Source organism: Frankia sp. R43 (genome assembly GCF_001306465.1).
GTDB lineage: Bacteria > Actinomycetota > Actinomycetes > Frankiales > Frankiaceae > Parafrankia > Parafrankia irregularis.
Genome location: NZ_LFCW01000010.1, coordinates 228,203 through 436,095 on the forward strand (window position 1 = coordinate 228,203; position 207,893 = coordinate 436,095).

General features: G+C 71.7%; 165 protein-coding genes, 1 other RNA gene and 3 pseudogenes (1 of these 169 cut by a window edge). 93 read left to right on the forward strand and 76 right to left on the reverse strand.

Going from position 1 to position 207,893, the window contains the following annotated elements; genetic code table 11:
* Window positions 1–627: the 5' portion of a methionyl-tRNA formyltransferase gene (locus ACG83_RS34975; RefSeq protein ID WP_054570520.1), read on the reverse strand. 330 nt of this gene lie to the left of the window's left edge; the window shows 627 of its 957 coding nt (coding positions 1–627); it begins with the start codon at window positions 625–627; the stop codon falls past the left edge of the window.
* Window positions 628–1,244: 617 nt separating this feature from the next.
* Here ACG83_RS34975 and ACG83_RS34980 point away from each other — a divergent pair.
* A complete protein-coding gene (locus tag ACG83_RS34980) occupies window positions 1,245–1,607 on the forward strand; it encodes a hypothetical protein (protein WP_054570521.1) in 363 nt (120 codons plus the stop codon).
* Window positions 1,608–1,737: 130 nt separating this feature from the next.
* On the opposite strand, the gene ACG83_RS34985 is transcribed toward ACG83_RS34980, so the two are convergent.
* Together ACG83_RS34985 and ACG83_RS34990 are read right to left on the reverse strand one after the other, a co-directional pair.
* Window positions 1,738–3,558 (reverse strand): serine/threonine-protein kinase, encoded by a 1,821-nt coding sequence (locus tag ACG83_RS34985; protein ID WP_054570522.1) that lies wholly within the window; start codon window positions 3,556–3,558, stop codon window positions 1,738–1,740.
* An 81-nt stretch (window positions 3,559–3,639) separates the two neighbouring features.
* Complete coding sequence (locus ACG83_RS34990) at window positions 3,640–6,039, reverse strand: serine/threonine-protein kinase (protein WP_054570523.1); 2,400 nt, start codon at window positions 6,037–6,039, stop codon at window positions 3,640–3,642.
* Between the two features lie 217 nt (window positions 6,040–6,256).
* On the opposite strand from ACG83_RS34990, the gene ACG83_RS34995 reads away from it, so the two are divergent.
* The 4 genes from ACG83_RS34995 to ACG83_RS35010 all read left to right on the forward strand — a co-directional run bounded on the left by ACG83_RS34995 (window position 6,257) and on the right by ACG83_RS35010 (window position 10,037).
* On the forward strand, window positions 6,257–6,709 hold the full coding sequence (locus ACG83_RS34995) for a cytidine deaminase (protein WP_054570524.1): 453 nt from the start codon (window positions 6,257–6,259) through the stop codon (window positions 6,707–6,709).
* Entirely contained in the window at window positions 6,706–8,016 is a 1,311-nt protein-coding gene (locus tag ACG83_RS35000) for a thymidine phosphorylase (RefSeq protein WP_054570525.1), read from the forward strand. Before ACG83_RS34995 ends, ACG83_RS35000 begins: the two co-directional genes overlap by 4 nt.
* A gap of 222 nt (window positions 8,017–8,238) precedes the next feature.
* The gene (locus ACG83_RS35005; protein ID WP_054570526.1) at window positions 8,239–9,354 is read left to right on the forward strand and encodes an adenosine deaminase; all 1,116 of its coding nucleotides are present in this window, start codon (window positions 8,239–8,241) and stop codon (window positions 9,352–9,354) included.
* Window positions 9,355–9,443: 89 nt separating this feature from the next.
* Entirely contained in the window at window positions 9,444–10,037 is a 594-nt protein-coding gene (locus ACG83_RS35010; RefSeq protein ID WP_116437416.1) for a DNA-3-methyladenine glycosylase I, read from the forward strand.
* Between the two features lie 106 nt (window positions 10,038–10,143).
* Here ACG83_RS35010 and ACG83_RS35015 read toward each other — a convergent pair whose 3' ends face one another.
* Both ACG83_RS35015 and ACG83_RS35020 read right to left on the reverse strand, forming a co-directional pair.
* Window positions 10,144–11,322 carry a PfkB family carbohydrate kinase gene (locus ACG83_RS35015; RefSeq protein WP_054570528.1) on the reverse strand — a complete coding sequence of 393 codons (1,179 nt, stop codon included), beginning with the start codon at window positions 11,320–11,322 and terminating at the stop codon, window positions 10,144–10,146.
* A 39-nt stretch (window positions 11,323–11,361) separates the two neighbouring features.
* Window positions 11,362–12,813, reverse strand: a complete 1,452-nt coding sequence (locus tag ACG83_RS35020; protein WP_054570529.1) for an NAD(P)H-quinone dehydrogenase — start codon at window positions 12,811–12,813, stop codon at window positions 11,362–11,364.
* Between the two features lie 221 nt (window positions 12,814–13,034).
* On the opposite strand from ACG83_RS35020, the gene ACG83_RS35025 reads away from it, so the two are divergent.
* The gene (locus tag ACG83_RS35025) at window positions 13,035–13,475 is read left to right on the forward strand and encodes a gamma-glutamylcyclotransferase (RefSeq protein WP_054570530.1); all 441 of its coding nucleotides are present in this window, start codon (window positions 13,035–13,037) and stop codon (window positions 13,473–13,475) included.
* A gap of 119 nt (window positions 13,476–13,594) precedes the next feature.
* Here ACG83_RS35025 and ACG83_RS35030 read toward each other — a convergent pair whose 3' ends face one another.
* The 4 genes from ACG83_RS35030 to ACG83_RS35045 form a co-directional block, all read right to left on the reverse strand.
* Window positions 13,595–14,815 carry an amidohydrolase gene (locus ACG83_RS35030; RefSeq protein WP_054570531.1) on the reverse strand — a complete coding sequence of 407 codons (1,221 nt, stop codon included), beginning with the start codon at window positions 14,813–14,815 and terminating at the stop codon, window positions 13,595–13,597.
* Window positions 14,816–14,889: 74 nt separating this feature from the next.
* On the reverse strand, window positions 14,890–16,038 hold the full coding sequence (locus tag ACG83_RS35035; protein WP_054570532.1) for a glutamate--cysteine ligase: 1,149 nt from the start codon (window positions 16,036–16,038) through the stop codon (window positions 14,890–14,892).
* 402 nt (window positions 16,039–16,440) lie between these two features.
* Complete coding sequence (gene aspS, locus ACG83_RS35040) at window positions 16,441–18,252, reverse strand: aspartate--tRNA ligase (RefSeq protein WP_054570533.1); 1,812 nt, start codon at window positions 18,250–18,252, stop codon at window positions 16,441–16,443.
* Between the two features lie 148 nt (window positions 18,253–18,400).
* Window positions 18,401–18,781 carry a hypothetical protein gene (locus ACG83_RS35045; RefSeq protein ID WP_006543018.1) on the reverse strand — a complete coding sequence of 127 codons (381 nt, stop codon included), beginning with the start codon at window positions 18,779–18,781 and terminating at the stop codon, window positions 18,401–18,403.
* Window positions 18,782–18,875: 94 nt separating this feature from the next.
* Between ACG83_RS35045 and ACG83_RS35050 the strand changes: the two genes are divergently transcribed.
* Window positions 18,876–19,700, forward strand: coding sequence for a purine-nucleoside phosphorylase (locus tag ACG83_RS35050; protein ID WP_050796020.1), 825 nt, complete (start codon window positions 18,876–18,878; stop codon window positions 19,698–19,700).
* 46 nt (window positions 19,701–19,746) lie between these two features.
* Window positions 19,747–21,744, forward strand: a complete 1,998-nt coding sequence (locus ACG83_RS35055) for a phospho-sugar mutase (RefSeq protein WP_235498374.1) — start codon at window positions 19,747–19,749, stop codon at window positions 21,742–21,744.
* A 454-nt stretch (window positions 21,745–22,198) separates the two neighbouring features.
* On the opposite strand, the gene ACG83_RS35060 is transcribed toward ACG83_RS35055, so the two are convergent.
* Together ACG83_RS35060 and deoC are read right to left on the reverse strand one after the other, a co-directional pair.
* Entirely contained in the window at window positions 22,199–22,753 is a 555-nt protein-coding gene (locus ACG83_RS35060) for a Uma2 family endonuclease (protein ID WP_054570535.1), read from the reverse strand.
* A 180-nt stretch (window positions 22,754–22,933) separates the two neighbouring features.
* A complete protein-coding gene (gene deoC / locus ACG83_RS35065; RefSeq protein ID WP_116437424.1) occupies window positions 22,934–23,695 on the reverse strand; it encodes a deoxyribose-phosphate aldolase in 762 nt (253 codons plus the stop codon).
* A gap of 50 nt (window positions 23,696–23,745) precedes the next feature.
* Here deoC and upp point away from each other — a divergent pair, with 50 nt between their 5' ends.
* The gene (upp, locus tag ACG83_RS35070; RefSeq protein ID WP_054570537.1) at window positions 23,746–24,369 is read left to right on the forward strand and encodes a uracil phosphoribosyltransferase; all 624 of its coding nucleotides are present in this window, start codon (window positions 23,746–23,748) and stop codon (window positions 24,367–24,369) included.
* Between the two features lie 34 nt (window positions 24,370–24,403).
* On the opposite strand, the gene ACG83_RS35075 is transcribed toward upp, so the two are convergent.
* Window positions 24,404–25,438 (reverse strand): hypothetical protein, encoded by a 1,035-nt coding sequence (locus ACG83_RS35075; RefSeq protein ID WP_054570538.1) that lies wholly within the window; start codon window positions 25,436–25,438, stop codon window positions 24,404–24,406.
* A gap of 393 nt (window positions 25,439–25,831) precedes the next feature.
* Here ACG83_RS35075 and ACG83_RS35080 point away from each other — a divergent pair, with 393 nt between their 5' ends.
* The 3 genes from ACG83_RS35080 to ACG83_RS35090 all read left to right on the forward strand — a co-directional run bounded on the left by ACG83_RS35080 (window position 25,832) and on the right by ACG83_RS35090 (window position 30,704).
* Entirely contained in the window at window positions 25,832–27,037 is a 1,206-nt protein-coding gene (locus ACG83_RS35080) for an LLM class flavin-dependent oxidoreductase (RefSeq protein WP_054570539.1), read from the forward strand.
* A 71-nt stretch (window positions 27,038–27,108) separates the two neighbouring features.
* Window positions 27,109–28,995: an ABC transporter ATP-binding protein gene (locus tag ACG83_RS35085; RefSeq protein ID WP_235498375.1), complete on the forward strand. Its 1,887-nt coding sequence runs from the start codon at window positions 27,109–27,111 to the stop codon at window positions 28,993–28,995.
* The gene (locus tag ACG83_RS35090) at window positions 28,992–30,704 is read left to right on the forward strand and encodes an ABC transporter ATP-binding protein (protein ID WP_054570540.1); all 1,713 of its coding nucleotides are present in this window, start codon (window positions 28,992–28,994) and stop codon (window positions 30,702–30,704) included. Before ACG83_RS35085 ends, ACG83_RS35090 begins: the two co-directional genes overlap by 4 nt.
* A 53-nt stretch (window positions 30,705–30,757) precedes the next feature.
* On the opposite strand, the gene ACG83_RS35095 is transcribed toward ACG83_RS35090, so the two are convergent.
* The 4 genes from ACG83_RS35095 to ACG83_RS35110 all read right to left on the reverse strand — a co-directional run bounded on the left by ACG83_RS35095 (window position 30,758) and on the right by ACG83_RS35110 (window position 35,379).
* Window positions 30,758–31,315, reverse strand: coding sequence for a DUF5313 family protein (locus ACG83_RS35095; RefSeq protein ID WP_054570541.1), 558 nt, complete (start codon window positions 31,313–31,315; stop codon window positions 30,758–30,760).
* A 222-nt stretch (window positions 31,316–31,537) separates the two neighbouring features.
* Entirely contained in the window at window positions 31,538–33,301 is a 1,764-nt protein-coding gene (locus tag ACG83_RS35100; RefSeq protein WP_054570542.1) for a biotin carboxylase N-terminal domain-containing protein, read from the reverse strand.
* 130 nt (window positions 33,302–33,431) lie between these two features.
* On the reverse strand, window positions 33,432–33,683 hold the full coding sequence (locus tag ACG83_RS35105; RefSeq protein ID WP_054570543.1) for an acyl-CoA carboxylase epsilon subunit: 252 nt from the start codon (window positions 33,681–33,683) through the stop codon (window positions 33,432–33,434).
* 100 nt (window positions 33,684–33,783) lie between these two features.
* Window positions 33,784–35,379 (reverse strand): acyl-CoA carboxylase subunit beta, encoded by a 1,596-nt coding sequence (locus ACG83_RS35110; RefSeq protein WP_054570544.1) that lies wholly within the window; start codon window positions 35,377–35,379, stop codon window positions 33,784–33,786.
* A gap of 182 nt (window positions 35,380–35,561) precedes the next feature.
* Here ACG83_RS35110 and ACG83_RS35115 point away from each other — a divergent pair, with 182 nt between their 5' ends.
* Together ACG83_RS35115 and ACG83_RS35120 are read left to right on the forward strand one after the other, a co-directional pair.
* Complete coding sequence (locus tag ACG83_RS35115; RefSeq protein WP_235498377.1) at window positions 35,562–36,488, forward strand: biotin--[acetyl-CoA-carboxylase] ligase; 927 nt, start codon at window positions 35,562–35,564, stop codon at window positions 36,486–36,488.
* 135 nt (window positions 36,489–36,623) lie between these two features.
* Window positions 36,624–37,133, forward strand: coding sequence for a PH domain-containing protein (locus ACG83_RS35120; protein WP_054570545.1), 510 nt, complete (start codon window positions 36,624–36,626; stop codon window positions 37,131–37,133).
* A 37-nt stretch (window positions 37,134–37,170) separates the two neighbouring features.
* On the opposite strand, the gene ACG83_RS35125 is transcribed toward ACG83_RS35120, so the two are convergent.
* The 5 genes from ACG83_RS35125 to ACG83_RS35145 all read right to left on the reverse strand — a co-directional run bounded on the left by ACG83_RS35125 (window position 37,171) and on the right by ACG83_RS35145 (window position 42,925).
* The gene (locus ACG83_RS35125; RefSeq protein WP_083473840.1) at window positions 37,171–37,845 is read right to left on the reverse strand and encodes a hypothetical protein; all 675 of its coding nucleotides are present in this window, start codon (window positions 37,843–37,845) and stop codon (window positions 37,171–37,173) included.
* Window positions 37,846–37,857: 12 nt separating this feature from the next.
* The gene (locus ACG83_RS35130; protein ID WP_054570546.1) at window positions 37,858–39,561 is read right to left on the reverse strand and encodes a hypothetical protein; all 1,704 of its coding nucleotides are present in this window, start codon (window positions 39,559–39,561) and stop codon (window positions 37,858–37,860) included.
* Between the two features lie 349 nt (window positions 39,562–39,910).
* A complete protein-coding gene (locus ACG83_RS35135; RefSeq protein ID WP_054570547.1) occupies window positions 39,911–41,176 on the reverse strand; it encodes a hypothetical protein in 1,266 nt (421 codons plus the stop codon).
* Window positions 41,177–41,591: 415 nt separating this feature from the next.
* Window positions 41,592–42,281, reverse strand: a complete 690-nt coding sequence (locus ACG83_RS35140; protein ID WP_255354808.1) for a TetR/AcrR family transcriptional regulator — start codon at window positions 42,279–42,281, stop codon at window positions 41,592–41,594.
* A gap of 158 nt (window positions 42,282–42,439) precedes the next feature.
* Window positions 42,440–42,925 carry a GtrA family protein gene (locus tag ACG83_RS35145; protein WP_054570549.1) on the reverse strand — a complete coding sequence of 162 codons (486 nt, stop codon included), beginning with the start codon at window positions 42,923–42,925 and terminating at the stop codon, window positions 42,440–42,442.
* Window positions 42,926–43,555: 630 nt separating this feature from the next.
* Here ACG83_RS35145 and ACG83_RS35150 point away from each other — a divergent pair.
* Window positions 43,556–44,128 (forward strand): carbonic anhydrase, encoded by a 573-nt coding sequence (locus ACG83_RS35150; RefSeq protein ID WP_054570550.1) that lies wholly within the window; start codon window positions 43,556–43,558, stop codon window positions 44,126–44,128.
* Between the two features lie 55 nt (window positions 44,129–44,183).
* On the opposite strand, the gene ACG83_RS35155 is transcribed toward ACG83_RS35150, so the two are convergent.
* The 3 genes from ACG83_RS35155 to ACG83_RS35165 form a co-directional block, all read right to left on the reverse strand.
* The gene (locus ACG83_RS35155; protein WP_054570551.1) at window positions 44,184–45,164 is read right to left on the reverse strand and encodes a TIGR03089 family protein; all 981 of its coding nucleotides are present in this window, start codon (window positions 45,162–45,164) and stop codon (window positions 44,184–44,186) included.
* Between the two features lie 265 nt (window positions 45,165–45,429).
* Window positions 45,430–47,010, reverse strand: coding sequence for an LCP family protein (locus ACG83_RS35160; RefSeq protein ID WP_054570552.1), 1,581 nt, complete (start codon window positions 47,008–47,010; stop codon window positions 45,430–45,432).
* A 136-nt stretch (window positions 47,011–47,146) separates the two neighbouring features.
* Window positions 47,147–49,114, reverse strand: coding sequence for a heavy metal translocating P-type ATPase (locus tag ACG83_RS35165; protein ID WP_063793303.1), 1,968 nt, complete (start codon window positions 49,112–49,114; stop codon window positions 47,147–47,149).
* A gap of 155 nt (window positions 49,115–49,269) precedes the next feature.
* Between ACG83_RS35165 and ACG83_RS35170 the strand changes: the two genes are divergently transcribed.
* Entirely contained in the window at window positions 49,270–49,623 is a 354-nt protein-coding gene (locus tag ACG83_RS35170; RefSeq protein WP_054570553.1) for a metalloregulator ArsR/SmtB family transcription factor, read from the forward strand.
* A gap of 62 nt (window positions 49,624–49,685) precedes the next feature.
* Here ACG83_RS35170 and ACG83_RS35175 read toward each other — a convergent pair whose 3' ends face one another.
* Window positions 49,686–51,641 (reverse strand): glycosyltransferase family 39 protein, encoded by a 1,956-nt coding sequence (locus tag ACG83_RS35175; protein WP_054570554.1) that lies wholly within the window; start codon window positions 51,639–51,641, stop codon window positions 49,686–49,688.
* A 123-nt stretch (window positions 51,642–51,764) separates the two neighbouring features.
* Between ACG83_RS35175 and rfbD the strand changes: the two genes are divergently transcribed.
* From rfbD to ACG83_RS35200, 5 genes are all read left to right on the forward strand, one after another.
* Complete coding sequence (rfbD, locus tag ACG83_RS35180) at window positions 51,765–52,664, forward strand: dTDP-4-dehydrorhamnose reductase (protein WP_076827439.1); 900 nt, start codon at window positions 51,765–51,767, stop codon at window positions 52,662–52,664.
* Between the two features lie 50 nt (window positions 52,665–52,714).
* Window positions 52,715–54,403: a methionine--tRNA ligase gene (metG, locus tag ACG83_RS35185; RefSeq protein WP_054570555.1), complete on the forward strand. Its 1,689-nt coding sequence runs from the start codon at window positions 52,715–52,717 to the stop codon at window positions 54,401–54,403.
* 85 nt (window positions 54,404–54,488) lie between these two features.
* Complete coding sequence (locus ACG83_RS35190; protein WP_054570556.1) at window positions 54,489–56,261, forward strand: hypothetical protein; 1,773 nt, start codon at window positions 54,489–54,491, stop codon at window positions 56,259–56,261.
* Window positions 56,258–57,130: an NAD(P)-dependent oxidoreductase gene (locus ACG83_RS35195; RefSeq protein ID WP_054570557.1), complete on the forward strand. Its 873-nt coding sequence runs from the start codon at window positions 56,258–56,260 to the stop codon at window positions 57,128–57,130. Before ACG83_RS35190 ends, ACG83_RS35195 begins: the two co-directional genes overlap by 4 nt.
* Window positions 57,131–57,152: 22 nt before the next feature.
* Window positions 57,153–59,138 (forward strand): hypothetical protein, encoded by a 1,986-nt coding sequence (locus tag ACG83_RS35200; RefSeq protein WP_083473841.1) that lies wholly within the window; start codon window positions 57,153–57,155, stop codon window positions 59,136–59,138.
* A gap of 258 nt (window positions 59,139–59,396) precedes the next feature.
* On the opposite strand, the gene ACG83_RS35205 is transcribed toward ACG83_RS35200, so the two are convergent.
* Genes ACG83_RS35205 through ACG83_RS35225 form a run of 5 tightly spaced genes read right to left on the reverse strand, consistent with a single transcriptional unit; the run spans window position 59,397 to window position 65,896 of the window.
* On the reverse strand, window positions 59,397–60,533 hold the full coding sequence (locus ACG83_RS35205) for a glycosyltransferase family 1 protein (protein WP_054570558.1): 1,137 nt from the start codon (window positions 60,531–60,533) through the stop codon (window positions 59,397–59,399).
* 47 nt (window positions 60,534–60,580) lie between these two features.
* Entirely contained in the window at window positions 60,581–62,185 is a 1,605-nt protein-coding gene (locus ACG83_RS35210) for a glycosyltransferase (RefSeq protein WP_054570559.1), read from the reverse strand.
* Entirely contained in the window at window positions 62,182–63,612 is a 1,431-nt protein-coding gene (locus ACG83_RS35215; protein ID WP_054570560.1) for a glycosyltransferase family 2 protein, read from the reverse strand. The genes ACG83_RS35210 and ACG83_RS35215 overlap by 4 nt, the downstream gene beginning before the upstream one ends.
* A 38-nt stretch (window positions 63,613–63,650) precedes the next feature.
* Window positions 63,651–64,904 carry an ABC transporter ATP-binding protein gene (locus ACG83_RS35220; protein WP_054570561.1) on the reverse strand — a complete coding sequence of 418 codons (1,254 nt, stop codon included), beginning with the start codon at window positions 64,902–64,904 and terminating at the stop codon, window positions 63,651–63,653.
* Window positions 64,904–65,896: an ABC transporter permease gene (locus ACG83_RS35225; RefSeq protein WP_235498379.1), complete on the reverse strand. Its 993-nt coding sequence runs from the start codon at window positions 65,894–65,896 to the stop codon at window positions 64,904–64,906. Before ACG83_RS35225 ends, ACG83_RS35220 begins: the two co-directional genes overlap by 1 nt.
* Before the next feature lie 392 nt (window positions 65,897–66,288).
* Between ACG83_RS35225 and ACG83_RS35230 the strand changes: the two genes are divergently transcribed.
* The 3 genes from ACG83_RS35230 (at window position 66,289) to ACG83_RS35240 (ending at window position 71,590) form a co-directional block, all read left to right on the forward strand.
* Window positions 66,289–68,880, forward strand: a complete 2,592-nt coding sequence (locus ACG83_RS35230; protein WP_054570562.1) for a haloacid dehalogenase — start codon at window positions 66,289–66,291, stop codon at window positions 68,878–68,880.
* Entirely contained in the window at window positions 68,877–71,054 is a 2,178-nt protein-coding gene (locus tag ACG83_RS35235; protein WP_255354809.1) for a class I SAM-dependent methyltransferase, read from the forward strand. The genes ACG83_RS35230 and ACG83_RS35235 overlap by 4 nt, the downstream gene beginning before the upstream one ends.
* A 170-nt stretch (window positions 71,055–71,224) precedes the next feature.
* Complete coding sequence (locus ACG83_RS35240) at window positions 71,225–71,590, forward strand: Mth938-like domain-containing protein (protein WP_054570564.1); 366 nt, start codon at window positions 71,225–71,227, stop codon at window positions 71,588–71,590.
* Window positions 71,591–71,606: 16 nt separating this feature from the next.
* Here the strand turns inward: ACG83_RS35240 and ACG83_RS35245 are convergent, their stop codons facing one another.
* Both ACG83_RS35245 and ACG83_RS35250 read right to left on the reverse strand, forming a co-directional pair.
* Window positions 71,607–71,981: a type II toxin-antitoxin system VapC family toxin gene (locus tag ACG83_RS35245; protein ID WP_054570565.1), complete on the reverse strand. Its 375-nt coding sequence runs from the start codon at window positions 71,979–71,981 to the stop codon at window positions 71,607–71,609.
* On the reverse strand, window positions 71,978–72,232 hold the full coding sequence (locus ACG83_RS35250; protein ID WP_054570566.1) for a type II toxin-antitoxin system Phd/YefM family antitoxin: 255 nt from the start codon (window positions 72,230–72,232) through the stop codon (window positions 71,978–71,980). Before ACG83_RS35250 ends, ACG83_RS35245 begins: the two co-directional genes overlap by 4 nt.
* A 283-nt stretch (window positions 72,233–72,515) precedes the next feature.
* On the opposite strand from ACG83_RS35250, the gene ACG83_RS35255 reads away from it, so the two are divergent.
* Window positions 72,516–72,725 carry a hypothetical protein gene (locus tag ACG83_RS35255; protein ID WP_054570567.1) on the forward strand — a complete coding sequence of 70 codons (210 nt, stop codon included), beginning with the start codon at window positions 72,516–72,518 and terminating at the stop codon, window positions 72,723–72,725.
* A gap of 201 nt (window positions 72,726–72,926) precedes the next feature.
* Here the strand turns inward: ACG83_RS35255 and ACG83_RS35260 are convergent, their stop codons facing one another.
* The 3 genes from ACG83_RS35260 to ACG83_RS35270 all read right to left on the reverse strand — a co-directional run bounded on the left by ACG83_RS35260 (window position 72,927) and on the right by ACG83_RS35270 (window position 78,451).
* On the reverse strand, window positions 72,927–75,590 hold the full coding sequence (locus tag ACG83_RS35260; RefSeq protein WP_054570568.1) for a WD40 repeat domain-containing serine/threonine protein kinase: 2,664 nt from the start codon (window positions 75,588–75,590) through the stop codon (window positions 72,927–72,929).
* A gap of 62 nt (window positions 75,591–75,652) precedes the next feature.
* The gene (locus tag ACG83_RS35265) at window positions 75,653–77,773 is read right to left on the reverse strand and encodes a DUF2142 domain-containing protein (RefSeq protein WP_054570569.1); all 2,121 of its coding nucleotides are present in this window, start codon (window positions 77,771–77,773) and stop codon (window positions 75,653–75,655) included.
* A gap of 3 nt (window positions 77,774–77,776) precedes the next feature.
* Entirely contained in the window at window positions 77,777–78,451 is a 675-nt protein-coding gene (locus ACG83_RS35270; RefSeq protein WP_235498380.1) for a DapH/DapD/GlmU-related protein, read from the reverse strand.
* Between the two features lie 141 nt (window positions 78,452–78,592).
* Here ACG83_RS35270 and ACG83_RS35275 point away from each other — a divergent pair, with 141 nt between their 5' ends.
* From ACG83_RS35275 to ACG83_RS35310, 8 genes are all read left to right on the forward strand, one after another.
* Window positions 78,593–79,537, forward strand: a complete 945-nt coding sequence (locus ACG83_RS35275) for a glycosyltransferase family 2 protein (RefSeq protein WP_054570571.1) — start codon at window positions 78,593–78,595, stop codon at window positions 79,535–79,537.
* Complete coding sequence (locus ACG83_RS35280) at window positions 79,527–80,855, forward strand: glycosyltransferase family 4 protein (protein ID WP_054570572.1); 1,329 nt, start codon at window positions 79,527–79,529, stop codon at window positions 80,853–80,855. Before ACG83_RS35275 ends, ACG83_RS35280 begins: the two co-directional genes overlap by 11 nt.
* Window positions 80,852–81,565 (forward strand): class I SAM-dependent methyltransferase, encoded by a 714-nt coding sequence (locus ACG83_RS35285; RefSeq protein ID WP_054570573.1) that lies wholly within the window; start codon window positions 80,852–80,854, stop codon window positions 81,563–81,565. Before ACG83_RS35280 ends, ACG83_RS35285 begins: the two co-directional genes overlap by 4 nt.
* Window positions 81,566–81,659: 94 nt before the next feature.
* Window positions 81,660–81,848: a hypothetical protein gene (locus ACG83_RS35290; protein WP_054570574.1), complete on the forward strand. Its 189-nt coding sequence runs from the start codon at window positions 81,660–81,662 to the stop codon at window positions 81,846–81,848.
* Window positions 81,849–82,262: 414 nt separating this feature from the next.
* Window positions 82,263–83,591 (forward strand): glycosyltransferase family 1 protein, encoded by a 1,329-nt coding sequence (locus tag ACG83_RS35295; protein ID WP_054570681.1) that lies wholly within the window; start codon window positions 82,263–82,265, stop codon window positions 83,589–83,591.
* A gap of 64 nt (window positions 83,592–83,655) precedes the next feature.
* The gene (locus ACG83_RS35300; protein WP_006538404.1) at window positions 83,656–84,786 is read left to right on the forward strand and encodes a glycosyltransferase family 1 protein; all 1,131 of its coding nucleotides are present in this window, start codon (window positions 83,656–83,658) and stop codon (window positions 84,784–84,786) included.
* A gap of 17 nt (window positions 84,787–84,803) precedes the next feature.
* Entirely contained in the window at window positions 84,804–85,715 is a 912-nt protein-coding gene (locus ACG83_RS35305) for a glycosyltransferase family 2 protein (protein WP_054570575.1), read from the forward strand.
* A gap of 149 nt (window positions 85,716–85,864) precedes the next feature.
* Window positions 85,865–86,938, forward strand: coding sequence for a sugar phosphate nucleotidyltransferase (locus ACG83_RS35310; protein ID WP_035949000.1), 1,074 nt, complete (start codon window positions 85,865–85,867; stop codon window positions 86,936–86,938).
* Between the two features lie 126 nt (window positions 86,939–87,064).
* Here ACG83_RS35310 and ACG83_RS35315 read toward each other — a convergent pair whose 3' ends face one another.
* The 3 genes from ACG83_RS35315 to ACG83_RS35325 form a co-directional block, all read right to left on the reverse strand.
* The gene (locus tag ACG83_RS35315; RefSeq protein WP_235498381.1) at window positions 87,065–89,611 is read right to left on the reverse strand and encodes a sensor histidine kinase; all 2,547 of its coding nucleotides are present in this window, start codon (window positions 89,609–89,611) and stop codon (window positions 87,065–87,067) included.
* Window positions 89,612–89,745: 134 nt separating this feature from the next.
* Entirely contained in the window at window positions 89,746–91,806 is a 2,061-nt protein-coding gene (locus ACG83_RS45605) for a lytic transglycosylase domain-containing protein (RefSeq protein WP_054570577.1), read from the reverse strand.
* Window positions 91,807–92,234: 428 nt separating this feature from the next.
* Entirely contained in the window at window positions 92,235–93,551 is a 1,317-nt protein-coding gene (locus ACG83_RS35325) for an acyltransferase (RefSeq protein WP_054570578.1), read from the reverse strand.
* 441 nt (window positions 93,552–93,992) lie between these two features.
* Here ACG83_RS35325 and dnaN point away from each other — a divergent pair, with 441 nt between their 5' ends.
* Window positions 93,993–95,198: a DNA polymerase III subunit beta gene (gene dnaN / locus ACG83_RS35330; RefSeq protein WP_054570579.1), complete on the forward strand. Its 1,206-nt coding sequence runs from the start codon at window positions 93,993–93,995 to the stop codon at window positions 95,196–95,198.
* A 69-nt stretch (window positions 95,199–95,267) separates the two neighbouring features.
* Here dnaN and ACG83_RS35335 read toward each other — a convergent pair whose 3' ends face one another.
* From ACG83_RS35335 to ACG83_RS35350, 4 genes are all read right to left on the reverse strand, one after another.
* Window positions 95,268–96,059, reverse strand: coding sequence for a DUF3105 domain-containing protein (locus ACG83_RS35335; protein WP_054570580.1), 792 nt, complete (start codon window positions 96,057–96,059; stop codon window positions 95,268–95,270).
* Window positions 96,060–96,256: 197 nt separating this feature from the next.
* On the reverse strand, window positions 96,257–97,786 hold the full coding sequence (locus tag ACG83_RS35340; RefSeq protein WP_369812942.1) for a coenzyme F420-0:L-glutamate ligase: 1,530 nt from the start codon (window positions 97,784–97,786) through the stop codon (window positions 96,257–96,259).
* A gap of 10 nt (window positions 97,787–97,796) precedes the next feature.
* Complete coding sequence (cofD, locus tag ACG83_RS35345; RefSeq protein ID WP_054570581.1) at window positions 97,797–98,825, reverse strand: 2-phospho-L-lactate transferase; 1,029 nt, start codon at window positions 98,823–98,825, stop codon at window positions 97,797–97,799.
* A gap of 60 nt (window positions 98,826–98,885) precedes the next feature.
* Complete coding sequence (locus tag ACG83_RS35350) at window positions 98,886–99,470, reverse strand: TetR/AcrR family transcriptional regulator (protein WP_054570582.1); 585 nt, start codon at window positions 99,468–99,470, stop codon at window positions 98,886–98,888.
* A gap of 298 nt (window positions 99,471–99,768) precedes the next feature.
* Here ACG83_RS35350 and ACG83_RS35355 point away from each other — a divergent pair, with 298 nt between their 5' ends.
* The 5 genes from ACG83_RS35355 (at window position 99,769) to ACG83_RS35375 (ending at window position 109,376) form a co-directional block, all read left to right on the forward strand.
* Window positions 99,769–100,050, forward strand: a complete 282-nt coding sequence (locus ACG83_RS35355; protein WP_006538416.1) for a hypothetical protein — start codon at window positions 99,769–99,771, stop codon at window positions 100,048–100,050.
* 110 nt (window positions 100,051–100,160) lie between these two features.
* Window positions 100,161–102,914, forward strand: a complete 2,754-nt coding sequence (locus ACG83_RS35360) for a bifunctional FO biosynthesis protein CofGH (protein WP_054570583.1) — start codon at window positions 100,161–100,163, stop codon at window positions 102,912–102,914.
* A gap of 446 nt (window positions 102,915–103,360) precedes the next feature.
* Complete coding sequence (locus ACG83_RS48175) at window positions 103,361–104,029, forward strand: WhiB family transcriptional regulator (protein ID WP_054570584.1); 669 nt, start codon at window positions 103,361–103,363, stop codon at window positions 104,027–104,029.
* 189 nt (window positions 104,030–104,218) lie between these two features.
* On the forward strand, window positions 104,219–107,671 hold the full coding sequence (locus ACG83_RS35370) for a glycosyltransferase family 2 protein (protein WP_161934828.1): 3,453 nt from the start codon (window positions 104,219–104,221) through the stop codon (window positions 107,669–107,671).
* 22 nt (window positions 107,672–107,693) lie between these two features.
* Window positions 107,694–109,376, forward strand: coding sequence for a DUF5719 family protein (locus tag ACG83_RS35375; RefSeq protein WP_235498382.1), 1,683 nt, complete (start codon window positions 107,694–107,696; stop codon window positions 109,374–109,376).
* 211 nt (window positions 109,377–109,587) lie between these two features.
* Here the strand turns inward: ACG83_RS35375 and manA are convergent, their stop codons facing one another.
* A complete protein-coding gene (gene manA / locus ACG83_RS35380) occupies window positions 109,588–110,958 on the reverse strand; it encodes a mannose-6-phosphate isomerase, class I (protein WP_054570587.1) in 1,371 nt (456 codons plus the stop codon).
* Between the two features lie 72 nt (window positions 110,959–111,030).
* On the reverse strand, window positions 111,031–111,426 hold the full coding sequence (locus ACG83_RS35385; protein ID WP_035949045.1) for a metallopeptidase family protein: 396 nt from the start codon (window positions 111,424–111,426) through the stop codon (window positions 111,031–111,033).
* A 363-nt stretch (window positions 111,427–111,789) separates the two neighbouring features.
* Between ACG83_RS35385 and ACG83_RS35390 the strand changes: the two genes are divergently transcribed.
* The 4 genes from ACG83_RS35390 to ACG83_RS35405 all read left to right on the forward strand — a co-directional run bounded on the left by ACG83_RS35390 (window position 111,790) and on the right by ACG83_RS35405 (window position 115,156).
* A complete protein-coding gene (locus tag ACG83_RS35390) occupies window positions 111,790–112,185 on the forward strand; it encodes a DUF3499 domain-containing protein (RefSeq protein ID WP_054570588.1) in 396 nt (131 codons plus the stop codon).
* A 241-nt stretch (window positions 112,186–112,426) separates the two neighbouring features.
* Window positions 112,427–113,791: a phosphomannomutase/phosphoglucomutase gene (locus ACG83_RS35395; RefSeq protein ID WP_054570589.1), complete on the forward strand. Its 1,365-nt coding sequence runs from the start codon at window positions 112,427–112,429 to the stop codon at window positions 113,789–113,791.
* Window positions 113,788–113,988, forward strand: a complete 201-nt coding sequence (locus ACG83_RS35400) for a Trm112 family protein (RefSeq protein ID WP_006538424.1) — start codon at window positions 113,788–113,790, stop codon at window positions 113,986–113,988. The genes ACG83_RS35395 and ACG83_RS35400 overlap by 4 nt, the downstream gene beginning before the upstream one ends.
* Before the next feature lie 19 nt (window positions 113,989–114,007).
* On the forward strand, window positions 114,008–115,156 hold the full coding sequence (locus ACG83_RS35405) for an SIS domain-containing protein (protein ID WP_054570590.1): 1,149 nt from the start codon (window positions 114,008–114,010) through the stop codon (window positions 115,154–115,156).
* Between the two features lie 245 nt (window positions 115,157–115,401).
* Here the strand turns inward: ACG83_RS35405 and ACG83_RS35410 are convergent, their stop codons facing one another.
* Window positions 115,402–117,888 carry a transglycosylase domain-containing protein gene (locus ACG83_RS35410; RefSeq protein WP_054570591.1) on the reverse strand — a complete coding sequence of 829 codons (2,487 nt, stop codon included), beginning with the start codon at window positions 117,886–117,888 and terminating at the stop codon, window positions 115,402–115,404.
* A gap of 371 nt (window positions 117,889–118,259) precedes the next feature.
* Window positions 118,260–119,063, reverse strand: coding sequence for an RDD family protein (locus tag ACG83_RS35415; RefSeq protein ID WP_054570592.1), 804 nt, complete (start codon window positions 119,061–119,063; stop codon window positions 118,260–118,262).
* Window positions 119,064–119,170: 107 nt separating this feature from the next.
* Here ACG83_RS35415 and ACG83_RS35420 point away from each other — a divergent pair, with 107 nt between their 5' ends.
* Complete coding sequence (locus tag ACG83_RS35420) at window positions 119,171–120,181, forward strand: stage II sporulation protein M (protein ID WP_054570593.1); 1,011 nt, start codon at window positions 119,171–119,173, stop codon at window positions 120,179–120,181.
* 180 nt (window positions 120,182–120,361) lie between these two features.
* Here ACG83_RS35420 and ACG83_RS35425 read toward each other — a convergent pair whose 3' ends face one another.
* From ACG83_RS35425 to ACG83_RS35445, 5 genes are read right to left on the reverse strand one after another with little or no spacing between them, the layout of a single operon-like run.
* Entirely contained in the window at window positions 120,362–121,660 is a 1,299-nt protein-coding gene (locus ACG83_RS35425; RefSeq protein ID WP_054570594.1) for a DUF58 domain-containing protein, read from the reverse strand.
* Between the two features lie 9 nt (window positions 121,661–121,669).
* Window positions 121,670–122,761 (reverse strand): AAA family ATPase, encoded by a 1,092-nt coding sequence (locus ACG83_RS35430; protein ID WP_369812941.1) that lies wholly within the window; start codon window positions 122,759–122,761, stop codon window positions 121,670–121,672.
* Window positions 122,758–124,299, reverse strand: a complete 1,542-nt coding sequence (locus tag ACG83_RS35435) for a DUF4350 domain-containing protein (protein ID WP_054570595.1) — start codon at window positions 124,297–124,299, stop codon at window positions 122,758–122,760. The genes ACG83_RS35430 and ACG83_RS35435 overlap by 4 nt, the downstream gene beginning before the upstream one ends.
* On the reverse strand, window positions 124,296–125,072 hold the full coding sequence (locus ACG83_RS35440) for a DUF4129 domain-containing protein (RefSeq protein WP_054570596.1): 777 nt from the start codon (window positions 125,070–125,072) through the stop codon (window positions 124,296–124,298). The genes ACG83_RS35435 and ACG83_RS35440 overlap by 4 nt, the downstream gene beginning before the upstream one ends.
* Complete coding sequence (locus ACG83_RS35445) at window positions 125,069–126,163, reverse strand: hypothetical protein (RefSeq protein WP_054570597.1); 1,095 nt, start codon at window positions 126,161–126,163, stop codon at window positions 125,069–125,071. Before ACG83_RS35445 ends, ACG83_RS35440 begins: the two co-directional genes overlap by 4 nt.
* Window positions 126,164–126,501: 338 nt before the next feature.
* Here ACG83_RS35445 and ACG83_RS35450 point away from each other — a divergent pair, with 338 nt between their 5' ends.
* The 3 genes from ACG83_RS35450 to ACG83_RS35460 all read left to right on the forward strand — a co-directional run bounded on the left by ACG83_RS35450 (window position 126,502) and on the right by ACG83_RS35460 (window position 129,593).
* Window positions 126,502–127,284 carry a ComF family protein gene (locus ACG83_RS35450; protein WP_235498383.1) on the forward strand — a complete coding sequence of 261 codons (783 nt, stop codon included), beginning with the start codon at window positions 126,502–126,504 and terminating at the stop codon, window positions 127,282–127,284.
* Window positions 127,285–127,942: 658 nt separating this feature from the next.
* A complete protein-coding gene (gene hpf, locus ACG83_RS35455; protein WP_054570599.1) occupies window positions 127,943–128,731 on the forward strand; it encodes a ribosome hibernation-promoting factor, HPF/YfiA family in 789 nt (262 codons plus the stop codon).
* A gap of 148 nt (window positions 128,732–128,879) precedes the next feature.
* Window positions 128,880–129,593, forward strand: a complete 714-nt coding sequence (locus ACG83_RS35460; protein ID WP_054570600.1) for a response regulator transcription factor — start codon at window positions 128,880–128,882, stop codon at window positions 129,591–129,593.
* A gap of 121 nt (window positions 129,594–129,714) precedes the next feature.
* Here the strand turns inward: ACG83_RS35460 and ACG83_RS35465 are convergent, their stop codons facing one another.
* Complete coding sequence (locus tag ACG83_RS35465; protein WP_054570601.1) at window positions 129,715–130,320, reverse strand: GNAT family N-acetyltransferase; 606 nt, start codon at window positions 130,318–130,320, stop codon at window positions 129,715–129,717.
* A gap of 343 nt (window positions 130,321–130,663) precedes the next feature.
* Between ACG83_RS35465 and secA the strand changes: the two genes are divergently transcribed.
* Complete coding sequence (secA, locus tag ACG83_RS35470; RefSeq protein WP_054570602.1) at window positions 130,664–133,603, forward strand: preprotein translocase subunit SecA; 2,940 nt, start codon at window positions 130,664–130,666, stop codon at window positions 133,601–133,603.
* A 151-nt stretch (window positions 133,604–133,754) separates the two neighbouring features.
* Here secA and ACG83_RS35475 read toward each other — a convergent pair whose 3' ends face one another.
* The gene (locus tag ACG83_RS35475) at window positions 133,755–134,432 is read right to left on the reverse strand and encodes an Rv3235 family protein (protein ID WP_054570603.1); all 678 of its coding nucleotides are present in this window, start codon (window positions 134,430–134,432) and stop codon (window positions 133,755–133,757) included.
* 78 nt (window positions 134,433–134,510) lie between these two features.
* A complete protein-coding gene (locus tag ACG83_RS45610; protein WP_161934829.1) occupies window positions 134,511–135,842 on the reverse strand; it encodes a hypothetical protein in 1,332 nt (443 codons plus the stop codon).
* 217 nt (window positions 135,843–136,059) lie between these two features.
* Here ACG83_RS45610 and ACG83_RS35485 point away from each other — a divergent pair, with 217 nt between their 5' ends.
* Window positions 136,060–136,629 carry a hypothetical protein gene (locus ACG83_RS35485; protein ID WP_054570605.1) on the forward strand — a complete coding sequence of 190 codons (570 nt, stop codon included), beginning with the start codon at window positions 136,060–136,062 and terminating at the stop codon, window positions 136,627–136,629.
* A gap of 71 nt (window positions 136,630–136,700) precedes the next feature.
* Here the strand turns inward: ACG83_RS35485 and ACG83_RS35490 are convergent, their stop codons facing one another.
* Window positions 136,701–136,937, reverse strand: a complete 237-nt coding sequence (locus ACG83_RS35490; RefSeq protein ID WP_006541514.1) for a helix-turn-helix domain-containing protein — start codon at window positions 136,935–136,937, stop codon at window positions 136,701–136,703.
* 541 nt (window positions 136,938–137,478) lie between these two features.
* Here ACG83_RS35490 and ACG83_RS35495 point away from each other — a divergent pair.
* The 6 genes from ACG83_RS35495 to ACG83_RS35520 all read left to right on the forward strand — a co-directional run bounded on the left by ACG83_RS35495 (window position 137,479) and on the right by ACG83_RS35520 (window position 144,978).
* Window positions 137,479–138,309, forward strand: coding sequence for an SAF domain-containing protein (locus tag ACG83_RS35495; RefSeq protein ID WP_054570606.1), 831 nt, complete (start codon window positions 137,479–137,481; stop codon window positions 138,307–138,309).
* Window positions 138,306–139,664 (forward strand): chromosome partitioning protein, encoded by a 1,359-nt coding sequence (locus ACG83_RS35500; RefSeq protein WP_054570607.1) that lies wholly within the window; start codon window positions 138,306–138,308, stop codon window positions 139,662–139,664. The genes ACG83_RS35495 and ACG83_RS35500 overlap by 4 nt, the downstream gene beginning before the upstream one ends.
* A gap of 585 nt (window positions 139,665–140,249) precedes the next feature.
* Entirely contained in the window at window positions 140,250–140,756 is a 507-nt protein-coding gene (locus ACG83_RS35505) for a transcriptional regulator (protein WP_054570608.1), read from the forward strand.
* 141 nt (window positions 140,757–140,897) lie between these two features.
* Window positions 140,898–142,277 (forward strand): patatin-like phospholipase family protein, encoded by a 1,380-nt coding sequence (locus ACG83_RS35510; RefSeq protein WP_054570609.1) that lies wholly within the window; start codon window positions 140,898–140,900, stop codon window positions 142,275–142,277.
* 23 nt (window positions 142,278–142,300) lie between these two features.
* Window positions 142,301–142,792: a hypothetical protein gene (locus ACG83_RS35515; protein ID WP_054570610.1), complete on the forward strand. Its 492-nt coding sequence runs from the start codon at window positions 142,301–142,303 to the stop codon at window positions 142,790–142,792.
* 521 nt (window positions 142,793–143,313) lie between these two features.
* Window positions 143,314–144,978, forward strand: coding sequence for a hypothetical protein (locus tag ACG83_RS35520; protein ID WP_054570611.1), 1,665 nt, complete (start codon window positions 143,314–143,316; stop codon window positions 144,976–144,978).
* Window positions 144,979–145,023: 45 nt separating this feature from the next.
* Here the strand turns inward: ACG83_RS35520 and ACG83_RS35525 are convergent, their stop codons facing one another.
* A complete protein-coding gene (locus tag ACG83_RS35525) occupies window positions 145,024–146,940 on the reverse strand; it encodes a PAS domain-containing protein (RefSeq protein WP_054570612.1) in 1,917 nt (638 codons plus the stop codon).
* A 726-nt stretch (window positions 146,941–147,666) separates the two neighbouring features.
* Between ACG83_RS35525 and ACG83_RS35530 the strand changes: the two genes are divergently transcribed.
* The 12 genes and pseudogenes from ACG83_RS35530 to ACG83_RS35585 all read left to right on the forward strand — a co-directional run bounded on the left by ACG83_RS35530 (window position 147,667) and on the right by ACG83_RS35585 (window position 157,558).
* Entirely contained in the window at window positions 147,667–148,992 is a 1,326-nt protein-coding gene (locus tag ACG83_RS35530) for a CpaF family protein (RefSeq protein WP_235498384.1), read from the forward strand.
* A complete protein-coding gene (locus ACG83_RS35535; RefSeq protein ID WP_054570614.1) occupies window positions 148,992–149,852 on the forward strand; it encodes a type II secretion system F family protein in 861 nt (286 codons plus the stop codon). The genes ACG83_RS35530 and ACG83_RS35535 overlap by 1 nt, the downstream gene beginning before the upstream one ends.
* Window positions 149,849–150,970, forward strand: a complete 1,122-nt coding sequence (locus tag ACG83_RS35540; RefSeq protein WP_054570615.1) for a type II secretion system F family protein — start codon at window positions 149,849–149,851, stop codon at window positions 150,968–150,970. Before ACG83_RS35535 ends, ACG83_RS35540 begins: the two co-directional genes overlap by 4 nt.
* A gap of 189 nt (window positions 150,971–151,159) precedes the next feature.
* Entirely contained in the window at window positions 151,160–151,363 is a 204-nt protein-coding gene (locus tag ACG83_RS35545; RefSeq protein ID WP_054570684.1) for a hypothetical protein, read from the forward strand.
* A gap of 77 nt (window positions 151,364–151,440) precedes the next feature.
* Window positions 151,441–151,869 carry a TadE/TadG family type IV pilus assembly protein gene (locus ACG83_RS35550; protein WP_054570685.1) on the forward strand — a complete coding sequence of 143 codons (429 nt, stop codon included), beginning with the start codon at window positions 151,441–151,443 and terminating at the stop codon, window positions 151,867–151,869.
* A 122-nt stretch (window positions 151,870–151,991) separates the two neighbouring features.
* On the forward strand, window positions 151,992–152,429 hold the full coding sequence (locus tag ACG83_RS35555) for a hypothetical protein (protein ID WP_054570616.1): 438 nt from the start codon (window positions 151,992–151,994) through the stop codon (window positions 152,427–152,429).
* Window positions 152,430–152,685: 256 nt separating this feature from the next.
* A complete protein-coding gene (locus ACG83_RS35560) occupies window positions 152,686–153,144 on the forward strand; it encodes a helix-turn-helix domain-containing protein (RefSeq protein WP_054570617.1) in 459 nt (152 codons plus the stop codon).
* A gap of 3 nt (window positions 153,145–153,147) precedes the next feature.
* Entirely contained in the window at window positions 153,148–153,702 is a 555-nt protein-coding gene (locus ACG83_RS35565; RefSeq protein WP_054570618.1) for a putative toxin-antitoxin system toxin component, PIN family, read from the forward strand.
* Window positions 153,703–154,295: 593 nt separating this feature from the next.
* A pseudogene (locus ACG83_RS48180) lies at window positions 154,296–155,182 on the forward strand (virginiamycin B lyase).
* Window positions 155,183–155,336: 154 nt separating this feature from the next.
* Window positions 155,337–155,879, forward strand: coding sequence for a hypothetical protein (locus ACG83_RS35575; RefSeq protein ID WP_054570619.1), 543 nt, complete (start codon window positions 155,337–155,339; stop codon window positions 155,877–155,879).
* Between the two features lie 711 nt (window positions 155,880–156,590).
* Window positions 156,591–156,998: a hypothetical protein gene (locus ACG83_RS35580; protein ID WP_152991609.1), complete on the forward strand. Its 408-nt coding sequence runs from the start codon at window positions 156,591–156,593 to the stop codon at window positions 156,996–156,998.
* A 65-nt stretch (window positions 156,999–157,063) separates the two neighbouring features.
* Entirely contained in the window at window positions 157,064–157,558 is a 495-nt protein-coding gene (locus ACG83_RS35585) for an SRPBCC domain-containing protein (RefSeq protein WP_200931433.1), read from the forward strand.
* Between the two features lie 23 nt (window positions 157,559–157,581).
* On the opposite strand, the gene ACG83_RS35590 is transcribed toward ACG83_RS35585, so the two are convergent.
* Window positions 157,582–157,986, reverse strand: coding sequence for a YchJ family protein (locus ACG83_RS35590; RefSeq protein WP_054570621.1), 405 nt, complete (start codon window positions 157,984–157,986; stop codon window positions 157,582–157,584).
* Window positions 157,987–158,218: 232 nt separating this feature from the next.
* Between ACG83_RS35590 and ACG83_RS35595 the strand changes: the two genes are divergently transcribed.
* A complete protein-coding gene (locus ACG83_RS35595; RefSeq protein ID WP_054570687.1) occupies window positions 158,219–158,887 on the forward strand; it encodes a hypothetical protein in 669 nt (222 codons plus the stop codon).
* A 107-nt stretch (window positions 158,888–158,994) separates the two neighbouring features.
* Here the strand turns inward: ACG83_RS35595 and ACG83_RS35600 are convergent, their stop codons facing one another.
* Genes ACG83_RS35600 through ACG83_RS35610 form a run of 3 tightly spaced genes read right to left on the reverse strand, consistent with a single transcriptional unit; the run spans window position 158,995 to window position 162,394 of the window.
* The gene (locus ACG83_RS35600; protein ID WP_054570688.1) at window positions 158,995–159,480 is read right to left on the reverse strand and encodes a polyketide cyclase; all 486 of its coding nucleotides are present in this window, start codon (window positions 159,478–159,480) and stop codon (window positions 158,995–158,997) included.
* 50 nt (window positions 159,481–159,530) lie between these two features.
* Window positions 159,531–161,492: an NAD(P)/FAD-dependent oxidoreductase gene (locus ACG83_RS35605; protein ID WP_054570622.1), complete on the reverse strand. Its 1,962-nt coding sequence runs from the start codon at window positions 161,490–161,492 to the stop codon at window positions 159,531–159,533.
* Window positions 161,493–161,551: 59 nt separating this feature from the next.
* Entirely contained in the window at window positions 161,552–162,394 is an 843-nt protein-coding gene (locus ACG83_RS35610; RefSeq protein ID WP_054570623.1) for an SDR family NAD(P)-dependent oxidoreductase, read from the reverse strand.
* Between the two features lie 636 nt (window positions 162,395–163,030).
* Between ACG83_RS35610 and ACG83_RS35615 the strand changes: the two genes are divergently transcribed.
* The gene (locus tag ACG83_RS35615; RefSeq protein ID WP_158230852.1) at window positions 163,031–164,170 is read left to right on the forward strand and encodes an endonuclease/exonuclease/phosphatase family protein; all 1,140 of its coding nucleotides are present in this window, start codon (window positions 163,031–163,033) and stop codon (window positions 164,168–164,170) included.
* 166 nt (window positions 164,171–164,336) lie between these two features.
* On the opposite strand, the gene ACG83_RS35620 is transcribed toward ACG83_RS35615, so the two are convergent.
* Window positions 164,337–165,626 carry a cytochrome P450 gene (locus ACG83_RS35620; RefSeq protein WP_083473845.1) on the reverse strand — a complete coding sequence of 430 codons (1,290 nt, stop codon included), beginning with the start codon at window positions 165,624–165,626 and terminating at the stop codon, window positions 164,337–164,339.
* Window positions 165,627–165,841: 215 nt separating this feature from the next.
* Window positions 165,842–166,441 (reverse strand): TetR/AcrR family transcriptional regulator, encoded by a 600-nt coding sequence (locus ACG83_RS35625; protein ID WP_054570625.1) that lies wholly within the window; start codon window positions 166,439–166,441, stop codon window positions 165,842–165,844.
* Between the two features lie 68 nt (window positions 166,442–166,509).
* On the opposite strand from ACG83_RS35625, the gene ACG83_RS35630 reads away from it, so the two are divergent.
* Window positions 166,510–167,400 carry a bifunctional 2-polyprenyl-6-hydroxyphenol methylase/3-demethylubiquinol 3-O-methyltransferase UbiG gene (locus tag ACG83_RS35630; protein ID WP_083473846.1) on the forward strand — a complete coding sequence of 297 codons (891 nt, stop codon included), beginning with the start codon at window positions 166,510–166,512 and terminating at the stop codon, window positions 167,398–167,400.
* On the opposite strand, the gene ACG83_RS35635 is transcribed toward ACG83_RS35630, so the two are convergent.
* Entirely contained in the window at window positions 167,374–168,339 is a 966-nt protein-coding gene (locus ACG83_RS35635; RefSeq protein ID WP_054570690.1) for an LLM class flavin-dependent oxidoreductase, read from the reverse strand. The two genes, ACG83_RS35630 and ACG83_RS35635, sit on opposite strands and share 27 nt — an antisense overlap.
* A 123-nt stretch (window positions 168,340–168,462) precedes the next feature.
* Here ACG83_RS35635 and ACG83_RS35640 point away from each other — a divergent pair, with 123 nt between their 5' ends.
* The 4 genes from ACG83_RS35640 to ACG83_RS35655 all read left to right on the forward strand — a co-directional run bounded on the left by ACG83_RS35640 (window position 168,463) and on the right by ACG83_RS35655 (window position 172,068).
* Window positions 168,463–169,206 carry a helix-turn-helix domain-containing protein gene (locus ACG83_RS35640; protein ID WP_054570626.1) on the forward strand — a complete coding sequence of 248 codons (744 nt, stop codon included), beginning with the start codon at window positions 168,463–168,465 and terminating at the stop codon, window positions 169,204–169,206.
* A 242-nt stretch (window positions 169,207–169,448) separates the two neighbouring features.
* Window positions 169,449–170,453, forward strand: coding sequence for a hypothetical protein (locus ACG83_RS35645; RefSeq protein ID WP_235498388.1), 1,005 nt, complete (start codon window positions 169,449–169,451; stop codon window positions 170,451–170,453).
* Window positions 170,454–170,683: 230 nt separating this feature from the next.
* Window positions 170,684–171,202, forward strand: coding sequence for a SigE family RNA polymerase sigma factor (locus ACG83_RS35650; RefSeq protein WP_054570692.1), 519 nt, complete (start codon window positions 170,684–170,686; stop codon window positions 171,200–171,202).
* On the forward strand, window positions 171,202–172,068 hold the full coding sequence (locus tag ACG83_RS35655) for a hypothetical protein (RefSeq protein WP_054570627.1): 867 nt from the start codon (window positions 171,202–171,204) through the stop codon (window positions 172,066–172,068). Before ACG83_RS35650 ends, ACG83_RS35655 begins: the two co-directional genes overlap by 1 nt.
* A 22-nt stretch (window positions 172,069–172,090) precedes the next feature.
* Here ACG83_RS35655 and ACG83_RS35660 read toward each other — a convergent pair whose 3' ends face one another.
* Together ACG83_RS35660 and ACG83_RS35665 are read right to left on the reverse strand one after the other, a co-directional pair.
* On the reverse strand, window positions 172,091–172,555 hold the full coding sequence (locus tag ACG83_RS35660) for a DinB family protein (protein ID WP_158230851.1): 465 nt from the start codon (window positions 172,553–172,555) through the stop codon (window positions 172,091–172,093).
* 94 nt (window positions 172,556–172,649) lie between these two features.
* Window positions 172,650–173,516: a helix-turn-helix transcriptional regulator gene (locus tag ACG83_RS35665; protein ID WP_083473847.1), complete on the reverse strand. Its 867-nt coding sequence runs from the start codon at window positions 173,514–173,516 to the stop codon at window positions 172,650–172,652.
* A 204-nt stretch (window positions 173,517–173,720) separates the two neighbouring features.
* Here ACG83_RS35665 and ACG83_RS35670 point away from each other — a divergent pair, with 204 nt between their 5' ends.
* The 3 genes from ACG83_RS35670 to ACG83_RS35680 all read left to right on the forward strand — a co-directional run bounded on the left by ACG83_RS35670 (window position 173,721) and on the right by ACG83_RS35680 (window position 177,472).
* On the forward strand, window positions 173,721–174,197 hold the full coding sequence (locus tag ACG83_RS35670; protein ID WP_054570629.1) for a ferritin family protein: 477 nt from the start codon (window positions 173,721–173,723) through the stop codon (window positions 174,195–174,197).
* A gap of 89 nt (window positions 174,198–174,286) precedes the next feature.
* Window positions 174,287–174,673 (forward strand): VOC family protein, encoded by a 387-nt coding sequence (locus ACG83_RS35675; RefSeq protein WP_054570630.1) that lies wholly within the window; start codon window positions 174,287–174,289, stop codon window positions 174,671–174,673.
* A 468-nt stretch (window positions 174,674–175,141) separates the two neighbouring features.
* Complete coding sequence (locus ACG83_RS35680; protein ID WP_054570631.1) at window positions 175,142–177,472, forward strand: WD40 repeat domain-containing serine/threonine protein kinase; 2,331 nt, start codon at window positions 175,142–175,144, stop codon at window positions 177,470–177,472.
* A gap of 3 nt (window positions 177,473–177,475) precedes the next feature.
* On the opposite strand, the gene ACG83_RS35685 is transcribed toward ACG83_RS35680, so the two are convergent.
* Entirely contained in the window at window positions 177,476–178,012 is a 537-nt protein-coding gene (locus ACG83_RS35685) for a 2,4'-dihydroxyacetophenone dioxygenase family protein (protein WP_054570632.1), read from the reverse strand.
* A gap of 625 nt (window positions 178,013–178,637) precedes the next feature.
* Here ACG83_RS35685 and ACG83_RS35690 point away from each other — a divergent pair.
* Together ACG83_RS35690 and ACG83_RS35695 are read left to right on the forward strand one after the other, a co-directional pair.
* The gene (locus ACG83_RS35690; RefSeq protein WP_054570694.1) at window positions 178,638–181,130 is read left to right on the forward strand and encodes a molybdopterin-dependent oxidoreductase; all 2,493 of its coding nucleotides are present in this window, start codon (window positions 178,638–178,640) and stop codon (window positions 181,128–181,130) included.
* A 10-nt stretch (window positions 181,131–181,140) separates the two neighbouring features.
* Entirely contained in the window at window positions 181,141–181,632 is a 492-nt protein-coding gene (locus tag ACG83_RS35695) for a pilus assembly protein TadG-related protein (RefSeq protein WP_116437567.1), read from the forward strand.
* 84 nt (window positions 181,633–181,716) lie between these two features.
* On the opposite strand, the gene ACG83_RS35700 is transcribed toward ACG83_RS35695, so the two are convergent.
* The gene (locus tag ACG83_RS35700) at window positions 181,717–182,793 is read right to left on the reverse strand and encodes a hypothetical protein (RefSeq protein WP_054570633.1); all 1,077 of its coding nucleotides are present in this window, start codon (window positions 182,791–182,793) and stop codon (window positions 181,717–181,719) included.
* A 1,148-nt stretch (window positions 182,794–183,941) separates the two neighbouring features.
* Here ACG83_RS35700 and prfB point away from each other — a divergent pair.
* From prfB to cobA, 3 genes are all read left to right on the forward strand, one after another.
* A complete protein-coding gene (gene prfB, locus ACG83_RS35705) occupies window positions 183,942–185,042 on the forward strand; it encodes a peptide chain release factor 2 (protein ID WP_054570696.1) in 1,101 nt (366 codons plus the stop codon).
* 582 nt (window positions 185,043–185,624) lie between these two features.
* Window positions 185,625–186,500, forward strand: coding sequence for a polysaccharide deacetylase family protein (locus ACG83_RS35710; protein WP_054570634.1), 876 nt, complete (start codon window positions 185,625–185,627; stop codon window positions 186,498–186,500).
* A 425-nt stretch (window positions 186,501–186,925) separates the two neighbouring features.
* The gene (gene cobA / locus ACG83_RS35715) at window positions 186,926–187,705 is read left to right on the forward strand and encodes a uroporphyrinogen-III C-methyltransferase (RefSeq protein ID WP_054570635.1); all 780 of its coding nucleotides are present in this window, start codon (window positions 186,926–186,928) and stop codon (window positions 187,703–187,705) included.
* Here cobA and ACG83_RS35720 read toward each other — a convergent pair.
* On the reverse strand, window positions 187,693–187,833 hold the full coding sequence (locus ACG83_RS35720) for a hypothetical protein (protein ID WP_232295544.1): 141 nt from the start codon (window positions 187,831–187,833) through the stop codon (window positions 187,693–187,695). The two genes, cobA and ACG83_RS35720, sit on opposite strands and share 13 nt — an antisense overlap.
* A 272-nt stretch (window positions 187,834–188,105) precedes the next feature.
* On the opposite strand from ACG83_RS35720, the gene ftsE reads away from it, so the two are divergent.
* The 4 genes from ftsE to ACG83_RS35740 all read left to right on the forward strand — a co-directional run bounded on the left by ftsE (window position 188,106) and on the right by ACG83_RS35740 (window position 191,989).
* Entirely contained in the window at window positions 188,106–189,011 is a 906-nt protein-coding gene (gene ftsE / locus ACG83_RS35725; RefSeq protein WP_054570636.1) for a cell division ATP-binding protein FtsE, read from the forward strand.
* Entirely contained in the window at window positions 189,011–189,883 is an 873-nt protein-coding gene (gene ftsX, locus ACG83_RS35730; RefSeq protein ID WP_054570637.1) for a permease-like cell division protein FtsX, read from the forward strand. The genes ftsE and ftsX overlap by 1 nt, the downstream gene beginning before the upstream one ends.
* A 79-nt stretch (window positions 189,884–189,962) precedes the next feature.
* Window positions 189,963–190,439: an SsrA-binding protein SmpB gene (smpB, locus tag ACG83_RS35735; RefSeq protein WP_054570638.1), complete on the forward strand. Its 477-nt coding sequence runs from the start codon at window positions 189,963–189,965 to the stop codon at window positions 190,437–190,439.
* Window positions 190,440–190,444: 5 nt separating this feature from the next.
* Window positions 190,445–191,989 carry a hypothetical protein gene (locus tag ACG83_RS35740; protein WP_054570639.1) on the forward strand — a complete coding sequence of 515 codons (1,545 nt, stop codon included), beginning with the start codon at window positions 190,445–190,447 and terminating at the stop codon, window positions 191,987–191,989.
* 221 nt (window positions 191,990–192,210) lie between these two features.
* On the opposite strand, the gene ACG83_RS35745 is transcribed toward ACG83_RS35740, so the two are convergent.
* Entirely contained in the window at window positions 192,211–193,182 is a 972-nt protein-coding gene (locus ACG83_RS35745) for a YoaK family protein (protein WP_235498390.1), read from the reverse strand.
* Window positions 193,183–193,295: 113 nt separating this feature from the next.
* Window positions 193,296–193,763: a VOC family protein gene (locus ACG83_RS35750; protein ID WP_006544945.1), complete on the reverse strand. Its 468-nt coding sequence runs from the start codon at window positions 193,761–193,763 to the stop codon at window positions 193,296–193,298.
* Between the two features lie 309 nt (window positions 193,764–194,072).
* Here ACG83_RS35750 and ssrA point away from each other — a divergent pair.
* Window positions 194,073–194,449: a transfer-messenger RNA gene (gene ssrA / locus ACG83_RS41745) on the forward strand.
* A 658-nt stretch (window positions 194,450–195,107) separates the two neighbouring features.
* Here ssrA and ACG83_RS47230 read toward each other — a convergent pair.
* The 5 genes and pseudogenes from ACG83_RS47230 to ACG83_RS35775 form a co-directional block, all read right to left on the reverse strand.
* Window positions 195,108–196,124, reverse strand: a pseudogene (locus tag ACG83_RS47230) (recombinase family protein); the annotation flags it as partial.
* Window positions 196,125–196,506: 382 nt separating this feature from the next.
* Window positions 196,507–196,653: a hypothetical protein gene (locus tag ACG83_RS45615; protein WP_161934830.1), complete on the reverse strand. Its 147-nt coding sequence runs from the start codon at window positions 196,651–196,653 to the stop codon at window positions 196,507–196,509.
* Between the two features lie 172 nt (window positions 196,654–196,825).
* Window positions 196,826–197,545, reverse strand: coding sequence for a recombinase family protein (locus tag ACG83_RS35765; protein WP_054570641.1), 720 nt, complete (start codon window positions 197,543–197,545; stop codon window positions 196,826–196,828).
* A gap of 74 nt (window positions 197,546–197,619) precedes the next feature.
* Window positions 197,620–198,423: an SAM-dependent methyltransferase gene (locus ACG83_RS35770; RefSeq protein WP_054570698.1), complete on the reverse strand. Its 804-nt coding sequence runs from the start codon at window positions 198,421–198,423 to the stop codon at window positions 197,620–197,622.
* Window positions 198,420–199,151, reverse strand: a complete 732-nt coding sequence (locus tag ACG83_RS35775; RefSeq protein WP_054570642.1) for a hypothetical protein — start codon at window positions 199,149–199,151, stop codon at window positions 198,420–198,422. The genes ACG83_RS35770 and ACG83_RS35775 overlap by 4 nt, the downstream gene beginning before the upstream one ends.
* Before the next feature lie 559 nt (window positions 199,152–199,710).
* Between ACG83_RS35775 and ACG83_RS35780 the strand changes: the two genes are divergently transcribed.
* Entirely contained in the window at window positions 199,711–200,523 is an 813-nt protein-coding gene (locus ACG83_RS35780; protein WP_235498391.1) for a hypothetical protein, read from the forward strand.
* On the forward strand, window positions 200,520–200,909 hold the full coding sequence (locus ACG83_RS35785; protein WP_054570644.1) for a pilin: 390 nt from the start codon (window positions 200,520–200,522) through the stop codon (window positions 200,907–200,909). Before ACG83_RS35780 ends, ACG83_RS35785 begins: the two co-directional genes overlap by 4 nt.
* Here ACG83_RS35785 and ACG83_RS47235 read toward each other — a convergent pair.
* Window positions 200,906–201,145, reverse strand: a complete 240-nt coding sequence (locus ACG83_RS47235) for a hypothetical protein (RefSeq protein ID WP_235498392.1) — start codon at window positions 201,143–201,145, stop codon at window positions 200,906–200,908. The genes ACG83_RS35785 and ACG83_RS47235 overlap by 4 nt on opposite strands.
* Window positions 201,146–201,206: 61 nt before the next feature.
* On the opposite strand from ACG83_RS47235, the gene ACG83_RS35790 reads away from it, so the two are divergent.
* The 4 genes and pseudogenes from ACG83_RS35790 to ACG83_RS35805 form a co-directional block, all read left to right on the forward strand.
* Window positions 201,207–203,060 carry a hypothetical protein gene (locus tag ACG83_RS35790; RefSeq protein WP_235498393.1) on the forward strand — a complete coding sequence of 618 codons (1,854 nt, stop codon included), beginning with the start codon at window positions 201,207–201,209 and terminating at the stop codon, window positions 203,058–203,060.
* The gene (locus ACG83_RS35795; RefSeq protein WP_054570646.1) at window positions 203,057–204,355 is read left to right on the forward strand and encodes a PrgI family protein; all 1,299 of its coding nucleotides are present in this window, start codon (window positions 203,057–203,059) and stop codon (window positions 204,353–204,355) included. The genes ACG83_RS35790 and ACG83_RS35795 overlap by 4 nt, the downstream gene beginning before the upstream one ends.
* Window positions 204,352–206,241, forward strand: coding sequence for a VirB4 family type IV secretion system protein (locus ACG83_RS35800; protein WP_054570647.1), 1,890 nt, complete (start codon window positions 204,352–204,354; stop codon window positions 206,239–206,241). The genes ACG83_RS35795 and ACG83_RS35800 overlap by 4 nt, the downstream gene beginning before the upstream one ends.
* Before the next feature lie 28 nt (window positions 206,242–206,269).
* Window positions 206,270–207,893, forward strand: a pseudogene (locus ACG83_RS35805) (type VI secretion protein); the annotation flags it as partial.

Below are 207,893 nucleotides of genomic sequence, written 5' to 3' on the forward strand. Positions count from 1 at the left end.
GAGGCTGTCCCGCTCTGAGCGCTTGTGGAAGAAGCTGGCCTTCGAACGGTCCTGGGGAGCCCAGTCGGTGCGGCCACTGGCCATCAGGTCCAGGCCCTCCACCGCCATCGGCCCGAACAGCGCGAGGGTGCGGTGGAACAGGTCGGTGGTGGTGTCACGCGGGCCGACCGGCACCCGGTGCTGCAGGACGACGTCACCGGCGTCGAGCTCGTCGCTCATGATGTGCGCCGTCACGCCCACCTCGGGCTCGCCGTTGATCAGCGCCCAGATCAACGGCGCGAACCCGGCGTAGGAGGGCAGCAGCGAGTCGTGGATGTTCAGCGTTCCCAGCCGCGGCAGGTTGAAGACCTGCGGCGGAATCCAGGTCCGCCAGTTGGTGGCGACGATGGCGTCGGGGTCGGTCTCCTTGAGCAGCGACAGCAGGTCCTCGTCGTCAGGCCGGTTGCGAATCGCCACGGGAACGCCGTGCTCGGTGGCGAGGTCGGCCACCGAGTCATCCCAGATCTTCTCGTACGCGTGGTCGCTCTTCTCATGCGTCACGACCAGGGCGACGTCGTGATGGGAGTCGAGAAGAGCCTGCAGCGTGCGATGCCCCCAGGTCTGGTATCCGAACATTACGACCCGCATGTCTTGTTTTTCTCCTCTGGTCTGCGAACAGGGATCTTGCTGATACATCAGGGGCATCAGGGCATGCCGGTAGCCGGACTGGGCCCTGGCGTCCGGTATGGGGCTGGAAGAGCTGGTGCGGCGGGGCTGAAGACGGCGGAACGGCCATACGGCAGGGCGCGCCACAACGCCACAACGCCACAACGCCACAACGTCGACACGGCCCTGGAGCGGTCAACGCGGCCCTGGAGACGGCCTGGCCGATCCGGTGGTTCCTGGTGCGCGAGGGAAGCGGCAGAAGGGAGGAAATCCCCGCTTAAGTGAGGCTTACCTATGTTGATGGCTGTTGCCACGGTATGTCAAGTGATCGTGGTGTCCGGCGCCGGTCGCGGCGGTCCGCCGGTTCGGCGGGGCCGGTCACGTTGAGAAGAGCCCGCGGTGGTCGTCCGGGACGGATTCGGTCGTCTCCGTGCTGGTCTGTGACGGTGCGGTGAATTCAGCGCCTGACCTGCGGAAATACCCCGAATGGCCTCATAGCCTGACGTGCGGGACCGGCGGGCGGCGGCAAGGCCGCCAGGTGCCTGGCCGCCAGGCCGCCAGGCCGCCGGGCTGTCGGGGGAGACAGGAGCTCGATCGACATGCGGGACCGTGACCGTTGCACCGCGACAGTCATGGGCGGAGGCCGTGGCTACGCCGTCCACCGGTGTGGCAAGCGGGCACTCGCCAGCGACCCGGACGGTCTGTGCCGCAGCCACCGCCTCCAGCAGGAGGGGGTTCCGGACACACCCCACGACGAGGACCGCTGGCGGACGAGTCGGGAGCTCGAAGGACGCCTGCTCGAGCTGTCCCGGCACCTGGCGACCTTCTACCGCCTGCCCGTCGAGCTCGAGTACGACGAGGCGGGGGCACCACGGGCCTGCACCGGCCGCATCGTCGTGAACCCGGAGGACCTGCTGAGAACGCTGCAGGCACAGGACCTCATGCCGCGCCGCCAGCTCTGAGCGGCGCTGCTGGCGCCAACCGCCGCTGCCGGTGCCGGCTGCCGTGCTGGCTGTCGCCGGGGTGGCCAGCCGGCCGCCGCGAGGGCCGGGCCGGCGGGCCACGCTGATCCCGGCTCTCGCGGACCGATTCTCAGAAGCCAGGCGGGGGGCTGCCCGACGGCGAGCCCGTCGGGCCCCCGGTCTGCGTGGACGGCGCATCCGGGCTGCGGGTCACCGGCGGCGTGCTCGCGGGCGTGGTGGCCGGCGTCGACGGCGGCGACACCTTGACCGGCGGGGTCGTCTCCGGCGGGGGCTCGTTGATCGGCGGCTGGGTCGCCTCCGGGGTGGGAGTCGTCGTCCGCCGCGGGCGATAGGTCGACCGCGTCTGTGTCGGCGTCGGCTCGACGGTCGCCTCGTCGGTGGCCGGAGCGAGGATTCCCTGCGCGGGTGTGGCCGACGGCGATGGCGTGACGTTGTCGACGTCGGTTCCCTGCGCCGGGTCCTTGCCGCCGGTGAGCAGCACGGTCAGCAGGATCGCGAGACCCGCCAGGGCGGCCGCCGCTCCGCCGGCGATGATCACGACGAGTGGGGGCCGGCGTCCCGAGCCGGCGCCGCGGCCCGTCTCGCCGCGATGATCGCCGCGACCGGTGGACGACGCGCGGTGGGAGACCGGCGCGCGACCGGTGCGATCGCCGCGCTCACGGTCGCGTGCGGCATCCCGATCCAGGCTCAGCAGCCCGGCGGCCAGGTTCGCGTCATCCTGGTCGAACAGGTCCGGCGCCGGAGCCAGCGGCCCGATCTGGGTGAGATCGTCATGCGGGCCGGTGGACGCGGTCGGGTTCGGGCCGCTGACCGGGGAGAGACCGACCGCCGTCAGCTCGTCGTCGCCTCCGGGCAGGCCTGGAACCGACGGCACGGGGGTGATCTCGTGGCCGGCCGGCAGCCGGTCGGTCACGCCGATGTCTGCCGCCGGAGCCGCCTGCTGCTCCCCCTGGGGCGGGAAGGACGGAGCGGACGGAGCGGACAGGTTCTCCAGGCCGTCATCGGAGGCGACGAGGTCGTCGGACGGCTCGGCCGGGCGGCTGCGCGGATTCGTCACGACCGCCGGGACGGGCGTGGCGTTACGCGCGATCGGCGTCAGCCGGCGGCGGATCTCCTCGACGTCCGGGCGGAGCTCCGCGGGGCGGTCGAGCAGATCGGTGAGCAGCCCGCGCAGCGGTCCGGCCAGACGGAACGGCCGGCGGCGGCCCTCGACCACCGCACTCAGCACGGCGTAGGTCTCCGGACCCTCGAAGGGCGGGCAGCCCTCGACCGCGGAGTAAAGGGTCGCGCCCAGGCCCCACAGGTCGCTCGCCGGCGTACCGGACGAACCGCGGACCCGCTCGGGGGCGATGTAGGCCGGGGAACCGACGAGCGCGCCGGTGCCGGTCAGTGTGACGTCGCCCTCGGTCGCCGCGATGCCGAAGTCGGTGAGCCGGACCCGGTTGTCCCGCCCGAGCAGCACGTTGCCCGGCTTCACGTCACGGTGCAGCACACCGGCCGAATGCGCCGCCGCCAGCGCGTCGGCCAGCGCGAGACCGATCGCCGCGACCTGGTCGAAGGGCAGCGGACCGTGGTTCTTGATGGTGTCACCGAGGCTGTCCGCGTCGATGAGCTCCATGATGATCCAGTGCCGCTCATGCTCCTCGACGACGTCGAAGACGGAGACGATCGCCGGGCTGTGCAACCTGGCCAGCGCCCGTGCCTCGCGTAGCACGCGGGCTCGGATCGCATCCCGCTCCGCCTGCGCGCCAGCCATCGGCACGAGAATTTCCTTGATGGCGACAGGACGCTGCAGCAGCTCATCTTCGCCGCGCCACACGACGCCGGCACCGCCGCGCCCGATGGGGGCGTCAAGGCGGTAGCGCTGCGCTACGTAGCGCGGTGTGCCGTGCCGAGAGGTATCCGGGGGCACGCTCGCCGATCTGGCCATCGATTCAAGTCTGACAGACGAATTGATCGGAGCACACGCTACCCCGCTCGTCAGGCGGACGGAATCCGGACACCGGGCAACTCACGACGCCGGCCTGAACGTCGAGAAGAGCTGCTGCATGAGCGGCTGGTTCGTCGCCCACAGCTCCTCGGGCGTGTGCCAGTACAGAGCGTAGCCATGCCCGTTTCGCACTGCGCCACGGTTGAGCACATGCACCGTCCCCCCACCACTGGAGGTGTAGGTGAACTCCCAGTCGGCCTGCCGTGCGCCGTCAGCCCCGTCGCCCGGTTCGATCCGTACCCGCTGGTAGTCCCTCACCTGGTCTCGAAAGCTTGTCTCGTTCCGGCGCCAGTCCTCGATGGCCGAGGTGTTCGCCGTCGCGATACTTCCGATGCGCATGAAAGTACCAGTCTCAGTATCCACGAAGTCCATGTTCCCCGTGCCTCCGCGGCCCGGCCGGCTTTCCCACGTCGCCGGGTAGGCGATCGACCACCCGCTCGGGTCGGTGTAGCCGACCCAGCCGGCGGCCGGAACGACCGGGGTGGAATCGGTCGCGACGGCGCCTCCCGCCGCGACGGCTGCGGCCCGCGGATCGACCGTCGAGGTCGGAGCGGGTGCGGACCCGGAATCCTCGTCCGTGCCGCCGCCGCGGGCGACGAGGATGGCGATCACCGCGCAGACAACGACCAGCGTGGTCGCGACCAGCATCACAGTGCGCCGCCGGGGGCCCGTCCGTGTCGCCGTGCCCGTTTCCGCGGGAGAGCTCGCGGCCGTCTCCCTGGCCGCGGCTCCAGGCCCGGACCCGGCCGAAGCCGCGGCTGTGTCGGCGGCCGTGCTCGTGTCCGGGGGTGCTGCCGTGGCCCTGGGTTCGAGGGCCCTCGGCTTCACGGCGACTGTCGCGTCCACGCTCGCGGCCGGAACCGCACCGGAGGCCGGAACCGCACCGGAGGCTGGGGCCGTCGTGGCCGGCGTCCCGCGGGGGCCCTCGGGCGCCGAGGAAATGACCGGTGCCGGTGCGGCGGAGGGCGCGAAGATCACAGCCGTGGAGTCGGCCGGGGCGGCCGTCACCGTGGCGGCGGGCGGGGTGGCCGCGGCTGCGGCGGTGTCAGCCGCCGGAGCCTGCTGGGAGGCCTGTTGCACCCGTGCCGGTATCCCGCCGAGTGCCCGCATGCGTTCGAGTCCGCGCAGCCGGTCGGTCTGGCGTGTCCTGTCCGCGTCGCGGTTGCGGTCGGGTGCGGCGGCGCGCAGCCGGTCCATCGCACGGACCCGTTCCAGGCGGCTCGCGAACCGGGACGGCGACGGCGGCCCATCCCCACGAGGCCGCAGCACGGTCGTCTCCGACCCCGCGACCGCAGGGCCTCCAGCCGTGCCAGGAGCACCAGCCGTGCCAGGAGCGCCAGCCGTGCCAGGAGCACCAGTCGTGCCAGGAGCGGCGACAGCTGGCGGGGGCACGGCGGCGCCGGCCGTCGGCCGGCTGGTCAGCACGGTCTCCTCCGCTGCCCCGAGGACCATCGTCGGCGCCGGCTCCGGCCGTGGTGCGAGGGCGGCCGCGACCCCCGGCGGCGGTGGGGTGGCGGTCGACACCGGCGGGCGGGCCGGGCGGCTGCGGGTGCGATGCGGGCGGCCGCGCTCCTCCTGCTCCAGGATCTCGCGCATCCGTGCGCGCACCGTGGCCAGGCTCGGGCGATGAGCCTCGCTCGGGGCCATCAGCTCGTCGATGACCGGCGAGAGCCGCCCGGCGGCCTGGAAGGGCCGGCGGCGGCCCTGCACCACCGCCGCGAGCACGGCGATCGGATCGCCACCGGGAAACGGGGAGGCACCCTCGACACTGGTGAACAGGGTGGCGCCGAGCCCCCAGCGGTCACTCGCGGCCGTCCCGGCGTCGCCGCGGGCGCGCTCGGGTGACAGGTAGGCGGGTGAGCCCAGGACCATCCCGGTGGTGGTCAGCCGGGGGTCGCCGTGGCTGACGGCGATGCCGAAGTCGGTGAGCCGTGCCCGCTGATCGCCGGTCACGAGCACGTTGCTCGGCTTGACGTCGCGGTGGACTATGCCCAGCCGATGCGCCGCCTCCAGGGCGTAGGCGAGACTGATCCCGATCCGGCAGACCTCGGCGACGCTCAGCGCCCCGCGCTCATCGATGATCTTCGACAGGGCCTGCCCGTCGACGAGCTCCATCACGATCCACGGCAGGTCGCCCTCGGAGATGACGTCGAGCACCGCCACCGCGCCCGGGTGATGCAGCCGGCCCGCGGCGCGGGCCTCGCGCAGCACCCGTTCCCGGGCGAGCTCCCGCTCCTGTTCGCTGCCGTCGGTGGGTAGCAGCACCTCCTTGACGGCCACCTGCCGGCGCAGCAGCTCGTCCGTCGCGCGGTGCACGACACCGAAGCCGCCACGGCCGATCACACCGTCGAGCCGGTACCGGCGCCCGATGAGCACGCGTGGAGCGGCTGGATCGGGAGCGTCACGGCGCTCGCCTGGCATCGGCAGTCCTCTCCGCTCGGCGCTCCATCATCCCCATGGGATCACACCCGGTACACCTCCCGTCAGTGGGGCATGCTGGTCGGGGCCCGGTGCGGCCCGGTCCAGGCCGGCTCGGCGGGTCCCGACCAGCCCGCCCTGGCCCGGCCCGGGCCGACGGCGACCCGGCTCGGCCACGGTGCCGACCGGGTCAGGAGACCGACCAACCCGGGAGGGGATCGTGGACGACAGCGTCTGGCTACGGCTGCGCGACGAGGCCGTGAAGGCCGCGCAGTACGCCTATGCGCCCTACTCGGGCCTTCAGGTGGGTGCCGCCGCGGTGGTCGATGACGGCCGTGTCGTGGTCGGCTGCAACGTCGAGAATGCATCGTATGGCCTGACCCTGTGTGCCGAATGTGGACTCGTGTCGGCGCTGCGGGCGAGTGGTGGCGGGCGTCTCGTCGCCTTCGTGTGCGTGAACGCGGCCGGCGCGCTGCTCGCGCCCTGCGGGCGTTGCCGCCAGCTGCTCCACGAGCACGGCGGCCCGCAGCTGTTGGTCACCACGGCCGGTGGGGTGCGGACGCTGGCCGAGCTGCTCCCCGACGCCTTCGGCCCCGACGCCCTCCCGCCCGACGCCCTCCCGCCCACGGCCACGGTGTCCGCTGCCGGGCCGGGCACGGAGCCGGTGGCATGAGCGCCTTCGATGTGGTCGACCTCATCCGCGCCAAGCGGGACGGCGCGGCGTTGCCCGGGGACGCGATCGCCTGGCTGCTCGACAGCTACACCGGCGGCCGGGTCGCCGACGAGCAGATGGCCGCCTACCTGATGGCCGTGTGCTGGCACGGCATGACCGAGGACGAGCTGGATCACTGGACCGCCGCGATGATCGCCAGCGGCGAGCGCCTCGACCTGACCGGGCTGCCCCGGCCGACCGTGGACAAGCACTCGACCGGAGGCGTCGGCGACAAGGTCTCCCTGGTGCTCGTCCCGCTGGTGGTGGCGTGCGGGGCGGCCGTCCCGCAGGCCGCGGGACGCGGGCTCGGGTACACCGGCGGCACTCTCGACAAGATGGAGGCGATCCCGGGCTGGCGCGCGGATCTCGACGCCGGGCGGATGCGGCGGATCCTCGCCGAGGTCGGCGGTGTGATCTGTGCCGCCGGGGCCGGCCTGGCCCCGGCCGATCGCCGGCTCTACGCGCTGCGTGACGTCACCGGCACCGTCGAGTCGATCCCGCTGATCGCCTCCTCGATCATGAGCAAGAAGATCGCCGAGGGCACCTCGGCCCTGGTGCTGGATGTCAAGGTCGGCAGCGGCGCGTTCATGACCTCGGTCGACGACGCGCACGAGCTGGCCCGCACCATGGTCCGGCTCGGCACCCGCGCCGGGGTCCGGACGGAGGCCCTGATCACGGCGATGGACACCCCGCTGGGCCGCACCGCCGGCAACGGCCCCGAGGTGGCCGAGGCTGTCGAGACGCTGCGCGGCGGCGGGCCCGCCGACCTCGCCGAGATCACGGTCGCGTTGGCGAGGATCATGCTCGACCTGGCCGGCCTCGGTCCGGGTTCGTCGGGCTCTTCGGGCTCGTCGGCACCGGACCCGGCGGCGGTGCTGGCCTCCGGGGCCGCCCACGAGGTGTGGCGCGCGATGGTGACCGCGCAGGGCGGTGATCCGGACGCGGCGCTGCCCACGCCCGCGTTCACCCAGGTCGTGCCCGCTCCGGCCAGTGGCTTCCTCAGCCGGCTCGAAGCCCGTGCCGTGGGTGTCGCCGCCTGGCGGCTGGGCGCCGGGCGGGCCCGCAAGGAGGACGCGGTCGCGCCCGCGGCGGGTCTTCGCTGGTTCGCCGGGGTGGGGGAGGAGGTCAGGGCCGGAGAACCGCTGATCGAGCTCTACAGCGACGACGAGTCGACGTTCCCGCGCGCCGTCGAGGCGCTGGCCGGCGCAGTCTCCGTCACCAGGACCCGGCCCGCCTCCGCACCTCTCGTGCTGGCTCATATCCGCTGACCCGGCGACCGGCTGACCGGTTGACCGGCCGGCGGACCGACCGGTTGGCAGGCGGCCTCGCGAACCCGCTGGCCGGCGGCCTGCGGTGTCGCCGCCGCGCTGGCCGGGACTCGCCGAGGCCGCCACGACGGCCGGCCGCGCGGTGCGGACTAACGTGGCGACAAGGGACTCGCGGGCCGGACGACGAACCGGCAGACCGGGTCCGAAGGCCAGGTCCGGCGGATGAGGCCGGCGGGTGGGGGCGAGGTGGTGGGTGTGATCACCGAATCCGAGATCCGGCGGGCGCCGAAGGTCCTGCTCCACGATCATCTGGATGGCGGGCTGCGGCCCGAGACCATCGTCGAGCTGGCGGACGCCACGGGCTACGGCGGCCTGCCGACCACGGACGTCGACAAGCTCCGGACCTGGTTGCGCGGCGGCGCCCACACCGGGTCCCTGGTGCGCTACCTGGAGACGTTCAGTCACACGGTGGGCGTCATGCAGACGGCGGACGCGCTGGCCCGGGTCGCGCGTGAGTGCGCCGAGGACCTGGCCGCCGACGGTGTCGTCTACGCCGAGGTCCGGTTCGCCCCCGAGCTGCACGTCGGGCGGGGCCTCTCGCTCGACGACGTCGTCGAAGCCGTGCTGGACGGTTTCCGCGTCGGCTCCGCCGGAACCGGTCTGCACATCCGGGCGCTGCTGACCGCGATGCGTCACCAGGCCCGCTCGCTGGAGATCGCGGAGCTGGCCGTGCGCTGGCGGGAGGCCGGCGTGGTCGGCTTCGACATCGCCGGAGCGGAGGCGGGCAACCCGCCGACCCGGCACCTCGACGCCTTCCAGTACATGCAGCGCGCGAACGGCCACTTCACGATCCACGCCGGGGAGGCCTTCGGGCTTCCGTCCATCTGGGAGGCGCTGCAGTGGTGCAACGCCGACCGGCTCGGGCACGGCGTGCGCATCGTCGACGACATCACGGTCGACCCCGACGGCAACGCGACGCTGGGCGATCTGGCCAGCTTCGTACGGGACGTCCGTGTTCCGCTCGAGATGTGCCCGTCGTCGAACGTGCACACGGGGGCGGCGCCGAGCCTGGACCGCCACCCGATCGGCCTGCTGCGCGACCTGCGGTTCCGGGTGACGGTGAACACCGACAACCGGCTGATGAGCGGTGTCACGCTGTCCAGCGAGTTCGCCGCCCTGGCCGAGACGTTCGGGTACGGCTGGCCGGACATCAGCTGGCTGACCATCAACGCGATGAAGTCGGCGTTCCTGCCGTTCGACCAGCGCCTCGCGCTGATCAACGACGTCATCAAGCCCGGTTTCGACGCGCTGATCCCGCCGGGCGCACCTGGGGCCTGACCGGGCGGGCAGCGGCGCCCGGCCGGCGTGACCTGGGTGCCTGACGGGCGTGACCTGGATGTCCGGCCGGGCGTGAGATGGTGGCGGCTATGGCTGATGACCCGGTCCGTGGTGCCGTCGCGGGCCCGGACGGTGCGCTCCGCTGCCCGTGGGCGCTGTCGACTCCGCTGTACATCGACTACCACGACACGGAGTGGGGCCGGCCGGTCCGGGACACCGTCGGCCTGTTCGAGCGGATCACGCTGGAAGCGTTCCAGTCCGGGCTGTCGTGGCTGACGATCCTGCGCAAGCGGCCGGCGTTCCGGGCGGCCTTCGCCGGGTTCGACCCCGCCGCCGTCGCGGCGTTCGACGACCAGCAGGTCACGGAGCTGCTCGCGGACGCCGGCATCGTCCGGAACCGTCGCAAGATCGAGGCGACGATCGTGAACGCCCGCGCCGTGCTCGCCCTGGACGAACCGTTGGAGGACATCGTGTGGTCCTTCGCGCCGTCGTCGCCGGGCACGGCTCCGCGGACGCTCGCCGACGTCCCCGCCGTGACCGCCGAGTCGAAGGCCCTGGCCAAGGCGTTGCGTACGCGGGGCTTCGTCTTCCTCGGCCCGACCACCGCGTACGCGCTGATGCAGGCCTGCGGGCTGGTGGACGATCACCTCGACGGCTGCGTGGCGCGCGGTATGACGGGCTGAGGCCGGCACCGCTTGAAGATCATGGGATTTTGGTCGTCCTGACGACCAGGATCCTCACCTCCTGCTCGGCGACAGTCGTCGGGCGGCGGCAGTCGTCGGGCGGGCGTCAGGTCATCCAGCTCCGCGGGCCGAAGGTCTGCACGGAGCGGGCCGCGACCCGGGAGGCCTCGCCGAGCGAGGAGACCAGCTCGTCGGTCGCGATCGCGCCGTGGGCCATCATCCAGGCGAAGGCGCCGTGGAAGATGTCGCCCGCGCCCAGGGTGTCCCGGGCGGTGACCACGGGTGGCAGCACGTAGCCGCGCCGGTCCTTCGTCGCCCAGCGAATCGGGCCCGGCCCGTCCGTGACGGCGACGAAGAAGGGGCCGTAGTGCAACAGCAGGTCCAGGATGTCCGCGCCGGGGTCGAAGCCGGGCGGTCGGAACGCGGTGGAGCAGATCACCACGTCGACCAGCGGCAGGATCCGCTCGGTGCCCGGCTTCCAGCTCCCGCCGTCGAGCAGGACCGGCGGCCCGCCGCGCCGTAGCGACCGGAGCAGGCCGATCGCGGCGTCCACCTGGTGGCCGTCGACGAGCACGACGTCGGCGTCGGCGACGGCGGCCGCGGCGGCGGTGTTCGCCGTGCACCGCGGCACCATCCCGTGCGTCGAGGCCACCGCGCGCTCGCCGGTCACGGAGGTGACCATGACCGCCGACATCGGCAGGGCGAACGAGCTTCCCGGGCCGGCCGGGCCGCTGCCGACGGTCCCGGGCACGCCGCCGTCGCCGGTCGTGGCGGTGTTCACGGCGGCGGCGCGACCGCGCCCGAAAGAGCCGGCCTGGCCCGGGACGACCAGGCCGCCGTTCTCGACAGCACCGGGATGACCGGTGCCGGTGACCTTGGTGCGCATGACGGCTCCGGTGGTGGCGGGCGGGCCGTACTTGGCCCGGATGCCGCCCGCACGGGTTCCAGGCGGCAGATGCGGCGCTCCGACCTGGCCCAGGTGCTGGCCGGTTCCGCCGGGCCCGCCGGCCGGGTCGCCGGCGGTCTGCTCGGGCACCAGCTCGAGGTGGCGGATCCGGTGGCGGGTGAGATCCGCGTGCACCAGCGCGGCCGCGGGGGAGGTGCCGATCGCGCTCACCAGGCAGGGGCGCCCGCCGAGGTACGCGAACGTCACCGCCGCGTTCGTCGCGGGGCCGCCCGCATTCATGGCGAAATCCCGGGCCACGCACTTCTCGTCGGCGCCTGGCAGCTGATCGACGAGGTAGACCGAATCAAGCGTCGTCAGGCCGACGAAGACGCCTTTCATGCGCCCATTATCCGGCCTGCGCCGGAGTGACAGGCCTGTTCAGGCGGGGGTGTCGAACCCGGCGAACAGGTCGCGAGGCCGCAGGACCCGGGCCGCTTCCGTGATGGAACCGGACAAGGAGGGATAGATCGAGAAGGTGTGTGCGATCTGGTCCACGGTGAGACCGTTCTCCACCGCGATGGAAATTGAGAGGATTAGTTCACTTGCACGCGGAGCGACGATGACGCCACCGAGCACGCTGCCACTTCCGGGCCGACAGAACAACTTCACGAAACCATCCGATATCCCCATCATCTTCGCTCGGGGATTGCGGGCCAGTGGCACCGTGGTGACCTCGGCGGCGATCGCGCCGGAGTCCTTCATCCGCTGCGTCACGCCCACCGTGGCGATCTCGGGCTCGGTGAAGATGTTCGAGGAGACGGTGCCCAGCCGCAGCGGGGTGACCGCCTCGCCCAGCGCGTGCCACATCGCGATGCGCCCCTGCATGGCCGCCACCGAGGCCAGCGGGAGCACGCCGGTGCAGTCACCGGCCGCGTACACGCCGGGAACCGACGTCCGTGACATGCGGTCGACCACGATGTGGCCACCCGAGCCGAGGCGCACGCCGACCTCGGTGAGCCCGAGGCTCTTCGTCCGCGGCACCGAGCCCACCGCCATCAGGGCGTGGCTGCCGGTCACGGCCCTGCCGTCGGTCAGCTCCACGAGCACACCGTCACCGATCCGACGCACGGACGCGGCCCGGGAACGGTTGAGCACCTGGATGCCACGACGGACGAAGACGTCCTCGATGACACGGGCGGCGTCGGAGTCCTCACCGGGCAGCACCCGCTCGCGGGAGGACACCAGGGTCACCTCCGCGCCCAGCGCGCGGTAGGCGCTCGCGAACTCGGCGCCGGTCACCCCGGAGCCCACGACCACCAGGTGCTCCGGAATCTCCTTCAGGTCGTACAGGTGGCGCCAGGTGAGGATGCGCTCGCCGTCCGGCTCGCAGCCGGGGACCTCGCGCGGTGAGGCACCGGTCGCGACCAGCACGACGTCGCCGACGAACGTCTCACCGTCCGCGGTCTCGACGGCGTGCGGGCCGACCAGCCGCCCGGTGCTGTGCACCACGTGGACGTGCTCGCGCTCGAGGTGGTGGCGGATGTCGGCGGACTGCGCCAGGGCCAGCGCCCGCACCCGCTCGTTGACCTGCTCGGGATCCACCGACACCACGTCGGGCGGGGTGAGGTGCGGCGGCTCGGTCAGCTCCCAGCTGCCGACCTCGGCACCGGGGTCGGCATGCGGACGGACCCCGAGCGCCGGTGCCATCGCGAAGTTCGTCATCGTCTCCGAGGTCGCGATGAGAGCCTTGGACGGGACGCAGTCGGTCAGGACGCAGGCGCCGCCGATGCCGTCGGAGTCGATCACGGTCACCGTGGCGCCTAGCGACGCGGCGACCAGGGCTGCCTCGTAGCCCCCCGGCCCGCCGCCGAGGATGACGATTCGCGTCACGTGAGGTCCTCCCTGAGCTCGCGGTACCCCTCTAGTTTGCCCCTCTTCCGACGTCCCTCTCGTTCCGGTTCGGTCGGCTCCGTAGTATCTCCACCGACGTCGGACGACCTGATGTGACGTCGGTTCATCCCGTGACCCACCCCCGTGACGCCGGCGGCCTCTCCCGGCGTGGCAGCACCCCGCGCGGACACACCTGGCGGGGAGATCGGAAGACTCCGACGATGACGAAGTACGCCGCCTACGCGAGCAACCTCGATCCGACGCACATGAAGGAACGTGCGCCGCACTCCCCGGTGATCGGTACCGGGTGGATCAGGGGTTGGCGCCTGACCTTCGGCGGTGAGAACGTCGGCTGGGATGGCGCGCTCTCGACCATCGTCGAGGCGCCGGGCTCCCACGTGTACGTGCTCCTCTACGACCTCGATCGTTACGATCTGGAGCGTCTCGATGTCTGGGAGGGGGCGGACACCGGCCTCTACACCCGGATCCGGGTGCGGGTGTCCACCCTGGACGGTGAGAGCCTGGCCTGGACGTACGTCCTGAACGCCTACGAGGGCGGGCTGCCGTCACGCAATCACGTCGACAAGATCGCCGATGCCGCGGAGAAGGCGGGCGCGCCGTCCGAATACGTCTCCGAGCTGCGGAGCCGCCCGATCGCATGACCCATGGCGGCTACCGGCACCAGCCGCCTACCGGCGCTGGCGCCAGCCACTGACCGGTGGCCGGCACCAGCGGGCTACCGGTGCCGGCCCGGGCCCGCCGTGGCGGGCCCGGGAGCCGCTCAGGTGAGGGGTTCCTCCATGCTCGCCGGGTCGGTGTAGCGGTCGAGCAGCTCGCACGCCGCGGTGGAGAGAAATCGCACACCGACGCCGATGGCCTGTTCGTCCACGTCGAAGCTGCCCTGGTGCAGGTCGTAGGTGGGGCCACCGGGGGTGCGGGTGCCGAGCCGGGCGAGGGCACCGGGCACATGGGTGAGATACCAGCCGAAGTCCTCACCGCCCAGCGACTGGGCGACCGACGTCGCCGCCTCGTGCCCGAACACCGCGTCGACGACCGCGCCGAACGCGTCTACGACGGCGGCGTTGTTGACCACCGGGGGAACGCCGCGGACGTAGTCGATGGCGATCTGCGCCCCGTAGGGCGCGACGATCTGCTCGGCGAGCCGCTCGAGCAGCTCCGGGGTCTCCTCCCAGGTCTCGCGGGACAGCGTGCGGATCGTCCCCCGCAGCTTGCCGGTGCGCGGGATGGCGTTGGCGACCGTGCCGGCCTGCACCAGGCCCCAGACCAGCGACAACGCCGACCGTGGATCGACCCGCCGGGAGAGCGCGGCGGGCAGGTCGACGGCGAGCCGGGTCAGTGTGTAGACCAGATCCACCGTGTTCTGCGGGCGTGAGGTGTGGCCGCCCGGCCCCGCCAGTGTGATCTCCACCGCGTCCGCGGCCGAGGTGATCGGGCCGGAGCGCAGCCCGATCATGCCCGCGTCGAGCGCCGGGTCGCAGTGCATGGTGATCGCGGCGGTCACCGGCTTGAGGACACCGGCGTCGATCACATCCAGCGCACCCCCGGGAATGGTCTCCTCCGCCGGCTGGAACAGCAGGCGGACGGTACCGGGCAGCGGGTGCGTCCGGGCGTAGGCGGCGAGGGCGAGGCCGGCCCCGAGGGTGACCGTCGTGTGGACGTCGTGGCCGCACGCGTGCGCGATGCCGGGCACCGTCGACCGGTACGGGACGTCCTTGACGTCGGACAGCGGCAGCGCGTCCAGGTCGGCCCGCAGCATCACGACCGGGGCGTCGGCGTCCACCCCCGGGCCGATGTCGCACCACAGGCCTGGCACGTCGGGGAAGCGCTGCGGGCTCAGCCCGGCGGCGAGCAGACGTTCCTCCACCGCGCGGGTCGTACGGTGCTCCTGCCGGCCGAGCTCGGGGTGCGCGTGCAGATCACGGCGCAGCCGGATCAGGTCGTTCTCGTGCTCCGCCAGCCAGACCGCCGCGGCGGGCGCCATCGCCGCGGCGGTCCTGTGTGTCATGTCCGATGTCATCTACCGGGCCCAGGCCCTCCGCCGAATTCGTCGGCCAGCTACCCGGGGGTCACTGGCCGCCCCATGTTCATCTCGGCGAGCAGCGTATCGACCACGGCGGTAAGGTCTCCGCCGGCCCGCCGGGCCGCGGTCTCCTGGCGGGCGTGGCTGGCACCATCCGCCAGGATTCGGTGGACGTTGCCGAGCTCCTCGGCGCAGCCGAGCCGGCGGGCGACCGGGAGAAGGTCGTCGACGAGGTCCTCGATCTCGGTGCGCACCGGGCGGACCCCGCCGTGGTCATCCACGACGATCTCGGCGTCGAGCCCGTAGCGGGCGGCCCGCCACTTGTTCTCCTGAACCACCCAACGGTGCGGCGCCGGCAGTGTGTAACCACGGTCGAGCTGGGTGTTCATCCGGTCGACGAGGCACTGGGCCAGGGCCGCGACCGCCCCGATCTCCATCAGGGTCGGCAGGCCGTCACAGATGCGCAGCTCCACCGTGCCGAAGTTCGGGTGTGGGCGGATATCCCACCACACCTCACGGATCGTCTCGATCGTCCCGGACGTGACCAGGGTCTCCATGAACTGCTCGAAGGCGGCCCAGTCGTGCAGCGGATACGGCAGCCCGGCGGTCGGCAGGCTCTCGAAGATCTGGGAGCGTGATGACGCGAGCCCGGTGTGCGTGCCCTTCCAGTACGGCGACGACGCCGACAGGGCGAGAAAATGCGGAATGTACGACATCAGGGCGTTCACGATCGGCATCGCCTTCGCCGGCGAGCGGACACCCACGTGTACGTGCACCCCGAAGATGAGCAGCCGGCGGGCCAGCCACTGCATCTGCGCCACCAGCCGGCTGTAGCGGTCGTCGGTGGTTATCCGCTGCGTCGTGTAGTCGCTGAACGGATGAGTTCCGGAGCACATCAGGCCGAGGCCGCGCCGTTCCGCCAGGTCACGCAGCGGGTCGACGGTTCCACTCAGGTCCGCGAGCGCCTCCGGGACGGATCCGCACACCCCGGTGATCACTTCGATCGTGGACTCGAAGAGTTCGTGCTTGGCCTTCGCCGCCGCTTCCTCGCCGACCTTCCCGCGCAGGTCCTCGAGGATCTCGGTCGCGCCGCAACGCAGATGGCGGCTCTGCAGGTCGACGAGTTCCAGCTCCCACTCGATTCCCAGGCTAGAACTCGGCGACGAAACGAAGGGAATGTGCACCGCGGCTCCTCCGGGTGAGCGGGCACGCCGGTGGGCGAACCCGGAACTCGGGCAGCGAGCTCTCCGGGCTGGTTACCCAGACCGCGCGGCCGTATCCCCGCCGACGATGGCGGAAGGGGCCACTTTGTTGGCCCCCGCCGGACCGTGCGCACGCCAGTTCCCGGATCAGCTCCAACTCGGAGTCATATTAAGGTCACATTTCGTGCTTTGCATAGAAGGAATTTCGGACCCATCGCCTTTTTTGCGTCACGACATGATGAGACGTTCGAGGTCGTCGCCGTGGTGCGGGCGAGCGACCGTGACGAGAAAGGGGGTCCGAAGGGGGTGCGGAGGGGAAGGGTGAGGGGCGCGCGGCAGCCGCGGGTGTACGGCAGCCGCGGCAGCCGCACACCCGCGGCGGCGTCAGGAGGCCGCGGCGGGGCGCGGCGAGGGCGCGGCCTGCGGCACGACCACCCGGATACCGAGCTCCCGTAGCTGCCGCTCGTCGACGGTGGTCGGCGCGCCCGTCATCGGGTCCAGCCCGGACTGGGTCTTCGGGAAGGCGATGACCTCGCGGATGTTGTCCTCGCCCGCGAGGATCGCGACGAGGCGGTCGATACCGAACGCGAAACCGCCGTGCGGCGGAGCGCCGTACCCGAACGGGGTCAGGAAGAACCCGAACCGCTGCTGCGCCTCGTCGGGTGAGATGCCGAGCAGGCCGAAGATCCGCTGCTGCAGCTCGCTCTCGTGGATCCGGATCGACCCCGAACCCAGCTCCCACCCGTTCAGGACCAGGTCGTAGGCAAGGCTGCGGACGGCCAGCGGGTCCGACTCCATCTTCTCGACGTCGCTGGGATGCGGCCGGGTGAACGGGTGATGCCCGGGCTTCGGCCGCCCGGTGGCGGCGTCCACGCCGACGAACAGCGGGAAGTCCACGACCCAGACGAAGCGCAGCTCACCCTCGCCCGCGGGCGGGCGCCCCAGGTCGTTGCGCAGCTGGCCCAGCACCTCGCAGGCCGTCTCCCACTCGTCCGCGACGAGCAGGAGCAGGTCGCCTTCCTGGGCCTGCGTCGCGGTGACGATCGCGGCGAGCTCCTCGGCGGAGAGGAACTTGGCGACCGGAGACTCCAGCGCGCCGGCGGCGGCGACCCGCATCCACACCAGGCCCTTGGCACCCAGCTTCTTGGCACGGTCGGTCAGCGTGTCGAGCGCCTTGCGGTTGTGGGTGGCCGACCCACCGGGCACCCGGATGCCCTTGATCGCGGGAGCACCCGCGAAGGCCTTGAAACCACTGTTCCCGAAGATCGCGGTGAGCTCGACGAGCTCCATCCCGAAACGCAGGTCCGGCTTGTCGACACCGAACCGGTTCATGGCGTCGTGCCAGGTCAGCCGCTCGATCGGGGGCATCGCCCGCCCGGAGCCCGCGACGGCGGCCCCGGCCGCGGCCAGCACGGCCGAGGAGACCACGCCAAGGACATCGTCCACGTCGACGAAGCTCATCTCCAGGTCGAGCTGGGTGAACTCGTACTGGCGGTCGGCGCGCAGGTCCTCGTCCCGCAGGCAGCGGGCGAGCTGGAAGTACCGGTCCATCCCACCGACCATCAGCAGCTGCTTGAACAGCTGGGGCGACTGCGGCAGGGCGTAGAAGCTGCCCGGGAACTGCCGGGACGGGACCACGAACTCGCGGGCGCCCTCCGGCGTCGACGGCATCAGCAGCGGCGTCTCCACCTCGACGAAGCCGCTGTCGGCGAACGCGGAGCGCAGGGCGCCGAGCACGGCCGAGCGGGTGCGCAGGTTGCGCTGCATCCGCTCGCGGCGCAGGTCGAGGTAGCGGTAGGCGAGCCGGGTGCCCTCCTCGACGGAGTCGGCCCGGTCGTCGAGCGGGAACGGCGGCGGCGTCGCGGTGGAGAGCACCTCGACCGAACAGTCCGTCAGCTCGACGTCACCCGTCGCCAGTCCAGGGTTGGCGGTGCCCTCGGGCCGGACGGAGACGGTGCCGGTGATTCGCAGGACGTACTCGGAGCGGGCGTCGACCGAGCCGTCGACGACGCACTGCAACAGCCCGGAATGGTCCCGCAGGTCGACGAACATCAGCGACTGGCCGTGCTGGCGCCGGTGGGCGACCCACCCGCACACCGTGACCCGCTGGCCGGCATTGTCCAGCCGCAGATCGCCGCACAGGTGGGTACGCATCGCCGTGCTGTGCGTTCCGGGCGTGCTGGAGGCTGTCGACATTGCCATCCGTCCTGTATCACTGCGTGCCGCTGTCACTGGGTGCCGCTGTCACGACACCACGAATCAGAGGAATCCTGTATCTCGAGATACGTGATGCCTGCCGGCGACCCTATCGGAAGGACGCCCGTTGATCGGCCGCGCGGCGGCCTCAGCGGCGCAGGGCCCGGATGAAACGCGCCGCCTCGGCGCGCATCCGGTTCGGGATTCGCAGGATCTGACGCCCGCTGGGCGTTGTGAGCTCCACCACGATCACCTCGCCGTGGCGCAGGCCGCGGGACGCGGACACATCGCGCCGGTCGAGCGAGACGTCGAACCAGTCACCTTCGCGGGGGAACGGCGCGACCACGAGAAGGCGCCGCGTCGTCAGCAGAATCCAGCGCGACATTCCGAGCCGATGCCCCATGAAACGCTCGGCCTTCGCGACGACACGCCCGCCACCTGCAGGATCGGTCATCCGGCCACGGAGCACGACCTCGATGAACTCGCCCTCTTCCAGAGGGACCCGAGGGGGCTTGCGGACAGCGGACACGAGCGCCACCCCTCCAGTGTGCTCCGCGTACGCCACGTCGTGGCGTGTAGTGGGCCACCCCGGTGTGGTCGGAGCGTGCCCGTACAGTCGCCTGGTGGCGGAACGTGGCAGCATCGGCGGGCAACCAGGGGCGGAGGCCGAGGCCTCGGCCGCCCGGCTGGCCGGTGTCACCGGGGTGGATCGGCATGACGTGGCAATCGTGCTGGGGTCGGGCTGGAGACCTGCCGCCGACGTCCTGGCGCGCGCCGGTGGGGACGTCATCGACATCCCCTTCTCCGACCTGGGCGGCTTTCCGGTGTCGGAGGTGTCCGGGCACACGCCCAAGGTCCGCTCCATCCAGGTCGGCGGAAAATGGCTGCTGGTCTTCCTCGGCCGGGTGCACCCCTACGAGGGCCATGACCTCACCAGGGTCGTGCACACCGTCCGCACCGCGCGTGCCGCGGGTGCCCGTACCGTGATCCTGACGAACGCGGCCGGCGGGCTCCGGTCGGACATGTACGTCGGCCAGCCGGTGCTGATCGCCGACCATCTCAACCTGACCGGCCGCTCCCCGCTGGTAGGCCCGCTGTTCACCGACCTCACCGACGCCTATTCGCCGCGGCTGCGCTCGCTCGCGCGCACCATCGAGCCCGGCCTGGCCGAAGGTGTCTACGCCGCGCTGCCCGGCCCCCACTACGAGACACCGGCGGAGATCCGCATGCTGCGCGGCCTCGGTGCCGATCTCGTCGGAATGTCCACGGTGCACGAGACGATCGCCGCCCGTGCCCTCGGGCTGGAGGTGCTGGCGCTGTCCCTGGTGTCGAACCTGGCCGCGGGGATGACCGGCACGCCGCTGAGCCACACCGAGGTGCTTGCCGCGGGTGCCGCCGCGGCCGAGCGGATGGGCTCGATCCTCGCGAAGATCGTCCCGTCGCTGTGACGCCCCGCTGCCGCGACGTCCCCTGCCGTGGCGTTGTGAAAGCGCGTTGAACCGCGAGCCGCCCGGACGGCCCGGCCGGCCCGGCGTGCCTGACCTGCCCGGACCGCTGGCGGCGCAGGTCGCCTCCTGGCTGCGCGGCGACCCGGACCCGGATGACCGGGCCGAACTGGCCCGGCTGGTCGCCGCGGGGGACGTCGAAACGGTTGCCGGCTGCTTCGCCGGCCCGCTGGCCTTCGGCACCGCCGGGCTGCGCGGGCCGCTGCGGCCCGGGCCCGCCGGTATGAACACCGCCGTGGTGCGCCGGACCACGGCCGGCCTCGCGCAGTGGCTGCGCGGCCGGGCCGGTGGGGCGGACCCGACGGTGGTCATCGGCTACGACGCGCGCCGGCGGAGCGACCGGTTCGCGCTCGACGCCGCGCGGGTGCTGGCCGGTGCCGGGGCGCGGGCGCTGCTGCTACCGGCACCCACGCCCACACCCGTGGTGGCCTTCGCGGTCCGCCACCTCGCCGCCGACGCCGGAATCGTCATCACGGCCAGCCACAATCCGGCCGCCGACAACGGCTACAAGGTGTATCTGGCCGGTTTCGGCGGGGGAACGCGCAGCGGGGAATCCGCCGGCGGGGGACCTGCCGGCAGGGGAACCGGCGCCGGGGATCCCGGGCATGGCGCCCAGCTCGTCACACCAGCCGACGCCGAGATCGAACACGCGATCGCGGCTGTCGGCCCGGCGGTGGACGTCCCTCTCGCCGACCACTGGCACCGCCTGGACGACTCGATCGTCGCCGCGTACGTCGAGGGCGCGGTGACCGCGGTCGGCGAGGTTGGCGCCGGTCCGGCTGGTGCTGCTGGAGGTCCGGCAGGTCCGGCCGATGCTGCCGGCGCTGCTGGTACGGCCCGTGGCGCTGGCGCTGGCGCGGCCCGGAACGCCGGTGCGCCGGACGTGGTGGGCGGCCCGCCGCCGCTGTGCGTCGCCTACACGCCGCTGCACGGGGTGGGGGCGGACGTGGTCGACGCGGTGTTCCGCCGGGCCGGTCTGGCCGCCCCCGTCGCCGTCGCCGACCAGCGTGAACCCGATCCGGCCTTCCCGACGGTGCCGTTCCCGAATCCGGAGGAGCCCGGCGCCCTGGACGCGGTCCTCACGCTCGGCGAGCGTCTGGGGGCCGACCTGGTGCTGGCGAACGACCCGGACGCCGATCGCTGCGCCGCCGCGGTCGGCCGCCGTGTCCTCACCGGGGACGAGGTCGGCCTGCTGCTCGCCGAGCAGGTGCTGCGGGAGCGGCCTGGACCGGTAGCCACCACCATCGTCAGCTCGTCGGCGCTGCGGGAGCTGGCGCGCCGGTACGGGGTGCCCTGCGTGGAGACACTGACCGGCTTCAAGTGGATCATGCGGGCGGATCCGCGACTGGCGTTCGGCTACGAGGAGGCCCTGGGCTACGCCGTCGCGCCCGACCTGGTCCGGGACAAGGACGGCATCACCGCCGCCCTGGCCCTGGCACACGCCGCGCTCCGTGCGAAGCGCGCCGGCCGGACGCTGCTCGACGTCCTGGACGACCTGTGCCGCCAGGTGGGCGTCTTCGCCACCGGTCAGGTCTCCGCCCGCTTCACCGACCTCGCCGCGATCGACGCGGTGATGGGCGCGCTGCGTGCGTCGCCGCCGTCGCACCTCGGCGGCCGGGCGGTCAGCGCGGTACGCGACCTGCTCGACGGACCCACCGGACCCACCGGCTCTGCCGGCTCCGCCGGACCTGCCGGACCTGCCGGACCTGCCGGCTCTGCCGGAGGTTCCGGGTCCGCCGGAAGCGTCGGGGCTGCCGGGCCGGACGGTGAAAGCCTGCCGGCCGCCGACGTGCTGATCTTTCATCTGGCCGGCGCCGCCCGCGTCGTCGCCCGCCCGAGCGGGACGGAACCCAAGCTCAAGCTCTATCTGCAGACCGTGGTGGGCCCGGCGGACATCGCGGCCATCGGGCTGCCCGCCGCCCGGCGGCGGGCCGAGTCCGAACTCGCGGCGCTGCGCGACGACCTCCGGGCACTGCTGCGGCTCTAGCGGCTTCAGCGCGACGGCAGCGCGCGGAGCCGCCTGACAACCCCGAGAGTTGAGGATATTGGTTGCCAGAGAGCCTGTCGCAGATCGGTGCCAATCAAGATCGCTGGTCGGTGGGTGGGGAGGTCCGCACTCCACGAACGCGGCCGGGTCTACGCGAGCCCGGCGGCCCGGTTTGACGAGTCGCAAGAGTGAACGATTTTGGTCGTTCTGACGACCAGAATCCTCAAGTCCTGCGGGTTGTCAGGTGAATCTGCGCCCCTTTTGCCACTCTTGAGGTGTGAATCGTCGGTGCTGCACGGCGGTGCGGAATCCTCGATGGGTGGCCGTGCGGGTGGGATTCGCATTCCGTCAACACGGCTGCGCCAAGCCCTAACCGGTGGCCCGGATCCGCCGCGTCTCAGGATTCTGCTACAGGCTCCAGCCCGGTACCCGTGTCAGCTCGGCGGAGACGACGTCAGAGCCGGGTCAGGTCGATCCTGACCGGGAACGGTGCGACGGCGTCGACGACGCCCGTGAAGACCTCACCGGCGTGGTAGGCCCGACTCGCCGGGTCGAGGACGTGGGTGCAGACGACGGGGACTCCGGCGGGCGGCTGCTCGACCCGCCAGTAGTAGGAGATGCCGGCCTTCGCGTACTGCTCGGCCTTGACGATCCGGTCGGTCGTCTCCGAGCCGGGCGAGACGACCTCGACGACGAGCAGGATGTGCTCGGGGCGGGCCGGCATGATGTCGATCGTGTCGGCGCGGTAGACGGTGACATCGGGGCGCCGGTTCGTCAGCGGCGCGTCCTGAAGCCGGACGTCGAAGTCGAAGTCGGCGTTCCAGCCCGGCCCGGCCGCGGCTTCCAGGGCGACGGCGAGAATCTTGATCAGCCGGTTGTGGCGTTTGGACGCGCTGGGGCTCACGACGATCATCCCGTCCACGATCTCGATGCCCGCGCACTGCTCCGGGGACCAGGAGTCGTACTGGTCGGCAGTGATCTGCTGGTGCATCCAGGCAGGGGCGATCATCTCGGCGGTGATGGCGCACCTCCTCGCGATGGCTGGCGGGCGTGAACCTCCGGACCAGCGTAACGCCCGAGCCGGCTGTCGCCGGCGGGGTTGCGGCCGGCCGGCCCGGCCCGGCATCCGGATCAGACCGGCCTGACGCCGGGATCACCGGCCAGCCGGCCAGCCGGTCAGCCGGCCAGCTCAGACCGGGATGTCGGCCAGAATGTCCTTGGTCGCCGAGAGCCCGAGGCGGGTGGCCCCGGCCTCGAGGAACGCCAGAGCCTGTGGCGCGGTGCGGATGCCTCCGGACGCCTTCACGCCCAGCCGGCCGCCGACCGCCGCCACCATCGCCCGGACCGCGCGCAGCGACGCGCCGCCGGCGGCGTGGAAGCCGGTCGAGGTCTTCACGTACTCCGCCCCGCCGCTCTCGGCGGCCCGGCAGGCGGCCGCGATGCACTCGTCGGGCAGCAACGCGGTCTCCAGGATCACCTTGAGGATCACATGCGGCGGCACCGACAGCCGCACCTCGGTGATCTCGGTCTCGATGGCGCGCCAGTTCTCATCCATGGCGTTCGCGATGTCGATGACCATGTCGATCTCGGTGGCCCCGTCGGCGACCGCGCGGCGGGCCTCCTCGGCCTTGATCACCGTGAGGCCCGTGCCGTGCGGGAAGCCCACAACGGAGGCCACCGCGAACGAGGGCTCGTCGTCCTTGCCCGCCTGTCGTGCGCTCGCTGCGGCCAGATACACGTGGGTCGGCGCGACGCAGACGGTGCCGACACCGAGCTTCGCCGCGTCCGTGCACAGGTTGACGATCTCCTCGCCGGTCGTCTCCGGGCGTAGCAGCGTGTGATCGATGATCTTCGCGAGGTCGGCGCGGCGAAGGGCGGCCGGAGGTGTGGCCGCGTCGTCGCCCGACGCGGGACGATCCGGAACGGTGGGGTCCGTCGGCATACCTGGCATCATCGCTCATCGAAAAACCGGACCCAAAAGTCTCCCGGCAGGAGCCAACCGTGCAGGTACAGGTCGTCGACCATCCGCTGGCAGCCGTGGCACTCACCGTGATGCGCGACGAGCGGACGGCGCGTCCCCAGTTCCGCGCCGCCCTGCACGACCTGGCGATGATGCTGGTCTACGAGGCCGCTCGCGGCCTGCCGACCATGCCCGTCTCGGTGACCACGCCGCTGACCACCACCACCGGTGTGGTGCTCGCCGCTGAGCCGGTGGTCGCCCCGGTGCTGCGGGCCGGCCTGGGCATGCTGCCGGCCGCGCTCACGGTCATGCCGGACGCACGCACGGCCTTCATCGGGCTCGCCCGGGACGAGGCGACGTTCGAGCCCAGGGTCTACCTGGAGTCGGTGCCCGCCGACCTGGCCGGGCGGCCGGTCTTCATGCTCGACCCGATGCTGGCAACCGGTGGATCGGCGTTGCACGCGCTGCGGCTGCTCACGGCCCGCGGTGCCACCGGCATCGTGGTGGTCTCGGCCGTCACCGCGCCCGAAGGTCTCACCGCACTCGAAAAGAGTGGTCTCGACGTCCGCGTCGTCACGGCCGCGGTGGACGAGAACCTGAACGACGTCGCGTATATCGTGCCCGGCCTCGGCGACGCCGGCGACCGCCTCTACGGCGCCGTGTGACCGGCGCGGCGATCTGGCCGCGCCCCCAGCGGCCTCATCCGAATCCGAGGGGGACGAGCACGGAGGAGGCATCGGTGCTTCCGGCGCTCGTGTCGCCGTTGACGACAAGGCTGACCGCGGTGTCAGGCACCGCGTCGGACACGTCGCTCTCGGCGACCATGCCGAACGTGACGCTCTGGTCGGCGACAATGCTCTGGTCGGGGGCAGTGCTCAGGTCGGTGAACTCATACCTGTCCTTCCGGGCCAACGGCTGCAGAGCCATATCGCATTTGTCCGTCGTCCTGTCGACCAGCTCGGCGGCGGAGACGTAGAACCTGTCCGTGAACGGGTACGCGCAGCCGTCATCCATCCCGGCGGCGAAACTCTTCGGGACGGCTATGAGACTGCCGAAGTAGTCGCCCGCGATCGGAGTCGGTGCTGGTCGGTCCTTCTGCAGGTTGTGCACCTCGATCAGGAAAGCCAGTTTGTGAAAGCCTGGCCTGGCGATTTCCGTCCCGTCGGTCAAGTTATGCACCATGACAGCACGTGCCTCGTACGCGAAGCCCTGCTTGGTGAACCGCACCCACTGCGCGCCGGCCAGGCGCCGGACCACGGCGGCCTGAAGCTCCTTGTCCTGGAGGTCACCGGACAACGGGCCGGTGCGCTCCGGAACCGTCGCCGACGGGCCGGGCGTCGCGGGTCCGGTGGGCGCGGCGGCTTCCTGCGTCGTCGGGCTCGCCGACGGAGGTGACTCTCCGCCCGAGCCGTGGACCGACACGACCGTCGCCACGACGGCGACGACCAGGGCGACGAAAGCACACCCCGCGATCACTGCGCGCCGGGGGAGCCGAGTGCGGGCCTGCCCGCGTGCGCAGGTGACAAGCCGGTCGACGCCGTACAGCTCGACCAGCCTGGACAAGGCGGGCGGCGGCCCTTCGGTCAGCATCGCGCGCAGTGATTCGGTGCCTGCGGCCCGGTCGTCGCGAAGCTGGGCGAGGACTGCGCGCCCCTGCCAGCTGTCTGCCAGTGCGGCCGAGAGATCTCGCCATGTTTGTTGATCGTCGAGGGTCGGCTGCCGATCGTGTGTCACTGGCTTGATCGTCCCCCGTCATGCGACGTCCAGTCATGTTTCGGGTGGCAATGGTAGCGTTCGTCCCACCTTCGGGTGACCCTTTGATCGCCTGCGGTGATGGTGTAGGTCGCGCTCAGGCGGCGGGGTGTGGGTATCTGCCGCGCCTTCGGTGTCTCGGCTGTCGGGTTTTCGGGTCGTGCGGTCGACGTGGCGCGCATCCGGTCGCGCCTGCCTGGTGTGCCAAGTCTGTAACTGATTGTTCTTGTATTGACAAGCCCCTTCTGTTCGGACAACGTGTCTTAAGTTCACTTAGTCGATCGACATAGAGGGTGATCGTCGAGGGTTGCCTCGATCAGCACTTCTTCATCACAGCGCAGTCAACCGGTCACCCGTGCGGAGAAAGGTGCCACCATGCCGGTCGAGTTCATCGGCCTGATCGCCACCCGTCCCGGCTCCGAGGCGAGCAGCCTCACCCCCGGACCGGTCGTGGACCGCGACTACACCCGGCGGTTCGCCGTCGCCCACGAGGACGCCGGCTTCGACCGCGTGCTCATCGGCTACAGCAGCGGCTCGGTCGACAACCTGCAGGTCGCCGCCTACGCCGCGGCGCACACCGAGCGGCTCGGCTACCTGGTCGCGCATCGGCCCGGTGTCGTGTTCCCCACCGTCGCCGCGCGGTACTTCGCGTCGCTCGACCACTTCTCCGCCGGCCGGGTGGCGATCCACATCATCACTGGCGGCAGTGACGCTGAGCAGCGGCGCGACGGCGACTATCTGAGCAAGGACGAGCGCTACGCCCGCACCGACGAGTACCTGGAGATCGTCCGCCGGACCTGGACCGCGACCGAGCCCTTCTCCCACCAAGGGCGTTACTACCAGCTCGAGGACCAGCTGGCCGGAGTGCTTCCGGTGCAGCAGCCGCATCTGCCGATCTACTTCGGCGGCTCGTCCGAGGCGGCCTACCGGGTCGGCGGCCGGCACGCGGACGTCTTCGCGCTGTGGGGGGAGCCGCTCGCCGAAACCGCCCAGCAGATCGCGGCTGTCAACGCCGCCGCCGCTGCCGCCGGCCGCGACACGCCGCCTCGCATCAGCGTGTCGTTCCGGCCGATCCTCGGCGCGACCGAGGAGCTGGCCTGGGAGCGGGCCCACCAGATCCTTGCCTCGACCAGGGCGAACGTCGGGAAGGCAGCCCGGTACTTCAAGGAGTTCCGCGGCTTCACCGGCAACCGCGACGCGCCCCAGAACATCGGCTCGCAACGGCTGCTCGCCGCCGCGGCCAAGGGCGAGCTGCACGACCGGGCGCTGTGGACGCCACTGGCCGCCGCGGTCGGCGGTGGTGGGAACTCCACGGCCCTGGTCGGCACGCCGGAGACGGTGGCCGCAGCCCTGCTCGACTACGTCGACATCGGCGTCACGACGCTGCTGATCCGCGGCTACGACCCGTTGGACGACGCGATCGACTACGGTCGCCACCTGCTGCCGCTCGTGCGCGCGGAGGTGGCCCGGCGTGACCGAGGCGAGGCGGCCCAGCGGGACGACGTCGCACCGGTACCGGCCGCGCTGGCTGCCGCCGCCGCACCCGCTGGAGGCGGGACGCCGGACCAAGCCGGGCTGTGACCAACCCGCCATTGACCAATCGGATTGGGACCGCACGGTCTGCGACCCCACGGTCTGCGACCGCACGGGCGGTGCGCGGTGGGCCGGGCCTGGCGTTGATCGTCGCGGCGGTGGGCCGCCACCGGCGGCTGCTGGCCGCCGGGATCGGTGCTGGCCTGGTCTGGACGGGCACGAAGCTTGCCGCGCCTCCGCTCGTCACGTGGACCATTGACACCGGGGTGCTCGGTGGTGACACGAGCCGACTGTGGCTCGGGGTAATGCTGTTCGCCGGGCTGGCGGTGGTCGGCGCAGGCTTCGCCGGGCTGCGTCGCTACTACGGGCAGTGCCTGGCCTTCGTGGTGGAGGCCGACCTGCGCGACCGCCTGCTGGCCCGGGTGGTGAGGCTGCCGGCGGCCTTCCATGATCGACACCCGGGTGGGGTCCTGGTCGCCCGGGCGACGACCGACCTGCAGCAGGCTCAGCAGCCCGTGATCAATATTGCGATCATGGTCTCGAACCTGGTGATGCTTGTCGGGGCCGCAGTGCTGCTGGCCTCGATCGATCCGGTGCTGGCGGCGATCGCCCTGGCGCCGGCGGTCGCGGTGTTCGCGGTCGCCGTCCGGTTCACCCGGCGGCTGGGGCCGCGTGCGCTGGACCTGCAGACCAGGCTTGGCCGGCTCGCCAGCACCGTGGAGGAGTCGATCGCGGGCGTGCGCACCACGAAGGGCCTGGGCACCGAGAACGACGAGCGGCGCCGCATCCACGAGCGGGCCGGTGAGGTGCAGCGGGCGGCGCTGCGGCTGAACACGGTGCGCGCCACCTATCAGCCCCTGATCGATCTGCTGCCCGCGTTCGGGCTGGTCGGCGTGCTGTGGATCGGTGGGCTGCGGGTCGCGCACGGCTCCCTGACGGTCGGCGAGCTGGTCCAGTTCAGCTACTTCGGGCTCGTGATCGTCGGCCCGCTGCGCATAGCCGGGATGACCGCGTCCCAGCTCAAGCGCGCGGTGGTCTCGGCCGGCCTGGTGGCCGCGGTCCTCGACGAGCGGCAGGAAGCGTCGCAGAGACGGCCGGCACCGGCACCGGCACCGGCACCGGCGACCAGACCGGCCGGGGGCGACCCCACCCGCTCGACCGGGCGGGTGGCGGGCGGGCTGGACGTCCGCTTCGAGGGCGTGACGTTCGGCTACGGCCCGGGACGTCCCGTCCTGCGGGATCTCGACCTCGTGGTGCGGGCTGGCGAGTGCGTCGCCGTGGTCGGGGCTACGGGCAGCGGCAAGACCACGCTCGGGGCCCTGGTGCCGCGGTTCTACGAGGTCGATGCCGGCCGGATCCTCGTCGGCGGGCGCGATGTCCGGCAGTGGCCCCTCGCCGAACTGCGTGCCCAGCTCGGCGTCGGCTTCGAAGACGCCTTCCTGTTCAGCGGGACGGTCCGCGACAACCTCCGCCTCGGCGCGCCCGAGGCCGACGACACGCGGCTGCGGGTCGCCGTCCGGCTGGCCGGGGCACAGGATGTGGTGGCGGGGCGTCCCGGCGGCTACGACGCGGCCGTCGGTGAACGCGGACTCGACCTGTCCGGTGGCCAGCGCCAACGGCTGGCACTGGCTCGCGCGCTGGTCGCGGACCCGCCGGTGCTTCTGCTGGACTCGCCGACCAGCGCGGTGGACCCGGCGAAGGAAGCCGAGATCGTCGCATCCCTGGCGACGGTGATCCAGGGCCGCACGACGCTGCTCGTCGCGCACCAGCCCGCGGTGATCGCCCTCGCCGACCGGGTCGTGCTGCTCGACGGCGGCCGGGTGGCGGACCTCGGTACCCACGACGACCTGCTCACCCGATCTCCGCGCTACCGCCAGGTGCTGGCCGCGCACCCCGGTGGCACGCTCCCCGGCGGCACGCTCCCTGGGAGTACGCACCCCGGCGGGGCGCACTCCGGCGACACGCACTCCGGCGGCGTGGACCGCGCCGTCTCGGTGACGCCATGACGTCCACCGCAGGTGCCGGTCTCGCGGTGCGGACCCTGGCGGTGCTGCGACCGCGCTGGGCGGCGGTCGCGCTGGCCGCGCTGCTGCTCGTCGCGACCACGGCCACGTCGCTGGCGGGGCCCTGGATCCTGCGCTACGCCGTCGACAACGGGCTGGTCGGCGACCATCCCGACACCGGCGTGGTCACCCGTGCCGGCCTGCTCTACCTGGGCCTGGCGGTTGCCGGCCTGGCGATGGCCCGCGTGCAGGTCAGGCTGGTGGGCTGGATCGGCGAATGGCTGGTGCGCGAGCTGCGCAGCCGGGCCGCCGACCACGTGCTGGCGATGTCGGTGCGTTACTTCGACCGCACACCGGCCGGGGTGCTGGTGTCGCGCCTGACCGCCGACATCGACGCACTGCAGGACGTCGTCCAGCTCGGCATCGTGCCGTTCGCGCAGGCGGTGCTCACGCTCATGTTCCTGGCCGTCGTGCTGGTGGCCCTGTCCTGGCAGCTCGCGCTGGTCTGCCTGCTGCCCGCGGTCGCGTTGATCGCGGCGACGGTGTGGTTCCGCCGTGCCTCCCGCGCGGCGTTCGCCGCGGTCCGCGATCGCGTCGCCGACACGGTGGCCGCGCTGACCGAGCGGCTCGCCGGGCTGCGGGTGGTGCGGGCGTTCCGCCAGGAGGCCGGCACGACCGAGCTGTTGCTGGCGCGCAGCCGCAGGCAGCTCGACGCCAACGTCACCGCGGTGCGCGTCCAGTCCTTCTACCTCGCCGCCATGGAGTTCGCCACCGTGGGCAGCATCGCCGCGGTGCTGGCCGTCGGCGGCGTGCTGGCCGCGCGGGACGCGGTGACCATCGGGACCCTCAGCGCGTTCGTTCTCTACCTGCTGCTCGCCTTTGAGCCGGTGCAGTCGCTGAGCTTCCTGGTCACCGTCCTGGAGTCGGCGGCCGCCGCGCTGCGCAAGATCTACGCGCTGCTCGACGAGCCGGTGGACGTCCCGGAGGGCTCCCGGGAGCTGGTGCGCACCGGCCCGCTCGCCGCCGAGGGCGTCGGCTTCCGCTACGGGGACGGCCAGCCGGACGTCCTGCGGGGAGTGGACCTGACGCTGCGGCCCGGGGAGCGGGTGGCGCTCGTCGGGCCGACCGGGGCCGGCAAGTCGACCCTCGCGAAGCTGATGGCCCGGCTGTTCGACCCCACGGCCGGCCGGGTCAGCTACGCCGGGGTGGACGTCCGGGAGGCGACCTGGCCGGCGCTGCGCTCGCGGGTCGTGATGGTCGCCCAGGACGGCCAGCTCACCGCCGGCACCCTCGCGCACAACCTGCGTGCGGTGCGGCCCGGTGCGACCGACGACGAGCTGGCCGGGGCGCTGGCGGCGGTCGGTGCCGGCAACTGGCTGGCCGGCCTGCCCACCGGCCTGGCCACGCCGGTGGGGGAGGGCGGCTCGCTGCTGTCCGCCGGTGAGCGGCAGCTGGTCGCGCTGGCCCGGGTCTGCCTGCTCGACGCGGACGTCGTCGTGCTCGACGAGGCGACCTCCGGCCTGGACCCGGGCACGGAGAGGCTGGTGGAGGCCGCTCTCGTCGCCGCGACGGCCGGCCGGACCGTGCTCGTGGTGGCACACCGGACGTCAACGGTGCGCGGCGCGGACCGGGTCGTCGCCGTCAACGCCGGCGGCGTGACCGACCTCGGCGCCCCGCGCGACACCACCCGTCAGTACCTCGACCAGCACTGAACCCTTTCCATCTCACACCTGTCGGGCGCGCTCGCGGCAGGTCGGAGCGCCGATCACTCCGTGGGGGGGAAGACGGGCGGGAAACCGTGCTGCTCCAGCCTCCGGTTGCGGAAGTAGCCGCTGGTGGCGAGACCCAGGCCGACGCCGGAGAGCAGCAGGAACACGACGATGGTGATCCGGACGCTGAGCTGGCCGGGCAGCAGGGCGAACACCACCGCGAAGGGGAGCATGAGGACGAAGGGCCGCAACGCCTGGCGTAGCCGCCACCCCGACCCGGTGAGGTCGTGCGAGACCCAGTCGTTGTACCGCGGCGGGAGCGTGCCGCCGAGCAGGTAGTGCATTCTGCCGCCGAGCGGTGGGCTTTCCCGCGCCCGCGTGCCGCCGCCCGCAGGAGTCTCCGGCCCGGTGGCCACCGCTGCGGCCGAGCCGGCCGCCGGGTCGGAGGTCGAGCCGGTGTCGACTACCGGTGAGTCGCCCTCGGCCTCGGCCGATACCGGTGAGTCGGCCGCGGCCGCGGTAGAGGTCGAGTCAGCCTCGGCCGGAACCGCCTCGGCTGGAACCGCTCGGGCGGGTTCCGCGTCGGTATCGGGATGCTGGGCCTGACCGTCCATAGCTAGAGCCTACGGACGCCAGGACCGCCCCAGCGCGGCGTGCCGTCCACGAATCGGCGGGTGTCGCGTGCCGTTCGCCGTCTCCTGCCACCGGGCCCGCCCACGCCTCCTGCCGCCAGGCCCGCCCGTGTCCGCGCGCACCTGCGTGGCGCCCCGCAACGGCAGCGGCGGCGCTCCCGTCCGTGGTGGAGGAAACGCCGCCGCAGGTGCCCGTCGGACGAATCAGTCCTTGATCTCGCAGAGAACGGCGCCGCTGGTCACGACAGCCCCGACCGCTGCCGTGAGCCCGCCGACGGTTCCCGCGCGGTGGGCGTTGATGGGCTGCTCCATCTTCATCGCCTCGAGCACGACGATCAGATCGCCGGCCTCGACGGTGTCACCGTCGCTGACCGCGACCTTGACGATGGTGCCCTGCATCGGGCTCGTCAGGGCATCGCCGGTGACCTTGGAGGCAGCCTTGCCGGCGGACCGGCGCTTCGGCGCGGAACCCGCCGTGGCCGCGCCACCGCCACCGCCCGCGCCGAAACCGGCGGGCAGCACGACCTCGAGACGCTTGCCGCCGACCTCGACGACCACCGTCTCCCGCGGATCGGTGGCGGTGTCCGCATCGGTGCCACCGGTGAAGGGCGGGATGGTGTTGTCGAACTCGGTCTCGATCCAGCGGTTGTGCACCCGGAACGGCTCGTCCGCGGCCTCCGGAGCGAACGCCAGGTCACGGACCACCGCGCGGTGGAACGGCAGCGCGGTGGCCATGCCCTCGACGACCATCTCGTCGAGAGCGCGGCGGGCCCGCTCCAGGGCCTCCTGGCGGCTCGCGCCGGTGATGATGAGCTTGGCGAGCAGGGAGTCGAACGCCCCGCCGATCACGCTGCCGCTCTCGACACCGGTGTCCAGCCGAACACCGGGGCCGGCCGGGGCGGTGAACGTGGTGACGGTGCCCGGGGCCGGGAGGAAGTTGCGGCCGGGGTCCTCGCCGTTGATGCGGAACTCGATCGAGTGCCCACGCGGGGTGGGGTCGACCGGGTTGAGCGCCTCGCCCTCGGCGATGCGGAACTGGGCGCGGACCAGGTCGACGCCGGAGGTCTCCTCCGTCACCGGGTGCTCGACCTGGAGGCGCGTGTTGACCTCCAGGAAGCTGATCATCCCGTCCTTGGCAACGAGGAACTCCACGGTGCCCGCGCCGACGTAGCCGGCCTCGCGCACGATCTTCTTGGACGCCTCGTAGAGCTCGGTGTTCTGGGCCTCGGTGAGGAACGGCGCGGGCGCCTCCTCGACGAGCTTCTGGTAGCGGCGCTGCAGCGAGCAGTCGCGGGTGCCGACGACGACGACGTTGCCGTGGGTGTCGGCGAGCACCTGCGTCTCGACATGGCGCGGCTGGTCCAGGTAGCGCTCGACGAAGCATTCGCCGCGGCCGAAGGCGGCGACCGCCTCGCGCACGGCGCTCTCGAACAGCTCGGGCAGTTCCTCGGCGGTCCACGCGACCTTGAGGCCGCGGCCACCACCGCCGAACGCCGCCTTGATGGCGACGGGCAGACCGTGCTCGTTCGCAAAGGCGACGACCTCGTCCACACCGGCCACCGGATCGGCGGTGCCCGGGGCGAGCGGGGCGCCGACGGCGAGCGCGATGTGCCTGGCGGCGGTCTTGTCACCGAGCCGGCGAATGGCCTCCGGCGGCGGGCCGATCCAGGTCAGACCCGCGGAGATCACGGCCTCGGCGAAATCCGCGTTCTCGGAGAGGAAACCGTAGCCGGGGTGCACCGCGTCCGCGCCGGAGCTGGCGCAGGCCTGCAGAATCTTGTCGATTCTCAGGTACGAGTCACCGGGGGTCGACCCACCCAGCGCGTAGGCCTCGTCGGCGACCCGAACATGCATGGCGTCAATGTCGGGCTCCGCATACACGGCGACGCTGGAATAACCCGCGTCGCGGCAGGCCCGCGCCACCCGGACGGCAATTTCGCCCCGGTTGGCGATGAGGATCTTACGCACATTCCTCCCGTCTCGTCCGGCCTGAGTCTGGGCGAGTCGGGCCGTACCGTGTTCCTTCTTTGCCGGCAGCGGTGAAACAAATTAGCCCACCGCCGGCCCGCACGCCGGTTGTTCTCACATAACCGATTTGTCAACTACCTGCCGGGAAGCGCTGGCCGGCCGTGCGGGCCGACCGGCTCCATGCTCCCGGGCCGGCGGTCAGCCTGCCACGCATGGCCAGCGCCGGGTCGGCCCAGGTGGATCTGGCCCGAACCGCCGGCGGGCCCGACGCGGCCCGCGCGGCCAGCACGGCCACGAGCGCCGCGATCTCCTCCGGCGAGGCATCGCCGCGGACCAGCCGCAGGTGCGCCCGGCCCGCGGGCTCTTCGGGTCTGTCTGCCACCGGCCGCCCTCCTCGGTACTTCGTCCGTGGTCCCGCTTCGGACCCGCGCTGTCTGCCTCGATGCTGCGCATGCTCCCGGCCCCCGCGGACCGGCCGGCCGCTACAGCGGGATGTTGCCGTGCTTCTTCGGCGGCAGCGTCGCGCGCTTGGTGCGCAGCAGGCGCAGTGCCCGGATGACCTCGCGCCGCGTGACCGAGGGCTGGATGACCGCGTCGAGGTAGCCGCGCTCCGCCGCGATGTACGGCGTAGCGAAGTGCTCGTTGTAGTCGTCGATCAGTTCGGCCCGGCGCTCGTCGGGCGCATCCGAGCCCGCGAGCTCGCGGCGGTAGATGATGTTCACGGCGCCGCGGGCGCCCATGACCGCGATCTCCGCGGTCGGCCAGGCGAGGTTGATGTCGGCGCGCAGGTGCTTGGAACCCATGACGTCGTACGCGCCGCCGTAGGCCTTCCGGGTGATGACGGTGACCTTGGGAACGGTCGCCTCGGCGTAGGCGTAGATGAGCTTGGCGCCGCGCCGGATAATGCCGTTCCATTCCTGCGAGGTACCCGGCAGGAATCCGGGGACGTCCACGAACGTCAGTACCGGGATGTTGAACGCGTCGCAGGTACGCACGAAGCGTGCGGCCTTCTCGCTGGCGTCGATGTCCAGGGTGCCGGCGAACTGCATCGGCTGGTTGGCGACGACACCGACCGAGCGGCCGTCGATCCGACCGAAGCCGACAATCATGTTCGGTGCGAACTGGGCGTGGACCTCGAGGAAGTCCTCCTCGTCCAGAACCCGCTCGATCACGTGGTGCATGTCGTACGGGGTGTTCGGCGAGTCCGGAATGAAGGTGTCGAGCTCGGTGTCCACCTCCGCCTCGACATCGGCCACCTCGGCGTAGGCGGGCACCTCGTCCATGTTGTTCGAGGGCAGGTAGGACAGCAGCGCCCGGGCCAGCTCCAGGCAGTCGTTCTCGTCGGCGGCCTGGAAATGGGCGACGCCGCTGCGCGAGTTGTGCGTGTGCGCTCCGCCCAGCTCCTCCATGCCGACGTCCTCGCCGGTGACCTCTTTGATCACGTCGGGGCCGGTGATGAACATGTGGCTGGTCTGGTCGACCATCAGGGTGAAGTCGGTGATCGCGGGCGAGTACACCGCGCCCCCGGCGCACGGCCCCATGATCAGTGAAAGCTGCGGGACGACACCCGAGGCCATCACGTTGCGGTAGAAGATCTCGCCGTACAGGCCGAGCGAGACGACGCCCTCCTGGATGCGCGCGCCGCCGGAGTCGTTGATCCCGACGACCGGCACCCCGGTCCGCAGCGCGAGGTCCATGATCTTGACGATCTTCTCGCCGAAGACCTCGCCCAGGCTCCCGCCGAAGACGGTGAAGTCCTGGCTGAACACACAGACCTGGCGGCCGTCCACCGTCCCGTAGCCGGTCACGACGCCGTCGCCGTACGGGCGGTTGCGGTCCAGCCCGAAGTCGTGCGAACGGTGCCGGGCGAAGGCATCCGTCTCGACGAAGGAACCCGGGTCGAGGAACGCCTCGATCCGCTCCCGCGCCGTCATCTTGCCCTTGGCGTGCTGCGCGTCCACCGACCGCTGCGAACCGGCATGGACAGCCTCTTCGGTCACGGCCTGCAATCGAGCAAGCCGGCCGGCGGTGCTGTGCGGTTCGGGCGTGGGTTCGTGCGCGGAAGCCGGGAGAGCCATAGAGCGAAGCGTACGGCGGGCGGTGGCCCACGCGCTCGATTGATGTGGAGACCGTCTCACTTGGCCTCTGGGAAGGTAGTCCCGTGCCCGCTGTGCCGATCGACTCAGATGGACGACCAACACCCCCGTTTGATCCCGCCTCCGGAGCCTGCGCCGCAGGTCGCGGGCCTGATGATGGGCTTGTGACCGCTTCCGCGCCCAGGCGCCGGCCGGAGCTTGCGGGGCTGCGCCGCCCGCTGGGCGCGGGGGCGCTCGGGCCGCCGCTCGCGCGGCTCGGCGTCGTCCTGGCCGTGGTCGACGAGATCGACTCGACGAACGCGGAGCTCGTCCGCCTCGCCCGCGGGGTCCGGGGCTCGACGGGGCTGCCGGTGCCGACGGACCGAGGAGCCGCGGTGATGCCGCCAGGCGGCGTCCCAGCCAGCCCGGCCAGCGACCCGGTCGATGAGCTGGCCGGTGAGCTGGCCAGTGATCCGGTGGTCGTCCTCGTCGCGGAGCGGCAGAGCGCCGGGCGGGGGCGCATGGACCGGTCGTGGCAGTCCGCGGTCGGCGCCGGGCTCATGGTGTCCGTGCTCGTCCGCCCGGCCGTCGCCACCCGCTGGCTGGGCTGGCTGCCGCTGGTCGTCGGCACGTCACTGGTGCGGACCCTGCGCTCGTACGCGCGGCTGCCGGCGGTGCTCAAATGGCCGAACGACCTGCAGGTGGACGGCGAGAAGCTCGGCGGGATCCTGGTGGAGCTCGCACCCGGCCCAGGGGTCCCCCCGGCGGCCGTCATCGGCTTCGGGCTGAACGTGACCGCGCTGGCCGACGAGCTGCCGGAGCGCTCGACCAGCCTGCTGCTGCGGGACGTCGAGCCGGCCCTGCTGGACCGTGGGCGGCTCCTCACCGCGCTCCTCACCGACCTGGTCGGCGCGATCTCCCGGTGGGAGCAGGCGCCCGACGGGGCCCGCGGTGAGTACCGGGAGGTCTGCACGACCCTGGGCCGCCTCGTGCGGGTCGAGCTTCCCGACGGGACGTCCGTCCGGGGGACGGCCACCGACGTGGACGAGTTCGGCCGGCTCGTGGTCGACGGCCGCGCGTTCAGCGCCGCCGACGTGATCCATCTGCGTTGACCGGGCGCCGTGCGGAGGGGCGCCGCGCGAAGTTGACCGGGGACCGCGCGAAGTTGACCGGGCGCTGCGCGAAGTTGCCTGGGTGCTGAGCGAGCACTGCTGGGACAGGCCTGTCCGGGATGCGAAGATCTGGCGGTGGCGTTTCCGGACGACGTTCTGACCGACGACGAAGAGGTGGTTCTCCACCTGCATCCGCACTGGGGCAGCCTGGTGCTGCCCGTGCTCTCCGTCGTCACCGCGCTCGCGCTGATGACCCTCGGGGTCTTCTTCGTGCCTGACAACTTCGCGAGGGAGGCGCTCCAGTACCTCGTCCTGGCACTGGGGCTGGCCGCCATCGGGTACTTCGGTGTGGCGCCCTGGCTGCGCTGGATCACGACGCACTTCGTGTTCACCACCGAGCGGCTGATCATCCGTGAGGGCGTCGTGAACCACACCGGCCGCGACATCCCGCTCGTCTGGCTCAGCAACGTCTCCTGGGACCAGTCGTTGCCCGACCGGCTGGTGGGTGCCGGAACACTGTCGATCGAGAGCGCCGGCCAGCGTGGGCCGATCATCCTCACCCACGTCCCGCGGGTCGAGGGGGTGTACGCCACGCTGCGCGAGCTCGCCGACGCGGCCGATCTCCGCCGGCGTTCCGGCGGCTGACGTCCCGGGCGGCTGACGGAGCCGCCCGGGAAGGACGTCAGAGCGGGTCGAACGTGCGCCACCAGGTGATCAGGCCGGTCGGGTCGTCGGTCGCGGCGATGAAGCCGACCCGCTCGCGGTCGATCGTCCAGTAGGCGGTGAAGCGGCCCGCCGCGGCCCCACAGACGAACGTTCCCGACCGCCGCGACGGCAACAGGTAGGCCTCGCTGCTCGTCTGGCCCGCCTCACAGGAACCGACATCCACGGTCGCGGTGGACCGCCGGGCGGCGTCGGCGGCCATCGCGGGGCTGTCGGCGTAGCCGAGCACGATCACCTCCGCGGGTGGTCGGCCGCCCCCGGCGACGCCGGGAGCGCAGCGCAGTGCCGCCACGACGCCGGTCGCCGCGCTGCTGGTCGGGCCGCGGGCAGCCGACGAGCTGGTCGCCTCCGCCGTGGCCGACACACAGTCGGTCAGCTCGAAGGAGGACAGTCTGGCGGCGAGTTCGCGTTCGGCCTCGCTCAGCGCCGCGCCATCGTCAGGTCCCGGGCTCCCGGTTGCCGCCGGCGACGCCGCCGGGCTCGGTGCGGCACCCGACGGCGTGGATTGCCCGGCCGCGGGGCCGGACGACCCGCTGTCGAGGGCGGCCAGCCCGATCAGCACACCCGCGCAGGCCAGGGCCGCGACGGCCAGGACTGCTGGGACCAGCATGCGGATCGACGTCACTCGGGCCACAGCTGCCTCCCGTCAGCGGCGGATGGGATCGAATCTGTGCCACCACGTGACCAGGCGTGCGGGGTCCAGATCCGAGGCGGAGAAGGCGACCAGTGAACGGTCGACGCTCCAGAACGTGACGAAGCGGTCGGCGTACTTGTAACAGAGGCGAGCCCCGCCGCCCGGTTCCTGCGGAGAGGTCCATTCCTCGACGCTTTCCTGGCCTTCGTCGCAGTTGCCGGCGTCGGTGTAGTAGGTCGCGCGCGCACCGATCTGGCGGTCGAGGGCGGACGGGTCCGGGAAGTGGTACGCGAGGACTTCGACACCCTCCGCGCCGACGCACTGCAGGGTGGCGTCGGCGTAGGGGCTGTCGCTGCTGGCCGGGGCCGCGCAACTGGTCATCGTGACCGGGTTGAGCAGCGAGCGCAGGGCCTCCTCGGGGCTTGCGGCCGTGGCCGCCGGGTTCTGCCCGGTGCCGGCACCGGCGGAGCTGTTCGGGGCGGGCGCGGCCAGATCGTTCGCAGGTGCCGTGGCCGCGGGGGTCGTCTCGGCACTGTCGTCGGACCGCGTGGTCACGACGATGCCGATGGTGGCCACGATCACGACGACCGCGGCCAGCGCGCCGATCACGGCCAGGGTGCGGCCCCGGCGCGTCGGCGGCTCGGGCACGTCGCCCGCGCCCAGGCCCGGCCCGGGCAGCTGCGAGGATCGCCCAGGCATGTCGCCAGCGGGGCCACCGCGATTCCAGCCACCATCGCCCCAGTTCCCACCGCCCCAGCCGCTACCGTCCGACCCGGTCGGGCCGTCAAGGCCGCTCAGACCACCGAGAGGGCCACCAGGCGTGGTGATTCTGGGTGGGATCGGCGGGTTCAGGCCGCCACCCGCGGGTGTGGGTGTGGCCGGGTACCTCGACGGCGTCGGCCAGGCCGGCCCGCCGGTGACCTGGTCGGGGGCTTCCTGCGACGGACGTCGCACGGTGAACGACTCGCCGGGTGGCGGGGGCAGTGGATGCGGCCCGGTCAGCGGCGGCGGCACCGTGCCGCCGTGCCGCGGCGGCTGGGGTCCCTGCGGCGACTGGAGCGGCTGGGCAGGCTGGAGCGGCTGAGGTGGCTGAGCTGGTTGGGGCGGTTGGGGCGGCTGCGCGGGGCCGCTTCGCCAGGCCTGCCATGGCGGGGTGTCGAGGGTGCCGTCGGCCGGTCCTGGTGGACCGGTCACGGTGAACTGATCGGTGTCGTCCGGCGGGCTGACCGGCTGTGGAGGCTGGGCGGTCCGGTGGGCCGCCGGGGCCGGTCCCGGCGGGGCCAACCGGTAGGTGGCGTCCTCGTCGGGCAGCGCAGCCGCCACCTCCGGCCCGGGCGTGTCGAAACGCGGCGCGGGCGGGAGAGGAAGCGGTAGCGGCAGCGGGCTGATCGGTGGGGGAGTGGGCGTCGGGGCCGTCGGCTGCGCGTACAGCCCCGGGAGGCCGCCTCGCGCGGCGGGCCCACCCGGGTGCGTTCCGGGGAGCAGGAAGCCACCGGCACCCAGGTCGGAAGGTCGCAGGACCTGGGTGCTGCCCGCCTCGTCCGCGTCGTCATCCGTCACGTCGTCGTCCGGCATCGGGACCGGCTCATGGCCAACCGGCTGCTCGCTGTCTGACCACTGGCCGTCCGAGCGCGGGCCACCCGGCTGCGGCGGGCCGTACGGGGCAGGTGGCTCGAAGGCGGGCGACGCGCCATCGCCGGGGCTCTGGCTGGGCACGATTCCTCCTGGGAGGGGATCTGGCCGGAAGTGGTGAAGCCGGGACGGACAGTGACGCCGGGTGTGCCGGCGACGTCGGATGTGGGACGAACAGCGTTTCCCGCCCGGGGTGACCGGGATACGGGATATCTGCCGACGACGGTGTGCGTAGTCAGCCTAGGCGCACATGCTCCACCGACTGTCAGGTATCGGCGTGAATCGTGGGTTGTTGATGCGACGGCGGGTGCGGAAACCGGCCGCGACCGTGTGGGCGGAGGGCGTCCGATGTTGCGCCCGGACGTCCCCCACCCACGGTTCCGCGTCGATTCCCGCCGGCCGAGACGGGGCTGGAACGGTGTGGACCCGTCGACTAGATCGGGTCGAAGGTGCGCCACCACTCGTGCAGCGCGGTCGGGTTGCCGTCGGTCACCGTCAGGAAGGAAACCAGATCGTCGTCGTAGCTCCAGAACATGAAGAAGTTGTTCTGGTTGTAAAAGCAGATCACGGTTCCCTGGACCGGGCCGTCGCCGACGTTCCAGGTGAAGATGTCGGGATCGCCGCTCGAGCACTCGCCCTGGTCGGTGACCAGTGACTTACGGCTGTTGATGTCGTCGGTGAGGCCCGTTGTGCTCGAATAGTGGTATGCGGCCACGGGCAGGCCGTTGTCCGCGGCGGTACAGGTCACCGAGGCGTCGATGTTCTCGTCCTCGCCATCGGAATTCGGCTCGCAGTCGGTCATCGTGCTCGGGTCCAGCTGGGCGACCAGTGCTGACTGCCTGCTGGTGAAGGACCCGGAACTCGCCGATTCCGTCGGGGTGGGGGCGGCCGACGTCCTGGTCGCCGTCGGTGACGGCGACGAGCTCGGCGTGGCGCTCGTCGTCACGGAAGGAGACAGCGACGTCGCGACCACGGGCCCGGACGGATCGTCGTTACCGGAGTCCTTCGTGGCGATCAGGGCGACCGGAATGGCGATGGCGAGCGCGACGGCCGCCGCGACCGCGACAATGATGATGTTGCGGCGGTTGTTCTGGCTGGGCCCGCCGGGGCTTCCCTGGTTGCCCGGGTAGCCCCCCGGGGGATAGTTGTCGTAGCCGGGCTGCTGGTAGCCCTCGGTCTGGTAGCCGCCGCCCTGCTGGTTGCCGTATCCCTGGTAGCCCGCCTGGCCGTACCCGCCCTGCTGGTAGCCGGCCTGGTCGTAGCCGGGCTGCTGGTAGCCCTCGGTCGGGTAGCCGCCGCCCTGCTGGTAGCCGCCGGTCTGGGCGTAGCCCTGCTGGTTCTGATCGCCGTACCCGCCCTGCTGGTACCCGCCGGTCTGCGGGTAGCCACCGCCCTGCTGGTAGCCGCCGGTCTGCGGGTAGCCGCCACCGGTCTGCGGGTAGGCGGCGGTCGGTGGGTACGCCTGCTGGCCGTAGCCCGCGCCGGCCGGTGGCTGCTGCCCGCCGGCCGCCCCGCCCCCCGGCTGCTGGTAGCCGCCGCGACCGGACGGATAGGAGCCGGGAGGTGTCGAACCGCCGCCGGCGATCTGGGTCACGGCGTCGTCGTCGTATCCGGGACCACCACCGAATCCGGGACCGCCGCTGTCGGCCCGCCGGGTTTCGGCGTCCGGGTCGTGCTGACCCGGGTTCGGTGGCTGCATGACGTCCCTCCTGATGTGCCTGTACCGCGCTGTGCCTTTGTCGCGCCGCCCACGGCCGGTGTGACCGGTCCGGTGGTGGCGCGATGGAACCTGGACGGCCCTCGCGTGACGGCGCCGCGTGCATGGGTGGCCAGGTTCCGGGCGTCGAGCTGCTGGGCGTTTGCGGGCGCCCGGCCGTGCCCGGTCCGGGAGTGGTCCGCCGTGGATTGACGGGTGGCCGGTGCGGGTTCGACTTTGGTGCCCGCCCAAGAGTAGGAGCAACGCGGAGATTGAGCTGGTCCGGGTCGCTTTCCGGACATGACCATCCGGTCAGCGTTTCAACACGGTCACTGCCCGCAGTTGCCGTCCGGAGTCGGGGTACCCGGATCCGCCGCGGGTGAGCCGCCGCGGGGCTTGCGCCGAGCCACGGTGAGATTCAGACGCCGCGTGCGTAGGGCAGGATCACGTCATCCACGATGTGCTCGACGAAGGCCCCGTCGACCGGATCCCCGGTGATGAGCAGCCGCTGCAGAATCATCGCCGTGCCGACCTCGACGAGAATGTTCGGATCGGCGGCCGGACCGACCTCGCCGCGGGCGATGCCGCGGTTGACGATGCCTTCCGAGGTGGTCATGCGCTGATTCCACATGCGTTCGCGCACCGCGGCGCGCAGCTCGGGGTTGCGCGGCATCTCGGAGACGACCTCGGCCATGATCCGGCCCTGTGCGTGGCCGACCAGGTCCGCGAAGGCGGACAGGAAGGCGACCAGTTCCTTGCGCATCGAGTCGGCTTCGGCGACCTGAAGCGTCTGCTCGGTGAACTGGGTGAGCGCATCCATCACAAGCGCGATCTTGGAAGGCCAACGCCGGTAGATGGTGGCCTTCCCGGCCTTGGCGCGGGTGGCCACGCGGTCCATGGTCACGCCGTCGTAGCCGTGTTCCGCCAGCAGCTCGAGGGCCGCCTGGCGGATGGTGTGGTCCCTGCTCTCGTCGCGGGGGCGTCCGCCGGGCCTGGGTGATGCGAGTGTCGGCCGCGTCACGGCGCACCCTCCTGGACCTTGAGCGGGCCGTGCGTTGTACCGGGGTGACCAGGTCACCTCTGGTGGAGAACTCGGCACGCTGTGCATGGGCTGGTGACGCGAGCCTAGCGCAGCCGGCCGGCAGGAGAACTGATCGGTACCGGAACCAACCTGTTCCCTTTCTGTCCCGGCGGGGCGGAGGCGGGACAAGAAGAGGCCCGGCCCGGCGGTGATCCGCCTCGGGCCGGGCCACTTCCGCGGACCAGTCAGGCCTGGCCGGCGGGTTCGGGAATCCGCTGGTCCTTGAGCGGCGGGGCCGCCACCTTCGGGTGGTCGGGATGCAGGAAAACGTATTTCTTGTAGGCCCAGAAGCGGAAGATCGTGCCCAGCCCGGTACCGAGAACGTTGCCGAACAGGTTGAACGCGACCACTCCTTCGAGGCCCAGGACGTACCGGGCGAAGCCCAGGCACGCCAGCGCGATCGCCAGACCGATCGCGTTCAGGACCACGAAGAGGCTGTACTCACGGCGGACTCCGGTGCGCGCGCGATGGCTGAAGGACCATTGCCGGTTACCGATGTACGCGCAGGTCGCCGCGATCACCGTCGATACGGTCTTGGCGCTGAGCGGCCCCATCCCCAGAAGGGTGTGACACAGGTTCGAGACGGCGAAGTCGATCGCATAGCAGATCGCCCCGACGATGCCGAACTTGCCCACCTCGTGGATGAGCACCTGAATCCGTGAGCGTGGCATCCGATGGCTCACCACGGGCGGCGCCGATCGACTTTGCGAACATCGATTTTGACCACCAGGAGAGAGTACAGATGACTCGTCCGGACTCGATCGCCGCCCCCGGAGCCGGGGCCTGCGGGTCCTGGTCGTGTCGCGGTCCCGAAGCGTCCGTTTACGGACCGGCGTCCCTTGCTTGTGGAACGCCGGTTGCGGGTGAAAGGCCCGCTGCGCCGGGCGGGCCGCCCGCGACGCCCGCGTCATGATTCCGCCGTTCCCGTGCGCCGACGAGGCCGACACGCCGAGACGACCGGACGAACGGCGGCCCGGGCCCGGATGCGGGCAGGAGCCGGCCAGGGCTGCGCTGGGTGACGGTTCACTGTCACAGTGTTCCCGGTCGCCTCCCGATCGATACGTCACTCGCACCGCGTGCGTGATCTGTGTCGGCTTCGCGGCCGCCTCCGTGGGGGCATTCGCGGGGAGAAATGCCCTGAATGGTGACGAAGTTCCTTTTCGGGGGCGACACACACGCCCCCAATCGGGGCAGAGTGAGTGGCGGCGCGGGTCCGGGCCCTGCATGCTTGGGGCAGTGGCAATCCCTCCGCGGCTCGGTATGCCGCGTGAGCGACGTACCGACGGAGGTGACCTGCGGTCATGAGCGTGCCCGAGGATGTCGGACCCGCTCAGGGTGCGACCCGCACCCTGCTGGCCCGCGCGGCGGACTTCGCCGCACTGCGTGGTGGCGCCCCCGATCGACCCCCGCTGCCGGGTCAGCCGGCGACCGGCGTCGCCGTCGTGGCCTGCATGGACGCCCGTCTCAACGTCGAGGCGCTCTTCGGCCTGGCCGAGGGTGACGCGCACATCGTGCGCAACGCCGGTGGAGTGGTGACCGAGGATGTCGAGCGATCGCTGGCGGTCAGCCAGCACGCCCTCGGCACCACCGAGATCATTCTCGTGCACCACACCCGGTGCGGTATGGAACAGATCAGCGACGAGGGGTTCAGTGACTCCCTCGCCAGGCGGACCGGCGTCCGTCCGCCCTGGCGGGTCCGGGCGTTCGCCGACGTCGCCGTCGATGTCCTGGAGGGCATCCGAACGCTGCGTTCGTCACCGTTCCTGCGGGCATCGACGTCGGTGCGGGGCTTCGTCTATGACGTCGACTCCGGTGAGCTTCAGGAGATCACCGAGAGCTCACTCGCTGCCCGGAAGCAGGGCACGGCCGTCTGACCCAGGCCATCGCCTCTTCGAGTGCGAGCCTGGGGCGGGGACAGGGCAGCGCGGGTCACCAGGGGGCGGGGAGCCTGCGGACCTGGGACGGCAGGCCGATGGTGCGGGACTGCGGTACCGACCAGTCGACAGCGGTGATCCGCTCACTGTCGACCCGGCGCGCCAGCGCCTTCGGGTCAAGGTCGTCCAGGTTGCGGCACAACACCACCGACGCGCCGCTGACCAGCGGGACCAGCGTGGCGACCAGCAGCCCGGCCACGGTGGCGGGCCCCCCGACGGTGAGGATGCGATCCTCCGGGCCCAGCGCGTCGCGGCGTGCCACGGCGGCGGCGAGGCCGAGTAGCCGCGCCTGCTCCGCGGGCGGCGGTGGCGGCCCGAAACGGTCGCCGTGCGGGGGGACCTCCACCGCGTAGTCGAGCACCCCCGGCACCGCGGCGCGCAGCCGGCCGCCGAGCGGGCGTAGCGAAAGCCCGACGACCTCGTCGACGTCGAGGGCGGTCGCGATGTCGAGCCGGTCCTCGCTGGTGAAGATGACGCCGGGGTGCCGCGGTGGCGCGCCGGCCCCGTCTTCACCCGCCCCGTGTTCACCCGCCCCGTGTTCACCCGACCCGTGTCGGTCCGTGCCGTGCCCGCTCGCCTCGCGCTCGTCGACCGGCCCTCCCGGGCTCACGGCGAGCTGGACCTCCATGCCCGCCGACCAGGCCGCCAGGAGGATCACGCAGCTCGTCCAGTGCGGGGGGAGGTCGATGCCGACGGCGTCCGCGGGCGCCAGGCCAACCGTGTCCACCAGCAGGTTGGCGGTCTTCGCGACCCAGTTGTCCAAGGTCGCGGTGGAGAACTCCACCCGCTCACCGGTGGCGTCGTCGTAGAAGGTGACCATTGGTCGGCCCGGGTCGCGGGTCAGCCGGGCGGCGAGCGCGGCGGCCACCCCGGGGAAGGGCGCGGCGGGTGCCTGCGTCGCGGCCTCGGTCGTGGCCTCGGAGGGCAGGGCGACGGCGCGGAGCACCGAGGCAGCTGGGACGAACCGGACGTCCAACGGTCGCGGTCTCCAATCCGGTCGTCGGCGGTGCCGGTGGTGGGTGGTGCCGGTGGCGGGTGGTGGTGGGTGGCGGCGCTGGCGGAGCGTGCCGGCGGTGCTGATCCACCGTGGAACGTAACGCTACCGACTCCCGGGACCGACCCCGAACGTCCGCCGCGCCAACACCGTGCGAACACCGCGCGGGCACCGTTTCGGGGTCGCCATCTCGGGCCCTCCGGCGGACCGACCGGTCCGCCGGCCGGCAGGCAGCCTGCCGGCAGTCTCAGTAGGTACAACCGGTGGTCAGCTGCGTCGCGGTGAGGGGCGCGCTCGTCCTGGTGCCGGTCGTCGCGGTGCCGGCCGTCGTGGGGGAGCCCATGGAGCCAGTGGAGCCCGTGGCGGACGCGGATGACCCGGGTGCGGGTATCCCGGCGGCCGCGCGGGTGCCGGGCGCCGGAGCCGCCCCGGACCGCACCTGCTGGAACGACGTGCCGAGCACGAGCGAGACCCGGCTGGCGAGACCGTCATCCCGGACGAGACGGGCGCCCGGCACGACGGCGGCGACCGCGCGGGCCGCGGCCTCCTGCCCGGGCCCGTACCTGACCTCGCTGGTCGAGAGCCTGCCGTTCGGCCAGTCGCGGGGCGAGCCGACCCGGAAGCCCAGTTTCGACAGGTCCGCGCCGGCCGCGCCGGCGAGGCCACCGATCCTGGCCGCGTTGAAGACGTCGACCGAGACGTCCTTCGGCGCCGCCGTGGCGGGCCGCGCCGGTGCGGACGGGGCCGGCGCCCGGCCGCGCAGCGGGGCGAGGAACGCGTTGAGCTGCGCAGGGTCGTACAGCTGCACCGATCCGTACCGGGGCAGCTCGCCGACGGCGTTCCCGCCCTCCGCGGGAGTCGGCGCGTGTACGGGGATCGTGACGAACCTGATCTGGTCGGAGCTCATCGCGCTCATCCGCTTCGCGAGCAGCCGGATGTCGTCGATGTCCGTCCCGTCGTCGATGGTCAGGGACTTCGTCGTCGCGCTGATCAGGCTCTCCAGCCGGGCCGGGTTCGTCAGCACGCCGTCGCTGGTGGCCTTGCGGAACACCGCCCCGATGAACTGCTGCTGGCGGTGGATGCGGTCGAAGTCGTTGTCGGGCAGGCCATGGCGCTGCCGGACGAAGGCGAGTGCCTGGTCGCCGTCGAGGTGGTTCTCGCCGACCCGGCCCCGCCACTGCGACCAGTTGTCGTGCAGGTTGCTCCGTGAACCGTCCGGCAGGGCCTTCACGCAGACGGTCACCCCGCCGATCGCGTTGGTCATGTCGCGGAAGCCCGCGAGGTCGACCGACACGTAGTGGTCCACGCGAATGTCGGTGAGCCGCTCGATGGTGCGGATCAGCAGCGACGGGCCGCCGATCGAGATCGCCTGGGTCAGCTTGTCCCGGCCGTGCCCCGGGATGTGGACGAGGGTGTCGCGTGGGAAGGAGACCAGCGTGGTCGTCCCGTTCACGTCGAGGTGGGCGAGGATCGTGGTGTCCGAACGTTGCCCGGTGACCTCGCCGTCGTGCTGGAACTCGTTTCCGGTGCCGGCCCTGCTGTCGGACCCGACGAGCAGGAAGTTGGTCGTTCCCTCGATCGGGTCGGCGGGGCGCTCGCCTTCCAGGCTCAGCCGGAGCCGGTTGATCTGGCGGTCGAAGTGCTCGTAGAGCGCGAATCCCCCCACCACGAACGCGAAGATCAGGCAGGAGAGGGCGCCGCAGAGGCCGGTGGTGAGCCTGGCGGCGATCGGTCGGCGGCGAGCGCCCACCGGCGGCACGAGGCGGAGATGATGTGCCTCGGGACCGGGAGGTCCCCCGGTCGAGGCGCGCGGTCCAGCACCGGTCACACGTCCCCCTCCGCCATCTTCCGGTAGCTCACCGTGCCTGCTGGATGTCAGCCCGTGCCAGTACGAGCCCGGACGTGGCCACGATCTGTTCGCTCGGCGACCGGCCTTGACTTCGGCCTGCGACTCCTCGGCGCGTTCAGCTACTCAACGTACTCGTAGCATCACGTTGCATGCCCGCGGGGGGTTGGAGTACACGCGATGTCGTCAGGAATGACCGTGGGTGTCGTCCAGGCGCGGCCCAGGTGCGGGACCGCAGAAGGCGTAGGCCGTTGAGCCCGACGATGATGGTCGAGCCTTCGTGCCCGGCGACGCCGAGCGGGAGCGGGAGGGTGGCGAGCAGGTCCCAGGCCGCGAGGACGGCGATGAAGGTCGCCGCGATCACGAGGTTGGCGATGACCAGGCGGCGGGCGCGGCGGGCGAGAGCGATCAGCGCGGGCAGTGTGGCGAGCTCGTCGCGTGTGATCACGGCGTCGGCGGTGTCGAGCGCGAGGTCGGAGCCGGCACGGCCCATGGCGATGCCGACATGTGCGGCGGCCAGCGCGGGCGCGTCGTTGACGCCGTCACCGACGACGACGACCCGGTCGCCGGTGGCCTCCAGGTCGCGCACGGCGTCGACCTTGTCCTCGGGCAGGAGGCCGGCGCGGACGTCGCTGATGGCGAGATCGGCGGCGAGCCGGGTGGCGGCGCGCGGGTTGTCGCCGGTGAGCAGGACTGGTCGGTTGCCGGTCAGCGCCGTCAGTCGCGCGATCGTGTCCGCCGCGTCGGGGCGGGTCTGGTCGGCCAGGGCGAGGACGGCGGCGGGGGTCCCGTCGATGCGGACGACGACGGCGGTGTAGCCGGCGTTCTCGGTGGCGGCGACGAGGTTCCCCGCGAGGCTGAGCCGATCGGCGGTGGGCAGGGTCTGGGCGGGGCTGCCGATCTCGACGAGCTGCCCGTTCACCCGGGCGCGGACTCCCCGTCCCGGCTTGGAGGTGAAGTCCTCGGCGGTGTCTGGGGTGATGCCCCGGTCGCGCGCGGCGGTCACGATGGCGCGGGCGAGCGGGTGCTGGGAGGGATTCTCTGCGGCCGCGGCACAGGCGAGCACCACGTACTCCGGGATGCTCCCGAGGGCGTGGATGTGGGCGAGGCGGGGGCTGCCGTCGGTGAGGGTGCCGGTCTTGTCGAAGGCGATGTGGGTCGCGGTGGCGAGGTGCTCGAGCACGACGGTGGATTTGACCAGGACGCCGTGCCGGCCGGCGGTGGCGATCGCGGACAGCAGCGGGGGCATCGTCGCGAGGACCACGGCGCAGGGTGAGGCGACGATCATGAAGGTCATCGCGCGGAGCAGGGTGGGACGCAGGTCGGCGCCGAGCATCAATGGGACGGCGAACAGGGCGAGCGTCGCGGTGACCATGCCGATGGAGTAGCGCTGTTCGACCTTTTCGATGAACAGCTGGGTGCGGGCCTTGGTCGCGCTGGCCTGCTGGACCATGGTGACGATGCGGGCGATCAGCGTGTCGCCGGCGGGATGGGTGATGCGCACGTGTAGCGCCCCGGTGCCGTTGACGGTGCCGGCGAACACCCGGTCCCCGGTCCGCCTGTCCGCCGGCAGTGGCTCGCCGGTGATGCTGGCCTGATCGACCTCGCTGGCGCCGGCGACGACCTCGCCGTCGCCGCCGATCCGCTCACCGGGCCGGACCAGGATCACGTCGCCGACCCGCAGCGCGGCGGCTGGGACGATCTCCTCTCCGGCGGCGCTGATCCGGGTGCCGTGTTCGGGGGCGAGATCGAGCAGGTCACGGACCGAGTCCTCGGTGTGTCTGGTCGCGAGCGCCTCCAACGCCCCCGAGATCGCGAAGATCACGATCAGGAGCGCGCCGTCGAGGACCTGTCCGATGGCCGCTGCCCCGATCGCCGCGGCGACCATCAGCAGGTCGACGTCCAAAGCTCTGTTCCGCAGCGCTCGTAGCCCGGCGACGCCGGGTTCGGCTCCACCGGCGACATAGCAGCCCAGGTACAGCGCCCACCACAACTCCTCCGGGCCGTGGGCCAGGTGCGTGATGAGCCCCAGGGTGAACAGCGCGGCCGCGGCCGCCGCCGCACGTACCTCCGGCAGTGACCGCATGCCGGTTCGCCTTCGCCGTGCGGGCGGGGGCGCGTCGAGGACAGGCGCGTCCGGGACAGGCGCGGCGGTGCTCTCCACGTGAACTGTCACGCTGCAAGCGTATATGCGTATGCATGAAGATACTCAGCTAGATGGATGGCGGGTTATGCTGGGCTGTGCACACGTCGCTGCCGGAGTTCGACATGCCGGGCGAGGAGCAGGTGCATCTGGCCGCGGAGACGTTCCGGATGCTCGCCGACCCGACCCGGATCAGGGTGCTGTGGGCGTTGTTGCAGGGCGAGTCGTCAGTCGCCTGCCTCGCCGAGCTCGCCGGGGCCGCGCCGACCGCGGTCAGCCAGCATCTGGCCAAGCTCCGGCTGGCCGGTCTGGTCAAGGGCCGCCGCGAGGGCACCTTCGTCTACTACTCCGCCGCCGACGAGCACGTCCGCCGTCTGCTGGCACAGGCCCTGTTCCACGCCGACCACATCGACCGGGAGCTCCCCGAGGAACCCGCCGCCGCCGTCACGTGACGCGCGTGGGCTGTGCCTGATCGGGTCGGCGGCTGCGGGGCGAGCGGCGCGCCAGGGCGCGGTCAGGCCAACGCCACCTGGTCGGGCTGGGGACTGGTCTCGGTGGTCTCCCCGCCCGCGTCCGTTCGGCTGGTCGCGGCGGGGCCGCGCCGGGCTGTTCGGACGGACACAAGGAGAACTCCGACCCACAGCAGTCCGGTCAGGACGAAGGCGCCGATCGTGACACCGACGGGCAGCGGCGCCCAGCGGGCGATCGCGGAGACGACGTCCGGAATCCGGGTGGGGACGAAACGGACACCCCGTGGCAGCCAGTAGTAGCTGCACACCGCGAGCAGCGCGAGCCCCTGCATCACCAGGGCGCCGAGCAGGACAACCGACGGCGCCCACCGGGCCCGCCGGCCGAGCGACCGCCCGAGCCCCGCGGCCACGACGACCGCGAGCCCCACCAGACCGAGGTACAGGTAGCGGCCCTGAACCGCGATGCCCCGGGTATACCGCTCGTACTCGGCCCAGCTCCGCTGCCCGACCATGAGGTATGCGAGGAACACAGGCGCGAGCAGCACGAGCGGAGCGGCCGCCCGCGTGATCCAGCCCAGCCCAGCACCGGCCGTCGTGGCCTCCGTCGTGGCCTCGGTCGTGGCCGTCGCCTCCGGGCTGGCCGTGGTCGCGGCCTTCGGGCTGGCTTCCACCGCGGCGTCCGGAGCGGCTTCCGTTGCGGCCGCCGGCGCGTCCTCCGTCACGGCCTCGGCCACGGGCGCGCGGCGCCGGGCCGCCGTGACCACGGCCGTGACGGACAGGCCGATCACGGTCACCGTCGCGGCCACGATCGCGATCGGCGACAGCTGCGGGGGCTCGAACATGCCGAGGCCACCCCAGAAGCGGCTGATCATCGTCCGGACGAAATACCACAACCAGGTGAAGAACGAGTCGGGCAGCAGCAGCGGCTCGCGGCGCGGCGGGTCGGTGGCCCAGCCGTTCGGCTGGAGGGCGTCGTAGAGCAGGTAGTTGCGGACCCACCACCAGCCCCCGATCGCCACCCCAAGACCGACCGCGATCACGGCGGGCAGCACCGGCAGCCGGACCCGGCCGGCGCAGGGGCGCCCGTCACCGGCCGGATGCTGGTCGCGCCGGGCCTGACGCCAGCCGACCAGGTAGGCGGCGGCGATCGTGAACGGGAGCGCGAACGCGAACGCCTTGGACAGCATGGCCACGCCGAACCACACGCCGGCCCAGGCCGCGGTGCGCCGGCGCAGGTCACCGCGGACGACCCCGGCCAGGACGACGGTGAGCGCGCCGGTCGCGAGGATCAGGATGCCGTCGTTGTTGAAGGTCGCGCCGACCCTGGTGAAACCGGGCACCGCCAGGGGCAGCGCCGCCGCCGCGGTCGCCAGCGGGCGGCGCAGCCCGAACCTGCGCGCCGCGGCCCAGGCCAGCAGCGGCACAGGTGCGAGGAGCAGGATGTTCAGCAGCCGCAGGACGAGCACCTGCTGGTCGTAGGCCCAGTGCTCGGAGCCCGCCACGACGTCGAGCAGGCCGGCGCCGATGGCGTAGACCAGCGGCGGGTGCTGGATCATCTGGTTCGACAGCCGGCCGTCGTCGACCGGCGTGGCGCCGCCGAGCTCGTCGAAGGAAAGCCGGTCGCCGCGCGGGGTGGGGGCGATCTCGGCGAACGACGGTGAGCCGCGGCGCTTGCCGCCGGACTGGAACATGTCCTGGAACCGGCCGCGGTCGAAGTCGTCGGAGGTCGCGGCGACGCCGGTGGCGATCATCTTCTCGCCCGGGGCGGGCCAGCCGGCCCCGTGCTGCAGGCCGTAGACCATGTCGACGTGCTGTGCCTCGTCGTAGCCCGTCCAGGTCGTGTAGACGAACGAGTAGGTCACAAGAAGTGCCACATGCAGCGCGGTGATGAGCAGCACCAGGACCGGGACCTTCGACCGCCCGGACCCCGGCGGTTCGTCCCGCCGCGGTTCGTTCTCCTGCGTATCGGCCTTTTCCGGCATGGGAGTCTCGGGCGTCATCACCGCTCAGGGTAGTCGCCCGCACCCGTGCCTCCGCCGGTGCCGCCGGACCCGTCGCGCGCGCGGGCGACATAGCTGACGGCGCGTCATCGGCTGTTTGAATCGGTCTGCGAGACTCGCGGGGTGCGCATCCTCGTCACTGGTGCCGGTGGACAGCTCGGTAGCGATCTGTGTCGTCTTCTTGACGCCGAGTCCCGTGCTGACAGCCCGCGTGTGCTTGCCTGGGCCGGCCTCACCCGGTCCGAGCTCGATCTGTCCGACGCTGCCAGGGTCCGTGCGGTCATCGCCGACCAGGCCCGCCCGGCCCGGGTGCAGGGCGGCCTCGTCGTCATCAACACCGCCGCCTGGACGAACGTCGACGGCGCCGAGTCGGACGAGGGCGGTGCCTACGCGGTGAACGCCGCCGGGCCGGCGCACCTGGCCGCGGCCTGCGCCCAGGCCGGTGCCGTCCTCGTGCACATCTCCACCGACTACGTGTTCGACGGCACGGCCTCGAAGCCCTACGAGACGACCGACCCGCCGGGGCCCCGGTGCGCGTACGGGCGGACGAAGCTCGCCGGCGAGGAGGCGGTGCTGGAGCTCTGCCCGGGGTCCTACGTCGTGCGCACCGCCTGGGTGTACGGGCGCACGGGCGGCAACTTCGTCAAGACGATCGCCCGGCTGGCCCGGGAGCGTGACCAGCTCACCGTCGTCGCCGACCAGCACGGCAGCCCGACCTGGTCCGCCGATCTGGCTGCCGGCCTGCTCGACCTGGTCACGGCGCTGCCCACGCCCGGCCTCTACCACTGCACCGGCGGTGGGGAGACGACCTGGTTCGGCTTCGCCCGCGCCATCGTGGGCGCGCTCGGGCAGGACCCGGCGAAGGTGGTGCCGATCACCACGGCGGAGTTCCCGCGCCCGGCGGCGCGCCCGGCCTACTCGGTGCTGTCCCAGCGTTCCTGGCAGGACGCCGGGCTGCGTCCACTGCGCCCCTGGGACGAGGCGTTCGCCGCGGCCTTCGCCGAGTTCGGCGCCGAGCTCTGAGCCGACTCTGATCGGAGATCGGCGCCGCGGCCGGCGAGTAGTTTGATGCTGTGAGCACTCAGACCCCCGACACGGAAGCGCGGCGTCCGGGCCGTCCGGTCCTTGTCGCCGTCGCGTGGCCCTACGCCAACGGGCAGCCGCACCTCGGGCATATCGCCGGTGCCTACCTGCCCGCCGACATCTTCGCCCGCTACCAGCGAATGATCGGCAACCGGGTGCTGATGGTCTCGGGGTCCGACGCACACGGCACGCCGATCACCGTGCGGGCCGACGAGGAGGGGGTCACCCCGCAGGCGATCGTCGACCGGTACCACCCGGAGTTCCTGCGGATCTGGTCCGATCTGGCGATCAGCTTCGACCTCTTCACCACCACCCGGACGCACAACCACGAGGTGGTCGCCCAGAGCGTGTTCACCCGGCTGCGCGAGGCCGGGTACATCTACCCGAAGGAGACCTCGCAGTTCTTCGACCCGGACGCGGGCCGCTTCCTGCCCGACCGGTATGTCGTCGGCACCTGCCCGCACTGCTCGTACCCGCAGGCGCGGGGCGACCAGTGCGAGAACTGCGGCCGCACGCTCGACCCGGAGCTGCTGGTCGACCCGCGCAGCAAGGTCACCGGCGCGGTCCCCGAGATGCGCCAGACGACGCACTTCTTCCTGCGCCTGTCCGGGCTTTCCGACCAACTGCTCGACTGGCTGCAGGCCCGTCAGGGCTGGCGCCGGCACGTGCTGAACTGGTCGGTGCAGTTCGTCAAGGACGGTCTGCACGACCGTGCGATCACCCGTGACCTGGACTGGGGCGTCCCGCTGCCCACCGACGAGCTCGGGCCGGGCAAGCGGCTCTATGTCTGGTTCGAGGCCGTCATCGGCTACCTGTCGGCGAGCAAGGAGTGGGCGGCGGGCACCGGTGACCCCGAGGCCTGGCGGGCCTGGTGGGAGGACCCGGAGGCGGCGGCCTACTACTTCGTCGGCAAGGACAACATCCCCTTCCACACCGTCATCTGGCCGGCGATGCTGCTCGGCCACGGCGGGCTGGACCTGCCTACCGACGTCCCGGCGAACCAGTACGTGACCTTCGGCGGTGCCAAGGCGTCGAAGTCGGCGGGGATCGGTCGGGGTGTGCGCGAGTACCTCGACCTGCTCCAGCCGGATGCGCTGCGCTTCGCGCTCGCCTCGGTGCTCCCCGAGCAGAACGACACCGAGATCTCGGACGCGGACATCGTCCGCCGCGTCAACGACGAGCTGATCGCCAACTGGGGCAACCTCGTCAACCGGGTGATGGCGCAGATCAACAAGTTCTTCGGCGGGGCGCTGCCCGAGACCGGCGATCTCGACGGGGTGCACGCCGAGCTGCTCGCCTCCGTCGACGCCGGCCTCGTCCGGGTGGGTGAGCTGCTGGAGCGGGTCGAGCTGCGGGCCGCACTGCGCGCGGCGATGGAGATCTCCGCCGAGGTGAACGCCTACCTCTACCGCGAGGAGCCGTGGAAGACCGTCAAGGTCGACAAGGCCACCGCGGCGCACAGCCTCGCGGTCGCCGTCCAGGCGATCTCCGGCATCACGACGGCGCTGGCACCGTTCCTGCCGTTCAGCTCCGCGCGGGTCGCCGAGGTGCTGGGCATCGACCTCGGGGTGTGGGCACGGCAGCCGGTCGCCGCCGGGCGGGAGCTGGTCTGGTCCGGTGGCCTGTTCACCAAGCTGGACGCGGACGCCCTGGACGTCGCCGCACCCACCGGCGCCTGATGGCGTGACGGCCCTGCGCCACCCCGGGCAACCGGCCGGGGGTGGCGCGCGGCCGCCGCGTGCGGGCTGGGACACTGACTCCCAAATGGCGAGCGCATCGGGCCCGCCGTCCCCGGTAGGCACACCGCCGACCCGGGACGGGGCGGCGGCAGGAGAGGTACCCGCTCAGTCGAGCCAGCCGCACTCCGATCTTCTTGATCGCCCAGCCCCCGCGGATCCGCCTGCCGATCAGATCCCGGCCGCGCGGCCGGGCCGTCCGCAGGACGGGCGTGCCAGCCTTCCACGCCTTCCGCGCCTTCTGCGGGGCCGCCTCCCGGCGCAGCTGTGGGAGCGCCACGCGGCTTTCCTGGTCGTGCTGGTGCTGGCTGTCGCGGCCAGGGCGGCGGTCGTCTGGACCTACCGGCCGGCGCTGCTCTACTACGGGGATTCCCCCGCCTACCTGGACCAGGCCACGAGAAGGCTCTGGGCGGGGGACTGGCGGCCGTCGGGCTACCCGATGTTCCTGCGGGTCCTCGGCGCGCCCGACCACCTGACCAGGCTGGTGATCGTCCAGCACACGCTGACACTGCTGGTCGGCGTGGCCCTGTACGCCACCGCACGGCGGCTGTTCGAGCGGTTCGGTCCTGCCGCGGCGGCCCGAGGCCGCGGTGGCTGGCCCGCCGCCCTGGTCGCGGCCCCGGCGCTGCTGGCGCCCTGGGTGCTCGACCTCGGCCAGTTCGTCCTGGCTGACAGCCTGTTCGGCACGCTGGTGCTCGGCGGGGCCCTGGCCCTGGCCTGGCCTGGCCGCCCGGCTGGCTGGCGGTTCGCCCTCGCCGGCCTGTTGCTGGGAGCGGGCGTCACGGTCCGCACGGTCGGCTATGGCCCGATCGCCCTGGGCGTTGCCGGCACGATCATCCTGGTCATCGGCCACCACCGCGCCGGCGCCACCAGCGCTACCGGCACCGCCGGCGCTACCGGCGCTTCCGGCACCGCCGGCGCTTCCGGCGCTTCCGGCGCTTCCGGCGTGGTCAGGGCTGTCCGTGTCGTCGCGCCCGTGGCGGCGTTCGTGCTGGCCGCGGCCGCTCCGGTCGTCGCGTACTCGGCCTGGAGCGCGAGCCAGGGCAGTGGCTTCACGGTCAGCGCCCACTCGGGCTTCTTCCTCTACGGGCGGGTCGCGCCGTTCGCCGACTGCGACCGGCTGCCCGACGACGCCGATCTAAGGTCCCTCTGCGACCCGCGGCCACTCGCGCAGCGGGGCTCACCGGTGACCTATCTGTGGCCTGACGACTCACTGCTGCGGCAGGGCAACGACCTCGTCCCACCGGGACGGGAGGCGCTCGCCGGCGAGTTCGCCCAGCACGTGGTCCGGGCCCAGCCCTGGATGATGATCACTACCACGGCCCGCTACCTGGGCGGCTACTTCTGGCCCGTCCAGTACGAGACCGAACTCACCAGCCGTGCAGACACCTGGGAGCTGCCCGACACCACCAGAAACCGGCTGCCCGACGGGCAGCCGCACGCCACCGACGGCTACTTCGCCGTCAAGGACCTGCGTGACGGCCCCGCCGCGGTGCTCTCGTTCTACTCCGGGCTGTCCTACGCCGTGATGCCACTGGTCGGCCTGGGCCTGCTCGCCGGTGTGCTCGCGGGGGTGGCCGGGCGGATTCGTGGTGTGGCGGGGCCGGGCCGGCTGTTCTGGCTGGCGGCGGGAGCGGGTATGTCCACCTTGCTGCTGAGTTCTTTGACGTCCGCGTTCGACTACCGCTATCTGGGGTCGGTCATCGGCCTGCTCGCCGCGGGCGCCGTGCTGGGAGCCGTCGCGCTCGTGCGGGTGCTGCGTGCCCGGCCCGCGGACCGCTTTCATGGGGGGATCTTGTGAGGATCGCGTTTCTCGGCCTCGGCCGGATGGGGCGCCGGATGGCCCGCCACGTGCTGGTCGCCGGCCACGAGCTGGTCGTCTGGAACCGCACCCCGGGGCGTGCCGAGGAACTGACCTCGGCCGGCGCCATCGAGGCCGCGGACCCCGCTGACGCCGTCCGCGGTGCCGAGGCCTGCGTGCTGATGCTGTTCGACCCGGAATCCGTCGCGGAGGTGCTCACCGCGGTCGTGCCAGCCGCCGAGCCGGGCGCCCTTCTGATCAACTGCACGACGGTGGGCCCGGCGGCGGCACGCGAGCTGGGCCGCACGGCCGCGGGCGCCGGGCTGCGCTACCTGGACGCCCCGGTGGTCGGCACGGTCGGCCCGGCCGAGGCCGGCACCCTGCGGATTCTGGTCGGCGCCGCCGACGCGGATCTCGCCGCGGCCAGGAGCATCCTGGGGACCTTCGGCGATCCGGAGCGTATCGACCATGTGGGGTCCATCGGAACCGCCAGCGAGCTGAAAACCGTCGTCAACCTCGCTCTCGCCGAGGGGATGGCCGCCGTCGCCGAGGTGCTTCGCTACGGCACCGACCTCGGCCTCGACCGCGGCCTGGTGCTCGCCGAGCTCGCCGCCGGGCCGCTCGGCACCCTGGTCAACTACAAACGGCCGATGCTGGATTCGGACGACTACTCCCAGGCCGCGTTCACGGTCGCAGGCCTGGCGAAGGACGTCCGGCTGGCCACTGCGTCGGTCGCGGGGCCACTGCCGGTCGCCGAGGCGACCCTGGCGCTCACCGCGGCCGCCGAGCAGGCCGGTCACGCCGACGACGACTTCTCCGCGATCGCCGCGGCGGACGTCTTCGGCTCGGACGTCTCCGGCTCGGCCTGAGCACGGCCGCGGTACCGATCCGGTGGCCACCAGACGTTGGTTGCTGCTCGGCGTGGTCGCGGCGGGACTGACGCTGAGCTCGGTCGGCCTGCTCGGCGTGCTCGCGACGGAACCCTTCGCCAGCGCGGACGAGGCACAGCACACCGCGTACGCGGTGGAGGTCGGCGAGGGGCGCCTGCCCGAGCTGGACACGCCGGTGCGGGCGACCATCCCGGGCATGCCCGGCCTGCCGGCCGACTGCCGGGTCGACCCGGCGCAGGTGCGCCGTGCGGCTTCTGACCGGGCGGCGGAGGCGTCGCTGCCGGCCTGCGCGGCCCGGGACCGTGCCTTCATGACCTTCGACGTCATCTACACGGCGAACCATCCGCCGCTGTTCTACCTGCTCGAATCGGTGCCGCTGCGGATCGGCCGGTCGGCCGGCCATCCGCTGGCCGGTTTCTACGCGGCGCGGATGCTCAACCTGACGGTGGGCTTCGCGGCGCTGGTCGCCACGGCCTGGCTGGTGCGGGTGCTGGTGCCCGGTCGGCCGGATCTCTCGGTGGCCGCGGCGGCCATCACCGGTGCGATGGGCGGGTTCATCGCCGTCACCACCCAGGTCTACAACGACGCGCTCGCGGTGGCCCTGATCACCGCGGCCACCGCGGCGACGCTGGTCCTCCTGCGCCGGGGGCCGTCAGCGCGGACGCTGCTGGCGGTGGCCGTTCTGGTTCCCGCAGCGGCCCTCAGCCGGGCCAGCGGCGCGATCGCCGCGTCGCTGCTGGTGCCCACGGTCGGGGTGGCGGTCGGGCTTGCGTTCGCGCGTGGCGTGGGCCTGGGCGGCGGCCGACGTCCGGCGCTGGGTGGGCGTCCGGAGCCGGGCCGACGTCCGGCGCTGTGGCGCAGCGCCCTGGTGGGGCTGGCCGCCGCCGTGACCACAGGTCTGCTGACGGCGGCGGCTGCCGGCTGGTTCTACCTGCGCAACGAGCGGCTGTACGGAGACCTGACCGCCACCGGACGGATCGCGTCGATGTTCCCCACCGGGATCGAGGAACGGTCGGCCTGGCAGGTGGTCACGTCCGAGGATTTCTGGTGGCTGGTCTACCGCGGCCTGTTCGGGCGCCCGAAGCTGCTCCTCGGCTGGCCGTACCGGGTCGCGGTCGGCGTCGGGCTACTCACCCTGGTGGGCCTGCTGGCGGCCGCGTTGCGCGCCGGCCTCGCCCATGCTGTCGCCCGCCGGGCCGGCCACCGCGCTGCTGGGGATTCCGCTGGCGATGCCGCTGGCGTTACTGCGGGTGTTGCTGCCGGCGGTGCTGCCTGCGGTGTCGGTCCAGCCCGGGGGACCCCGGTGATCAGCCTGATGTGTTGGCTGGTCGCTGGCACGCAGGCCCTGATCGCGGTCGCGACACTGGTGGGTTTCGTGGCCGCGGGCGGCGCGTCGTTCGCGCGCTACCTGCTGCCCGCGCTGCCCATGCTGGCCCTGGCGGTGGCGGCGGGATGTTCCGCCCTTCCGCTGGCCCGCCGAGGCGTGCCGACGGTGCTGGTGGTCGGGGCGCTGTGGTGCACCACGATCGTCATGCTCAGCCGTGAGCTGGCACGGCATGACCCGAGCCTGGCCGACCGGGACCTGCTCGGCCGGCTGCGCGGCGCCATCGCCGCGACCGCGTTCAGCCCGAGCGGCGCGTCGCTGGTGGTCGGCGTCCTGCTCGCCCTGGCCGGGCTCGGAATCGTCCTGCTGGCCCTGTCGATGTTGATGCTCGCTCCCGCCGTGGTTCCCCGCTGGCGGATGCGCCCGGCCCGTGGCTCAGCCGGCGCCACTCCGGTGGACGGGGGCATGATCCCGGCCGCGAGCGGTTTCGGAGTCGTTCGCGGCGGGTGCGGTGCGGGCGACGGACAGGGCGCCGGCGAGGTCGTCGGCGAAAGCGTTGACGATGGCGTTGGCGAAAGCGTCGGCGAAAGCATTGGCGAAAGCATTGGCCAGATCGTCGGCGAAAGTGTCGGCGAGGTCGTCGGCCCGCCCGGCAGCGCCTAGAAGGCCCCTGCCGGGCGGAGAGCCCGAATCTGGATTCCAGGGAGCGTGCGGACCTCCGAGCGCCCGGGAGCGTGGTGGCACGGTTTCGCGAGTCGCAAGAGTGAATGATTTTGGTCGCTCCAACGACCAAAATTCTTCTTTCTTGCGGCTAGCCAGGCGACTCCGTGCCCCTTTTGTCGCGCTTAGGTGAATTGCTGGTGCTGCGCGGCGGTGCGGGATCCTCGATGGGCAGGCCCAGGCTGCGCCTGAATCGAGGGTTCAGCGAGCGACTCGCTGGTAGACGGCGGCGGTCAGTTCCGCGGTGCGCCGCCAGGTGAAGGCGCGGGCGTGGTCACGGCCTCGAGCGGTTTCGGTGCCGTTCGCGGGTGCGCTGAGGGCGGCGGACAGGGCGCCGGCGAGATCGTCGGCGAACGCGTCGGCCCGCCCGCCAGCCACCAGGCGGACGCCGGCGGCTCCGCCGACGACCTCGCGCACCGCCGGGATGTCGGCGGCGACGACCCTGGTCCCGGCGGCCAGCGCCTCCAGCGGCGGTAGCCCGAAACCTTCGTAGCGGGAAGGGAAGCACAGCACCGCCGCACCGGCCACCACGGACCGCAGCTCGGCGTCGTCCAGGTAGCCGAGGGTGACGACCGCCTCCGGTGGCAGCCCGGCGGTGTCCAGGGCGGGACCCCAGCCGGGCGGCCCGACCAGCGCCAGCGGCGGGGTGTCGCGCTCGGTGGCGCGCAGCCTCCGCAGCGCCTCCAGCAGCGCCGGGAGGTTCTTGCGCGGTTCCGCGGAACCGACGAACAGCAGGTACCGGTCGGGCAGCCCGTGGGCGGCGAGCCAGCTGCGGGCCGGGGCGGCGGCGGTGAACCAGGCCGGGTCGACGCCGAGCGGCGTGGGGGTGACCAGCTCCGGGTCGAGCCGGTAGGCGGCGATCACCTCGTCCGCGACGGCCTGGCTGGGGGTCAGCACCGCGGCGGCACGGCGCAGCCCGCGCGGAACGAGCGTCGTGTAACGGGCGGACGCCTCCGACACCGTGTCGGGCGTGCGCAGGTAGGACAGGTCGTGCACGGTCAGCACGCCGTCGGCGGCGGCCAGCGGGCCGAGCACGAAGTTCGTCCCGTGGATGATGTCCGCGGCGCCGGTGAGCCATTCGGTCGGCGGGTGCTCGGAGCGCATCCAGGCGTCCTGCAGCAGCCGGGCGGGGACGCGGCGCGCCGCGGGGCGGACGCCGGGCGGCAGCGCGGCCGCGAGCCCCGCCGAGCCCCGCCAGGTGAACGCGGTCGCCGCCACGTCGAGATCGAGCTGGTCGACGCGGGCCAGCTCGCCCAGCCCGGCGAGCAGTGCCGCCGTGTAGCGGCCGACCCCCGTGCGCGGCCCGAGCAGCGGGGTGCCGTCGAGAACGACCCGCATCACACGGCCCGCATCAGGAGACCACCCGCATCAGGAGAGTGCCCGCATCAGGCGTACAGCCGGCGGCGCTCGACGATGTCGTGCCACCGGTCGGCGAACGCGGCGTCGGAGAACTGCTGGGCCCGGTCGACCGCGGCCGCCGCCAGCCGGGAGCGCAGCCCGTCCTCGGCGGCCAGCCGGCGGGTGAACGAGGCGACCTGCTCCGGATCGCTCCAGCGGTAGCCGTCCCGCCCATGCCGGACGATCTCGCGCTGCCCGGCGCGGTCGATGACGACCGGCACGCAGCCGCCGGCCATCGCCTCGACGGTGGTCATCCCGAAGTGCTCGGCGGTCCAGGGGCGGCGCCGGTCGTCCTCGCCGTAGCCGGTCGCCGACCAGAAGACCGAGCTGGTCGACAGCAGCCGCTCGACCTCGGCCCGCGGCGCGTTCGGCAGCACTTCGACGGGCAGCCCCGCACCGGCGGCCCGGACCTGCTCGACGTAGGGCTTCTGCGAGTCCTCACAGCCGCCGACGACGTACATCTTCCAGCCGTCGGGCAGCCCGCCGGAGCGGTACAGCTCGCCGAACCACTGGACCATCTCCAGCTGCCGCTTGGCGTGGCCGAGGCCCGGGGCGAAGAACCGCCCGATGGTGATCACGGCCTTCTCCCGCTCCGGGGCCGGGTGGAGCCGGTCGACCTGGATCGGCGGGAACAGCACGTCGGAGTCCCGCTTCCACAGCTGGCTGATCCAGCCGCGGGTGTACTGCGAGTTGGCCATGACGGTGTCGTAGCCGTCGAGGTAGCCGAGGTCGGCCGGGTCGCGCAGCAGCCACGGGAAGCGCAGCGCCATCCGCTCCAGCGGGCCTTCGTCGGCGTCGGTGACCCGGGGCCGGCTCACCGCCACACCGAGCTCCCGCACATCCGCCTCGCCGGGGGAGAACGCGTCGCTGACCAGGGTCAGCTCGGTGCCCTTCGACGACGACGGCAGCGCCACCTCGAACGGGGCGAACTCCTGGCCGACCGTCAGCTTGGCGAGCACCGTCCCGTCGGCGTCGAGGACCTGCAGCCGCACCCCCTCGGGGGCGCCGGGGCGGCCGATGTCGGCCCGCAGGGTCCGCCCGCCGCCCGGGTTGACGGCGAGGATGCCGGAGCCGTTCGTCCAGGTCCACTGCCGACGCCGGCCGCCCTCCGGCGGATACCAGCCCTGCCCGAAACTGACGGCGGGGGTCACCCCGCGCAGCAGCGGGCCGGCGGTACGCACTGCGGCCTTGCGCCAGGCGGCCATGTCGTGGTCGAACGGCGTCGGGAAGAAGCACAGGTACGCCGACCGCGGCGACCGTGGGGCGAGCCGGCTCATGTACGAGCCGTTGACGAACAGGTGGTACTCCTCGGACAGGACGGCGATCGCGTCCTCGCCGCGGTCGGGCAGCCGCCGGTAGCGGCAGCCCGACAGATCAAGGCCCAGGTGGCTGCCGATCGCGGCGAGGTCGACGTCGGAATGCCCGATGATGTCGACGTCGAGGCCGTCCGCGGCCAGCACCTGGGCGATCATGCCGTTGTGGCGCTCGCCGCCACCCATCGAGTGCCAGAAGCGGTTGTAGACGGCCGCGCGCAGACCCTGCGCACGTGGACCGGTGGCACCGGTCGGGCTCGCGGCACCGGGCGCGGTCATCGCTCGACCAGCCAGCTCTGCAGGCTGACCCGCCGCTCGGTGGCGGCGGCGCCGATCTCCCGGCGGTGGCGCAGCATCGTGGGCAGCAGCCGCAGGTAGGACGAGAACACCCGCACCCGCAGCAGGGTGGGACGCACCGCCGGCCGGCTGCGCGAGCGCCACGCCTGGCGCAGCGTGCGCACGGCGATCGACGCGGTCGTCAGCGGGTAGCGGGCGACCGCCGAGATCGCGGTGCGCGCGGTCGCGTCCTTGGTCAGCATCAGCAGCCGGTTGCGGTCGGTGTGGAAGACGAACAGCGGGGACCACTCGACGCTCGACGCGGAGTGGACGTGGCGAAGTACCGCGCCCGGCACGTAGCGGATCTGGTAGCCGCGGGAGCGGATCCGCCAGGACAGATCGGTGTCCTCGTAGTAGAGGAAGAAGTCGTCGTCGAACCAGCCGAGCTGCTGGCCCAGCTCGGTCCGCATCGCCATGCCGTTGCCGCAGGCGGTGAAGACCTCCTCCGGGTTGTCGAACTGGCCGATGTCGATCTGCTGGTAGCCGCGGTCGGCGCCGTACCCCTCGGTCAGCACGATGCCGCCGACGTTGTTGATGACGTCCACCCGCGGGGCGCCCGCGCCCACCGTGAACGAGACGGTGGACGGCTCGGCCGTCACCGGCAGCGTGCACGACGAGCCGTCCCAGCCCAGGGTGACGTCCTTGGCGGTGTCCGCGGCCCAGGTGACCCCGATGGTGACCTGGCCATGTTCGGGCACCGGCACGCACAGCTCGCCGTCGCCGCGGGTCCAGAAGAACGGGGCCTTCGGCGGGCCCTCGGCGCCGAAGGTGAGCTTCTCCCACAGCACCTCGCGCAGCACCTCGCGCCCGTCCACCGTCACCGAGCTGACTCGCACACCCAGCTGGCGCGGGTCGTGGGGGCCGGGGGAGAAGGTGGGCGTGGCCAGGGTGAGCCGCAGGAACCGGGGCAGGAAGACGACCTTGCCGGTGACCGCGCCGAGCCGGCCGCCACCGGGCTCGTCGAACGGTGCCAGCAGCCGGGCCAGCCAGTCCGGCTCGGGGATGGCGTCGTTGTTCAGCAGCACCGCGAGCGGTGTGGTCACGTTCCGCAGCGCGAGGTTGTTCCCGCCGGCGAAACCGAGGTTGCGGTCCGACCGTACGACCTTCACCCAGGGGTAGCGGCTGGCGAGCAGCTCCAGCGAGTCGTCGGCGGAGGCGTTGTCGACCACCTGGGTCTCGAACGCGAACGGCGCGTCCTGCTTGGCGAGCGCGTCCAGGCACGGCGGCAGCAGGTGCGCCCCGTTCCAGTTGACGATGACGACCGTCGCGAGCGGCCCGGCGCCGCTGCCGTCGCTGCTGCTGACGGCGCTGCTCTCGGCGCCGTTGCCGTCGCCGTTGCCGTCGCCGTTGCTCCTGGAAGCGCTGCTCATCGCACCATCCGCTCCTTGCCAGCCCTCACTGCCAGCCGTCACCGGCGCAGCCCTGCCTGGTAGTCGACGCGGAGCAGCCCGGCGACCTGCGGGCCGCTCACGCCGAACAGGTCCTCGAACCGCCGTACCGTGACCGGCTGGCCGGTGGCGGCGTCCGACACCCGGACGCTGACCGCGAACGCCCCGAGCAGCTCCGGCAGCCGGGGAACGACGAAGTCCACCACCACGATGCCCGGCCCCGGGCTGATGCCGCCAGGCGGGGTCTCCATCATCCAGATCGGGACCTCGCCCTGACCCATGATGTCCACGTGCAGGTAGACGTGCTGCGGCGCGTAGTCGGTGAGGTCCAGCTCGACGCTGACGGTGAGCTGCTCACCCGGGTCGTACTGCACCTGCGGGGCTCCGCCGGGATCGCGGCTGAACGTGACCGCCGTCGGCTTGGCCGGTGACAGGTCGTACGGCACCGCCCCGCCCTCGACGGGCAGGCTGCCCAGCCGCTGGCGCAGCAGCTTCGTCCCGACCGCCGGCTGCCCGTCGTAGATGAGGTTGCCCGTCTCCAGGACGAGCACCCGGTCGCACATGTTCTCGATCAGGTCGAGGGAGTGGGTGACGAACAGAATCGTCCGCCCCTCGGACCGGAACTGCGCGATCTTGTCGAGGCACTTGCGCTGGAACGCCTCGTCACCGACGGCGAGCACCTCGTCGACGAGCAGGATGTCCGGGTCGACGTGCACCGCGACGGCGAAGCCGAGCCGCACGTACTGGCCGGACGAGTAGTGCTTCACCTCGTCGTCGATCTTGTGTCGCAGCTCGGCGAAGTCGACGATCGAGTCGAAGAGCCGGTCGATCTCCCGCTTGGACAGGCCGAGCAGGGAGGCGTTGAGGTACACGTTGTCGCGGCCGGACAGCTCGCCGTTGAACCCGGCGCCCAGCTCCAGCAGCGAGGCGATCCGCCCGTTGACCGCCACCTCGCCGGAGGTCGGGCGCAGGATGCCGGCGAGGACCTTGAGCAGTGTCGACTTGCCCGACCCGTTCGCGCCCGCCAGGCCGACCGTCTGCCCGCGCCCGATCTGGACGTCGATGTCGCGCAGCGCCCAGAAATCCTCCCCGCTCGCGCCCTCGCGGCGGACGAACCGCTCCTTCAGGCTGGTCGCGCGCTTGCTGTAGGCGACGAACTTCTTGCTGACCCCGGCCGCGCGGATCACTGTCGGCGAGCCCGGCGACTGCGCCGCCGAGGCCGAGGCCGCGGGGCGGTCGGGCTGTGCGGGCGGGGCGAGCGGCGGTGACGACACTAGAGGTCCTCGGCGAAGTCGGCCTGGAAGCGCCGGAACACCCGCAGCCCCAGAAAGAGCACGGCGAGCGAGATGAGCGCGGCGATCCCCAGGTGTTCGAGGTAGAACGTGTACCCGGTGTCGGCGATGATCGACGACGAGCCGGTGGAGTTGCCCGGCGGCGGGTCGTAGATCGCCCGCTGGAACGTCATCACCACCACGGCCATCGGGTTGAGCAGGTACACCCAGGTCCAGTCGCCGAGCCGGTCGGAGATCAGGCCGTACGCGTAGACCATCGGGTTGATCCAGAACCAGGCCACCAGGGCGACGTCCAGCAGGTGCTGGGTGTCGCGGTAACGCACGTTCAGCGCCGACAGCAGCAGTGACAGCGCGACGGTGAACAGCAGCGCGACCGCCCCGGCGGGGATGATCAGCAGCAGCTCGGGCCCGAACAGGCTGTACTGCAGCCCCAGGATGACCACGAACAGCACCAGCAGCTGGAGCGCGAAGTGCACCGCGGCGAAGCCGACCGCGGACAGCGGCAGCACCAGCAGCGGGAAGCGCACCTTCTTCACCAGGTTCGCGTTGGCGACCACCGCGCCGCAGGCGGACGACACGCTGCCGGAGAACGCGTTCCACACCAGCATCCCGGACATCAGGTAGATGCCGAAACGCGGGATCCCCGTCTTCAGCACCACCTGGAAGACGAACGTGTAGACCACAAGGAGCAGCAGCGGGTTCGCCAGCGACCAGGCGAAGCCGAGCGTCGACCCCTTGTACTTGACCTTCAGGTCCTTGCGGACGAGGTTGCGCAGCAGCTCCCACCGCACCCGGGTCTGTGCCCGGCTGCGGTGATCGACATGGCGCGCGCCGGAACGTGAGCCGCGAGGGCGCTGTGCCGGTGCCGGTGCCTGCCCGGACCCCTGGCCCGCTGACGGCGATGGCGATGAGGGGAACGTGGAGAGGTCAGCGACCCGCGACATGACCTTCTTCTTCCCCTGTCGGGCGTACATCTCGGACCCGCACCGTGCTCGGCCCCTCCTCCGCCCAGCGCAACCGTCACCGGTTGGCGTCGACTCCTCGACCGTTGCTCGAACGTCGTCGTGTGCTCGGACGCCGTCGTGCTGAACGTCGTCGTGCTTGAACGTCGTCGCCCAGGTTGGAGACGATGGCCGTAGACCGTACCGCGTGCCACCCCGGAGGCGATGCCCCGAGTCCGGTGACTGGCACCCCCAGGGGGGTTCATAGTATCGATCCGTCTATCTGGCTCCGGCCGGCGAGCGCTCCACCCGAACCACCCGCTGACAACCCGGAAACCTCCGGTGTTGTCCGGCGGTGGTCCCGGGGGTGCCTGGCCGGCCCAGATTGGGCGGTCGGGGGACCGGCTGTCCGGGAGGGGCGGGCAGTGTTCACCGACGTCCGACTTCGCGAGGTCTGGTCGCATCTGGAGTCGGGCGGTGCCCAGGCCCTGACTCTTGATGTGTTCGACACCCTGCTGTGGCGCATGGTGCCCGAACCGGCACACGCCTTCATCACCCTGGGGCACCGCCTCGCCGAGATCGGCCAGCTGCCGACCGGCGTCACCCCCGGCGAGTTCGCCCGCCTGCGCGTCTACGCGGAGCACAAGGCCCGGGAGCACTCGCACGAGGTGCGGGGCACCTACGAGGTGCGCCTCGACGAGATCTGGGGCGTGCTGGTGCCGGCGCTGCCCGGCGCGGGCAGCCTCGGCGACCTGATGGACGTCGAGCTCGCCGTCGAGCGTGACCTGTGCCGGGCCGACCTGGCGGTCGTCGAGCTGGCCGAGCTCGCGATGACCAAGCTCGGGCTGCCGGTGTACCTGCTCTCCGACACCTACTTCTCCGCCGCCCAGCTGGAGCGCCTGCTCAGCCGCCCGGAGCTGGCCGGGGTGCCGTTCACCCAGATCTTCACCTCCTCCGACGCCGGGATCAGCAAGAGCGACGGGCTGTTCCGGCACATGCTGGCGGCCTCGAACCTGCAGCCGTCGCGGGTCGTGCACCTCGGCGACCACCCGGTCGCCGACGTCGAGAGCGCCCGCGAGCACGGCCTGGTCGCCATCCACTACCCGAAGTACTCGGGCTCGCTGAAGTCGACGCTGGAGCTGGAGGGCCTGCTCACCGGTCCGGGCGACGACACCCCGATCGACTCGGCGCACGGCGACTACGGCATGACCGCGCTGCGGGCCCGCTCGCTGCACCGTGCGGACGCCGCCGCCGTCCCGCCGGGCCTGCGCCGCTACTGGGAGACCGGCGCGACCGTGTTCGGCCCGGTCTTCACCGGTTTCGCCGACTGGGCGGTGGAACGCACCAGAGACCACGGCGCCGACCACATCTACTGCCTGATGCGCGAGGGCGAGTTCCTCTCCCGCCTGGTCGCCGAGCCGGGTGCGGACGCCGGTGTGACCACCTCCACCCTGTGGGCGTCACGCCAGGTCTGCGCGCTGTCCAACGTGTTCGAGGGCAGCCCCGAGGAACTGCGCAGCTTCCTCGTCCGCCGGCACGCGCCGAGCGTCGGCCAGCTGCTGCGCCAGCTCGGGGTCGCCGTCGACGACGTCGCCGGCATCTCCTCGCTCGCCGACCGGCGCCTGGACGTCCCCGGCCTGCTCGACGACACCCTCGAGGCGCTGTGCTCCGACGAGCGCATCCGCAGCGAGATCGTCCTGACCGCGGCCCGGCTGCGCGACCGGTACGTCCAGTACCTCGACACCCAGCTGCCCGAATCCGGGCGGATCGTCGTCGCCGACCTCGGCTGGGGCGGCACCATCCAGGCGCTGCTCGCCCGCCTGCTCGCCTCCACCGGGCGGGACTTCGACGTCTGCGGCCTCTACCTGGCGACGAACGCCGCCGCCGGCACGCACCGCCTCGCCGGCCTGCAGATCGAGGGCTACGCCGCCTCCGGCGGGCAGCCGGAGCTGATGGCCAACCAGCTCATGCGCAGCCCCGAGGTGCTCGAACAGCTCTGCATGCCAGACATCGGCTCGCTGGTCTCCTTCGACGACGAGCACCGCCCGGTGCTGAGCATCGACCGCACCTCCCGGACCCAGGTCGCCCAGCGGGTCGCCGTCCAGGACGGCATCCTCGCCTTCCAGCGTGAATGGCTGCGCTACCGGCGTTCGGAGACGGCGATGCCGTCGCTGTCCGAGGCGGGGGCCCGGCACGCCTCGCTGCGGATGCTGACCCGGTTCGTCGCCCGCCCCACCGCGGCCGAGGCCTCCGCGTTCGGCGCGTGGGCCCACGACGACAACTTCGGCTCGGACTCGACCGAGGGCCTGCTGCCGCCCGAGCTGGTCCGGCGGATGCCCTACCTGACCCCGGCGGACGTCGAGAAGATCACCATGCGGGAGCTGTACTGGCCCGCCGGTGTCGCCGGCGTCGCGAACCGGTCGCTCGCCGTGATCAGTGGCCTGGCCGCCGCCGCCGGGGTGCGGGCCGAGGAGGTCTCCCCGGAGGCCGCCGCCGGCCCGGTCGAGGTCTACGTCGACACCGGCAGCGACTTCGTCAACGGCCACAAGGAGACCGTCGTCACCCGCTCCGGGCGCGACGGGATGTCGATCGTGCGGCTGAGGGTCGAGGGTGTCGGCGCCCGCCGGGTGCGGATCGACCCGGCCGGCCGGCGCGGCCTGCTCCGCCTCGACTGGCTGACGATCTCCTTCCACCTGCACAACGCTCCCGAGCCGTACAAGGTGACCGTCACCTCCCTGGACGACCTCGCCGGCCAGCAGCTCGCGCTCATCGGCCTGCGGCCCCTGCAGGCCAACCTGCTGGAGATCGTCGGCGACGATCCGCAGATCATCTACACGATCGATCACGGCACGCAGCCGCAGCTCGGCGGGACGTACGCGATCGACGTCGAGATGGCCTTCGGCTGGCTCGGGATCCGGGCCGACCCGCTGCAGGTGCGCACGGCGGACGCGGCCCGCACCGGCCTGCCCGTCCGAGCCGCCCGGAAGATCCGTCGCGAGCTGGGAGGGCTGCGGTGACGTCAGAGGCAGACGACACGGCCGACACGGAGGGCATGTCCCCCGATCCGCGCCCCTCCCCGTCTCCGGGTAGCGCCGCCGGCGCCTCGGGCACCGCGGGCGCCCCGGAGCCCCCGGGACCCGGGGACACCGAGCGAAGCTGGTTCCGCCCGCCGCCGAGCCAGTCCGACCCGCTGTGGACCAGCCTGCTCCCGTCGGTGTCACCGCCATCGCCTCCCGCGGGGCCGCCGCCTCCCACCGGGCCACGGCCACCCGCCGGGCCGCCGTCTGCGTCGGTCCCACCTGCGGGGCCACCGTCCGGCCCGCTCCCCGTGCGCTCCTCGGCCTCCTCGGCCTCCTCGGCCCCCCGGCCGCCCGCGGCCACACCGCCGGCCCCGTCACCCCCCGAGATGTCGGTCTTCACGCCGCGCTCGGCCCGGCGCGCCGCCGAGAACGCCCCGGCGCAGCCCTCCTCGCCAGGCGGGCCCGTCACGGCTCCGCTTCCGCTGCCCGGCTACCCGGTCACCCCCGGCACCTCGGCGACCTTCGAACCACCCCGCGACCCCCGTGAGTTCCGCGACGCGCGGGACCGCACACACGACCGCCCGGACCGCAGGCATCCGGACCCCAGCCGCCCAGACCCCAGCCGCCCAGACCTCGGCCGCCCGGACCCCGGCCCTCCAGGCCTCGACCGCCCGGGCTTCGATCGTCCCGACCTCGATCGGGCGGATCCTGGCCGCGCACCCTTTGACGGCGCACCCTTCGACCGCTCACCCGCCGGCCGGGCGGAACCCGCACCCGACGCCCCGCGGCAGCCGGCGGAGACGTCCAGCCCGCCCGGGACGTCCGGCTCGACGGAGACGTCGAGCGTGGTGCACGGCAGTCTCGCGGAGCTGGCCGTGGACGCCTACGACGGCGGCGACCACGCCGCCGAGCCAGGTGAGATCACAGAGAAGACCCTCGCGCCGCTGCTCCTGCACTCGCTGACCGACCTGCGCGAGATCTGGATCCCGCTGCTGGAGGCGGCCGGCGCGCGCAGCGTCGCCGAGATCGGCTCGGAGAGCGGCGCGACGACGTCGCTGCTCGTCGGCCTGCTGCGCCGGGGTGGCGGCGGGCGCCTGGTGGTCATCGACCCCGAGCCGGGGGTCACCCCGACGTCCGGCGGCGGGCTGGACGTCGAGGTGATCCGCGGCTTCAGCCCCGAGGCGCTTGACGGCCACGCACCGACCGACGCCTACCTCGTCGACGGAGACCACAACTACGCCACGGTCCGCGGTGAGCTCGCGGCGATCGCGGCCGCCGTGCGCGACTTCGACCGGGCCTACTTCCCGTTGGTGATCCTGCACGACGTCGGCTGGCCCGCCGGTCGCCGCGACCAGTACTACGCCCCGGACCGGATCCCCGAGGAGCAGCGCCAGCCGAACTCCTGGGACGTCGGCGTGGAGATCGACAAGTCCGACGCGATCCCCGGCCGCGGCTTCCGCGGGGCGGGCGCCTTCGCCTGGGCGCTGACCGAAGGCGGCCCCCGCAACGGTGTGCGCACCGCCGTCGAGGACTTCGCGATGGACCACCCCGACCTGCGGTTCATCACGGTGGCGCCGATCTTCGGCCTCGGGGTGCTCCTCGACCGGCGCGCACCCTGGGCCCGCCACATCGCCGACCTGCTCGCACCCTGGGTCGCGAACAGCCTGCTGGCCCGGATGGAACGCAACCGCATCGACCTGTACCTGCGAGTCCTCGCGATGCAGGACGACGCCGCCGCCGCCGCCCGGGCCCGGCAGCGGGAATGGTCCCGCATCGACGCCGAGCGCAGCGAGCTCGCCGCTCGGGACCTGCAGCGCCTGAGCCGCATCAGCGAGCTGGAGCAGGAGCTCGCCGTGGCCCGCCGGGAGCAGCAGCGGCCGCCCTGGGGCCCTGGAACACCGGACGAGCCAAGGCTTCTCACCGCAGCCCGCATCGCCGGCGCGGCCCTGCGGGCCCGTCTCGGCGGTGAGGCGGGTGTCCGCGACTCCGGCGACTCCGGTGACGGGGCGGCTGGCTCGACGGCTATCCCGTCACGGGGCGCCCAGGCGCTGGCCGCGGGCACCCGCACCGGCGGCGCCGCGGTCGTCCGCCTGGGCTCAGGCCTCGCCCGGCTGGTGGAGAACAGATCCACCGGCGGCACCCCGAACTCCTCCCGCAACCGCGGGCACTGACCGCGCGGGCCAGCTGGGCGTCGGGCTGCCGCTGCTGTCGGGCAAGATCGGAGGGGCCTGGTTGCCGGAACGACGAAAAGCCTCGGATCTTCCGATCTGAAAGCGTCGATCGCTGCTGCCAGGCAAGGCCTGAGGCGCCATGTGACGCCGATCCGGTTCTGAGGAGTCCGATGGCCCGCTCGCCCCACGTTGTCCACATCTCATGGGGTCGCATCGACGTGGAAAGGCTCGGGCCGGGCAAGGACTTCATCCTGTATCCGGGCGGAGGCCGGGAGTGGGACTGGTCCGAGAACGGTACCCGCCATGAGCCGGGAATCCAGCCGGCCGATGTACAGGAGATCCTCCACGTGGGCGTGACCGCGGTCGTGCTCAGCCGCGGGATGGAGCTTCGCCTGCGGACGATGCCGGAGACGCTCGAGTTGCTGCGCGATCACAACGTCGAGGTTCACGTCGAGGAGACGAAGGCCGCCGTGGCCCTCTACAACCGGCTGGCAGGGACCGTTGCCGTCGGTGCGCTTCTCCATTCGACCTGTTGAGGCGGGCTCGCGTGCGTCATACGACGAGCAGGTCGACGTCGTAGTGCTGGATGTTGGCGTCGCGGGTGGCGAGGGTCAGACCCTCCACCGTCGCCTGCGCCACCAGCATGCGGTCGAACGGGTCGCGGTGGTGGACGGGAAGCCTGCCCGCCGCGATCGCGTGCGCATGGTTGACCGGTAGCTCGGCGAATCCCATGCCCCGGACATGCTCCGCCAGATCCGACGGGCCACCGAGCTTGCCGGCGGCCTGTTTGATCGTGATCTCCCAGAGGGTGACGGGGCTGAGGAACACATCCGGATCATGCCGGAGGCGGTCGAGAAAAGCCTCGTCGAGTGTGGGGTCGGCGGTGATGGCCCACAGGGCGACATGGGTGTCCAGCAACAGTTTCAAGACGAGATACCGAAGTCCGCGGCGATTTCGTCGTTGGTCGCAGGCGTGTCCCAGTCGCCCGACAGGTCGAGCCGCCCGGCGAGCGAGCCGATCGCAGGGCGATCGACGCGCCGAACGAACGGAACAATTCTGGCGACCGGTGTGCCGGCGCGGTCGATGACCACTTCTTCGCCGCGCTCGACCCGGTCGATGATGCGAGACAGATGGGTCTTTGCCTCGTGCATGTTGAAGTGCACGGCTTCGGCCGCCATCCGCGCCACCTTCCATGCCCGGCTCCAACTTAGCTAAGTGGTTAGTCTACGCCCTGGATCGGGATGACAGCAGTGGGTCCGCTCGACTGATCAGCGCGCAGGTCCTCTCTGATCGGCCCCGGAACCGATGGAGGCCAGCGGATTTCGTACGTCGGCTGACCCTGCTCGCGCGTTGCGGGGCGGGCCCAACGGGCTGGACGTCCCGGGCGGCGCGGTGAAGGTCCGTGGGTTGGGGTGACAGGGTGCCCGCGATCACACGGCTCGACTGAGGAACCCTTCCAGCATGCGATGGAGCAGCGAGAACGACTACGCGATCGACGAGACGATCATCACCGTTGATGACGGCCGTAACGCACGCGTACTCAGGGTCAGCCGCCACGGGCTCGTCGTCGGTGACTTCGCATCCTGGGGCGATCTGCTGGCGGACGTCGACCTCGGCCTCGCCATCCAGGAGGATCCGCACGCACCCTGCGCCTCCGGCACGCCTCGGTAGGCGGCGCCTGGCGTCGGCCCGGGCAGCCCGTCCGTGCCCTGTCTCGCCGGGCCGGTGACGCTGGCCCGGCGAACGGCCCGGGCGCGGGGGCGCCCGAGCTGGAAGCCCCGTTCCCGGTCGACCTCGACCCGGCCAGCCTCACTCATCGGCAGGTGTACGTAGCCGCCTCGTCGGTGCGGAGCGTCGCCATGACGTTGGTTCTCAGCAGACGGGCTGGTACGGGACGTCGGCGATGTCGCGTTGCCAGTCGGCCTGGGTGATCTGGTTCGCCGGGTCGGCGCAGGCGCGGGCGACGAGGCCGGCGTCGTCGATGCGGGAGATACGGGTCGTGTAGTCGTCGCTGATGGTGACCAGTGACTCGCCGTTCGGCATGAACTCGACGCCCTGCACCCAGTCGCCGTGGCCGGAGATCACCCCGGCGGCGGTCACCTTGCCCGGGGCGCTCAGATCCCACAGGTGGGCGGTGGTGTCCCAGCCGGCGGTGGCCAGGGTGTGGCCGTCGGGGCTGTAGGCGAGGTCGAAGACCCATTTCTCGTCGGCCACGATCGACGCGGTCGCCCTGGGCCGGGCGGGATCGGTGACGTCCCACAGTTTCACCAGGCCGTCGTAGGCGCCGGTGGCCAGCTGCTTCCCGTCCGGGCTGAACGCCACCGCCCAGACGTAGTCCGTGTGGGCGGTGATGGCGGCCAGCGGGCGAGGTGAGCTCGGGTCGCTGATGTCCCAGAGCCGGGCGGTGCGGTCGGCGCTGGCGGTGGCCAGCAGTTTTCCGTTCGGGCTGAAGGAGACCTCGTTGACCCAGCTGGTGTGCCGGTTCAGCACGGCGAGCTGGTGCGGGGACTCCGGATTCCTGATGTCCCACAACCGGGCGGTGTTGTCGTAGCCCGAGGTGGCGAGGATCTGCCCGTTCGGGGAGAAGGCGGCGTCGAGGACGTAGCCGTCATGGCCCAGCAGCACGGCGAGCTGCCTGGGTTGGTCCAGGTCGTGGATGTCCCACAGCCGCACGGTGCGGTCGTAGCTGACGGTCGCGAGCAGCTTTCCGTCCGGGCTGAACGCGGCGTCGAGCACCCAGGCCGAGTGGGCGGTGAGAGTGGCCAGCTCACGGGGGTGGGAACGGTCGGTGACATCCCACAGCCGGACCAGGTTGTCAGCGCCGCCGGTGGCGACGGTGCGCCCGTCCGGGCTGACGCCGAGGCCGAGCACCGACTCCGTGTGCCCCGTCAGCACCGTCGCCGTGGCGGGGGAGAAGGACGTCCGCAGGCTGGCTCTGGCCTCGGGTACCGGGCTGATCCGGAACGCGGCCAGGCTGAGGCGTGCCGCGCGCCCGGTGTCGGAGTCACGGATCGACTCGGCCATCGCAGCGACCCGGCGGGCCACGTTGTCCCGGGTCTGCCTCTCGTCGCGGCCGCCGCCGGTGAAGGCCAGCGGGATGAGCGCGGCGATCAGGAGCAGCGCGAGCAGGGGCACGGCGAAGAGCACGATCCGGCGGCGGGTGGTGGCGGCGAGCAGACGGGTGACCCGGGAGGCGCCGGCCTCAGCACCGGCCGCGGCACCGCCACCGGTGCCCCCAGCGGCCCCGGCGCCGACGACGTCACCGGTGCCGGCGGGTCCGGCAGATGGCCGGCCGCCGGTGCCGGTGCCGGTGAGGCTTCCGCCGCCGGTGCGGCTGCCCACAGCGCCCCCGGTACCTGCAATGCCCCCAGAGCCCCCAGTGCCGCCGGTGCCGGTGTGGCCTCCGGCGTCGGGAGCACCGGTGATCGCCGGCGGGCGGGGGCCGGTGGCGACGTCGTGCTCGGGTGCGGGCTGTGCGGGCACGCCCGTGACCACACGTGGCGCCGAGGCCGCCACGATGCCACTGGTCAGGTCCGGGAGCGGCAGGTTGCCCGGTTGGCCGACCGGCGCCACCGGTGGAGCAGGGTCGGCGATGGGCGCGTTGGTGGTCTGGATCGCCGCCGAGACGTCGGGGTCGGGGTGGGTCGCCGGGCCCATCCCGACCAGCCGCAGGAACAGTTCCTGCGCGGTCGGGCGTTCGGCCGGGTTCTTGCGCATCGCCTGTTCGACGATGGGCCGCAGCGCGGGATCGAGGCCGTCCAGCAGCGGTTCGCGGTGGACCACCCGGTAGAGCTGCACCGGGGTGGGCCCGTCACCGAAGGGGTACGAGCCGGTGCCGGCGTAGGTGACCAGACCGCCCCAGGCGAAGATGTCGGCCGCCGATGTCACCGGCTCGCCGTTGGCCTGCTCGGGGGCCATGAACGCCGGGGTGCCGATGCGCTGGATCTCCTGGCTGACCATGGTCTGGGCGTCCAGGGCGCGGGCGATGCCGAAGTCGATCACTCGCGGGCCGAGGGTGGACAGCAGCACGTTGGACGGCTTGAGGTCCCGGTGGACCATGCCGGCGCCGTGGATCGCGGTCAGCGCGGCGGCCACGCTGACCGCCACCCGTTCCAGGTCGGCCGAGCGCAGCGGGCCTTCGACGGCGACGGCCTGGGCCAGCGTCAGCCCGTCGACGTATTCGGTCACCAGGTACGGCTGCCCGTCGGGTGGGTCGACGACGTCGAGGACCTCGGCGGTGCAGAAGCGCGCGACCCGGCGGGCCAGGTCGGCCTCGCGCTGGAACCGGGTCCGGAACTCGGGCAGCCGGGCCAGGTCGGCCCGGACCACCTTGACGGCGACCATCCGCCCGCTGGGGTCACGGCCGAGGTAGACCGTGCCCATTCCGCCCTCGCCGAGCCGGCCCACCAGCACGTAGCGGCCGAGCCGGGCCGGATCGTCCGGGCCCAGCGGGGACGCCAGCCGCGAGGCGGCGGCCACCGAGGGGCCGGTTGAATCCGCGGGCGGTGTGGTTTCCCAGCCCCGCTTTCGGCGCACGGCTCCCCCCGAACCGAGATGACGGACACCGGAACCTTACGTGAGTGGTCCGCGGCCTGCTTTCAGTGTGACGGCACGGGGCTGGCCATGCTTGACGGCCTCCCTTTTGCCGCGGAGGGTCCCGACTCGGCCGGCGCGGATTCGCCCGGGGGCGGCTCGGAAAGCCCTTGCTCATCGGGCTTGGCCCCGGCGGAACCGGCTGGCGCGGATTTCCGCGCCGACGGGCGGATGGGGATGGTGTCCGTGGGTTCCGGGCCCGCCGGGAGCGGTTCGAACCCTTCGGCCGGCCCGGCCGCTGTCGTCGCCGGGGCCGGCTGGATCGTCCTGGCAGCGTTCCGGCCGCCACCGAGGCCCGGTGCGGCTGGATGATCCGGCCCGGCGCCACCCGGCGGCGTGTCACCGCGCACGGCCGTCCACACACAGCTGACGAGAACGAGAACGGCCAGCGCGACACCGACCCACACAACGGTGATCACCGCCGAGGGAGACCAGGGTGACCAGGCCGTCAGTGCGTCCCAGGAATCGGCGAGATCGCCGCCGGCCGGCTCCCAGAAGTGCGCCAGAACGGTCTTGACGGACCACCACTGGGCTGCCGCGGCGGCCCCGAAGAACAGGACGGGAAAGGCGCGGGCGGCCTGCCGGCCAAACGCGGGGACTCCCATGCCGACGCCGACCGCGAGAGCGGTCAGCCCGCCGTACATGTACCGCCCCGAAATCCCGCTCAGGTGGCCGTGCTCGCTGAAGCCTGTCGCGGACTGAAATGTCATCAGCCCGAAAAGGCCGAGCGTGGGCCAGAGCAGGAACAGCAGGTCCACCCGGGTCCGGCCGTCGCGGGCCCGGATGATGCCCAGCGCGAACAGGGCGATCACGATCACGCTCGCCGTCCGGACGAACACCGTCGGCAGGGTCACCTCGAACCAGCCGAACGCTCCCCACCAGCGCGTGACCGCGCCGTTGAACAGGACGTCCAGGTAGGCGTCCCAGTCATCGCCCAGATAGTCGCCGAGCGGGAAGTTCGGCGTCTCCGGCTGGAACGTGCGGTAGCGGACGATGTTGACGACCCACCACCAGCCGCCGAAGGCCACCATGAGCCCACCGCCGAGCAGGATCTGCCGCCACGGAGCCCTGGTGGCGCCGGTCGGCACGGTACGCAGCCCGGTGTCGGCGAGCAGGAACGGCGCGTCCCGGTCCGGATCCAGCGTGCCCCGGCCCCGGCCCCGCTCGGCCTGGCTGGTGCGGCTGGGGTGGCTGAGATAGCTGAGGTAGCTGGCGCGACTGGTGCTACTGGTGCGACTGGTGCGGTTGTGACGGTCGTCCCGCCGAGCTCGCAGCCAGGCGACAAGATAGGCGAGCGCCGCCATCGGGACGAGCACGATGGCGAGCGACTTCGTCAGCAGGGCGAGCCCGATGAACCCTCCGGCCCAGGCCGCGGTGCGCAGCGAGGTGTCCCCGCGCAGGATGTAGATGATCGTCAGGGTGGCCAGCCCGGCGGTCAGCGCCAGCAGGTTGTCGTTGTTCACGCTCGACCCGATGTGGCTGAGCTCGGGCACCGCCAGCGGGACGAGAGCCGCGCAGGTCGCCGCGATGCGGTTGCCACCGGAGAGCCGGTGCGCTCCCGCCCAGGCCAGGACCGGCAGCCACATCACCATCAGCGCGCTCATCAGGCGCAGCGCACCGATGGTCACGTCCCAGCGCAGGCCGTCGCCGTCCCCGCCGCCGGGCAGCGCCCACAGCACCGCGGCGCCGACCCAGTAGTACAGCGGCGGGTGCTGGACGAGCTGCTGGATGTCCCCGGGGGGCTGCGGATCACCGTCCGCCTGCAGCGTCTGGCCCAGCTCGTCCCAGTCGGGGCGGTCGGCGCGCGGGGTGGCGTCGTCCGCGACGATCGGCGCGTGGTCGAGCTCGTAGGGCACCGCTTCGGAGCCGTAGGGGGACGCCGCGATCGCTCCGACGCCGTCCGGCTGCACGAACGCGTGCCCGGGATGCGGCCAGCCGTCGCCCTGGACCAGCCGCAGCACGGCGTCCACGTGGTTCGGCTCGTCGGGCGCGTGGTACTGCGGGACGAGCACCGACCAGCAGGCGAGCAGCGCCCCGAACAGGGCGGTGATCAGCCAGATCGGCAGCGGGACCGAACGCAGCAGGACCAGTGGCCGGAACCGGATGCCACCCGGGTATTCGGACATCGCTCAGCGCCAGTAGTCGATATGCCCGACGACCTTCGCCGGTGAGCCCGCGACGACCGCCTTCGCGGGGACGTCCCTGGTCACCACGGAGCCGGCGGCCACGACGGCGCTCTCGCCGACCGTCACGCCTTTGAGGACGATCGCGCCGGCACCGATCCAGGCCCGGTCCTCCAGCACGATCGGCCCACTCATCGGCTGTTCGACACCGTCGACGACCATCGGGTGGAAATCGTTGTCGAGAAGCTGGGTGTCCCATGACACGTTGCAGTACGCGCCGATCGACACCCGTTCCCGCACCAGGATCTTCGCGAAACCGTTGATATTCGCGAAGGGGCCGAGTTCAAGAACACCCGAGTCGACCACGACGCGAATCCCGCGCTGCAGCGAGACGACGCCCTCGCAGCGGATCCGGCCCTCGGGGTGGACGCGGACCACCGACACGTCGTGCCGCGACGTCAGTCCGAACGGGGCGAGCCCGATCCGCATCGCCGCGCCGTCGGCGAACTCGATCCGCTCGTGCCCTTCGATCACCGTCGGCGAACCGATCCAGATCGGCTGCTTGTGGGCGAGCGGATAGCGCAGTCCGGCCACGAACGAGCGTGCCGAGGTCTCCCTCGCGGCACGCAGAGCCCGCACATGGCGCACATACTCGCGTAGATCACCTCTGAACGTCCCCACGCTGGTAACAGTAGGCGCAGCATCGGGCCGCCCGGAGTTCGGCCCCCACAGCAAGCCGTGTCACCCTGGTGGGCGGACTGCCCGCGAGCTGCCTGGGGACGGAACGCGGGCGCGCGACCACGACCCGGGAGTCACAGCGACGTGAGTGTCAGTGCCATCCATCCACACGAGCACCAGAGCGGCCTGGCGGTCGAGACACCGCCCTACGTGACCGTGGTGCTTCCCTGTTACAACGAGCAGGATCACGTCGTCCTGGAGCTCGAGCGCATCACCGCGGCGATGGACGCGAGCGGCTACAGCTACGAACTGCTGGTGATCGACGACAAGTCGACCGACAGCACACTGAGCGTCCTGCGTGACGTCGCGCCGAAGTACCCGAACATGCGGCTGATGCCGTTCCGGCGCAACGGCGGGTCGGGCACCGCCCGGCGCATCGGGACGCAGGAGGCGCGCGGTAAGATCGTCGTCTGGACCGACGCGGACATGACGTATCCGAACGAGCGCATTCCCGAGTTCGTCCAGTACCTCGACGAGAATCCGGATGTCGACCAGGTTGTCGGCGCCCGGACCACCGAGGAGGGCACGCACAAATGGGCGCGTGTGCCGGCGAAGTGGCTCATCCGAATGATCGCGCAGCGGCTGTCCGGAATGAAGATCCCTGATCTCAACTCCGGGCTGCGTGCCTTCCGTCGCGACGTCTCACTGCCCTACCTGCGGCTGCTGCCGCCCGGATTCTCCTGTGTCACGACCATCACGATGGCGTTCCTGTCCAACCAGCATCCCGTGGACTACCTGCCGATCGACTACGCCAAGCGCTCGGGGACGTCCAAGTTCCACCCGTTCCGGGATGCGCGCCGGTACATCCTGCAGGTGCTGCGGATGGTCATGTACTTCGACCCGATCAAGGTCCTGATGCCGGTCGCCCTGTGGATCATGGGGCTCGGCTTCGCCAAGCTGATCGCCGACGTCATCCGCTACGACTTCCGGGTCACCACCTCGACGCTGCTCGCGATCCTGGTCGGGTTCCAGATCGTCGTCCTCGCCCTGATCGGTGACCTGGTGGCCCGGTCGCGCAGTGACACCTGACCCGACGCGGTCCGCGGCGCGGATCGCGGTCATCGGGCCGACCCATCCGTACAAGGGCGGTATCGCCCAGCACACGACCGAGCTGGCACACCGGCTGGCCGACCGCGGGCACCAGGTGCGGATCGAGTCGTGGTCCCGCCAGTACCCCGCTCGGCTCTACCCGGGCCAGCAGCGGGTCGCCGTCCCGGAGGGGACGCCGTTCCCCGCGACGTCCTACCCGCTTTCCTGGCGCCGGCCCGACACCTGGCTGCGCCTGGGCCGTCAGCTGCGGCCGACCGGAACCGCCCCGGCCGACGGCCCAGGCGCCGAACGCCCGGACGTCGACGGGCAGGGTGTCAACGGGCAGGGTGCCGGCGGGCAGGGCGTCGGCGGGCGGGGGGTCGACCTGGTCGTGCTCGTCGTCGTGACGCCGATCCAGGCGCCGGCCTATCTCGCGATCCTCGCCGGGCTGCGCGGCCGGCGTCGGCGGTCCCCGACCGTCCTCGCCCTGTGTCACAACGTGCTGCCGCACGAGCGGCGCTCGGTCGACCAGCCGCTGATCTCGGCCGTGCTGCGCCGGAGCTCGGCGGTGCTCGTGCACACCCAGGCCCAGGCGGAGCTCGCGGGCACGCTCACCGACGTCCCGGTGCGGGTCGCCGAGATGGCCACCCACCTGTGGACCCCGCCCGCCCCCGAGTCCGACCCCGCCCTCGACTTCGACCCCGGCCTCGACCCCGCCGTGGGGATCGCCGTTCCGGCGGCGGCCGTCGCCGTGCCCGAGCCCTCGCGTGAGCTGCTGTTCTTCGGGCTGGTCCGGCCGTACAAGGGTCTGGACGTGCTGCTGCGCGCGCTGGCGGCCGGGCCGGCCGACGTCCGCCTGACGGTGGCGGGGGAGTTCTGGGGCGGGGTGGAGGCGACCCGGGACCTGGTGGCCGAGCTGGGCCTCGGCGACCGTGTCGACCTGCGTCCCGGTTATGTCCCGGCCCGGGACGTCCCAGGCCTGTTCGCGGCCGCGGACGCGCTGGTGCTGCCGTACCGGGCCGGCACCGCCTCGCAGAACGTCGACCTCGCGCACCTGCACGGTCTGCCCGTCGTCGCGACCAGCGTCGGGACGCTCGCGACGTCGGTGCGTGACGGCGTCGACGGCCTGCTCGTCCCACCGGACGACCCGACCGCGCTCGCCGCGGCCCTGCGGCGGCTGTACGAGCCGGGGACGCTCGCCGCGCTGCGGGCCGCGGTGGCCCCACCTGACACCGACGCCGCCTGGGACCGCTACCTCGACGCGGTGCTGGCCCCTTCCGGTGCCGACCGCGCGGGAAAGGCAGACTGTGCGCCATGAGTCCCCTACGCGACGACGCCCTCGCCTACGCCGGTCACCAGGTGCACGTCATGCGCCGCCGCGAGGTCGGGACGCTGCTCTCCTGGGCGGGTGACCTGCACGGGCGGACGATGCTCGACGTCGCGGGCGGCGACGGATACTGGGCCGGCCAGGCGATTCGCCGCGGTGCCCGGGCGGTGAGCCTTGACCTCGCGCGCCACAAGCTGACCTTCGGCAGCCGGTTGAAGCACCGCCCGGGGCTGGTCGAGGGGGACGCGCTGCGGCTGCCCTTCGCGCCCGCGACGTTCGACGTCGTCATGTCGGTCTGCGCGATCGAGCACTTCGACGACGGCCCGGCCGCGCTGGCCGAGATGGCCCGGGTGCTGCGTCCGGGCGGTGACCTGGTGATGTCGGCGGACGCGCTGACCCGGGCCGAGCGCTGGCCGGACCTGTTCGCCCGGCATCGGGAGCGGTACCACGTCCAGCACACGTATCCCGGCGAGCGGCTGGCGAAGCTGCTCGACGCGGCCGGGCTGGAGGTCGTCCGACAGACCTACATGTTTCGCTCCGAACGGGCTGAACGGCTCTACCTGAACCTTTCGGCCAAGGGCGGGAAGGTCGGGTGGAACGCGGCCGCGGCGATCTCCCCGTTGGTGGCGCTGTCCGACCGCAGGGCGCCGGACACCACCGGTAGCGTCGTGCTGACCCACGCCCGCAGGAGGCAGCCGTGACCAGCCGACCAGTCAGGCCCGCCCGGCCCTTCAGTTCCGCCCGAACCGTCAGCTCTGTCCGGACTGTTCGCTCCGCCCGGCTTGGAGCATGGGCATGAGCGCGCCGCTCGGGCAGAAGGTGCTCGCGGGCTTCCTCACCTTTCTGCTGTTCGCCCTGGTGATCTTCGGGCTCGGTGCGGCCTTCGACCAGTTCGGGGAGCGTGCCTGGGGGTACGGGGTCGGCATCGGAGTCTGCGTGATCATGGTCGTCGCGGGTGTGGCGGCCGGCCGCCGCGACGAGTAGCCCGGCCCAGGGCCCACCGGCCCGGAGGCGTTCGGATGAGCCGGGAGATCTGAGGACTCTGGTCGTTCCGGAGCCCGGGGGCCCGGGGGTCCGGCAGTCCGGGGGCCCGGCGGCCCCGGTTTGGCGAGTCGCAAGAGTGAAGGATTTTCGTCGTTCCAACGACCAAAATCCGAACTTCTTGCGGTTCGCCAGGCGACTCCGCGTCCCTTTTGCCCCTATTAAAGGTGAATTGCTGGTGTCGCGTGGCGGTGCGGGGTCGTCGGCGGATGGCCGTGCGCGGTGGGGTTCGCATTCCATGGGCACGGCGGCACGCTGGCTGCCGACCAGGATCCTCCGGTCCTGCTCGGCGGCAGCGGAAGTTCGTCACAGGGGGCGAGGCCGGCGGGCCCGGCGTCGCGCGGGAGACTGACCGCCGTGCGGATCGGTTTCCTGGTCGAACAGATGCTGGCGCCGGTGCCCGGCGGCACCGGTCGCTACTCCGCCGAGCTGGCCGCAGCCCTGGCTCGCACCGCGGATCCCGGCGACGGTGTCGTCGGATGGTGCGCGTTCCGCCGCGACGTCTCGGGCGCCGCCGTGCCCGGTGTTCTCGGGCCGTTGCGCCTGGGGCTGCCACGGCGCGCCCTTGCCGCGGCCTGGGCGCGCGGCGTGGGCCCGATACCCGGGGGAGTGGACGTCGTCCATGCGCCGACGCTCCTCGTGCCGCCACGAGGCCTTGAGGCGCTCCCGCCCGGGGTGCGCCACGTGGCCACCGCCTGGCGGCGGACGGCGACCGGTCGCCACGGCGACGCGGACCCGCGAAGCCGCACGCTGATCGGCGGCCGCCTGGACGGACGGAGCCGCCTGGACGGACGGAGCCGCCTGGATGGACGGAGCCGCCTGGACGGACGGAGCCGCCTGGTGGTCACGGTGCACGACGCGGTGCCGTGGACCCATCCCGAGACCCTCACCCCGCACGGGGTGCGCTGGCATCGCGAGATGGGGGAGCGGGTCGCCCGCGAGGCCGACGCGGTGATCGTGCCGACCCAGGCCGTCGCCGCGGACGTCCGCGAGCACCTGCCGATCGATCCCGAGCGGCTGCACGTGATCGGCGAGGGGGTCGCCGACGCGGTGCTGCGGGTGCCGGCGGACGCCGATCGCCGGGCCGCCCGGCTGGGCCTGCCCGAACGGGGGTACCTGCTGACGCTGGCGACCATGGAGCCCCGCAAGGGGCTGGACACGGCGCTGGCCGCGATGCGTCACCCGGCGGCGCCCGATCTGCCGTTGGTGCACGTCGGAGCGGCGGGGTGGGGTGATCTCGGTGCCGGTACCGCGGGCCCGGGCGGGTTCGCCGAGCTCGCGGCGGCCGGGCGTTTCCGCGCGCTCGGCCGGATCAGTGACGAGGATCTCGCGGTCGTGCTCTCCCGGGCGACGGCCCTGCTCGCGCCGAGCCGCTCGGAGGGTTTCGGGCTGCCGGTCATCGAGGCCATGGCCCACGGAGTGCCGGTGGTCGTGTCCGACACGCCGGCTTTGGTGGAGGTCGCCGGGGACGCCGCGCTGGTGGCCCGGATCGGTGATGCGGCCGGCTTTGCCGAGGCTCTCGGGCGTATCGTCCAGAATCCCCGGCTACACAGCCGTCTGTCGCGTTCGGGACTCCTCCGCGCGGCGGGATTTACCTGGAATGAGGCGGCGCGATCGTGCTGGGAGCTCTACCGTCGAATCAGCAGCTCCCCTGCCGTGTCCGTCGCTGAGGACGGGCGGGCGTAGTGTTGCCACCGTTGAGAAGCAAGCGGCCACACTGAATCAGGCGGCACGTCTCGGAAGGAGCGCCGTGGGACCCCGGGTGCTCGTTGATGCGACCTCGGTCCCGGCCGACCGCGGTGGCGTCGGGCGATATGTCGACGGGCTCGTCGCCGCCTTGGGCGCGGCTGGCGCCGACATGGCGCTGGTGTGCCAGCGATCGGACGAGGAACGCTACAGCCGGATGGCGCCCCAGGCGACCGTCCTGTCGGGCCCGGCGGCCATTGCGCACCGGCCCGCGCGGTTGGCGTGGGAGCAGACCGGCCTTCCGCTGGTGGCGGAGCAGGTCAATGCCGAAGTAATCCACTCCCCGCACTACACAATGCCATTGCGAGCACAACGACCGGTGTGCGTGACGATCCACGATGTCACGTTCTTCACCGAGCCGGAGATGCACACCGCGGTGAAGGGAACCTTCTTCCGCTCGGCGATGCGTACGGCGGTGCGCCGGGCGAACCGCATCATCGTGCCGTCGAAGGCGACGCGGGACGAGCTCGTCCGCGTGCTCGAGGGCGATCCGACCACCACCGACGTCGCGTATCACGGGGTGGACACCAGCACGTTCCATCCGCCGACGGAGGATGACCGGCGTCGGGTGCGGTTGCGGCTCGGTCTCGGAAACACCCGGTATGTCGCTTTTCTTGGCATGCTGGAGCCGCGGAAGAACGTTCCGAACCTCATTCGCGGCTGGGCCGAGGCGGTGCACTGGCGGGACGAGCCGCCGGCGCTGGTGCTGGCCGGCGGCTCCGGCTGGGACGACGACGTCGACGCGGCCGTCGCCTCGGTGCCGAGCCATCTGCGCGTGATCCGTCCGGGCTACCTGCGCTTCTCCGACCTGCCGGGCTACCTCGGCGGCTCGGAGCTGGTCGCCTACCCGTCGCACGGCGAGGGCTTCGGGCTGCCCGTGCTGGAGGCCATGGCCTGCGGCGCGCCGGTGCTCACCACACCGCGGCTGTCGCTGCCCGAGGTGGGTGGGGACGCGGTCGCCTACACCCAGCCGGACGCGGACTCCATCGCCCGTGAGATGAGCACCCTGCTCGACGACGCGGAGCGCCGCAGCCAGCTCGCGGCCGCCGGCCTCGCCCGCTCCCGCGAGTTCACCTGGGCCGCCTCGGCGGAGGCGCACCTGGCGAGCTATGCCCGTGCGGTGGCCGACGCCTGACGCGCTACGGTTTTCCGGTGGACAAGCCGGAGATCCGGGTCGTCGTCGTCACCTTCAACTCCGGGGAGGTCATCGGAACCTTCCTGGACTCGTTGGCCAAGTCGACCACCCGTCAGTACGAGGTCGTGGTGGTCGACAACTCACCCCAGGTCGACGTCGGGACCCGTGCCGCGGGTGAGCGGCCCGAGGTGGCGCTGCTGCGCCCGGGCCGCAACCTCGGCTACGGCTCCGGCGCCAACCGGGGGGCGGCCGGTGCGTCCACGCCGTGGCTGCTGGTGGCGAACGCCGACATCGCCTTCTCCCCGGGCAGCCTGGACGAGCTGATCGCCGCGGCCGACCGCTGGCCCGGCGGCGGTGCGTTCGGCCCCGGCATCGTCAACCCGGACGGAGCGCTGTACCCGTCCGCTCGTGACCTGCCCTCGCTCGGGCGGGGCATCGGCCACGCGCTGCTCGGGTGGTGCTGGCCCACGAACCCCTGGACGGCCTCCTACCGCCGCGAGCGGGGCGTTCCGAGGGAGATGACCGCCGGCTGGCTGTCCGGCTCCTGTCAGCTGCTGCGGCGCGAGGTGTTCGAGGCGGTCGGCGGCTTCGACGAGTCCTACTTCATGTTCATGGAGGACGTCGATCTGGGCCGGCGCGTCGGGCTGGCCGGCCACCAGCTGGTCTACGTCCCCGGCGCCGTGGTCGAGCACCTCGGCGGGCACTCGACGAAGCGGTCGTCGCGCCGGATGGTGATCGCGCACCACCGCAGCATGATCCGCTATCTGTGTCGGCAGTACGACAGCCCGGCCTACCTGCCGCTGCGTGCCGCGCTCACGGTCGGCCTCGGTGCCCGGCTGCTGCTGGCGCTGGCGTTCGCCCGGGACAGCGCGGGCGCGCGGGCCACCCGGTCCGCTGACCTGCTCGCTTCGGCGCGCCGGCAGCACTGATTCTCTCACCCAGATAACGGATATCCGTCACGACTCGTGAACTCGGTATAGAGCATGTGTGTCCGGGTTGTGGCCTCTCGTTGAGGGGGCACGATTTCCCGGACAGGTGTGCGCAACTGCGACGAGGTGCTCTGCGACACTGACGAATCATGGACGCAGTGATGCTGGTCGGCGGGCAGGGAACCCGTCTCCGCCCGTTGACAATGTCGGCGCCGAAGCCGATGTTGCCGGTTGCCGGCGTGCCGGTGACGGCCCACATGCTCGCCCGTGCCCGCGACGCGGGGATCACCCGGGTGGTGCTCGCCACCTCCTATCGGGCCGAGGTTTTCGAGGAGTACTTCGGGGACGGCTCCGAGCACGGGCTGGTTCTCGAGTACGTCACGGAGGTCGAGCCGCTGGGCACCGGCGGGGCGATCCGCAATGTCGCGGAGCGCCTCGAATCAGCCCCCGACGATCCGGTGGTCATCTTCAACGGTGACATCCTCTCCGGTCTCGACATCGGTGCCCTCGTCACCCGGCACACCACGGCCGGTGCCGCGGTGACGCTCCATCTGACGAGGGTGGAGGATCCCCGTGCGTTCGGCGTCGTGCCGACCGACGACGCCGGCCGGGTGACCGCCTTCCTGGAGAAGACCCCCGACCCGCCCACCAACCTCATCAACGCCGGCTGCTACGTCTTCCGGCGTTCCGTGATCGACGACATCCCCGCCGGGCGCCCGGTCTCGGTCGAGCGGGAGACCTTTCCCGCCCTGCTCGCCTCCGGGGTTCCGGTGGTCGGCTACCCGGACGACACCTACTGGCTCGACCTCGGTACCCCGGCCGCGTTCGTCCGCGGTTCGCGTGACCTCGTCACCGGGCGGATGCCGTCCTCGGCGCTGCCCGGTCCGGTCGGCGACCGGCTGGTACTGCCCGGGTCGACGGTGGCGACCGACGCCAAGATCGGCGGTGGCTCGACGATCGGTGCGGGTGCGTCGGTGGGCACCGGGGCGCGGATCGACGGCTCCGTCCTGTTCGACCGCGCCTCCGTCGGCGCGGGCGCCTACATCCGCGACAGTGTCGTCGGGCGGGCGGCGGTGATCGGCAACGGCGTGGTGCTGGAGAACGTCGTCGTCGGCGACGGCGCCGTGATCGAGCCGGGTAACGAGCTGCGCGCCGGCGCGCGGGTGTTCCCCGGCACGGTGCTGAGCGCGGGCGCCGTCCGCTTCAGCTCCGACCGCGCCTAGCAAGGGCGCCTCCATGGCGCCGGTGGCGAGGGGCGATGAGTGGAGGATTTCGGTCGTCCTGGCGACGAACGTCCTCCACTCATCGGGCCGCGGCTTCGGGCTGCCGCTGCGGAAGGGGCCGCGGGCTCACCGCGGGTCGGTCTGCCGGCTCAGCGCGGGCCAGGTGATCTCCAGGCAGACCTGGCTGTCGTCGACGTCCCGGTGCAACGAGAGGAGCTCCTCCTCTCCGTCCTCCGGCGGAAGCGGGGACGGCGGAAGCGGGGACGGTGCAAGCGGGGACGGCTGGGCCGCGGCCGTCCCGGCCGGGCCTGTGGCCGGGTAGGTGAGGAAGAGCCGCCCGCCGGTGTCGTCGCAGATCAGGGTGAGGACAACCTGCTGCGCGCCGGTGGCCGGCGCGGCACCGAGCAGGCCGGGCAGGATGTCCGCGAGCCGCGCACGCACCGGCGCGGGAATCCGCCCCGGCTCGCCGGCCAGCCGCACCTCGACCCCGAGCCCCCGCGCGCGGGCCTCGACGACTGCCGGCCCCAGCTCACCCAGCGTCTGCCCGGCGCCGGTGACCAGGGCCCGGCGGATGGCGGCCGCCCGCTGGCCGCAGCGGTCGCGCACGGCCGGGTCACGCGGGTCCAGCAGACCGTCCGCGACCGCCTCCAACAGCGGCAGCACCTCCTGCTCGATCGTGGCGAGACCACGCTCCCGGTCGGCCCGGACAGCGCGCGCCGACTGCTCCAGCGCCGCGCGGGCGGTCTCCTCCTCGAGCGCTCGGGCGACCTGGTCGGCGGTGCGTCGCAGCACCGGGCCGCCCATCGCCACCATGATCTGCAGCGCGATCTGGCTGTTCGCCGCGGCCAGCAGCTGGGCGAGCGCCAGCGGGCCGGTGTCCGAGCCGGCCAGGACGAGCACGCCGAGCACCGCGATGGTCGCGATGATCGCGAAAGCCCAGGCGACCAGCAGGCGGGACACCGCGAGCAGGGCGAGGAGCACCGGGAGCACCAGCACCGGCCAGGTGTTGATCCGGCTCGGTGGCCCGCCGGCCCCCGTCGCACCGTGGGCCTGGGTGACGTTCAGCGCCACCACCACGGTCACCGCCAGCGCGAGCGTGATAGCGGCGACGGCCTCGCCGCGGCGCAGCGGCCGCCGGTAGGACGTCCGGGCCGCGGCGGCCACGATCAGCGCCATGGCGGGCCAGCAGAGCACGGCGAGCGGCACCGACCGGGCGGACGGGAGGGTGAGCGGCACGATGACGGCGGTGCAGCCGAACCAGGCCGGTGCGGCGAGGGCGACCGTGCGGCGCAGCACGGCCGCGTACGAGTCCCGCAGCTCGGTGGCCGACGTCCCGGCAGCCGCCGGCACGCCTCCCGGCAGCCTTCCCGCCGATTCCGGCACCTTGCCGGCCGTCCTTCCCCGTGGCAGGGGCCCTGGTGCCGTTGAGGCTGCCGCGCGGTCAGGCCCGGCCGGTGCCGGTGCCGGTGCCGGAACTGATGCCGGTGCCGGCCCTGGTGCTGGTGCCAGGGCTGGGGCTGGTGCCGGCCAGCGCAGGCGGACGGATGTTCCGTGCCCGGGGGCCGAGCTGATCGTCGCCTGCCCGCCGACCTCGGCGAGCCGGGCGTGCACCGACCGGGCCAGCCCGAGCCGGTCGTCGGGAACGTCGTCGGCGGCGAAGCCCCGGCCCGCGTCGGCGACGACGACGTCCACGCCGCCGCCGGGCCGGTTCGTGACGGTGAGGGTGGCGTGATCCGTCCCGGCATGGCGCCGGACGTTCGCCAGCAGCTCCTGCGCGGCCGCGGCCACCGCGCGGACCACCTCCTCCGGCAGGTCCGTGGTGGGCAGCGAGGCGACGTCCACCTGTAGCCCGCGGGCCGCCGCCACGGACACCACCCGCAGCATCGGCTCGGTGAGGTCGCGGGTGGCGGACGCGGTCCCGTCCAGCATGGTGCGGACGGCGTCGATCGCGTAGCGGCACTGCTCGGCGGTCAGGGCGATCCCGGAGCGGTCCCGGGTGCCGCCTCCCCAGGCGATGCCGGTCAGCGTGTTGAGAACGGTGTCGTGCAGCATCCGTTCGCGTTCTCGTTCGTCGCGAAGCCTCGCGGCTGCCACTGCCGCCGCCTGCCGCTGCGCCGCGGCGGTGCCCAGCCTGGCGTCGGCCAGCCGGGCGATCGTGCTGAGCCGGGTGAGGGCGAGACGGAACAGGGCCGCGATCGCGATCACCAGCAGGCACGCGGCGAACGCGCGCGCCAGCGGGGTGTGGTTCCCGCCGGCCGCGGGGTCGTCCATCGTGACCTGGGCGATGGCCGCACCGCCGACGAGGGCCGTGACCATCAGCACGACCACGGCGGCCAGAACCCGCCGGCGGCAGGCCCAGGAGGCGACGATCGCCGCATGGGCGGCCGCGGAGAAGACCCAGGTGGCGGAACCACCGACGGATTGCGCCGGCAGGAACAGCACCGCACCGGCGCTGACACCGACGGCGACGGCGACGTTGCCGGGGACCAGCAGGCGGACGAGCCGCGGCCGGGCAAGAGCGACGGTCACGAAGACGGTGCCCCAGAGCGCCGTCACGACGGCGGCGGCGAGCCCGGCGGGGTGTGCGGCGTACCAGGAACGCCAGACGACGACGTAGGCGACGAGGAAGGCGATGTTCAGGGCCCGCATCGCGGCGAAGGTCCGTACTGCCACCGCGTCGAGCGCCTGGTGGGCATTTGCCGGCACAGGACGAGTGTGCCCGGGTCGTGCCCGATGGTCGCCGAGTTGTGGATTTCCGGGCCGATCATCCGGGTGGGTGCGGCCCACCCGGAGCTGGTCGGGGCCGGTCAGCTGGTGCCCGTCGTGGGCGACGCGGTTGAGGACGCCGCCGGCGACGTGGTGCTGGGCGCTGTTGTGGTCGTGGTCGTCGTGGCCTTGGTCGTGGTGGCTGTGGCGCTGGCGGTGGCCGTGGCGCTCGCGGGAGGCGTGGTGGCCGCCGGCGTGGTGGCCGCCGGTTTGGTCGTCGCGGGAGTGGTCGGCGTCGGTGTCGCGGTGGCCGTCGGCGTGGCCGTGGCGGTGGGCGCCGCCGTGGTGGGGGTGGTGGTCGGTGCCGCGGTGGCGCTCGGCGATGTGGGCGCGGTGGTGGCCGGGGCCGCGGTGGGTGACGGCGTCACTGTCGGAGTGTCCTCCGTCGGGGTCGCCGTGGGCGCCGGGACGGTGGGGTCCGCGGCGAAGGCGCTCGACGGGACGTTGCGGATGCGCAGCCGCATCTGGGCCGGGCAGACCTGGTCGGCGGGGGTGACGGTCAGCGTGACGATGACGGTGTCGTCCGTCAGGGCCGCCGCGGCCAGGCTGCTTCCGGGCAGCCGGGCGAGGAGCGCCGGCACCATCGTTCCGTCGCCGGTCTGCAGGGTCGTCCAGCTGGTTGTGATCTCTTTGTCGTCGGTGGTGGTCGCGGTGGCCTCGACCGTGACGGTGGTGTTCAGCCAGGGCAGGCGCGCGGTGGTGAGGTCGAGCGCCTCGGCGCCGGCGGTGTCCGGGTCGAGATCCGTGAGAGCGACGGCCAGATCGGCGGCCCGCAGCGGGTCGCAGCTGCCCGGGTCGAGGGTGATCTCCGGGGCTGGCGTCGGCGGCAGCGTCGCGCCGGGCGTGGTCGGGCTCAGGCTGGGGTCCGTCGTGCCGTCCGTCCCGCCGGTGGGGGTGAGATCGGTGATCGGGACGTCGTCCAGGCTGGAACTGGTGGAGTCGGTGGTGGTGGATCCGGTGCTGGGGGTGGCGCCGCCCTGGCGGTAGCCGTTGAGCCAGGTGAGGACGGTGCGGACGTAGGCGTCGGAGGGGTTGTAGGACAGGATCGCGGCGCGTAGGTCGGCGGCGTCGTCGAGGTCGCGGTCGCGGGCGCAGAGGTAGTGGCCGGCGGCGAGGTCGGCGTCGTGGATGTTGTGTGGGTTCTTGATGCCGTCGCCGTTGCCGTCGCGGCCGGAGCCGGCCCAGGTGGTGGGGATGAACTGCATGGGGCCGACGGCGCGGTCGTAGACGGTGTCGTGGTCGAGGGCGCCGTTGTCGCTGTCGCGGATGAGGGCGTTGCCGCCGGTGCCGTTGAGGCGGGGGCCGAGGATGAGTGGGCTGGTGACGGTGCCGTCGGTGGTGATGCTGCGGCCGGTGGCGTGGTTGGACTCGACCTTGCCGATGGCGGCGAGTAGTTCCCAGGGCAGGTTGCAGCTGGGTTTGTCGTCGGCGAGTTGCTGGGCGGCCTTCTGGTAGGCGGCGAGGAGCTGGGTGGGGATCTTCTTGGCGCTGTCGGTGAGGGTGATGCTGGTGGTGGGGCTGTCGCTGTCGGAGGTGGCGTCCTGGGCGAGTTCGTCGGTGGTGAGGTCCGCGGGGTTGGTTTCGGGTGGGGTGTTGGGGACGAGGTCGGGCAGTTTCCAGTCGCCGGCGCGGGCGGGTGGGTTCTTGGTGGTGTCGAGCTGGTCGCCGGTGTCGCCGCTGGTTTCGGGGGTGGCGGCGGTGCAGAAGAAGAGCAGGCTGGCGGCGACGGCGGTGGGCAGCACCGTCGTGCGCACCAGACCCGAGGCGCGGACACGCTGCCCCGGCCCCTTGGCCGCGGGCCCGGCCTTGCCCGCCCGCGTCGCACCGCCCGCCTTCGTGGCCCTGCCCGCCCTGCCTGCCTTCGCGGTCTTCCCTGTCTTCCCGGCCTTCGCGGTGCCGCCTGCCTTCGTGGAGCTGCCTGCCTTCGCGGTGCCGCCCACGGTGGGCAGCTCGACGGTCGGCGCCGTCGGAACGCGCTTGGTCAGATCGACCCGAGTGGGAACGCCGTCGGCGGGCGGTGAGCCCGGCTGCGGCGTGTTCGCGGCCGCGGCAGCGGGGCGCGGGTCCGTCGGGGACTGGTGACGTCGGCGGCGACGGCTCACCGGCAGGTTCCTCCTGGCTTGGGAGGCGTCCGATGGGGCGGGCGATCACCACAGGACGCGAGGGCGCGTGGGGCAGACGTGCTCTTCGTGACCTGACCGGGGCCGCCGGCCTGACCTGCGTCGATGCACGCCAACGGCGTCCCGGCCCGGGTTGGCGCCGGGCTGGGACGCGTGGGTGCTGCACTCGGTTCAGTCACGTTGTGTAAAAATTCCGAAACGGTCGGCGGTGAACGGTCGGGCAGACCGCGAGCTATCCGCGTGCTGGATGGCCAGCGCGAGAGAACTGTGACAGATCGATGCGCTTTCCGTTACCAAAAGATCAGATGTCATGGTTGCTGTTATTTAGTTAACAGGCTCGGGGAAACGATCGCCATCCGCCGACTGACCAGTCCGTGAACTCGTCCGCCGGGAGCACCCGCATGCGCAGGTCAGCCGCCTGCGGGCGGGACGGATTCGCCGCCCGCGGTCATCGGCGCGGACGTCGGCCGCGGCGACATGGCCAGCGGCTGTGTCGTCGCCCGCCGAGGTGCCGCGGCAGGCGAGCCGAAGGTGTCTCGGCCCTTGCGCGGGGCCGTCCCACGGGCATTGACCCAGGCTGGGCGCCGGCGCTGGACGGGCTTCTCCACCAGGTAGTACGAGGCGGAGGCGAGCCCCAGGCTGACGACGAGCGCGGCTCCGGCGGAGGGCACCCGCCCGTACCGGGGGACCAACGAATCGTTGGCGACCCCGGTCACCGGGAAATGCCACAGGTAGAGGCTGTAGGAAATGCGGCCGACCCAGGACGCCGGGCGGCAGCTGAGCATGCGGTAGTACCACCCCGGACGCCGCTGGTCCGCGCCCAGGATCGCGACGGCGGCGAGGACGGCGACGAGCAGATAGCCGCCGCGGGCCATCCAGGTCGGTCGGCCGACCAGATCGGGCCCGGTGGCGAAGAGGACCACGATGGCGACCAGTGCGACGGGGCTGAAGGACGCCACCCGCCGGAGGATCGCGTCCGCGGTGGCGCGGGCCGCGTGGCGAGGGGAGACCCAGCCGCGCAGGGAGTCGTAGCGCCAGACGGCGAGCAGACAGCCGACGAGCAGGGAGTCGAACCGGGTGTCGGGGGCGTAGTAGATGCGCAGGTTCGACGCGCCGGTGGAGATCAGCACCTCACGCCAGATCAGCACGATGATCACCAGGCTGATCAGGATCTCCGGCAGGCAGCGGCGCAGCCGGCCGTTGCGGCAGATCGCAACCAGCGCGATCGGCCAGACCAGGTAGAACTGCTCTTCCAGTGAGAGCGTCCACACATGACCGAACCACGCGCCGCTGTCCGGGGGATTCAGCGTGCGCTGAATATTTGCCACGTAGAAGACCGCGGCGAGACCGTTGCGCAGGAACTGCCATTGATCGTCCGCGTCCTTGAAGAGCAGGACGAGTGGGATCCCTGCTGCTACAAAGATGTAGAAGGCGGGGAGGAGACGGAAAGCACGGCGTGCCCAGAAGGCGCGCAGGGAGATCCAGCCTTCACGGTCACGCTCGGCCAGTAGCAGGCCGGTGATGAGGAACCCACTGAGCACCAGGAAGAGGTCGACCCCCAGATAACCCCCTGGTACCAGGCCCATATGGTGGAAGAACACGGTCAGCACCGCCAGCGCGCGCAGCCCGTCGAGCGCGGGATTGTGCCCACCGGAAGGTGTCCTCGGCGTGCTCTCGACGGGTCGCGCGGATTCGCTGCGCGTAGCTGCGGTCAGGTTTTCCAGCATGGCGTCCCCCCACGGGCACCAACGGTTCAGGACGATACTGGCGACGACAATAGACCTGCCTTTTACCGTCGGTCGAACCCGGTACCGGCCAGGCGCCCGAAGGTGCTCCGGAATGGTCTCACTCAATATCTGAACCGGATCCCGGGAGCTGGTCGGGTGGCCGCGAATCGTGGTGGCCGGTCCTGCGGCGGCGGAAGGCATTCCGGCCCCGGGAGACTCCCCACCGGGGGCCGGGCGGGTAGCGGTGGGGCGTACCCGAGGGCCGGCGGCCGGCTGACCGACGGGCGCCCCGCCGGCACGTCGAGGGGGCGTCGAAGCGGCACCGAAGCAGCGTCGAGGGAGGCGCGGTGACCTGAGCGGCCGTGGCCCGGGCGCGGCGCCGTCGCGGCGAGGCTTTGCGGAATGCGGAGATTCGGCCTCGTCCGGCGAGACAATCCGAGCATGAGGTTCAGCGTGGAACGCGACGTACTCGCCGACGCTACGGGCTGGGTCGCCCGCCATCTGCCGAAGCCGACGGGTGGCGCACAGCAGGTCCTGACCGGCCTGCTCCTGGAGGCCCTGCTGCCGGACCACGCCTCGGACCACAACTCGGACCACGCCGCCGAGCGCTCCCGGGGCCGTGGTGCGCCGGCTCTGGAGATCTCGGCCTTCGATGGCGAGGTGGCGGCCCGGGCCCCGGTCGAGGCCGTCGTCACCGAACCGGGCCGGGTGGTTGTTCCCGGGCGCCTACTGGCCGACGTCGTGCGCAACCTGCCGGATGCTCCGGTGGTCGTGTGGGCCACCGCGACCCGCGTGACCATCGAATGCGGCACCGCGAGCTTCCGTATCCCCACGCTCGACGCCGAGGACTACCCGGTTCTCCCGGTGTTCCCGCCGCCGGTGGGCGAGGTCGACACGCTGGGCTTCGCCGCGGCGGTGGCGCAGGTGGCACCCGCCGCGGGCCGGGACGACTCGCTGCCGGTCCTCACCGCCGTCCGTCTGGAGATCGCCCGAGGCGGGCTGAGCCTGGTCGCGACCGACCGTTACCGGCTCGCGCTGCGCACGATTCCCTGGCAGCCCACCGTCGACGATCCCGAGGCCGTCGCGCATGTGCCGGCCCGGCTGCTCGCGGACATCGCCCGACTGCCGACCAGCGCGTCGCGGATCGCGCTCGGAATGGGCGTCGACGACACCGGGGTCGCGCGGTTCGGTCTCTCGGTCAACGGCCGGCAGACGATCGTGCGCCTGCTGGAGGGGACCTTCCCGAACTACCGTCGGCTGCTGCCGGAGGCGTCCGCGTTCACCGTCACCGCGCAGACGTCGGTTCTCGCGTCGGCGGTGCGCCGGGTCGCGCTGGTCGCCACCCGGACGGCGCCGCTGCGCTTCACCTTCTCGGCGGGCCAGGTCCTCGCCGAGGCCGGTGACGGCGGTGGCGCGCAGGCCTGCGAGCTGGTGCCGGTCGAGTACACCGGCCCCGAGCTGTCGGTCCTGTTCAACCCCGCGTTCCTGCTCGACGGCCTGGGCGCGGTCGAGGGCGACGAGGTGGTGATCGGGTTCTCCGCGGTGGACCCGAACACCACCTCCTCCAGCCCTGCCGTGCTGACCGGCAAGGACGACGGGGAGGACTACCGCTACCTGCTCATGCCGATCCGCACCGGCGCGGCCTGACCGCCGGCACGGGGCCGGCGGTCAGAAGAGGCATCCGCCAGGGGGCCAGGGGCGTCCAGGGGGCGTCGGTCAGGGGGCCGGCGTGCTCATCGTGCCGGCGCCCGGCGTGGCGTCGGCGGCGGCCGCGGTGTCGAGCGGCCCGTCGGCGGTCACGTTGAGCGTTCCGCCCTGGTAGCCCGACTCGGGAGCGGTCGGGGAGTCCCAGCTCGCGCCTTCGGCCGGCGGGTCCGCCCACTTGTTGATGAACTCGTTCACCACGCCGGCCGAGACGGTGGTGCAGCGCTGGGTCCGGTCCCAGCCGGTCAGGACGAAGTGCTGGTTGCCCGCGAACGCGTCGCGCGTCCACGGCACCGCGATGAAGCGGTTACCGGAGTCGGCGGCGACCTTCTCCAGCGTCTTGACCTGGTCGTCCGGCAGCTCGGTGTCGTACCAGGCGACGACGAAGCCGTGCTCCAGGTTGTGGACCGCCCGCTCGATGCGGATGCCCGAGTCCGGGTTGTAGAAGCGGATCGAGTCCGGGAGCGGATCCGCGTCGTGGTTCCCGGAGGACGGCGGGGAGTTCTGGTAGTCGACCGTCTTTGTGCTGTCGACGTGGGTGTTGCCGTAGGACTCGTCGTTGCGGATCCCGGTGCAGCCCGCTGCGAGCGCGGCGGCCGACGCCGCCTCCACGTAGCCGACCTTGCGCTTCTCGCTCTTCGACTGGTTGTCGATGACGCTGTAGATGATGATCCCAGCGAGGAGGGCGAGCGCGACGAACCCGGACGTGCCGTAGATCAGAAGCGCACGCCGGCGTTCCTTCCGCCGCTGTTCCTGGCGGAGCTGATCCAGACGGCTGTTGCGCGCGGCGCTGCTTTTCCCCACGGTGTCAGATCCTACGAAGTGTCGAACAGAGCTGGGCAGGTGCGGTCCGTCCGACTCGCCGGCAGTCGCGCTCGGTCGCCGTCCCGGGTGCTGCGGCGACCCGGCGGGAACCTACAAATACCCGCAAATCGGACGGAACTCGGGCCCTCGATTTTCTCGTCACAGCTGGTGCACAGCTGCCTGAAGGCAGTTGTCGATCAACGTTCGACGATGAACGCGGTGGCATCCCGAGGTGGGCGAGGAGCCGCCGGCGCGGCTGGATGCCCGACGCCCACCACACCCATCGGTGCCCAGGTCCGCGGCAGATCCAGGACGTCGGTGACGATCTCACCGCAGAACAGCGCGGACGACACCCAGCACGAGCCCAGGCCCTCGGCAGCCAGCGCGACCAGCAGGTTCTGCACGGCGGCGCCGACCGCCACGGTGAACATGCGCTCCTCGGCCCGCGACCGGCGCTCGTCCGGATACGAGTGTGACCCGTCGCTGACCATCATCGGCACGATGAGGACGGGTGCCCGGCGCAGCACGTCACCGCGACGCAGCCGCCGGCTCACCGAGTCCTCGTCGAAGCCGTCGCGGCGCAGATCGTCCGTCCAGGCCATGGCCATGGCGTCGAGCAGGGCGTGCCGGCGGGCGTCGACCAGCACGAACCGCCAGGGCGTGGTGTGGTGCGGGGCCGGGGCGGTGATCGCGGCCGCGACCGCCTGGCGCACCGCCGCCGGGTCCACCGGGAGATCGGCGAACTCCCGCACCGTGCGGCGGGCGAACGGTGCGGACCGGCGTGCCTCGACCGTGCCGAGCTGGAACATGTCCTCGGCGAAGGGCCGCAGCAGTGCGCCGGCGCCGGCGCCGTCGTCCGGCAGCCGCCCGAAGCCGCGGACGATGGCCACCGGGGTCGCCCCCAGCTTGCCCTTCACCAGGTCGGCCGCCCCGGCGAGCTCGTCGGCCTCGGCGATCTCGGTCATGCCCAGTTCGTTGCCGTACGCATCGACATCGCCGATGTGGCTGCGCAGCGCGGCCATCCCGGCCACGCCGATGGCCATGTCGGTGAGCCCGCGGCGCCAGGGCCGCCCGGCGGTGTCGCTGATGATCACGCAGACGTCGACGCCGAGCCGCTCCCGCAGGCCGTCACGCAGGGTGCGTGCGCTGGCGTCCGGATCGACCGGCAACAGCGCGATGGAATCCTTGTTGACGTTCGACGCGTCCACGCCGGCACTCGCCAGCACCAGCCCGTGCCGGGTCTCGACGATGCGGGTCTGGCCGCGACGGGCCACCTCGCGCACGGACTCGGCGTCGATCGCCACCTGCCGGGTCGCCTCCCGGTCCTGGTCGCCGTCGATCTGGATCAACCGGCCCTCGGCCTTGGAGACGATCTTCGAGGTGACCACGAGGACGTCACCGTCGAGCAGGCCCGCGGCCCCTCCCGTACCCGGCTCTCCCACACCCGCGGCCGTGGCGATCACCTGGGCGAGGTCGTCGCCGGGGCGGATCTCCCCGATACCGGGCAGCGGCAGGATCTGCAGCCAGGTGCTCGCCGGCACTTCCGGGTCAGCCGGGGTGGCCGGGGTGGGCGGTGCAGGCTGCTGCGCGGCGGGCGGTTCGTGCGCAGGGGTGAGCGCCGCCGCCTCCGACGGGACGGCGAGCGGTGCCGAGGTGCCCGCCGGCGACGGTTCGTCCGCGGACGTCGGCGTCCCCAGTGCGGGCGTGCCCAGGGTGAAAGGATCCATGGCGGACAGCTCAGACACCGGCGAGCTCCAGTGCCGCCTCCACGATCGCCACAGTGGCCTCCAGATCGGTCATGAGAAGCGGTACGGCCTTCACGGTAGCTCCGGGTATGGCATCCGGGTCCGCTGCGACATCGGCATCCACGACGTCAACCAGCCAACCGTCGAGGAGACCGTGACCAAGCTCCCGCTCCGCGCCCCCGGAGGTGCCCTTCCGCTCGGGCGCTGAGGCCGTTTCGCCGTCGCGGTGCCGGCCGCCGTAGTGCGCGCCGACCGCACGCGCCGTGGTCTCGACGCCGATCGCCTTCAGGCAGGCGTCCGCCATGCCACGCACAGCCGCGCCACCGATGATCGGGGAGATGCCGATCACCGGGGCAAGCGTCACCCGCAGCGCGTCGGCGATCCCCGGCACCGACAGGATCGTGCCGATGGAGACCACCGGGTTGGACGGGCCGATGAGCACGACGTCGGCCGCCGCGATGGCGTCCAGCACTCCGGGCGCGGGGGCCGACTCCGCGGCGCCGACGGAGAGGATGGCCTCCGCCGGGACGGACGCCCGCAGCTTCAGCCACCACTCCTGGAAATGCACGGCCCGCCGGCCCTGGTCATCATTGATGATCACGTGGGTCTCGACGCGGTCGTCCGACATGGGCAGCAGGCGCACCCCGGGCCGCCAGCGGTCGCACAGCGCCGTGACGACGTCCGACAGCTTGTAACCGGCGTCAATCATCTGGGTACGGACGAGATGGGTGGCCAGATCGCGGTCGCCGAGACCGAACCAGCTCGGCCCCACGCCGTAGGCGGCGAGCTCACCGGAGACCACGAAGGACTCGTCCTCGCGGCCCCAGCCGCGCTCGGCGGAGATGCCTCCGCCGAGTGTGTACATGACGGTGTCGAGGTCTGGGCAGATGCGCAGACCATGCAGGGTGATGTCGTCACCCGTGTTGCCGATGACGGTGATCTCTGCGTCCGGCCGTGCCGCCCGGACACCGGTCAGAAAACGCGCGCCGCCGATTCCGCCAGCCAATGCCGTAATCCTCACCGCGCCATCCTTCCACCGCGGTTGCCGCAGGGGCGGGTCACGGTGTCGGCGCGATGCGCGTCAGTGCAGCACGCTCTCCGCGGGCAGCGGTGGCGCGGGGGAGTTCGTGGTGCTGGCCAGTGCGGCGAGCAGGTAACGGACCAGGTGGCTGGTGGGCCGGCTCGGCGCGGGGTTCGCCAGCCCGCCTTCGATCGTCGCCACCACGGCGTCCGCAGCGATCTCGCGGTCCGGCCCGGGCACGAGGTCCGCGACCGCGCTGAGCGCGAGTCCATGCAGCCATTCGTGCAGCCGCTCGTGGTATTCCATGATCGGTGGGGCGTGGGGTGCCCGTTCCGCCACGCACGGATGCAGCGTTCGCCGCTGCTCGACCGAGTCCAGCGCGGCGAAGAGCTTGTTCGCCGGCTCGTCGGGCAGCGCTGCGATGCGCTCCGTCTCACCGTCGAGCAGGCGGTTGAGCACGGCTGCGAACGCGTGGTCCTTCGAGCGGAAGTACCAGTAGACCGAGCCGGGCTCGATACCGGCGGCGCGGGCGATCTCGGCGATGGAGGTTCCGGCGAACCCGCGGGCAAGGAACTGCTGCTCGGCGACCGCGAGCAACGCGTCGATCCGTTCCTCGCGCGGGACTTCCTGACGGTTGCGTGGCACCTGATCAGGGTAACGACCTCGGCGGGACGCAGGAGGGAATTGTCTTGTACGAGCGCCATCCGCTCGTCGACGTTTCGGCTCGGGGAGTACCCGGCCATTTCCGCCCAGGCTGTCACCGGCGGCGGCACTGTCATCACCGGTGCGGCGCGGCACGTTGACGCGTCGCGGCAGTCATCGGTGTGGGGATGTGGACGGTTGCCCTGGGTGATGCCGCCTGACTCGAAGCTGCCATCTCTTGATTCTCATTAAAGAGGGCTGTGAGATGGACACAGCTCTTCACGTCGCCGGAAGGACTGCCATGTCCGCGATCAGAGACCCACGGAGCCCTACCAGTACCGGTACCCCCAAGAGCCTCGAAGCCCTCTCCGCGTCCTTGAACCGTGCCCTGGCCGGGGCACGGGCACCACAGGTGGCGGCCGCCCGGCACGCCGACCTGCGGGGCGCCGGCCTGGCCAGGGCCAGCGCACGGACCGACAGGCTGGCCGCCCGCAGGCGCACGAACCTGCTGATCGGGACCCTTGACCGGCTCCGCGGCTCCGCGGCCGGCCGGCTCGGTGCCCGCCAGGGCGGCGCGGCCTGACCCCCGCTCAACACCGGTCGGAACTTTTCCGCTGTTTCGGACGGTTCATGACATTTCGCGACCTGTACGTACGTCCCCAAGATCATTGACCGACTATCCAGGGTGAGCGCATGACGAGTACGGCGGCTGTTCCGGGCGGAGAAGGAACCGGGGAGACGAGGAGCCTCGACCCCGGTCGCGAGCACCGTCCGGAACCGCCGCCGTCGGCCGCCGCGATGCGCCGCGCGCTGCGGCGCGCGCGTGACGGTGCCACCCTGGACGTCACCGAGGCGGCGATTCTGCTCGCCGCCCGCGGCACCGACCTCGTTGATCTGTGCGCGTCCGCGGCCAGGGTGCGTGACGCGGGGCTCGCGTCCGCGGGCCGCCCCGGAGTGGTCACCTATTCGCCCAAGGTCTTCATCCCGCTGACCCGGCTGTGCCGGGACCGCTGCCATTACTGCACCTTCGCGACCGTTCCGCACCGGCTGCCGGCGCCCTACCTCACGGTTGACGAGGTGCTCGACATCGCCCGCGCCGGGGCCCGGGCCGGCTGCGCCGAGGCGCTGTTCACCCTCGGTGACCGACCCGAGGACAGATGGCCCGCCGCCCGCGAATGGCTCGACGCCCACGGCTACGACTCCACCCTGGGCTACCTGCGTGCGGTGGCGATCGCGGTCCTGGAGGAGACCGGTCTGCTCCCGCACCTCAACCCCGGCGTGCTGAGCTGGGCGGAGCTGGCACGCCTCAAGCCGGTCGCGCCCTCCATGGGAATGATGCTGGAGACCACCGCCACGCGGCTGTGGTCGACCCCGGGCGAGGCGCACCACGGCTCGCCCGACAAGGACCCGGCGGTGCGCCTGCGGGTGCTGGCGGACGCCGGCCGGCTGTCGATCCCCTTCACGACCGGGCTGTTGCTGGGCATCGGCGAGACCCTCACCGAACGCGCCGAGACGATCTTCGCGCTGCGTGGCCTGGACCGCGAGTACGGCTCCATCCAGGAAGTGATCGTCCAGAACTTCCGCGCCAAGGACGACACCGCGATGCGTGGCGCGCCGGACGTCGGGGCGGCGGAGCTCGCGGCGGCCGTGGCGGTGACCCGACTGGTGCTCGGCCCGCGGATGCGGGTGCAGGCGCCACCCAACCTCATCGACACCGACGAGTGCGCCCTGCTGCTCTCGGCCGGGCTCGACGACTGGGGCGGGGTGTCACCCGTCACTCCGGATCACGTCAACCCGGAGCGGCCCTGGCCCGATCTGGACGTGCTGCGGACCGTGACCGAGGCGGCGGGGTTCACGCTGCGCGCGCGGCTGACCGTCCACCCCACCCATCTGGACGAGCCGTGGATCGACCCGCGCCTGACCGGGCACGTGGCGGCGCTGGCTGGCCCGGACGGACTGCTCGCCCCGCAGGCGCGTGCCACCGGGCGTCCCTGGCAGGAGCCGGACGGTGGCCTGGCCGACAGCGGCCGCACCGACCTGCACACCGCGGTGGACACGGAGGGCCGGCGTACCGCCGCGCGCTCCGACTTCGACTCGGTGTACGGCGACTGGGCTGGTCTGCGTGACCAGGTGCGCGCCGCCGGCACCGGCGTGGACGGCGTGTACGGCTCGGGTTCCCGGGCCGGGGCCGCGATGCCGGCGGGCTCCGACGGATCGGCGGGCCTTGACGGATCGGTGGGCTCCGACGGATCACAGCCGGCCACCGCAGTGCCCGGTCAGCCCTCCCGAGCGGAGCCGGAGGTGCTCGCCGCGCTGCGCCGGGCGCGTACCGACCCGGCCGGCATCACCGACGCCGAGGCCCTCGTGCTGTTCGGCGCGACCGGTCCGGCGCTGGAGGAACTGTGCCAGCTCGCGGACGACCTGCGCCGCGACGTGGTCGGCGACGACGTGACCTACGTGGTGAACCGCAACATCAACTTCACCAATGTCTGCTACACGGGCTGCCGGTTCTGCGCCTTCGCCCAGCGGCGCGGTGACGCCGACGCCTACACGCTGTCGCTGGAGGAGGTGGCCTCCCGGGTCCAGGAGGCCTGGTCGGTGGGAGCCACCGAGGTCTGCGTCCAGGGCGGCATCCATCCCGACCTGCCGGGAACCGCGTACTTCGAGCTGGCCCGCGAGATCAAGAAGGCCGTCCCGGAGCTGCACCTGCACGCGTTCTCGCCGATGGAGGTCATGAACGGTGTCAGCCGTAGCGGCCTGTCGGTGCAGGAGTGGCTCACGGCCGCCCGGGAGGCCGGCCTCGACAGCATCCCCGGCACCGCCGCGGAGATCCTCGACGACGAGGTCCGCTGGGTTCTGACCAAGGGCAAGCTGCCGACGGCCGCCTGGATCGAGGTGATCACCACCGCGCACCGGGTGGGCCTGCGCTCGTCGGCGACGATGATGTACGGCCACGTCGACACACCCGCGCACTGGGTGGCCCACCTGCGGTTGCTGCGCCGCATCCAGGAGGAGACGGGCGGGTTCACGGAGTTCGTCGGGCTGCCGTTCGTGCACCACAGCTCGCCGATCTACCTGGCCGGGGTAGCCCGGCCCGGCCCCACCGTTCAGGAGAACCGGGCGGTGCACGCGATGGCCCGGATCCTGTTGCACGGAGCGATCGCCAACATCCAGTGCTCGTGGGTGAAGCTCGGGACCGACGGCTGCGCGCAGGTGCTCGCGGGTGGGGTCAACGACCTCGGGGGCACACTGATGGAGGAGACCATTAGTCGAATGGCGGGCTCCCAGCATGGCTCTCGCCGCTCCATCGCGGAGCTGGAGGAGATCGCCGCGGCCGCCGGCCGGCCCGCTCGGCAGCGGACCACTACCTACGGTGTGGTCTCCTCGGAACGCCTCGCAGCCGCACGTGGTGACGCTGCGCGCACCATGCTCGCGATCGTGACCTGAGGAGCGTCACAGCTCGTTCGTGTCACTACTCTATGTGACCGACGTCTCGATGGCTCGCTGTCGGTGCTGGTGATCGGTGTAAGTTCGGGTTGGATGTCCGGATATTTCGGCGTCCGATATGGGGGAGTTCGCCCTCAGGGCTGAGATCGAACATCGCGCCCCCGCCTCTCGGATTGTCACTCTCCGTAGTAGAGCATCGGTCAACGGGGACCCTCTGTGACGGGCCCTAGTGACTGTGAGCTATGGTCTCATCGCTGGTTGTAGAAGATGTTGCGTCGGTGGGGTTGACGCGGCCAAGTCTGGCGCGTGTAATTACCGGCGTGTCATTCCCCCCGTCGGCGGGGCTCGTGAGGTAGAGCGAGGTCCAGTCGGTGTGGATCCAAGGCACCGCGCGCCGGCGTCCGGGGGGTGGCCGACCGCACCGCGACGGGTCTGGAGGAGTCCATATGGAGCACGCCGACGCGGGCGTCCACACCGTCCTGGCGGACGTCGAGCGTCCCGCTCAGTACCACCCCGGGCCGGGGGAGGAGGCCGCGCACGCGGCCGCGCCGCTGCCGGTCCCCGCGCCACCGCCTGTCCCCGTTGTTCCCGCGTCCGCCGCGTTGGTCGGCACCGGGCCGCACCCGATCCCGGTGACAGCGAACGCCACCGTCGTCGCGCCGCCGGCCATGCCCGGTCTCGGCCGGCAGGAGCTGGTCGGGTCCGGCCACGGCACCGATGTCGACGACCTCGACGACAGCGATCTGGACGAGGACGATGACGAGGAAGACGAGGAAGACGACGAGAGCGGCGTCCTCGTCAGCCCGGGTGACGTGCGCCTGACCCAGGTGGACGGGCCGTTGGCCGACTCCCTCGCCCAGGTCATCGACATCGGCTTCGGTGATCTGCTCGGCGAGGTGATGGAGTGGCAGGAGCGCGCGCTGTGCGCGCAGACCGATCCGGAGGCGTTCTTCCCTGAGAAGGGCGGTTCGACCCGGGAGGCGAAACGCATCTGCTCCGGCTGTGAGGTCCGCATCGAGTGCCTCGAGTACGCCCTGGAGAACGACGAGCGTTTCGGTATCTGGGGGGGCATGTCCGAACGGGAACGGCGCAAGCAGCGCCGGCGAGCCGTCTGACGGCGGATCACACCGACGGCGCCCGCGATGACGACACCAACGCGGGGCGCCGATCGGGATCCGTGGGCGGTTCGTCCGCGAGATGCGGTTCGTTCTGGCCAGCAGGTCATCGGGATCGTCGTCACGCGCCACGGCGATCCAGGCCATTCGTGCGCCCCGGCGGGTGCCCCGGGTGATCCGGGCGGGGCGGTGGCAGCGCTTGCCACCGCGCTCCGTCCCCCGGAGCGGATCATCGTGGTGCGTCTCGGTGGCCTCGCCATCCCGTCGCAACGCACCGCACAGCCCGTCGGTGCCGAGCCGCGCCACGAGGTACTGAACCTTCCGAGCACAACGTCGTTCGGCGCCGCCGTCGCCGCCGCCGTCTCGCGGGTGGAGCGGGCGGGCGCCCCCGACGTCTTCTACTGGCTTCTCCACGACGGCGCCGTGCCTGCGCACGACGCACTGGACCGCCTGCTCACCTATGCCCGGGTCGACCGGAGCGCCGCGGTGCTGGGCCCCAGCCTGCACGCGGCCTCAGATAACGGCGCCGCACAGGAGGCGGGTCCCCAGCCGGCGGCCGGCTCCTCACCCGCTGTCGGCGTCCCACGGGTGGGCGGCGTCCCGCTCGAGGCCGGCGTGACCGTCGACCGGGCGGGGCGGCGCGTCAGGCGAGGCGCGACCGGCCGGCACGACGCCGTGCGGGATGTGCTGGCGGTCTCCTGCACGGGAATGCTGATCCGGGCCGCGGCCTGGGAGCGGCTCGGTGGGCTCGCCGTCGATCTCACGGCAGGTCTCGACCTCGACCTGGGCGTGCGCGCGGCGAGGGCAGGCCTGCGGGTGGTGGCGGTCCCCCGGGCCGTGGTGGCGATCAGACCGACGACCCGGGTCGATATCCCGCTGCTTCCCCGGCTCGACGAGCGGTCCGGGCGGTCCGAGCGGGCCGGGCACGCCGGGAGCGTGTGGGCCGGCGGGGCGGCCAGATCCGACCAGGCGGCCCTCGACCGGGCCGCGAGAGCCGCCGGTATGCGGGTGCGGCTGGCGCTCACTGCCGCCCCGCTGCTGCCGTTCGCGTTGATCGCGCTGGGCGTCGCCGGGGCTGCCCGCGCCTGCGCGCGGCTGTCGCACCGGGGCGGCCGTTGGCACGCAGCGGTGGCCGAGGTGTGGGTGGTGAGCACTGTCCTAGCCCGGCCGTGGAGACTGGCACGGCTGCGGCGCCGGGCGGGCCGCCGCGCGGTGGTCCCGCGCCGGGTGGTGCGGGAGCTGCTCCCGCGCCGCCCCACAGGCACCGGCCTCGACCTCGATTCCGATTCCGATCCGGATGGCGGCCTGGCCGCCGGCGCCGGCGCCGGCGTCGACGTCGGCGGCCTGGCCGGCCTGGCCGTGCGGGGCCGGGTCGGCGCCCGGAACGCGGCCCCGCCCCGGGCCTTCGCGGCGCTGACGGCGGTGCTCCTGGCGGCCGGAGCAGCCGCGGTGCGTCGGCTGCCCGCGGACCTGGTCGGTGGCGGAGTGCCGATGCCCCGCACCGCGGGCGATTTGTGGTCCATCGTGTGGTCTGGTTGGCACGACGTGGCTGGCGGGGCACTCGGCTGGGCGGGTCCGGCTCCGCCCTGGACGCCCGGGCTCGCCCTGCTGGCCTCCATCGTGGCACCGGCCGGCCTGGACGTCCCCGCCCTCTGTTCGGTCCTGCTCGCGCTGGCCCCCGCGGTGGCCGCGTCGAGCACCTACCTCGCGTCGGCCCGCATCACCGGCTCGGCGCGGGTGCGCGTCGGCCTCGCGGCGTTGTACGCGGTCTCCCCGCCGATGGCGGAGTCGGTGGTGGCCGGTCGGCTCGAGACCGCCGTGGCGCTGGCCGTGCTCCCCACCGTGCTGGCGGCCGGCGACCAGGTGCTGCGCGGTCAGCACCGGCCGGTCTGGTTCGGCGACTGGCCGGCGTGGCGTCTCGCGGTGGGGCTCGCCGTTGTCGTGGCCTGTGCGCCGCTGCTGGCGATTATCGCGCTGGTGGGCCTTCCGGTGGCCTTCTGGGCGTCCCGCCGGGCCGGGCGCCGGGCGTCCCGAGGCGCGCGCAGCCCTGGTGCGGCCGGCTGGTCGACGGCCCCGCTCGGCGTGGGCCTGCTCAGCCTGCTCTGTGTGCTGTCTGTCGGCATGCTCCCCCTGGTGCCCGCCGCGGTCGCGGGTCGTCCCGGCCTGTGGGCGGCGGTGGGGCTCGCCCAGCTGTCCGGCTCCGAACGGACCGGCCTCATCGCCGGCGCACCCGGTGATGAGGCCCGCGCGACCGCCCTGTGGCTTTTTGTAGTCCTCTGCGTCCTGCTCATCGTGTTGTCGCGGCTGCGGGTCACCCGCCTCCGTACAGGCACGGGCACGGGCTCACACACGGGCACGAACCCGGAAGCGGGCACGAGCCCGCGCACGGCCCGGGGCGGCGGGAGAAACGGGGCGGTCGGCTGGGCGCTCGCCGGCGCCGGCCTGCTCGAGGTGGCCCTTGCCGTGCCCCTCGCTCACGCCTGGCCGGACGCGGCGTCCCCGCCCGTGGCCACGGCCGCGAGTGCGCTGGCCGGTGTCTGGGTGGGCCCGCAGTACGGTCTCGCCTGCGCCGGCCTGCTGATCGTCATCGGTGTGGCCCGGATGTCCGGGCCCACGGCCGGTCGTCCGGTGACCGGGGGCCGCGCCGAGGAGGCCGCCGGCCGGCCGGCGGCGGGCCGGCGTTCGTGGGGCGCGCGCGGTGCCTCGCTGGTGGCCGGTCTCCTCACCGCCGTCGCGGTGCCCGCGTTCGCCGTGGGCTTCCTCGTCGCGCCGGCGACGGAACGGCCGGACGACGCCCTGGCCCGCTCCATCGCCGGCCTGACCAGGACGGGCGGAACCGGTGCCCGGGTCCTGGTACTACGCGGCACACCCCCGGATCGGGCCAGCTACACGCTCGCGACGCAGGATGGCCCGGGCTTCCCGCAGGCCTCCCCCTACCGCCCTTCGAACGCCTCGGACGCGCTGGCCCGCCTCGTCGCGGATCTGTCAGCCGGCGTCCCGGATGCCGCTGAAGGTCTGGCTGCGTTCGGCGTCGTGGCGGTCGTCACCCCCGAGGAGGCAGACCCGTCGCTGCTCACGGCGCTGGACGCCGTGAGCGGCCTGTGGCGTGACCGGCTCGGTGCCGGCGTCCTGGTCTGGCGGCCAGTGGACCCCGCGACCGGTGAGAACCAGCCCGCCGCGCTCGTGCGGCTTGTCCGGGGCGGTGCCGGGACGTCCGCGGGGCACCCGGCGACCGAGCGGCGCGTGGGCACGGCCCTGGACGGATTCGGGCCGACCGCCGCCGGACTCGCCGGCACGGCGCGGCTCCCGGCCGGCACGGCGGGCCGCCGCGTGGTCCTCGCCGAGCCTGCCGACCCGGGATGGCGGGCGACCCTGGACGGTCGGCAGCTATCCGCGGCTGTGGCGTCGGGCTGGGCACAGGCCTTCGACCTCCCGGAAGGCGGCGGCCTGCTGCGAATCTCCTACGACCACGGGCGGCACCGGGACGCCGTGCTCGCCACCGCCGTGGCCGCGGGAACCGTGCTGACCGTGGGCGTCCTGGCCGCCCTCACGGGGCGTGTGCCGACCAGGCGGGTCCGGCGTCGGCCGCCAGCTCGACAGCAGCCTCCGGTGCGGTGGGGAGGGCCTCCTGATGCGGCCTGACAACGGTCGATCGAGACGGCGGGTGCCCCGCGTGCTCGCCCCGCTCGGTCTCGTCTGCCTGGCGGCGCTGGGCGCGTCCGCGTTGACGACGGCGGGCACCCGTCCGCCGTCGTCCCAGCCGAAGCCGGTCACCGCCGTCACGCTGCTGTGCCCTGACCTGGGCCTGGGCAACCGGGTCGCGCAGATTGTCGATCTGGTGCGCGGATCGGGGCCGGGTGGGTCGGTCCAGCCGTCCCGTGGCCAGGAGCTGCTCGGTGGCGATCGTCAGCATGACGACCTGTTGTTCCTCCCACCCACCGACCCGTCCTTCGCCGGTGAGGGCGCTGACAGCGACGAGAGCGCTGACAGCGACGAGGCGACTGGCACCGGCGACGCGGCTGACATCGGCGAGGCGACTGGCACCGGCGAGGCGACCGCTGCCGGCCAGGCCGGCAGCCCGCTACGGCTCGTCGCGGCCGGCCCGGCAGCGGCCGGCCTCACCGCCACGGTGACGTCGCCCGGGGCGGGAGCGGGCCCGCTGCGGGCCCGCTGCGAGCAACCTCGCGCGCGGACCTGGTTCGCTGGCCCGTCCACCCTCGCGGGCCGCGACCCCGTCCTGTATCTGGCAAATCCCGGCCCACGACCCGCGCGGGTGGACGTGGGCGCGGTGTCGTCGAACGGCGCGGCGCCGCGGACGGAGATCACCATCCCGCCCGGCCGGACGGTCGGGCGGCGCCTCACGGAGTTCGCTCCCGAAGCCGAGACGACCGCCATCGACGTGCAGGCCCGCACGGGACGGGTACTGAGCTGGCTGGTCGACCGCGCCACCGGCAGCGGACCACAGCAGGCCACACCGGTCCCGCCGACTGCCGAACCGGCGGCCAGGGCGTTGGTGGGCGGTCTGCTCACCCCGGCGGCGACTGCCGGCGGCCCACGGCAGCCGCCCGCGGAGCTGGTGCTCTCGGCCCCGGGCGGGGCGGCGACGGTGCGCGTCACCGTGATCACGAGTGCCGGTGGCCATGTTCCCGTCGGCCTGGAAGCGGTGCGGATTCCGGCGTCGACGACGGTGCACCGGCCGGTGGCCCTGCCGTCGGCGACGCCGTCAGCCCTGCTCGTCGAGTCGGCGGACGGAACCGGGGTCGTCGCGGCGCTTGCGCTGCCCACCGGCACGTCGGTCGGGCCTGCCTGGGTCGCCGCGGCCGCGCCTGAGCGTCCTCGCTGGGACGGCCTGGTCGTCGGGGAGACGGGTGCCGCCGGGCCGACCCCGTCACGGCTCGTCGTCGCGGCGGCACCGGTGCCGAGATGGACCGCCGGCGCGCTCGTGCTGGTCGCGCCCGACCGGGACGCGACAGCCTGGGTGGACGGCAATCGGGTCGAGGTCGGGGCCGCCACGGCGGTCCTGGTGTCGCTGCCGGCGGACAGGGCCGGTGTCCGGGTGGTCGGCGTGGGCGGGACGCTCGTCGCGACCCAGGTGCTGGGCAACGGCCCGCCGCCCGTCAGTCCGCCACCCGATGGCCTGGCGCCAGACGGCCCGGCGACCAGCGGTGCGGCGGCCAGCGGTGCGGTCCCGATAGCGGTGGGCCCGGCCGTTTCCGGCAAACTGCCCGCGCCTGTCCCGCAGACGATCTCCGCCGTCGTCCCGCTCGCCGGGGCGTGGCGGTTCCGCAGCGGGCCGGCACCGCTGGCCGATCCCGGGGTTCTCCACCAGCGGAACCTGTCCCGCTGATCCGTCCAGTTCGGTGCTTCCCGGTACTGCTTGGTGTTTCTCGGCCCGGTGCGCCCAGGACGCTTGTCGCAGGTCGCGTCCCGCGGCCGTTGCTACCGGACAAGAGCCGAGGATCTTGATCGCCGGGACAAACCAAAATCCCTCGACTCTCCGCGCCGCCGTTTCCCTGGCCTGGCCGGTCAGGCGGGCGGGCCGGTCAGGCGGGCGGGGGTCAGACGGGCGGGCCGGCCGCGAAGACCCGCCCGGTACCGGTGAGCCTGAGGGTGGCCGAGCCGGTCACCAGCGCCGAGCATCCCCGGCTCAGTGTCATTGGCGCCAGCGCGGTGCCTGAACCGTCCGTTCCGGACACCTCGACCTCGCCCTCCACCGCCAGCAGGATGGACGGATTGGCGAGGCTGACCGGCCCGCCGGTGCAGACGGCCTCCCGCAGCGAGAAGTCATCCACCGGCACCACCCAGGTCCGCAGCAGGCCGCCGGGGCCGGTCGTCAGGGTTCGGGGACGCAGCACCGGCGCACCGGTCGGCCGCGGGTCGAGGATGCGCAGCAGCTCGTTGACGTCGATGTGCTTGGGCGTGAGACCACCGCGCAGCACATTGTCCGACGTGGCCATGATCTCGATGCCGACGCCCTGGATGTAGGCGTGCAGCAGCCGCGCGGGCTGGAACAGCCCCTCGCCGGGCTGAAGCGTGACGTCGTTGAGGAGCAGCGCCGCCGCGATGCCGACATCGCCGGGATGGGTCGCGGCGAGCAGCCGCACCAGATCAGCCGCGCGGCGTAGCTCGGCGTCGGCGTCGGCGGGCACCCGCTCGGCGGCGCTCACCACACCGGCCGCGAGGTCGACACCGGCCTGCGCCGGCAGGGTGAGCAGGCTACGCAGCACCTGGGTCGCGCCGCCGGTCGGGTCGGTCGCCAGTGGCGCGAACGCCGCGATCAGACCGGGGTGACCCAGCCCGCGCGCGATCGCCAGCGTGGTGGCCGGAGCGCGGATGCCGGCCAGCGCCCGGAACGGCGTGAGCGCGACGATCAGCTCGGGCTTGTGGTTGCGGTCGCGGTAGCGCCGGCGCGGATCGCCCAGCGCGATGCCGGCGGCCTGGTCCGCGTCGAAGCCGGCGCGGGCCTGGTCGAGGTCGGGATGGACCTGAAGCGACAAGGCCTTGTCGGCCGCGAGCACCTTCAGCAGGAAGGGAAGCTCGCCGACCAGGTCCGCCGCGGCACGGCGGGCGCCCAGATCGGCCGCACGCGGCCGCGGGGCGGGCTCCACCACCTCGGCCGGGGCCTGCGGATGAGTACCCAGCCACAGTTCGGCGACGGGCTCCCCGTCGGCCGGAACACCGAGCAGCTCGGGGATGGCGGTGGCGGAGCCCCAGGCATACCGCTGGGACTGACCGAAAAGCTCAAGGACGCGAACCGGGCTGCGGCCTGGTGGCGTACGTACTGTCGGCACCGGCGACGTGCCGGTCGCCGTGCCCGTGCCCGTACTTGTGGTGGCGGTGGACATTTCGCCGGTGCCCGCGCTGGCGGTGCTCGTGCTGCCGCTGTCGGTGCCTGCGGCGCTGGTCGGCGCGGTCTCCCCGATGGTCACACGTATCTCCGTCCCCGCCTCGGCGGTCGTGACTCGGTTCTGGCCTGGAGTCGGGCGAATGTCGCGACAGGCCTATTCCTCGTCGCCCCAGCCATGACCTTCGGGGTCGATCACTGCTGGGTCGACGTCCATCATCTCAGCCACCTGATGGATGATCGCGTCGAGGACGAGCTCCGCGAGATCCTCGGTGATGAGGGCACGCGCCTCCAGCGGACGCCGGTAGACGACGATCCGCCGGGGTGTGGCGGAACGGCCCTTGCCGCTCGCCGGCTGGTAGGCCGCGAGCGGAACGTTGTCGTCGGTGGCCGGGTCGACGGGGGGCACGTCCTCGACCGCGAACTCGACGTCGGCCAGCTCGGCGGACCATCTGTGGTCCAGGTGTTCGACCGCGTCCAGGACGAGGTCGTCGAAGCGCTCACCGCGGGTCGCGTAGGCGGGCACATCGGGCGGGAGCAGCGTGCCACGCATGCCACGGCCGCGGCGGTCACGCCGGCGGCGCGGCGGGACCGGACGCGTGGCCGTGGGAAAGAGCGCCCTGGGCGTGCCGGCGGGTTCGGCCATCGTGACAGAGTAACGCCATTTCTTCCGGACGATCACAGCGACGGTGTGGCCGGGAGGCCGGCGGAGGCCCGCAACCCCCACGTAGGGGTACCCGACCAGGAGCGACACGACGTCAGAAGCCGGTTTTGGTCGAAGTGCGCCCGTAGTTCTGGTGTAATTGTATGCGTGGAGCAACCGAGTGATAAGCGCTGCGTCACAGTGACCTCTGTCGGTGCGCGACACGACGGGCGGTGGTGGCCGTCGTCCGTTCCGGGGTCTACCGTCCGGAACGTGAAGCCTCGGCGCTGCTCCCGCTCGGCCTGTTCCGCGGCCGCGATCGCCACGCTCACCTACGCCTACGCGGAGTCCACCGCCGTACTCGGTCCGCTGTCGCCGTTCGTCGAGCCGCACTCCTACGACCTGTGTGGGGTCCACGCTGATCGGCTGACGGTGCCGCTCGGCTGGGCGGTGGTCCGCCTGGAGGCCGAGCAACAGTCCGGGCCGGAGCGGGCAGCCGACGACATCGAGGCGCTCGCGGACGCCGTACGTGACACCACGCCGCGTCGTGGCCCGGAACCGCCCGGCGGCTCTGGGCCCGTGCCGCCTGGCCCGCCCGGTCCGGCCGGTCCGTCGGGTCCGCCCGGGGGGCGTCGCGGTCATCTGCGCGCCGTGCCGAGCCCGTCCTAGGGCCCACGCGCCGTGCCGAGCCCGTCCTGGGGCCCGGCGGTAGTGCCACAGCGGTAGTGCCACAGCGGTAGGGCCGCAGCGGCCCACTTGTCCAAACGCCGTCGGCGCATGATCCTGACCATGCGCGATGCGGTGTCGCCGCGAGCCCGCCACGCCGGGCAAGGCGCTGGAGTTGTTGTCGGCGGGTGCGGATAGGGTCAACCCGGTCGATCGACGCCTGTCAGGAAAGGGTGGTTGCGGGGTGCACGACCTCTCACGAATCTTCAAGGCGTACGACGTGCGAGGCGTGGTGCCATCCGAGTTCGACGAGGAGGTGGCCCGGGCCACCGGCGCCGCGTTCGTGCGGCTGCTCGGCGCGGATCGGATCGTCACCGCCCACGACATGCGCGAAAGCTCGGTCCCACTCGCCGCGGCCTTCGCGGACGGCGCCACCAGCCAGGGTGCGGACGTCATCGCCGCCGGCCTCGGGTCGACGGACCTGCTCTACTTCGCCGCCGGCTCGCTCGGCCTGCCCGGCGCGATGTTCACGGCCTCGCACAATCCGGCGAAGTACAACGGCATGAAGCTGTGCCGGGCCGGTGCCGCTCCGATCGGGCAGGAGACGGGCCTGGCGGACATCAGGGCGCTGATCGAGGCGGGCATCCCGGAGCACACCGGCCCGCGCGGCACCGTCACCACCCGGGACCTACGCGACGACTACGCGCGCCACCTGCGCTCCCTCGTCGACCTGACCGGCATCCGGCCGCTGACGGTGGCCGTGGACGCCGGCAACGGCATGGCCGGGCTGACCGTCCCGTGCGTGCTCGGCGAGCTCGGCCTGACGATCATCCCGATGTACTTCGAGCTCGACGGGAGCTTCCCCAACCACGAGGCGAACCCGATCGAGCCGGAGAACCTGCGTGACCTGCAGGCCAGGGTGCGTGCGACGGGGGCGGACATCGGCCTCGCCTTCGACGGTGACGCCGACCGGTGCTTCGTCGTCGATGAGCGGGGTGAGATCGTCTCCCCGTCGGTCATCACCGCGCTGGTCGCCGAGCGTGAGCTTCGCCGGGAGCCGGGCGGCACCATCATTCACAACGTGATCGTCAGCAGGGCCGTCCCGGAGCTGGTGGCGCAGCGTGGTGGTGTGCCCGTGCGCACCCGGGTGGGTCACTCGTTCATCAAGGCGGAGATGGCCCGAACGGGTGCCGTCTTCGGCGGTGAGCACTCGGGCCACTTCTACTTCCGCGACTTCTGGCGTGCCGACTCCGGCATGCTGGCGGCCCTGCACGTCCTGGCGGCGCTCGGCGAACAGAGCGGCCCGCTGTCCGACCTGCTGGGTGGTTACGCGCGGTATGTCACCTCCGGTGAGATCAACTCCGAGGTGGCCGACGCCGAGCTGGCGATGAGCCAGGTGGCGAAGGCCTACGCGGACCGGGCGATCGATGTCGATCACCTGGACGGGCTCACGGTCTCGCTGGCGGACGGGTCCTGGTTCAACCTGCGGCCGTCGAACACCGAGCCACTTCTGCGCCTGAACGTCGAGGCGCGCGATGATGCGTCCATGTGCCGGCTGCGTGACGACGTTCTCGTCAGCATCCGCGGTGGAAGGGAGAACTCTGCATGAGCCTCGATCCCCTGTTGTTGGAGATCCTTGCCTGCCCGTGCCCCGAGCACGCCGCGCTGCGGGAGGAGACGCTGGACGGTGCTCCGGTGCTCGTCTGCGCGTCCTGCGGGCTGGCTTTCCCGGTTCGGGACGACATTCCGGTCATGCTCCTCGACGAGGCGAAGCCCTTCCCGGCCGCGGCCGGATCCTCGTCCTGATCGGCGTCGTGCGGCCCGGGTGAACCTTGACGAGTCCCTTCTGGACGACGCGGGCCGTCTCGAGGCCGCTGATGCGCTGAGCCTGCTTCCGCACACCGCCTCGGCCGCGCGGCAGGTCCGCGAAAGCTGGCGGTTGGCGCAGGAGGCAGGCGTGGCCGCGCTCAGCGCGGACGGCCGGCCACGCGCGATCGTGGTGACCGGGGTCGGTGCCTCCGGTCTGGCTGCCGATGTGCTGGACGCGGTCGTGGGCACGGCCGCCCCGGTGCCGGTGATCACCCATCGCAGGCATGGGCTCCCGGGCTGGGTCGGCGTCGCCGATGTGGTCCTTGGTGTCTCCGCGTCGGGCACCTCGGCGGAGACCTGCTCGGCCGTCGAGGAGGCGCTGCGGCGTGGCTGCCGGCTGGCCGTGGTCAGCCCGCCGGACACCCCGCTGGCTCATCTCGCGGGCCTCGCCCGCGCTCCGTTCGTGGCGCTGCCGACGGCCCGGCCCGCCCAGGCGGATCTGTGGTCGCTGGCCGTTCCGCTGCTCGCCGTCGCCGCGTCGCTCGGCCTCCTGCGCGACGGCGGCGCCTCGGTCGAGGCCGCCGCGGTGCGTCTGGAGGAGACGGCGATCCGGTGCCGTCCGGCCAGCGAGTCGTTCGTCAATCCGGCGAAGACGCTGGCGCTGGAGCTGGCCGGGTCGCTGCCGCTGTGGTGGGGGACCACCCGGCTCGCCGAGGTCGCGGCACTGCGGGCGGCGGCGATGCTCGTCGTGAACGCCTGGTATCCGGCGCTGGTCGGTGCCCTGCCGCATCCGGCCTACGAGCAGGCGGCCCTGCTGGGTGGGGCGTTCGGCGCGGGCGCGGGCGGTGGCGCCGACGACGACCTGGATGACTTCTTCCGTGACCGCGTCGACGACGAGGCCCGTACCCGCCTGCGCCTGCTCGTCCTACGGGACGTCGCGGGCGAGCATCCCGACGTCGGCCAGGCTGCCGAGCGTGCCGCGGCACTGGCGCAGCAGCGCGGCATCGGGGTGACCGAGTTCCGGCTGGACGGTGCGACGCCGCTGGAGCGGCTAGCGTCGATCGTAGGGCTGATCGACTTCGCCGCCGTCTATCTCGGGCTCGGGCTCGGGGTGGACCCGGCGGCCGCTCCGCGCCTGCGACGGTTGGACAGCACGACTCGCTGACCGCTGCGGCGTCGCCGGGCTGTGGCCCCGCCGTTCATGGCACATGCCGAACCGGGTCGTCCGACCCCGAGGTTCTTCGTGAGTTCGTGAGGCGGATCTCCTGCGCGACCGGGGGGGGATCCGGGCCGAAATCCACGCGGTGCGGACGCCCGATCTCCGCGGCCGACTGGCCGGCTGGCCGAGGGCTCGGTTACTACCAGGCCCTCGGCCAGCTACGGGAATGCCTCTCCCGGGAGCGGTGCCGGCTATCGGCGCGGTCCGGTGCCACCACCGGCACCGGACTGCTGGCCGCCGCCGTTCTGTTGGCTGCCGCTCCCCGAGCTCTGCTGGCCGGTCTGGCCGGAGGTGGCCGCTCTCGGGGTCTGGGTGCTGGTCAGGCCGGGAATCTGGATGCCCTGCAGCAGGTCCTCCGCGCTCGGCAGGGTGGGGGTCGCCGGGGCCGGCACTGTGTTCATCAGACGGCCGCCCTTCGTGCCCCTGGCGGTTTTCGGGTCCGCCGCCGGCAGTGCCACGACGGGCTGGTCCTTCAACGCCGCCTTCATCGTGCGACCCCAGATGAGTGCCGGCAGGTCACCGCCGTACACGTGGCCCCAGTTTCGCCCGTCGGCGAAGACGTTGGTCAAGGGGTTGCCGACCGCCCCGTTGGGGTCACCGACCGCCACCGCCGCCGCGATCTGCGGGGTGTAGCCGACGAACCAGGCGCTGGAGAAGCCGTCGTTGGTTCCCGTCTTGCCGGCCGCGGGGTGGTCGAAGCGAGCCTTGGTGCCCGTGCCCTGGGTGAGGACACCCGCCAGGATGCTGGTCACCGTGTCGGCCACGCCCTCGTCGAGGACACGCTCGCACTTCGGGCTGTTGCCGACGTCGATCTGCTGGCCGGCGGAGTCGACCACCGAGCTGGCGAACCGGGGCTCACACCGGACGCCGCCGGCGGCGAGCGTGGAGTAGGCGACGGCCATGTCCAACGGGGTCACGTACTCGCCACCGATGGTCACGTCCCCCTTGGTGGCGGGGATGTCGGCGAGGTGGGCGGGGTCGACGCCGAGCCGGGTGGCCATCTCGACCACCGCCGGCACCCCGATCTCCTCTTCGAGCTGGATGAAGTAGGTGTTGACCGAGTCCCAGGTCGCGTCGTCCATGCGGTAGACACCGGCCTCGGCGGGGTCGGCGTTCTGGAAGCCCTTGGCGCAGTCGCCCTTGCCGCGGTCGAGGGGGAAGGCGTCGGTCTCGTAACAGGCCGGTGAGTAGTAGGCCGTGTTCACCCCGTACCCCTGCTCCAGGGCCGCCGCGAGGGTGAACGTCTTGAAGGTCGAGCCGGGCTGGAAGGCGGGCTTGACCTTCGCTGAGGAAGCCGGCAGCGGAATCACCGTCTGGTTGGCGGCCACATCGTGACCGTAGGTGCGGTTGACCGCCATGGCGAGGATCGCCCCGGTCCCGGGCTGGATGACCACCTCGGTGGCGGATACCCGGTTGTCCCGGGGAATGGTCGCGTCGACCACGGTCTGGGCCGCCTGCTGCACCTGCGTGTTGAGGGTGGTCTGGATGGTCAGGCCACCCTCGTAGATGCGGCGGTTCCGTTCTTCCAGGGTGTCACCCAATGCCTTGTTGTTCTGCAGCTGGGTACGGATGTAGTCGCAGAAGAACGGCGCGCTGGACGTCTCACAGGAGTCCTGCGTGGTGGGCCGTTCCTTGATGACGTCGATCGGCATCTGCTTCGCCGCGTCGGCCTGCGTCTGGCTGACGTAGTGCTCGTCCGCCATCCGGGTCAGCACGGTGTTGCGCCGTTCGAGGGCAGCCTCCGGGTGGTTCACCGGGTCGTAGCTGGAGGGGCTCTGCACCAGGCCGGCGAGCAGAGCCGCCTGGTCCAGGGTGACATCCTTGATCGAGACGCCGAAATAGTGCTCGGCGGCGGTGCCCACTCCGTACGCGCCGTCACCGAAGTAGGCGATGTTCAGGTACCGCTCGAGGATCTCGTCCTTGGAGAACCGCTTCTCGATCTCGACGGCGTAACGCAGCTCGCGCAGTTTGCGGTCCAGCGAGTCACCGGCGACGGCCTCCCGCTCCTCGTCGGTCGTCGCGTCCTGGAGCAGGACGTTCTTCACGTACTGCTGGGTCAGGGTCGAGCCGCCCTGGGTGGTGGTGCCGGCCTCGCTGTTGCGCGCGGCGGCCCGCAGGACGCCCTGCGGGTCCACCCCGTGGTGCTGGTAGAAGCGGGCGTCCTCGATCGAGACGATCGCCTCACGCATGATCTTCGGGATGTCGGCGCCGTCCACGACCTCGCGGTCCTCGGCGCCCCTGAGGGTCGCGATGAGGCTTCCGTCCGAGGCCAGGATCTTGGAGCTCTGTGGGAGTGGGGGAGTCACGAGGTCGGACGGCAGCGCCAGGAAGTGGTCGGCCGAGGCCTTCGCGAACAGCCCGACCGCGCTCAGGAGGGGCAGCACGAGCAGACTGACGGTGACGCCCATCGCGGCCACGACGAGGCCGATGCGGGTGAGCTGGCGGCGCTGGTTGACGGGACGGACCAGGCCGACGGTCGGTGGGCCGAACGGAAGATCGTCGGGGGCGCGACCGATCTCGTCGGGGGCCCCGCCGTCGCCCGCGCCGCCGCGACCGAAGCCGCCGCGACCGAAGCCACCGCCACCGGAGCCCTTGCCACCCGAGCCGTTGAGACCGGAGCCGTTGGCGCCGCGCGCCGAACCGGACGAAACCCGGCGGCGGGCGGGAAGCGTCGCCAACCGGCCGGCCTGACCCCGCAACCGCCCGGCGGGTGTGCCGCCGTGCCCTCTCGAGTCGCCCTCGGACGCGGCGTCACCGCGAACCGGGGATGCCGACTCCCGTCCCTGCGCCGTCGTTGTCACCCCCAACGTCCGGTCCGGCCAGGTGGGCCGGAACTCGTTCTGGCGGACCCGCCAAGCATGCTTGACACCGCGCCGCTCCGCTCACCCGGGCCCTGGGAAGGTCATCAGGTGCGGGCTCCGACGCGTGGCCCGGGGGCGCAAGATCCGAATTGTCGCGATCACCCCGGAGGATCCCATCGGGTCAGACGCTAGACGACGCCCGTCAGTTCCGGCCAGCCGGCCCGGTCACATATCACCCGCTGCCGGGACTACCCGGGGTACCGTGGCGGGCGCGTCGCGGTTGTGGTGATCATGCGTTGGTAGGCGCGGCGGGTGCGCTCGGCGAGCACGGTGGACAGCACGGCCCATTCCGGCGTTCCCGGGGGTGGCGGTGGGGTGACAGCCGCGAGGACCTCGGTCAGCAGGTCGCCGCCCATGCGTGTCCGGGCGTCATCCGAGAGCTGGTTGGCGCGGTCCAGGAACCTCCGGGTCCGCGTGGCCAGGTGGTCGTTGACACCAGTCAGGTCCAGCAGGGCCGCCCAGCCGGCCAGCTGCGGGGGAACCACGGGCGCCACCCCGACCGTGCGCGGCACCCGCATCTGCAGAACGATGGTGCCGGCGACGAGGTCGCCCAGCCGCTTGGACCGGCGTGAGACCGTCATGCTGATGATCGCGGGCACGGCGGCCAGCACTCCGGGGCGTTCCGCGACGACTCCGACCAGCCCCCTGACCAGCGCGTGGCGGAAGCGGATCGGCCCACCGTCGTCGCGGACGACCCGCAGGCCCAGCGCCATCTTGCCGAAGGTGCGTCCGCGCAGGAGCGTCTCGCAGGCCACCGGGTAGCCGAGCATCGTGACCACGTAGACGGCCAGGACCAGGGCCGTCAGCATGGCCTCGTCGTCCGGCCCCACGATCTCGAGCGTTGCGATGACGATGGCGATCTGGGCGACGGTCTGGATGACCAGATCGATGATTCCGGCGATCATGCGGGAGCCGAGCCGTGCCACGCGCAGGTCGATGGGTACGGCCTCGCCCGTGACCAGTTGGTTCGTCTCCAGGCCGAACCCGCTCACCGGCGGCTTCCGGGGTCCGCGGGCCGTTGATCGGTCATCTGTACCCCGCTCGTGTTTCGTGCCCGGCACGCAGTGCCATAGGCCGGTCTGGAAGAGTAAGAGTAGCCATGGACCTCGATGCGTATGTCGCCGTCCACCGTCCCGAGTGGGTCCGGTTGGGCCAGCTTGTCGACCGTGCCGCGCGCCCCCGGCGGATGCCGATCGGCGAGCTGGACGAGCTGGTCGATCTGTACCAGCGCGCGGCCACCCACCTGTCGGTGATCCGTGATCGTTCCCATGACCCGCGCCTCGTCGAGGATCTGGCGAGCCTGGTCATCCGGGCGCGGGCCGCGGTGGTCGGCGCCCCGGATGTCGGCTGGCACGTCCCCGCCAGGTACTTCGCGGTGACCTTCCCGGCGGCGGTCTACGCGCGCTGGCGCTGGGTGGTCGGGGTGACGCTGGGCTCGCTGCTGCTCGCGCTGGCCAGCGCGCTGTGGATTCTGAACGACGCGCAGGCCCGCGCCAGGGTCATCCCGCCCGACGAGGTGACGGCCCTGTGCCAGCACGACTTCGCCTCGTACTACTCGGAGCACCCGGCGTCGTCCTTCGCCAGCCTCGTCTGGACCAACAACGCCTGGGTGTCCGCGCAGGCGGTGGCACTCGGAGTGCTGCTCGCCGTGCCCACGCTGCTGGTCCTGGGGCTGAACGCGCTGAACCTCGGCATCATGGGCGGCTACATGGGCAGCTGCGGCGAGGGCGGCCAGTTCTTCTCGCTGATCCTGCCGCACGGCCTGCTGGAACTCACCGTGGTCTTCGTCGCCGGCGCGGTCGGCCTGCGGCTGGGCTGGGCGATCATCGCCCCGGGAGCCCGCCGCCGCTCCGAGGCACTGGCCGCCGAGGGGCGCGCCGCCGTCGGGATCGTGCTCGGGATGGCGGTCGTGCTCGCGGTGTCCGGGGTGATCGAGGCGTTTGTGACCCCGTCCTCGCTGCCGACCTTTGTCCGCATCGGTATCGGCGTCGTGGCCTGGGCCGGGTTCGTCGCCTACGTGTGGATCTACGGCAGCCGGGCCACCGCCGTCGGCGAGAGCGGCGATCTGGACGCGGCCCTCGCGCAGGACCTCGCGCCAGTCGAAGCCTGACCGCGACGATGCCCGGTGTTCGGAGCCGGCGTCGTGCGGGTGCGGAGCCGGCGTCGTGCGGGGCCGGAGCCGGCGTCGTGCGGGTGTGGACCCGGCGTCGTGCGGGGCCGGAGCCGGCGTCGTGCGGGTGCGGAGCCGGCGTCGTGTGGGTGCGGAGCCGGCGTCGTGCGGGGCCGGCGTTCAGAGCCGGCCGTGGGCCTTCAGCGCGAGGTAGGTGTCGGTGACCGCCGTCGCGTACTGGGCGGGCGCGACGTCGACGACCTCGACCCCGCGCTGGCGCAGCACGGCTGTCAGCTCACGCCGGCGCAGCAGGGCCTGTTCCGCGGCCGCGGCCGCGTAGACCTGCGCGACGTCGCCATGCCCGGCGGCGAGTTCGTCCAGCCGGGGGTCGCGCAGGGCGGCCACCAGCACGGTGTGCCGGGAGATGAGCGTGGGCAGCGCCGGCAGCAGGCTCTCCTCGATCACCGCCGGCACCAGGTCCGTGAAGATCACAACAAGGGCCCGCCGGGACGCCGCCCGCAGCACCGTGGTGGCCATCACCTCGTGGTCGGCTTCGACCAGCGCCGGCTCGAGGGTCGCCATCGCCTCGCTCATCCGGGCCAGCAGGCCCTGGTCACGTGCGTGCGCGACGGTCAGCCGCGCGGCGCTGTCGTACGCGGTCAGGCCCACCCGGTCACCGGCCCGCAGCGCAACCGCCGTGAGCAGCAGCGCGGCGTCCATCGCGTGGTCGAGGCGGGGGACGTCGCCGACCCGACCGGCCGAGGTCCGGCCCGAGTCCAGCACGCAGATGACGCGGCGGTCCCGCTCCGGGCGGTAGGTACGGACGACCACCGAGCCGTGGTGGCGGGCGGTGGCGCGCCAGTCGATCGTCCGCACGTCGTCGCCGACGACGTACTCACGCAGGCTGTCGAACTCCGAGCCGGCGCCGCCGCCGCGCAGCGCGACCTCGCCCTCCACCTCGCGCAGCCGCGCCAGCGCGGCCGGCAGGTGCCGGCGGGAGAGGAACGGCGGCAGCACCCGCAGCCGCCAAGGCGCGAGGTGGCGGCCCTGCCGGCCGGCCAGCCCCATCGGGCCGAGGGAGCGCACCGTGATCCGGACGGGCTCCCGGTCTCCACGCCGGGTCGGGCGCAACGTCGTCTCCAGGAAACGCCGCTCACCCGCGGGCACCGTGACGGTGTGCACGCGGGGCTGGGCACCGGCCGACGGCACCCACGAATCCCTGACCCGCGCCCGCAGCGTCCGACGTCCGCCGTTGGCGACGGTCAGCGTGAGGGTCACCGGCTGCCCGAGCCGGGCCGACGTCGGGCCCGACCGGCTGAACGCACAGAGGCGCACCCGGGCCGCCAGCCCCAGGTCGACGGCGACCAGCAGGAGGATCAGAAGGTTCACGAGCACGAAGGCCAGGCCGGGGTCGGGGGAGAGGCCCACCACGAGGATGCCCAGCGCGACCAGCGCGACGGTACGGCCGGTGACAGCCACGGTCGGCCGCTACCGGGGAACGGGCACGACGGCGAGCACCTGGTCGAGCACGATGTCGGCGGTCACACCATCCTGCTCGGCCTCCGGGCGGAGGCTGATGCGATGGCGCAGGGTGGATCGGGCCAGCGCCTTGACATCATCCGGCGTCGCGTAGCCGCGCCCGGACAGCCAGGCCCAGGCGCGGGTGGTGGCCAGCAACGCCGTCGCGCCACGCGGGGAGACCCCGAGCTGGACGGCCGGCGCCGACCGGGTGGCCCGCGCGATGTCCACGATGTAGCCGAGCACCTCGCGCTGGACCTGCACCCGGGCCGCCGCGGCCTGCGCCGCCGCCAGATCGGCCGGGCCCGCCACCGGCCGGACCCCGGCCGCCGCCAGGTTCCCCGGGTCGAAGCCCGCCGCGTGGTGAGCCAGGATGCGCACCTCGTCCTCGCGTGGCGGGAGCGGCAGCGTGACCTTCACCAGGAAACGGTCGAGCTGCGCCTCCGGCAGCGGGTAGGTGCCTTCGTGCTCGATCGGGTTCTGGGTGGCGAGGACGGCGAACGGCGACGGCAGCCGGCGCGCCTGCCCGTCCACGGTGACCTGGCGTTCCTCCATGACCTCGAGCAGCGCGGCCTGCGTCTTCGGTGGAGTCCGGTTGATCTCGTCGGCGAGCAGCAGGTTCGTGAAGACCGGGCCCTGGCGGAAGGTGAACTCGCTGGTCCGGTTGTCGTACACCAGCGAGCCGGTGACGTCGCCGGGCATGAGGTCCGGGGTGAACTGCAGGCGCTTGGTGTCCAGCGACAGCGCCGCCGCCAGCGTCCGGACGAGCAGGGTCTTCGCCACGCCCGGCACACCCTCGAGCAGGACGTGGCCGCGACACAGCAGCGCGACCACCAGCCCGCTGACCGCGGCCTCCTGGCCCACGACCGCCTTCGCGACCTCGTTGCGCAGCGCCATCAGCGACTGCCGGGCGGTCTCGGCGTCGGGCTGAGGAGGCGTCCGGGGCGTCGGCGACGGTGAGCGCAGTGTCTCCGACCCCATGGACTGCGGCCCGGAGGCTACTGGCACTGCCGTCTGCGGGGACGACTCGGTCGGAGCCGCACCGGAGTTCGGGGACGTCACCTTCTGCCCACCTGTCGATCGAGTTCGTGTAGTTCGCCGGCCAGCCGGACGAGCGTGATGTCGCTGTCGGTCGCGGGTGCGGCCTCCGCACTGGTTGCCGCACCGGCCACCGTGCCCGTGGGCCCGGTGTGCTGGCCAGTGCCGGGTGGAGGTGGTGCGGCCCCTCCACCGGGGGTGTGCTGGTGGCCCCCAGGGGCCCCGGACGGATGGCCCGTGGGTGCTATGTCCGAACCGTACAGGAGTGATCGGATCTCTACGGGTGACCGACCGGTCTGCTCCGCGACCGCGGCCACCAGCACGGTCGGCTCCGGTTCGTGCGGGGGCCGCGCGGGGCCGGCGGGGGCGCCGTGCTGGACGCCCAGCCGGTCCGCGAGCCGGACCCGCAGGCCCGCCCGCAGCGCCGCGGCGGCCCCTTCGCGGGCACGCGCGGCGGCGTAGAGGCGGCCGCGGCCCTCGACGGTTTCCGCGGAACGCACCACCACCGGCAGCGGCTCGGTGACGGGCGGCCCCAGGCGCCGCCCTCGCCACAGGGCGAAGACGACCAGCGCGACGAGGGCCTGCAGGAAGCCGACCCAGAACCCGTCCGGTAGGAGGTCGGCCAGGCTCTGCCCGCCGACCGCGCCCTCGCTCGCGACGGCCGGTGTCACCCAGTCCAGCTGGGTGTGCCGGGCCAGCAGCCCGAGGGCCAGCGCGGCGTTCCCGGACTCGTCCAGCGCGCCGTTGGCGACGAAGTCGCCGCTGCCCAGGAGAACCAGCCGACCGCTGGTCTGTTCGGTGAGCCCTGGCCCGGTCGGGGTGAGGACGGCAAGGCGGGCGGCGTCGGGGAAGCCGTAGCAGAGCTCCAGCTCGATGCCGTTGCCAGACCAGCCCTCATGACCCGATCGGAGGATGTCGTCCGCCCGGGCGAACCGGACGTCGGACCCGATCGTCGTCGTGCCGGCCACCGTCGCCTCCGGCAGCCCGCACCGCGGCTGGACCTGTCCGTCGGCGAACGCCTCCGCCGGGACAGCCATGACCGGCATCTCCAGCGCCGCCACGGCGGCCTCCGACGGCGCGACGAGCACGACGTCCGAGCCGGTGTCGGCCAGGCTGACGAGAGCCTGGAGATCGGCCGGGGACAGCAGGTCCGGGTCGGTCACGACGACCGTGCGCGACCCGTCAGAGCCCGCGGAGCGCCGCCCCCCGGCAGCTGGACCGGTATCCGTCAGATCCGCGGGGACCGACTGCCGTGCCGAGACGGTGACGCCCCGCTCACGCAGGATCTCCGCGACGGCCAGAGTTCCGTGCGGGCCCGGGGAGCCGATGTCGAGGTACCGGTCACCGCTGGGCCGGCTCGCCACGGCCGCGAGCACCGCGTACACGGTCACCACCACGGCCAGGACCGCCGCCAGCCGTAAGGCGGCACGCACCGTCGTGGCCCCCGGGCCGCTGCGGACATGGGTCGGCGAGCCCACCCCCCGCCGCCGGCCGGTCGGGGCCGTCGGTCGAGCCGGGGCCGGTGCCGGGGGCCGCGGCGGGCTGGCCGGTGGCGCGGTCATGCCCGGACCGGCGGGGCGTCGTCGGGGGCACGGTCCCGGCCGATGGATCCGCGGATGCGCCCGAGGTTCTCGTCCGCGCGCACGACCACCTCGTAGGCCTCCAGGTTCGCCGGCCTGCCGCCGTACCAGATCTCGCTGAACACCTCGACCGCGACAGCCAGTGTCGCGATCGGGTCGGACGGCCCCCCGCCCGTGGTCTCGCCGGCCAGCGGCCGGACTGCGGACGGGCCGGCCACCGCTCGCAGATCGCTGATCAGCTCGTTCGCGGTGCGCCCGGGCCGCGGATCGAGAACGCCGCGTTCCTCCAGCATCCGGGCGATGGCGCGCAGCCGGGACCGAACAGCCTCCGCGTGGTCCCCCTGCTCGGCCTGGGTGCGTGACAGCGCCCGCAGCTGCGCCGCCGTGAGCGGACCGGGCGACGTGGCCTCGTCGAGCTGGAGCCGGGCGGAGCGCCGGACCGGGCCCAGCCACACCCGGAGCACCACAACGAGCGCGACCAGGGCGATGACCAGCGCGAGGACGCCGAGGCCCTGGAAACCGCCGAGGCCGGAGTCCGGATCCGGGGTGAGCCAGTGCCACAGGTCGGCCAGCCGGTCGTTGATCCAGTCGATCGTTCGGCTGAACCAGCCGCGCTCGTCATCCCGGTAGATGCTCCTGGACAGCTCCCGGTGGGCCTCCTCGCGGGCGCCGTCCCTGGTGACCGGCCCACCCGGAAGGCCGCCGGACGACGCGGCCGCGGTCGTCAGGTGGACGCCCGGGCGGGCAATGGTCATGATCCGGTGCTGCGTTGCCGAGCCGCCTCGGCGAGCGTCACGTCCAGCCCCTCCTTGCGGATGCGCTGATCTATGTAGAGCAGGACGGCGGTGCCGGAGAAGATCGGGGTGGCGATGGTCGTTCCGATCAGTGTTCCGATCGCGTTGACGATGTGGCCGGCGACGGTCAGGTCGGTCAGCGTCGAGTCGGCGAGGGAGTCGGACGAATCCAGGATGACGGTGGTGATGACACTGACGATCATCATCAGGATGCCGCCGACGAGGCCGGCGAGCAGCCCGATGCCGAACACCCGCCACCAGGCCCCGCGGACGAGGTCGCGCGAGCGGCGCAGCGCCCCTCGCACGGTCTGCCCTTCCAGGACGTAGGCCGGGGAGGCGAGGCTCAGGAAGACGGCGACCACGATCGCGCCGACGACAAGCGCAATGAGCCCCAGGACGGACAGCAGCATCACGGCGATGCTCAACACGACCAGGCCGCCCAGGCGCGGTGCGGCCTGCCTGATCGCCGCGCCGGCCGAGATCCGTGAACCGAGCGCCGCCTCGCTCACCACCACGGCGAGCACGCCGGAGAGGAAGATCCCCAACGCGGTGGTCAGCATGAAGATCAGCGTTTCGAGGACGATCGACGCCCCGGTCGAGGAGTCCTCGCCGGCGATCATGATGATCGTGATCACGATCTCGACCACCGCGGACACGCCGAGAGTCAGCCCCAGCGTCGCGCCCGGGTTCGCGCGGATCGTGGAGAAGATCCCGTCGAGGATCTCGCCGACCGACAACGGGCGCAGCGGGATCACCCCCGGCTTGGGTGCGATCGGCGGCCGGCCCCACGGGCCGGGGCCCCAGCCCGGGGGAGGCTGGCCCGGTGCCTGCCCGGGCCAGGGCTGCTGCCCGCCGGACGGATCCCAGCCGCCGGGTGAGCCCCAGCCGCCCGGCGGCTGCCCGGGAGCCTGCCAGCCGCCCGGGGTGCCCCCGTCGCCGCCGGCTGACGGCGGACTCCAGGATCCGGGAACTGGTGCGCCCCAGGAACCGGGGGATGCCGGCCCGGCCGGTCCGGGCTCATCGGGAGGGGTCTGACCGGCCCCGTCCGCCATCGTGGTCTCCCTGTGCTCGTGCCGTGCCGTGCGGCTTCTGCCGACTGGCGTACCCGGCACCGCACATCGTCGCAGATTGGCTACGTCCACAACGCGATCGGGCGGTCGACGACGACCGCGAACCGTTGATGTTCGTCTGCGGTTCATGGTCGCGGTTGGGTGTCCGGATCGAGACCGGGCGGGTCTGTGCACAGAAGCGCACTGCGTTTGTCGTTGTCCACAGAGCGGCCCACGGCGGGCGTGGCGCGGTGGGCGCGATTCATGCTCGTTCCGTGACCACATCTCCCGTCGGCCGCGAAGCGTCAGGCCAACACCGCGAAGCAGCAGGCCTGCCGCGTTTGCGTGAGGCGCTGGCGATTCTCGCGGATCTCGTCCTGCCGCGGGCCTGTGCCGGCTGCGGGCTGCCGGGGTACGCGGCCTGCGCCCGGTGCGCCGCCGCGCTGACGGGTCCCCTGGTTCTCGCCGCTCCGGGTCCCACGGCCAGCCCGGGGCGGCGAGGTCACGTCGCTGGTGCCTCGTCGTCGCCGTTCCGCACCGTCGCCGCGGCTCGCTTCGAGGGGGCGGCCCGGGCGCTGCTGATCGCCTACAAGGAGCGAGGGCGCGTCGACCTGGCCCGGGTCCTGGGCGGTGCGCTCGCGCGGGCCGTGGCGGTGGCCGGTCGCGATCTTCACCGGCGGCCACGGGCTGATGTGGTGCTGGTGCCGGTCCCCACGACCGCGGCGGCCCGGCGCAGGCGCGGGCTCGATCATGTCGCTCGCCTCGCGGCGGTCGCGGCCAGGGTGCTGACCCGGTCGGGCAGGCGGGCTCGGGTAAGCGGCGCGCTGCGTGTCCGGCGGGCCGGTGTGGACCAGGCCGACCTCGGTGCGGCGGATCGGCGTCGTAACCGTTCGGGTGCCTTCACCGCGCACCCCGGGGCCCGGCCGCCGTGTCGGCACGAGATCGTGATCGTGGTCGACGACATCATCACCACCGGCGCGACGGCCGCGGAGGCGATCCGTGCGCTGCGGGCAGGGGGCTGGGCGCCGTCCGGTGCGGCCGCGATCGCGGCGACACCACTGCGGAGCGCGGGTGCGCCGACGCGACGCGCCACCCTTCGGGATTGCCCGCCGTACTCCGGCTGAAGGAGGAAACTGGGTGCACGCGCTCCGCTCCCGGAGCCGACGGCGTGAGCTCATGGCGAACGCCGCACCGCAGCGCAGATGCGGTCATCCGGGGTGAGGGCACCGTGGCACACCTGCCACCGCGGCGGATGTGGCCCACGGCCCCCGCCCTGCCTGCCGTCGAAGGCTGCCGGGCCGGGGTAGGAGCGAGGCGGGTGTCGCTGACCGTGTCCAGAGACGCTGCGGCGCGTTCAGGGGCTCCGTAGGCCGGGTCGGAATCTCCCGATTTCGGCAGGTCGGTTCCGGCATGGATCCGCCCGATGTGGGGAAGGAGCCGAGCGTGGCGGGTCGGTGGAAATCGCGCCGATGCCGTGGTCACCGGGCAGAGCGTCAGGTGCTCTCACGAAAGGAGACGTCTCGCGGCGCCACTGTCACAAGCCGGCACCAACGAGTCTTTTCCGAGGTCGACTCGGGCTCGCGGCACCCCTGAGACCGCGGGCCGTGCGGTGGAAAAGGCTCGATGACTGACACCAGGAACGTTGACAACCTTCGGTGGGATCCCCCGGCGCGGGTCGACATTTGGATCCGTTCCGGAAAACCACCGAGGCAACCGACTCGCTGGCCGTGCTGATCGAAGGTGGATCGGCCGGCCGGGCCAGGTGAACGGGAGGTGGATCGCGTGGACATCGTGGTCAAGGGCAGGCACACCGCGGTTCCGGAACGGTTCCGCAGGCATGTCCAGGCCAAGCTCGCCAAGCTTGAGCGGCTCGATTCCAGAGTGATGCGGGTGGACGTCGAACACTCGAAGGAGACCAATCCTCGACTGTCCGGCATGTCCGACCGTGTCGAGCTGACCGTCTATTCACGCGGCCCGGTCATCCGTGCGGAGGCTTCCGCGGGCGACCCGTACGCGGCGCTCGATCGCGCCGCGGCCAAGCTCGCCGAACGCCTGCGGCGTGCTGCCGACCGGAGGGTCCGCCACCACGCCAACCACGCCGGCGCGAACCATCCTGGGCCCGGCCGGGCGGGAGCACTGCAGGCGGACCTGGTCCTGCAGAGCACGGGCGAGCCGGCCTCCAACGGGGCCGCCAAGGCGGCCAGGGGCGTGTTGCACGGTGTTCCGGGTGGGGAGTCCACCGCCGCCGCGGCGGGCAGCGGGCGTGCCGACAGCGACCGTTGGTCGGATGCCGAGAGCGGCCACGAATCGGACTACTCACCGATGGTGGTACGGGAGAAGACCCACGCCGCCGCGCCCATGACTCTCGACGACGCGCTGTCCAACATGGAACTCGTCGGCCACGACTTCTACCTGTTCCTCGACGCGAACAGCGGTCTGCCCAGCGTCGTGTACCGCAGGTGCGGATACGACTACGGCGTCATCCGGCTCGCGGGCTCGGCGGGCCAGAACGGCTCGGGCGACATGAACGGGTCGCGAGAACGCGCGGCGGCGGTCATTTCCGCCGTGTGAGGGTCGATCCCCCCGGCCGACGTGGGACCATTTGCCTCGGGTGTCGGACTCCCGGCATCGGTGCACACGGCGGGTTCCGTGGGGCGTGCCTGCGACGAGGGGTCGTCGCAGGCACGCCCCACCGGGGCGGTTCCAGGGGAGGTCGGAGATGACGGTGGACGAGCGGCGTTCCGAGGAGGCGCTGCGGACGCCATCGGAGGCGAATCCCATCCGGGTGCTGATCGTTGACGACCACGCGTTGTTCCGCCGCGGCCTGGAGATGGTCCTGGCACAGGAGGTCGACATCGAGGTCGTCGGTGAGGCGGCCGACGGCTCGGAAGCGGTCACCATGGCGGCCGAGATGGCGCCGGACATCGTCCTCATGGACGTTCGCATGCCGCGCCGCGGCGGGATCGACGCCACGAGCGCGATCAAGGAGAAGGTGCCGAGCGCGAAGATCGTCATGTTGACGATCAGCGATGAGGAGGCCGATCTCTTCGACGCGATCAAGGCGGGTGCCATGGGCTATCTGCTCAAGGAGATCTCGATCGACGAGGTGGCCGCGGACATTCGCGCGGTCTACAACGGCCAGAGCCTCATCAGCCCGTCCATGGCGTCCAAGCTGCTCAGCGAGTTCGCCGCGATGATCAAGACGAAGGACGACCGCCCCCAGCTCCCGACTCCGCGTCTGACCGACCGGGAGATGGAGGTCCTCCGGCTGGTGGCCAAGGGGCTGAACAACCGCGACATCGCCAAGCAGCTCTACATCAGCGAGAACACCGTCAAGAACCACATCCGCAACATCCTGGAGAAGCTGCAGCTGCACTCCCGGATGGAGGCCGTGGTCTACGCGGTTCGGGAGAAGCTGCTCGAAATCACCTGACAGGCCGCATGCGCCCCTGGCCACCCGGGCATCGGGCTTGGCCTTCGGCGCCGGAGGCGCCATGGCGCCTCCGGCGGCCGCTTCCGGTTCCCGGCAGGCCCAGGGGCTGCCTGCGGGCTGTTCAGACGGGCGGGTCTGTCGCCAGGCGTGAGCCGACCCAGCAGTCGTGCCGGGCGCCGTCGCCGAGAACGATGGCGTGGCGCAGGGTGCCGTCCAGGGAGAAGCCCAGCTTCTGGGCGACCCGCAGGGACCCGTGGTTGCCCACCGCGGCCCGCCACTCGACCCGCTCCAGCCCGAGCGCCCCGAATCCCCAACGCAGCAACGCGGCGGCGGCGCGGGTCGTGACCCCCTGACCACGCGCCTCGGGGACGCACCAGAAGGCGATCTCGGCGTCACCCTCGTCGGTCATGCTCTGCAGAGTGACGGAGGCCAGCAGCGCCTCCGTGGTGGCGTCGACGACCGCGAGCGGCGTGCTGGTGGCCGCGGCCCAGGCCGCCCTGGCCTGCCGGCCGACGAAGTCCTCGGCGTGCTCCCGCGTGTACGGCGCGGGGACCTGTGTCCACCGCTGGATCTCCAGGTCCTGGCAGGCGCTGAACATCGCGCCCGCGTCGGTCGTTCGCCAGGGGCGCAGATGGAGTGCTCCCGCCGTGATCTCGACCGGTTCCAGCGGCGGCCGGGCCGGGAGCGGCACCGCCCCGTGTCGATCGGGCCTGATGTCGGGACGCATAACCGTCACGATGCCAGCGTCCGGCGTGGCCGTGTCAGGCGGGCGTGTCGGCGTCGACCGGGCGTGTCGGCGTCGGGCGGGCAGGTTGATGCACGACTGGCCGTGTTGGTGCCGGGTGGGCGTGTTGTCCGCCGTCGGAGTCGCCGGCGGGCACCGGCACCACCCCACAGTCGTTGGACATGTCGGTGGGAGAGGGCCGAACGAGGCTGTCCGGGCATGCCGATGTGTCCCGGTGAACCCACCGCGTCGCCAGTGGTCCGAGCTGGGGCCGTGGGCGACGATCGAGGGACTAGCATCGTGGTGTCGGTGAGTTCGCCGACATGCCTGCCGGAGGGGTTCCGCCGTGGTTCTAGACAAGATCTTGCGTGCCGGTGAGGGCCGGATTCTGCGCAAGCTCAAGGCGATCGCCGAGCAGGTGAACCTCATTGAGGACGACTTCACCGGGCTGACCGACGCCGAGCTGCGCGGGATGACCGACGAGTTCCGCCAGCGCCTGGCGAACGAGGACGAGACCCTCGACTCCCTGCTGCCCGAAGCGTTCGCGGTGGTGCGTGAGGCCGCCCGGCGGACGCTCGGCCAGCGTCACTTCGACGTCCAGATCATGGGCGGCGCGGCGCTGCACATGGGCAACATCGCCGAGATGAAGACCGGTGAAGGCAAGACCCTGGTCTCCACTCTGCCCGCCTATCTCAACGCGCTGGCGGGGGAAGGCGTCCACATCGTCACGGTGAACGACTACCTGGCCCGGCGTGACGCCGAGAACATGGGCCGCGTTCACCGCTTCCTCGGCCTGACGGTCGGTGTCATCCACCCGCAGATGCCACCCGCGGCGCGTCGCCAGCAGTACCGGTGCGACATCACCTATGGCACGAACAACGAGTTCGGCTTCGACTACCTGCGCGACAACATGTCCTGGAGTGCGGACGAGCTGGTCCAGCGCGGTCACCACTTCGCGGTGGTCGACGAGGTCGACTCGATCCTCATCGACGAGGCCCGCACGCCGCTGATCATCAGTGGCCCGGCCGACAACCCGACCCGCTGGTACACCGAGTTCGCCCGCATCGCCCCGCTGCTGGAGCGGGACGTCGACTATGAGGTCGAGGAAGGCAAGCGCACGGTCGCGATCACCGAGGCCGGGGTCGAGAAGGTCGAGGACCAGCTCGGTATCGAGAACCTCTATGAGTCGGTGAACACCCCGCTCGTCGGCTACCTCAACAACTCGCTGAAGGCCAAAGAGCTTTACAAGCTGGACAAGGACTACATCGTCACCGACGGCGAGGTCCTCATCGTCGACGAGTTCACCGGCCGGGTTCTGCACGGTCGCCGCTACAGCGAGGGCATGCACCAGGCGATCGAGGCCAAGGAGAAGGTCGAGATCCGGCAGGAGAACCAGACCCTGGCGACGATCACTCTCCAGAACTACTTCCGGCTGTACGACAAACTGTCCGGGATGACCGGCACGGCCATGACCGAGGCCGCCGAGTTCCACCAGATCTACAAGCTCGGCGTGGTCCCCATTCCGACCAACAAGGCGATGGCCAGGGCGGACCAGCCGGACGTCGTCTACAAGACCGAGGTCGCCAAGTTCGACGCCGTCGTCGAGGACATCGCGGAGCGCCATGAGAAGGGGCAGCCGGTCCTCGTCGGCACGACCAGTGTCGAGAAGTCGGAGTACCTGTCCAAGCAGCTGACCAAGCGCGGTGTGAAGCACGAGGTGCTGAACGCCAAGCAGCACGAGCGTGAGGCCCACATCATCGCCGAGGCGGGGCGGCGGGGCGCTGTCACGGTGGCCACCAACATGGCCGGCCGAGGCACCGACATCATGCTCGGTGGCAACCCCGAGTTCATCGCGCAGGGGGAGCTCCGTCAGCGCGGTCTGTCTCCGGTCGAGACTCCCGACGACTACGAGGCCGCCTGGTCCGAGGCGCTGGAGAAGGCGCGGGCATCGGTCACGGCCGAGCACGAGGACGTCGTCGGGGCCGGCGGTCTCTATGTTCTGGGCACGGAGCGCCACGAGTCCCGCCGTATCGACAACCAGCTGCGCGGTCGTGCCGGGCGCCAGGGTGACCGCGGCGAGTCCCGGTTCTACCTCTCACTGGGAGACGACCTCATGCGGCTGTTCAACGCCGCCGCGGTCGAGGGCATCATGGATCGCCTCAACATCCCGGACGACGTGCCGATCGAATCGAAGATCGTCACTCGTGCGATTCGATCGGCGCAGACCCAGGTCGAGGGCCAGAACTTCGAGATCCGCAAGAACGTCCTCAAGTACGACGAGGTCATGAACAAGCAGCGCACCGTGATCTACGAGGAGCGCCGCAAGGTTCTCGAGGGAGCCGACCTGCACGAGCAGGTTCGCCACTTCGTCGACGACACCGTTGAGGGGTACGTCCGGGGAGCCACGGGCGACGGCTACCCGGAGGAGTGGGACCTCGACACGCTCTGGACCGGCCTCGGGCAGCTCTACCCGGTCGGAGTGGACGCGCCGGGCACGGACGACCGCGAGGGCCTGACCTCCGACCTGTTGCTCGAAGATCTTCAGTCGGACGCCCAGGAAGCCTATGACCGCCGCGAGCTGGACCTCGGTGACAAGCCGGACGGCGAGGCGGTGATGCGCGAGCTGGAGCGCAGGGTGGTGCTGGCGGTGCTCGACCGCAAGTGGCGCGAGCACCTGTACGAGATGGACTACCTGCAGGAGGGCATCGGCCTGCGGGCGATGGGTCAGCGTGACCCGGTCGTCGAGTACCAGCGCGAGGGCTTCGACATGTTCCAGACGATGATGGAGGGGATCAAGGAGGAGTCGGTCCGCCTCCTGTTCAACGTCGACGTTCAGGTTCCCGGTCGGGACGCGGAGACTTCCGCGCCGGAGGCGCCAGCGGTCGCACCGGCCGCGCCTGAGCTGCAGCTCCCGCCTGCCCCCGATGCCGGTGGGTCGGGTGCCGCCGGTCGGGTTTCGCCGGTGTCACCAGCTGTTCCGGTGCCCACCCCGGCCCCGGCGCCGCCACCGGTCTTCGTCAAGGGCCTGGAACCGCGCCGTCCATCGGGAAACCTGCAGTACTCGGCGCCGAGCGTTGACGGTGACGCCACGCCCACCGTCACCGTCGACAGCGGAGCTGGGCTGACGGGTGCCGGCCGCGGTTCGGGCCCTGGCGGCGCGATGGGCCGCGGTGTCAGTGCCGGTGACGGCGGCGCGGCGCGTACAGCGCGCAACGCGCCGTGCCCCTGTGGGTCAGGTCGAAAGTTCAAGCGTTGCCACGGTGACCCGGCACGGCGCAACGACTGACCACGGCGCGGCGACTGGCGGGGCATGCCCGCGGTCCGCTGGCCTGAGTGTCCGCGACTCGGCATTGCCAGGGCCCAGCTTTGCCGGGCCCAGCAGAACCGGGGCTGCTCGGTTGAGCAACCCCGGTTCCAGAACGGCGGGGCGGGCCTGATCAGCCGAGCTGCAAGGTGGTCACCTGCCAGCGGTCCGCGCCGCGCTCCATTCGGAGTGCCAGCGCCCGCATGCGCTGGCCTCGACTGATCACGGCGCTGACCTCGGCGATGCCGGGCGTCGGCTCACTGACCCGCACGCTGCGTACCTGGCTGGGCTGGCGGTTGGTGAGCGCCGCCGCGGTCCGTTGGAGGTCGTGCTGAAGGTCGGCGGTCGTCCATGGGGTGAGATGCGCCATCGGGCGCGCACCGGAGAGAACCTCGACGATCAGGCGGACGACGACGGCGGCGGTGCGCCGCGGGTCCGGTGCCTGCTGTTGCCGTGGGTGCCCGCTCGTCGCCGGGGCGGATGCCACACGGCGCGGCGGGCGCTGCTCGCGCTGGCGGGACAGCGGCAAGGTCAGCTGCTCCGGCAGCAATGGGCGGAGCGCTCCCCGTTCGGCAAGTCGGTGCGCCCCGCTGGTGACCTCCCGAGGCGCTGTCGAGACGGCGCCGCCGGTGGCCCGTGCGGGTCGTGGCCGGTCGATCGAGCGGTGCCGGGCACCGGGAGCAGCCCCGGTGCCCGGGGCGATCTCGTCGTCGTAGGGCGGGTCGACGGAGCGCACGGGCAGCAGCCCGGGCACGGCGACCACGTGGGGACGCCGACGACGGGGCAGGGTCAGGGCAGTCGTCGCAGTCACGGCGGGCCTTTCACGGCGGTCGGGCGTTGGGTAGTCGGCTGTCGGGTGTAGGGCGTTGGGTGGTCGGAGACGGCCGGCTCAGGACGGAGGCGGTGGGACGAGTCGCTGACCCGGCAGGATCAGATCTGGGTCAGGCCCGATCACATCGGCGTTCGCGGACCACCAGCGCGGCCACTCGGCGGCGATCTGGTCGGACGTCGCGCCCGGGCCGAGGTGGCGGGCGACGATGGACCAGAGACTGTCCCCCCGCAGCACGACGATCTCCGCTGATCCGTCCGCGCTGGACATCGGGTTCTGTGCCGGTGTGCCGGGTGCCGTCGCCGGTGTGCCGGTGCCCAGCGGTGCGGCCGGCACGACAGGATCAACGGTTGCCGCGGGTGGTCGGGTTGTCGTGTCCGGCTGGCTGGGCTGGCTGCTGGGAGTGGACTGGCCTGTGGCGGGTCGGCTGGTGGCACTGGTGGGGCGGGTTGGGCTGGGTTGGCTTGTGGGGCTGGTGGTGTTGGTGGGGCTGGGCTGGCTGGTGGTGCCGGAGGCTCCGGGCTGGCTCGGCGGGGGGCCCGGCTTGCTGTTCGTGGGATGGCTGAGGCTGGGCCACCCCTGCTCCGAAGCAGGGGTTGTCGTCGTGGCCGCGGGCTGACTGCCGGGGGCATGGGCGGTCAGCCCGGTCGACTGCGCCGGGGTCGCGGCCGTTCCCGCTGCTCGCACCGGAGTCAGCGGCACGATCAGGAGGTCGTCCGGAAGGACGTCTCCGACGGAGGCGCGCAGTTCGTCGGCACTGCCCGTCGACGTGCTGCCCGTGGACGTGCTCTCGAGCCCCGAACCGTTCGGCCCGGTGTTGTTCGGCCCCGTGTTGTCATGCCCGAGAAAGGGCCAGCTGTTCTGACTGGTCTGCGGCGAAGCCGTGCCTGTGCCGCCTGGCGCCGCGGACACCGACTGGGTGACGGCGGTCGCGTGCGCTGAGCCGGTGGTGGTGGCTGCGGAGGCGGGGCTGGCGGCGACGAGTGGGCTGACGCTGGCGGTCACGAGGGTGACCCCGAGCCCGACCTCGACGATCCGGCGGACGGCCCTGGGCAGGACCCGACGGGCCAGGGCGGCGAAGACGCGGCCAGCGGCACCCGGCAGCGCGGCCAGTGCTCCGAGGACCACCCCCGCGCACAACCACAGCAGGCAGATCCAGGCGATGAGCCCCAGACAGTTGGCGAGGGCCAGCTCGGGTGTTCCGCGAAACCATGGCCAGACCTCGCCCGGCTTCGAGGGGAAGTCGGCCAACCGCGGACCGAGCAGGACCAGTACCGCGGCGATGCCGAGGGCGGCCGTCGCGCCGCCTACCCGAGCGGCGATGTCCCGTCTTGCCCCTGAGATCATGCTCTTCGTACCCGTCCGTCCGATGTGGATTCGGGTGCCTGACACGGACGATCTTCTTTGCGCTGGCCGTGAGTAGGCAGGGATGACGATCGCTGACCGTGCTGTAAAGCGCATTAGCTCGGGGTCAGGGAGCTGATGCGCGAACGGTGCAGTTTGGTTACGTTTGCTTGTGTAACCCGCGAGAGGGTGGATGTCAATCCGCTCTGGGGCGTTTGCTCGTCTTGGTGACGGTTGATCGGTGAGGGCGGAGGCGGACGCGCGGATGCGCTGGGAAGATCTTTTTTCGGATCTCGAACTGCAATGGGAGGCCGCGGAGGCGGCCGAGCTGGATGCGGAGATCGCGGACCGGACCCGCAGGGAGGCCGCCTATCTGCGCATGCTCGACCGGATGCGGCCGGCCATCGGCTCCGAGGTGCGCTGCCTGCTGCGCGGCGGGCCCGGCCCGGGTCCGTTCGCCGTCAACGGCAGGCTCTCCGCGCTGGGTGTCGACTGGCTTCTGCTGAACGAGACGGCTTCGACCGAGCTGCTGGTGCCGAGAGCCTCGCTGCTCGCGGTCCGTGGGCTGACCGCGGTCTCGGCTCAGCCGGGGCATGAGGGTCGCCTGGCCGCGCGCCTCGATCTGCGGCATGTCGTGCGGGGGCTCGTGCGAGACCGGTCGGTCTGCGCGGTCACGCTGCTGGGAGGCGCCGCGCTGACCGGCACGCTGCTGCGCGTCGGCGCGGACTTCCTGGAACTCGCGGAACATCCGCTCGGGGAGTTCGCCCGCAGGACGGAGATCCGCTCCGGCTGGACGATTCCCTTCGACGGGCTCGCCTTCATCCGCCGGAGCTGAGGGGCGCGCAGCGCCAGAACGGCCGTAGCAGGCCAGGGGCGGGCCTGTCAGCCGTCTGATCGGCCGCCTGGTCAGTCGTCGGGAACGGCCTCGTTGCGACTCATCGGATTCGCCGCGACGAAGGCCCGCGTCTGCTCGTAGGCGCGCTGGATGTAGGCCTCGAGCTCGGTGCGCTCAACCCGCCACTGGCCCCGCCCGCCGATCTTGATGGCCGGTAGCTCACCAGAGCGGACGAGTGCGTACGTCTGGCTGGCAGAGATGTTGAGGATCTCCGCCACATCGCTGAGCTGAAGGAAGCGGTCGTTCATCAACGCCTCCTCTCCGGTGACGGTCGGCGCGTCTTCCCTGTGTATCAGAGTTCCCGCATCGCATCGCGTTCGAATGCCTCGGCTTGTGGATAACTGCGCGCGATACCGCCTGATGGGCTGTCATCTGACAGTTGCCCCGCGGCCGCTTCGAGGCCGACGACACGTTGGCGCTCCCCGGCGCCCTGTCGTCCATTCTGCGCCGAGCTCCCTCCGGGTCAGTTCCATCAGGCCAGGTCAGGCACGGTGGCGGCGGTCTGCGCACCCAGCAGCCTTATGCCCGGCCCGGCCGCTGCGCATCGTGAGGGGGCCGTCAGGCGTCATATGTCAGGAAGGTCGGATGGGGCGGCGGCGGACGGCGATGGTGACGACTCCATGCGGTATGGCCGAATGGAGGAGTTTGTGGTCGTCGACTACGTACGCTCTGCGACCGTAGGGTTCGTCCAGGCGTCCGCTGCTTCCGGCGGGTTCACCCCGCCCTGCACCGGCTGTGGCCGGGGCGCGGCTCGACGCGGCTGGAGCAGCGAGGAATGAGGAGGGCCCGGTGACCGAGCTGACCGTCGCGCCGGCGCGACCGGAACCGACCCCGCCAGTTCCGCCGTCGCCCGCGGCGCGAAGACTGGGCCGGCGCCGTTGGCGGGATTCGCGGCTGCTTGTCGGTGTGCTGCTGGTGCTGGTGTCCGTCGTGGCTGGCACCCGCCTGTTCACGGCGGCGGATCAGAGCAGGCAGTGGGTCGTCGCCGCCGCGGACCTCCCGGTGGGCCATCTCGTCGTCGAAGGCGACCTTCGAACGGTCAGCGCGCAGCTGGACCACGCCACATCCGACCGTTACTACCCCGGAGATCGGCGCGGTGAGCTCGTCGGGGCCACGCTGGCGCGTCCGGTCAGCCGCGGGGAGCTGCTCAGTGGCGCCGATTTCGCCGGGGCCAGCACCACGGCGACCAGGCTCGTGCCGGTGATCGTCAAGGCTGGCCGGCTGCCGGCGCTCACCCCGGGCGATCATGTCGACGTCTTCGTCTACCAGCCGGATGCCGCGCCGCCCTCGACCGATGCCGGTACGGGTTCTGGTTCTGGTTCGGGTGCAGGTTCGGGCTCGGGCGCTGGCTCCGGCTCGTCGGGCAGCGGTGCGGAGCAGCGGGCCGCGGCCAGTGGCGCGGGCGCCGAGATCCAGGTGCTGCACGACGTCGAGTTCGTCTCCGAGGACCGGCTGAGCGGCGGCGACCACTCCCTTGAGCTGCGGGTGCCGGTGGAGGACGCGATCCGCGCGGTCGCCGCGTCCCAGAGCGAACGGGTCGACGTGGTGAAGCTCGAACGTGATGCGCGGGGCGAGGTCGGGGTGCCTGGCCCGTCCGCGGTGCCGGGGTACGGGCGGTGAGCCTGCCGATCCTGACCGCGGTCACCGACTCGGTCGTGGAGGCCGGGCTCGTCTCGGCCTTCGACCGTCATGACCTGGGTGTCACTGTCGTGCGTCGCTGCGTCGACCTTCCCGACCTGCTCGCCGCCGCGACGACCGGCGCGGCGCGGGCCGCGCTGCTCTCCGCCGACCTGAGGCGGTTGGACAGGGAGGCCCTGGCTCGCCTGGCAATGTCCGGCGTCGCCGTCGTCGGCCTGATAGCGCCCGGTGACGAGGACGCGGATCGTCGGCTGCGTCAGCTCGGCGTCGTCGCTGTGATCACTGCGGACGCCACCGCCGAGGTGGTCGCGACCGCGGTGGTCGAGGCCACCCGGGCATTGACGGACCTGGCCGGTCCACCGGCGCTCCCCGCGGCCTTCAGCGAGCCGCTCGCCGGCCTGCGACCGCTCGGGCCGGGTTCCTCCGCCGGTGGCGTCGGCAGCGTCGCCGGTCTCGGTGGCATCGACGGCGTCGGCGCGACCGGCGAGCTTGCGCAGGGCCGAGTGATCGCGGTCTGGGGTCCCGTCGGTTCTCCGGGCCGGACGACGATCGCGCTGGGGCTGGCGGCCGAGCTCGCCGGCCTCGGCCGCCCCACTCTTCTCATCGACGCGGATTCGTACGGCGGTTCCATCGGTCAGCATGTCGGCCTGCTGGAGGAGGCGCCCGGCCTCGCGGCCGCCGCGCGCTCGGCGAACCAGGGCCTGTTGGACGTCCCCCGGCTCGCCATGCTGTGCCGGGACCTCGGCGGGGGTATGCGGGTGCTGCCGGGGATCTCCCGGCCGTCGCGCTGGCCCGAGCTTCGGCCCACCTCGGTGGAGACGGTCATCGCGCTGTCCCGCCGGCTCGCCTCGTTCGTGGTCGTCGACTGTGGCTTCTGTCTGGAAACGGACGAGGAGCTGTCCTTCGACACCACGGCGCCACGGCGTAACGGCGCGACGCTTGCGGTCCTCGAGGCGGCGGACACCGTGCTCGCGGTCGCGTCCGCCGAGCCGGTCGGTCTGGTGCGGTTCGTCCGGGGGCTCGCGGAGCTGCGCGAGGTCGTCCCGCACGCCGACCCACTGATCGTGGTCAACAAGCTGCGCGGCTCGGTGGTCGGCGGGGATCCGCGCCGCGAGGTGTCGCGTGCGATGGTCCGGCACACCGGGCGCGAGCCGGTGGCACTGGTTCCCCATGATCTCGCCGGTCTGGACGCGGCGGCGGCCTCCGGCCAGCTCCTGCGGGACATCGCACCGGCCTCACCGGCTCGGCTCGCGGTTCGCGACCTTGCCGCGGCGCTGGCCGGCGCCACGGCCACCTCACGGCGGCGTCGCTCCACGCTGCGCCGGGCGCAACGCTGATCGCCGTTGATCCGCCTTCCATCCCTTCCATCCCCGTCTTCCCCTTCCATCCCTGTCCTCCCTGCCATCGCGGCTGGCGCCGAGTCCGGCGCCGAGGTCTGTCACGGGGGTCTGCCATCGCGGCCGACCCCAGTCGTTCCGGACTGCCCATACCTGATATGACGAATCAAACCGCGTGATTTCACGCTCAGTACGGACAAATTCCACGGCCGCCGATCGGATCGTTGTGACATTCGTCGGGCGGGCGCCGGCCGTCGGTGGCCCCAATGGTTACGGGGAGCGATTCAGGGGCATCGAATCGTCGAGCGGTTATCCGCGAGCAGTGGCGAAGTCCTGGCTATGAGCGACAAGGAGGTCGAACATCGCGTCCCGTGGTGAGCGGTACGCCGCGGCTCGTGTTAACCAGGTCCGGCTGGGTGGCGGACTCGCCGCTATCCGCATCATTCGCCTGTCGGATGGTGATCGGATGGTGAATCGTCGCTTTCGGGGACGTTAAGTTAGTGTGTGCGTGGAGCGTCATCGCGCAGGTCAGCGCGCTGACAGAACACGTCGATCGCTCGGTCGAGACGACAGGGGGTGTGTCGGATGAGCCGGGAGTACGCGAAGGCCGTGGGTTCTCGCCTACGGGCAATCCGGATCCAGCAGGGGTTGTCTCTGCAGGGCGTAGAACAGAAGTCGCGTGGTCGGTGGAAGACCGCCGCGGTCGGCTCCTATGAACGCGGCGATCGGATGATCAGCGTCCATCAGCTGTCGGAGCTCGCCGGCTTCTACGGCGTGCCGGTCTCCGCGCTGTTGCCAAACGAGGACCAGCTGCCACCGCGGGAACGCAGGCCGCGCACAGTGCTCAATCTCGAGAAGCTCGCCGCGGCGCCGCCGGACTCGTCTGCCCTGGTGCGTAGATGGGTCGCGCAGATTCAGCGGCAGCGTGACGACTACGCCGGTCACGTGCTGTCCATCCGCGACGGTGACGTCCGGGCGCTGGCACTGCTGCACGACACGACCCCCCAGGAGTTCGCCGAGAGGCTACGTTCCTGGGGAGTGCTCGAGACCAGCTTCCCCGAGGAACATGAGCCGCAAGAGCCGCCGGAGTAGGAGCAGGGCCGGCATTTCTGTCGGGTCGGGCCGGTTGTAGCCAGCAGGCGCGGGCGGCCCGCGAGGGAGCGGCGACATCGGTGTCACATGCACACCCGGACCTGTGTGGTGGCCGAACGCACCGCGCCGGGAGGTGACGCAATGCCGAGGAAGCGGGCTTCGCACAGGGGACTCGTTCTCGGTGCGGGCGGTGTGCTCGGATCCGCCTGGATGATCGGCGCGCTGCGCGCGATCGAGACGGAACAGGGCATCGACGTCCGAGACCATGATGTCGTTGTCGGAACGTCGGCGGGATCGGTCATCGCCGCGCTGCTCGGTCTCGGAGTTGGCGCGGACGTGATGGTGAACTCGGAGCGGGGGATCTTCGAGCCGGGCTATCCGGTGCTGGACTACCGGGACCTCGGCGCCTCCCTGCCGCCCCGGCCGCGGATGCGGATGGGGTCGCCGCGGCTGCTGACCGCGACTGCGCTTCATCCCCGCCAGGCGTCGCCGATGGTGGCGCTGGCGGCCCTGCTCCCGCAGGGGCGCGGGCAGATCGCGGCGATCGGCGACCTGGTCTCCGCGGCGGTGGCGCGCCTCGACGAGCCGCTCGATCCGCTCTCGGCGAAGCGTTCGGCATCCGTCCCGCCCGGTGCCCGGCGCGGACGGACGCCGACGGCACTCAGGCCGAACGGCTGGCCGCGCAGCCCAGGGCTGCGCGTCGTGGCGATGGACTTCGACACCGGCGGCCGGGTGCTGTTCGGCTCCGAGAGCGCTCCCCCGGCCCCGCTTCCGGAGGCGGTGATGGCGTCCTGCGCGATTCCCGGCTGGTACGCGCCGATCAGAATCGCCGGCCGCCGGTTCGTCGACGGTGGGACCCGCTCGCCTGCTTCCCTCGACCTCCTCGCGGACTCCGACCTGGACGAGGTGACGGTGCTCGCGCCCGCCTGCTCGTTCGAATGTGACCGCCCGCGCGGTGCCGTCGCGCTCGTCGAGCGGCAGATGCGCCGGGCCGCGACCCGCCGGCTGGCCCGCGAGATCGAACTCGTCCAGGCCGCGGGCATCCGGGTGACGGTGCTCTGCCCGGGGCCGGAGGATCTTGAGGTCATCGGCGGCAACATGATGGACCTGACCCGGCGCGCGGAGGTGTTCGAGACGTCGCTGCGTACGTCGACGCAGGCCCTGCGTGCGCTGCAGCAGGTGCCGGTACGTCCGGCGCGGGCCGCCGCCGCGGCCGGTGCCGCCGCCGCGGCCGGTGCCGCCGCGAGCGCGGGTGCCACCGGCCCGCGCCGTACGGGCGCTACCAGTCCGCGCGGCACGGGCGCTGCCAGCTCACGCGGTACGGGTGCGACCGGTCCGCGTGGTGCGGGTGCGACCGGACCACACGCAGCGGGTGGTACCGGCCGTGGTGCCGGTGCCACCGGCCCACGGAGGTCGGAGAAGTCACTGGACCAGCCGGGCCGGGGTGCCCGGGCCACGACCGGCGGTGCGGCTGGCGGCGGTGTGGAGGACCAGAACGCGGACCTCGGTCTGGTCGGCTGACGCGGGGTTGCCACACTGACCCCATGCGCGTCTACCTTCCCTCCACGCTCACGGCCGCCCGAGCGGTGCTGCGGGATCGGACGGTGCCGGCCGGCACCGCGTTCGCGGTCACTCCGGCGCTGCGGGAGTGGTACAGCCAGTCCGACACCGAGGAGATGGAGTTCGCGGCGCTGCAGAACGCGGCGCGGGCATGCCTGCGCCTGCTGGACGCCGACCCTGACGCCCCGCCGCGGCGGTTCGTGTTCGCCGCCGATGTGGAGGAAAAGGGCGTCCGGGTCCGCGACGACCTGGAGCGGGGCGCGGTGGAGGTGCTCGGGCCCGTCCCGCTGGCCTCCGTCCGCGCCGTCCACACGGACGATCCGGCGGACAGCGAGGCGCAGGCCGCCGTGCGGGCGGCTGTCGATGCGGTGCTCGAGGCTGATCTCGGCAGCGACGACGCCGCCTTCGTCGTCGACGGCGCCGAGGGCTTCGAGCTCCTGTGGTTCGCCACCCAGGAGCTCGCCGACCTCCTCTGAGCGGTGGCAGTCACGCCGGTGCGCGGTGGCAGGCACGCCAGCCCTGGCGGCGGGTAGCGCCGCCTCGCTCGCATGGGCCGGTGCCGCCCGGTCGCACTTCCGGTGAGCTGTGGCGGTGTGATCCGTCGTGTTTCCCCTGTCCTGTCAGCGCCGACACGCTGGCAGCTGATCCGACAGTGGTCGTTGTCGTCAATTGCTGATTGATTGTCTTTTTGCCTGACCATGTCCGGCGGGTGTAGCTCCTCGGCGTCGCCAAGTGATCTTCCGTGCCGCGTGATGTAACGGTCGTGTCGTCTCGACGTTGCTTTTGACGCCCCGCGGCGGGCATCGGTCGATGCTCCGAATAGTGTTGTTGCGGAACTGGTTGCTCCCTCATGGCTCACCTTGTGTGGGTGTGCCGACGGGTCCGGCTGCGGCTGGCTCGTGGCGTGCTCCACGGCTTCGCGGGGGTTGTCGTCGGTTCTCCATCGTGTTCCTTGGCCTCGGTATATCTGTGGCGTGACGTAGGAGGCTGGTGAACCGTGCTCTATCTCGCCGGGCAGATTCTGGTCTTCGTCCTCGTGGCGATGCTGATCGGCGCGGGTCTGGCCTGGCTCTTCCTCGTCGCGCCGCTGCGGCGGCAGGCGCGCCTCGCGGTGGTGTCGGCCACCGGCGGTCCGGAGGCGGGCTCGGTCTCCGCCCAGGGCACGACGGCGGCGAAGCATCCGCTGGCCGTGGGCGAGCGCGTGGCCGCGGCAGAGGGCGCCGCCGACTCCCAGGATCACGAGCAGTCGGCGCGGCCGAGCAGTCCGAACGCTGCCCGGCCGGCTACGTCTGGCGTGTCTGTGACGTCTGGCGTGGTCCCGGAACGCGACACGGGCGTGCCCCACGAGACCGAGGCGGCGGCCCGGGCAGCGGAGCCCAGGGGCGCCGCCGGAGACATCGAGGCGCTTCTCGGCCGCCTGCGGGAGCAGGAGGAGAGGTGGTCAGCGGAGAAGGCGGAGCTGGTCACCCGGTTGGGCGCGGCCGAGCGTCAGGCCGTCGAATCCGAGCGGCGGGTTGCGGTCGCCGAGCAGCAGGTCGCCGATGCGCGGGCCCGCATCGGCGAGATCGAGTCAGCCCTGCGGGCGGCACCCGTCGACGTCGACGCCGCGAGTGCGCAGACGGTCGTTCAGCCGGTGTCACCGGCAGTTCTGACGGTTCCTGGCATTCCTGCGCCTTCGGCTGATCCGGTCGAAGCCGGGTCCGGGTTCGAATCCGTTGCGGATCTGGCCCGCGAGACGGCCGAGCTGCGTGAGCAGCTCCAGGAGGCCGAGGCGCGTGCGGCCAAGTTCTCCTCGCGGCTTGCCATGGTCCGCACCGAGGCGGAGGACGCTCAGCGGAAGGTGGCCACGATGAGCACACGCCTGGACCGCCACCAGGCGGAATGGGCGGCTGAACGAATCAAGCTGCTTGCTCGCATCGCGGAGGCGGAGGAGGTGCGGGTATCGATGGCGCTGCCGCCGGCCGACGAGTTCGCCGGATATCAGGAAGAGCTTCCCCTCGCCGTCGATCCGCAGCCCAGCTCCGGGTCGGCGGGTCCCGCCCAGCCGGTGCTGGCGGCTGGTCCGATCGAGGGCGACGAAGGCCACGAGCAGCAGAACTCATCCTCGGGCGGGTGGCCCCAGGGCGAGCAGTCCCACGACCTGCCGTTCGATGACGTGTTGTCCACAGAGGGAGCGCCGTCGGCCGACGTGCCGGCGGACGACGTGCCGTCGACCGCCGGGGCCTTCGACGCCGGCCCGCTGCTGTGCGCCATCGCAGGCTCCCGTGAGGAGGATCTGGAACTGATCGGTGCGGCGCTTGTCGGGGCAGCCACGTCCGCTTCGATGAACGAGCACCATGATCGAGCGAGCATGGATGCCGACAGATCAGGTTCTGCTGACGGGATGCCGGTGTCCGTGGCCGTCGTGCCGTCCTGGGGCGGGCCCGCCGAACCCGTCCCGTCATCCGACAATCTGAAGGAGATCGTCGGAGTCGGGCCGGTGGTCGAGTCCCGGCTGCGGGTGCTGGGGATCACCACCTTCCGCCAGCTCGCAGAAATGGGCGACACCGAAGTCGACCGGCTTGCGAAGATGCTGGATGGTTTCGGTGGCCGGATCATCTCCGACGACTGGGTCGGCCAGGCCCGTGATCTTCAGGCTCGGCACCACAGCGGTCTCGCCTGACGGTGCCGCCGTCGCGAGCCGCAGACCTGTCGAAGGTCGGAGCCGTCAAAGACCGGAGATGAGGCCCTCGATCTCCGCCTCGACGATGCGTCGATCGGTCACGTCGGCGTAGATCCACACGTGGCCGTGGTATCCGTTGGGTCCCGCGAGCGGAATGTGACTGCGTTCGAAGACCCTTCCGTCCGCGAACATCACAGTCTCGCGCCGCATGGTCCGTCGGCGCCGCAGCAGGGTGTCCAGCCGGCTCGCGAAGCCCGCCGGGTCCTCGACCAGGCCGGGCAGCGGGCGGAGCTGCGCGCGACAGTCCGTGCCCACCAGATCGACCGGAGACTCCGCGAGATCGAACAGATCGCAGTAGGTCTGGTTCACAGCGACGACCCGGGCGTCCGCATCGGCGACCAGCACCGCTGACGGCAGCTCAGCCATCAGCGCGGTCAGCCAACGTTCGCGTTCATGGCACGCATCCGAGAGACGACGTATCTCGGCGAACGCGCAGTCGCAGCTGTCGTGCCCGGAGCCGCTCGCCGGTCCCGGAGCCGTCGGGCCACCGAAGGACAGTGACGACCCACGGCGCGGCCCGAAGGAGCCGGTCGGCCCTGAGGCCAGCGGGTGCGAACCGCCCGCCGGCCCGGAGCGGCTGGTGCGGTGATGGGCACTTCCCAGATCGCCGTGTGGGGTGACCGCCGCCCGCCATTCCGCGCCCGGGGGGAGCGCGCCGCCGCGCAGCGGCCTCGCACCGGGCCCAGGCGCCGGTGGACGAAGACCGCCCGTACCGGCAGAAAAGTTCCCGTTGCCGTCGCCGGCCGATTCCGGTCCCGGTGCGGCCCGTCCCGTGGCACGCGCCCGGGTCGGGCCGGTAAGCGGCTCAGTCCCGGGCTGATCACCGAGGGAAGCCTGCTCGACGTGAGTCTCACCGAACGGGATCTCACCGAACGTGGCCTTGCCGAACGGGATCTCGCCGAACGGGATGTCGTTGAACGGAATCTCCCCAGGTCCGGCGTCGTCGAACGGCGTCTCGGTGAAGGACCGCTCGGGGAGTGGCCGCTCGCTGAACGGCCGGCCTGGGTGCTCCGCGGGCTCGACGGCCGGCGGATCGACCTCACCCGCGGAGGGCCGCCGAGGAGGCGGAACCGTCCAGCCCGGACCCGCCGGCTCCTCATCGTCGCCGGGGAGGAGCCAAAGGTCGTCGGTGGCCAGATCGAACCGGTCGAGTTCCTCTCGGAGCAGCTCGACGGTGTCCAACGGCAGGTCATCTGGTCCGCCGTCGTCGGCAGCGCGGTCATCGTTCGTGGGTTCGGACCCGGCGACCGCTCGATCATTGGCCGTGGTCTCGCCGGGCCACTCGATCTGCGTGCTGCCACGGTCGCCCGCAGGCTGGTCGACTGCGGGCTCGGCAGCGTCTGGACCCAGCAGCTCGGCGGCCCACCGCGAAGGGTCGAGGCTGCCCAGTTCCAGATCGCCCAGTTCCAGATCGCCGAGCTCGAGGTCGCCCAGGTCGAGGTCGAACCCGAGCCTCTGGCCGGGCCTTGCCCCTGGGTTCGGGTCCGGTAGCTCGGCATCCGCCTCGCCACGGTCCGGTACCGCGGTCAGCGTGCCGGCAAAACGGCGATGTCCGTTCTCGCCCACGACCGCGGCCGCGCGCAGGATCGCCGGCCGTGCCGTCCCGTCCGGCTGAAGCAGCCGGACCGGGATCGAGAGCTCGTCACCCTCGGTTACCAAGAGGTGCCACTGTCTGGTCACGGTGCGTACATCCTCGGGATGTACGGCGCGTTCCCAGCCGCGCCCGACCGCCTTGTCGCGAGGGACTCCGGTCAGTACGGACCAGTGTCGGTTCACGAAAACATGCCGACCTGAGACGTCGGCGGTGAACACACCGACCGGACAGTTGTCGACAATTCGTCGGAATACATCCCATGCGGTTGCGAACACATCGGACGGCTCGGCACCGTGGTGGGTGTTCATCACTGTCCCCGGGTGAGTGTCGGTCGGCGTGCTCTGAACGCCGCCGCATTCCGCGACGACGCTGGGGCAGCCGTGCCCGATGGGCGTTCGGCGGTACGGGTCAATGGCTGACCGGGCACGTGAATGACCCCCGAGGCAGGCTTCGGCGGCGGTCGGCGACGTGCGGGGCGGTGTGGGGGAAGTACCGCCGGGCGGCGCGGACCGTGCGTTGTCGGTTTTGAGTGCGGTGGCGCGGCGTTCCAGTTCGGTGGAGTGGCGAGTTCCGGTACTCCGGTGTGTGGGTGTGTGCTGGCTTTCTGGCCGCCGGCAGATTACCGCTCCAGCACCTTGATCCCGGCGTATACGGTCGGCGTTTCGATGCCGATCTGTCGACCCGTTGCCGGGGTGGATGGCAAACCCGTCCGACCGCGCGGGTGCGTCACCACAACTCGGGCAAAAGTGCTCACGGAGATCGTTGCCGGGCCGGGATGATGGTTACGGAAAGTAATCGCTGAGGTGGGATCTGGTCGGATCGCGCGCGGTGGGTGGCCGCTGGTGGTCCGACCCGGCGCCAAGGGGTGCCAGAGGTTGTGCGAACGTTGTTGCTTGAGTACCTGCTTGGAAGGGTTGATAGGGAGTGACCGACTTTCTACGCTTCGTGGCAGGTCTTTCGAAGTGTGTGCGGCAGGTTGCGTCGATGGCGGTGAGGAGCGGCGATTCTCCGTGGCGGCGGTACGCGGGAACTGGATGGATGCGACCTCTCACGTGGAAGGAGAGGTCCGTGAACTGATACGTCGTCGATCACTCGACCCGGTCCGGGAACCCGCGCACATTCGCCAGCTCGTCGACGACGTGGTCGCCGACTACGAAGAGCGTGCTCTCACCAGTGACCTTCCTCCGGTGGTGGACCGGGATGCCACCGCCCGTTCGGTCTATGACGCCGTCGCCGGTTTCGGCCCGCTGCAGCGGTACCTCGACGACTCGACGGTGGAGGAGATCTGGATCAACGAGCCCGGCCGGGTGTTTGTCGCCCGGCACGGCCGCAGCGAGCTGACCACCGTGATTCTCACCCATGACCAGGTCCAGGACCTGGTGGAACGCATGTTGAAGTCATCCGGGCGCCGGGTTGACCTGTCCACCCCGTTTGTCGACGCGATGCTTCCCGACGGATCCCGCCTGCATGTGGTCATTCCGGACGTCACCCGGGTGCACTGGTCCGTCAACATCCGCAAGTTCGTCCTGTCCGCGTCCAGCCTGGACGAGCTTGTCGCGCTCGGGACGATCACGCCGCACGCGGCGCTGTTTCTGGAAGCGGCGGTGATCTCCGGGCTGAACGTCATCGTCGCCGGCGGCACCCAGGCCGGGAAGACGACGCTGCTCAACTGCCTGGGCTCCGCGATCCCCGCCCGCGAGCGGGTGATCAGCGTCGAGGAGGTCTTCGAGCTGCGACTGCGCGCGCCCGACTGGGTCGCCATGCAGACCCGGCAGGCGAACCTGGAGGGCACCGGTGAGATCCGACTGCGGCGGCTCATCAAGGAGGCGCTGCGGATGCGCCCCGACCGGATCCTCGTCGGCGAGGTGCGCCAGGAAGAGGCCCTCGACCTGCTCATCGCGCTCAACTCCGGGCTGCCCGGCATGTGCAGCCTGCACGCCAACTCGGCGCGCGAGGCCGTGACCAAGCTGTGTACCCTCCCGCTGCTGGCCGGGGAGAACGTCACGCACGCCTTCGTCGTGCCCACCGTCGCCTCCAGCGTCGACATCGTCGTCCACCTGGCCAAGGAGGCGGACGGACGTCGCCGGGTCAGCGAGATCGTCGCGCTGCCGGGCCGGGCCGAGGGCGACATCGTCGAGGTCGCCCAGATCTTCCAGACCCACGGCTCGATGCTGCTGCGGGCCGACGGCTACCCGCCCCACCCCGAGCGGTTCCTGCGTGCCGGCTACGACCTGGCCGCGCTGCTCGCCGCACCCGGCCACGAGCGCGGCTACCCGCACCCGCATCCACACCAGAACCAGCAGCACCCGTACCAGCAGAATCCCTACCCGCACCACCCGCAGATCGCGGTCGAGCGCTGATGGGCATGTTCATCGGCCTGCTCTTCGGCCTCGGCCTGTTCCTGATCGTGATGAGCGGGCGCCCCCGCGCGAGGGCGCAACGAGCCGAGCCCACCTGGGCCCGCAACCTGCGCGAGACGCTCGTCCAGGCGGGCATCCGCGGCGTGAGCCCCCAGCAGTTCGTCCTGATCAGCGCCGCGCTGGGGCTGGTCGTCGGCCTGGTCGTACTGGCCTTCTCCGGGACGTTCTCCCTCGCCGGCGCGTTCGGCGTGTTCGCCTCGCTGCTGCCCCGCCAGCTCGTGCTGCGCCGCCGCCGGGGCCGCATGCACGACCTGCGCGAGGTGTGGCCGGACGTCGTCGACAACCTCGCCAGCGCCGTGCGGGCCGGGCTGTCGCTGCCCGAGGCGCTCGCGGCGGTGGGCGTGCGCGGCCCGGTGGCGCTGCGCCCCGCCTTCACCCGCTTCGGCGAGGACTACCGGGCGACCGGTTCCTTCTCGACCTGCCTCGACCGGCTCGCCGACGAGCTGGCCGACCCCGTCGCGGACCGCATCATCGAGTCGCTGCGGATGGCCCGTGAGGTCGGCGGCACCGACCTGGGCCGCCTGCTGCGCACCCTGTCGACCTTCCTGCGCGAGGACGCCCGCACCCGCGCCGAGCTGGAGACCCGCCAGACCTGGACGGTCAACGCCGCCCGGCTCGCGATGGCGGCCCCCTGGATCGTCCTGCTGCTGCTCGCCAGCCGCGGCGAGAACGTGCGGGCCTATGACAGCCCGACCGGGGTGGCCGTGCTCGCCGGTGGCGCCGGCGTGTCCGTCCTGGCCTACCTGATCATGAAGCGGATCGGGCGGCTGCCCGAGGAGGAGCGGGTGCTGCGGCCATGAGCACTGCGGCGACAGGCGCGTTGGTGGGGCTCCTCTTCGGCGTCGGCCTGGTCATCGTGATCTTCCGATCGCCGCCAGCCCGCAAGGTGCGCCTCGCCGACCGGATGGATCCCTACCTGCGGGACACACCGTCCCCGTCCAGGCTGCTCTCGGACGCACCCGAGCCAGGTGCGGCCGCCGGCCGCCGGGCCACCGACTCCACCTCGACCTCCTCCGCCACCGCCTCGGGGCCGGGGTCGGGGCCGGGGTCGGGGTCGGCGTCAGCCGGGTCAGGCACGCGGTTCGCCGCGGGTTCCCGGCGCGGGGCGCACGGCCGGCGCGCGGCCGGTGCCGAGACACGGATCCTGGTCGGGCTGGGCACGGTGGAGGCGCTGCTACGCCCGTTCATCGCGGACGCCGCCGGGCGCCTTGACCGCTTCCTCGGCGGCCGGACCGCGCTCACCCGCCGGCTCGTCCAGGCCGGTGGCCGGACCACCATCGAGGAGTTCCGGGTCCAGCAGGTGATCACCGCGGTGGTCGGTGCGCTGCTCGGGGCGTCCGTGCTGGCGCTGCGCGCCCTGCTCGGCATCGGCCCGCCGGCGCTCGTCGGCGTCGCGCTCGTCGTCGCCGGAACGGCCGGCGGCATCCTGGCCCGGGACTGGTGGCTCACCCGCGCGATCCGCGAGCGCGAGGACCGGATGCTCATGGAGTTCCCCACCGTCGCCGAGCTGCTGGCGCTCGCCGTCACGGCGGGGGAGTCCGCGATCGGCGCGCTGGAACGGGTCAGCCGCCTCACCCGCGGCGAGCTCGGCACCGAGCTGCGGCTCGCGCTGGCCGACGCCCGCGCCGGCGCCACCCTCGTCCAGGCCCTCGAAGGCATCGCCGCCCGCACCTCGCTGCCGCCGCTCACCAGGTTCGTCGACGGCATGGCGGTGGCGATCGAGCGCGGCACACCGCTGGCGGACGTCCTGCGGGCACAGGCCGTGGACGTCCGTGAGGCCGGCAAGCGTCAGCTGCTGGAAGCCGGCGGGCGCAAGGAGATCGCGATGATGATTCCGGTCGTCTTCCTGATTCTCCCGACGACGGTGATCTTCGCGTTCTACCCGGCGCTCGTCAGCTTCACGGTGATCGCGCAGTGACGCTTCCGGTGCCATCCGGCACCGGGCGGTGCCGAACCGATGGCACCGATTGATCGGATCCTGGGAGGGGACATGAGAAGGATCAGAGGCAACACCAGCGACGAAGCCGACCGCACAGTCGGCAACGTGGACGGCGACACGGCCTGCCGCTCCGCTGGTCGTACGGCGGGCCAGCGAGTCGGTGCCGCCGTGTCACGAGCGGCGGCTCGCTGGGAGTCGCGGCGCGCCCGGCTGGTGGCGGCCGGAGCCGACCGCGGCGACGTGCCCGGCTGGGTGATGGTCACGGTGATGACGGCCGCGCTGGTCGTCGCCATCGCCACCCTGGCGACGCCGGCACTGCAGACCCTCTTCACCTCGGCTATCGAACAGGTGACCGGCATCGGCGGGAACTGATCGACCGCCCTCGCACGGCCGTGCCCGGGCGAATCCGGAGGTTCCTGCCTGGCGCCAGGGGCCCGCAGCCGGATGACATCCATACCGCCGGCCCCACTGCCCCTGCCGGCCCTGCCGGCGAGACCAGGCCTGCGGACGGCGGTTCGGCGATCGTCGAGTTCGTCCTGGTCGGGACACTGCTGCTGATCCTCATCCTGGGCGTCATCCAGGTCGGGCTCGTCCTGCACGTGCGCAACACCCTCGCGGCGGACGCGGCGGAAGGCGCCCGGCACGCCGCGAACCTCGACGTGCCGGCGATCGAGGGCGGCAGCTACGCGCAGCGACTCATCGCCGAGTCGCTGCCCGGCCGCTCCGACGCCGTCTGCACCGGCCAGGAGGAGGACGGGCCGGGTGACATCCCGCTCGTCCGGGTCACCTGCACCGTGGTCGTACCGCTGAGCCTCGTCCCGCTCGGTGACGGCGTCACCGTGACCGTGACCGGCCACGCGCTGAAGGAGACCCCTTGAGGCCCTCGATCCGCAGCCGGCGCTCTGGACGAGTCCGCAGCCGCCGTGCCGGCGGACGTCCGCACCCGTCGCGGTGGCGCCTGTCGCGGCGGCGACCGGCCGAGGCAGACCGCGGGTCGGCGATGATCGAGTTCGTCGGGCTGTCCCTGGTGCTGCTGATTCCCTTCGTCTACCTGTTCCTGGCCGTCTTCGCCGTCCAACGCGCCGCGTTCGGGGTGACTCAGGCTGCCCGCGAGGCAGGCCGCGCCTATGCCACCGCCCCCAACGAGACGGCCGGCCTCGAACGCGCCCGACTCGCGGCCCAGCTCGCCTTCACCGACCAGGGCATCCACGCCGCGCCGGAGATCAGGTTCGCCCCGCAGGGAGCCGACTGCGGCGCGGGCAACCCGGGCGACGGCGCCGCCACCCTGGAACCGGGCGCCCGCTTCGTCATCTGCGTGCGCGCCCTCGTCCCCCTGCCCGGCGTTGGAGCCATCGCCGGCGGCCTCGCCGACGTTACCGTCAACGGCCAGTTCACCGTGGTCGTCGATGCCTATCGGGCTGATCGTTCGGGCCTCTGACCAGCGGCTGTGCCGTTCTGATGACCTGTGGCGCTGTGGTACAGCGCTCGGAACACCGGTAACTGGCAGGAGTGCGGCCTGGGTGCGGAGGTCTGGCGAGAGCCTCGTCGGTGCCTGCGTCGGCTGGCCAGGGGCTGCAGGAGCCGCGTGCGTGTCTGCGCACAGGGCTTGCGGATATTGCGTTTGTTGCGGATGATGCGGTTGGGGTCGCTGAGGATCAGCGGACGAGAGGCATGGATGTTGGTGGGGTGGTGCGATGCCTGGCCTGGTTGACGATGCGGCAGCGCGGAGCGACTCCGGTGCGGAGCTTGCCCGGCGGGCGGCACGGCGCATCAGTGAGTACCTCACGACGCACCCTGGTGCTGATCAGGACACGATCAGGGGGGAGCTGGCGGGTGACGACGCCCTGGTTGTCCCCCGGGAGGCAACCGTTCTGCTCGCCAGGATCCTCCTGCTCCTGGCACAGGGGGAGAGCGTCAACGTCACGCCTGACTCCGCTGAGCTGACCACGCAGCAGGCGGCTGACTTCCTGAACGTCTCCCGGCCCTATCTGATCAGGCTGTTGGAGTCCGGAGAGATCCCGTTCCGCCTGGTTGGCACCCATCGGCGGGTCAGGTTCCGTGACCTTCACGAGTACCGGAGCCGCGACGATCTGGAGCGCAGGGGTGCGGCCGACGACCTGACCGCGCTGACCCAGGAACTGGGGCTGTACTGACCGATGGCCTTCACGGTGGTCTACGACGCCAACGTGCTCTACCCGAACACATTGCGCGATCTGCTGATCCGGATCGCGCAGTCGGGTCTGGTCCAGGCGAAGTGGACCGAAGAGATCCTCGACGAGATGCTCGCCGCGATCAGGCGAAACAGACCGGAGGTCTCGGCTGAGAAGTGTGATCGCCTCCGCAGCCTCATGAACGCCTCTGTTCGGGACGTCCTGGTGTCTGGCTACGAGCCGTTGATTGACGGGCTGAAACTTCCCGACCCCGATGACCGGCACGTGCTGGCAGCCGCGATCAAGGCTGGCGCACAGGTCATCGTCACCCGGAACCTGAAGGATTTCCCGGCTGCCGATCTGGAACTGTGGGCCGTCGAAGCGCAGTCGCCCGATGCCTTCGTGTTGGACCAGCTGAGCATTCGAGGGCAGGCGGTGGTCGCGGCCATCCAGCAGATCGCTGACTCCCGCACGAAGCCACCGGAGTCCGTCGACGACGTCCTGCGGCAGCTTGAACGTAGCGGACTCGTGGAGTCGATAGCGGCGCTTCGCGCGCTGTAGCCACCCAGCGATGGTGCGCGGGTGTTCGGCCTGCGGGATCGGCGTCGGCGGGGCAGAGAGGGTCTGGCTGTCTGCGGCGACGACCCTTTCGCGGACGGGGCGACGACGGAGCCCTTTGAAACGACGGAGTTGATAGTCGGCTCCTGCCAGGCACTCGGTGGAAGACCCCGATAGAAGATCGACAACACCACGGTAAAGTGGCGCACTTTCGTTCGCGCCGGATCAGGGTCTTCGCAGGTGAGCACAGCGATAACGTGAAATGAACGGCCAGTTCACCGTGGTCGTCGATGCCTATCGGGCTGATCGTTCGGGCCGCTGACCAGTGGCTGTGCCGTTCTGATGACCTGTGGCGCTGTGGTACAGCGCTCGGAACACCGGTAACCGGCAGAGTGCGGCCTGGGGGCGGGGGTCTGGCGAGAGCCTCGTCGGTGCCTGCGTCGGCTGGCCAGGGGCAAGGGGCTGCGATGATCCGGTCGCGTTGATCAGCGCTGGCGGCAGGTCGACTCCTTGTCTCCGGCAGCCATGACCGTGACCGCGCCTATTCCGTGAGGAGCCCCGTGATTCCCCACCATGGACGCGCCCTGATCCGCGAGATGCGGATAGCTGGGCCTGACGCCGGCCCCTACGACCTGAGCGCCGAGCCAGACGGGACGCTGTGGGTCACGATGGTTCACGCCGGGCGGATCGCGCGGCTGACCCCTGGTGGTCATCTTGACTCGTATCAGCTCGCCCCGGCCTCCTGCGGGCCGTCGATCATCACCGAGGGTCCGGATGGCGCGATGTGGTTCACCCGCAACCGTGACCACCGGATCGGAAGGATCGCCTGCGACGGCGCGACCACGTCCTACCTCGTCCCTACTCCGGACGGTGGGCCCTTCGGTATCACGACCGGCCCGGACGACGCCCTGTGGTTCACCGAGATGAACAGTGACCGGATCGGACGCATCACCACCGACGGCACGATCGCCGAGTACCCGCTCCCCGTGACGGCGCCCTGCCGGCGGCGATCACTGTTGGAACCGACCAGGCCGTCTGGTTCACCCTCAACCAGGCGGACGCGATCGGTCGCATCACTCCCGCCGGGAAGATCACGCTTCACCCGCTGCCCACCCCGGGCGCGGCTCCGGTCGGGATCTGCCGCCACACCGATGGTGCGATCTGGTTCGTGGAGATCGCCGCCGGTCAGATCGGCCGGATCCGCACCGACGGAAGGATCGAGGAGTTTCCCCTTCCCGATCGGGAGGCCCGGCCTCGCGCGATCATCGCTGACCCGCTCACCGGCGGCTGTTGGTTCACCACCTGGGCCGCGGGCCGGATCGGTCACATCACTCCCGACGGAAGGATCGACGAATACGAGCTGCCGACGCCGTCCAGTGAACCGCACGGTCTCACCGTCACCGGAGAAGGGACCGTCTTCGTCGCACTCGAAACCGGAGGACTCGCGCGCCTGGAGCGGACTGCGGTCGTTTCTGAGAACTGACCCCGTTGATTACGGCCACAGCGGTTGGAAGATCGGCTATGTCATGGTGAGCTGATGAGTTCGGCCGAGTCCACAGCGCGCCCACGCTCGGCTGCAGGCACGGACGTGGAAACCGAATAGCGACCGCCTCCATGAGACGCCGAGAATCCAGTCCATGTCCGCCACCCACATCCTGCTGATCTGCGGCGCGGCAGGCGTCGGTAAATCGTCGACCGCCTACGAGGTCGCCCATCGGCTGCGTGCCCTCGACGTGGCACACGCGATGATCGACTCTGATGAGCTTGACCGAGTCCACCCCTGGCCGCCCCCCGGACTGCCCGCCAGTGAGCTGTCCCGACGCAACCTCGCCGCGATCTGGAGCACCTTCGCAGCCCTCGGCCACACACGGCTTCTGCTCACCGGCGTCTTCGTCGCCCTCGCCGAGGAGGCGGCCTGGATCGCAGAAGCGGTGCCCGGTGCGGACGTCACCGTCGTCCGCCTGACCGCCGACCTTCCCACGCTCGCCAGCCGGATCCACCGTCGAGAGATCGGATCTGGCGCGCAGGCGCAGCTCGCCCGAACCATCCGGCAGCTTGAAATGATCGACCAGTGTGACCCGCCGGGCACAACGGTCATCGACACCACCGGCCAGACGATCGCGACCACGGCAGCCCAGATCATCGACGTCTGGCTGAATCAGCCCGGCGCCCGGGGGTGACGCGACCCCCGGGCGGTAAGGGAGAAACTGGGCGTACGCAAATCCGTTCCCGGACTCGGCGGGCCGGACGGCGTTGACGGCGCGTCGCCCGCTGGCCATCGCCTTAGCCCGCTGGCCATCGCCAGGAGTGCGGGCGCAGAACGGTCAGCAATCTCATCCGACGAGGCGAGGGAGCCGGAGGTGGGCCTGTCGCGATCCGCGTCTTCCCGCGGCTCGGCAGCCCGCAATCGTATGTCCCCGGGCTTATCCACAGTCCCCGGGGTTTTCCGCGAGGCGCAGAAGAGTCCCGAGGAGAATCGTTTCCAGGAGTACCCGGAGCTGGTTGAACCTTCCGAGTGGCACCCTTCTGACTTCTTCACCTGGCCGGCGGAGCAGTGCCCGCGACCTCCTCACGCGCCGGCAGGACGACATTGCGATCATGAATGGCCTGGTGGAGCGCACCGAGCCGCAACGCACCCTGCAACCGGCCGACTTTCCGACCAGCATCGGTCAGGCGTCTGATTTTGAGATCTATTTTCCTTCGAATGGTGTTGCCATCATGTGTATAGTTAATTCATGGTGGTGGATGGGGGTCCCGGGAACAGTCTCCGTGCTGCCTACGATGCGGCCGACCCGGTCCTCTGGCGTCGGGCCGTTGCTGATCTGCGGGCCCTGGATGTCGCGGACGCCTGCGCACGCCGGGGTCGCGAGGTGGTCCGCGGCGAGCTCGGCATGGCGTCCATCAGCGGCGTCGACAAGGCGATTCGCGCCGCCCGTGACACTCGGGACGACCCGGAGCGCCTGGCGCTCGCTCTGGCGATGCGGCCGGCCATCATGCTGGCCGCGCTGATCGCGGCGGCGCCGGGCTGGCGGGTGGAGCCGGAAACGGGCACGGTGGCCCGGTACTACGACGCGGGCGGTTCTGATGTGACCGGCCGGCCGGACGTGACAGCGCTGTTCCGCCGGGCTGTCCGGGTCGATCTCGGTGCGTACGTCTGGGGGGTCGCGCCGGTGGATCTGATCCCGAAGCAGGGCGTGGTCATCGCCGGTGAGGCGGACAACCCGGCGGACGCGATCCGCCGGGTGCTGGCCACGCCGTTGGAAGGCGCGCCGGCTGAGGAACGGCTCCACGGGCAGTGAGTGTCGTTTTCCGTCTCGCCTGCTCGGGGTCGATCGTCTCCGAAAACCCTTGAGATGATGGGTCGGTGACGACGGCTGCAGCTGCTTCATCCCTCATCCATGGGTCCTGCACGCTGACCCGTGATCTGGCGGTGCCACCGGGCCGCGTCTTCGCGGCCTTCTCCGACCTCGTGCTGCGCCAACGCTGGTTCCGCATACCCAGCGAGCCGGGGGCGGCCCACCACGAGCTGGATTTCCGTGTCGGTGGGCGGGAGGTCGCCCGCGGCACGTTCGCTCCCGCCGGTGTTCCGGAGCAGGTCGAGTATCACTCGGAATTCCTGGACATCGTCCCCGATGAACGCATTGTGTTCACCTATGCGATCACGGTTGACGGTCGCCGCCACTCCATATCACTCGTCACCGTGGAGCTGGCCGCGGCGGGATCCGGCACACGTGTGACCCGCACCGAACAGTACGTGTTCCTTGTTCTCACGGGTGATGGCGGGGTCGACGTCGCCCATCTCGAAGGCAGCATGCGGTTGCAGTTCAACGGACTGGAATCGGCCGTAGGCCGCCCCTGAGCTGGCCGGAGACGGCGACGGCATCACCGGTCGCGGAGCAGCGGTCCCGTGCCGGCATCCACATAGAGCCACTGGCCGTCGACCCGCGTGAACGTGCTGCGTTCGTGCTGCACGTGGCGTTCGCCGTCCGCCGTGCGCGCGATCGCGCGGAATTCCACGGCACCGCTGTCGTCGCCGGGGCCGCCGTTCACGGTGTCGACGATCTGCAGGGCGCGCCAGGTCAGACCGGCGTCCAGCGCCAGGCGTCTGGGACGGGTTGAGGGATGCCAGGTACGCAGCAGGTAAGGCGCGAGGCCGCGGGCGAAGGCGCTGTAGCGGGACCGCATGAGAGCTTCGGCGGTCGGCGCCGGGCTCCCGAGGTGGAAAGGCTCGCAGCACTGCGCGTACTCACGGCGGGAGCCGCACGGGCACCGGTCCACGACGCTCATGCCGTATGACGCGCTATCACGACGGGCCCCCAGGAACGCATAGCGTGGGCTGAGCTGGTGCCCGACACGCTATCGCGGTGGGGGGCCCGCCGTCGGGCGCCATGATCCGCGGGTGCGGCGGGGATGACAAACTGCCAACGGTCCAGGACGGAACGGGGCCGGGACGTGCGCGGACGTCAGCCGGCGGCGAGTGGTGGGCAGGGAAGCCGAGGTGGCGGTGGCCGAGGAGACGATGGATCGGGCGGGCACGCCGCTGGTCTGGTACGTCAGCTACGGGTCGAACCTGCGGTCGTCGCGACTGGCCTACTACCTGGCGGGTGGGGTGATGCCGGGCACGACCCACACCTACCCCGGTTGCCGAGACCGCCGTCCGCCGCGTGCCGCCGCACCGCTCCTGCTGCCGGGATCGGTGTACTTCGCCCTGGAATCGAAGGTCTGGGGCGGTGGCATGGCGTTCTACGATCCGACGGTGCCAGGGTTGGCCGCGGCCCGCGCGTACCTGCTCAGCCGTCAGCAGTTCGTCGACGTCGCGGCGCAGGAGATGCACCGGGAACCCGGCGGCGACCTCGACCTGACCGCTCTGACCGCGCCGGCCGGTCGGCGCGGCGCCGGCCGGGCCGTTCTCGGGCCCGGCCGGTACGAGACGGTGCTGCTCGTCGGGTACTGGGGCCCGGTGCCGTTGCTGACGTTCACCGCCCCGTGGGCGCTGGCCGATGTCGCTCCCACCGCTCCTTCTGGGGCCTATCTGGACATGCTGGCGGCCGGGTTGGGCGAGTCCCACGGCTGGCCGCCGGCGCGGATCGCCGCCTACCTGGCCGGGCTGCCCGGCGCCCGGGGCGTCTGGCAGCCCGACGAGATCGCCGGACGTCTCATCGCGGCGGAGGCGACCGAACCCGCCTGATGATTCCTTCTCGCCGCGGGTGAGGCGACACGCTGCCATCATCGGCACGCCTGCGCACCAGGGCGGGCTGACGGCGTCGCGGCAGCCCGGCCGGATCGGCTCGGCTTCTAGCCGGCCGACTGCCCTGGATGTTCCACCGTGCGGGCGAGGATGCCGAGAGTGGCGCGTAGGGCGGCCTCGGGGATGACGGGGAAGGCGCCTCTGGTGCGATACGCCTCGTCGATCTCGCTCCAGTCGTAGTACGAGGTGACCATGGTTCCGGCGTCTTCTCGTTCGAGACGGTATCCATACAGGTGGCGCGGTGGGGGATCGAGCATCACCCCTCGGATGGTCCACTCGATCAGCTCGTCGGCGACGAACCGCGTGATGACGACGGTGACCTCGTACCTTCCGAGCGGGTAGTCGTTGAGGGACTCGCGGTCCATGTGCATGACGAACTCGTCGCCGACGCCTGTCGCCGGCTTTCCGTCGCTCCACTGGAGCATCCCGGAACTGTCGATCGACACATGGCCTCGCGGGTCGCGGAGCACCTCGAAAATTCTCTCGGGCGGCGCCGAGATATACCGCCGCACCTCGAATCTGGCGTCACTCACCGGACGCTCCTCCACCTTGTTCCGCTGTCCTGTTCCACGGTCTCATCCGACTAACCGATGACCAGGTCGTCGTGGTTCGGCCTCCGCAGCCGGTGCCACATCTCGTTTCCGGGGAACGGACAGTTCGTGACCGATCGGCCATGGTCGTTGCGGTAGTAGCTGTTCGCCCGCGGATCCATGTAGATCTTGTGCTTCTCGCGGGCGTCGAGCTGGTCGTTGTACCGCCAGTAGGCCTCCTCGGTGACCTCGACGGTGCGCTTCCCAGTGAGGATCAGCTCCCTGACGAGGTCGAGGAGGTAGCGGGTGACCATCTCCTGATGGTTGATGACGCCGAGCCCGCCGTACGGGTTCATGTTCGGCCCATAGATCAGGAACAGGTTCGGGAAACCGGGGAGCATGGTTCCGATGTAGGCGCGGGGGCCGTCCTTCTGCCAAAGGGTGTGGACCGACAGCCCGTTCCGCCCGATCACGTCCATCGGCCAGAGGCATTCGTTCGCGCGGAATCCGGTCGCGTAGACGATGACGTCGACCTCGTGGTCGGTGCCGTCCGCAGTGCGTACGCCGGTGGGGGTGATCCGCTCGATCGGGTCGGTGACGAGCGTGACGTCATCGCGCATGATCGCGTCGTACAGGTTGTAGGCGGCGTCGACCTGAACGGGCCGCGCGGAGAACGGAGGGTGCGGCGGGATCATCTTCTCCGCCAGGTCCGGCCGGCTCGCCAGCTTCTTACGAATGAATGCGACCCGCTCGTCGCGGATCTCCTTGTTGACCTCGCTGCGCGCGAACTCGTCGTCGAAGTCGGGGTCGATCTCGCGCAGCGGGCCGGACTGGTACGGGCCGAGCAGCCACGTCGTCCGGAAGCGCATGAAGTGCGGGTGCAACGGCAGGTTCCGGTCCAGCCAGCCGACCTGTTCGGGGAAGGGCGAGAGGTATCCGGTGTGCTCGAAGAGCCACTGCGGGGTCCGTTGGAAGACGCTGACATGCCTGGCGAGCCGGGCCAGCTCGGGGACGAGCTGCACTCCCGAACAACCCGTGCCGATCACGGCGAACCGCTTGCCTGCGGGGTCCAGGTCGACCGGCCAGCGCGCGGTGTGGAACGCGAGGCCCTCGAACGTCTCCATGCCGTCGATGTGGGGGATGCTCGGCCGGGAGAGCAGCCCGACCGCGCTGATGACCGCGTCGGCGCGCAGCACCCGCTCGCCATCCGGGCCCCTGGCCACGACCTCCCAGGTCGAGGTGTCCTCGTCCCAGGTCATCGTGGAGACCTCGGTGTCGAAAACGATGTGCTCGCGCACCCCGAACTCGTCGGCGAACCAGTTGAAGTACTGCTGGTTCTCGTCCCGTGAGCACCACGGCGACGGGGTTTCCGCCGCTACCCCGAGGATGTGGGTGTAGGCCCGGCTGGGGGAGTCGACGCGGGCACCGGGATAGCGGTTCTCATACCAGGTTCCACCGACACCGGAGTTCTTCTCCAGCAGGGTGAAGGCGATTCCGGCATGTTTGAGCTGGGCCGCCACGTTCAGGCCGCCCATGCCGCCACCGACGATGATGACGGAGAAGTTCTGGAGGCGCTGCGGGTCGGGCGCTGGGGTGTCCGCGTCCCAGGACAGCCCGCGGGCCCACGGGTCGAGGCCGAGCTCTTCCATCCACAGCTCGATGTCCTCGGCCGGTACCTCGTCCACACCCCCGGCCAATGCCAGGCTGCGCGGGAGCCGCTCCCGCGGGCCGGGGCCGAGAGGACCCGCACCCGAGTCGCGATAGTCCTTCAGGAAACGGGCGGTCCGGCGCCGAAGAATGTCGACGTCGGCTGGGTCGGTCAGCCCGAAGGAGAGATTTCCACCCACATAGCCGGGTACCGGGCCGATCTTCGTGGCGGCGACGCTCTCATCCCCGGTGAGCTGGTACAGCAGCCCGCGTAAGGCTAGAGGATCGGCATAGGTCACCGCATCGTCGATCTGCTCGTCGCTGGCGTCGAGAAGCTCCGGCCGAGATTGCCCGTTTCCCGTGGTCACGTCTTCCACTACCTCCGGTTTTCCGTGGTGGCGACATTCGCAGGAGTGTGAGCAGTCGCTCAGGCTGGTGGCGGCGGCTGCACAGCCCGCAGATGGTCCGCCATCATCAGCGGTGTAACCGCCATCACCCCGCCGTCGACCGGCAGGACGACCCCGGTGATCCAGCGGGCCTCGTCGCTGGCGAGGAACACGGCGGCCCAGCCGACGTCCCAGCCGTCGCCGCCCGTGCCCAGCATCGTTGACGCCGCCGCCATCCGCTGGCGGTAGTCCGCTTCCGGAGTGACACCGACGACCGAGAACAACAACGGGGTCGTGATGTGGCCGGGGGCGATCGCGTTCACGCGGATTCCCTGCCTGCCGTGCGCATACGCCATGTCGACGGTGAGCGCGTGCATGCCACCCTTCGCCGCGGCATAGCTGGCATAGCCGCCACCGCGGGCCCCGGCGATCGAGCCGATGTTCACGATCGACCCGGAGCCTCTGGCCGCCATCACGGGGACCGCGCTCTTACTCGCGAGGAACATCGTGCGCAGGCTGAGCGCCTGCACCCGGTCCCAGTCGGCCTCGCTGGTGTCGACGACGGTGCCGGCCGCCGAGACGCCGATGTTGTTCACCAGGACGTCCACCGTGCCGAAGGCGTCGACGGCCGTGGCGACCATCGCCTCGCAGTCCGCCGCCTTCGTCATGTCCCCGGCGAAGACGACGGCCTCCCCGCCCTCACGCTCGATGATCTTCCTGGTCTCGGTGGCGCGGTCGGGGTCGATGTCGGCCAGCACGACCTGCGCGCCCTCGCGGGCCAGCAGAATGGCGCAGCCCCGGCCGGTTGCCATGCCGGGGCCCGGCGTCGAGCCGGCCCCGGTGACGACGGCGACCTTGCCGCTGAGACGCCCCTGCGTGGTCATTCGCAAACTCCCGGTCGGCGCGTTGTCTGACCAGCACGTTAGTTCGGACAGGACGGCGTCACAAGTGGGTGTTCACTTTCTTTGCCGGCCAGAGTCCAGATCGGGTCGGGTGACGGCTCGTCATCCGGGCTGCCCGCAGGGCGCGGCTGATGAACGCGGCTCGGCTGGTGCGCGCCGGCGCGGAGTAGGCGGACGGAGTAGACGGACACCGCGTCGGTGCCCCGCCGATCACCGGGCAGGGCGGACCATCCGGCGGCTCGTGCTCTCGGATTCGTGCTGATGCGGTACGCGTGAGGCGATCTTCGTGCTTCCTGTCGGGGCGGGCCGGCGACAGGCTGCGGATCGGAGCCGAGATGGGCGTGCCGTCACTCTCGGACTCGGCGGACAACGCGGATGAGAATCGACGACGCCACGGTGAACAGGTGCGCTCCCATTCACTTCTGAATCGTGATCGTGTCTTTGCGTCTCGGCAGCGGAGAACGTGGGCTGGGGCTCGTACCTGATAGTCCGGCGGGGCCGGCTTCTCCACAGGAGTCCCGCGGGAGCACGAGTCCGGTCCGGCGTGTCGAGCCCGGCTTCGCTGTCCGGCAACCGATGCTCCTCTCGTCCGCGGGAAGATCCGCTGGAAATTCTGGCGTGGCTGGCGCGGTGTTTTTGGGAGAGAGGTCCATGAAAGTCGCTCGATTCACCGGGCTTGGTTCGAAAGTCCGGTCCAGTTGTATCGTCGGTACACTTCTGTTGGGTGCGCTGGTCGGTGTCGCGACGCTGCCCAACACGGCCGCGCTCGCGGACGGGCCCGACCGGGCGAACATCCGTGTCATGACGCAGAACACGTATGTGGGCAGCGATTACCAGGCCATTGTCGACGCGAAGACGCCGGCGGAGTTCGCCGCGGCGGTGACGCTGACATACCAGCAGATTCTGGCGTCAGACCCGAAGGCGCGCGCCGCCGCGGTTGCCCGCGAGATCGTGCGGAACCAGCCCGATCTGGTCGCCCTTCAGGAGGCGGACATCGTACGTACCGGTGCGGCACCGGCGACGAACGTGCAGTCAGACCAGCTCAAGGCTCTCCTCGCCGCGCTCCGCGCGCAGGGCCAGCCCTACCAGCCGGTGGCGATCGTGCCCGAGCTCGATGCCGAGTACCCGAGCACCCTTGGCTTCGATGTGCGCATCAGCGCGCGGAACGTGATCCTTGCCCGGGTCGGTCGCGTCAGGGTCTCGAACCTGCAGGCCCAGACGTTCGCCGTCAACCAGGTGTTCCAGTCCGCGGTCGGCTCGATTACCTTCCGCAACGGCTGGACGTCGGTCGACGCCGTCGTCGGTGGCCGCGCCTTCCGGTTCGTCACGACCCACCTGGAGGCGAGCCCGCCGTTCACCACGCAGCTGGCGCAGGCGCGGGATCTTGTTGCGAGTGCGGCGAACACCCGGCTCCCGGTGGTGTTCGCCGGTGATTTCAACACCACGGCCAACGACCCTCAGAACCCCACATTCCCGACGTACCAGTTCCTGCTTGATTCCGGTTTCGTCGACGCCTGGGCCAAGAAGAACCCCGGGAATCCTGGCTTCACCTGCTGTCAGGCACCCGACCTGCGTAATCCGGTCTCCGCCCTGATCGCGCGAATTGATCTGGTCCTCTTCCGCGGAGGCTTCGACGTGGCCGATGTCCACCGGGTTGGGGACCGGCAGAGCGACCGCACGCCGTCGGGGCTGTGGCCGTCCGACCACGCCGGCGTCGTCGCGACTCTGCGGCTGCCGGACCGGGGGTATGGCGGCTGAGAGCCGTCATACGTAGCCGGAACACCCGAGAAGCCCGGTGTACCCAGACACCACGATGTGCTGGGAGACCGGTCCGAGTGGCCGTCGTCGTGCCCGCGCAGGCGTGGCGCACGACGACGGCCACTGCACTCACGTCGATTTCAGAAGGTTCATCCGCACGAAAAGGTTACGGCGCTGTTCGAGTCGCGCTTTGGGTGGTGCGGGGCAGGTCCGGCGCCCGCGAGCCCTCCAACCTGACCCGCAGGCTCTGCAGGCCGCGGATGGTCAGGGTCTCGCGATAGGTCGGCTCCGGATCCAGCACGGCGAAGGCATGCGCGTGGCGCAGCAGCGTCGTCAGGACGATCTCAAGCTCCAGCCGGGCGAGCTGTGCCCCGAGGCAGAAGTGGATGCCGAGCCCGAACGCGAGGTGGCGAGGAGCCGGAGTTGGGCCGGCGAAGCGGGTCACGTCCAGTCGGTCCGGATCGGGGAACACCCGGGGGTCCCGATTGGCGCCGGCGACCAGGATGACGACGGCCTCGCCGCGGCCGAAGTCCCGGCCGGCCAGGTGCCGCTCCTGGAGCGCGACCCGGTTGGTGAAATGGACCGGCGGATCGAAACGGAGCAGCTCGTCCACGGCCGAGGGGATCAGATCGGGCCGCTCGCGCAGCAGGTTGAGCTGGTCGGGGTGACGGCTCAGCGCCAGCACCATGTTGCCGGTCATGTGCACCGTCGTCTCGTAGCCGCCGAAGAGCAGCAGTACGCAGATGTCCTGTAGTTCCGTCTCGGTGAGGCGATCCCCGGCGTCGTCGATCGTGGCCAGCTGGCTGATCAGGTCCGGCCCCGGCCGGGCGCGGCGTTCGGCGACCAGCCCGCGGAAGTATTCGGAGAACGCCGCCGCGGCGATCTCCCGGCCGCGCAGCTCGTCCTCGGCGAGCAGCGGATCCGGGTCCAGGCCCCTGGCCAGCGCCCGGACCCAGGTGTCGAAGCGCGGGTGGTCCTCGATCGGAACGCCGAGCAGCTCACAGATCACGGTGATGGGCACGGTCGCGGCAAGATCGGCGACGAGGTCGAACTCGGCGGCGGCGAGCGCGCTGGCCACCGCGCGTTCGGCGGTCCGTTCGACAAGCGGGCGCAGCCGCTCCATCGCCCGCGGGGTGAACGCCTTGCTGACCAGCCCGCGCAGGCGCGTGTGGTCGGGTGGGTCCATCCGGATGAAGGATCCCGGGATGTTCTCGGCTACGACACCTGGTCGGATGGGGCTGATTCCCGCGGAGTATCCGTGGCCCCACCGAGGGTCGCTCAGGACCGTCATGCAGTCGTCGTGCCCGGTGACCAGGTGAACGTCGAACGGGGTCGCGACGAGCGGGCCCAGCTCGCGGGCAGCGTGGTAGAAGGGGTACGGGTCGTTGCGGTTCTCGAGGCTGAACATGTCGAGGACCGTGTCGAGGACCGTCTGGGCCGGGTCGGGGGCAGGCATCGCCCTTGTCTCCTCGCTTCGGGCTCGCCCGACATCCAGAAGCCCGTCGGCAGCGGTACTGCGCGGCGAACCTCGGCCGATCATCCGGGCGAGGGGAACAGGTTGGACCCTTCCCCACCGCACCCTGCCCGGCATTCCGGCGCCCGGCCTGGCGGATCAGAACCCGCAATCAAACGATTCATTCGCTCGCCGTCATTCGCTCGCCGGCTGGTTGTTCATGATTCTGTTTCTCGCAGGGCGCCGGCGAGGACCGCGACCACCATCGCGCGGAGGGCATCGGTTCGAGGTGGCGTGCCCGTGCGATCGGCGAACAGCAGATGCCCAGCCCCGATCAGCGCGGGAGCGAGCGTGTCGATGTCGGCGTCGGCGTTGACGCGACCCAGGTCGCGTTCGGCGGCGAGGTAGGAAGCGATCATGGCTGCCGCCTCCGTCAGGATTGGGACGCCCACCGGCCAGGTCCGGCGCAGCCGGGCGCGCAGCTCGTCCCGGAAGGTGATGAGCGGGACGATCGCCACGGCCACCGAGGCGAACAGGTCCGCCAGGGCGCCGGTCAGGTTGTCGGCGACGGTTCCGGTGCCGGCGGTCTCGCGCAGGGCGGTGGCCTCGGCGCCGAGCCGGCCGGCGCGGTCGAGCACGAACTCGGCCAGGAAGTCGTCGAAGTCCTCGAAGTGCCGGTGCAGGACGCCCTTGGCGCACCCTGCCTCGGCGGTGACCGCCCGGCTGGTCAACGCGCTCGGCCCCTGCTGGCGCAGGACCCGTTCGGTGGCGTCGAACAACTGGGTGCGCACGTCGCGGATGTGTACCCCTGTCGGCACAGCCGCGTCCTCCTCCTGTGAAGGCCCCGATCGTTCCCTAGTGGGCATGCGCCCACTAGGGTGGGCGCATGCCCACTAGTTCGCGGGACCAACCGCGACCATCGGGGAACGAGCCTCATCAGGCCAGGCGGGTCGCGGAGTCCTTCGGGGCGGACGCCGAGCGCTACGACCGGACTCGCCCGCACTATCCTGACGCACTCGTCGAGCGGATCGTCGCCGCGAGTCCCGGGCGGGACGTGGTCGACGTGGCCGACGTGGTCGACGTCCTGGACATCCTCGATGTCGGCTGCGGTACCGGGATCGAGGCCCGGCAGTTCCAGGCGGCGGGATGCCGGGTGCTGGGAGTCGAGCCGGACCCCCGGATGGCCCGGTTCGCGCGGCGCCGCGGAACCGACGTCGAGGTGGCGACCTTCGAGGACTGGGACCCGGCCGGCCGGGAATTCGACGCGGTCGTCGCCGGCACGGCCTGGCACTGGGTCGACCCGGTCGCCGGGGCGGCCAAGGCGGCCCGGGTGCTGCGGCCCGGTGGCCTGCTCGCGCCTTTCCACCACGTGTTCCAGTACCCGCCGGAGATACTGGACGTCCTCGGTGCTGCCTACCGTCAGGCGGCGCCGGACATGCCGGTCAACCTCGACCCGCTGCGCCAGGCCCTGGACGCCTACCAGGCACTTTTCACCAAGATTGCTGATGGTATCCGTCGTTCGGGCGGGTTCGGTGAACCGGAGCAGTGGCGGTTCGACTGGGAGCGCACCTACACCCGGGACCAGTGGCTGGACCAGCTGCCCACCCACGGCGGGCTCACGCTGCTCCCACCGGATGGGCTGGCGGCGGTCCTGGCGAGCATCGGCACCGCGATCGACGCGATGGGCGGCAGCCTCACGATGTCCTACGCCACGGTCGCGGTCGTCGCATCGCGAACCGGCGCTGTCGGCTCACAGGGCGAGTTCGCGGTCCGCTGATGCCTGGAGGGCGGGGATCAATGTGCTGACCCGTTCAAGCTGGTCGAGCTGCGAGGTCAGGTCCAGGGCACCCAGCCGGGTGACGAGGTGGCGCGCTCCGGCGGCGACATACCGGGCCAGGCCCCCGAGGACCTGGTCGGCCGAGCCGGTGAGCACCGCCTGGATCCGCGCCAGATCGTCCAGCGGCATCCCGTAGGTGGCCCGGGCGTAGTCCTCCATCGCTCGGCGACCGCGTTCGGGGTCGTCGTCGATCCGTACCGAGACGAACAGTGCGGGGGTGATGTCGCCGTCGGCCCGACCGGCGCCGGTCGCCGCCGTGCGGACGTCCCGGAGCCCGGACGCGTAGTCGGCGGGGTCGGGCGGGTAGGGCAGCCAGCCGTCGTACATCCGGCCGGTGCGGCCCAGCGCGGCCGGGGTCGCGCCACCGAGCCAGACCGGTGGGCCGCCGGGCCGGAACGGCCTGGTCGCGGGCGGGAGGTCGGTGAACCTGAGGAGCTCGCCGTGGAAGGAGCCGGCGCCGTTCCACAACGCCCGCCACAACGCGACCGTCTCGTCCAGTCGGGTGAAGCGCCGTTCCCACGGCACCTCGGACAGGTGGTAGAACGGGCGGCCGAACGGGCCGGGGAAGCCGGCGCCCACCGCCACCGTGAGCCGCCCACCGGAGAGCAGGTCGATCGACGCCAGGGACTGCGCGGCCTGCACCGGCCGGCGCAGGAACGGCAGCAGCGCGCCCGTTCCCAGGGCCACGGCCTCGGTCGCGGGGGCGAGCGCGGCCAACATCGTCAGCGCTTCGATGCGTGGGCTGATCAGCGTGTCGTTGACGAAGAGCGAGGTGAAACCGAGGCCTTCGGCCCGGCGCCCGAAGGCGACCAGCTCGCGGGGATCATCGCCTGGGCCCCACTGCGAGGCACCGGTCGGAAGCAGTACGCCGATGTTCATGGCGACGATGCTCGCGGCCGCGGTGTGCGGCAACAATTCCCGGCAGGGAATGCCCAGCGGCGATGCCCAGGCGGGGAAGGCCGTCGGGGAATGCCCGGGAGCCGTCGCCGGTACAACAGATCCGTGGACTTTCCCCGCGCGCTCCGCGACCGCCGTACTCACCGGCGTCTCAGCCAGCTGGATCTGGCGCTGCGGGCGGGAACCACCCAGCGCCATCTCAGCTTCATCGAGTCGGGCAGGTCCGTCCCCGGCCGGAACATGGTTCTGCGCCTGGCCGAATCACTGGAACTGCCGTTGCGGGAGCGTAACGAGCTGCTGCTGGCCGCCGGATACGCGCCCGTCTACCCGGAGAGCTCGTTCGACGACCCGGCGTTGGCCCCGGTGCGCGCGGCGATCGAGCACATCGTTCGTGGGCACCTGCCGTACCCGGCACTGGTCGTCGACCGCAACGGTGACCTGATCGCGGCGAACGACACGTTCGACCTGATCACCGAGGGTGCGGCGCCCGAGCTGGTCGGCCCGGGAAAGAACGTCTACCGGCTCGCGCTGCATCCCGACGGCATCGCGCCGCGGATACGTAACCTCCCCGAATGGGCGCGGCACATCCTGGCGCGACTGGGCCATCTGACGCAGCTGCGCGCCGAACTCGCCGGCTACGTTCCCGAGCTGGCGCCGTCGGACGGGTCTCTCGGTTTCGCGGTTCCGCTCCACCTGGATTCATCACGCGGTGAGCTGCGCCTGATGACGACCGTGACGTCCTTCGCCACCGCCGTCGATGTGACCCTCGCGGAGCTGAAGCTGGAGGCGTTCCTGCCGGTCGACACCGCGACGACAGCTGCCCTCTCCGCCGCCAGCCGGCCTCGGTAGCCGGCCCTCTCGGCGGCTACCGAGGCCGGCTGAGGCTTTCCGGGCCGGGTGTGACACGCACACGTACTCGCTGTTGCCGCGATGTTGCGTAGCGGCGCCGAACGTTGGGGAAAGTTTTGGGCTGGCACGTAAACCTGGCCGCACCGAAGTCGCTCTTAGGAGGTGGAAACAGCCGAAGGGCAGCTGGGGTACCCGGTGGGTGATGTCACCGCCGCCAGCGCCCACCAGAGCAGGAGGCGTCGATGGCGGAACGTCCTGACAGCCCATCCCTCATCCGATCACGGTGGCGTCCTTCGGGGCGGAGGCTGACCCGCGCCCTCGGCAGGCTGACGGCGGTGGCCCTGGTCGGGCTGGTGACCGCCACAGCCGCGGGCCCGGCGACGGCTGCCGGCCCCGGCGGTGCCGGCCCCGGCGGTGCCGGCCCCGGCGGTGGTGGCGGCCGGACGTCGGCTCCGACCGTGGACGGGGTGAAGGTCGGCTGGCTGCCCAGGGGCGTCAGCCTCGTCGATGTGCAGCCGACCACGCGGATCGGCAGGAATGTCATCGTCGCCCGTTTCGAGGGCGCTGACACCCGCGTTTCGCTGACCATCCAGCGGGAGACACCGGACGCCACGCTCGATGAGGTGGCCAGCGCCTACGCTCAGTACTACCCCGCGCAGTATCTGGGACGGATCGCGCTGCGCGGCACCGAGGCCGTCACCCTGCGGACCAGCAGCGGCGGAATCAACGAGCTGACCTGGGTCGAAGGTGACCCGTCCGTGGTGCTGACCGTCGGCGGCTCCGTCGGTGGGATCAGGACCCCCACGGTGGGCCCGCTGCCCGAGGCCGACCTGCTCCGTGTCGCGGGTTCGCTCACCGTCGGCCCGGCCCCGGCGCAGACGGCCTGGCAGAAGGCGTCGGAACCGCGGATCAGGGCTGCCTTCACGACCGCCCTCAACAGCTCCGATGCCCCGCCGCGGGTTCCGCTGGCCGCCGTCGAGAACGGCCAGCGCCTGGTCGGCCTCCTGGAGCAGTTCCGGGCCACCTACCCGGGCCTGACCGCGCAGATCACCGTGAACAAGGTCTACATCTGGGCGCATGACCGCGCCTCGGTCAACTTCACCGTCGCCTACAGCTACGGGGGCTTTTCCGGTTCGATCGGCAGCAGCGGCCAGGCAGTGTTCGACCGCGGCTCCTGGAAGGTCTCGGAGCAGACCTACCGCAACGTTCTCGGACTTGCGTCCGGGCTCGGAGGTGCTGTGGCGTAGCCCGCTGACCAGCGGTTTCCGGAGGTCATGCGGCCATGATGCGCCGCGCCGCCGGAGCCGCTGACTGCCTGACCGCTCGCCGGCGGCGCGACGCGAACCCCGCGCCGCCGGCGACTCACAGTCGGCTCAGCGTGCCCGCGGGGGCGACGGTCCGCATCACGGCGGACCGTCGCCCCGTCGCCGTCCATGCGGCGGAACCGGGCAGCCGGGCCCATCGATGGGGGCACTCGATGGACGGGGCGTCCTACGAGTCGTTCGAGGATTTCGTCACCGCCTCGGCTGACCGTTTGATGAGGACCGCCTTTTTGCTCACCGGCAACCGCCATGCGGCCGAGGATCTGCTGCAGGGTGCCCTGGAACGCACCTATCAGCGATGGGACCGGGACCGGATCGTCACACCGGAGGCCTACGTCCGCCGGGTGATGGTGAACGCGGCCTCGCGCCGTTGGCGGTCACGGCAGTTCTTCCGGGAGGTGCCGCTGGACGCCGCCGCCGAAAAGGCCGACGCGTCCAGCGCGCCGGAGCTCGGATTACGGGACCAGGTGCTGCGTGCGCTGCACGAACTGCCGAAACGGCAACGCGCCGTCGTCGTCCTGCGTTATTACGACGACCTGCCGGAAGCGGCGGTCGCCGAGATCCTCGGCTGCAGCGTGGGCGCGGTCAAATCCCACGCGTCACGGGCGCTGGCCCGGCTGCGGACGAGCCAGCATCTGGGAGATATCCGCGTCCGAAGCGAGAGGGGGCACTGATGCCAGCCGAGCCGGCAGATGACGATCGTCCCGGCTCCGGGCCGCGTTCGCGGGTGCGCTCCGGGCGGCGTGCCGCCCGCCGTTCGGTGTGGCGTTCCAGGTCCGGTTCCGGGGCCGGTTCCAGCAGGAATCCCGCACCTGATCCGGTCTTCGAGCAGACGTTGCGTGAGCTCTTCGACCGGGCCACTCAGTCCGTCACCGCACCGCCCGGTCTGGCCGCCAGAGTGTGCACTCCCGTGCGACCGGGCCGCCCTGGGCGGCGAATGGCGCTTGCGCTTGGAGCCGTGGTGCTGGCGACGAGCGGCGTGATCCTCGGCAGTGTGACCGTCGTCCGGGACCTCATTCCTGACCGGGGTGTCTACTCCATCGCATCAGCGGACGGCAGCACGAGCCCGGGGCCGGGCACCGGGGTGGTCGTACATCCGGATGCGGCGGCGACCAGCGCGACAGCCGCCCCGCCGTTGGTCTCCACGCCGCCGGTGCTCTCCGCCCCGCAGCCCTCCTACGCCCAGCCGGACCAGGCGACGATCGACGAGATCACGACTGCGTTCACCGAGGCCTTCGACGCCTCCGGCGATATCGACGCCGGGTTGGCCTACGTCGAGGGCGGGAAGGGCTACCACGACATGGCCGTTCAGTGGAGGCAGCGCTATCCAGGTGTCGCCGCAAGCCTCAAGGTATCGCCTGAGAACATCAGACTGACCGCCAGCGACCAGGCCACGGTGAGCCTCCTCATCACCCACTCCGACCCCACGCTCGGTGCGAAGTGGGGGTACCAGATCAGGCGGGAGGCGAACGCCGTCCGCGTCGCCGGCCGTTGGCTGGTCAGCGCCAGCACGTACTCGTTCCTCGTCGGAACCTCCTGAGCCGACGGCCGGGGCCGATGGGCTACTTCGCCTGGTCGGGGCCGAGGCGGCGGTCGATATCCATACCGTGGTGGATCAGTTCGTGGGCGGCTCGGTAGGCGGTCTCCCGAACTGTTCGTCGCTCGCCCGCCCTGGTTCCGCCGCGGTCCCAGGCAGGGCCCGTGACCCCGGCCAGTTCGGCGGTCAGTGCCGCGAGCCCGGAGCGGAGCCGGTCGGCGGTCTCGTCGGGTGTCCGGTCGTTGTGGCGGCCCGCGGCGACGAGCGCGTCGTGATCGATGACCTCGAGCTCCGGTTCGTCGGCGGCGAGCAGATGCGCGACACGGCGCGCGAACAGTTCGAGGACGTCGGCGGTATGCCCCGCGTACTCCAGAGCCGTCCAGCCGGGCATGTGACGTGCCCGCAGCCGTTCGACGGGGTTCGCTACGAGGCGCTCGGCGAGTACGGCGACGAGCGCGGTGAGCCGCCCGGCGACCTCGGTGAGTGGCACGGTGGCCGAGTCGAAACCGCACGCTGCGCACGGCGGCAGGGGCGCAGAGGTGGCGACGATACCCATGCCCAAGGCTAGCCGGCCACGCCGCCCGTCATCCCAGATGCGCGGGCTCGGGCGTCCTCGGTCCCGGTGTGAGCCGGCGTTCGCGGTATTCCGACGGGCTCTCCCCGGTCCAGGTGCGGAAGGCGCGGGCGAGCGCGCTGCCGCTGCCGAACCCCACCTCGACGGCGATCTCGCCGACCGACATCGTCGATGTACTGAGCATGGCCATGGCCCGGAACAGCCGCGCCTGCCGCAGATGGTCCCGCCACGTCTGGCCGAGCACCGCCGCGAACCGGCGCCGCAGCGCGCGCTCGGAGATGCCGACGGCCCGGCATACCGAGACCGCGTCGGCGTCGGCGAGGTGGCCCGCCGTGTAGGCGATCACGTCCTGGACGATCACGTCGTCGCAGATCGGCAGGGACAGCGGGGCCGTGTGCGCGAGCTGGTGGCGGACGACCCCGGCCAGCGCATGGAAGAAGACGCTGGCCTCGGCGGCGTCACCCGTCGCCTCGCTCTCCCCGCACGCCTCGCTCTCCCCGCACGCCCTGCTCTCACCGTGAATGGGCCACCGCACCGCGTACCGCATCATCTCCCGCAGCACCGGCGGTACGGCGATGATGGCCGTTCGCGTCTGTGGGAAGGCGAACTCCGCGGGGTCGAAGAAGACCGCGATCGTGGTCACGTCCCGCAGCAACGGCGCATGCTCGACGCCGGCCGGAATCCACGCCGCATGCAGGGGCGGCAGAAGGTAATGCGTCTGCGGGGTGTAAATCTCGGCCAGGCCGTCGACGGCGTACTCGATTTCGTGCAGGTCATGCCGGTGCCAGTAGGAAATCGGTTCGGTCGCGCGATGTTCCACGGTACCGGCGGTGACCGTCACGCTCCGGCGCATCGGTATCAGCGGCGCGTCCGGCACGACCGGATCGTAGTTCGGGGCGTCGCCTGCCCGAAAGCGATCTGGCCGTCGGGGTGGGGAATCGGGCCGTTCGGGTCGTACCCCCGGGTCGAGATCCCCCTACTGTCGTGCACGCCGGCGGGCCGATGGGCCGGCCTGGTGACCGGCCCGCGACCCCGCGGCCCGCGTTCGCGGATCTCTGCCGCCGAGGAGACGACGAGACCATTGGACGAGCATGACTTCCGGTCCGCCGCGATGGCGTTGGCCGCGATGGACCACCTGGGCGTACCCGAGCTGAGGACCCTCTACAAGCTGGAGCGGACCGCGGCCCGGCTCTACGAGCGACTGGCCGACCGGATCGACGGCGGCGAGGCCGCGGAACTGGTCCGGCGAAACGCGAGGGAGGAGCTGGGGCACGCCAATCGGGTGCGTCGCGCTCTCACCCTCAAAACCGGCCGTCCCTTCCAGCCGACGCCGGACCTGGATGAGGGCTACCCGGTCGAGGCACCCGCGATGGTGGATGCGGCACTGCTGGCCGCCGTCGTCGCCGGGGAACGCGCGGGAGACGCGGACTACCAGCGATGGGCGGACGCGGAGCCAGACCCCGAGGTCGCCCGCCTCCTGCGGGCCAGCGGACGTGAGGAGGCCGGCCACGCCGATCGCTTCCTCCAGGCGATCGACCTGCTCGGCGCGGGCCACTGACAACACGGAAAATCTCCCTGTCCGCTCTGTCGTTCCATCGTCCACCCGGCTGTCTCACGACGGTCTCCCGGCCCTTCCAGGAGGAAACCATGGCATTTGATGGTGTCTCGCACCTGAGCCTCACCGTGACGGACCTCGACCGAAGCACCGCCTGGTATCGGGACGTTCTCGACTGGAAGGAACTGCTCCGCGACCGCGGCGAAACAACGACATTCGCCCACGGGGTGCTTCCCGGCGGGCTGAGCATCGTCCTGCGTCAACACGATCAACCGGGCGCGACCGCCTTCGACGAGACCCGGCCCGGCCTGGACCATCTGTCGTTCTCGGTGTCGGAACCGGCGGACCTGGACCGGCTGGTGTCAAGACTTGCCGGCATCGGCGCCGTGTTCACCCCGACCCAGGAACTGCCGTTCGGGCGGCTGCTCGCCTTCCGCGACCCGGACAACATCGCGCTGGAGGCACTCCTGCCCGGGTGAAGGCACCGTGGCCGGTGGGTGAGGGCACCGTGGCCGGTGGGTGAGGGCGCCGTGGCCGGTGGGTGCGGACACCGTGGCCGGTGGGTGAGGGCGCCGTGGCGACTGCTGCGAGGAGCCTCCTGACGGCCATGCTGTCACCGCCGCGGGCGTACGCCAGCCAGGGCCCACCTCGCCGCGGACGGGGCGTGCCGCCGGAAACGCGGTTCGTCACGGCGAATTCGGTGAATGGCATCCCTGGCTACGCGGTGTTCCAGTGTTGACGCTCGAATGGATGCCGTAGATCGAATCGACCGGTTTACCGCGCGGCGGTGCCGCCGCACTTTCGGTCGGGAACTGCCCGGTCGGAACCGGACGGGTATCCCCTCTCCGGGGCTTCGGTGCTCGGCCGTAGGATCCGCGCCGTGCCACATGAAATGGGTAGGCTCACCGCGGTGGTCCGGAAATCCCGTCGAATGACGGGTTTCCGCCGTGCTGGTTGACCGGGCGCGGGTGGAGGCGGCGCTGCCCGGCTACGAGCTGGGTGAGCAGCTGGGTGCGGGCGGCTTCGGGCTGGTGCTGGCCGCTTCGCATCGTCGTATGGCCCGCGACGTCGCCATCAAGGTGCTCGCCGGAGCCGGTCGGGCCGGGAATGAGCTCGCGCCTGGGCTCGGGGAGGACCGGGCTGCGGCGGGCATCGCCAGTGAAGCGGTCATTCTGGCGAACCTGGATCATCCGCACATTGTCCGGGTGTACGACTATCTCGAGTTCGATGACCTTCGCCTGATTGTCATGGAGAGGCTTTCCGGGGGGCCGCTCAGTAGTCATCTGAATGTCCTGGGCGGTCCGCGGGCATGTGCGGTCGGCCTCGCGGTGGCCAGTGCGCTCACCTGCGCGCATGGTCACGGTGTTCTGCACCGTGACATCAAGCCGGAGAACATGCTTTTCGACGCGGCGCGGCTGTTGAAGGTCGCCGACTTCGGGATCGCGAAACTGGTGACCGGCCCGGAGGCGATGGCCAGCGCGGTGGTCGGCACTCCGCTTTTCATGGCTCCCGAGCAGATGGCGGCCGGCCGGTTGAGCGCGGCCACCGACCTTTATTCACTCGGAGTGGTCCTGCATCTGCTGTTGTCGGGTGGCACGGCGGCGGTGAACGGGCCGGCCGTCGTGCCACCGGTGGTGTGGCAGGATCATCTCGCCGCGCGGCGCCTGCTGCCGGATGATGTGCCGGCGCCGGTCGCGGCGGTGGTGCTGCGGGCGCTCGCAGAGGACCCGGCGCAGCGTCCGGCCTCGGCCCGGGAACTGGCGATGGAGCTGGCCGAGGCCGCCGCGAGTTCCTACGGCAGCGGGTGGATCGCCCGCACGGGCCTGGTGCTCTACCTGGACGAGGCGGTCCGCTCGGTTGCCGAGCGGGAGTCGCCTTCGCCGCTTCCACTCCCACCGGCAGCCGGGGCGGTACCCGGTGAGTCGGCGGTGGGCACGCCGGTGGTGGGCACGCCGGACCCGGATGCGTCCACTTCAGGCGCCCCTGACCTGCCTGTCCCCGACCTGCCTACCCCTGACCCGTTGGCTCGCGACCTGTCGGCTCGCGAAACCCCCGCTCCGGGCGGGTCGCAGACTCCTCGCCCCGGTGCGGCGCGACGTAAGCACCGCGCCCCTGCTGTCCCCGGCAAGAGCGGTCGAGGCCTGAACCGGCGGAGCCTCCTGATCGGCGTTCCCGCCGCCGCGGCTGTCGCGGCCGCTGGCGTCGGCGCGGCGGTCGCCGTGAACCGGGCCCGTGACAGCACCCCGGACGAACCTGTTCTACGTCCGCTCGGCGAACCACTGCCTGGTCATACCGGCTGGGTCACCTCCCTGGTGGCCTTCCCGGATGGTCGGATCCTGGCCAGCGGCAGCAGCGATGGCACGTTCCGGCTGTGGGATGTCTCGGATCCGGCGCACCCGCGCGCGATGTGGGCGTCGCCGGACCTCGGCGAGGGAGTGCTGTCGCTGGCGTTGTCCACCAACGGATATCAGCTCGTGAGCGGGCACTGGGACCGGAAGGTCCGGATGTGGGACGTCCGTGACCCTGAGAACCCGACCGAGATCACCATCCGCCTGCCGGCCGGCAGGGACCGGGTGACGTCGGTGAGTTTCGGCGATGACCCGCGCATCCTGGTCTGCGGGGGCCAGTTCGGCGAGGTGCGGATCTGGAATGTGGCCGACCCGACGAACCCGCGCCAACTCGGCCTCTTCGACGCTGTGCAGAACACGGTTGGCACGGTGCCGAGCGTGGCCGACAGCCGGCAGGGCAAGATCACCTGGGCGCGGCCGACGCTCGCCCCGTACGCCACGCTCGTCGCGGCCTACGACGGCGAGGCGATCCAGCTCTGGGACCTGCCGGCCCTCGACGCCCCGTCGCGGATCCCACGGCCCCTACGCGGGCACAGCGGCGAGGTGCACGGATTCGCCTTCTCCCCGGACGGGCTCGTGCTCGCCTCCGGGGGCAAGGACCTCGACATCCGCCTGTGGGATCTGACCAACGCGACCGATCCGAAGACACTCGGCAAGCCGCTGACCGGGCACAGGAGCAGAGTGTGGGCGCTGGCGTTCTCCAGCGACAGAAACCGGCTGGTGAGCGGCAGCTGGGACCGGACCATCCGCCTGTGGGATGTGGAGAATCCGGCGGCCCCGCGGCTGGTGGCGAGGTCCGGCACCGACCACAAGGACCAGCTGCTGGCCGTCGTGTTCGCGCCGGACGGCCGCACCGTCTTCAGCGGATGCAAGGGAGGTGAGATCAGGGTGTGGGACGTCTCCGGCCATTCCGCCGGCACGGCACCGTGATGTTCAGCGCACGACGTCGGCGAGGGCCTCGTCGCCGAGCCCGATGGCGTCGTAGTGCCGGCGGGCTGTTTCCAGCTTGGTGAAGACGTCCTCATGGCCGACCGCGTTGCCGTCGGGATCGACGTACACGTACGACCCCGAGACGTGAAAGAGGGTCACCATCTCGTCGACGTCCTCGGGGACAACCAGGGTGTGCGTCTCTCCGGGTGGCTCGAAAGCGTAGCCGCCCGCCGTCGCGACCCAGTCGTGCTCGAGGTAGTGCCAGCGCCCACGCAGGGTGAACGCGTGGACGGGCCCGGCGTGCCGATGCCGCGACAGAACCCCGCTGCGCCGAACCCGCAGCAGATTGACGTAGTACCCCTGAGTGACGCACAGGAACAGTGGACGGAAGTCCACACCGGCCGCCTGCGGAACCCAGAGTTCCTCATCGCAGTCCAGATCGAGGGCGTCGGCGATGACGACATCCGAAACCATGCCGGGTGGCTGTGGCCCACGATAGGCAACCCGTTCGTCGACCTCGGCCTGACCAGTCGGCGCCATGGCAACCTCGTTCCTCATGGTCGCGCTCAGGTGCCCCCAGCTTCGCGCGCGCGATTTTCACGGTTACGGCGGGAATACTCCGCGGCCCTGGTCCCCGCCGCCGGCAGAGGAGCCCGCAACACTGTTTCCGGTCCGTACCACCGTAGCGCTGCTCGGCCAGGTGTAAACCGGACGTCTGTGCAGCGTAAGGCTTCCTGATTCGCCGGGTCCGCATAGGTATGAAGAGAGATCCATCACCTTTATGGGTATCCGGAGCAAGGGCTGTGATCAGCGGCTTCTGTTTTCGGCCGGTCTGGTGTGATTGTGCGATCCGGTGCCGGGTCCGAGGGATTTCTCGCGCACCCCGCAGGCTCGGGCCTCCCGCTCTGCTGTTACCGCAGCTGCGGTCTGGGCTGCCACGCTGCCGCTCATCTGCTGTTTTGGCCCGGCCATCGCAGTCGGGCGTCCAGCGGGTGGGCGATGGCGCGCACGGCCTGGTGGTCCCCAGGAGCGCTCGCCGGTGGATCGCCGTGCGAAGGATCACATGCGCGCGAGCCGTCGACTGGTGGCGCTCACCGGCTGGCAGCCGGGCAGGTGGCGGGACCGGTGCGCGCGGAAGTGCCGGGAATATGCGATCCTGCGGATCATGACCACCAAACCGGAAGTGAACCCGACGACCGGATCGGTCACCGCGCTGCGGATCTGCCCGTTGTGCGAGGCGACCTGCGGATTGGAACTACAGATTGCCGGCGGTCGGGTCAGGACCGCCCGTGGTGACGTGAACCATCCCCTGAGCCGTGGCTACCTCTGCCCCAAAGGCGCATCGTTTCCCGCGCTGCTGAACGACCCCGACCGACTGCGCCGCCCACTGGTTCGGGACCGGTCGACCGGCGCGCACCGCGAGGTGAGCTGGGCCGAGGCCTTCGCCGCCGTCCACGCCGGGCTGAGCCGGGTTGTCGGCGCCCACGGCTCGGACGCGGTGGCACTCTATTCGGGAAATCCGAACGCCCACACGATGGCCGGCTCCCAGCACCTGCCCGCCTTCGCCCGTGCGCTGCGTACCCGTTCGCTGTTCAGTGCCTCGACGGTTGACCAGATGCCGATGCATGTGGCGTGTGGCCTGGTCTTCGGCCATCCCGGCCTGATCCCGGTGCCCGATCTGGACCGCACCGGCTACCTGCTGGTTCTCGGGGCGAATCCGGCGGTGTCCAACGGCAGCCTGTGCACGGCTCCCGACTTCGCGGGCCGGCTGGCCGCGATCCGGTCGCGGGGCGGGAAGGTCGTCGTGGTCGACCCGCGGCGGACCCGTACCGCGACGCTCGCCGACGAGCACCTGCCGATCCGGCCCGGCTCCGACGCCCGCTGGCTGTTGGCGATCGTCAACGTGCTCGCCGCCGAAGGCCTGATCCGGCTGCGCGCGCTGGCCGGCCACGTGACGGGGGTCGAGCGGGTCGTCGAGCTCGCCGCGCCGTTCACGCCGGAGGCGGTCGAGGCGAGCTGCGGCATCCCGGCTGACACGACCCGGCGGATCGCCCGCGAACTGGCGGCGGCACCGCAGGGGGCCGTCTACGGCCGGATGGGCACCACGACCGTCGAGTTCGGGGCGACGACCAGCTGGCTGACCCTGGTGCTGAACGTGCTCACCGGCAATCTGGACGCACCCGGCGGCATGATGTTCGGCCGCGGCGCGCACGGTCGGGCCGACCGCGTGCCGGCAGGGCCGGCAGGGCCGGCTGGGCTGGCAGGGCCGGCTGGGCCGGCTGGGCCGGCGGGGCAGCCCGGGCGGCCCGGCGGCGGCCGTGGGTGGAGCATCGGGCGCTGGCACACCAGGGTGCGCCAGCTGCCCGAGGTCATGGGGGAGCTGCCGGTCGCCGCGCTGGCGGAGGAGATCGACACTCCGGGCGAGGGACGGCTGCGGGCCCTGTTCACCGTCGCCGGTAACCCGGCTCTGTCCACGCCGGACTCCGGCCGGCTCGCCGTGGCCCTGGCCCAGCTCGACTTCATGGTGAGTGTCGACCCCTACCTGAACGAGACGACCCGGCATGCGGATGTGGTGCTCCCGCCGACCGACTCGGCGCGCGTGGGCCACTACGACTTCAGCCTCGGCGCGCTGGCCGTCCGGACGGTGGCGGCCTACTCGCCACCGGTGCTCCCACCCGATCCGGGCGGGATGGCCGAGCACGACATCCTGGCCAGGCTCGCGCTCATCGTGCTGGCCGCCGGTGACGGCACCGGCGACAGCCGCGACGGCGGCGACGGCGGCGACGGCGGCGACGGCGGCAACGGGGGCGATGGGGGCGATGGGGAGCTGCCGGCGGGGGTGCCGAGTGCCGACGCGGTGGCGGCCTTCCACGAGACCCTGATCGGCGACGCGTTGCGGCGTGCTGTCGGCGAACCGGGCTCGCCGGTGCTGGGGCGTGACGTCACCGAGCTACGCGCCCAGCTCGACGGTGACAGCGTTCCGGAGCTGCTGCTGGACGTCGCACTACGCACAGGGCACTTCGGTGACGGATTCGGCGCCCGGCCGGACGGGCTTCGTCTCACCACCCTGCTCGCGAACCCGCACGGGGTCGATCTCGGCCCGCTCACCCCGCGGCTGCCCGCCCCGCTGCGGACGGTCAGCGGGACGGTCGAGCTGTGCCCGGAGCCGATCGTGGCCGAGCTGGGCCGGCTGCGCGCCACCCTGGACGCACCCCCCCAGGCGGCATCGCCTCCGGACTCAGGCCGCAGGCCTGCTTCGGACACACCCGAGCTGACCCTGATCGGACGTCGTCACCTGCGGACGAACAACAGCTGGATGCACAACGTCCCGGCGATGGCGAAGGGGCGTAACCGCTGCACGCTGCTGGTTCACCCCCTCGACGCGGCTCGCCACGGGGTGCGCGACGGTGGCTCCGCAAGGGTCACCTCCGCCGTCGGCTCGCTGGACGTCGCGGTGCAGGTCAGCGACGAGGTGATGGCCGGAGTCGTGTGCCTGCCCCACGGGTGGGGCCACGGGCTGGCCGGGACCAGGATGTCGGTCGCCGCGCAGCATGCCGGCGTGAACACCAACATCCTCACCGACGGCTCCCGGTTGGATCCGCTGTCGGGCACCGCCGTGCTCAACGGCATTCCGGTGCGGGTCACCCCACTTGGCTGAGCGGCACTCGGTGCGGCGTAGAGGAGCCCGGCTCCTGCCTCGGCCCGGCGGCTCGAGCCGGGGCAGGGGCCGTGATGCATCCGACGGCGGGACCATCCTGATCCTCACGCTCGGTTACCTCATGCTGGCGGCGATGCTCGCCGTGGTCGTCACCGACGTCTCGGTGGTCTACCTGGCCCGCCGGTCGGTCGCGTCCGCGGCGGACGGCGCCGCGCTCGCCGCCGTCCAGCGCATCGACGAGAACGCGATCTACAGCGCGACGGAGGACTTCGAGGCGCTGCCGCTGCGTGACATCGAGGACACCGTCGCCGACTACGAGACCCGGGCGGACCCCTCCGGCCGGACGGCCCTGAGCGCGGAGCTCGTCGACGCGGCTACCGTGCGGGTCGAGGGGGCCCGGGAGGTCCGGCTGCCCGTGGTCGGCGTGCTCGGGGTCGGGCCGATCACCGTGCGCGCGGGAGCGCAGGCCCAGGCGAGGGTCCGGGCACCCGTCGGGCCCTGACCCCGCTCAGGCGGCCGGCCCCCGTCGGGCCGCCTGACGGCCCCCGTCGGGCCGCCTGAGCATCGGAGATCTCCGCCGGGCGGTTCAGATCTCGTCGGTGGTACCGGAGCCGGCCGGTGCCTCCGCGCGCGGGGCGGGAACGATCCCGCCGCGCCCAGGGGCGGCGACCATCGCGCCGAAGTCGGCGCCGCCGCCGGCGCCGGGCAGCGGCGCCGGCTCAGGCTCGGAGATCCAGGCCGAGGTGATCGCGACCAGCTCGTCGAAACCGTGCCCGGTACGTATCTCCGCGAGGTCGGAGACATCTCGCACGAGCCGGGCCACCCATTCGGCGGGGCGGCGGGCGGCCAGCGTCACCGCCTCGGAGGCGTGTTCGATCGCCTCGTCGCGGTCGGGGCAGGCACGGGCGACAGCCGCCCGCGACTGCGCCATCCGGACCGAGACGATCATGCCGGTCTGGCCGCTGCGCGCGATGAGTGACGCCGCGCGGTCGAGGTACGGCGTCGCCTCGTCGGCGGCGCCGACCGTGGTGAGCGCCTCCGCGCAGGCGAGGGCGAGATCGGCCGGCGAGTAGGTGTCGAGGCTGAAACCGGGCCGGCCGTGGGCCTCCTCGCCGAGCTCCGCCATGGTCGCCCAGGCGCGGGCGACCGCGTCGCGGACACCGGCGGCGTCCCCGGCGGCGGCACAGGCGCTGGTCGCCACCTTGCCGGCGATGAGTGCCCGGGTCGGGCTGCGGCCGGCGATCCGGGCCGCGGAGCCGGCGATCTGAAGTGCCACCGCCGGGCTGTGCGGGCGTACCACCCGCGCGCGCAGTGCCAGCGCCCGAGCGGCCAGTGGGCCGTCACCGGCCGCCCGGGCCAGCGACGCGGCCCGGTCGGCGCGGCTCGCCGCCCGCGCGTGCTGCCCGCGGTCGTAGGCGGCGGCCGCCGCGGCGGTCGTCACCGCGGCGTGCAGCCACATCCAGTCGATGGCCGGACGTCCACGCAGGCGGTACTGCTGCGGAATCGTCCGGGTGGTCTCCTCCAGCGGCTCGAGCGTGGAGGCCGTGACAGCGAGGTCGACGGTCTCGTAGTTGGCCACCGCCGCGCGCAGCGCCGCCAGGCAGGTGTCGTGCAGGCTGGCGGCGGTCTCGTGCCCCGCCGTTCCGGGGGACTCGGCTTTCATCGGGACCACGCCCGGGCGGCCTGCCCCGGGGAGGCCAGCAGGTCGGATGCCGGACGGCGCCGTCGGGCGGAATGACGTGCCTGACATTCGCAAACAGGTCGTCCGGGCCCGGCCGGGTATCCGGCGGGCATCGGATGCCGGCTGTTGCGAGTACGCATATCCGCTGACCTCACGTCTGATGCTTTGCCGCTGCCATCAGCTGACGTCGCCGGCCAGGACCGGCGCCGCGGGTGCTGGCCGCGGGCCGGAAGGGACGACATCAGACACCGGTGGTGGGCCCGCCGGTCGATGCCTGCTCCAAAGCGTGCTTAGTCCGAATACAGAAGAACGTGTGGACGGCAGCACCTTCGATGCCGGGCCTGATCAGGCAGCAGCATTGCCGCCAGAGCTACGTCATTGCCACCGGGGCCGCATCGCCCGCTTCTCGTACGGCAACCCGATCAACCCGCACGGTGCCCGCGTCAGCGCGGATGCCTTTGCGAGGTGTGGGCCGCCCACCGGCATCGCGGCGCGGTGGCCTCGATCCCGGCTTCGCGGACCCCGTCGTCCGCTGGCACGCGAGCCACCATGCGGCACGCCGCCCCGCACCGGCTCGGAAGGCCGCCCGGAAGCATTCGGGCCACCCGCCGAGCGAATGGAGGACGCCGCGCCTCACCGCGCCGCGATGGAAACGACGATATCGCTTCCGTCCGCCTCGGGAGCGGCTCGGGTGCGGGGCGTGATGTGGAACGCACCTCTCCCGATGCCATCGCCGAAACATCTCGTGCCATTTCGCTTGCTGCAGGTGACCTGGTCGGGCTGATGTTAACCAAGTATTTCAGCGGGCCGTTGCATGTTTCTTTCTGGTGACCCGACCGTCCGCGTGGCGCAGGCCACGTGGGCGCGGTGAACTCGCGGGCGGTGCGAAGGTTTCGACGACCGCGGTCATCGGTCCGCGGCGGGTGTGGGCCGGGCGGTCGATGCGGGCAGCGCGGTCGGCGTGGCCGGGCCGGGACACCCGCCCTGGGCCGGACGGCCCCGGAGTACCTGGCCGGACGGCCCCGGAGCGCCTGGCCGGACGGTCTGAGAACGCCCTGCGGGATGGTCCGGGATCCGCGTCCGATCAACCGTCCGCCGGCGCACCCGCGCTCGCCGGTAGGCTGGCCATCATGGCCGTCGACCTCTCCGAGGAGATCAAGACTCTCGACGCGACGCTGGCAGGTATCGAGGCCGTGCTCGATGTCGAGGGTCTGCGCCGCCGCGCCCAGGAACTGGAGCAGGAGGCGGCGGATCCGGACCTGTGGAGCGACCAGGCTCGCGCCCAGGCCGTCACCAGGCGGCTGTCCGGTGTCAAGGGCGACATCGGCCGGGTCGACGGTCTGCGCCGCCGCCTCGACGACCTGATCGCCGCCCTCGATCTCGGCGACGAGGACCTGCTCGCGGAGATGGCGGTGGACCTTCCGTCGCTGACGCGCGACATCTCCGCCCTCGAGGTCCGCACCCTGCTGTCCGGGGAGTACGACGAGCGCGATGCGATCGTCCAGCTCTCGGCGGGTGCCGGCGGGGTCGACGCGGCCGACTGGACCGCGATGCTGCTGCGGATGTACCTGCGCTGGGCTGAGCGGCACGGCTACGCGACGGAGGTGTTCGACACCTCCGAGGCGGAGGAGGCGGGCCTGAAGTCCGCGACCTTCCAGGTCAAGTGCCCCTACGCCTACGGGACGTTGCGCAGCGAGCACGGTGTCCACCGGCTGGTGCGGATCTCGCCGTTCGACAACCAGAACCGCCGGCAGACGTCGTTCGCCGGTGTCGAGGTCACACCGGCCGTCGAGGTCTCCGATCACGTCGACATCGACGAGAAGGAGCTGCGGATCGACATCTTCCGCTCCTCCGGGCCCGGCGGTCAGGGTGTGAACACCACCGACTCCGCGGTGCGCATCACCCACCTGCCGACAAACATCGTGGTGACCTGCCAGAACGAGCGCAGCCAGCTGCAGAACAAGGCCGCGGCGATGATGGTGCTGCAGGCGAAGCTGCTGGAGCGGCGTCGCGCCGAGGAGGCCGCCGAGAAGCAGCGGCTCACCGGCGGTCCGCAGGATGTGTCGTTCGGGTCGCAGATCCGGAACTACGTGCTTCATCCGTACCAGATGGTCAAGGACCTGCGGACCGAGGTCGAGACGTCCAACACGGGCGCTGTGCTCGACGGTGACATCGATGACTTCATCGACGGTGAGATCAGGTGGCGCAAGGCCATCGAAAAGGACGGATGAAGGGTCTTTCCGGCTGCTCTCCGTACTGATTCGGCGAGGGAATCAGTCGCGAGCGGCCGGAAAAGACAGGATCTTTTGTCGCGTTTCTCACCTCACGGCTCGGTCGAATTGACGAGCATTTTCCATCTCATGGTCCACGGTCAGGGATGTCGCGAGTCCGCGTCGACGACGGAAAAGGCTCGATGAGCCTTTTCCGTCTCACATTCGTCGATCACGGTCGCGGTGGGGCCGCGGCTACGACGGAAAAAGCTCAATCACCACAGTACCGGCCGGAGATCGTCTTTTGGTCCCCTCATCTTGCCGACTATTGGATCCCATCGGGCCGGGACAGACATCCAGGGATTGGCTCAACGTCTGCGCGCGTGTAGAGTGACGCTCCGTTTGGCGCCGCCGTGCGACGTGGTTCCTGAGGCCCGTTGGCAGTGGCGCGGGATGGGGGCATCACGTGGATTCGTGGATCTGTCCTTCGAAGCGCACCAGATCGAAGTACTGTCGTTCCACGTACTGCCGACCGAGCTTCTTCGACGAGACGGCGGGTGGAATGTCCGAACTCACGGTGGTCGCCTCGAGGCGTGACGACCGATGACCGGAATGTCGACGGCCGCGACGGCTTCGCCGGGCGGAACGTGGCCCCCCGGTACCTCTCAGGACGGCTCGTCGCCGGAGACCGGATCGTCCCGGGTCGCGCTCCCCGTGCTCATGTACCACAGCATCGGTGACTCCTCCGCCACCGCGTTCCGCAGGTGGGAGGTGCCCGCCGGTGCGCTGGCCGAGCAGCTGGGCAGCCTGGCCGAGCACGGGTACACCGTCACCAGCCTGTCCGACGCGCTCGCGAACCCGCGGGAGCGCCAGGTCGCGATCACCTTCGACAACGGCTTCGAGGATTTCGTGACTAGGGCGCTGCCCGTGCTGGCCGAGTTCGGCGCGCGGGCGACCCTGTACGTCCCGACCGCGTACGTGGGGCAGCGGGCGCGCTGGCTGGAGCCCTACGCGGGGCGCGAGCTGGCCCTGCTGGACTGGCCGGCGCTGGCCGCCCTGGTCGACCGCGGGATCGAGATCGGTGCTCACGGGCACCGGCATGTGGAGCTTGATGTCGTCCCGCCCGCCATCGCCCGCTATGACGTGACCGCGAGCATGCGGACGATCTCCGAGGAGACAGGGCAGCGACCGGAGAGCTTTAGTTATCCCTTTGGCTACCATTCTCCGGGCGTGCGGCAGATCGTGGAGAATGCCGGATTTGCTTCGGCCTGCGAGGTGGGATATCGCATCCACCGGCGTAGCCGTTCCCGCTTCCAGGTAAGTCGGCTGATCGTCGGGCGCTCCGTGGGGGCGGGCGACATTCTGCGGCTGGTGACGGAAGGGCATCGCGACGCCGCCCTGGCTGCGCGGCGCAGGTTCCGGGCCGGCTGGCGGGCCTATCGGTCGATCCGCTGGCGCCTCGGCGTGGAGACCGCCTGACACCCTTCACGTGGAATGCCGGGGACCTCGCGCGGAATCCCGGGGCCGCACCAGGAATCTCGCGGGAATGACGCGGAATCACGCCTGACGGCGCCGCCTGGAATCACCCTGGCGGCGAGATCCGTCTCCTGGTGGCGAGGAATCGCTCGGTCCGCACACGAAGGTGTCGCCGGCTGCCCGGAGGTGGAAGCGCCCGCCCGGCGTACCCGCCGGCGCGGATAATCCGTGGCCGGAATTCTCCGTGGTCGCACGGTCACGCCCGCCGGCTGTGACGGGTGTCATGGTCACCCGATGCAGCCCGCGGTCGCGGCCGACCCCGGTCAGGACGCACACTGACCGGGCAGGCAGACGTCGTGCGGGAGGCGGGTGTCGGCGACAGGCGGATTGTCGGGCGATGGCAGCGGACGTCGGGGAGTGGTGCGCAGATGCGGGGCGGATGGGTCGCGTTGATCGGGGGTGGCCCAGGTCCGAGTGATCTGATCACTCTTCGGGGCCTGCGCCTGCTACGCCGTGCGGATGTGGTGGTGGTCGACCGGCTGGCCCCCCGCGACCTTCTCGACGAGTTGGCGCCGACGGTGGAGGTCGTCGATGCGGGCAAGGCGCCGCACGGGCACAACCTGACTCAGGAGCAGATCAACGACCTCATCGTCGACCGGGCCCGGCGTGGCCTTGGCGTGGTCCGTCTCAAGGGTGGCGACCCGTTCGTCTTCGGCCGGGGCGGGGAGGAGGCACTGGCCTGTGCGGCGGCCGGGGTGCCCTGCGAGGTCGTCCCCGGGGTGACGAGCGCCATCGCGGTTCCCGCGCTGGCGGGCATCCCGATCACCCACCGCGGGATCACCCAGGACGTGGCGATTGTCAGCGGGCACATCGATCCGTCCCATCCCGGCTCGACGGCGGACTGGGACGCCCTGGCGACCGGGCCGGGGACGCTCGTCGTACTCATGGGCGTCGCGGCGCTGTCCAGGATCAGCGCGGAACTGATCAAGCGCGGGCGCTCGCCGCAGACCCCGACCGCGGTCATCCAGGATGGTGGCACGCCCGCGGAGCGTCTGGTCACCGGGACGCTGGCGGAGATCGCCGACCTGGCGCAGGCCGCGGACGTCTCCTCGCCGGCGGTGATCGTGATCGGTGACGTGGTCGGGCTGCGCGACAGCCTTCGGCTCGGGCGAATCTTCGGCTCGGACGAGCGGCCTCAGACCCGGTAGCCGGCGACGACCAGCACCGCGAGCAGCACCGCGACCAAGGCGATCAACAACTGCGGTGAGATCGTGAACGACGAGTGGTGCAGCGACTCACGCGCGGCGCGGCACGAGGGGCAGCGGCCTTCCGCCACCGGAGCGGCGCACCTAGCGCAGACCAGGTCCTCGCAGCACATGTGCCGTCCTCCTTCAGCCCGGTCCCGCGACTGACGGACCTGCGGAGAGCGGACCCGTCACCGGCTGGACGCGATGCGACGCCTCCACGGTACGCCGGGGGAGTGCTGTTCGCTGCCGCACACGGTGCCGCCAACCCGACGATCGCGGACGCGCGCGGGCGACGGTACGGGACCTCACCCATCCAACTACGTATCGTGATGGGTCTGACGGGTGGGCAAGGGAGGTTCCGGTGATCCGACTCGCCTCCGTGACCAAGCGCTACGGCGTCGGCGGCCGTCCGGCGCTGCATGGCGTCACCGCGCAGATCGACGCGGGCGAGTTCGTGTTCCTGGTCGGCCCCTCGGGCTCGGGAAAGTCGACGCTGCTGCGCCTGCTGATCCGGGAGGAGCGGGCGAGCGAGGGCTTGGTCGAGGTCGCCGGCCGTGATGTCGCCCGCATCGCCGACCGCAGGGTGCCGCTGCTGCGGCGAACCGTCGGCTGTGTGTTCCAGGACTTCCGGCTGCTGCCCGATCGCACGGTCGCGGGAAACGTCGCGTTCGCGCTGGACGTCGTCGGCCGGCCGCGTCACGTGGTCCGTTCGGTGGTCCCCGAGGTACTGGAGCTGGTCGGGCTCACCGGCAAGGAGAAGCGTTTCCCCGACGAGCTGTCCGGCGGGGAGCAGCAGCGGGTCGCCATCGCGCGGGCGTTCGTCGGGCGCCCGCTGATCCTGCTCGCGGACGAGCCGACCGGCAACCTCGATCCCGCGACCAGCGCCGAGATCATGGACCTGCTCGACGACATCAACCAGGCCGGCACGACCGTGCTCATGGCGACGCACAACGCCGGCCTCGTGGACGCCATGCGCCGCCGGGTCCTTGAGCTGGACGCGGGGATCCTCGTCCGTGACGAGCACCGCGGCGGGTACGACGCCACCCCCGCTACCTCGGCCACCGCGCCGGCCTCCGCCGCCCCCGCTTCCGCCGCCCCCGCTTCCGCCGCCACCGGGCTGGCTGGCGTCCCCGGTGCCTCTGGTGTCCCCGCCCAGCGGGCGCCGTCCGCCGGTGATCTCGTGGGACGTCCCGCGGAACCGGCGGGCCTGCTGGGGCCGACGGGGCCGGTCGGGCTGCCCGGGCGGCCCGGCGAGGGGGCCGCCTGATGCGAGCCGGGCCGCTGTTCGGGGCGCTGGCCACCAGCCTGCGCCGCAACCTCGCCATGACCTGCGCGGTGGTCGTCACCGTCGCGATCTGCCTCGCGCTGCTCGGCGCGGGGCTGCTCCTGCGCGCACAGGCCCGCACCGTCGACAGGTTCCTGCTCGACCAGATCGAGGTCGTCGTCGACCTGCAGGACGGTCTGTCCGACACCGACCGTCGGGCGCTGCGGGACGAGCTGGCAGCCGACCCGCTCGTCACCAAGGTCAGCTACGAGAGCAAACAGCAGGTCTACGAGCGGTTCCGCCGTGACTTCCGCAGCTCGCCGGACGTCGTGGCCGGGGTGAGCGCGGACGACCTGCCGGCCTCGTTCCGCCTCGCCCTCGCCGATCCACGGGACGCCGAGGAGATCGTCTACACCTACACCGGCCGGGACGGCGTCGAGGCGGTCCGGGACCAGCGGGCCCTGCTCGGCCCGCTGTACCGGTTCCTGGACGGCTTCACCCTCGGTGCGTTCGCGCTGGCCGCCGTCCAGGCCGTCGCCTCGTTCGTGCTGATCTACACTATGATCCGGATTTCCGCGCACGCCCGCCGCAGGGAGACGGCGATCATGCGTCTCGTCGGGGCGACCAACGCCGCGATCCGGGCGCCGTTCGTGCTGGAGAGCGCGCTCGCCGGTCTGGTGGGCGGGCTGCTGGCAGTCGGCACACTGGTGCTCGCGAAGGTATATCTGGTGGACGGACGATTCGCCCATCAGACAATGTTCCCACTGTTCGGATGGGGCGCGGTGTGGGCGGCGGCCGTGGCGGTGCTTGCCGTCGGTGTCACCGCCGCGGCGGGCATGGCATCCGTCGCGCTGCGCAGGCACCTGCGGGTGTGACGGTGGCCAGAGGCGCGCCGGGCCGTGCGACGGAGCGCGCGACGGACCGTGCGATGGATGGGAAGCAGGGCAGACGGCAGTGCCGAAGGAAACCGGGCGCAAACTGATCGCGCAGAACAAGCGCGCCCGCCACGACTACGACATCCTCGACACCTACGAGGCCGGGCTGGTCCTCATGGGCACAGAGGTCAAGGCGCTGCGCGCCGGCCGGGCGTCCCTGGTCGACGGCTTCGCCCAGATCGCCGACGGTGAGATCTGGTTGCACAACGTGCACATCCCCGAGTACACCGAGGGCACCTGGACGAATCACGCGCCGCGGCGGCGCCGCAAGCTGCTGCTGCACCGGGCCGAGATCGAGAAGCTGATCGGGAAGACCCAGGAGGGCGGGCTCACGCTCGTCCCGCTCTCGCTGTACTTCAAGGACGGCCGAGCGAAGGTCGAGATCGCGCTGGCCCGTGGCCGCAAGAGCTACGACAAACGCCACGCCCTCGCCGAGCGGGACGCGGCCCGCGAGATGAGCCGGATCATGGGCCAGCAGGCCAAGCGCCGCGGCTGACCCCGTTGCACCTCGACACCGCCGCCGCTGATAGTGCCGCTGGTGACGCCGCCGCTGGTGACGCCGCCGACGTCGCCGGCAGGCTGGCCACGTTCGACGCGCTGCTGACCCCGGTGGGGGAGGAACTGCTCGCGTGTGCCGAGGAGGCGCTCGCGAGCGGGGCGGAGCTCGCCGCCGGAACCCGGCTTCGCGCCGCCGGCCACCCACCGGACCTCGTCGCCGCGGCGTTCAGCCAGGCCGAGCTGCGGGCACGGGCAAGGGCGAAGTTCAGCCATCCGGAGCGGATGTTCTTCACCCGGCCCGGACTCGAACAGGCCTCCTCGGAGCGGGCCGCGGCGCACCGAGCCGTCCGGTTCGCGGGCCTGGGCCGGCTGGCCGACCTGTGCACCGGCATCGGTGGCGATCTGCTGGCGCTGGCCGGCGAGCATCCGGTGCTCGCCGTCGACCGCGACCCGCTGCACCTGCGGATGGCCGTCCACAACGCGACCGCCGGCCGGGAACCGCACAGCGGATCACACGAGCCGCCTGAGGTGCACGAGTCGCCTGAGGTGCACGAGGCGCACGAGGCGCACGAGGTGCGGCCGTGGGAGGGCGACGTCCGGGACGCCGACCTGAGCGGGATCGACGGCGTGTTCGTGGACCCGGCCCGGCGCGAAGGCGATCAGCGCCGGTCCGCGGGCGCCGGCGAACCACCCCTGAGCTGGTGCTTCGGCCTGGTGGAGCGGGTCGCGGCCGTGGCGGTCAAGGCCGCCCCCGGCCTGCCGCTCGAGGTCGTCCCGCCCGGCTGGGAGGTCGAGTTCGTCGCGGACCGCCGCGGCCTCAAGGAAGCGGTGCTGTTCTCCCCGGCGCTCGCCTCGGCGCCCCGGCGCGCGACCGTCCTGCTCGGCCCCGACAACGCCCCCGGCGACAACGCCTCCGGCAGCGGCACCTCTGGCAGCGGCACCCGCGGCAAAAATACCCCCGGAGGCGGCATCCCCGGCAGCGGCACCCCTGGCGACAGGGCTGATCAGGGTCTCGGCAGCGGGCGGAACGGGGACCAGCCCCGGCTCCGGGTCGCGACCCTGACCGGCGAGCCTGACCCGCCCGGGGGCGCATCGGATGCCGACGCCGGCGACGGCGGTGGGGCGACGCGGCTCACCCTGGGACGACCCGAGGGGTTCCTGTTCGACCCGAACCCGGCGGTGACCAGGGCCGGCCTCGTCGGCACGCTCGCGCGCCTGGTCGATGGCTGGCAGATCGACCCGATGATCGCCTTCCTGTGCGCGCAGAACCCGGTCGCGACCCCGTTCGCCCGGGTGCTCCGAGTCGAGGCCGAGATGGCCTTCGACGTCCGGCGGGTCGCCGCGGCGGTACGCGCGGCGGGCATCGGCGCTCTGGACGTCCGCCGGCGCGGCCTCGCCGGTGACGTGGAGAGCATCCGCCGCCGGCTGTTGCCGGCGAGACGCCAGCTGGTTCCCGGCGGCCCCACCATGACCGTGATCATGACGCGGGTGCGGGACGAGCCCTGGGCCATTCTGTGCACGGAGATCCCCGACCGCCAAATCACCTGAAGGGCGACAAGAGGCGCGTAGAGCCACTTGGCAATCCGCAAGAGCTGAGGCCTTTGGCCGCGAGAACAACCACGATCCTCAACTCCTGCCAGGCCGCAGCCGCAGCCGCAGCGACAGTCCGGCGCGGCAACTCGAGGAGTCGATGATTTTCGTCGTCCAGATGCCGGTGATCCTCGGATCTTGCTCAGCAGCAGCAGACGTCGCGCCCACGCTCGCGAGTCCTAGTCTTCGGACGTCGCACCGTCGTCGATCGGGCGTCTCAACGACGTCATCGGCGCCGGCCGGGCCCCGGAGCGGGCCAGCGGGGGCGGCGTGACGGCCAGCGCGAGGCTCGCCAGGGCGAGCACCAGGCCGCAGCACAGTGGCATCAGCGGGGAGACCCGGAAGAACCCCAGCGCCCCGGCGCCGGCGCTGGCGAACATGACCGCGGGCCCGGCCGCCTGCCGTAGGCCCTGGGAGCCCTGGCCGCCACCCGCCCGGGTCTGGATGGCGAACATCGTGATCGCCGTGGTGAGAACGTTCGTCGGGATCTCCGGCCTGGCCAGCCGCTGCGCCGTCGCGTGCTGCAGGCCCATCGCGATCGCCAGGGTGGACACGAGGACGTAGTCCGCGAACGTGCCGGGCTCATCGCGCAGCTGGCCGCCCTTGTCGGCCGCGAGGTCCAGCGAGGGTTGCAGCCAGACCACGACCACCGCCAGTGCCGCCGTGACGAGCGCGGTCTGGACGGCGGTGACCGTCCCGAGCCACGCCCGCGGATGGTGCGCCGACCAGGCACCGATCCGGCCACCGATCAACGCACCGATGACGAAGCAGGTCAGCGCGTTCAGGGAGAGCACACCGGATATTCCGCGGGGGTCGGCGAGCGAGAAGCCCAGCACCACCACGTTGCCGGTCATGTTCGCGACGAAGACCTCACCGAGACCCAGGAAGGTCAGCGAGTCCACCAGGCCGGTCAGGGCCGTCATGGTGAACAGGAGCGCGACGATCCGCCACTTGCCTGCCTCACGCGGGCGGGCACCAGGGTTCACCCTGATCAGGCCCGTCAGACGGCGGTGCCCGTTGCCATGGACCGGGCCGCCGACGTGTGCGCCGACGAAGGCGCTGTCCTCGGCGGCGGTGCCGTCCCCGGCGGTGGCGTCGTCGCGGCCCGGGGCGTGCGGCTGGTTGTGCTTCGGGTCGGTCGTGCGTCGCACCCGGTCAGTGTCCTGGAGCGGGAGCCGCTCGTCCTGCGGAGCGGAGCCACCCGGAATGCCTGGTCAGGGTGGCTCCGGCCAGCGCCGCGGCGGGCTGGGCCGGGCGGTCTCGGTCAAAGGCGCAGCGGACGGATCGGAGCCGCGATCAGCGCGGGGTTGTTGCGCCAGTCGACACCCGGCACGTCGACGTACAGCTCGATCTCGTTTCCGTCCGGGTCGTAGATGTACAGGCTGTGAGTCACTGTGTGGTCCGATGCGCCCGCGATCTGGACGCCGGCCTCCGCGATCTGGGCCAGCACGGCGCGCAGCTCGTCGTCGCTGTCGCCGACCTTGAGACCGAAGTGGTAGAGCCCGACCCGCCGCCCGCGCGGTAGCGCGGCGGCACCCTCGCCGACCTCGATCAGCAGCAGCTCGTGGTGCGTCCGCCCGGAGGAGAACGCCGCGGCGGGGATGCCCAGTGTGTTCGCGCCGTCCGGCTCGGGGAACACCTGGCGCCAGCCGAGGACGTCCCGGTAGAAGGTCGCGGAGCGCTCGAGGTTACGCACATAGAGCACCAGGTGCCCAAGTTCCTTGATCTCCACCAGGACCTCCGTGTCGCCAATTACAAGCTTGAATGTTCAACTATACGGACCGTCTGCCTGTTCCGGCGCAGACGTCCCGGATGTGACGCGACCCGGCCTGCGACCGGTTACCTGCGACCGCCGACCTGCGGCCGTGAGGGCTGGCCGGCCGGCCGGGAACATCCGCCCCGACCCGTCGCGCGCCCGGGCGAAACCCGCTGGCGATGCTCCGACGGGTATGGGAACATACGTGCGGCGGTCGACGTTGGACCGTCTGTGCGGCCAGCGAGAGCTGGCGGTTCGGTACAGTTGGTTGGTCGTCACACACCAGGGGGTGACCGGCTTCGACTCCGGACGTCGAGGCAGGGGAAGCGGGCCGAGGATGAGCGGTTATCTCGTAAACGATCCGTTCGAACCAATAGCTGCCAACAAGACGCAGCCTGCTACCTCCGCTTACGCCCTCGCGGCCTGAGCAGAGACCAAGTAGCCGTCAGCCTGGGAGTTCCTCCGGCCCAGGATCTGGCGTCGCTAGGAGGATCACCGTCCCACCCGGTCGCGGGGTGAGTCGGGACATCTAACAGCGACTGAGCCTGTTCACCGGCTTGCCTGCGGGACCGGTGGGGCTGAGAAAAAACAAGCAGGCTGCGCCCGGAGAAGCCCTGTGTCGGGGCCGGAGGACGCGGGTTCGATTCCCGCCACCTCCACCAATGTAGGCATTGCGCGAACCGCTCCCTTCGGGGGCGTTGTGGCTGGTAGGACGGCTGCGGCGCCCCTGTGGGGGGCGGGGGACGTGGCTGGTTGGGTCAGTTTCGGCTGGCTGGTGTCTCCAGTGTCTACGTTGGCGACGTCCCTTGGAGTGTCGGGTCCGAGGACCTTGAAGATCGGTGTGAGCCGGTCGGGTCCGGTGATCTTGACTTCGGCGACCAAGGCTTCGATGAGAGCCTTGCGTCCGAGGTCGTCGCCTGTCTCGATGATTGTTTCGATGTGCCGTGCGACTGCGCGAAGGCTGGAGCGGGCCGGCATGACGGGTTCGTGGTCGATCTCTTCGGTGAGTTCGGCCTGCCGTTGACGGAGCTGCTTCTGCTTGGTGCGTAGTGCTTCGAGACGTGTGGCGAGTGTCTCGTCGTCGAGGGTACCGCGCTCGAACGCCCCAAGATAACGGTCGATGGCCTGGTCTGTCTGGGTGAGTTCGGTCTCAATGGCGGCGAGTTCGGCCGTGTGTTCGGATCGGGCGTCGCGGTGGCTGCGCTGGGCTTTGAGCACGGCGTCGGCGATGAGCTGCTGGTGGTCGCGGTAGAAGCCGGCGAGGGCGGTGAGCACGGCGTAGTCGACGGCGTCGGCGTCGAGGCGGGGGGCGTCGCACGCGTTGCGGTTGTAGCGGTTGCGGGTGTGGCAGGTGTAGTAGCGGTAGGTGTGGTTGCGGCCGGTGGCGCGGGTGCCGATGAGGGCTGTGCCGCACTGGGGGCAGCGCATCCGGCCGGTGAGGTAGTAGTCGGAGGGGTTGGAAGCGCGGCGTGAGGTTTCCTCGCTGCGTTCGGCGAGGATCTTCTGAGCGGCGTTGAACGTCTCCTCGTCGATGATCGGTTCGTGGGTGCCTTCGACGGTGATCTCGCGGAAGGTCAGTTCACCGAGGTAGGCCCTGTTGTCGAGCATGCGTAGGATCTTGTGGCCGGACCAGGGGCCGCCGACGGTGGTGCGCAGCCCGCGGTTGTTCAGGACGCTCGCGATGGCCCTGGTCCCGAGGCGGTCGCGGACGTACAGGTCGAAGATCAGTCGGACGATCGTGGCTTCGGCGGCATCGATGATGAGCTTTTTGGCGATCTTGTCGACCTGGTAGCCGAACGGGCGCCGGCCGCCTTTCCACAGGCCCTTGGCGGCCTTGCGTTCCATCCCGGCGATGACCCGGTCGATGATCATGTCGCGTTCGAACTGGGCGAACATCGCCAGTATCTGGAGGAGCATGCGGCCGATGGGGGTGGCGGTGTCGAATGGCTCCGTGGCCGAGCGGAACACGACTCCGGCCTGTTCGAGTTCTTCGAGGAGATCGACGGTGTCGCGCAGGCTGCGGGAGAGCCGGTCGACGCGGTAGACGAGCAGGACGTCGATGAGTCCGTTGCGGGCGGCGGCCAGGGCCCGCTGGAGGTCCTTGCGTTCGGTGGTGGCGCCGGAGGCGTCGTCGGCGAACCGCAGGGCGACGATCCAGTTGGGTTGGGAGTCGACGTAGGAGCGCAGCCGTTCTTCCTGGGCTTCGATCGTGTAGGGCTGGTTCTCGTCGTCGGTGGAGCGACGCAGGTAGATCCCTACCCGGACGACCTCGGGTTGCGCGGCGACGGCCTGCTTGGTGCGTTTCGCGGTGGTACGGCGCGCGGTCGAGCGCGGCATGGTGAGGTTCCCTTCCTTTCCGGATGGGGTGTGCTGAGGCGCTGCGGGCGGCCTATTCCTGGGGCCGCCGGTGCCGGTTTCCCCAGCGGCCGGCGGGTCGGAGCGGAATCCGGCTGCGGGCCGCAGCACGCGGGTCGACCTGGATGACGGCGGCGTGGGCTGAGAGGAAGGAAAGTGCTTTCTCCTGCTGTTCGGCCAGGGACCGGCACCCGTGGTTGGTGCCGTGCCGGAGATAGAGGACAACCGGCACGGCACCGGGAACGCGAGTGGGGTTCGACGCCGTCTTCTCGGTGGACCGTCGGGCTGAAAATGGGCGTGGCATACCGACCCTCCTTTCTGATTTTTCCAAGGCGGTTCACGTGAAGGGAGAGCCGGCCCGGTATCAGCCTGTCTTTTTCGGCACCCTGTTCGGCGCCCCTCTCCTTTCCCACTGTAGGACAAGTTCGGCCAGAGCGGACACCGCCGCGTCGTATTCCTCGGCGGTCATATCGACGGTCTCGATGCGTTCGATTTCCACCTGGCGGGCCACGTCCCGCCGTCCGTAGAAACGCGCCCCGGAGCTTTCTGTGACCGGACGGTGCATGCCCTCCCCGTTTCGGGGTGAGGAGGCCGTCACGGCAGCAACTCCAGGCGGCCGTGCCGCGATCCGCGGGCCAGGCCGCTCGGCCGGATGAAACGAGAACCGTGCCGCGGCGGTGTCGTCATGTCACCGCCCCGTGGCTTCCGCTGTCATTTCCCGGCTCACCTGTGGGAGCGGCGGGGAACTCCCAGGGCGGCAGGTGCGGGCTGATGATCGCGGTTTCGGGGGTGGCGAGAAGCTGGGCGCGGAAGAACGTGCGGCCGTCGATGATCGGCTGGTGGGCGTACGGGCAGACGACCCACTGGTCGGGTGGGACAGGCTGGCCGGCGTGGGTGCGGCCCCAGACGGTGGCACCGGTGTAGACGGGGTTCGCCAGGATGCGGGCGACGTTGGTGGAGGTCAGCTGCCACGGCCGCCCGGTGGCGGGGCTCACCAGCGGGACGAGACGGTGGTTGTGGACGGAGCGGAGGCGGGTGGCGATGGCGCGGGGGCTGAGTTCGTCCTGGACGCGCCACTGGTAGATCGTCCCGATGATGTAGGCGGGGCCGGGGGCGATGACGAGGCGGATGCCCTGGCGGACCCGTCCGTCGGTGCCGAGTTCGGTGATGCGGCGGGGGCGGTAGCCGAGGGGGACGGGGCCGAGGTGGAAGCCGGCGCGGACGAGGTCGATCTGGGCGGCGCGGGCGCGTTCGGTGGTCCAGGCGTGATGGTCCGCGAGCAGGCGTGCCTGCCGCGCGGCACGGGTGGTGCGGCGGTGGGTCAGGCGCCACCACCAGCTGGGCTGGCCGGCCGGCGTGGGCGGGGCGGGCGGCAGCGTGGGGATGGGCATCAGGTCGGACATGCGGGGCTCCAGCCAGAGCGAGAGCTGGCCGGGGCGGCGTGAACACACCCCGCCCCGGCCAGGGGAGGGGTGGTCTAGGTGGCCGCGTGGGGCGAGGCGTCGAGGGCGGCGCGCGTCGGCGGCGGGTCCGGCGGTCGCGGATCGTGCGTTCGCCGACCGCCGGGGCGGAAGACGATCACGTCCTGGTGGACCGGGTAGGCCCGTGCCCGCGGCAGCGGCCGGTCCGTGCCGAGGTCCCGGGTGTAGGGGACGGCGGTGAGCGCGACGGCGCGCTGCACGGGTCGCCAGCCGGTGTCCCTGCCGGCGACGGCGACGTGGCTGGCCAGGTCCATCCCGCTGGCGACGTGGTAGGCGGCGATGACGACGAGGTGTCCGCCGGGCTGAAGCAGACCCCGGTAGGCCGCGAGCCGGGTGCGCAGCCAGGCGCGGTTCCGACTGGTCGGCTCGGCGGGGTCGGGTGGTCCGATCGCGGTCAGGACCAGGTCGACCGGTCCGAGTCCGGTCCAGGACTCGCCGTCGGGGATCTCGTCGAGAATCATGCCGTCCCCGTGGGCGCCGCGGACCTTCGCCACGGTGAGCGCGGCGCGGGCGGTCTCCCACTGGCCCGGGTCGGGGGTGATGCCGATTCCGTGGCGACGGGCGTGTACGGCTTCGGTCACGACGGTCCCCGGCCCACAGTCCGGGTCGCAGACCGTGTCTCCGGGGCGGCTGTAGATCGCGATCGCGTGGGCGGCTACCGCTGCGGACACCGTCGCTCCCCCGTGCGGGGCGACAGCGGTCGGCCCGTTGGCCTGTGTTGTGGTGATGGGGTGCCGGCCGGTGGGCCAGACCGTCACCCAGCGTGCGTCGGGGTGCCACGTCTCGATGTCGTCGCTCATCGAGCGGCGCTCCATGCCGGCGGCACCGCCGGGTTCACCGCCGAGAACAGCAGCAGGTCGGAGTGCACCCGCTGGGCGACGACGCCGGCGGGGATGGGGGTGGCGGGCCGGTTGAGCCGGTCCAGCGGGATCTCCAGCAGGACGATGCGGTCGAGCAGCGCGAGCCCGCCGCGGCCCGCCGCGGTGGCGAGCTCCACGGTGGGGTCGATGAGCCAGCCGCCGAGGCTGTCGGCGCGGCTGACGACGGCGAGCGTGCCGCCGACGGCGAGCAGACCGCCCCAGTCGATGCGGGTGAACCAGCCGAGCCGGGTCGGTTCCACGACTGTGGCGACCAGCAGAAAGCGGTCTGGGTCCGGATCGCGACCGGTCACGAGGTCCGGTCCGTAGGCGGACCCGGTCCATCGCAGCGCCGTGTCACCGGGCGCGGTCCGGACCTGGACGCGCCGGCCGAGTCGGGCGACGGTCCCGGCGCAGTCGGCGAGTCGCTCGCCCCGTTCGTCGGCGTCGGGCTCGGCCGGGCGGGCGGGCTGCGGCAGGGGCGGTTCGGTCAGCAGCAGGACCGGGTCGTCGGGGCGGCTGATGGTGACGACGAGGCGTTCCACGGCGCCCGGAAGCCAGTCAGCGGAGGTCTGGTCGGGGGTGGCGGGCGGGCACGGCCAGACGGTCGCCGGCCGGCCCGCCGGGACGACCGGAAGGGTGGTGCGGTCGGTGTCGGAGGTGGTGGGCACTGGTGGTCCTGCCTTTCACGACGGGCGTGTTTTCGCGGTCGTAAAAGGAGACCGGCTGCTGTGCCGTTTTTTGCCACCACCCCCATGGCTTTTTCCAAGATTCTTCCCGCTGTGCAGTGTCTAGTCCGGCCGGACTATTGATCGCTGTCATCCCGCTGGCGGCATCTCGGTGAGTGGCCCGAAAACTTTTTTCAAGATTTTTCTCGCCGGTGCCAGCGAGCGCCGATGGGTGATCGTTGGGCAGGTGCCAGCGATCATCGCCCGGGGGCTGGTGGTGTCACAGCACCCCAGGTCAGAGGCCCACTGTCACGTCCGAGCGAGCTGCTGGCGCGCGGCGAAACTCGGGGCGGGTGGACGCCTTGCATCGTGCCGCTGTGCCTGTTCCGAATGCACAGCGATCTTTGCTGTGCATTCACTGGATGATCGCACTGTCTTTTCGCTGTCTTTGATGTGGAGTCCTTGGAGCTGTCCGAATTCCGCGACACCCCAAGGACGGCGAACAATGCCCGATGAAACATCTCCCCTCCCTGCGCGAACCCCTGACTCGAACGCACCGGCATTGCCTCTGGCAACCCTGCGGGACTGCTTCGCGCTCCTGGTCGCCGACCCCGACCCCCTTGCCCTGGACGGCACACCGGTGTCCGGCCTTCCCGACCGGCTGGTGCCACTGGACGAACTGCGCGACCGGCTGCTGGCCCGCTCCTGCCCCCAGGCCACCAGCGACACCGCCTGGAAGACGGTGATCCGCCGCGCCCGCGCCCGCGGCGGTGCGTGGACGGTCGGCGCCGCCGGGATGGCGCTACCGGCGCTGCGGGCGGTGGCCTTCCGGCTCGGCGAGCACAGCGACCTTGACCCGGCCGACGTCCAGGCCGAAGTCCTGACCGGCTTCCTGTCCGCGCTGGCCATGATCCGTCTGGATCTGCCACGGATCGCGGTGCGGCTGCGCTGGGCCGCCTACCGCGCCGGCCTGGACCTGCTCACCCAGTCGCTGGAGATCCCCTATTCCAACCCGGGCCTGTTCCTCACCCGCACCGTTGCTCAGACCCGGGCGGACGGTCCGTATGAGGTTCTCGCGGTCACGGTCGTGGACGGGGTCCTGACCGAGACCGAGGCCGCCCTCGTTGCGGCGACCCGCCTCGGTGACGTCTCGGTCGCTTCCTGGGCCGCACGCCACGCCACCCCGGTCCGCACCGCCTACCGGCTGCGCGACCGGGCTGAACAGCGTCTGCTCGCCCACCTCACCGGCCGCGGACAGCACGCGAGCACTGGCGAGCCGTCCTCCCGGCCGCCCGGCCCGACGGCCGACAGTGCGGGCCCTGCCACGGAGCTTCGCCCGGCAGGGGTGTTGGTGGTCGCGGGGGTGTCGGCATGAGCTCGGTCCTGCGAACTCAGGGCGACCCATCGCGTTCGGGTCGGCGAGTCGGATGGCGCCGCACGGTCCTGCTCGTCGCTGTTGTGGGCATGTTCGTCCTGGCCGGCGGCGCGGCGGCGCTCGCTCAGGTGCCCGACCCTGGGGTGCCGGTGGCACCGAACCTGAACACGGTCCTGAACAACATCCGCAACTGGATCATGGGGATTCTGGCGCTGCTGGCGACAGTGTTCCTCTCGATCGGCGGCGTGCGCTACCTGATCGCCAACGGGGAGCCGAGCGAGGTCGGTAAGGCCAAGGACTCGTTCCGCAACGCTGGCTGGGGCTATGGGTTGGCCGCGCTCGCGCCGGTCGTCGTCGAGGTCCTCAAGCAGATCGTCGGGGGCTAGGCCGTGACCGCCGCCGTCTCCTGCCGCCGCGTCCTGCCGTCCGGCACGCCGAGCTCGTCGCCTGCCCAGACGCACCGCCCGCCGGGCTTGTCTCGGCGCCGCGACCGCGGGCTGCTGATGGCCGGGACGGCGGCGTTCACGCTGCTGCTGGTTGTCGTGCTTCCCGCGGTGGCCTCCGCTGCTCCCGCGCCACCGGTCCCTGCGACCGCGCCGTCCACCGACACGCCCACCCCCACTGGTCCGACCCCGAATCCGCAGCCGGGACCGTCCCCAGTACCGCCGGGACAGGAAGCGCCGGTGACACCGGCTCCCTCCGGCAGGGACGCCACACCCGCGCCCGACACCCCGGACACTCCGCCCGACGACGCCAGTACCGGCGCTCCCGCCGAGCCGTGCCCGGCCGACGACCCGGACTGTGCCACCACCCCGGAGGTCCCGCCGCCCCCGACACCGCAGACGACGCCGGAGGCGCCGGACACCGGCGGTGATGGCGGCGGGATCGTCGGGTGGATCACCGACGCGATCAACGACGCTATTACCGCGTTTTTCCGCACGTTGGTGACTGCCGCGCTGAACCCGCTGCTGGACCTGCTCGGCCGCACGTTGTTGACGACGCCGGAACCGTCGCAGCTTCCCGCGATTGGGGAATTGTGGTCGACGTCGTGGGCGATCAGCGCTACCGCCTACGGCACGCTGATCATGTTCGGTGGGATCACGGTCATGGCGCTGGGCACGGTCCAGTCCCGTATCTCGATCAAAGAAGTCCTGCCGCGTATCCCGATCGGTTTCCTCGCCGCCGGGCTGTCGCAGTTCCTGGCGACGAAGGCCATCCAGATCGCGAACGTGCTACCCGGCGCGATCCTGAGCGAGGGGCTGAACCCGGACACCGCCGCCGGGCAGCTGAAAACCATCATCCTCGGGGCGATCGTGCCGACACCCGGTGGATATGGCAGGAGCATCTTCGTCATCTTCCTCGGCCTGTTCCTCGCCGGATCGGTCGTGGCGCTGCTGTGTACCTATATCGCCCGGGTCGTCATCGAGGTGGCGCTCATCGGCGCGGCACCCCTGGCGTTGGCGGGGCACGGCCATCCGCTGACCGAGAAGGTGGCGTTCTGGTGGTGGCGGGCGTTCTTCGGCTGCCTGGGTATCCAGATCGCCCAGTCGTTTGTCCTGATCGCCTCGTTCAAGGTGTTCTTCACCCCGGGCGGGTTCACCATCTTCGGGCCGACGCCGGACGGAGTCGTGAACCTGCTGGCCGCGATCACCCTGATCTACTTCCTGTTCAAGATTCCGTTCTGGTTGATGCCGAGGATCGGCCACGGTGGTGGCGGCATTCTTGGCCGGGTCGTGCGCGCCTACGTCATGGGCCGGGCGTTGGGATTCCTCGGTGGCCGGTTCGGACGCGGCGCCGGGCGCGCGGGCGGACGGACCGGCCGAGGCCGCGGCGGACGCGGCCGGGGTCGGGGCGGGCGCGGAAGGGGCCGGCCAGGCGGAGGCCCGGGAAACGGACCGTCCGACCCCTACCACCATGTCGAGGCCGACGCCGACGGGCAGCTGCTCCTCCCGCTGACGAGGGTGCCCCGGGTCCGCCGCCCGGGACCGGCCCGGGGTGCGCCCCGTCCGCCTCGGCCGGCGAGCCCGGGGGGCCGGTCCCGGCCGCGGCACCGCCAGCTGACCATCCCGTTCGGCCAGGCCGTCGCCCCGGGCGGGCGGTACCTGCCCCGTGAGGGCGGTGCGTGGGTGGACCGCGACGGTCAGCTGCTGCTGCCGTTCGAGGTCGAACAGCCCCGCTCCCCGGCCGCAGCCCCTGGGCCTGTCCGGCGTCCGGCCGCGACGCCGGCGCGGGCTGGTGCGGGCCGGGCTGGTCCCGGCCGGCCGGCCCCGGCTCGGCCCCCGCGGACGAGGTCCCGACAGCCGGAGCTGCCGTTCGACCCCTACCGGGGCATCCGCCCGGACCGCACCGGCCAGTACGCCCTCCCCTTGGAGGGCCTGCACCGCACCCCACGCCCCGCCCGGCCAGCCCCTGCTCCACCGGCGTCACGCCCGAGTTCCCCGGCGCGGCCGGTCCCACCGCGCTACCGGCAGCAGCTGCTGCCGAACATGCCCCGCCGCCCCCGCCCACCCCGCAACGGAAGTGATCAGCCGCGATGACACACCCCGTAAGAATTCCCGCCGATGTTGATCGCGAGGACAGGGTCGTGGCGAACCTGACCGCCCGCCAGGTCCTGATCCTCACCCTCACCGGCATCGTGCTCTACCTGTCCTGGGCCGCGACCCGGACCCTGCTGCCGCTGCCCGTGTTCGCGCTGCTCACGGTGCCGGTCGCCGTGGGCGCCGGTGTTCTCGTCCTCGGCCAGCGTGACGGGCTGTCGCTGGATCGGCTGCTGGTCGCCGCTGTCCGCCAGCGCACCAGCCCGCGGCAGCGGATCAACGCCCCCGAAGGGGTGATCCCGCCGCCGTCGTGGCTGGCCGCCCGCGCCACCAGCGGCCCCGGTGACCGCCGGCCAGCCGCGGGCGAAGCGCGCGCGGCGCCGCTGCGGCTACCGGCCCGCACCGTCACGGGCCAGGCCGGAATCGGCGTCGTCGACCTCGGGCCAGACGGGCTGGCCGTGGTCGCGGTCGCCTCCACGATCAACTTCGCGCTGCGCACGCCCGGTGAGCAGGACGGGCTGGTCGCGGTGTTCGCCCGCTACCTGCACTCCCTCACCGCTCCCGTGCAGATCCTTGTGCGGGCCATGCCCGCCGACCTGTCCGCCCAGATCCAGCAGCTCGACGATGCCGCCGGCCAGCTGCCCCATCCGGCACTCGCGCACGCGGCCCGCGAACACGCCACCTACCTGTCCCAGCTCGCTGTCGAGATGCAGCTGCTCACCCGCCAGGTCCTGCTGGTCCTGCGTGAACCGCTGGTCGCCGCCGGACCCGTCGACGGGCTCGGCGGTGCCTCCCCGCTGGCCGCGCTGTCGGGTCGGCGGGCAGCGGCCCGCGACGCCCGCCGCGCCGGAGCGGCCATCAGACGGGCCGCGCACACCCGGCTGGCCCGCCGCCTCGCGGAGGCCACCGACCTGCTGGCCCCGGCCGGGATCGTGGTCACGCCGCTGGACGCCGGCACGGCGACCAGCGTGCTGGCCGCCGCCTGCAACCCTGCGGGCCTGGTGCCGCCGTCCGCGCTCGCCGCGCCCGACGAGGTGATCACCGGCGACCTCCCCGAGGGCTACCCGGCCTACCAGCCCGACCCCGATGCCGGCGGCTTCCTGCCCGACGACGACGGGTTCGACGACCCGGAGGACAGGGCGGCGGGCGGCTACGGCGACCGGTTCGACGACACCGAGAGGGACGGCCCGCTCGACACCGACGACCCCGACTTCTGGGACCCGCCCGCCGAGCACGCCGACAGCCGCTCCCGCCGGCCCGCACGACCCACGCGACGGAGGGGATACACCCGATGAGCAGACGAACCCGACGCAGAGCCTCCTCGCAGGCCCCGAGCCCGTCCACCCAGCCGGTCGACACCGCAGCGGCGGCGTTCGTCCCGGACGCGCTGTCGGTCGCGCCTCGCCACCTGGACGTGGGTGGGGACTTCCTCGCGACGATGGCGATCACCGGCTATCCCCGTGAGGTCCACGCGGGCTGGCTCGCCCCGCTGCTGACCTACCCGGGGCGGGTGGACGTCGCGGTGCATGTTGAGCCGATCGACCCGGTCACCGCGGCGAACCGGCTGCGCCGCCAGCTGTCCAAGCTGGAGTCCGGCCGCCAGCTCGGCGATGAGAAGGGCCGGCTGATCGACCCGCAGGTCGAGGCGGCGACCGAGGACGCCTACGACCTGTCCGCCCGCGTCGCCCGCGGCGAAGGGAAGCTGTTCCGCCTCGGCCTATACCTCACCGTCCACGCGAGCAGCGAAAGCGAGTTGGCCGACGAGGTCGCCGCGGTACGGGCGCTGGCCGCGAGTCTGCTGCTGGACGCCAAACCGGTCAGCTACCGCTCCCTGCAAGGCTGGGTCAGCACCCTTCCCCTGGGCTTGGACCAGGTGCGGATGCGGCGCACCTTCGACACGGCGGCGTTGAGCGCGGCGTTCCCGTTCACCTCCCCCGACCTGCCGCCCGCCGATCCGACCTCGCTGGCCCCGACCGGGGTGCTCTACGGGCTCAACGTCGCCAGCAACGGACTGGTGCACTGGGACCGGTTCGGCGACGTCGACAACCACAACACGGTTGTCCTCGGCCGCAGCGGCGCCGGCAAGTCCTACCTGGTCAAGCTCGAACTCCTGCGCTCGCTGTACCGAGGTATCGAGGTCCACGTCGTCGACCCGGAAGATGAATACGCCCGCCTCGCCGCCGCGGTCGGCGGGACATACCTGCACCTCGGCGCCGACAACGTGCGGATCAACCCGTTCGACCTGCCGATCCAGATCACCCCCGACGGCCGGCGGACCGCGCCACGTGACGCGCTGGTGCGGCGCAGCCTGTTCCTACACACCGTCATCTCTATCCTGGTCGGCCAACTGAGCGCGCCCGAACGGGCCGCCCTCGACGCGGCGATCACTGCCACCTACCAGGCGGCCGGAATCAGCTCCGACCCGCGCAGCTGGAGCCGGCCGGCACCCCTGTTGACCGACCTGGCCGCGACCCTGGCCGGCTCCACCGACCCGGCGGCGGGGGCACTCGCCGCCGGCCTGCACCCGTTCACCGCCGGGGCCTTCTCCGGCCTGTTCGACGGGCCGAGCACCGACCGCGGCGACGGCCACCTGGTCGTCTACTCGCTGCGCGACCTGCCCGACGAGCTCAAGGCCATCGGCACGCTGCTCGTTCTCGACGCGGTGTGGCGGCGGGTGTCCAACCCCGCCGACCGCCGGCCCCGCCTGGTCGTGGTCGACGAGGCGTGGCTCCTGATGCGCCAGCCCGCCGGTGCGGACTTCCTGTTCCGCATGGCGAAGTCGTCCCGCAAGTACTGGGCAGGGCTGACCGTAGCGACCCAGGACACCGCGGACGTGCTCGCGAGCGATCTCGGCAAGGCGATCGTCACCAACGCCGCCACCCAGATCCTGCTGCGCCAGGCACCGCAGGCCATCGACGAGATCACCGCCGTGTTCGACCTGTCCCAGGGCGAACGGCAGTTCCTGCTCTCCGCCGACCGCGGACAAGGACTGCTCGCAGCGGGCGCACAGCGGGTCGCCTTCCAGGCCCTCGCTTCGGAGGCCGAACACGCCCTGATCACGACGAACCCAGCCGAACTAGCCGCCGACGTCCACGACGGGAACGACGACGGCTTCTTCGATCTCGCCGCATCCGATGACCCGGCCGATCCCGACGGCCAGATCTACCTCGACCCCGCCTAACCGCCGTAGCCGTATGGAGATCGTAACCATGGATCTGCTCGCCGCGGCGGCTACCACGCCGTCGTCGCCGCTTGCCACCTACCTGACCGACCCCTGGGGCTTTCTGCACCAGCTGCTGGGCCATCTGCGGGCATGGGCGACGGCCTGGGGACCCCTCGCCGGACCTCTGCTCGCCCTCACCGCCACCGGGTTGATCACTCTGCGTCGGCGGATGCGCCGCCGCTACCAGCAGCGACTGATCGCCGGCGCCCGCCTGGTGACCGTGCTGGCCCCACCCAGTGTCGACCCGGCCGGCGCGGGCGCGCTGTGGGCGAACCTGCTCGGTCTGCTACGTCCATCCTGGCGACGGCTGGTCGGCCAGCCGCACCTGGTGTGGGAGTACCTGTTCGACGCCGACGGCGTCCGCATCCAGATCTGGGTCCCCGGCGTCGTCCCGGAGGGCTTCGTGGAACGGGCCGTCGAGGCTGCCTGGCCTGGGGCCCATACCCGATCCGGCCCCGCGCGAGCGCCGGTGCCCGTCGTAGCCCGGCCCGGCCGGCGGCTGCTGGCCGCCGGCGGGGAACTGCGCCTTGCCCGGCCCGAAGCACTACCGATCCGCACGGATCACGATGTCGATCCGGTTCGTGCTCTGCTCGGCGCGCCCGGCGGGCTGGCCCGCACCCAGCGGGCGGTCGTGCAGATCCTGGCCCGCCCCGTCACCGGCCGCCGCGTCGCCAAAGCCCGCCGGTCGTCCCGCCGCGTGCGTGCTGGCGGCTCGGCCACCCTGCTCAGCGGGCTACTCGACCTGCTCACCCCCCACACGGGCCGGACCCGCCGCACCCGGCGAACCCCCACACCGATAAAGGTCGATCATCAGACCTCGCTCGCGCTCTCGGCGGAGGACCGTGCGATCGTCACGAAAGGCCGTGGCGCCCAGTTCGAGGTCCGCGTCCGCTACGCCGTCGTCGCCGTCCTCGACGACACCACCAGTGAGGACACCGCCGCCCGGGTCAGCGGGCAGCTACGCGGCCGGGCGCACGCGATCGCCTCCGCGTTCGCCGCCTACGGCGAGCACAACTACTACAAACGCGCCCGGCTCCGCCGCCCGTTGCCCGTCCTCGCCACACGGCAACTCGGCCACGGGGACCTGCTCTCCGTCCCCGAGGTCGGCGCGCTGGCCCACCTGCCGGTCGACGAGGCCACCCCCGGCCTGCAACGCGCCGGCGCGAAAGCCGTCGCCCCACCGCCCGGCGTCGCCGGTCCGGGCGCGAACGTCCGCCCGCTCGGCCGTTCCGACGGCGGGCACACACGGCCCGTCGGTCTGCGGGTCCCCGACGCCCGCCACCACCTGCACATCCTCGGCGCCACCGGCTCCGGCAAATCTGAACTCCTCGCCCGCATGACCCTGGACGACGTCGCCGCCCGCCGGGGCGTGGTCAACGTCGACCCGAAGGGCGACCAGGTCATCGACATCCTCGCCCGCTACCCGCTGGATGCCCTCGACCGCCTCGTCCTGTTCGACGCCGACTCGTCAGGCCGGCCGCCGTGCCTCAACCCGCTGGACCAGCCCGACCGGACCCGCGCCGTCGACAACCTGGTCTCCATCTTCTCCCGCGTCTACCACGAGTCCTGGGGCCCACGGACCGACGACATCTTCCGCGCCGGCCTGCTCA

Coding starts and splice junctions, on each gene's coding strand:
- ACG83_RS34980 (WP_054570521.1), top strand. CDS start 1,245: ATGCGGGACCGTGACCGTTGCACCGCGACAGTCATGGGCGGAGGCCGT.
- ACG83_RS34985 (WP_054570522.1), bottom strand. CDS start 3,558: ATGGCCAGATCGGCGAGCGTGCCCCCGGATACCTCTCGGCACGGCACA.
- ACG83_RS34990 (WP_054570523.1), bottom strand. CDS start 6,039: ATGCCAGGCGAGCGCCGTGACGCTCCCGATCCAGCCGCTCCACGCGTG.
- ACG83_RS35000 (WP_054570525.1), top strand. CDS start 6,706: ATGAGCGCCTTCGATGTGGTCGACCTCATCCGCGCCAAGCGGGACGGC.
- ACG83_RS35005 (WP_054570526.1), top strand. CDS start 8,239: ATGAGGCCGGCGGGTGGGGGCGAGGTGGTGGGTGTGATCACCGAATCC.
- ACG83_RS35010 (WP_116437416.1), top strand. CDS start 9,444: ATGGCTGATGACCCGGTCCGTGGTGCCGTCGCGGGCCCGGACGGTGCG.
- ACG83_RS35015 (WP_054570528.1), bottom strand. CDS start 11,322: ATGAAAGGCGTCTTCGTCGGCCTGACGACGCTTGATTCGGTCTACCTC.
- ACG83_RS35025 (WP_054570530.1), top strand. CDS start 13,035: ATGACGAAGTACGCCGCCTACGCGAGCAACCTCGATCCGACGCACATG.
- ACG83_RS35030 (WP_054570531.1), bottom strand. CDS start 14,815: ATGGCGCCCGCCGCGGCGGTCTGGCTGGCGGAGCACGAGAACGACCTG.
- aspS (WP_054570533.1), bottom strand. CDS start 18,252: ATGTCGACAGCCTCCAGCACGCCCGGAACGCACAGCACGGCGATGCGT.
- ACG83_RS35060 (WP_054570535.1), bottom strand. CDS start 22,753: ATGATCGCCCCTGCCTGGATGCACCAGCAGATCACTGCCGACCAGTAC.
- deoC (WP_116437424.1), bottom strand. CDS start 23,695: ATGCCAGGTATGCCGACGGACCCCACCGTTCCGGATCGTCCCGCGTCG.
- ACG83_RS35080 (WP_054570539.1), top strand. CDS start 25,832: ATGCCGGTCGAGTTCATCGGCCTGATCGCCACCCGTCCCGGCTCCGAG.
- ACG83_RS35090 (WP_054570540.1), top strand. CDS start 28,992: ATGACGTCCACCGCAGGTGCCGGTCTCGCGGTGCGGACCCTGGCGGTG.
- ACG83_RS35095 (WP_054570541.1), bottom strand. CDS start 31,315: ATGGACGGTCAGGCCCAGCATCCCGATACCGACGCGGAACCCGCCCGA.
- ACG83_RS35110 (WP_054570544.1), bottom strand. CDS start 35,379: ATGGCTCTCCCGGCTTCCGCGCACGAACCCACGCCCGAACCGCACAGC.
- ACG83_RS35135 (WP_054570547.1), bottom strand. CDS start 41,176: ATGCAGCCACCGAACCCGGGTCAGCACGACCCGGACGCCGAAACCCGG.
- ACG83_RS35140 (WP_255354808.1), bottom strand. CDS start 42,281: ATGCACAGCGTGCCGAGTTCTCCACCAGAGGTGACCTGGTCACCCCGG.
- ACG83_RS35145 (WP_054570549.1), bottom strand. CDS start 42,925: ATGCCACGCTCACGGATTCAGGTGCTCATCCACGAGGTGGGCAAGTTC.
- ACG83_RS35150 (WP_054570550.1), top strand. CDS start 43,556: ATGAGCGTGCCCGAGGATGTCGGACCCGCTCAGGGTGCGACCCGCACC.
- ACG83_RS35165 (WP_063793303.1), bottom strand. CDS start 49,114: ATGCGGTCACTGCCGGAGGTACGTGCGGCGGCGGCCGCGGCCGCGCTG.
- ACG83_RS35175 (WP_054570554.1), bottom strand. CDS start 51,641: ATGACGCCCGAGACTCCCATGCCGGAAAAGGCCGATACGCAGGAGAAC.
- ACG83_RS35190 (WP_054570556.1), top strand. CDS start 54,489: ATGGCGAGCGCATCGGGCCCGCCGTCCCCGGTAGGCACACCGCCGACC.
- ACG83_RS35205 (WP_054570558.1), bottom strand. CDS start 60,533: ATGCGGGTCGTTCTCGACGGCACCCCGCTGCTCGGGCCGCGCACGGGG.
- ACG83_RS35210 (WP_054570559.1), bottom strand. CDS start 62,185: ATGACCGCGCCCGGTGCCGCGAGCCCGACCGGTGCCACCGGTCCACGT.
- ACG83_RS35215 (WP_054570560.1), bottom strand. CDS start 63,612: ATGAGCAGCGCTTCCAGGAGCAACGGCGACGGCAACGGCGACGGCAAC.
- ACG83_RS35225 (WP_235498379.1), bottom strand. CDS start 65,896: ATGTACGCCCGACAGGGGAAGAAGAAGGTCATGTCGCGGGTCGCTGAC.
- ACG83_RS35240 (WP_054570564.1), top strand. CDS start 71,225: ATGGCCCGCTCGCCCCACGTTGTCCACATCTCATGGGGTCGCATCGAC.
- ACG83_RS35250 (WP_054570566.1), bottom strand. CDS start 72,232: ATGGCGGCCGAAGCCGTGCACTTCAACATGCACGAGGCAAAGACCCAT.
- ACG83_RS35255 (WP_054570567.1), top strand. CDS start 72,516: ATGCGATGGAGCAGCGAGAACGACTACGCGATCGACGAGACGATCATC.
- ACG83_RS35265 (WP_054570569.1), bottom strand. CDS start 77,773: ATGTCCGAATACCCGGGTGGCATCCGGTTCCGGCCACTGGTCCTGCTG.
- ACG83_RS35285 (WP_054570573.1), top strand. CDS start 80,852: ATGAGTCCCCTACGCGACGACGCCCTCGCCTACGCCGGTCACCAGGTG.
- ACG83_RS35290 (WP_054570574.1), top strand. CDS start 81,660: ATGAGCGCGCCGCTCGGGCAGAAGGTGCTCGCGGGCTTCCTCACCTTT.
- ACG83_RS35310 (WP_035949000.1), top strand. CDS start 85,865: ATGGACGCAGTGATGCTGGTCGGCGGGCAGGGAACCCGTCTCCGCCCG.
- ACG83_RS35325 (WP_054570578.1), bottom strand. CDS start 93,551: ATGCTGGAAAACCTGACCGCAGCTACGCGCAGCGAATCCGCGCGACCC.
- dnaN (WP_054570579.1), top strand. CDS start 93,993: ATGAGGTTCAGCGTGGAACGCGACGTACTCGCCGACGCTACGGGCTGG.
- ACG83_RS35340 (WP_369812942.1), bottom strand. CDS start 97,786: ATGGATCCTTTCACCCTGGGCACGCCCGCACTGGGGACGCCGACGTCC.
- ACG83_RS35355 (WP_006538416.1), top strand. CDS start 99,769: ATGTCCGCGATCAGAGACCCACGGAGCCCTACCAGTACCGGTACCCCC.
- ACG83_RS35360 (WP_054570583.1), top strand. CDS start 100,161: ATGACGAGTACGGCGGCTGTTCCGGGCGGAGAAGGAACCGGGGAGACG.
- ACG83_RS48175 (WP_054570584.1), top strand. CDS start 103,361: ATGGAGCACGCCGACGCGGGCGTCCACACCGTCCTGGCGGACGTCGAG.
- ACG83_RS35385 (WP_035949045.1), bottom strand. CDS start 111,426: ATGCGTGGCACGCTGCTCCCGCCCGATGTGCCCGCCTACGCGACCCGC.
- ACG83_RS35400 (WP_006538424.1), top strand. CDS start 113,788: ATGAGCCTCGATCCCCTGTTGTTGGAGATCCTTGCCTGCCCGTGCCCC.
- ACG83_RS35420 (WP_054570593.1), top strand. CDS start 119,171: ATGGACCTCGATGCGTATGTCGCCGTCCACCGTCCCGAGTGGGTCCGG.
- ACG83_RS35435 (WP_054570595.1), bottom strand. CDS start 124,299: ATGACCGCGCCACCGGCCAGCCCGCCGCGGCCCCCGGCACCGGCCCCG.
- ACG83_RS35440 (WP_054570596.1), bottom strand. CDS start 125,072: ATGACCATTGCCCGCCCGGGCGTCCACCTGACGACCGCGGCCGCGTCG.
- ACG83_RS35445 (WP_054570597.1), bottom strand. CDS start 126,163: ATGGCGGACGGGGCCGGTCAGACCCCTCCCGATGAGCCCGGACCGGCC.
- ACG83_RS35460 (WP_054570600.1), top strand. CDS start 128,880: ATGACGGTGGACGAGCGGCGTTCCGAGGAGGCGCTGCGGACGCCATCG.
- ACG83_RS35465 (WP_054570601.1), bottom strand. CDS start 130,320: ATGCGTCCCGACATCAGGCCCGATCGACACGGGGCGGTGCCGCTCCCG.
- ACG83_RS35485 (WP_054570605.1), top strand. CDS start 136,060: ATGCGCTGGGAAGATCTTTTTTCGGATCTCGAACTGCAATGGGAGGCC.
- ACG83_RS35490 (WP_006541514.1), bottom strand. CDS start 136,937: ATGAACGACCGCTTCCTTCAGCTCAGCGATGTGGCGGAGATCCTCAAC.
- ACG83_RS35505 (WP_054570608.1), top strand. CDS start 140,250: ATGAGCCGGGAGTACGCGAAGGCCGTGGGTTCTCGCCTACGGGCAATC.
- ACG83_RS35510 (WP_054570609.1), top strand. CDS start 140,898: ATGCCGAGGAAGCGGGCTTCGCACAGGGGACTCGTTCTCGGTGCGGGC.
- ACG83_RS35515 (WP_054570610.1), top strand. CDS start 142,301: ATGCGCGTCTACCTTCCCTCCACGCTCACGGCCGCCCGAGCGGTGCTG.
- ACG83_RS35525 (WP_054570612.1), bottom strand. CDS start 146,940: ATGAACACCCACCACGGTGCCGAGCCGTCCGATGTGTTCGCAACCGCA.
- ACG83_RS35530 (WP_235498384.1), top strand. CDS start 147,667: ATGGATGCGACCTCTCACGTGGAAGGAGAGGTCCGTGAACTGATACGT.
- ACG83_RS35535 (WP_054570614.1), top strand. CDS start 148,992: ATGGGCATGTTCATCGGCCTGCTCTTCGGCCTCGGCCTGTTCCTGATC.
- ACG83_RS35540 (WP_054570615.1), top strand. CDS start 149,849: ATGAGCACTGCGGCGACAGGCGCGTTGGTGGGGCTCCTCTTCGGCGTC.
- ACG83_RS35555 (WP_054570616.1), top strand. CDS start 151,992: ATGATCGAGTTCGTCGGGCTGTCCCTGGTGCTGCTGATTCCCTTCGTC.
- ACG83_RS35560 (WP_054570617.1), top strand. CDS start 152,686: ATGCCTGGCCTGGTTGACGATGCGGCAGCGCGGAGCGACTCCGGTGCG.
- ACG83_RS35565 (WP_054570618.1), top strand. CDS start 153,148: ATGGCCTTCACGGTGGTCTACGACGCCAACGTGCTCTACCCGAACACA.
- ACG83_RS35575 (WP_054570619.1), top strand. CDS start 155,337: ATGTCCGCCACCCACATCCTGCTGATCTGCGGCGCGGCAGGCGTCGGT.
- ACG83_RS35580 (WP_152991609.1), top strand. CDS start 156,591: ATGGCGTCCATCAGCGGCGTCGACAAGGCGATTCGCGCCGCCCGTGAC.
- ACG83_RS35590 (WP_054570621.1), bottom strand. CDS start 157,986: ATGAGCGTCGTGGACCGGTGCCCGTGCGGCTCCCGCCGTGAGTACGCG.
- ACG83_RS35595 (WP_054570687.1), top strand. CDS start 158,219: ATGGATCGGGCGGGCACGCCGCTGGTCTGGTACGTCAGCTACGGGTCG.
- ACG83_RS35610 (WP_054570623.1), bottom strand. CDS start 162,394: ATGACCACGCAGGGGCGTCTCAGCGGCAAGGTCGCCGTCGTCACCGGG.
- ACG83_RS35620 (WP_083473845.1), bottom strand. CDS start 165,626: ATGCCTGCCCCCGACCCGGCCCAGACGGTCCTCGACACGGTCCTCGAC.
- ACG83_RS35630 (WP_083473846.1), top strand. CDS start 166,510: ATGCCCACTAGTTCGCGGGACCAACCGCGACCATCGGGGAACGAGCCT.
- ACG83_RS35635 (WP_054570690.1), bottom strand. CDS start 168,339: ATGAACATCGGCGTACTGCTTCCGACCGGTGCCTCGCAGTGGGGCCCA.
- ACG83_RS35645 (WP_235498388.1), top strand. CDS start 169,449: ATGGCGGAACGTCCTGACAGCCCATCCCTCATCCGATCACGGTGGCGT.
- ACG83_RS35650 (WP_054570692.1), top strand. CDS start 170,684: ATGGACGGGGCGTCCTACGAGTCGTTCGAGGATTTCGTCACCGCCTCG.
- ACG83_RS35655 (WP_054570627.1), top strand. CDS start 171,202: ATGCCAGCCGAGCCGGCAGATGACGATCGTCCCGGCTCCGGGCCGCGT.
- ACG83_RS35675 (WP_054570630.1), top strand. CDS start 174,287: ATGGCATTTGATGGTGTCTCGCACCTGAGCCTCACCGTGACGGACCTC.
- ACG83_RS35685 (WP_054570632.1), bottom strand. CDS start 178,012: ATGGCGCCGACTGGTCAGGCCGAGGTCGACGAACGGGTTGCCTATCGT.
- ACG83_RS35690 (WP_054570694.1), top strand. CDS start 178,638: ATGACCACCAAACCGGAAGTGAACCCGACGACCGGATCGGTCACCGCG.
- ACG83_RS35700 (WP_054570633.1), bottom strand. CDS start 182,793: ATGAAAGCCGAGTCCCCCGGAACGGCGGGGCACGAGACCGCCGCCAGC.
- prfB (WP_054570696.1), top strand. CDS start 183,942: ATGGCCGTCGACCTCTCCGAGGAGATCAAGACTCTCGACGCGACGCTG.
- ACG83_RS35710 (WP_054570634.1), top strand. CDS start 185,625: ATGACCGGAATGTCGACGGCCGCGACGGCTTCGCCGGGCGGAACGTGG.
- cobA (WP_054570635.1), top strand. CDS start 186,926: ATGCGGGGCGGATGGGTCGCGTTGATCGGGGGTGGCCCAGGTCCGAGT.
- ftsX (WP_054570637.1), top strand. CDS start 189,011: ATGCGAGCCGGGCCGCTGTTCGGGGCGCTGGCCACCAGCCTGCGCCGC.
- ACG83_RS35765 (WP_054570641.1), bottom strand. CDS start 197,545: ATGTCCGACCTGATGCCCATCCCCACGCTGCCGCCCGCCCCGCCCACG.
- ACG83_RS35770 (WP_054570698.1), bottom strand. CDS start 198,423: ATGAGCGACGACATCGAGACGTGGCACCCCGACGCACGCTGGGTGACG.
- ACG83_RS35785 (WP_054570644.1), top strand. CDS start 200,520: ATGAGCTCGGTCCTGCGAACTCAGGGCGACCCATCGCGTTCGGGTCGG.
- ACG83_RS35795 (WP_054570646.1), top strand. CDS start 203,057: ATGACACACCCCGTAAGAATTCCCGCCGATGTTGATCGCGAGGACAGG.
- ACG83_RS35800 (WP_054570647.1), top strand. CDS start 204,352: ATGAGCAGACGAACCCGACGCAGAGCCTCCTCGCAGGCCCCGAGCCCG.